Source organism: Diplocloster modestus (assembly GCF_019042245.1).
GTDB lineage: Bacteria > Bacillota > Clostridia > Lachnospirales > Lachnospiraceae > Diplocloster > Diplocloster modestus.
Window position 1 is genome coordinate 175,125 of record NZ_JAHQCX010000002.1, and the last position, 196,468, is coordinate 371,592.

Annotated in this window: 172 protein-coding genes and 1 pseudogene (1 of these 173 running past the window's edge); 50 read left to right on the forward strand and 123 right to left on the reverse strand. The window is 45.5% G+C overall.

The window, feature by feature from the left end; translation table 11 throughout:
- From rnr to eno, 3 genes are all read right to left on the reverse strand, one after another.
- On the reverse strand, positions 1-424 hold the 5' end (the start) of the coding sequence (gene rnr / locus KTH90_RS03685) for a ribonuclease R (RefSeq protein WP_158349766.1). Its footprint begins 1,745 nt before the window's first position; the window shows 424 of its 2,169 coding nt (coding positions 1-424); its start codon is at positions 422-424; its stop codon lies beyond the left edge, outside the window.
- Between the two features lie 129 nt (positions 425-553).
- The gene (gene secG / locus KTH90_RS03690; RefSeq protein WP_158347392.1) at positions 554-790 is read right to left on the reverse strand and encodes a preprotein translocase subunit SecG; all 237 of its coding nucleotides are present in this window, start codon (positions 788-790) and stop codon (positions 554-556) included.
- 95 nt (positions 791-885) lie between these two features.
- Positions 886-2,199 carry a phosphopyruvate hydratase gene (gene eno / locus KTH90_RS03695; RefSeq protein ID WP_158349767.1) on the reverse strand — a complete coding sequence of 438 codons (1,314 nt, stop codon included), beginning with the start codon at positions 2,197-2,199 and terminating at the stop codon, positions 886-888.
- A 281-nt stretch (positions 2,200-2,480) separates the two neighbouring features.
- Between eno and KTH90_RS03700 the strand changes: the two genes are divergently transcribed.
- A complete protein-coding gene (locus KTH90_RS03700) occupies positions 2,481-3,326 on the forward strand; it encodes a YitT family protein (protein WP_158349768.1) in 846 nt (281 codons plus the stop codon).
- A 156-nt stretch (positions 3,327-3,482) separates the two neighbouring features.
- Here KTH90_RS03700 and KTH90_RS03705 read toward each other — a convergent pair whose 3' ends face one another.
- The 8 genes from KTH90_RS03705 to KTH90_RS03740 all read right to left on the reverse strand — a co-directional run bounded on the left by KTH90_RS03705 (position 3,483) and on the right by KTH90_RS03740 (position 15,295).
- Positions 3,483-4,754: a diaminopimelate decarboxylase gene (locus KTH90_RS03705; protein ID WP_158349769.1), complete on the reverse strand. Its 1,272-nt coding sequence runs from the start codon at positions 4,752-4,754 to the stop codon at positions 3,483-3,485.
- A gap of 73 nt (positions 4,755-4,827) precedes the next feature.
- Complete coding sequence (locus KTH90_RS03710; RefSeq protein ID WP_158349770.1) at positions 4,828-5,793, reverse strand: beta-ketoacyl-ACP synthase III; 966 nt, start codon at positions 5,791-5,793, stop codon at positions 4,828-4,830.
- A gap of 265 nt (positions 5,794-6,058) precedes the next feature.
- Positions 6,059-7,501 (reverse strand): M20 family peptidase, encoded by a 1,443-nt coding sequence (locus tag KTH90_RS03715; protein ID WP_158349771.1) that lies wholly within the window; start codon positions 7,499-7,501, stop codon positions 6,059-6,061.
- Positions 7,502-7,537: 36 nt separating this feature from the next.
- Entirely contained in the window at positions 7,538-8,197 is a 660-nt protein-coding gene (locus tag KTH90_RS03720; protein ID WP_158349772.1) for a hypothetical protein, read from the reverse strand.
- Between the two features lie 14 nt (positions 8,198-8,211).
- Positions 8,212-8,934, reverse strand: a complete 723-nt coding sequence (locus KTH90_RS03725; protein ID WP_158349773.1) for a DUF5058 family protein — start codon at positions 8,932-8,934, stop codon at positions 8,212-8,214.
- Positions 8,935-8,989: 55 nt separating this feature from the next.
- Positions 8,990-12,436 carry an ATP-binding protein gene (locus KTH90_RS03730; protein WP_238726258.1) on the reverse strand — a complete coding sequence of 1,149 codons (3,447 nt, stop codon included), beginning with the start codon at positions 12,434-12,436 and terminating at the stop codon, positions 8,990-8,992.
- A gap of 679 nt (positions 12,437-13,115) precedes the next feature.
- Positions 13,116-13,565, reverse strand: a complete 450-nt coding sequence (locus tag KTH90_RS03735; protein ID WP_158349775.1) for a YaiI/YqxD family protein — start codon at positions 13,563-13,565, stop codon at positions 13,116-13,118.
- 95 nt (positions 13,566-13,660) lie between these two features.
- Positions 13,661-15,295, reverse strand: a complete 1,635-nt coding sequence (locus KTH90_RS03740; RefSeq protein ID WP_158349776.1) for a Na/Pi cotransporter family protein — start codon at positions 15,293-15,295, stop codon at positions 13,661-13,663.
- A 404-nt stretch (positions 15,296-15,699) separates the two neighbouring features.
- On the opposite strand from KTH90_RS03740, the gene KTH90_RS03745 reads away from it, so the two are divergent.
- Complete coding sequence (locus tag KTH90_RS03745; RefSeq protein WP_238726259.1) at positions 15,700-16,893, forward strand: DUF6179 domain-containing protein; 1,194 nt, start codon at positions 15,700-15,702, stop codon at positions 16,891-16,893.
- On the opposite strand, the gene ybaK is transcribed toward KTH90_RS03745, so the two are convergent.
- The 3 genes from ybaK to KTH90_RS03760 all read right to left on the reverse strand — a co-directional run bounded on the left by ybaK (position 16,880) and on the right by KTH90_RS03760 (position 19,850).
- Complete coding sequence (ybaK, locus tag KTH90_RS03750) at positions 16,880-17,353, reverse strand: Cys-tRNA(Pro) deacylase (RefSeq protein ID WP_238726260.1); 474 nt, start codon at positions 17,351-17,353, stop codon at positions 16,880-16,882. The two genes, KTH90_RS03745 and ybaK, sit on opposite strands and share 14 nt — an antisense overlap.
- A gap of 16 nt (positions 17,354-17,369) precedes the next feature.
- On the reverse strand, positions 17,370-18,773 hold the full coding sequence (locus tag KTH90_RS03755; RefSeq protein ID WP_238726261.1) for an MATE family efflux transporter: 1,404 nt from the start codon (positions 18,771-18,773) through the stop codon (positions 17,370-17,372).
- Between the two features lie 213 nt (positions 18,774-18,986).
- A complete protein-coding gene (locus KTH90_RS03760; RefSeq protein ID WP_158349780.1) occupies positions 18,987-19,850 on the reverse strand; it encodes a DegV family protein in 864 nt (287 codons plus the stop codon).
- Between the two features lie 275 nt (positions 19,851-20,125).
- Between KTH90_RS03760 and KTH90_RS03765 the strand changes: the two genes are divergently transcribed.
- Positions 20,126-21,241: an iron-containing alcohol dehydrogenase gene (locus tag KTH90_RS03765; protein WP_238726262.1), complete on the forward strand. Its 1,116-nt coding sequence runs from the start codon at positions 20,126-20,128 to the stop codon at positions 21,239-21,241.
- A 52-nt stretch (positions 21,242-21,293) separates the two neighbouring features.
- Here the strand turns inward: KTH90_RS03765 and KTH90_RS03770 are convergent, their stop codons facing one another.
- Positions 21,294-22,337, reverse strand: a complete 1,044-nt coding sequence (locus KTH90_RS03770; protein WP_238726263.1) for a ribonucleotide-diphosphate reductase subunit beta — start codon at positions 22,335-22,337, stop codon at positions 21,294-21,296.
- Between the two features lie 46 nt (positions 22,338-22,383).
- Positions 22,384-24,915: a ribonucleoside-diphosphate reductase subunit alpha gene (locus KTH90_RS03775; RefSeq protein ID WP_158349783.1), complete on the reverse strand. Its 2,532-nt coding sequence runs from the start codon at positions 24,913-24,915 to the stop codon at positions 22,384-22,386.
- A 733-nt stretch (positions 24,916-25,648) separates the two neighbouring features.
- On the opposite strand from KTH90_RS03775, the gene KTH90_RS03780 reads away from it, so the two are divergent.
- The gene (locus KTH90_RS03780; protein WP_158349784.1) at positions 25,649-26,167 is read left to right on the forward strand and encodes a transcription repressor NadR; all 519 of its coding nucleotides are present in this window, start codon (positions 25,649-25,651) and stop codon (positions 26,165-26,167) included.
- A gap of 69 nt (positions 26,168-26,236) precedes the next feature.
- Positions 26,237-27,304 (forward strand): PTS transporter subunit IIC, encoded by a 1,068-nt coding sequence (locus tag KTH90_RS03785; protein ID WP_158349785.1) that lies wholly within the window; start codon positions 26,237-26,239, stop codon positions 27,302-27,304.
- A 185-nt stretch (positions 27,305-27,489) separates the two neighbouring features.
- Here KTH90_RS03785 and KTH90_RS03790 read toward each other — a convergent pair whose 3' ends face one another.
- A complete protein-coding gene (locus KTH90_RS03790; RefSeq protein ID WP_158349786.1) occupies positions 27,490-27,762 on the reverse strand; it encodes a hypothetical protein in 273 nt (90 codons plus the stop codon).
- 291 nt (positions 27,763-28,053) lie between these two features.
- Here KTH90_RS03790 and KTH90_RS03795 point away from each other — a divergent pair, with 291 nt between their 5' ends.
- Positions 28,054-29,163: a DUF362 domain-containing protein gene (locus tag KTH90_RS03795; protein WP_238726264.1), complete on the forward strand. Its 1,110-nt coding sequence runs from the start codon at positions 28,054-28,056 to the stop codon at positions 29,161-29,163.
- Between the two features lie 17 nt (positions 29,164-29,180).
- Here KTH90_RS03795 and KTH90_RS03800 read toward each other — a convergent pair whose 3' ends face one another.
- From KTH90_RS03800 to KTH90_RS03820, 5 genes are all read right to left on the reverse strand, one after another.
- Positions 29,181-30,176, reverse strand: coding sequence for a sugar phosphate isomerase/epimerase family protein (locus KTH90_RS03800; protein ID WP_158349788.1), 996 nt, complete (start codon positions 30,174-30,176; stop codon positions 29,181-29,183).
- An 82-nt stretch (positions 30,177-30,258) separates the two neighbouring features.
- Positions 30,259-30,708 carry an RbsD/FucU family protein gene (locus KTH90_RS03805; protein ID WP_238726265.1) on the reverse strand — a complete coding sequence of 150 codons (450 nt, stop codon included), beginning with the start codon at positions 30,706-30,708 and terminating at the stop codon, positions 30,259-30,261.
- Positions 30,709-30,828: 120 nt separating this feature from the next.
- A complete protein-coding gene (locus tag KTH90_RS03810; RefSeq protein WP_238726266.1) occupies positions 30,829-31,932 on the reverse strand; it encodes a substrate-binding domain-containing protein in 1,104 nt (367 codons plus the stop codon).
- Positions 31,933-32,139: 207 nt separating this feature from the next.
- Positions 32,140-33,123 carry an ABC transporter permease gene (locus tag KTH90_RS03815; RefSeq protein ID WP_330655857.1) on the reverse strand — a complete coding sequence of 328 codons (984 nt, stop codon included), beginning with the start codon at positions 33,121-33,123 and terminating at the stop codon, positions 32,140-32,142.
- A 23-nt stretch (positions 33,124-33,146) separates the two neighbouring features.
- Positions 33,147-34,634 (reverse strand): sugar ABC transporter ATP-binding protein, encoded by a 1,488-nt coding sequence (locus tag KTH90_RS03820; protein WP_158349792.1) that lies wholly within the window; start codon positions 34,632-34,634, stop codon positions 33,147-33,149.
- 306 nt (positions 34,635-34,940) lie between these two features.
- Here KTH90_RS03820 and KTH90_RS03825 point away from each other — a divergent pair, with 306 nt between their 5' ends.
- Positions 34,941-35,849: an AraC family transcriptional regulator gene (locus KTH90_RS03825; protein ID WP_238726267.1), complete on the forward strand. Its 909-nt coding sequence runs from the start codon at positions 34,941-34,943 to the stop codon at positions 35,847-35,849.
- Positions 35,850-36,061: 212 nt separating this feature from the next.
- Here KTH90_RS03825 and KTH90_RS03830 read toward each other — a convergent pair whose 3' ends face one another.
- From KTH90_RS03830 to KTH90_RS03905, 16 genes are all read right to left on the reverse strand, one after another.
- On the reverse strand, positions 36,062-37,372 hold the full coding sequence (locus tag KTH90_RS03830) for a D-alanyl-D-alanine carboxypeptidase family protein (protein ID WP_158349794.1): 1,311 nt from the start codon (positions 37,370-37,372) through the stop codon (positions 36,062-36,064).
- A 207-nt stretch (positions 37,373-37,579) separates the two neighbouring features.
- Positions 37,580-38,230 carry a cytidylate kinase-like family protein gene (locus KTH90_RS03835; protein ID WP_158349795.1) on the reverse strand — a complete coding sequence of 217 codons (651 nt, stop codon included), beginning with the start codon at positions 38,228-38,230 and terminating at the stop codon, positions 37,580-37,582.
- 11 nt (positions 38,231-38,241) lie between these two features.
- The gene (locus KTH90_RS03840; RefSeq protein WP_158349796.1) at positions 38,242-38,952 is read right to left on the reverse strand and encodes an ABC transporter ATP-binding protein; all 711 of its coding nucleotides are present in this window, start codon (positions 38,950-38,952) and stop codon (positions 38,242-38,244) included.
- 12 nt (positions 38,953-38,964) lie between these two features.
- Positions 38,965-39,723, reverse strand: a complete 759-nt coding sequence (locus KTH90_RS03845; RefSeq protein WP_158349797.1) for an ABC transporter ATP-binding protein — start codon at positions 39,721-39,723, stop codon at positions 38,965-38,967.
- A gap of 1 nt (position 39,724) precedes the next feature.
- Entirely contained in the window at positions 39,725-40,687 is a 963-nt protein-coding gene (locus tag KTH90_RS03850) for a branched-chain amino acid ABC transporter permease (protein WP_330655859.1), read from the reverse strand.
- 9 nt (positions 40,688-40,696) lie between these two features.
- Positions 40,697-41,578, reverse strand: a complete 882-nt coding sequence (locus KTH90_RS03855) for a branched-chain amino acid ABC transporter permease (protein WP_158349798.1) — start codon at positions 41,576-41,578, stop codon at positions 40,697-40,699.
- A gap of 132 nt (positions 41,579-41,710) precedes the next feature.
- Positions 41,711-42,928, reverse strand: a complete 1,218-nt coding sequence (locus KTH90_RS03860) for an ABC transporter substrate-binding protein (RefSeq protein ID WP_238726268.1) — start codon at positions 42,926-42,928, stop codon at positions 41,711-41,713.
- 637 nt (positions 42,929-43,565) lie between these two features.
- Positions 43,566-44,135 carry a putative ABC transporter permease gene (locus KTH90_RS03865; protein ID WP_408626272.1) on the reverse strand — a complete coding sequence of 190 codons (570 nt, stop codon included), beginning with the start codon at positions 44,133-44,135 and terminating at the stop codon, positions 43,566-43,568.
- Positions 44,136-44,201: 66 nt separating this feature from the next.
- Positions 44,202-45,071: an SNF7 family protein gene (locus KTH90_RS03870; protein WP_158349800.1), complete on the reverse strand. Its 870-nt coding sequence runs from the start codon at positions 45,069-45,071 to the stop codon at positions 44,202-44,204.
- Between the two features lie 351 nt (positions 45,072-45,422).
- Positions 45,423-45,599: a 30S ribosomal protein S21 gene (gene rpsU / locus KTH90_RS03875; RefSeq protein WP_021737899.1), complete on the reverse strand. Its 177-nt coding sequence runs from the start codon at positions 45,597-45,599 to the stop codon at positions 45,423-45,425.
- 178 nt (positions 45,600-45,777) lie between these two features.
- Positions 45,778-48,417, reverse strand: a complete 2,640-nt coding sequence (gene alaS / locus KTH90_RS03880; protein ID WP_158349801.1) for an alanine--tRNA ligase — start codon at positions 48,415-48,417, stop codon at positions 45,778-45,780.
- A gap of 234 nt (positions 48,418-48,651) precedes the next feature.
- Positions 48,652-48,795: a hypothetical protein gene (locus KTH90_RS03885; RefSeq protein ID WP_238726270.1), complete on the reverse strand. Its 144-nt coding sequence runs from the start codon at positions 48,793-48,795 to the stop codon at positions 48,652-48,654.
- Positions 48,796-50,034 carry a tyrosine--tRNA ligase gene (gene tyrS, locus KTH90_RS03890; RefSeq protein ID WP_158349802.1) on the reverse strand — a complete coding sequence of 413 codons (1,239 nt, stop codon included), beginning with the start codon at positions 50,032-50,034 and terminating at the stop codon, positions 48,796-48,798.
- Between the two features lie 900 nt (positions 50,035-50,934).
- Positions 50,935-51,849 carry a glycyl-radical enzyme activating protein gene (locus KTH90_RS03895; RefSeq protein WP_238726271.1) on the reverse strand — a complete coding sequence of 305 codons (915 nt, stop codon included), beginning with the start codon at positions 51,847-51,849 and terminating at the stop codon, positions 50,935-50,937.
- 18 nt (positions 51,850-51,867) lie between these two features.
- Entirely contained in the window at positions 51,868-54,222 is a 2,355-nt protein-coding gene (locus KTH90_RS03900) for a glycyl radical protein (RefSeq protein ID WP_158349804.1), read from the reverse strand.
- A 217-nt stretch (positions 54,223-54,439) separates the two neighbouring features.
- Positions 54,440-56,146, reverse strand: a complete 1,707-nt coding sequence (locus KTH90_RS03905; RefSeq protein ID WP_238726272.1) for a diguanylate cyclase domain-containing protein — start codon at positions 56,144-56,146, stop codon at positions 54,440-54,442.
- Positions 56,147-56,405: 259 nt separating this feature from the next.
- On the opposite strand from KTH90_RS03905, the gene KTH90_RS03910 reads away from it, so the two are divergent.
- Entirely contained in the window at positions 56,406-57,269 is an 864-nt protein-coding gene (locus tag KTH90_RS03910) for a MerR family transcriptional regulator (RefSeq protein ID WP_238726364.1), read from the forward strand.
- Between the two features lie 37 nt (positions 57,270-57,306).
- Here the strand turns inward: KTH90_RS03910 and KTH90_RS03915 are convergent, their stop codons facing one another.
- The 6 genes from KTH90_RS03915 to gmd form a co-directional block, all read right to left on the reverse strand.
- Entirely contained in the window at positions 57,307-57,777 is a 471-nt protein-coding gene (locus KTH90_RS03915; protein WP_158349807.1) for a DUF3795 domain-containing protein, read from the reverse strand.
- On the reverse strand, positions 57,778-58,542 hold the full coding sequence (locus KTH90_RS03920) for a DeoR/GlpR family DNA-binding transcription regulator (RefSeq protein WP_158349808.1): 765 nt from the start codon (positions 58,540-58,542) through the stop codon (positions 57,778-57,780).
- A gap of 88 nt (positions 58,543-58,630) precedes the next feature.
- Positions 58,631-59,989, reverse strand: a complete 1,359-nt coding sequence (locus tag KTH90_RS03925) for a sugar phosphate nucleotidyltransferase (RefSeq protein WP_238726273.1) — start codon at positions 59,987-59,989, stop codon at positions 58,631-58,633.
- Between the two features lie 41 nt (positions 59,990-60,030).
- Complete coding sequence (locus KTH90_RS03930; protein WP_238726274.1) at positions 60,031-61,707, reverse strand: phospho-sugar mutase; 1,677 nt, start codon at positions 61,705-61,707, stop codon at positions 60,031-60,033.
- A gap of 51 nt (positions 61,708-61,758) precedes the next feature.
- On the reverse strand, positions 61,759-62,700 hold the full coding sequence (locus KTH90_RS03935) for a GDP-L-fucose synthase family protein (RefSeq protein ID WP_238726275.1): 942 nt from the start codon (positions 62,698-62,700) through the stop codon (positions 61,759-61,761).
- Positions 62,700-63,773: a GDP-mannose 4,6-dehydratase gene (gene gmd / locus KTH90_RS03940; RefSeq protein WP_238726276.1), complete on the reverse strand. Its 1,074-nt coding sequence runs from the start codon at positions 63,771-63,773 to the stop codon at positions 62,700-62,702. Before gmd ends, KTH90_RS03935 begins: the two co-directional genes overlap by 1 nt.
- 267 nt (positions 63,774-64,040) lie before the next feature.
- Here gmd and KTH90_RS03945 point away from each other — a divergent pair, with 267 nt between their 5' ends.
- The 3 genes from KTH90_RS03945 (at position 64,041) to KTH90_RS03955 (ending at position 67,396) form a co-directional block, all read left to right on the forward strand.
- Complete coding sequence (locus KTH90_RS03945; protein ID WP_158349813.1) at positions 64,041-64,928, forward strand: helix-turn-helix transcriptional regulator; 888 nt, start codon at positions 64,041-64,043, stop codon at positions 64,926-64,928.
- Positions 64,929-65,115: 187 nt separating this feature from the next.
- Entirely contained in the window at positions 65,116-65,679 is a 564-nt protein-coding gene (gene ahpC, locus KTH90_RS03950) for an alkyl hydroperoxide reductase subunit C (RefSeq protein ID WP_158349814.1), read from the forward strand.
- A 13-nt stretch (positions 65,680-65,692) separates the two neighbouring features.
- Positions 65,693-67,396 carry an FAD-dependent oxidoreductase gene (locus KTH90_RS03955; RefSeq protein WP_238726277.1) on the forward strand — a complete coding sequence of 568 codons (1,704 nt, stop codon included), beginning with the start codon at positions 65,693-65,695 and terminating at the stop codon, positions 67,394-67,396.
- Between the two features lie 6 nt (positions 67,397-67,402).
- Here KTH90_RS03955 and KTH90_RS03960 read toward each other — a convergent pair whose 3' ends face one another.
- The 5 genes and pseudogenes from KTH90_RS03960 to glmM form a co-directional block, all read right to left on the reverse strand.
- Positions 67,403-68,842, reverse strand: coding sequence for a TrkH family potassium uptake protein (locus KTH90_RS03960; RefSeq protein WP_158349816.1), 1,440 nt, complete (start codon positions 68,840-68,842; stop codon positions 67,403-67,405).
- Positions 68,843-68,853: 11 nt separating this feature from the next.
- On the reverse strand, positions 68,854-70,212 hold the full coding sequence (gene trkA / locus KTH90_RS03965) for a Trk system potassium transporter TrkA (protein ID WP_158349817.1): 1,359 nt from the start codon (positions 70,210-70,212) through the stop codon (positions 68,854-68,856).
- 410 nt (positions 70,213-70,622) lie between these two features.
- A pseudogene (locus tag KTH90_RS03970) lies at positions 70,623-71,219 on the reverse strand (AAA family ATPase); the annotation flags it as partial.
- Positions 71,220-71,235: 16 nt separating this feature from the next.
- On the reverse strand, positions 71,236-71,727 hold the full coding sequence (locus KTH90_RS03975; RefSeq protein ID WP_238726278.1) for a VanZ family protein: 492 nt from the start codon (positions 71,725-71,727) through the stop codon (positions 71,236-71,238).
- Positions 71,717-73,069: a phosphoglucosamine mutase gene (glmM, locus tag KTH90_RS03980; RefSeq protein ID WP_238726279.1), complete on the reverse strand. Its 1,353-nt coding sequence runs from the start codon at positions 73,067-73,069 to the stop codon at positions 71,717-71,719. The genes KTH90_RS03975 and glmM overlap by 11 nt, the downstream gene beginning before the upstream one ends.
- Positions 73,070-73,626: 557 nt before the next feature.
- Between glmM and KTH90_RS03985 the strand changes: the two genes are divergently transcribed.
- Positions 73,627-74,562 carry a tyrosine-type recombinase/integrase gene (locus tag KTH90_RS03985; RefSeq protein ID WP_158349821.1) on the forward strand — a complete coding sequence of 312 codons (936 nt, stop codon included), beginning with the start codon at positions 73,627-73,629 and terminating at the stop codon, positions 74,560-74,562.
- Here the strand turns inward: KTH90_RS03985 and KTH90_RS03990 are convergent.
- Complete coding sequence (locus KTH90_RS03990; RefSeq protein WP_238726280.1) at positions 74,559-75,134, reverse strand: VanZ family protein; 576 nt, start codon at positions 75,132-75,134, stop codon at positions 74,559-74,561. The two genes, KTH90_RS03985 and KTH90_RS03990, sit on opposite strands and share 4 nt — an antisense overlap.
- A 233-nt stretch (positions 75,135-75,367) precedes the next feature.
- Between KTH90_RS03990 and KTH90_RS03995 the strand changes: the two genes are divergently transcribed.
- The 13 genes from KTH90_RS03995 to KTH90_RS04055 are packed head-to-tail and all read left to right on the forward strand — an operon-like array spanning position 75,368 to position 91,330.
- Complete coding sequence (locus tag KTH90_RS03995) at positions 75,368-76,423, forward strand: GDP-mannose 4,6-dehydratase (protein ID WP_238726281.1); 1,056 nt, start codon at positions 75,368-75,370, stop codon at positions 76,421-76,423.
- Positions 76,424-76,436: 13 nt separating this feature from the next.
- Complete coding sequence (locus KTH90_RS04000; protein ID WP_238726282.1) at positions 76,437-77,705, forward strand: glycosyltransferase family 4 protein; 1,269 nt, start codon at positions 76,437-76,439, stop codon at positions 77,703-77,705.
- A gap of 41 nt (positions 77,706-77,746) precedes the next feature.
- Entirely contained in the window at positions 77,747-78,922 is a 1,176-nt protein-coding gene (locus KTH90_RS04005; protein WP_238726283.1) for an O-antigen ligase family protein, read from the forward strand.
- Positions 78,923-78,932: 10 nt separating this feature from the next.
- A complete protein-coding gene (locus KTH90_RS04010) occupies positions 78,933-81,008 on the forward strand; it encodes a glycosyltransferase family 2 protein (RefSeq protein ID WP_238726284.1) in 2,076 nt (691 codons plus the stop codon).
- Positions 81,009-81,014: 6 nt separating this feature from the next.
- Entirely contained in the window at positions 81,015-82,184 is a 1,170-nt protein-coding gene (locus KTH90_RS04015) for a glycosyltransferase family A protein (protein ID WP_238726285.1), read from the forward strand.
- Entirely contained in the window at positions 82,185-83,225 is a 1,041-nt protein-coding gene (locus KTH90_RS04020) for an acyltransferase family protein (protein ID WP_238726286.1), read from the forward strand.
- A complete protein-coding gene (locus KTH90_RS04025; protein ID WP_238726287.1) occupies positions 83,213-83,785 on the forward strand; it encodes an acyltransferase in 573 nt (190 codons plus the stop codon). The genes KTH90_RS04020 and KTH90_RS04025 overlap by 13 nt, the downstream gene beginning before the upstream one ends.
- Before the next feature lie 10 nt (positions 83,786-83,795).
- Positions 83,796-85,022 (forward strand): glycosyltransferase, encoded by a 1,227-nt coding sequence (locus KTH90_RS04030; protein WP_158349830.1) that lies wholly within the window; start codon positions 83,796-83,798, stop codon positions 85,020-85,022.
- Between the two features lie 3 nt (positions 85,023-85,025).
- Entirely contained in the window at positions 85,026-86,543 is a 1,518-nt protein-coding gene (locus tag KTH90_RS04035; protein ID WP_238726288.1) for a lipopolysaccharide biosynthesis protein, read from the forward strand.
- Positions 86,544-86,568: 25 nt separating this feature from the next.
- On the forward strand, positions 86,569-87,630 hold the full coding sequence (locus KTH90_RS04040; RefSeq protein ID WP_238726289.1) for a polysaccharide pyruvyl transferase family protein: 1,062 nt from the start codon (positions 86,569-86,571) through the stop codon (positions 87,628-87,630).
- A gap of 21 nt (positions 87,631-87,651) precedes the next feature.
- Positions 87,652-89,388 carry a 2-succinyl-5-enolpyruvyl-6-hydroxy-3-cyclohexene-1-carboxylic-acid synthase gene (menD, locus tag KTH90_RS04045; RefSeq protein ID WP_238726290.1) on the forward strand — a complete coding sequence of 579 codons (1,737 nt, stop codon included), beginning with the start codon at positions 87,652-87,654 and terminating at the stop codon, positions 89,386-89,388.
- A gap of 9 nt (positions 89,389-89,397) precedes the next feature.
- Positions 89,398-90,234 (forward strand): SDR family NAD(P)-dependent oxidoreductase, encoded by an 837-nt coding sequence (locus tag KTH90_RS04050; protein ID WP_238726291.1) that lies wholly within the window; start codon positions 89,398-89,400, stop codon positions 90,232-90,234.
- Positions 90,235-90,271: 37 nt separating this feature from the next.
- A complete protein-coding gene (locus KTH90_RS04055; protein WP_238726292.1) occupies positions 90,272-91,330 on the forward strand; it encodes an acyltransferase family protein in 1,059 nt (352 codons plus the stop codon).
- A gap of 82 nt (positions 91,331-91,412) precedes the next feature.
- Here KTH90_RS04055 and KTH90_RS04060 read toward each other — a convergent pair whose 3' ends face one another.
- Together KTH90_RS04060 and KTH90_RS04065 are read right to left on the reverse strand one after the other, a co-directional pair.
- Positions 91,413-91,817 carry a HEPN domain-containing protein gene (locus tag KTH90_RS04060; RefSeq protein ID WP_238726293.1) on the reverse strand — a complete coding sequence of 135 codons (405 nt, stop codon included), beginning with the start codon at positions 91,815-91,817 and terminating at the stop codon, positions 91,413-91,415.
- Positions 91,801-92,208, reverse strand: a complete 408-nt coding sequence (locus KTH90_RS04065) for a nucleotidyltransferase domain-containing protein (protein ID WP_238726294.1) — start codon at positions 92,206-92,208, stop codon at positions 91,801-91,803. The genes KTH90_RS04060 and KTH90_RS04065 overlap by 17 nt, the downstream gene beginning before the upstream one ends.
- Positions 92,209-92,855: 647 nt before the next feature.
- Here KTH90_RS04065 and KTH90_RS04070 point away from each other — a divergent pair.
- The 15 genes from KTH90_RS04070 (at position 92,856) to KTH90_RS04145 (ending at position 109,510) form a co-directional block, all read left to right on the forward strand.
- A complete protein-coding gene (locus tag KTH90_RS04070) occupies positions 92,856-93,971 on the forward strand; it encodes a glycosyltransferase (RefSeq protein WP_238726295.1) in 1,116 nt (371 codons plus the stop codon).
- 11 nt (positions 93,972-93,982) lie between these two features.
- Positions 93,983-94,888: an ATP-grasp fold amidoligase family protein gene (locus KTH90_RS04075; RefSeq protein ID WP_238726296.1), complete on the forward strand. Its 906-nt coding sequence runs from the start codon at positions 93,983-93,985 to the stop codon at positions 94,886-94,888.
- A 68-nt stretch (positions 94,889-94,956) separates the two neighbouring features.
- Positions 94,957-96,411 carry a DUF362 domain-containing protein gene (locus tag KTH90_RS04080; protein ID WP_238726297.1) on the forward strand — a complete coding sequence of 485 codons (1,455 nt, stop codon included), beginning with the start codon at positions 94,957-94,959 and terminating at the stop codon, positions 96,409-96,411.
- An 18-nt stretch (positions 96,412-96,429) separates the two neighbouring features.
- Positions 96,430-97,887, forward strand: a complete 1,458-nt coding sequence (rfaE2, locus tag KTH90_RS04085) for a D-glycero-beta-D-manno-heptose 1-phosphate adenylyltransferase (protein ID WP_238726298.1) — start codon at positions 96,430-96,432, stop codon at positions 97,885-97,887.
- Positions 97,884-98,453: a D-sedoheptulose-7-phosphate isomerase gene (locus KTH90_RS04090; RefSeq protein WP_238726299.1), complete on the forward strand. Its 570-nt coding sequence runs from the start codon at positions 97,884-97,886 to the stop codon at positions 98,451-98,453. The genes rfaE2 and KTH90_RS04090 overlap by 4 nt, the downstream gene beginning before the upstream one ends.
- Positions 98,454-98,476: 23 nt before the next feature.
- Positions 98,477-99,439, forward strand: a complete 963-nt coding sequence (gene rfaD / locus KTH90_RS04095) for an ADP-glyceromanno-heptose 6-epimerase (RefSeq protein WP_238726300.1) — start codon at positions 98,477-98,479, stop codon at positions 99,437-99,439.
- A gap of 19 nt (positions 99,440-99,458) precedes the next feature.
- Positions 99,459-100,631, forward strand: a complete 1,173-nt coding sequence (locus KTH90_RS04100) for a glycosyltransferase family 9 protein (RefSeq protein ID WP_238726301.1) — start codon at positions 99,459-99,461, stop codon at positions 100,629-100,631.
- Between the two features lie 26 nt (positions 100,632-100,657).
- Complete coding sequence (locus KTH90_RS04105) at positions 100,658-101,473, forward strand: glycosyltransferase family 2 protein (RefSeq protein WP_238726302.1); 816 nt, start codon at positions 100,658-100,660, stop codon at positions 101,471-101,473.
- Complete coding sequence (locus tag KTH90_RS04110; protein ID WP_238726303.1) at positions 101,470-102,705, forward strand: O-antigen ligase family protein; 1,236 nt, start codon at positions 101,470-101,472, stop codon at positions 102,703-102,705. Before KTH90_RS04105 ends, KTH90_RS04110 begins: the two co-directional genes overlap by 4 nt.
- A complete protein-coding gene (locus tag KTH90_RS04115) occupies positions 102,665-103,807 on the forward strand; it encodes a glycosyltransferase family 9 protein (RefSeq protein WP_238726304.1) in 1,143 nt (380 codons plus the stop codon). The genes KTH90_RS04110 and KTH90_RS04115 overlap by 41 nt, the downstream gene beginning before the upstream one ends.
- 19 nt (positions 103,808-103,826) lie before the next feature.
- On the forward strand, positions 103,827-104,888 hold the full coding sequence (locus tag KTH90_RS04120; RefSeq protein ID WP_238726305.1) for a polysaccharide pyruvyl transferase family protein: 1,062 nt from the start codon (positions 103,827-103,829) through the stop codon (positions 104,886-104,888).
- Positions 104,889-104,898: 10 nt separating this feature from the next.
- Positions 104,899-106,341, forward strand: a complete 1,443-nt coding sequence (locus tag KTH90_RS04125; protein ID WP_238726306.1) for a lipopolysaccharide biosynthesis protein — start codon at positions 104,899-104,901, stop codon at positions 106,339-106,341.
- Positions 106,342-106,391: 50 nt separating this feature from the next.
- Positions 106,392-107,024: an acyltransferase gene (locus tag KTH90_RS24830; RefSeq protein WP_275061311.1), complete on the forward strand. Its 633-nt coding sequence runs from the start codon at positions 106,392-106,394 to the stop codon at positions 107,022-107,024.
- A 16-nt stretch (positions 107,025-107,040) separates the two neighbouring features.
- Positions 107,041-108,801, forward strand: a complete 1,761-nt coding sequence (gene menD / locus KTH90_RS04140) for a 2-succinyl-5-enolpyruvyl-6-hydroxy-3-cyclohexene-1-carboxylic-acid synthase (protein ID WP_238726307.1) — start codon at positions 107,041-107,043, stop codon at positions 108,799-108,801.
- 121 nt (positions 108,802-108,922) lie between these two features.
- Positions 108,923-109,510 carry a D-glycero-alpha-D-manno-heptose-1,7-bisphosphate 7-phosphatase gene (locus KTH90_RS04145; RefSeq protein ID WP_238726308.1) on the forward strand — a complete coding sequence of 196 codons (588 nt, stop codon included), beginning with the start codon at positions 108,923-108,925 and terminating at the stop codon, positions 109,508-109,510.
- Between the two features lie 88 nt (positions 109,511-109,598).
- On the opposite strand, the gene KTH90_RS04150 is transcribed toward KTH90_RS04145, so the two are convergent.
- The 14 genes from KTH90_RS04150 to KTH90_RS04215 all read right to left on the reverse strand — a co-directional run bounded on the left by KTH90_RS04150 (position 109,599) and on the right by KTH90_RS04215 (position 124,261).
- The gene (locus KTH90_RS04150; RefSeq protein ID WP_238726309.1) at positions 109,599-109,754 is read right to left on the reverse strand and encodes a hypothetical protein; all 156 of its coding nucleotides are present in this window, start codon (positions 109,752-109,754) and stop codon (positions 109,599-109,601) included.
- Positions 109,755-110,225 (reverse strand): KdsC family phosphatase, encoded by a 471-nt coding sequence (locus tag KTH90_RS04155; protein ID WP_238726310.1) that lies wholly within the window; start codon positions 110,223-110,225, stop codon positions 109,755-109,757. It abuts the gene before it with no gap.
- Between the two features lie 60 nt (positions 110,226-110,285).
- Positions 110,286-111,845 carry an aldolase catalytic domain-containing protein gene (locus tag KTH90_RS04160; protein ID WP_238726311.1) on the reverse strand — a complete coding sequence of 520 codons (1,560 nt, stop codon included), beginning with the start codon at positions 111,843-111,845 and terminating at the stop codon, positions 110,286-110,288.
- A gap of 2 nt (positions 111,846-111,847) precedes the next feature.
- The gene (locus KTH90_RS04165) at positions 111,848-112,516 is read right to left on the reverse strand and encodes an acylneuraminate cytidylyltransferase family protein (RefSeq protein ID WP_238726312.1); all 669 of its coding nucleotides are present in this window, start codon (positions 112,514-112,516) and stop codon (positions 111,848-111,850) included.
- A gap of 28 nt (positions 112,517-112,544) precedes the next feature.
- Positions 112,545-113,618 (reverse strand): O-fucosyltransferase family protein, encoded by a 1,074-nt coding sequence (locus KTH90_RS04170; RefSeq protein WP_238726313.1) that lies wholly within the window; start codon positions 113,616-113,618, stop codon positions 112,545-112,547.
- Positions 113,615-115,090: a flippase gene (locus tag KTH90_RS04175; protein ID WP_238726314.1), complete on the reverse strand. Its 1,476-nt coding sequence runs from the start codon at positions 115,088-115,090 to the stop codon at positions 113,615-113,617. Before KTH90_RS04175 ends, KTH90_RS04170 begins: the two co-directional genes overlap by 4 nt.
- Before the next feature lie 14 nt (positions 115,091-115,104).
- On the reverse strand, positions 115,105-116,310 hold the full coding sequence (locus tag KTH90_RS04180) for a protoporphyrinogen/coproporphyrinogen oxidase (RefSeq protein WP_238726315.1): 1,206 nt from the start codon (positions 116,308-116,310) through the stop codon (positions 115,105-115,107).
- 5 nt (positions 116,311-116,315) lie between these two features.
- The gene (locus tag KTH90_RS04185; protein WP_238726316.1) at positions 116,316-117,488 is read right to left on the reverse strand and encodes a glycosyltransferase family 4 protein; all 1,173 of its coding nucleotides are present in this window, start codon (positions 117,486-117,488) and stop codon (positions 116,316-116,318) included.
- A gap of 8 nt (positions 117,489-117,496) precedes the next feature.
- Positions 117,497-118,786, reverse strand: coding sequence for an O-antigen ligase family protein (locus KTH90_RS04190; RefSeq protein WP_238726317.1), 1,290 nt, complete (start codon positions 118,784-118,786; stop codon positions 117,497-117,499).
- A gap of 35 nt (positions 118,787-118,821) precedes the next feature.
- Positions 118,822-119,664, reverse strand: coding sequence for a 6-hydroxymethylpterin diphosphokinase MptE-like protein (locus tag KTH90_RS04195; protein ID WP_238726318.1), 843 nt, complete (start codon positions 119,662-119,664; stop codon positions 118,822-118,824).
- 20 nt (positions 119,665-119,684) lie between these two features.
- Positions 119,685-120,716: an acyltransferase family protein gene (locus KTH90_RS04200; RefSeq protein WP_238726319.1), complete on the reverse strand. Its 1,032-nt coding sequence runs from the start codon at positions 120,714-120,716 to the stop codon at positions 119,685-119,687.
- On the reverse strand, positions 120,717-121,742 hold the full coding sequence (locus KTH90_RS04205) for a glycosyltransferase family 8 protein (protein WP_238726320.1): 1,026 nt from the start codon (positions 121,740-121,742) through the stop codon (positions 120,717-120,719).
- Positions 121,743-121,757: 15 nt separating this feature from the next.
- The gene (locus KTH90_RS04210) at positions 121,758-122,684 is read right to left on the reverse strand and encodes an NAD-dependent epimerase/dehydratase family protein (protein ID WP_238726321.1); all 927 of its coding nucleotides are present in this window, start codon (positions 122,682-122,684) and stop codon (positions 121,758-121,760) included.
- A gap of 170 nt (positions 122,685-122,854) precedes the next feature.
- Positions 122,855-124,261 (reverse strand): sugar transferase, encoded by a 1,407-nt coding sequence (locus tag KTH90_RS04215; RefSeq protein ID WP_238726322.1) that lies wholly within the window; start codon positions 124,259-124,261, stop codon positions 122,855-122,857.
- Positions 124,262-124,545: 284 nt separating this feature from the next.
- On the opposite strand from KTH90_RS04215, the gene KTH90_RS04220 reads away from it, so the two are divergent.
- Positions 124,546-124,878 (forward strand): helix-turn-helix transcriptional regulator, encoded by a 333-nt coding sequence (locus tag KTH90_RS04220; RefSeq protein WP_158349839.1) that lies wholly within the window; start codon positions 124,546-124,548, stop codon positions 124,876-124,878.
- A 289-nt stretch (positions 124,879-125,167) separates the two neighbouring features.
- The gene (locus KTH90_RS04225; RefSeq protein WP_238726323.1) at positions 125,168-125,734 is read left to right on the forward strand and encodes a class D sortase; all 567 of its coding nucleotides are present in this window, start codon (positions 125,168-125,170) and stop codon (positions 125,732-125,734) included.
- A gap of 38 nt (positions 125,735-125,772) precedes the next feature.
- On the opposite strand, the gene KTH90_RS04230 is transcribed toward KTH90_RS04225, so the two are convergent.
- The 33 genes from KTH90_RS04230 to KTH90_RS04390 form a co-directional block, all read right to left on the reverse strand.
- The gene (locus KTH90_RS04230; RefSeq protein WP_158349841.1) at positions 125,773-126,585 is read right to left on the reverse strand and encodes a DUF5011 domain-containing protein; all 813 of its coding nucleotides are present in this window, start codon (positions 126,583-126,585) and stop codon (positions 125,773-125,775) included.
- Positions 126,586-126,640: 55 nt separating this feature from the next.
- Positions 126,641-127,390 (reverse strand): polysaccharide biosynthesis tyrosine autokinase, encoded by a 750-nt coding sequence (locus KTH90_RS04235; RefSeq protein ID WP_238726324.1) that lies wholly within the window; start codon positions 127,388-127,390, stop codon positions 126,641-126,643.
- 4 nt (positions 127,391-127,394) lie between these two features.
- Positions 127,395-128,159 carry a YveK family protein gene (locus KTH90_RS04240; protein WP_238726325.1) on the reverse strand — a complete coding sequence of 255 codons (765 nt, stop codon included), beginning with the start codon at positions 128,157-128,159 and terminating at the stop codon, positions 127,395-127,397.
- A 17-nt stretch (positions 128,160-128,176) separates the two neighbouring features.
- Positions 128,177-128,902, reverse strand: a complete 726-nt coding sequence (locus KTH90_RS04245) for a CpsB/CapC family capsule biosynthesis tyrosine phosphatase (RefSeq protein ID WP_158349844.1) — start codon at positions 128,900-128,902, stop codon at positions 128,177-128,179.
- 25 nt (positions 128,903-128,927) lie between these two features.
- Positions 128,928-129,773 (reverse strand): hypothetical protein, encoded by an 846-nt coding sequence (locus KTH90_RS04250; protein WP_158349845.1) that lies wholly within the window; start codon positions 129,771-129,773, stop codon positions 128,928-128,930.
- Positions 129,774-129,835: 62 nt separating this feature from the next.
- Entirely contained in the window at positions 129,836-130,504 is a 669-nt protein-coding gene (locus KTH90_RS04255; protein ID WP_158349846.1) for a class D sortase, read from the reverse strand.
- A gap of 4 nt (positions 130,505-130,508) precedes the next feature.
- Positions 130,509-131,147 (reverse strand): hypothetical protein, encoded by a 639-nt coding sequence (locus tag KTH90_RS04260; protein WP_158349847.1) that lies wholly within the window; start codon positions 131,145-131,147, stop codon positions 130,509-130,511.
- Positions 131,148-131,372: 225 nt separating this feature from the next.
- Positions 131,373-132,920 (reverse strand): response regulator, encoded by a 1,548-nt coding sequence (locus KTH90_RS04265; protein ID WP_238726326.1) that lies wholly within the window; start codon positions 132,918-132,920, stop codon positions 131,373-131,375.
- A complete protein-coding gene (locus KTH90_RS04270; protein WP_158349849.1) occupies positions 132,892-134,790 on the reverse strand; it encodes a sensor histidine kinase in 1,899 nt (632 codons plus the stop codon). Before KTH90_RS04270 ends, KTH90_RS04265 begins: the two co-directional genes overlap by 29 nt.
- 34 nt (positions 134,791-134,824) lie before the next feature.
- On the reverse strand, positions 134,825-136,150 hold the full coding sequence (melA, locus tag KTH90_RS04275; RefSeq protein WP_238726327.1) for an alpha-galactosidase: 1,326 nt from the start codon (positions 136,148-136,150) through the stop codon (positions 134,825-134,827).
- A gap of 53 nt (positions 136,151-136,203) precedes the next feature.
- The gene (locus KTH90_RS04280) at positions 136,204-137,265 is read right to left on the reverse strand and encodes an SIS domain-containing protein (protein WP_238726328.1); all 1,062 of its coding nucleotides are present in this window, start codon (positions 137,263-137,265) and stop codon (positions 136,204-136,206) included.
- A 111-nt stretch (positions 137,266-137,376) separates the two neighbouring features.
- The gene (locus tag KTH90_RS04285; protein WP_158349852.1) at positions 137,377-138,369 is read right to left on the reverse strand and encodes an N-acetylglucosamine kinase; all 993 of its coding nucleotides are present in this window, start codon (positions 138,367-138,369) and stop codon (positions 137,377-137,379) included.
- A gap of 44 nt (positions 138,370-138,413) precedes the next feature.
- Positions 138,414-139,724 carry an alpha-L-fucosidase gene (locus tag KTH90_RS04290; RefSeq protein ID WP_158349853.1) on the reverse strand — a complete coding sequence of 437 codons (1,311 nt, stop codon included), beginning with the start codon at positions 139,722-139,724 and terminating at the stop codon, positions 138,414-138,416.
- Positions 139,725-139,823: 99 nt separating this feature from the next.
- Positions 139,824-140,672 (reverse strand): carbohydrate ABC transporter permease, encoded by an 849-nt coding sequence (locus tag KTH90_RS04295; protein ID WP_158349854.1) that lies wholly within the window; start codon positions 140,670-140,672, stop codon positions 139,824-139,826.
- Positions 140,673-140,688: 16 nt separating this feature from the next.
- The gene (locus KTH90_RS04300; protein WP_158349855.1) at positions 140,689-141,597 is read right to left on the reverse strand and encodes a carbohydrate ABC transporter permease; all 909 of its coding nucleotides are present in this window, start codon (positions 141,595-141,597) and stop codon (positions 140,689-140,691) included.
- 130 nt (positions 141,598-141,727) lie between these two features.
- Positions 141,728-143,155: an ABC transporter substrate-binding protein gene (locus KTH90_RS04305; protein ID WP_238726329.1), complete on the reverse strand. Its 1,428-nt coding sequence runs from the start codon at positions 143,153-143,155 to the stop codon at positions 141,728-141,730.
- A gap of 281 nt (positions 143,156-143,436) precedes the next feature.
- Positions 143,437-144,795: an ABC transporter substrate-binding protein gene (locus KTH90_RS04310; RefSeq protein WP_158349856.1), complete on the reverse strand. Its 1,359-nt coding sequence runs from the start codon at positions 144,793-144,795 to the stop codon at positions 143,437-143,439.
- Between the two features lie 8 nt (positions 144,796-144,803).
- Positions 144,804-146,096 (reverse strand): amidohydrolase, encoded by a 1,293-nt coding sequence (locus KTH90_RS04315; protein ID WP_158349857.1) that lies wholly within the window; start codon positions 146,094-146,096, stop codon positions 144,804-144,806.
- On the reverse strand, positions 146,093-146,542 hold the full coding sequence (locus KTH90_RS04320; protein WP_238726330.1) for a cytidine deaminase: 450 nt from the start codon (positions 146,540-146,542) through the stop codon (positions 146,093-146,095). The genes KTH90_RS04315 and KTH90_RS04320 overlap by 4 nt, the downstream gene beginning before the upstream one ends.
- Positions 146,543-146,561: 19 nt before the next feature.
- Positions 146,562-147,521: an ABC transporter permease gene (locus KTH90_RS04325; protein ID WP_158349858.1), complete on the reverse strand. Its 960-nt coding sequence runs from the start codon at positions 147,519-147,521 to the stop codon at positions 146,562-146,564.
- Positions 147,518-148,714, reverse strand: coding sequence for an ABC transporter permease (locus KTH90_RS04330; protein WP_158349859.1), 1,197 nt, complete (start codon positions 148,712-148,714; stop codon positions 147,518-147,520). The genes KTH90_RS04325 and KTH90_RS04330 overlap by 4 nt, the downstream gene beginning before the upstream one ends.
- Positions 148,711-150,243 carry an ABC transporter ATP-binding protein gene (locus KTH90_RS04335; RefSeq protein ID WP_238726331.1) on the reverse strand — a complete coding sequence of 511 codons (1,533 nt, stop codon included), beginning with the start codon at positions 150,241-150,243 and terminating at the stop codon, positions 148,711-148,713. Before KTH90_RS04335 ends, KTH90_RS04330 begins: the two co-directional genes overlap by 4 nt.
- 143 nt (positions 150,244-150,386) lie before the next feature.
- Positions 150,387-151,607 (reverse strand): BMP family lipoprotein, encoded by a 1,221-nt coding sequence (locus KTH90_RS04340; protein ID WP_238726332.1) that lies wholly within the window; start codon positions 151,605-151,607, stop codon positions 150,387-150,389.
- Between the two features lie 134 nt (positions 151,608-151,741).
- Positions 151,742-152,812, reverse strand: coding sequence for an S-methyl-5-thioribose-1-phosphate isomerase (gene mtnA / locus KTH90_RS04345; protein ID WP_238726333.1), 1,071 nt, complete (start codon positions 152,810-152,812; stop codon positions 151,742-151,744).
- A 29-nt stretch (positions 152,813-152,841) separates the two neighbouring features.
- A complete protein-coding gene (locus tag KTH90_RS04350) occupies positions 152,842-153,708 on the reverse strand; it encodes an alcohol dehydrogenase catalytic domain-containing protein (RefSeq protein WP_238726334.1) in 867 nt (288 codons plus the stop codon).
- Between the two features lie 129 nt (positions 153,709-153,837).
- Positions 153,838-154,674, reverse strand: coding sequence for a purine-nucleoside phosphorylase (locus tag KTH90_RS04355; RefSeq protein ID WP_238726335.1), 837 nt, complete (start codon positions 154,672-154,674; stop codon positions 153,838-153,840).
- 216 nt (positions 154,675-154,890) lie between these two features.
- Positions 154,891-156,054 carry a SpoIIE family protein phosphatase gene (locus KTH90_RS04360; RefSeq protein ID WP_238726336.1) on the reverse strand — a complete coding sequence of 388 codons (1,164 nt, stop codon included), beginning with the start codon at positions 156,052-156,054 and terminating at the stop codon, positions 154,891-154,893.
- Positions 156,055-156,064: 10 nt separating this feature from the next.
- A complete protein-coding gene (locus KTH90_RS04365) occupies positions 156,065-157,780 on the reverse strand; it encodes a [Fe-Fe] hydrogenase large subunit C-terminal domain-containing protein (RefSeq protein ID WP_158349865.1) in 1,716 nt (571 codons plus the stop codon).
- A 565-nt stretch (positions 157,781-158,345) separates the two neighbouring features.
- Positions 158,346-160,088 (reverse strand): NADH-dependent [FeFe] hydrogenase, group A6, encoded by a 1,743-nt coding sequence (locus KTH90_RS04370; RefSeq protein ID WP_158349866.1) that lies wholly within the window; start codon positions 160,086-160,088, stop codon positions 158,346-158,348.
- A 14-nt stretch (positions 160,089-160,102) separates the two neighbouring features.
- Entirely contained in the window at positions 160,103-161,890 is a 1,788-nt protein-coding gene (locus tag KTH90_RS04375; RefSeq protein ID WP_158349867.1) for an NADH-quinone oxidoreductase subunit NuoF, read from the reverse strand.
- A 14-nt stretch (positions 161,891-161,904) separates the two neighbouring features.
- Complete coding sequence (locus KTH90_RS04380) at positions 161,905-162,279, reverse strand: (2Fe-2S) ferredoxin domain-containing protein (RefSeq protein WP_158349868.1); 375 nt, start codon at positions 162,277-162,279, stop codon at positions 161,905-161,907.
- Positions 162,276-162,833 carry an ATP-binding protein gene (locus KTH90_RS04385; RefSeq protein WP_158349869.1) on the reverse strand — a complete coding sequence of 186 codons (558 nt, stop codon included), beginning with the start codon at positions 162,831-162,833 and terminating at the stop codon, positions 162,276-162,278. Before KTH90_RS04385 ends, KTH90_RS04380 begins: the two co-directional genes overlap by 4 nt.
- Before the next feature lie 3 nt (positions 162,834-162,836).
- Positions 162,837-163,331, reverse strand: a complete 495-nt coding sequence (locus tag KTH90_RS04390) for an NADH-quinone oxidoreductase subunit NuoE family protein (RefSeq protein WP_158349870.1) — start codon at positions 163,329-163,331, stop codon at positions 162,837-162,839.
- 902 nt (positions 163,332-164,233) lie between these two features.
- On the opposite strand from KTH90_RS04390, the gene KTH90_RS04395 reads away from it, so the two are divergent.
- The 6 genes from KTH90_RS04395 (at position 164,234) to KTH90_RS04420 (ending at position 167,938) form a co-directional block, all read left to right on the forward strand.
- Entirely contained in the window at positions 164,234-164,590 is a 357-nt protein-coding gene (locus KTH90_RS04395) for a DRTGG domain-containing protein (protein ID WP_158349871.1), read from the forward strand.
- A complete protein-coding gene (locus KTH90_RS04400; protein WP_275061323.1) occupies positions 164,574-165,002 on the forward strand; it encodes an ATP-binding protein in 429 nt (142 codons plus the stop codon). The genes KTH90_RS04395 and KTH90_RS04400 overlap by 17 nt, the downstream gene beginning before the upstream one ends.
- 20 nt (positions 165,003-165,022) lie before the next feature.
- Positions 165,023-166,438 carry a [Fe-Fe] hydrogenase large subunit C-terminal domain-containing protein gene (locus KTH90_RS04405; RefSeq protein WP_158349873.1) on the forward strand — a complete coding sequence of 472 codons (1,416 nt, stop codon included), beginning with the start codon at positions 165,023-165,025 and terminating at the stop codon, positions 166,436-166,438.
- Positions 166,416-166,763, forward strand: a complete 348-nt coding sequence (locus KTH90_RS04410) for a DRTGG domain-containing protein (RefSeq protein WP_158349874.1) — start codon at positions 166,416-166,418, stop codon at positions 166,761-166,763. Before KTH90_RS04405 ends, KTH90_RS04410 begins: the two co-directional genes overlap by 23 nt.
- Complete coding sequence (locus KTH90_RS04415) at positions 166,744-167,469, forward strand: PHP domain-containing protein (protein WP_158349875.1); 726 nt, start codon at positions 166,744-166,746, stop codon at positions 167,467-167,469. The genes KTH90_RS04410 and KTH90_RS04415 overlap by 20 nt, the downstream gene beginning before the upstream one ends.
- A gap of 268 nt (positions 167,470-167,737) precedes the next feature.
- Positions 167,738-167,938, forward strand: coding sequence for a cold-shock protein (locus KTH90_RS04420; RefSeq protein WP_158342928.1), 201 nt, complete (start codon positions 167,738-167,740; stop codon positions 167,936-167,938).
- 159 nt (positions 167,939-168,097) lie between these two features.
- On the opposite strand, the gene gatB is transcribed toward KTH90_RS04420, so the two are convergent.
- The 22 genes from gatB to KTH90_RS04530 all read right to left on the reverse strand — a co-directional run bounded on the left by gatB (position 168,098) and on the right by KTH90_RS04530 (position 192,605).
- Positions 168,098-169,543 (reverse strand): Asp-tRNA(Asn)/Glu-tRNA(Gln) amidotransferase subunit GatB, encoded by a 1,446-nt coding sequence (gene gatB / locus KTH90_RS04425; RefSeq protein ID WP_158349876.1) that lies wholly within the window; start codon positions 169,541-169,543, stop codon positions 168,098-168,100.
- A 1-nt stretch (position 169,544) separates the two neighbouring features.
- Complete coding sequence (gatA, locus tag KTH90_RS04430; protein ID WP_158349877.1) at positions 169,545-171,011, reverse strand: Asp-tRNA(Asn)/Glu-tRNA(Gln) amidotransferase subunit GatA; 1,467 nt, start codon at positions 171,009-171,011, stop codon at positions 169,545-169,547.
- A 12-nt stretch (positions 171,012-171,023) separates the two neighbouring features.
- Positions 171,024-171,317, reverse strand: a complete 294-nt coding sequence (gatC, locus tag KTH90_RS04435) for an Asp-tRNA(Asn)/Glu-tRNA(Gln) amidotransferase subunit GatC (protein WP_158349878.1) — start codon at positions 171,315-171,317, stop codon at positions 171,024-171,026.
- Between the two features lie 82 nt (positions 171,318-171,399).
- Positions 171,400-172,731: an aspartate--tRNA(Asn) ligase gene (gene aspS / locus KTH90_RS04440; RefSeq protein WP_158349879.1), complete on the reverse strand. Its 1,332-nt coding sequence runs from the start codon at positions 172,729-172,731 to the stop codon at positions 171,400-171,402.
- Between the two features lie 341 nt (positions 172,732-173,072).
- Positions 173,073-174,287: an LL-diaminopimelate aminotransferase gene (locus tag KTH90_RS04445; RefSeq protein ID WP_158349880.1), complete on the reverse strand. Its 1,215-nt coding sequence runs from the start codon at positions 174,285-174,287 to the stop codon at positions 173,073-173,075.
- A gap of 4 nt (positions 174,288-174,291) precedes the next feature.
- Complete coding sequence (dapF, locus tag KTH90_RS04450; protein WP_158349881.1) at positions 174,292-175,140, reverse strand: diaminopimelate epimerase; 849 nt, start codon at positions 175,138-175,140, stop codon at positions 174,292-174,294.
- Between the two features lie 83 nt (positions 175,141-175,223).
- Complete coding sequence (locus tag KTH90_RS04455; RefSeq protein WP_158349882.1) at positions 175,224-175,766, reverse strand: ANTAR domain-containing response regulator; 543 nt, start codon at positions 175,764-175,766, stop codon at positions 175,224-175,226.
- Positions 175,767-175,855: 89 nt separating this feature from the next.
- Positions 175,856-177,187, reverse strand: a complete 1,332-nt coding sequence (glnA, locus tag KTH90_RS04460) for a type I glutamate--ammonia ligase (protein WP_158349883.1) — start codon at positions 177,185-177,187, stop codon at positions 175,856-175,858.
- Positions 177,188-177,433: 246 nt separating this feature from the next.
- Positions 177,434-178,201 carry an amino acid ABC transporter ATP-binding protein gene (locus KTH90_RS04465; protein WP_158349884.1) on the reverse strand — a complete coding sequence of 256 codons (768 nt, stop codon included), beginning with the start codon at positions 178,199-178,201 and terminating at the stop codon, positions 177,434-177,436.
- Between the two features lie 12 nt (positions 178,202-178,213).
- On the reverse strand, positions 178,214-178,864 hold the full coding sequence (locus KTH90_RS04470; protein WP_158349885.1) for an amino acid ABC transporter permease: 651 nt from the start codon (positions 178,862-178,864) through the stop codon (positions 178,214-178,216).
- A 101-nt stretch (positions 178,865-178,965) separates the two neighbouring features.
- Positions 178,966-179,850, reverse strand: a complete 885-nt coding sequence (locus KTH90_RS04475; protein ID WP_158349886.1) for an amino acid ABC transporter substrate-binding protein — start codon at positions 179,848-179,850, stop codon at positions 178,966-178,968.
- Between the two features lie 1,048 nt (positions 179,851-180,898).
- Positions 180,899-182,842, reverse strand: a complete 1,944-nt coding sequence (locus KTH90_RS04480) for an InlB B-repeat-containing protein (RefSeq protein ID WP_158349887.1) — start codon at positions 182,840-182,842, stop codon at positions 180,899-180,901.
- A gap of 37 nt (positions 182,843-182,879) precedes the next feature.
- The gene (locus tag KTH90_RS04485; RefSeq protein ID WP_158349888.1) at positions 182,880-183,557 is read right to left on the reverse strand and encodes a CpaB family protein; all 678 of its coding nucleotides are present in this window, start codon (positions 183,555-183,557) and stop codon (positions 182,880-182,882) included.
- 52 nt (positions 183,558-183,609) lie between these two features.
- Positions 183,610-184,140, reverse strand: a complete 531-nt coding sequence (locus KTH90_RS04490) for a hypothetical protein (RefSeq protein ID WP_158349889.1) — start codon at positions 184,138-184,140, stop codon at positions 183,610-183,612.
- A gap of 54 nt (positions 184,141-184,194) precedes the next feature.
- A complete protein-coding gene (locus KTH90_RS04495; RefSeq protein WP_158349890.1) occupies positions 184,195-184,602 on the reverse strand; it encodes a hypothetical protein in 408 nt (135 codons plus the stop codon).
- A gap of 20 nt (positions 184,603-184,622) precedes the next feature.
- Positions 184,623-184,841, reverse strand: coding sequence for a Flp1 family type IVb pilin (locus KTH90_RS04500; RefSeq protein ID WP_158349891.1), 219 nt, complete (start codon positions 184,839-184,841; stop codon positions 184,623-184,625).
- A gap of 10 nt (positions 184,842-184,851) precedes the next feature.
- On the reverse strand, positions 184,852-185,703 hold the full coding sequence (locus KTH90_RS04505; protein WP_158349892.1) for a hypothetical protein: 852 nt from the start codon (positions 185,701-185,703) through the stop codon (positions 184,852-184,854).
- 62 nt (positions 185,704-185,765) lie between these two features.
- Complete coding sequence (locus KTH90_RS04510) at positions 185,766-186,737, reverse strand: type II secretion system F family protein (RefSeq protein WP_158349893.1); 972 nt, start codon at positions 186,735-186,737, stop codon at positions 185,766-185,768.
- Positions 186,738-186,754: 17 nt separating this feature from the next.
- Positions 186,755-187,927, reverse strand: coding sequence for an ATPase, T2SS/T4P/T4SS family (locus tag KTH90_RS04515; RefSeq protein WP_158349894.1), 1,173 nt, complete (start codon positions 187,925-187,927; stop codon positions 186,755-186,757).
- 444 nt (positions 187,928-188,371) lie between these two features.
- Positions 188,372-189,757 carry an MATE family efflux transporter gene (locus tag KTH90_RS04520; RefSeq protein WP_158349895.1) on the reverse strand — a complete coding sequence of 462 codons (1,386 nt, stop codon included), beginning with the start codon at positions 189,755-189,757 and terminating at the stop codon, positions 188,372-188,374.
- A 12-nt stretch (positions 189,758-189,769) separates the two neighbouring features.
- Positions 189,770-190,999 carry a cation:proton antiporter gene (locus KTH90_RS04525; RefSeq protein ID WP_158349896.1) on the reverse strand — a complete coding sequence of 410 codons (1,230 nt, stop codon included), beginning with the start codon at positions 190,997-190,999 and terminating at the stop codon, positions 189,770-189,772.
- 187 nt (positions 191,000-191,186) lie between these two features.
- Entirely contained in the window at positions 191,187-192,605 is a 1,419-nt protein-coding gene (locus KTH90_RS04530) for a hypothetical protein (protein ID WP_158349897.1), read from the reverse strand.
- Between the two features lie 304 nt (positions 192,606-192,909).
- On the opposite strand from KTH90_RS04530, the gene KTH90_RS04535 reads away from it, so the two are divergent.
- The gene (locus KTH90_RS04535) at positions 192,910-193,602 is read left to right on the forward strand and encodes a hypothetical protein (RefSeq protein WP_158349898.1); all 693 of its coding nucleotides are present in this window, start codon (positions 192,910-192,912) and stop codon (positions 193,600-193,602) included.
- A 76-nt stretch (positions 193,603-193,678) separates the two neighbouring features.
- The gene (locus KTH90_RS04540) at positions 193,679-194,479 is read left to right on the forward strand and encodes a polysaccharide deacetylase family protein (protein WP_158349899.1); all 801 of its coding nucleotides are present in this window, start codon (positions 193,679-193,681) and stop codon (positions 194,477-194,479) included.
- A gap of 231 nt (positions 194,480-194,710) precedes the next feature.
- On the opposite strand, the gene KTH90_RS04545 is transcribed toward KTH90_RS04540, so the two are convergent.
- Entirely contained in the window at positions 194,711-195,643 is a 933-nt protein-coding gene (locus KTH90_RS04545) for a DMT family transporter (RefSeq protein ID WP_158349900.1), read from the reverse strand.
- 406 nt (positions 195,644-196,049) lie between these two features.
- The coding region (locus tag KTH90_RS04550; protein WP_238726337.1) for a hypothetical protein at positions 196,050-196,468 on the reverse strand (419 nt) is incomplete at its 5' end.

Genomic DNA, 196,468 nt, shown 5'->3' on the forward strand with positions numbered 1-196,468 from the left:
CCACCTGGCGTACCGAACCATGTTCGAGGATCTTCACGACCGCGCCTTCCCTGCGCTTCCCGCCCCGCTCAGGGGTCAGGACGATCCGCACCTGGTCTTTATGCTCGGCCCCGTTGGCGGCGGATTCCGGAATGAAGATATCCTCCTCCATTCCTTCCACTGTGACAAATCCAAACCCTCTGGGATGCCCGGTGTAAATTCCCGTCAGGAATTTGCCGTCCGATCGGCTGTACTTGCCCCGCTTGGACAGATCTACTTTACCTTCCGCCACCAGGAAGTCCAGAACCTCTTTCAGTTCATCCCTGTTCTCTCTTGGGATCTGCAGAACTATGGCGATTTCTTTTATTTTCATTGGTACATAATTTTCACTGCAAATAAAATCGTACACGGTCTTTTTTCTCTGTTCGAATAATTCTTTTTCCATACCGCTTCTCCTGTCAGCCTGCTTGCTGTTATCGTTTTATCATCCGGGTCGCACGTAAATGCCCAAAATACGGGCATTAAGTGCTCGTAGCTATAAAAAAACACTCTTTCGCAAGAGTGTTTTTATCCATTAAAAGTTAATGTTTAAGACTGCTGCCATAACCATGAAACCAATGGCCATAAACTTCGTGGATTTCTCCAGAGCGCCTTCCACAGAACGTCCTTTGTTCTTGCCCCAATAGGTATCAGCGGCACCTGCGATCGTACCTAAACCTGCGGATTTACCCTCCTGTAATAATACAACCACTGTCAAAGCGATGCAGTCAATTACAAATATGATGGTTATAATAATCCTCAAAATGTCCAACCCGTACACCTCCTAATGATAAAACCATAATCTAGTGTAGCATAGACGTGCCGGATTTTCAACCATTATTTTACATCTTCTGAGTGTCCATTTTTTTACATCTTCTGGCTGTCCATAAAGGGATTGATATACTCTCCGACCCTGCCCAGCTGCTCTTCAATGCGGAGTAACTGGTTGTATTTTGCGGTCCGGTCAGAACGGCAGGGCGCTCCGGTTTTGATCTGGCCCGCGTTGGTAGCCACCGCGATATCCGCAATGATGGAGTCTTCCGTCTCGCCGGAACGGTGTGAAATAACCGCTGTATATCCCGCCTTGTGCGCCATCTCCACCGCATTGAACGCTTCGGTCAGGGTACCGATCTGGTTGACCTTGACGAGAATAGAGTTGGCGACTCCCAGCTTGATCCCGCTGGCCAGTCGTTTTGTATTCGTTACGAAAAGGTCGTCACCCACCAGCTGGAGGCCGCTGCCAAACTCATCGGTCATCATCTTCCATCCGTCCCAGTCCTCCTCATGAAGGCCATCCTCGATGGACGCGATGGGGAATTCCTGAAGCAGTTCATCATAATAACGAATCATTTCTTCGGTATTTCTAACGATCTTTTTGCCCTGCATCTGGCTCTCGCCCGGGAACACATACTTCTTGATCTCATCATCATACAGCTCGCTGGCCGCGGCGTCAATCGCGATCCTGAAATCCATCTCCGGTTCATATCCCGCTCTGGTCACCGCCTCTACGATCAGGCTTAAGGCTTCCCTCGCGCTGGGCAGATTCGGCGCGAATCCACCCTCGTCTCCGATCGCCGTTGAGAGGCCCTGTTTTTTCAGTATGACTTTCAGATGATAGTATACTTCCGCGCACATCTGCAATGCGTGGCTGAAATTCACGGCGCCTACCGGCATAATCATGAATTCCTGTAAGTCCACAGTGTTATCCGCATGTTTTCCGCCGTTTAAAATATTCATCATGGGAACCGGCAGACGTTTGGCATTCATTCCGCCCAGATACTGGTATAACGGCATCCTTAAAGCGTTGGCCGCTGCTCTGGCCACTGCCATGGAGGTACCCAGGATGGCGTTGGCTCCAATATTGGATTTGTTATCGGTTCCATCCTCTTCTAACAGCAGGCTGTCGATATAAGTCTGCTCCAGGGCGTTTTCTCCCACCAGGGCTGACGCTAATTTTACATCCACATTGTTCACTGCTTTTTGAACGCCGAGTCCCATATATCTTTTTTCGCCGTCCCGAAGTTCCACCGCCTCGAATTTGCCTGTTGACGCGCCGGATGGTACGGATGCCCTTCCTGTGATTCCGCCGTCTACAGTCACTTCCACTTCCACCGTCGGATTCCCCCGGGAGTCCAGAATTTCTCTACCATGTACGTCTGTAATCGCGATATATCGATCCATCATTTTCCTCCTTTAATTACATATCTTCATTATATTTCCCATTATTACCAAAACTTGCATAATTACACATACTTTTTTATGAGATTGAAATGAGACTTTCTAAGATTGTAATGAAACTTTCTGAGATCGAAACAAGTCTTAATAGGATTGCATTCATACAGTCGTTTGCGTAAGGCCGCTTCCCAGTTATAAATGAATTGACAAGTATTGGTCCTATGTCTAAAATAAAATTATAAGGTTCGGACGCTGTACAAATCTGAAATCAATGGAGAAGAAATCTGATGAATGAGAAAAAAATCAAGGAATTTCTGTTATTGACCTTCAGTACCCTGTTGATCGCCGTCGGTATCTACTTTTTTAAATTTCCGAATAATTTTACCTTTGGCGGAGTTACCGGTCTGGCTGTGCTGGTGGCCAAAACCGGGCTGATTAACGCCAGTGACTTTACCTTTATTATAAACATGGTTTTACTGTTGATGGGTTTCCTGGTCTTTGGAAGAAAGTTCGGGATTAAGACTACTTATACCAGTATTCTCTTATCGCTTTCTCTTTCGCTTCTGGAACGGATCTACCCGATGAAAATGCCGTTCACAAATGAACCCATGCTGGAACTGTGTTTTGCGATCGCTCTGCCGGCTTTAGGCTCCGCGATTCTGTTCAATATCGGGGCGTCCAGCGGAGGAACCGATATTATCGCCATGGTTCTGAAGAAATATACCAATGTAAATATCGGAAAAGGGCTGCTGCTCTCTGATCTGCTGATCACCGCTGCCGGCTGTTTCGTATTTGATATCAAGACAGGCCTCTTCTCCTTCCTGGGACTGACCATTAAGTCTTTTATGGTGGATGGGGTGATCGAGAGTATCAATCTATGCAAGTATTTTAACGTGGTGTGTAATAAGCCGGAACCGATCTGCGATTATATTGTACATGAGCTAAACCGAAGCGCTACCGTGTGTGAAGCAAAGGGAGCTTTCACCGGAAAGCATAAATATATTATTTTTACTGTTATGGGACGCCACGAGGCGGTTCTTCTGCGTACCTTTATCCGACAGATCGATCCGGATGCCTTTATTCTGATCTCCAGTACCAGTGAGATCGTTGGGAAGGGATTTCATAGTATTTAGGTGGAGAGTTTCGCAAGCGGAACTCTTTTTAGGAGATTAATATGGCAAAATCTTATATATCTGAATTATTACCAAAGGAATATATCTTATTAATAAAACGCACCTCCGTTGCCTGGCTTAAGGAGCCGGCATGGAGGTGCAATTCCATTCCTGTTTCTATCTGTATTTCATATTGCTTAGGATATCAAAGCAGTCAAAGGTAGCGAAGTAATCCTGCGGTGTTTCTGCCCTTCGGATCAGCTGGGTGGTACCGTCCTCTTTTAATAAGATCTCCGCGGAACGCAGTTTTCCGTTATAGTTGTAACCCATGGAGTAGCCGTGGGCGCCGGTGTCATGGATTACCAGCAGGTCACCCATGTCGATCTTCGGAAGCATGCGGTCCACGGCAAATTTGTCATTGTTCTCACACAGGGAGCCGGTGACATCGTATTTGTGGTCGCAGGGCATATCTTCTTTGCCCATGACCGTAATATGGTGATACGCTCCGTACATGGCGGGACGCATCAGGTTTACGGCACAGGCATCACAGCCGATATACTCTTTATGGGTGTGTTTTTCATGGATCGCGGTGGTGACCAGGCAGCCGTAGGGGCCCAGCATGTAGCGGCCTAATTCGGTGTACAGGGCCACAGCTCCCATGCCGGCCGGCACCAGGGTCTGCTCGTATACTTCACGAACCTTTTCACCGATGACCCGGATATCATTGGGCTCCTGATCGGGGCGGTAGGGGATACCGATACCGCCGGACAGGTTGATAAAGGTGATGTTGGCTCCGGTTTCCTGTTTTAATCTTACAGCGGTTTCAAACAGGACCTTAGCTAAGGCGGGGTAGTATTCGTTCGTCACGGTATTGCTGGCCAGGAATGCGTGGATACCGAAGTTCTCCACCCCTTTTTCTTTTAGGATCCGGAAGCCTTCGAAAAGCTGTTCGGTGGTAAATCCGTATTTGGCTTCTCCCGGATTATCCATGATATCGGTACTGATCGTGAATGTCCCGCCGGGATTATACCGGCAGCAGATCGTCTTGGGAATTCCTGTCGTCTTCTCCAGAAAGTCTATGTGTGTAATGTCATCCAGATTGATAACCGCCCCCAGGTCATGGGCAAGCTTATATTCCCGGGCCGGGGTGGCATTTGATGAAAACATAATATCAGAACCTTTAAAGCCCAGCGCATCTGCCAGCATCAGCTCTGTCTCAGAAGAGCAGTCGCAGCCGAAACCGTATTCCTGCAATATTTTTAATATAAATGGATTCGGGGTTGCTTTTACGGCAAAGTATTCCCGGAACCCTTTGTTCCAGGAAAAAGCCTTCTTCAGCGCTTCGGCGTTCTCCCGGATTCCTTTTTCATCATATAAGTGAAAGGGAGTTGGATATTCTTTGATGATTTCTTTGAGCTGTTCACTGGTTACAAATGTTTTTTTCTCCATCCTTTAGTCTCCTCATTGGCTTTCATTTCTCGCTTCACTATAATACAAGGATGTGAGAATTGTCAATATTGGATTACCAGATCAGCAGACAGGCACCCCAGGTCAGTCCGGCTCCGAAACCGGAAAGGACCAGATGATCCCCTTTTTTCAGACATCCCCCGCGGTTCAGTTCGTCCAGCAGCATGGGAATACTGGCCGCAGAGGTATTTCCGTACTGCTCCATATTCATAGGAAATTGGGCTTCCGGCACGTCCAGACGCTTTGCCACAGACCGGATGATACGGGCATTAGCCTGGTGCAGGATAAAATATCGAATTTCGTCTTTCCCGCATCCATAATGATTCAAAAGATCGGTGATACAGGCCGGTACCTGCCTGACAGCGAATTTGAATACTTCCTGCCCATCCATGGCGATTTTTCCCGGATGGCTCTCCTTTGTTTCCTGAAGGGGGTTACCGTTCTGTGAATTACCGCAGGTGAGAACATCCCCCCTGCTCCCGTCAGCGAACTGGGACAGCCCCAGAATACCGGTCTCTTCCTGACGCAATACTACCGCACCCGCCCCGTCACCAAATAGTACGCAGGTACTCCTGTCCGTCCAGTCCAGCAGACGCGATAAGGACTCCGCCCCGATGACCAGCGCGTTTTTACAGATACCGGCCCGCAGGTAGGCATGAGCTGTATGTAACGCGAACAGAAAGCCGGAGCAGGCCGCGTTCAGATCAAATCCGACCGCGTGAACCGCCTGCAGTTCCTGCTGTACACGGCACGCCGTATTTGGCATGACTTCCTCCGCTGAACAGGTGGCAACGATAATCAGTTCTAATTCAGACGCGTCCATCTGGGAATCTTCCAGTGCCAGACGCCCTGCCTCTGCCGCCATAAAAGAGGTGGTTTCCTCCTTCGCCAGCCGTCTTGACCGGATCCCTGTACGTCCTGCGATCCATTCATCGCTGGTATCTACCAGTTTCTCCATGTCTGTATTCGTAAAGGAATGCTCCGGTACATAACTTCCGGTCCCGATGATTCTAGATGTCATATTAATTCTCCATAATTTTTGATTTTTCATATATTTTGATATTCAAACTATTTTATATCCAAAGTATATGACATGACGCTGGGATTGTCAAGCGCAACGCAAACCTGGTTCCGTTGCCTTTGTTTGATTTATTTATATGAAAATGGCAGGCGCCATAACTGCACACTCCCCCATAGAAGGGTTGCCGCCATTCTGTTACCCTATGGCTCCCCTCTTCCAGGTGAAGTACAACTATGACGCCTGCCATTTCATCCCCGTCTTGCTCTTAGCACTTTCTAATCAGCCGCACATAAAACTCTACCGTTTTCACCAGTGTCTCTATGGGCACCCGCTCGTTATTGCCATGGATCAATCCCCGCTCCTCCTTTGACAACGCCATCGCCGAGAACCGGTACACCCGGTCCGTGATCCGGCAGTAATGCCTGGAGTCGCTGCAGGCCATCATCAGATAAGGCGAAACCAGCGCCTCCGGCCAGGTATTGTGAATCACCTGCGTAAGCTTCTGGTATTCCTCGCATTCGGTATCTGAACAGATCGAAGGGTTCATCCCCTCCACCAGCTGCACGTCAATGTTCGGATTATGTATCGTTTGTTTCAGGTAAGTCTGAATGCTGTCCAGCGTATCCTGTCCCAGCAGACGCAGGTTCGTTCCGACCGCCGCTTTCGGAGGCAGCACATTGTATGCGTTACTTCCCTCCATCTTTGTAACCGCGCAAGTAGTACGCATCATGGCGTTGAGTTCCCCGCCCGATTTCTTACAGACCATGTCAAGCAGCGGCTGAAAGCACCACAGATTCGCAAATAATATCTTATAAGCGAAGCTGGAATGACGTCCCAGCGTATCAAACATCTCTGCCACAGGCTTCGTCAGCTGGGAAGGGAACGGATGATTTTCAATATCCACCACAGCCCTGGCCAGTTCCCCGGCAATGGTATGTGTCGGAGGTGTGGAGGCGTGGCCGCCCTGGCTTTTCATGGAGAACTTTACGTTGGCCAGCCCCTTTTCCGCTACACCGATCAGCGCGCAGGAACGGGTAACTCCAGGAAATACATTTTCCACTACGGCGCCGCCTTCATCAACCACGAGAGCCGGCTTCACTCCCCGCCTTTCCAGTTCCGCCACCATAGCGGGACAGGATGGTCCATTGATCTCCTCATCGCCAGAAAAAGCCATATAGATATCCTGTTCCGGCACAAATCCATGTTCCATCAGGGACTCGGCAGCTTCCACCACCCCGCACAGGGTCCCCTTAGTATCCAGCGTTCCCCGGCCCCACAGTACGCCGTCTTCTACCAATCCCTCAAACGCAGGTTTTCCCCAGCCGTCTTCTTCAATCGGAACCACATCATAGTGGGACATTAAAACGGTGGGTTTATCCGCAGCTTTTCCCTTCCAGTGATAGAGAATTCCTGTTTTTCCTATAAACTCTCTGGTACAGATCTTATGGATGTTCGGAAAACGCTCTTGCAGCAGGTCCTGAAATTTCTTGAATTCGTCGAAATCCGTCAGGCTTTCATCATTGTGCGAGACTGTTTTACAGCGGATCATCGCCTGCATATCCCGCACGATCCTGTCGTCATCCAGATCCACATCCCCTTCACTCACAGGCATCTGTGCCTTTGGCTTGAACATCGCGGCGCGCGCCAGGATCACCGCCAGAAAAACTACAACCGCCAGTAAAATAATACCTAAGATCCACCAACCCATGTTACATCCTTCTTTCTCTTAAAAACTATTTTTAAGTTAAATCAGATTCTTTTTGTAGAGAATCCTGGCCGCGCCGATGGAGATCAGCGCCCCTACTGGAACCAGTACGCCCACAGAACTGGCAAGTGACGGTACCAGCAGGAACAGGATGACCATAAACACCAAAGGAGCGATGGAAATCTTCCAGTTCTTGCTCACATAAACTACCGCCAGACCGCCGAACAGAGCCGGCAGGATATTGTCAAAAGCCGGTTTCAGACCCGGAGAATTCAAAATCGGCGCCAACTGCGCCAGCAGGAACACACCCGCTGCGATGATCAGCGTGGTAACGATGGAGGATGTAGCGATAGCGATAGTCGATACGATCTCCCCCTCCTCGCTTCCGGGTTTGACTTTGGCGTTCTCCATGGCATTCAAAGCACAGGGGACCTTCAGGTTCGTAAGGTTTCCGGTCACGAAGCCCAGATAGGAACCGGCGGTTCCCAGCATCGGGATATAAGTCACCACTTCGATCGCGCCCACGGTCCAGAAGATCGGGGCTACACCCAGGAGACCTTTCAAAACCGGAGTGAATCCAGGCCAGGCGTCATATCGTACACAGATGGCCAGTGGTACGCACAGGATCACTACCGCTGCGGTCCAGATCCATAATTTTCCATAAAAATGTGTCTGTTCATCATATGCTCTTGTTTTCATATTTTCCTCCAATCTTATATAATCCACGGTGTGATCACGCAGGCAAATGCCATCGCTCCCAGCATACTGACAGGAAGCGCGTAATTCTCAAGCCATTTCATCCGGAACTTCTTCACGCACAGTCCGCAGATTCCCATAAGCAGCGAGGAAAACAGCAGGACAAAGATCGGGATCCATCCTGCCAGCCCGTTTCGGATATCGGAAAACACCATACCCAGGAAAGCGGATATCATTCCAAGGAACAGCGCGGTTGAGAAAATATCACTCCAGCGGCTGTCTTTATTTTTCATGGATACCAGCCCTTTTTGGATTTTCCTGATTAACAGCGGAACCAGGATGATACTGGGCATGATTCCAAGAGTCATAACCCAGGCAATGGCCGAAAACACCTTAGGGTCTGTAATGGTCTCCGCTAAGGACAGGCCGAATACGGTGGCCGTCGAAGTGGCCGCCGGAAGTTCGTATGTAATCGCACCTACTACACTGAGCCTTACCCAGGGAAGCGGCAGGCCCAGGAACTTTGACAGTGTCACCACCCCCAGCAGGATCGACACCGCCGGAGCTATGGTAAAGACCGCCGTCGATACGATGATCTTACGGATCTGCTTCATATCCATACCGATCTCTTTGGCCCGTCTTAAGCCTCTTACCAGGAAAAATACCGACTGGGCAATGACGAACAGAATAACAAGCGCAGCCAGCACAAATAAAAAGCTGCTGTTTGGATTAAAATTCATTAGTTTTCCTCCCTCTTTTTGAACGCATTCTTTTTTCCGCGCTCTTCTCTTTACTTCAGATCATTCTATTCCGGCCGCTTTCTGACTGCTTGCGACACTGAAAGCACTCCGCCAGTAATTCACACAGCTTAGACATTACGATGGGTTTTGACATATGGCCGTTCATCCCGCTTTCCATGGATTTCTTCGTATCCTCATCAAAGGCGTTGGCCGTCATGGCCACGATCGGTATCGTCCTGGAATCCGCTTTCCCAAGTGTCCGGATCAGCTTCGTCGCCTCCAGCCCGTCCATAACCGGCATGCGGATATCCATCAGGACCGCATCGAAATAATACGGCGGATTCTTCTCGAACTGCTCCACCGCTTCTCTTCCGTCTCCTGCGGTAACGACCTGGAAACCATTCATCTGAAGCAGCTCCACTGCAATTTCCATATTTAATTCATTATCCTCAGCCAGAAGGATGCGCCTGCCGGTAAAATCGTATTCTTTTTCCAACGGCACCTGTGCCTGCGCCTCTGCTCTTTCTATCTTACTGCCATATGGCATAGAGAGGGTAAAATAAAACTCCGATCCCTTTCCGGGTTCACTGGCGACCTCCAGGATGCCACCCATCATCTGTACCAGGCGCTGTGAAATGGATAGTCCCAGGCCGGTTCCGCCATAGCGGGATGCGGTTATGGCGCCTGCCTGCTCAAAGGAATTAAAGATCCTGCCCTGCGCCTCCCTGCTGATTCCGATTCCGGTATCTTTCACGGAAAATTGTAACATAACCTGCTGATCGGATTCTTCCAGAACCCGGATTCTTACACTCACCCGGCCTTCTGCCTTTGTAAATTTCAATGCATTTCCCACAATATTAACCAGAACCTGATTCAGCCGCAGCCCGTCGGCCAGGACATGCCGGTCACTGCTGAATTCATTGATCACGCTGAAGTCAATCTGTTTTTGATCTGCCTGCGTACGCATCAGATCCTCCAGCTCGCCGATCAGCCTGTTCAGATCGGTATTTTCAAAATTCAGTTCCATCTTCCCGCTCTCGATCCGGGACATGTCCAGAATGTCATTGATCAGCGTCAGCAGATATTCGTTGGCCGATTCGATCTTGTTCAGGCAGTCCATGGCCTTTTCCTTGTCATCCAGCACAGCTTTGGCGATCGTCGTCATCCCCCCTATGGCATTCATAGGGGTTCGGATCTCATGGGACATTCTGGAGAGGAAATCTGTTTTCGCCTGGCTCACCGCATCCGCTCTCGCCTTCATAATAAAGGAAAATATGATTTTCCCCATTTCCTTAACCAGCCGCCGCTGCTCGATGGACCATTCGCATTCCGTTTTCCATACCTCGAAAGACAAAGCGCCCGCATAGAGCCCACGGCTCCAGATACCCGCGTGCAGACAGGCCCCGTGTTTCTCTTCCCCCGTCAGGTATTCCTGGCTGATCCCCTCCTCATCATACCGGCTGCTAATGGCATCTATTTCTTCCTGATTCAGATAGAATCTGCGCTCCATATCCAGATTCTGCTGCTCTCTGGCCCACTGGTAGGTGTACCGGTAGCTCAGATAATCATGATCCACCTCCAGCACCGTTACCCGGTCAAAGCCATAAGTTTTCCCGATCCTGGCCAGCAGCAGAAAAATGGCATCGTCCAGATTTCTGGCCTTTCCAAGGAGCTCCAACGCAAAGGAGGTCAGGTTCTCTTCCTTTTGACCGGTAGGCCGTTTGATTTCATTGATAAAATGTTTTTCCGTATATAGTTGGGTCAGAACCGTGCCGAGCTCGTTGGATGTGTCCAGATAACAGGCCGCTTTCCCTTTTCCGTTATTTTTTACATATTTCAGGGTGCTTTCCGCGCACCGGTAAAGAGCGCTGTATTCATCCACCACTGCGGTTACACACATTCCGATACTGACGGACACTTTTATATTCTTCTCAGAACTGCCGAACAGATTCGAAATCAATCCGGCAATCCGCGGGCCTAAGATGGTCGCCCGAGCCTTATCACAGTTCTTGACGAACAGCATGAACTCATCCCCGCCCAGCCGGATCTGAATATCTTCTTCTCCTGTCTCAGCCAGAATGATCCTGGCTGCCTCCTGCAGAATCGCGTCCGCAAAAACATTTCCCTCCGCTTTATTAATATCCTGGAAATTATCCATGTCCAGCAGCATCAAACCGCAGACCTCATCCGGACTCTTTTGTTCCATATATTTTTTTACCATCCGGATACCGGCTTCCTTCGTATACAGTCCGGTCAGCACATCTCTGGATTTTGCCTCCTCCAGCGCGAATTCCTTCTCTTTCTCCGACTGGATATTGCTGATCTTCCCGACGATTACCCGGTCATTCTGTTCGTTACAGACCGGTGTCACCGTTATCCTCGCCCAGACATACTCCGGACTTCCGACATAAGGCACCATCTGGACCTCCAGACTGGATACCGCCGTTCTGCAGAACAGATCCCGGACCTTTTTCAGATACGGCTCTTTTATCAGCGTGTTGACTACCTTTCCCAGGAAATTCGGAATACTCCGCTCCATCTCATGCTTATGTTCCCCGATCTCCAGGGTCCCAAATGCTTTATATATATCCGTAGCCGGATCATATTCAAAAATAATAGTAGGCGCACTCTCAATCGCGATTCGGAATCGTTTACGTTCCTGATCAAGGGCCAGTTCCAGCCGTTTCTTATCCGTAATATCAATCAGGATGTGCTGGAGGATCAGCTGGTCTGTTCCCTCCCGGATCAGTTCGGTGGTGCTGTATACCCAGACCATTTCATCTTTGCTTCTATGTATCCGGTATTCACCGGTATATCGGTCCCCATGCTGCTTTAACCTGCTGATCTGTTCATATACGGCAGGTCTGTCCTGTTCATCAATTTTATCGCAGTAACTCCGGATATCCATGGAAGCAAATTTTTCGGGAGTATCAACTCCGAGAATCTGAACCGCCTCATGATTCGCCGTCACATATTTCAGGCCGTCAGCTTCTACCCGATACCGGATGATACCACACATGATAGAATCATAGATGCTGTCCAGCAGCTCCTTTTGCTCACGAATCTTAAGGTTCGCTTCCTCCATCTCCGTCACGTCCAGATAGATGCTGTTGATGATCGTCTCCCCATCATCACTAATTACCTTCCGGCCGCTGTCAATGATCCATTTCAGGCTTTTATCCTTGCAGGCCACCCGATATTTGATCGCGTAATCCACACTGCCGTCTTTAAATGCATCCACACACTCCTGCAGCACCCGCGGAAGATCCGGAGGATATACCGCTCCCACAGCCGTCCCGCCAGTCACATCCAGGAACTCGTCTTTTGTATAGCCAAATAGATTGCACAGTTCATCGCTCACATAGAGATAAGAATACATCTCATCGTCCCGGCTGATCTTCAGTCCTCCCTGGATCGCGTCCAGGACTACCTGCATCTGATGTTCCCGCTGTTTGAGCTCCTCATACGCCTGACGCTGCAAATCTTTTTCGTGATTTTCCATATATATCCTTTCTTGAATTCCGCAAAATACCGTACTCCCGTCCGCCGCCTGGCCTTGCATACTTGGTCAGGTCCGCCTTCTCCACATACTCAAAACCATATCGTCCGTCATTTCTCTTATTACTTTGCTGACCTTCATCTTCCTAGTCCTCCCTGCCATTGTCCTTTGATCATGTGCTTCGTAATATTTCGTTTCTAAAATATTAATAGTTTTTTTGGTATTTTTTATATAAAATTTATATAGCCGTCACAGATTATACACAATATCCTTATATACTAGGTCTCATACAAGCGAAAGCTTTTCAGATAAATCCCTCTTTCTCCCGGACCGGTGCAAACTGGTCCGTTTTTTTTATGCAATCAGGAAATAAGCGCGGAGCAGAGTTTCGTTAGTAAAACTTCTTTATAATTTTTCCTAAATAAATATAATCATGTTATAAATTAAAAAAAGACTTAATATGACATATACACATAGTACCACATACAAGGCTCTTTTTCACTAGATTTGTTCTAATTTAGCTATGACTTTTTAAACTGTTTTTTCTTAATCAGCATACGGTTCCGCCCTAACGATTTTTCATTTCATAGGAACATTTTCCTATAAAATAAAAAGAAAATGTGCCATATATTGCACACAGCACATTTTTTAGTCTGGGTTTTATAATCCATGTATTCGTGCATCAGGTATCAGCCAGCTGATCCAGTAACCGTATCAGCGATTCCGCAAAATGTTCATCGTCTTCCCCCGAACGCTTCGAGGGACCCTTTAGATGATTTTTACGTGACGCCCTTCTTGCCTGCTTCGCCAGATGCCGCTCCATCAGCATCGCGTCAATGTTTTCGTTGGTATACCACTTTCCACTCTGATGGATGGGATGCGCTCCTTTGCCCAGTGCCATCACTGCTACCCCATAGTCCTGCGTCACTACCACATCACCCCGGTCCGTTTTCTGGATCAAAGCAAAATCCACGGCATCCGCCCCCTGATCGATCACAAATACCTCCGCCGTCTTTGACTGTATCACATGGCTGGTATCACACAATATCCAGACAGGAATTCCCCTTTTTCCTGCTATCCTCTCCGTAATCCCCACGACCGGACAGGCATCCGCGTCAATCAATATCTTCATTCCGGCTCCTCCGCACACTCTCCCCCTTTTCCAATGGGGGCACTTACTTATGAATTATTATATCATGCCCCGCTGATTAAGGATAGAGCAAAACCCTATCCTCTGTTTTCTCCCAATTCCTGCCCGATATTCAGAATATGATCACCGATCCGTTCAAAGTCCGTGAGCATCTCCGAGTAAAGAATACAGGCTTCGTCAGAACAGACACCCGACTGCATTCGGACGATCTGGTTAGAGCGGTAGAGCATCGTCATATCGTCTATTTTCTGTTCCGCCGCGGCGATGCTGGTGATATCATCCACATCAGTGGCCTCCATGCAGTCCAGAAGGTCGATAGATTTCAGACAGATATCCCGCATCGCGGTGATCTCCTCCCTGGCCTGGTCGGAAAAGCCTATCTGTTTCTCTTCCAGCCGCTTCGTGTATTCACAGATATTCATGGCGTGGTCTCCGATTCGCTCCACATTTCCAGCGATCTTAAAAAAAGCGCTGACTTTGGCCGAATCTTCCGGGTTCGCTTCATATGTGATGATGTGGGAGATGTATTTAGAAATCTCTTTGTTCAGATAATCTATGTACTCCTCATTCTCTTCCACTTTTTTCAGTCTCTTCGAATTTCCATCCAGAACTGCCTGAAAACTCAAGCTGACATTTTCTCTGGCCATACCGATCATCCTTCTGAGTTCCTTACAGATACCGTTGATCACAATGGCGGAAGTCCCGATCTGGTATTCCCTGGCCCCATCCACCGGTTTGATAAATAAGAGGCGCTGTTCCCCGTCCTCTCCCTGTTCCTTGTCCGGAAGTATGCGGGATGCCAGTTTTGCCATCCCTGTTCCGAATGGAATGAGCAACAGAGTGGTCACAATATTAAACAGTGTGTGCATGTTGGCAATCTGCGCCGCCGGATTGGAAGGCGTCAGAGACTGAATCAGGGCGGTCAGCGGCAGTGTCATACAGACGACAGTAAAGACCACCGTTCCGATAATGTTGAACATCAGGTGGATGATCGTGGTTCTCTTCGCGTTCCGATTGGTCCCGATCGCCGCCAATACAGCAGTGATACAGGTGCCGATATTTTGCCCGAACAGCACGTAAACCGCGCTGGGCAGGCCGATCAGCCCGCTGGTGGCCAATGCCTGCAGGATTCCGACCGAAGCGGAGGATGACTGGATAATCGCGGTAAAAAGCATACCTGCCAGAATACCCAGAACCGGATTGGAAAACCTGGTCATCAGCTGTACGAATGCTTCCGAATCCCGAAGCGGCATCATCGCCCCGCTCATCATATCCATTCCTATAAATAAAATCCCCAGTCCGGCAACGATCATGCCGTAAGACTGAAGCTTAGGTTTCTTGATGAACACCACCAGCGCTACGCCGATAAAAGCAATCAGAGGCGCCAGAACTCCTATGTCCAAAGCAATCAACTGTCCGGTGATTGTCGTTCCGATATTTGCTCCCATAATAATCCAGACTGCCTGTCGCAGAGTCATCATGCCCGAATTGACAAACCCTACCACCATAACCGTAGTAGCTGAGGAGGACTGGATCACCGCAGTGATTCCCGCTCCCACCAGAACTCCCAGAAAACGGTTCGACGTCAGACGCTCCAGAATCCGCTTCATCCGGTTACCGGCCGCGGCCTCAAGCCCGGAACTCATCATCTGCATTCCATACAGGAACAGCGCCAGACCTCCCAACAGTCCTAAAAAATCCGTAATCTTCATTCTCTATCTCCCTTTCGTATGTACCTGGCATATCTTTACGCATATAAATCCGTCGTAATTGTAAGGGGAGAATTAGAATTACGCAATGGCTTTCCAAATACCTTAACAAAAAATTTATTTCATGAATAAATGAGAATAAAAAAGAGAAAAACAACTTTTATATGTTTTTCTCTCTTAACTGTGTCTATCATACCACAAAAATGCTATTTTTTCAAGTCTTGTAGTAGCCAAGGCTCTGCTGTATAACTATAGATACTATGATCCTTCCAGCACAGGTTCCCTGCGGTAAAAGCAGGATACAGAAGAATCCGATTCCATATCATTAAAAAATCATAAAGAATTGAAGCTATTAAAAAATCGAAACTATTAAAGAATGAAAGCTATTAAGATTGGAGGATCCGACTATGGAATTCACTTTGGAAGAACTGCTTCCCCTGCTGCAAAAGCGTGTCCGGAAATATACCAGCAATGACAGTACCTCCGTTCCCTATGAGACTGCACGGGAAATACTATCCTCAATTCTATACTGCATCGCTGCGTACGACCGGCATCTTCAAAGTACCGGCCATGCGCTGTCCACTGAGGACGTCCCGGCCGCGGAAATATGCTTTCAGCAGGGACTTGCGCTGGAAAAAGAAAAATTAAAAAGCGCAAAAATCCTTCTGGCCAGGCTTCAGAAGCACCGTCTTCCCATCCCTATGGGCGCTTATCAGGATACCCTGATGAAAGGGATTCCTGAATTTTTCCCTTTCTATGATGTGGATTATAAAGCTTCTCTGGACGGCGGAACCATCGATTATCCGCTCCTTGTTCCACAAGCACCGGACCTCTCCGGAATCGACCTAATCTATGATTATCTGAAACACCTGCAGGCCGAAGAGACTTTTCTTGGCTGCTTTTCTCTGCGCGCGGTCCGGACTCTTCTGCGAAATTATGCGGCTGACTATCAGCAGCTGCTGCTCAACATCTGCAGTCTGGTATTCCCGGTCTCTCTCTCCTGTGTATTGCTGAATCTTCCCGTCCATAACCTAGTGTTGACACAAGAAGATGTAAATCATCTGCAGACCCTTCTGAACTCTATCGATCCGAAGGCCATGAAACTTAAGCTTCAGGATAGTCTTCAGACACTTTTTCAAATTCTGAACCTGTCGGATCCGTTGACACAGTCCTATCTGTCTGAAGCACTGCCCTCCCTTTTCAGGGATATGCGATGTTATGCCCGGGAAAACCGTCTGCGCATACTGCTCCCCACCGCAGGCTCCTACAGCCCTGCTGCCTCCTCAGATAATTACAAAGACGGCCGGAAGATGGATGACAGGAAGCTGCGGGCTCTCATCGAAGAAATGCAGACCTGCCGTTATCTGGAGGATAAACTGCAGATAGTCAAAACTCAGGTGGGCAGCTTAAGCGATCTGAAAGAACTGCTGAAAGAATGCTTTTGGGAAGATGAATATCCTTCCGTATTCGCACTCCTAAGCGACGCCGAAAAAGAATATCTGCGCCAGGATATCTTACAGAGACAGGCCGATAACGCTTCCTCTGATTCCTGGGAACAGGCCTTTCTCGACACAGAAATATCCCCTGCTACACAATCGTGAGATCCGCCACCCTCGCCCCGACAAAACCCATCAGATCCTGCGGCGCCAGTATCACCTGCATTCCGCGTACCCCTGCGCTGACTGCGATTTCATCGTAGAGTTCCGCTGTCTCATCCAGCCACACGGGATATTTTTTCTTCATGCCGACCGGGGAACAGCCTCCGCGGATATAGCCGGTCGTGGGCAGCAATTCTTTCATCGGAAGCATCTCTACTTTTTTCTCTCCCGCTGCGTCAGCCGCTTTCTTCAGATCTACTTCTTCCGCAACCGGGATACAGCAGACAAAGGGGCCAAGTTTTGCCCCCCGCAGGACCAGCGTCTTAAATACCTGTTCACAGGGCTGCCCCAGTTGTCTGGCTACATGGACACCGGAGAGGTCAGATTCATCCACCTCGTATTCCGCCGTTCTGAACGGAATGCCTGCTTTTTCCAGCAGTCTGATCACATTCGTCTTCGTCATAATATCCTCCCTTGTGTTATTCTGCCAGTTCAGCACTCACATCAGAATCATCCGCAGGAGTTTCCTCTCTCTCCTGTATCAGCATTTTCCGTTTCCAGATACCACTCAGATAAAAGCCCAGGGACAATACGGTTCCGATTACCCAGCCGATCGGCCAGGACAGCCAGATACCGGTACTGCCCATGGAAAACCCCAGAGCCATGACATAAGAAAGGACCACTCTGAGAATAAGATCTGAGAACGTGGCTACCATAAAAGGCGCCATCGCTCCGGCCCCGCGCAGGACGCCGTCCGCCATTAATTTCAAAGAAATCACAAAATAAAATGGAGATACAATCCTCAAAAACCGGGTTCCTTCCTGAATGACCGCTGATACGTCCTCTTTGCTGGACAGAAAAACCCGTATCATCGCCGGGCTGAATACAAAGTAGGCGATAAAAAACGGAACACAGATCAGGAGAATCATACGTACTCCCGCCCGGAACCCTTTCTGCACCCGTTCGCTTTTCATCGCTCCCATATTTTGAGCTGTGAAACTGGACAGGCCGTTGGCCATAGTCGTAAAGGATGTTATCGCGAAGGTATTCAGCTTTACCACTGCAGAGTAAGAAGCCATTACCGTGGACCCATAACCGTTGACCAGCCTCTGGACAAACAGATTTCCGATGGAAATAAAACTCTGCTGCAGAATACTTGGAACAGCTACGATACTGATGCGGCCAAGCATCCGAAAACTGTAGACCGGAAACGCCTGACTTGTCTTTATTTTCCTCAAGCGCCGGATCAGGGTCAGGATCGCCAGCAGGGAAGCCACCCCCTGGCAAAGAAATGTGGCCCACGCTACCCCAGCCACATCCATACGGAAGCTGATCACGAAGATCAGGTCAAATACAATGTTGCTCACCGATGATCCGATCAAAAAATATAAAGGTGTCCTGGAATCGCCCAGAGCGGTAAAAACCCCTGTGCATATGTTGTATAAAAACAGGAACAAAAGCCCCCATATGTATATCCTCAGGTACAGTGCCCCGTCCCCGAAGACGTCGGCCGGTGTGTCCAGCATCCGCATCAACGGATTGCAATACACCGTTCCCGCAACGGTCAGGATCAGGCTGAGGGCCACCACCGACAGGATGGACGTATACACAGCCGTTTTCATATCTTCATATTTCTTCGCGCCAAAATACTGGGAAATGATCACGGAACTCCCGATATTGGCTCCGGTAGCGATAGCTATAAATATCATGGTAATCGGATAAGATGCCCCCACCGCGGCCAGTGCGCCGACACCTACGAACTTCCCCGCCACCACACTGTCCACGATACTGTACATCTGCTGAAAAATCACGCTGAACAAAAGCGGAAGAGAAAAACTCCACAAAATCTTTCCGGGTGCCCCCTGTGTCATATCTTTTACCATATCACTCCTGCCTTCCTCACATAAATTCACCGTTCCCTATCATAGCACATTCAGCGGAAAAATCAATCAATTAGAGTATCACATGAGAAACCTATCCGTCTGCTGCGGGCTGCACGATCGGTATCTTCCTGTGGACTAAAAAATGATGATGCCGGTCATTTCCGCCCGAACACCATCATTTTCATAATTTCCACTATAAATATAATCCTAACCTTAACGGTAATTCCCCATAAAGAACAGAGCCACCGTCCCGGGACCGGAATGAGCGCCGATCGTCGGTCCAACAGTATTGATCAGGAACGACTGTATCCCGAAGCGCTCCTTAACCAGCCGCGCCACAAATTCAGCATCCGTAAGACAATCCCCATGGCTGATAAAAATAGTATCATTTTCATAATTTCCAACCTGTTTTTCCATATTATCAACCAGCGTGGTCAGCGACTTTTTACGCCCCCGCACTTTAGAGACAGGAACCAGGTGTCCTTCATCATCCACATGCAGAACCGGTTTAATATTCACCATCGTCCCAAACACGGCTGCCGCCTTGGAAACCCGGCCGCCACGATAGAGATGATTCAGATCGTCAACCGTAAAGTTATGGCACAGATGCAGTTTATTCTCTTCCAGCCAATCTGTAATCTCAGCCAGAGATTTTCCCTCTTTTTTCAGGCATACCGCTTTGTGGACCAGCAGCCCTTCACCCAGGGACGCGCACAGAGAATCCACGACCACGATCCGCCGGTCGGGAAAATCTTCCTGCAGCTCTTCCGCAGCGATCCTGCAGCTGTTATAGCTGCCGCTTAAACCGGATGAAAAGGAAATATGCAGAATATCTTTTCCTTCCTTCAGATACTTTGTGAACTTTTCTTTCGCCATATCCGGGTTAATCTGCGCCGTAGTCGGCATGGATCCATTTCTCATTCTCTGATAGAATTCGGACGCTGACAGCTGATTTTCACGCTCGTAGGTCTCCCCGTCTATTGTATAGGATAAAAACAATATGTCCAGATCATTTTCACTAATATAACTATCCGGCAAATCCGACGTATTGTCCGTTGTAATAATAAATTCACTCATCTTCTCATACCTCCCTGTCATTTATTCTGACACAATCATACCATGATTTTCTATCGGACGCAAATAAAAGATGCGCAGTAAAAGGGGACATGTCCATTCCGGTTTGGGACAGGTACAAATCAATTTGTACCTGTCCCAAACCGGAATGGACATGTCCCCTTTTAATAAGTTAAACTGATGCAGGCTTAAAATATTTCTTGTAAATGTCTAAGGGATAGAGTACACTAATCATAGAAAATTTAATAAATGATCTGATTAAGAAAGAGGGGATGTGTATGAACTGCTTCTCTGTCCGGCCCAATATTTTATATTTTGATCATTTTGATGAATTTACCAGAAAGTTTTTGATCGGCCCTAAGGATCTGCTGATCACAAATCAGAAGATCTCGGATACCTGGTTCCGGGAAAAAATCAAAACTGCCGCACTTATTATACCCAGTGATTATTCTGAGGGTGAGCCTTCCGATCAGATGATAGAATACATTTATAATGATATTCTATATACGGCTTACGACCGGGTGATCGCGATCGGCGGCGGTTCCATCATGGATATCGCGAAACTTTTTTCTTTAAAGCAGATCACTCCGGCTCTGGATTTGTTTCAGAAATCAGTTCCGGCTGTACGAAGCCGCAACCTGATCCTGGTACCGACGACCTGCGGTACGGGCAGCGAAATCACCAACATTTCCAATCTGAACATGATCTCTTTACATACCAAGCTGGGCCTGACGGATGATTCCATGTATGCAGACTATGCCGTCCTGATCCCAGAGCTTCTGAAAACTCTTCCTTATTCTTACTTTGCGATCAGCTCGTTCGATGCTCTCTGTCATGGAGTGGAATCTTATCTCTCCCCGGCTGCGACTCCTTTTACGGAACTTTATTCTAAGAAAACGATCGATATGGTTTTGAGAGGGTACATGGATATTGCAGCTCATGGACCGGACAGCCGGTTCCAATCCCTGGATAACTATCTGCTGGCCGGAACATACGGCGGTATCGCGATCAGCAACGCCGGCTGCGGTCTGATTCATGCCCTTGCCCATCCGCTGGGGTCGCAGTTTCGGATTCCGCATGGCCAGGCGGTCCGCGCCTTGTTCACCACAGTTTTAAAATGTTATGAAAAATATGCCCCGGATTCTAAGCTTTGCATCCTTACCGGCTATCTGTCCGATCTGCTGTATTGTGCCCGTGAGGACGCCCTGGAGCGGCTGGAAGCCCTGATCCAGGCTGTCCTGCCGTTTCAGCCGCTGCATACCTATGGGGTAAGGCTGACGGATCTGCGTACTTACGCCCCCAATATTCAGAACCTGCAGCAAAAGCTCCTGAAAAACAGTCCCTATCAGCCAACGTTAAAGAATATAGATGAAATCTACCGGTCGGTGTATTGACCGGTAGATTTTTTGTTCAGGCAAGGAGTTTCACAGGTGCTGCGTTTTTTATTTATAGATCATCAACCAGAGCGCTACTTTTGGCATATGCCGTGCTGCGTGCTTCAAAAAAATCTGTTTTGATCAGGTTTGCGTTGGAGAACTGGCTGACCCAGTTCATGCTGGACGGTTCTGCATCGTGACCCTCGTATAGTTTTTCGAATCCCAGGTTCGTACAGCGCAGGTTGCCCAGATACTGAATGTAATCGGTGACCATAGCTTTCGTGAGTCCCTGGACTTCATCACCGATCGCATAATGTCCCCATCGAATCTCCTGCTCACAGCCTTCCCGGATCATCTCCCGGTATATCTTCACTTTTTCAGGAGTAAATAAGCTGGGTTCTTCCTTTTTGAGCTCCAGCAGAATATTGCGGAACAGCCACAGGTGTGTATTCTCGTCCCGGTTGATGTAGCGGATCTCCTGTACGGAACCGGGCATTCGGTTGTTTCGCCCCAGATTGTAGAAGAACATGAAGCCGCTGTAGAAATAGACGCCCTCCAGGATATAGTTGGCGACCGCGGTCTTTGCCAGCGTATATGGGCTCTGGTCTCTCTGGAATTCGTTGTAGAGATCGCCGATGAACGTATTTCTGGCCAGCAGATGCTCATCATTTTTCCACTGATAAAGCACCTCGTTTCTCTGCTGCGGTTCGCAGATGGTGTCTAACATATAGCTGTAGCTCTGAGAATGAACCGCTTCCTGGAACGTCTGGATGGAAAGGCATAGGTTCACTTCGTTGGCCGTGATGTATTCTCCGATCGAGGGAAGGTTGGCCGTCTGGATACTGTCCAGAAAAATCAGAAAAGACAGGATCTTATCGTAGGCCCTGCGCTCCGGTGCCGGAAGGCTCGGATATTCCTTCTTGTCCACTCCCAGATTGATCTCCTCGGGCACCCAGAAGTTATTCATAGCCTGCCGGTACCAGTCGCTGGCCCATGCGTATTTCATATTGTTAAAATCATTCAGATTCGTGGTGTTCCCGCCGATCATCCGGCGGTTTTGTACATCTATATCCCCCTGCGGGTTAAAGAGCGGTTTTTTCTTTAAATGCTGCATTGTTTTCCCCTTTCTGTTGTGATTGTATTTACTCTATCTGCAGGTATCAGGAGGAACAGGACTCACATTCTTCCACTTCCAGGCTCTTGGAACGGATGTAATAGATCGTCTTGACTCCCTCTTCCCAGGCCAGCAGATACAGATCCAGAACTTTGCGGAAAGTATAGTCATTGGTAATATAAAGATTCATGCTCTGCGCCTGGTCGATATGTCTCTGCCTGACCCCGCAGGCACGCACGGACCAGCTCTGGTCGATCAGATGGGCATTTTTATAGTACCAGTATGTCTGGGCGGACAGTTCCGGAGCCACCCGGGGTACCAGCCCGTTTTTCTTCTCTTCCAGGAAATACCGGTTCATGATCGGATCCAGCCCGGCTGTGGTTCCCGCGATCATACTGGTACTGCTGGTGGGCGCCACCGCCATCAGATATCCGTTCCGCATTCCATGGACGGCCACTTTGGACGCCAGTTCCCGCCATCGTCCGGAGCCATAGCCACGTTTGCTGAAATAAGCGCCGGTTTCCCAGTCACTGCCGGAAAAATATTCATATTTTCCTTTTTCCTCCGCGATTTCACAGCTGGCCTTAATCGCCGCGTAATTGATCTCCTCAAAAACCTTGTCCACGAATTCCAGATGCTGCCCGCTTTCCCACATGATTTTATTTTGTGCGAGCATATGATGATACCCGCTGATGCCAAGACCCACCGGCCGGTATCTGCGATTGGTGATTTTCGCGTAAGGCAGCGGATAGAAATTCAGGTCGATAACATTGTCAAGGGCACGGACTGCGCTGGCCGTGATCCGCTGCAGCTCTTCCGGATTTTTGACATCTATCCTGCCAAGAGACAAACTGGCCAGGTTACAGACCACAAAATCACCCGGTTTGGTCCTGGTCACGATCACCGTTTCCCCGTCTACCGTTTCCACCGTCTGATCGAGGCTTTCGATCCCGCTCATATTCTGAGCGATCTCCGTACAAAGATTACTGCAGTAGATGATGCCCCGATGGCCGTTGGGATTCGCCCTGTTTACGTGATCCCTGTTAAAGGTGAAGGGAGTCCCTGTCTCCACCGCGCTTTTAATAATCAGACGGATCACGTCTTTGACCGGTATCACCCGCTTCACAATCCGGCTGTCATGGACACATTCCCAGTACCTTCGCTCCCACTCCTCACCGTAGCTGTCCTCCAGCGCGTATCCCTTTGCCAAAAGGATATCGTGAGGACACATGAGATACCAGTCCGCATCTATGTTATCTTTCGCAAGCTTCCAGAACAAATCCGGATAACAGACAGCCGGGAACACATCATGAGCCTTCATCCGGTCATCTCCGTTGTTGGTTCTTAAGTTTAAGAACTCCGGCAGATCCCGGTGCCACGCATCCAGATAGACTGCCACAGCCCCCTGGCGCATCCCCAGCTGGTCTACCGCCACAGCCGTATCATTGGCCAGTTTGATCCATCGGATCACACCGCCGGCCACCCCGGGAAATCCCTGGATACTGCTGCCGCTGGCCCGGACCTTTCCAAAATAAAGTCCCATACCGCCGCCCAGCTTGCTGACCTTGGCAAAGTTATCGATGCTGCGGTAGATTCCCTCCAGGCTGTCCGGCACTGTGTCGATAAAGCAGGAAGAGAGCTGGTGAAAGGGCTTTCGCGCATTGGAAAGGGTAGGCGTCGCCATCGTCACCTGCAGCCGGCTCAGCATCTCATAAAAGCGCAAAACCCAGTCTCTTCTGCCCTGTTTCTCCGGTATCGCCAGATGCATGGCGATTCCCAAAAACATCTCCTGCGGCGTCTCCAGCGGAATATTCGACCGATCCTTAATCACATATCTCTTAAGCAGCAGTTCCAGCGCGGAGTACGTAAACAGGTGATCCCTGGCCGGTTCCATAAACTCTGCAAACTCCTCGATCTCCTCTCTGGAATACGTCTGCAGGATATAAGGGCCATACAGATTATTTTCTGTTAAATAGACCAGTTTCTCGTAGAAATTATGGATTCCCCTGTTCCCGCATTCTGTTCCGACCTGTTCCTGAAACAGCAGCATCCGGAATCTGGCGGCAATAAACTCCCAGTCCGGCGCTTCCTGGGTCGTCAGCTCCACCGCAGCCCGAAGCAGTGCATCCACGCTCTCCTTTTGTCCCATGCCCGGTTTATAAAACGCCAGAAACTTGGCCTGCAGATGAGCCAGTCCATATCCCTCATCCGGATAATCCCGCTGAATATCCCGCAGCGCATCCTGGATGCCCGGCAGTCCCTGTAAATACTCCGCCAGCTGATGCCGCGTCCTTCTCTTCTGCGCCCGCTCTTCCCGATAAAGGATATAGCTCTTCATGACCGGATAGTAATTCCGTTCCATCAGCGTCTTTTCCACCATATCCTGGATATCTTCCACATAGACAGCGATCCCGTCCCCGCACATCTGCCGTATTTTACTCTCTACCTGAGAAGTAATCCCATCCAGAGTCCGGTCATCCACCTGTTCCTCTACACTTGCAAACGCCGCATTCACCGCGTTTCTGATCTTCGCCGCACAGTATTCTTCTTTCGTACCGTCTCTTTTAATAATGTCCATTCTCCAAATCCTCATCTCTTCCAGCTTTACTATGTATTGTATGCACAGTTCAATATACCACAAGATATAGTATTCCTCAAGATCTATTTTCAAATTTTTATCAAATTGTACGAACCAAAATACTCTTCTATATTCAAAAGATCACCATCCATTTTCAAACCACTATCAGTTGAATTTTCTTACTCATCATAAAGTATCCATATCATCATGTGCAATTCCCGTCTTTCTCATTCCCTTATGGAAACTTTATGTTTCTTTAAGAAATTTTCTTTTTATTTTAGAAAACCGACATACTTTCAACACAATTACCCTTTATAATAGATTTCAGATAGTTGATTCACACACTCACTATCTCCCCCCCTCATAAAAAAATGGCGGATGTGCGAAAGCACATCCGTCGCCTATTTCCGGGAAAATTCAAAAACAATTTTCCCGAAACCGCCTGTTCCCGCATGGCAGACTCCTACTCCAGCCTGCCCCGGGAACAGGCATTTTTTTCGTCTTAACTGCCGAACGTTCCCCAAAGCGGGGAGGAACCCTGTAGGCGAGATGCGTACTCCTGTTTTCAGCGGCGGGCCGGGGCAACTGTCCTCTGGCTGGCCCTCCTCCAGCAGCCACGCACACAGATAAATTCTTGGAAAAATGCACAGCTTATGCTATAATGTCGACAGCATCATACAACAGTAAGGAATGTAATGTCGGCAGCATCATACAACAGAAAGGAATGGTGAGAATGGACGGCAACAAACGAAGGGCACAGATCATTGAACTGCTCTCCTTTGCAGAGGACCCCCTCCCCGGTGCCGCGCTGGCTAGAAAGCTGGGGGTCAGCCGGCAGGTAATCGTGCAGGATATCGCGCTGCTTCGCGCCACAAATAAAGACATCCTGTCAACAGCCAGGGGATACCTGCTGTATCAGCAGGAAAACACCAAAGCAAACCGCTGTTTTCTCGTATCCCACACGACGGTTCAGATCGAGGATGAATTAAATACCATTGTAGATCTGGGCGGCAAAGTCCTGGATGTGATTGTTACTCATCCGATCTACGGTATCATCAACGTGGATCTGCTGATTTCCAACCGCCGGGAGGTCGCAGAATTCGTGGAAAAGATTCGGACCAACCGGACAAAGCCTTTAAAAGAGCTGACAAACGATGTCCATTACCACACAGTAGAAGCAGATAACGAATATGTTCTGGATCAGATCCAAAATGCCCTGGCCTTAAAAAAATACTTGCACCCTTCTTCGTAGTGTGGTATTTTTATGCAATGAGGTGACAAGACACCTGTGTTTACAATTAAATTATGAGAGGGATTTAGAATGGAAAAGCTAAAGAAAATCTGTAACAGAATATTTATTGAAGGATTGTCCGGTATGGCTCAGGGGCTGTTTGCCACTTTATTAGTGGGGACCATACTGGAACAGATCGGAACTTTCATAGGGGGCAGCATCGGCACTTACATAATCGTAGTGGCCACCGTGGCGAAGAAGCTGACCGGTGCCGGCATCGGTATCGGTGTAGCCAGCAAGTTTAAACAGCCGCCGTTAGTCACCGTCTCCGCCGGAGTAGCCGGTATGATCGGCGCCTATGCCAAACAGATTATGGCGGGCTCCCTGCTGGTAGAGGGCACCTTCACACTGGCCGGTGTGGGAGAACCGCTCGGTTCCTTCGTTGCCGCATATCTGGCTGTCGAGGTCGCCGGTCTGGTCGCCAACAAAACAAAAGTAGATATTCTGGTCACACCCATTACCACCATAGCGGTTGGTTCCATCGTCGGTCTGTCGATCGGCGTACCTATCGCGGCATTTATGACCAAAGTGGGTGAGCTGATCAACTGGGGAGCCATGCAGCAGCCGTTCCTGGCCGGTATCATCGTATCCGTGCTGATGGGAATCGCCCTTACCCTGCCTATCAGTTCGGCCGCTATCGGCGTATCGCTGGGCCTTAGCGGGATCGCGGCGGGCGCCGCGGCCATCGGCTGCAGTGCCAATATGATCGGATTTGCCGTCGCCAGTTTCCGTGAGAACAAGATCGGCGGCCTGGTCGCCCAGGGTCTTGGAACTTCTATGCTGCAAATGCCGAATATCCTGCGCAAACCACTGATCTGGCTTCCGGCGATCATCTCCAGTGCGATACTAGGCCCTGTCTCCACCTGTCTGTTGCAGATGACCAACAATCCCACCGGTTCCGGTATGGGTACCTGCGGATTCGTTGGCCAGATCATGGGATATCAGACCATGATACAGGAAGGTGTCAGCAGCGGTATGGCACTGCTCCAGATCGGAGTTATGCATTTCCTGGCACCGGCGCTTCTGGCTTTGCTGATCTCTGAATTCATGCGTAAAATGAATTGGATCAAGGCCGGAGACATGAAACTGGATATCTAGCTGGATACCCTGCTTATGACTGTTTTATGTATCCCCTGAAACCAGTTTATGACACGCCGTTTAAGTACACCAAAGAGAGAAGCCTGGTGCAAGAGCCGTCTATATGGAATGAGTGGATAAGAAACATCCTCCCCTCAAAGCCGGTTCCTTGCGCCAGACCTCTCTGGTCCTTTGCAGTGAAAGTTTTATGCAATTCCCTGCTGCTCTTCCTCTTCTCTTTGGGGAATGATTTCTTTTTTTACTATATCCGTTACCTGATTGACACTCAATCCGGTCAGTTCCATAAAGTCACAGAGTTCATTCAACTCTTTATCTCTTTTTTCCCGCAGAAGAGCCGCATATTCCTGGTTCAAATCCACCAGCTTCCCCTTTTCCCTGTTGACTATCGCCTTCTGTTTTTCGATTGCTTCCTGCATCAGTGCGATTCGCTCTTCGACCGGTTTTTTCGTTCTGGCCATAATATTCCTCCTTCTGAAATATGCATTATTACATATTATAGTACGAGCCCTAGTAAAATATTCCAACTTCCTGTCCCATTCGGATAGATTACAGGATACCAAATATTACCACACAGTGATATAATATTTATATTATCCGGAATTATATCTTCTCCGCCTTGTTTCCCATTTAGAATCCGGGAAACAGATCGGGAAACAGATCTATAGCGATCTGAACAGATATCTCTTACTATCAAAAATAGCAGCTCTCACTAACAGCTGTAAGTGCTCATAAAAAAAAGGAGTAATCATATGGAAAAATCTAAAGTTTATTTTACGAACATGCGTACCCGAATGAACGTGAATCTTCAGGAAAAACTGGCACGTCTGATGAAAAAGGCCGGTATCGGTACAATCGATTTTAACCAGAAATACGTCGCTGTAAAGATGCATTTTGGCGAGCCGGGTAATCTGGCTTACTTGAGGCCTAATTATGCGAAAACTGTAGTTGATGTGATCCGGGAACTGGGTGGAAACCCCTTTCTGACCGACTGCAATACGCTCTATGTGGGCGGCCGTAAAAACGCGCTGGACCACATAGACGGCGCCTACACAAACGGCTTTTCTCCCTTTTCCACCGGATGCCATATCTTGATTGGAGATGGGCTTAAGGGTACCGATGATGTCCTGATTCCCGTGGCCGGCGGCGAGTATGTGACAGAAGCTAAAATCGGCCGTGCTATTATGGACGCGGATATCTTCATCTCTCTGACCCACTTTAAGGGTCATGAGCTTACCGGTTTCGGCGGTACTCTTAAAAATATAGGAATGGGCTGCGGTTCCCGGGCCGGCAAGATGGAGATGCACAGCGCTGGTAAGCCCTTTGTGGATCAGGAGCTGTGTGTCGGCTGCGGCTCCTGCAGCAAGGTCTGTGCACAGGATGCCATCACCATCTCATCCAAAAAAGCATCCATCGATCAGAACAAATGTGCCGGCTGCGGCCGCTGCATTGGCGTCTGTCCCCGTGACGCGGTAAACCCCGCCTCCGATGAATCTGAGGACATTCTGAACCGGAAGATCGCCGAATATACCAAGGCAGTCCTATCAGGCAGACCGAATTTCCATATCAGTCTGGTTGTAGATGTGGCTCCCTTCTGCGACTGTCATCCGGAAAATGATCTGTCCATCGTTCCTGATATCGGTATGTTCGCCTCTTTTGATCCGGTGGCTCTGGATGTGGCTTGTGCAGATGCGGTCAACGCGCAGCCGGTCATCAAAGGCAGCCTTCTGGCAGAATGTGATCACGAAGGGCACGATCATTTCGGTGCCGTCAGCCCCAACACGGATTGGCGCGTGGCCATTTCGCATGCGGTAAAGCTGGGGATCGGACAAGATACCTATGAGTTGATCGAAGTCTCATAAATAAGAAGAGACCGGTGTTATTTAAACAGACTCTCCCGAATCACTTTTGTCATCTCACAGGGATTGCCTTCATCGATCAGTTCGCCTAACCGATCGAATCCGATCCGGTCTATGGCCTCATCATATTTCTGCATGTTCAGGACACTTTGGCGGGTGGCCTCGTACTGGTTCTCACGGTAAGGGAAGATGTCTACGGAAATGAAACCGTCATAATCTGCTTTCCGCAGGGCGTAGAACATCTCAATGAACTCGGTCAGACGCAGGGCGCCTACCATCATGTCGTCATCCCACAGATTGTAATTGTCGTTGGCATGGATCATGAACAGTTTGTGATAGCGGGCGGCCACCTCGATGTTCTGGGCAACGCTTTGCTGTGCCTGAAATACATGGCCGGTGTCGATAGCGACACCTACATTGGGGCGGTCCACTTCCATGCAGACTAAAAGGGCAGTCATGGTGGTATCGATCAGGCAGCGGTTTCTGGGCTCTCTGATTTTTCCTTCCAGGGTCAGCCTGATGCCGGGGTTGTAGTCAGCCAGTTCACGGACATTGCCGATCAGATAATCCCACTGTTTCGTATAGTCTGTCTGAAGGGGATAGTCAAAGCCGTCCTGTCCCAGCCAGAGATTGACACTGGGGCTGCCTACCAGTCTGGCGTTGAAGTCTATGTTCTGTTTGCACAGATCCATGGCTTCTTTGCGTACTGCCGGGTCGGCAGCGGCTATGGACCCCTTCTGATATTTGCGCTCACCGAAGACCTGGGGAAGAACGGAGGATGCTACCAGATCAGATCTGGTTAGAATCTCATTTACCACTTCGGGATCAGCGTAGGGGCCGCTGGGGGCCTGATAGAGATCCGCACCAGACAATACCTGCATCTGCTCCAGACTTTTGATGACATCCGGGAATTCTACCTGATCCACTTTTGGATCCTTGTATCCGCATTTCATAAACCTGTCTGAAGTCTGCCCCAACGATCCGATAATTGCACTGTACTTTACCTTACTTGCCATATTACATTCCTCCTCAACTTTTTGTCTGTTTCTATTTTCCCATGAATTTGACTGCTTTATTTTTCCGGGAATTTGTCAGCTTTTATTTTCCTGAGAATTCTCCAATGACGCCTTTTTTCAGAATCATGCACGCGTAGAGCGCGTCTTCACTGGTTTGTACCGTCACAAAACTGTTTTTTGCTCTTTCATAGAACTCGAAGCGTTCCATCTGTTTCATTTCCTTATATGCCCCGCAAAAGTCGTTGGTCCGGATGATTCGGTCGTAGTCGCTCCAAATCGGAGGTGTCCCCTTGTATAATTCCCCGGGCGTCATCACATTGACCGGGTCTGGAACGAATACATCCAACGGCATCAGCGTTAGGATCGCTTCCAGGATCTCAGTGGCTTTGATTCCTTTTGTGTATACACAGCGTCTGGACATTGTATAGGAAGGAAAATTGATGTCTCCGATTACGATTTCATCTCCGTGTCCCATTTGCATCAATGCCAGCATCAGTTCTGGCGGAATTACTTCCGGAATATTTTTCAGCATAATATCCTCCATTTGCGCGTTTTTTTGCACATTTTACCGCCACAATTATTATTTGTTGTGTACACATACCGCAGTGGCTTGCGGTATGCGTACATGCTCCACACGGTAAGTATCATCAACTTATTTTACAGCATTTGCCCAATTGGTCTCATCGTCCACATTAGTGGAGTCGATTACATAGTGACCCTGAATCTGATCCTTCTCGACCGTTTCTCCGTTCACTGCCTGGATCGCCAGCTCGATTGCCTTTTTCCCCATGCCGATGGGATCCTGCGATATGGTTACGTCAATGCTTCCCTGGCGGATAGCTTCCAGCGCGTCGGCCACGCCGTCGATACCAACGATATAGATGTGTTCTTTATCACCGGCTGGTTTTAAAAGGCCCGATCCCTCAATTGCTTTGAGTGCACCAAGTGTACAGTCGTCATTGTGTCCATATACGGCATCGAATTCCGGCTGTGCCTGGATGATATTCTGCATAACGTTCAGAGATGTTTCCTGGTTAAAATCACCTGCCTGCTGTGCTACTACTTCGATATCCGGATATTTTTCTTCCAGCTGCTTATGAAAGCCTTCCCCACGGTCCCTGGTTGCCGATGCACCGGCCAATCCTTCGATTTCTACAACTTTGCCTTTGGGCTCACCGTATTTGTCCGTCAGGAACTCCGCGATTTTGTCAGCGGCGATGGCGCCCATAGCCACGTTATCCGTCGCAAGGAATGCGGTGTATCCGTCACTGGTGGACCCGCGGTCCGCGTAGATCAAAGGGATTCCTGCATCTACGGCTTTCTGCTGTGCGGTAACGATGGCGTCGCTGTCAATGGGATTACAGATAATGGCACTGGCTCCCTGGGAAATCAGGTCTTCGATCTGGGACGTCTGTTTCGCCGTATCATTGTCCGCATTGGTCTCCACAATCTTCACTCCATTTTCCTTGGCAGCTTCTTCCAGACCCAGTTTCATGGCTACAAAGAATTCGTTGGTGAGTGTTGATATACTGGTACCGATCGTTATGTCCCCTGCCGCCGGTGCCTGATCCCCTGCGGAATCTGCGTCCGGTGCAGCTGCCGGTTCTGCGGTTTTGGTCTCACCAGCTGCCGTACTGCCGGCTGTCCCCCCGGATGCCGCCGGTTCCTCTTTCTGTGTGCCGCAGGCGCTTAAAGCGGCCATAACCATGGTCATACTTACGAGAATTGCCAATACTTTACTAAAACTTCTTTTCATACTGCTACCTCCTTCTTCGGATTGCTCCAATACCTTCCTTGATAATTTGCATTTGCTTATCGAAATAAAATCTTTATATAGGAACTGGGAACAGACCTGCCTCACTGCTTGTCGTTTTCTTTTTTCTCTGCTTACCGTGTAGAGTTTTTCATAGATGGCAGGTTATTTACCGCACGATTCCTATTTGCCGATTCTATCAGCCATGAATTAAGTTAACTCACTTCTGTTTTTCAGCGTGTCCAAAAGTACCGCAATCAGGATCACGACACCCCGTACCACTCCGGTATAGAATGTATTCACATTCAGAAGATTCATACCGTTATTCAGAACACTTAAGATCAGTACTCCTACCAGTGTCCCTTTCATAGTTCCGCGTCCTCCTGCCAGGCTGGCGCCTCCGATTACGGCAGCTCCGATGGCATCCATCTCCAGACAGTCTCCCGCTGTAGATACGGCCGTTCCCAGCCGGGCCGTCAGTATCATAGCGGCCAGTCCCGCTGTAAAACCGCTGACTCCATAGACACACATTTCTATCCGCTTCGTGTGAATACCGGACAATTCCGTCGCTTCCCGGTTACCGCCCAGCGCGTAGATCCCGCGTCCAAAGGTCGTAAATTTCAAAACATAGAAAGCGACCAGGTATACCAAAAACATGATCAGGACAGCGATCGGGATAAAGCCCGCGATATAGCCATTTCCAATCAACTGGTAACTCTTCGGTATACCCGAGATCGTCTTCCCCTGTGTGAATACCAGGGTAAATCCCCGTCCAATGGACATTCCTGCCAGTGTTACAATAAAAGCCGGCACCTTCAGTCTGCTGATCAGGATCCCCTGTATAAATCCAAAGGCGGTTGACACGGACAGCATAATCAGAACGCCGATTACCACCGGTGCCCCGTTTTTCATGGCAGCCGCCCCCAGGGCGGCACACAGTGCCAGGACAGATCCTACCGACAGATCGATTCCACCTGTAATCACTACATAAGTCATACCCACAGCAGCCATACCCATGGTGGTGGACTGCATCAGAATATTCATGATATTCTTTACTGTCAGGAACCTGGGGGTACATATCGTCAGTATCAGGCACATGACTACCAGCGCGGCCAGAATGATGTTTTGAGAAAGGAATCCCGCCACTTTATTATGCTTATTCTGTGCTATGACAGCATCTGTTGATTTCTTCATTGTTTTCCTCCGTTCAATCTTTCTCATCCTCCAATGGCGTACTTGATCACCTGTTCCTGGGTGAGTTCTTCGTGATCCAGGATTCCTGTGATCCTGCCTTCATGCATCACCGCCACCCGGTCACTCATTTTAATTACTTCCGGCATCTCTGAAGAAATCAGAATTACCGATCGTCCGGAATTCGTCACCTCATTGATCAGTTCATAGATCTCCGCCTTTGTTCCAATATCAATTCCTCTGGTCGGGTCGTCCAGTATCATCACTTCCGGGTTGGTCAGCATACACTTTCCGATTACCACCTTTTGCTGATTGCCTCCGGACAGGGTTCCCGTAATCTGCTCTTTTCCGGTACATTTAATATGTAAGGCTTCGATTTGTTCATCGGCCATCACTTTTTCCTTCGGGGTGTCAATATAACCAAAGGCCTTGCGTATTTTATAAATCATAGACAGTACCGTATTGTTCTCCACATCCTGTGACAGAATCAGTCCCTGTTTTTTCCGGTCTTCCGGTACCAGATAGATGCCGTTGCGGATCGCATCCCTGGGACTTTTGATGTCTACCTTCTGCCCATTCATGAGGATCTCACCGCCGTCCTTTTTATCCGCTCCGAAAATCAGACGTACCAGTTCACTTCTGCCCGCTCCCACAAGACCCGCGATCCCGAACACCTCGCCGCGTCTCACAGTGAAGCTCACATCCTTTACATACTTTCCCCTGGTCAGGTTTCTGACTTCCAGAAGCGGCTCTCCCGGGCTGTTGGTCTTGGCCGGAAATCTCTGGGATATCTCCCTGCCGACCATCATCCGGATCAGCTCATTTTCCGATACCTCCTTTACCGGTTTATCTCCCATGTCCTGACCATCCCGTAATACCTGGACCCGGTCGCAGCATTCCGCAATCTCTTCCAGCTTGTGGGAAATAAAAACGATGCCCACGCCTTTCTTTTTCAGCACTTCCATGGTGCAAAACAGGTTCTGTGTTTCCTCCGTTGTCAGCGACGATGTGGGTTCATCCATAAGGATCACCTTCGCGTTATAGGACAGAACCTTGGCGATCTCCGTCAGCTGCTGTTCCGCGATGGACAAAAGCCGGACTTCTTTGTGCGGGTTCAGCTTCAGGCCATAGGCGCTTAACAGCTCTTCCACCTGTCGATAAAGCTTTTTGTACTGTACGGTTCCCATCCGGTTTTTCGGAAGCCGGCCCATATAAATATTTTCCGCCACACTCATATTGCTGTGCAGTTTCAACTCCTGATGCACGATAGCGATTCCCAGTTCAAACGCGTCATTCACTCCGTGCATCTTAACAGACTGCCCCTTCACCCGGATTTCCCCCTCATCCGGCTGGTAGATGCCGCTTAAGACATTTAGCAGCGTAGATTTTCCGGCTCCGTTTTCGCCCAACAGCCCCAATATTTCTCCGCTGTTCACGGTAATATTTACATCCTGCAGGGCCTTGACTCCGGGAAAAAACTTAGAAATATGGCTGGCCTTTAACAACTCCTCCATAACCTCCTCCTTTCTGACTCTATAAGTTCCTGCTAAACCCTTTCCCTAGTACCTTCTTTCTCTTACACTCATTTCTCAACGTTATCATCAACTTTCTTCTCAACCGGTTGATTTTTGTATTTGAATATAATATAATTATAAAGAAGTTTTTGCCGTATTAATATAATATTTTGGACTTTTCATATAACAATCGAGCCGTTTTTGACAAATCGGAATATTATCAGGCAAAACTCTTGTTCTAACTATACAAATGATACAAAATAAATTTACAAAAACAAATTACGCAGGAAAAGGATGAGGCCGAACATGATAATCAACGAAATACGTCTGAGCAACAACCGTCAGGAAATGATCGAAGGAATGACGCCGGAGTTTCCCTACAGCGTCCATTACTGTAATATGAAAAATTATATCGGACACACCGTGCCCTGGCATTGGCATGAAGAAGTGGAATTTTTCTATATTTTAAAAGGGACTCTGGTTTATACCACCAACAATAACCGCTACGCGGTTTCGGAAGGTACCGGAGGCTTTGTCAATTCTAATGTATTACACACGGAAACTTCAGTGGATTCCTCCAACGACGTGATCTTTACCGCCCACAAATTCAGCACGCTGTTACTGGGCGGTTTTCTCAACAGCGTCTTTGAGCAGAAATATCTGAAGCCGATTCTGAACTGCCACACCCTGGAGTTTTACCGCTTTGACCAAAATACAAAGGAGCACCGGCTTGTGCAGGCACTCCTGAAAAAGGCTTATGATGTGGCAAAGGGTGAGGATTTATTCTACGAATTCAAGCTGAGGGAATACTTTACGGAAATCTGGAAAACGCTCTATCTGGAAAATGAGGAACTGATCTTCAGCAAACAGCCCCGGGCCCTGGCTGACAATGAGCGGATCCGGGATATGCTGCAGTTTATCCACACCCATTACACAGAAAAAATTATGCTGGAGGATATCGCTTCCGTCGCCTGCCTTAGCAAACGGGAATGTACCCGCTGCTTTAAAAAGAATCTGCAGATGTCGCCAATGGAATACGTCATTCAATACCGCATACTGCAGGCCGCGGCCATGCTCAGGGAGACCGATGAGTCTGTCGTAAACGTGGGGATGCTCAATGGCTTCTGCACCAGCAGCTATTTCGGAAAAACCTTCCGGGAATACTTCGGGCGTACGCCGCAGGAATACCGGAAACGGTATGCGGGACGCTCCTGAGAAAGACTTGCCGAAAAGCCGGCTCTTCTATAATTAAGTATAAAATTTCCACCAAAAGTACAAATCTTCATCGTATAAATCATTTACACCCTCCATGTCCCTTAATCTTTGCTATGATAATACCGCGGTTCCTTATTCTGATACGGAAGAGGGCTTACTTTTAGACTCTCCCATAACCTTATTGCCCGGACATGTATTGACCGCAAGCGCTGCTACAGCAAAAGTACCTTGAAAGCTCTCCCCAGGTAATCCTTAAACGTCGCTTTTGCTACATCCTGGACAAACTTGATGTCCACTTTTCCTATTTCCTGGCCATTCAGCAGGTAAACCGCCTGGCCGGCGATGCTGTCCTTTGCTACCGGAGCTTCGGTCTCTTGTTCCACACGGATCTCTTTGGTTACCCCGCTTAAGTCTGCGCCGTTCAGGTCCAGATAGTGGAAATCACCTGCGTAAGCGATTCCGACTTCGTTCTCCACACCTTTTTTTACCGCCACATTGGGAAGGGGATCCTGATTCAAGTCTTCATATGTCCTGGCTTTTGCGAATCCGAAATCCAGCATTTTTGATGCGTCCTGGAACCGTACTTTGAAATCCGGAGCTGCCATAACGACTGCGATCAGCTGGACCCCGTTACGCTTCGCAGTGGCTGAGACACAGTATTTTGCCAGACTCGTACTGCCTGTCTTCAGGCCGTTGCAGCCGTCGTACTGGCGCACCAGTTTGTTGGTGTTCGACAGTGTGAATTGGGATGAGCCCTGTTTGGTTACATGGGTGATGTCCTCCATCCAGATTGAAGAATACTTATGTATTTCCGGGTATTTTGTGATAAGTTCCCGGGACATGATCGCTACGTCTCTGGCCGATGTCAGATGTGTTTCTGACTCGGTCAGACCGCAGCAGTCCTCAAAATGAGTCTGCTCCATACCCAATCCCTGTGCCCTGGCGTTCATCATGCCGATGAATTCCGGTTCGCTGCCTGCTATAAACTCAGCCATGGCTACGGAAGCGTCATTTCCAGACGCCACCACAATGCATTTGATCAGTGTTTCTACGGTCTGTTTTTCCCCTTCTTCCAGGAATACCTGTGATCCTCCCATGGATTTCGCATAGGCACTGGTGGTGACCTCATCCTGAAGATGTATTTTCCCCTCCGCCAGGGCATCAAAGGTCAGGATCAGGGTCATAATCTTTGTGATACTGGCAGGCCTGAGCCTTTCGGTACTGTTCTTTTCGTAAATCACCTGTCCGGTGGAAGCTTCCATCAGAATTGCCGACGGAGCCGCCAGATCCAGTCCCTCTGTAGCCGGAGCCTGTTGCGTTTGCTGTTCATTCTGGTTTTCCTGTGTTTCCTGTCCCTCCTGTCCAGCAACTGTTTCCTGTCCCTCCTGCTCCTGGATCTCCTGCCCTTCCTGTACTTCCTGACCTTCCTGCTGTTCAGGTGTCTCTTCCGCATATACAGGTATCACCGGGAACAAAGATAAACACAGTCCGACGGTTAAAATGAAAGTCAGAATACGTTTCATGTAATTCTCCCCTGTTTTATTTTCTACTACTAATGTAATAGGGATAGGGAAAAATTATGTCATAAATTTTGACGCAACACGACACCGCAGGGCAGCTATGCAATTCATTTAACTTTGCCTAACGAAGCACCTTATGAAACAGTAAGGCCATAGCACAGCCTACTACTTCGCTGTGCTACAGCCTCATTTAATTCAAAACACTTCATATCAATAAGAACAGATCCCGCTCTCATCCCCGTACTTATCCCGGATCCGGATATAGGACTTAATCGCCTCCACGCAGCCCTCAAAGCCCAGCCGGCTGCTGTTCAGGCACAGATCATAATTATTTACATCTTCCCACTCGCTTCCGGTGTAATACTTGTAATATTCCGCCCGGTGCCTGTCGGTTTTCTGAATAAACCGCTCCATCTCTTTTTCCGTCATGCTGTTGCGCTCCATGGCCCTGGCCATACAATAATCATGGGGCGCATGTACGAACACACGGGTCAGTCCCGGTTCATCCCTCAGCACAAAGTCCGCCGCACGCCCGATCACAACGAAATCTTCCGTCTGCGCCAGCTCTTTTAAAATCTTTGCCTGATAGTTAAACAGGTTATCATTGGATACAAACTCATCGCTCTCCGGCCCGATCAGCTCGCCTTTGTATACGGTGCTGGCCATTTTAAACAGCTGGGAATTGCGCAGCTTCTCGTCTGCCTGAGCGAACAGCTGCTCGCTGATACCACTGTCTTCGGAAGCCATTTTCATGATTTCCCTGTCATAGCAGGGAATTCCCAGGTCCTCTGCCAGCATATGGCCGATCGTCTTACCGCCGCTGCCGTACTGCCGTGCAATTGCAATAATCATATGACTCATATAATTCCCCCCTACTCTCCCAGATACGCTTTTTTCACCGATTCATTGTTCATCAGGTCGGAAGCTTTTCCTTCCAGCGCAATATTGCCGGTTTCCAGAACATAAGCCCGGTCAGCGATATCCAACGCCTTTTTCGCGTTCTGTTCCACAAGAAGTACCGTTGTTCCCTCGGCGCTGACCTGCTTGATAATATCAAAGATTTCATTTACATAGATGGGAGACAGTCCCATAGAAGGCTCATCCATCAGCAGGATCCTGGGCTTGGACATAAGTGCCCGTCCCATAGCCAGCATCTGCTGCTCCCCTCCGGACAGGGTGCCCGCCAGCTGGCTTTTTCTCTCCTCCAGCCGCGGAAAACGCTTATATACCATTTCCAGGGAAGCATTGATCTCCTCTTTATCCTTTCTCGTATAGGCCCCCAGCTTTAAGTTCTCCAGAACCGTCAGGGAAGCGAACACACGCCGTCCCTCCGGCACATGGGCCATGCCCAGAGATACGATTTTATGCCCCTGCAGTTTCGTGATGTCTTTCCCCTCAAACTCAATCTTACCGGTCTTCGGCGGGATCAAGCCGGTTACCGTGTGCAGGATTGTCGTCTTGCCAGCTCCATTGGCCCCGATCAGTGCGATAACCTCGCCCTGGTTTACCTCGAACGAAATCCCTTTGATCGCCTGGATGACACCATAATATACCTTCAGATCTGTAACTTTTAACATCGCCATGTCATCCACCTCCTACTCGCCCAGATATGCCGTCACAACGGCCGGATCGTGCAATACCACATCCGGTGTCCCGCTGGCCAGTTCCGTGCCAAAATTCAATACCGTCAAATATTCACAGATTCCCGCAACCAGCTTCATGTCATGTTCAATGAGCAGTATTGTTACATCAAATTTATCTCGAACCAATTTGATTGTCTCCATCAGCTCCGCTGTTTCATTTGGATTCATACCGGCAGCCGGTTCATCCAGTAAAAGCAGCTTGGGGTTCGTAGCGAGAGCCCGGGCGATCTCCAGCTTCCTCTGCTGACCGTAGGGAAGGTTCGAGGCCATGACCTGCGCCTGTCCGTCCAGACCGAATACAGCCAGGATATCCAAAGCCCTTTGGTCCATCTCTTTTTCCTTCTTAAAGTATCCCGGGAGCCGGAACATAGATGTCCACAGGGAATATTTTGTCTCATTGTGCAGCGCGACCTTCACATTATCCAGTACCGACATTTTCTTAAACAGCCGGATATTCTGAAATGTCCTGGCCACACCGGTCTGGCAGATCTGCGCCGGGTTTTTCCCCACCAGGTTTTCTCCGTCCAGCTTAATCGTTCCATTGTTCGGCCGATACACGCCGGTCAGCATATTGAACACGGTAGTTTTTCCCGCACCATTCGGGCCGATCAGCCCGTATAGCATCCCTTTTTCTATACGGATCGTAAAATCATCCACCGCCCGAAGGCCGCCAAAAGAGATCCCCAAACCATTGACTTCCAATAAAGCCATTTTAATCAACCTCCTTTTGGTGACGCTTGAACAGATTCATCTCCAGCAGACGTTCTTTGACTTCCGAGTTATTAAAGAGCATCATAACAATCAATACGATGGAATACAGCAGCATCCGGTAATCGTCCGCTCCCCGCAGCATTTCCGGGAGCACGGTCAGAATTACCGCAGCGATAATCGACCCCTTGATGCTTCCCATACCGCCCAGAACCACGATAACCAGAATCTCAATGGATTTGTTGTAATCGAATGTCGTAGGCTTGATAATTCCCACGTTATGGGCATAGACCACGCCGGCAATCCCTGCGAAAAACGCGCCGATGACAAACGCCAGCACTTTAAAGCGGCTCACCGGTATGCCGATGGACTCAGATGCGATATAATTATCCCGCAGGGAACAGATCGCCCGTCCATGCCGGGATTTTACCAGATTCGTTATGATTACTATCGTCAAAATGACCAGGATAAACACCAGTGTATAATGCTGGTAGTTGGAGTACATGGGTATCTTGGACAGACCTTTGGAGCCGTTGGTGAACGGCAGCGCATTCAGGATGGATTTTACTATCTCACCAAAAGCCAGTGTTACGATAGCCAGATAATCCCCGTGCAGTCTTAAGACCGGTACGCCGATCAGGAAGCCGAACACGGCCGCCATCACTCCGCCTGCGATTAACGCCAGGAAAAATTCCGCATAGGACGGCAGTTCCATGGACGTGGAAATCAGAGCTCCTGTATAGGCTCCAATGGACATAAAACAGGCGTGTCCCAGGGATAACTCTCCCAGAAAACCGGTAACCAGATTCAGGGATACCGCCAGCATAATGTTAACTCCGATAGGAACGATCAGCGCCGTGTACTGACGGTTTAAAATTCCGCTCTTCATCAGTATCGTAAGCAGAATATAGGAAGCAATGATAAATACAATCTCCAGAATAAACCCTTTGCTTAGTTTCTTTTTCACGGTTCCCACCTACACTTTCTCTGTACTGTTTTTGCCCATGAGGCCGGACGGCTTCACCAGCAGCACCACAACCAGCACGCCAAAAACGATTGCATCCGCGAGTTCCGTAGAAATATAAGCTTTGGAAATACTTTCAATAATGCCCAGCAGGATACCGCCGATCATCGCTCCGGGCACACTGCCGATCCCGCCCAGAACGGCTGCCACGAACGCTTTGATACCGGGCAGGGCGCCAAGGGTGGGCCGTAAGGACTGATACTGGCATATGTACAGGATACCTGCGACAGCCGCCAGAAAAGATCCGATCGCAAAGGTCATGGAGATCGTTCTGTTTACATTGATCCCCATCAGCGATGCTGCGCCTTTATCTTCTGAGACTGCTCTCATAGCGCTCCCCGCTTTTGTCTTATTGATAAATAAAGTCAGCGCGATCATACAGACCGTAGTGACTAAAAGAGTTACCAGCGTCAGACCGGAAACCGTAACGCTGCCAAGCTTGATGGCCGGCACATCGATAATGGACTTAAACGGGATCGGAGTCGCTCCAAAAATCAACAGCGATGCGCTCTGCAGGAAATAGCTGACACCGATCGCCGTAATCAACACGGCCAGAGGCGGTGCCTTCCGCAGAGGTTTGTAAGCTACTTTCTCGATCCCCACACCCAGGACCGCACAGGTAACGCAGGTCAGCAACACAGCCGGAATCGCCGGCAGCTGCATGTTAATGATGGCCACATACAGAGCATAAGCTCCTACCATAATAATGTCGCCGTGAGCAAAATTGATCATTTTCGCAATTCCGTAAACCATCGTATAGCCCAGAGCGATCAATGCATAGATACTGCCCGTCCTCAAGCCGTTGAGCAACTGTTCTATGATATTTGTCAGCATCCTCTCACCTCTCATATTTCGATTGATACATATCTTTCAAGCTCTCTTGCAATATATGTATCAACCGAATCCTTTGTTCTTATCAACAACTGGAAAAAGGGCGTCATATAGATGACGCCCCGTCCGCTTTCATTAATCTGCTGTATAAGCGTACTGTCCTTCTTTGATTTCGATGAATTTTGCACCCTTGTTCGGTTCACCGCTCTTATCAAAGGTCATAGCTCCGGTCAGGCCGTCTACGGTCAGGCCGTCCATTGCAGCGATCAGGTCTGCGCTCTCAATGGAACCAGCTTTTTCCATAGCTGCTTTCATTACATATACGGTATCATAACCATCCGCTGCGAACTGATCAGGCGTTGCGCTGTAAGCAGCCTCATAAGCAGTTGTAAAATCTTTCGCGCTGTCATCACTGGCCAGGAACGGGCTTAAGAAAATAGCTCCTTCTACAAAGGCGGGATCGGTAACAGCTGCCAGGACTCCGTCCCATCCGTCACTGCCGAAGAAGGGAAGGCTCATTCCCATATCGTTGGCCTGTGCGGTGATATAAGCTGCATCGTTGTAGTAAGCCGGTACGAAGATGGCTTCCGCGTCTGTGGATTTGATCTTGGTCAACTGTGCGGAGAAGTCTACATCATCCTTCTGGAACGCTTCGCTGGCAACGATCTCGCCGCCTTTTTCCGCTACTACTTCTTCGAATTTATCCTTGATACCTGTGCTGTATTCATCAGAGGTATTGTAGATCACTGCGATTTTCTTCAATCCTTTTTTATCAACCATGTACTCTGCCATAGCCTGGCCCTGCAGCGGGTCTGTAAAGCAGATACGGAACGCGTTGTCATTTTCAATACAAGCGATCGCGGAACCGGAAGGGGTGATCTGAAGGATTCCATCCTGTAAAGTCAAATCTGTGATCGCCAGGCCTGCGCCGCTGGTAACTGTACCAAGCAGTGCGTTGATTCCATCATCCATCAGGGACTGGTAAGCGGGAACTACTGTTTCCTCACTCGCCTCATCATCTTTAAAGTTTAATACTAACTGATATGTAGTATCTCCTACTTTAACACCGCCTGCATCGTTGATCTCCTTGATCGCGATCTCAGCACCCTGCTTAACGGAATTACCGTAGGAAGCAGCGGAACCGGTCAGGGGCCCTAAACCTCCGATTACAAATGTATTCTCTCCGGCTGCGGGCGCTGCATTGGCATCCGCGTCAGAAGCATCGGCTGCTGCGTCATCTGCCGCAGGTTTGCTGTCTTCTGCCGGCTTACTGCCTTCTTCTTTAGAGCCGCAGGCCACTAAAGACAAAGCCATAACAGAAACTAACATCAGTGAAACCAGTTTCTTTTTCATAAAGTTCTCCTCCTTAAAATGTGTAAAAGATTGTACCTGGAAAAAGGCCAAAAACGATGAAGACTCCTATGGAAAGAAGCCTTCAGCTTGTTTGTAATCATACTATTTTTGATATTATTTGTCAACCTATTTCTGTATACAAACATCCATTTTCTTTAATAAGATAAAGTTTTAACCCATTACCGCATGGGATATATTTACACTGGTATTATTTGCCGGATAAATATAGGAATTTCTACTTCGAATTATGGGTACAAGTTCCTTTCATTATTGGGATTTCCCCTTTCATTATTGGGATTTCCCCTTTCATTATTGGTGTTTCCCCTTTCTTCATTCCTCTTTTGCACACAAAAAAGGGAGCATCTAATCTCTTCTTAGACACTCCCTCTTTAATTCACTTCGTCCATTGGACTATACCTTCCTTATTAGAAATCTGACGCTAAACCTTACGTTCTCGGTGGTCTGTACCTCCTTTGCTTAGACTTTGAATGAAAAGCTTAAGTTTTTGGTGGTCCGTACCTCTCTTTCTTGATTTCTTTTGATGTTTTTATTATAGGAGGTTTTGTCCAAATTGTCAACACTCTTTTTGATTATTTTTTATATTATCTGTCAATTTGTTTTTATGCAGCAAGTTGTCTTACGATATATAAAATATTCCGCCGTTGCCTTCATCCTGGCTTTCTTTCCTGTTATGATAGATCTTTGTGCAGAACGCGAACAGATAATAGCTGATCAGAATGAATCCAAGAATCCTTCCAAACATTACCGGATAGGATTTCACGATCCGCTCCACAAAGCTCTGTAGGAACCAGAACTCAAACACTGAGTAAAGTCCCCATACAATTGAACTCTCCAGGCAGATAACCCCCTGATAATTAAAGGGTTTCTCATTATAATCCCACCAGACTCCTCCGAATACACGGATCATGATCTTAGCCGTACAGTACTCAATCGCTGTAGCCATCAACGATCCAAATACAAATAATTCCAAATAGTTACCTGCAAACGGCCTCAGCACAAAATACACCGTCAGTGCTCCCACACCATAAATCGGGCAAATCGGGCCCCGGATAAAACCACGGTTGGTAAGTTTCTTGTTACAAAACGACATATAGATAGATTCAATCGTCCATCCCAGTATGCTGTAAATAAAAAACCAATGCACTACATAGTATACATCCACACCCATAAACGTATGTCCCAACACTCTTGTTTCCCACCCTTTCTGTCTTTTGATTTTTTTGCGTTTTAAATAGCCGGCTGTACTTAAGAACTAATCTTCTGTTCTGAGTTTTACAACGCCATACAAAATAAACAATACAACTGCCGCTCCGGCAGCGATGCCGCCCCATTTCACAAAGCCAGCGAAAATCCCGTTTCCCGCTGCTTCCACCATGCTGCCCAGCGCTCCGTTACCGGCCAGCGTCTCCGTCAGCGCCCCGCGTCCTACAGTACCGAGGAACAGATAGATTAATCCGGCGGGCAGAGCCGCGATTCCTGCCCATAACATACACTGCGACATTCTCCGCCGGACCAGGCCGGTCAGGAACAGCATACAGACGATCAGCACGATCAGCAGCACCTTTGTCATTGGCGCGAACAACGTATGTATTATATTCAGTGTGGATGGGCTTAAATTCCCCGCCACCTGCTGCGGCGTCGGTATCACCGCCACTACATAATCAGAAGCCTGCTTTACTACAAACAGCAGAGCCGAACGCGCCTCCGAGCTAATGTTCAGTCCATTTTTCTGCGCCACCTCGTCAAGCCCTTCCTCGAACACTTTGGATAGCTCATCCGCTGTAACCGCACCTGCATCTTTGCCCAGAACGATGTAATTCATACAATCCGCAGCATAATCCGAGATAAATCCACTGACAGCTTCTGATTCCAGTATCTGATCCATGGTATCATCGGGAAGCCCGAATAAAACCAGATACTTCTGCGCTTCGCCCATCTTGGCGCCGGCCAGCTCCTTTAGATTAAGCTCTTTTACCACCGTCTTGACATTCTTCTGACTCACCATCTGTTCCATGGAGATGACCCCAATCAGGCCTGTCAAGCATATAAATACCACCAGACTCAGAACAACAGCCACAAACCCTGAGAAAATACCGCCGCTCTTTTTTCTTCTTCTGCTCATTTCCTAACCCTCACACTTTTGCTGTCCAAATTACCTGTTCATTATAATGTAAAAGCTTTCAAATGACAACCGCATGCAACGAAAATTTAACAATCCTTAGGAAAAATTAAGAATTCCTTTAAGAATGAGATTTCGGTGGTGCGGTGGGGGGATTGGTTTTATAGGGGCCGGGAAAAGAGGGAAGCGGCCGGGGGATTCGGGGATGGGACCCAAACATCGTGAGGACAAATCGCTTCAGACGGACCTAAGAATGGGCCCCTCTGTTGAGAAACAGAAATACACTCATCAGAGTCTATCCGACCCAGAAATAAAATACCCCTGAGTGCCTGGGCACTCAGGGGTTCTGCACAATTAATTGTATTTACGTTTTCTAGCCGCTTCTGATTTTTTCTTACGCTTCACGCTGGGTTTTTCGTAATGTTCTCTTTTACGAATTTCCTGCTGGATCCCAGCCTTTGCACAGTTTCTCTTAAATCTACGTAAAGCGCTATCTAAGGTCTCGTTCTCTTTTACGATTACGTTCGACATAGTATCACACCTAACCTCCCTCCAGCCTTGTATTGTGCATCATACGACCGACTGTCTGGGTATTTTATTGCACTAACAGTAATTATAGCATAATTTTCAGATTCGTCAACTATATTTAATGGAAAAATCGGAACTTATGCGGATTTTTCTGCAAAGAGCGGTCTGCACCCTCTCATATTTATTTTACTTGTTCTTCCAGAATCTTGGCTGCCTCCAGGATAGCGGCTTCGATCCCGGCCGGGTTTTTACCGCCGGCCTGGGCCATGTTCGGACGTCCCCCGCCGCCTCCACCCACCAGGGCAGCGATGCCTTTGATCAGGTTGCCTGCGTGTGCTCCCCGTGAAAGGGCTGTGTCGGTAGCCATGGCGACCAGGTTTACTTTTCCTTCTTTGGCTGAGGCTAATACGATCACACCTTCGCCCAGTTTGTTCTTTAACTGGTCTCCCAGATCGCGCAGCCCGTTCATATCCACGTCGTCCACTTTTACGGCCAGGAGTTTGACGCCGCTGATCTGCTGTACCTGGTCCATGACATCCCCTAAGGAGTCCTGGGCAAGTTTGGCTTTTAAGGATTCATTTTCACTCTGGAGCGCTTTCATCTCCGCCATCAGGTGGTTTAACTTGACGGTAAGGGAGGCAGGTGTTGTTTTTACAATTTTTGCCGCTTCCGCCAGATTTTCTTCCAGCTCGTCATAGTAACGGAATACACCGCTTGCCGTCAGAGCCTCGATTCTGCGGACACCGGCTGCGATTCCTGTTTCAGACAGGATCTTAAACGCACTGATAGTGCCAGTGCTGGTGACATGGGTTCCTCCGCATAGCTCTGTTGAGAAATCTCCCATACGCACAACTCTTACGTTATCTCCGTATTTTTCTCCGAACAGGGCCATAGCGCCTGTCTTTTTCGCCTCATCCAGGGTCATGATCTGTGTCTGTACCGACAGATTCTCCGCTATTTTTTCATTGACAATCTCTTCTACTTTAGAAAGCTCCTCGGGTGTCAGCGCGGAAAAATGGGTGAAGTCAAAGCGAAGCCGGTCACCGTTAACGAAGGAGCCTGCCTGCTCCACATGGGTTCCAAGAACCGTCCGCAGCGCTTTCTGCAGCAGATGGGTGGCGCTGTGGTTTTTGGCTGTCGCCTGACGCTTGTCAGCATCCACGCTAAGTTCTACCAAGTCTCCTACTTTGAACATTCCCTTGGTCACTTTTCCGATATGGCCGATCTTGCCGCCCAGCAGCTTGACAGTGTCTTCCACTGCAAATTCATTACTACCCTGGCGAATGATACCGGTGTCGGCTACCTGGCCGCCGCTGGTAGCGTAAAACGGGGTTTCCTCCACGATAACCGTGCCCGCTTCCCCGTCTGCCAATGCCTCCACAAGCTCTTCCTCCGTGGTCAGCACCGTGATCTTAGAGTTGTGGTTCAGCGTCTCATATCCCACGAATCTGGATGTGATGGCAGGATCGATGGATTCATATACTGTGACATCGGCGCCCATGTAGTTGGTCACCTTTCTGGCTTTGCGGGCCATCTGGCGCTGCTCCTCCATGGAAGCCTTAAATCCTTCTTCGTCGACGTTAAATCCTTCTTCCTCCAATATTTCCTTCGTCAGATCCAGAGGAAATCCATAGGTGTCGTATAATTTGAACGCATGCTCACCGGCCAGGGTTTTCTCATTGTTCGCCTTCATCTCCTGCATCATTTCTTCCAGAATATGAAGCCCCTGATCGATGGTTTTGCTGAATTTGTCTTCTTCCTGGGCCAGTACCTTTATAATGAAGTCCCGCTTCTCTTCCAATTCCGGATAACCGTCTCTGGAACCCTCGATCACCGATTCACAGAGCTTCGCGAGGAAACCGTCTTGGATTCCAAGAAGCCGTCCATGGCGGGCCGCACGGCGGATCAGCCGGCGCAGCACATAGCCGCGGCCTTCATTGGTGGGCATGATACCGTCGGAGATCATAAACGTGGCTGAGCGGATGTGATCGGTGATCAGACGGATGGATACGTCTGTTTCCTCACTCTCTTTATATGTCACATTGGCGAATTCACAGACCTTATTGCGCAGCGCCTGCAGCGTGTCCACGTCGAAGATCGAATCCACTCCCTGGACAACCACAGCCAGCCGTTCCAGGCCCATACCGGTATCTATATTTTTATGCTCCAGCTCTTCGTAGTTCCCTTTGCCATCACTCTCAAACTGGGTAAATACATCGTTCCAGACTTCCATATACCGGTCACAGTCACATCCCACAGTACATCCCGGTTTTCCGCAGCCGTATTCCTCTCCGCGGTCATAATATACCTCAGAACAGGGACCGCAGGGGCCTGCGCCATGCTCCCAGAAGTTGTCCTCTTTGCCAAAACGGAAAATGCGGTCCGCGGGGATGCCGATCTCTTTTTCCCAGATCTCAAACGCTTCATCATCATCCAGGTAAACGGACGGGTACAGCCGGTCCGGATCCAGTCCCACCACCTCGGTCAGAAACTCCCAGGTCCAGGCAATCGCATCCTGTTTAAAATAATCGCCAAATGAGAAATTTCCAAGCATTTCAAAAAACGTACCGTGACGGGCCGTTTTTCCTACATTTTCAATATCGCCGGTTCTGATGCACTTCTGGCAGGTGGTTACCCGGTTTCTGGGCGGGATCTCCTGACCAGTAAAATAGGGTTTCAGGGGAGCCATACCGGAATTAATGAGAAGCAGGCTGTTATCGTTATGAGGCACCAGTGAAAAACTTTTCATTGCCAGATGCCCCTTGCTCTCAAAAAATTCCAAAAACATTTTACGCAATTCATTTACACCATATTGTTTCACGATCTCTTCCTCCTGGGTAATTCATTTATCCTTGCATATATTTGCTACGGCCCCGCTGCTCCAGCTTGTTTTCTCTTTTCTTCGGGCCATAAAATCAGTAGGACATAATAAAACACCAGCATTTATGCCAGTGTTTTTATTATATGGATATTTCAAATCTTTGTCAATCAGTTCTATGGCCACCTTTGCGATCTTTCCCTATCCACATTCCATATCAGCCATATTTTTCAGTCCCTACTCCTGCGCTCCGGCTGATTTCGCGTTTTTGCGGCCGCGCAGAAATTTTCCGAACCGGATACCGCCGAAAGCAACTGCCGCGATAAACACCATACTCAGAACCGTCTTTACAAATTCCGCCCAAAAAGCCATCTCACTCACCTAACCTTCCTTGATTTGATGATACCCCTTTTTGCCCTTCTTTATAAGTAAAACACCATCCGAGTCAAAATCATCGCCGGTAAACTTTCTGTCAAATTCCGTTATCTTCGCGTCATTGACGGTCACACCGCCCTGTTGGATCAGCCTGCGCGCTTCTGAACGGGTCGGAGCCAGCTTCGTGTCCACCAGAAGCGTGATCAGATCAATTCCCTCTGCCAGCTGTTCTTTGGTATACGTGGTGGTGGGAATATCATCACTCTTCCCTCCATTGGCGAACAGCGCCCTGGCGGCATCCTGCGCTTTCTTTGCTTCTTCCTCCCCGTGTACGATCTTGGTGATCTCAAAAGCAAGGACTTCCTTCGCATGATTTATCTCGGCGTCTTTTAACGCTCCCAGCCTGCGGACCTCTTCCATCGGCAGGAATGTCAGCAGGGAAAGGCACTCTTCCACCTTTACATCCTCAATATTCCGCCAGTACTGATAGAATTCGTACGGGGAGGTCTTTTCAGGATCCAACCATACGGCTCCCTTCATGGTCTTACCCATCTTGATCCCCTCGCTGGTGGTCAGCAGCTTAAAGGTCAGGCCGTATGCCGGTTTCTGTTCCTTTCTCCGGATCAGTTCCACGCCCCCGATAATATTGGACCACTGATCATTTCCGCCCAACTCCATCGTACACCCGTATTCCTTATTCAACTTCCAGAAATCATAGGACTGCATAAGCATATAGTTGAATTCAAAGAAGGTCAGCCCCTTTTCCATTCTCTGTTTGTAGCACTCAGCCGTCAGCATCTTATTGACCGAGAAATGGACCCCGATCTCCCGAAGGAACTCCACATAATTCAGATCCAGCAGCCAGTCCGCGTTATTGGCGATGACCGCGTGATCCTCGTCAAAATCGATAAACCGTCCTAACTGCTCCGCAAACCTTTTGGCATTATAATCGATCTTCTCTTTCGTCATCATATTACGCATATCGGATTTCCCGGAAGGATCCCCGATCATAGTCGTTCCGCCTCCAAGCAGAGCGATGGGACGATGTCCTGCCCGCTGCATATGCATCATAGCCATGATCGTCAGAAAATGGCCCGCCGTAAGACTGTCCGCCGTGGCATCAAACCCTATATAAAAGGTAACGCTTTCCTTACCCAGCAATTCCCTGATCTCATCCGGATGAGTCGCCTGTTCAATAAAACCCCTCTCCATCAGCACATCATAAACATTTCCCTGTGTAGACATTTTAGTCCCTCCTTCGTTTCTTATGGGTTATCTTACCATATTGGTTCGGGGGTTTCAAGAGGGGCGGGGGGATTTCGTTTGGTTAGGGCCGGGATGAGCGGTTAGGGGCGCGGCCTGCTGCCGGGGGGCATATCCCGTGGGGCCAAATCACTTCGGCTGGGCCTAAGACCGGATAACTCCGAAGGCGGGAGAACCTCTTATTGGCAGGGCCCGGAACAAACTCGCCACAGAACGGCTCGGACAGTGTTCCAGGCCCTGCGAGGTTCTCCCGCCTTCTGCGTAACCCGGTCTAAGGCCCGGCCTCAAGTGATTTGGCCCCACGGGATATGCCCCCCGGCAGCAGGCCGCGCCCCTAACCGCTCATCCCTGCTTTCCTATCGGCCTTTTTCCATGTTCTAACAGATGACATGTCTGTATATTTTGACAGATCGTTAAGGTTTGATTCTAACTTAATTTTAATGCTGCCCGAGCCGCTATTTTTTAATCAGTATCCCAAAAAGACAGATTACACGATCCTTGCAGACTTAACTGCTCCGTCTATCGCAATGCAGGGAAGAACCCTGGAAGGCGGGCGGAGTGTTCCTGTTTGGGGACGCTGGGCGGGTACCTGTCCTTTGACGGGCATAGGGCGGCTGTGCGGCAGCTTAGTGAATTCAGGCGGCAGACTCAGGATGCACGGCGGACTTCACGTCCGACGGGCAAGGGCCTCTGAACCGGAAACACATCATGTGTTTCTGGTTCAGAGGCCCGGTTCCTGAGTCTGCCGCCTGTATTCACTTAGCTGCCGCACAGCGGACAGCCCGTCGCCCGTCAAAGGACAGGTACCCGCCAAGCGGCCCCAAACAGGAACACTCCGCCCGCCTTCCAGGGTTCTTCCCGGCCCTTTGTATAACCCCCCGGTCAGCTGTCCAGAATCAGGTTTTTTACGCCATTTTCACGGGCGATTCGGGCGAAGCTCTCCATCTGGTCCGAAGTGTAGAGTTTGGGGTTTTCGGTAAAGCAGTAGGTGCGGCCGACCAGATCGTATTTCCCGGCGGCCAGGGGGTTATAGTTGAGAATCTCGTAGGCAGTGTCGGGGGACAGGCTGGTGAGGAAACGGGCGATTTGCGCGATGTTTTCAGGGCAGGCCGTGTATTCGGGGATCATGGGCGTGCGTACGATCACGCGGTTTCTGTATTCTGGGTGGGTCAGCAGGTATCGCAGATTCTCCCGGATGGTCTCGTTGGGAACTCCGGTATGCCGCCGATGCGCTTTTGTGTCGTATATCTTGAAGTCGGCATAGATGGTATCCAGGTATGGGAGAGTGCCTTTCAGCGTGGATAGGGGGACATAAAGGGAGGTTTCAATGGCGGTGTCTATGTGGTGTTCCTTCAAAGCGATGAGAAGAGCTTTGAGGAACTCGGGCTGGAGGAATGGCTCTCCGCCGGATAGGGTGATACCGCCTCCCTGTTGGAAGAATATTTTGTCTTTGAGGGCTTCTTCCAATGTTTCTTCGACTGTCAGATCCCGGGAATCCATCTTAAGGGCCGTTCCCGGACAGGCATCGATTATTTCATCCCAGTCCTCTCTGCGGGTGATATCCAGATGAATCCGGCTGTCCCGCTGGGACACTCCCAGATCCCGGGAGAGATCCAGGCAGATTCCACAGCCGATGCAGCGGTTCTGGAACCAGAGGGGACGCTTTTCATAGCTCAGCCCTTCCGGATTCTGGCACCAGACACAGCGCAGCGGGCATCCTTTCAGAAATATAGTGGTACGGATGCCGCTGCCGTCATGGGTAGAAAATCTTCTGATGTCGAATATTCTGCCTGTCATATCATGGTCCTCCTGATTTTAAATATCCGCGTAGCTGGTGCGGGCGATGATCTCGTCCTGCAGTTTATCCGCCAGTTCTACGAAATAGGCTGTGTAACCGGCTACCCGGACGGTTAAGCCCCGATAGGCCTCCGGATTCTTTTTCGCGGCGATCAGGTCTTCTTTTCGCACTACGTTAAACTGGACATGTGGGATTTCCAGCTCTACAAAGGTCCTGAGCATGCGGGCAAATTTGTCAATTCCTGACTGGGTTCGGAAGAATTCCGGAAGGAATTTCATGTTCAGCAGCCCTCCGTTACTGGTCAGGAGCTTATCTAATTTTGACACAGATTTCAGGACTGCAGTGGGCCCATTTACATCTCTGCCGTATACCGGGGACATGCCGCCGTCGGCCAGCGGGTCCTGGGACTTTCTTCCGTCCGCAGACGCGCCCACGTTTTCTCCCATGGGTACATGAGCGGATACCGTATACAGACCTGTGTGATATTTGCCTCCGCGGTAGTTTTTATATTCGGACAACCGTTTACGGAAATAGCTGACCCATTTGACTCCCATCTGGTCCACCCAGTCCACATCATTGCCGTATTTTGGCACTTTGTTAAGGAGCATACTGCGGATCACCTCATAGCCTTCAAAGTTATGCGTCAGAGCGTCCAACAGTTCCCGGGGCGTTATTTTCTTTTCCTCATAGACCAGCTGCTTGATGGCAGCCAGGCTGTCGGCCAGATTAGCCACCTGGATGACCTGGATTCCGGAGAAATTGTATTTGGCCCCGCCGTTCGTTACGTCCACACCATTTTTCATGCAATTGTCTATCACCGAGGACAAAAACGGAGACGGAAGCAGGTCTATATGGGCTTTTTCCACCTGTTCACAGGCCAGGACCATCTTGTCCAGGTAGGTATCCAGATATTTTCGGAAGGATGCTTCTAATTCATCAAAATCCCGGTAAGTGGTCAGATCTCCATGGTTTTCCGCAATCTGACGGCCGCTCAGCAGGCATTTTCCTCCTGTCAGGGTCAACTCCAGCGCTTTGTTCATATTGAACATGGCCGCGTCGCTCCAGCCCAGATTGTTTCCCTGCGTGGACAGTTCCACACATCCTACTACCGCATAGTTTCTGGCATCTGCCTCTTCCATTCCCAGTTCCTGAAGTGCAGGGATGACGGCTGCGTCGTTGAAGAACTGAGGCATTCCGCTTCCTTTTGACACCACATGGATGGCTTCCTTTAACAATGCATCCTTCGTTCCCGGATGAAGGCGCACCGACAGGTTTGGCTGCGGAAGTCCCAGATGTTCCTGGGCCTTCAGGCACAGAAATGATATTTCATTGCTGAAATCATTTCCTTCCGCATCCTGTCCGCCGATCGCAATATTAAATCCGATGGGGAAACCGGCAAAATATTTGGCCCCATTGGAGTTTCTCATATATACGATCTGATTGAATTTCAGCCAGAGCGCTTCAATGATCTCCAGTGCCTGCTGGTCATCCAGTCTTCCTTCTTCCTTATCTTTTTTATAATAGGGGTAAAGATACCGGTCCATTCTTCCAGGTGAAAATGACGAGGCGTTGGATTCCATCTGAAGTATGACAAATAAAAACCAGAGCAGTTGAACCGCCTCATGAAATGTCTCTGCCGGCCTCTCACTGATATTTTTGCAGTTGGCCGCAACCTTTCGGAGAGATTCCCGGATGTTTGAGTCGGATTCCTGCTCCGCCATCTCCCGGATCAGATCATGGTAACGGACCATAAAATGCCTGCTTCCCTCCATCACAATCCGCACGCTCTCGTAAAAATCCTTCCGATCTCCCTGGGCCTGCTCCAATCCTGCAGCCGCTTCATGCTCCAGCACAGCCGGTCCTTTTTGCAGCCACTCCTCACAGTTAGGGCAAATATGCCCCTGTGCATGATCCTTCTGATTAATCTTAACTACCATGGAAATATCATCAATCTCTGAGCCGTACCGCTGTCTCAGCACATCCTCCAGGGATTTTCCTTCCCAATATGGCTTGATCTCTTCCCGGAAGGTTCTGATATCCTCTTCCCTCACCTGAAAACGGTCCTGGGGCCTGGTGGGAAGGGTCTCAAATTCCTTATCCACCCAGGTGCTTCCGCTCTCCGGGGACACTACCCCATAGCGGACCCCTGCCGTACGGTTGCCCACGACCAGCTCTTCCTTTTCCACTTTGATCTGCATCTGTTCCAAAGCCGCTTTCAGCGCCAGCGCCCTTTGAATTATTCTCGGTTTATTCTCATTTTTCTTGTATGTATTTGTGATAATCAACGCCTGTTCAATTGATGCAAATCTCGGCTCAGACAACATTTTTTCTTTTAAAGACCGGATTCGGTCGGTCATAATTACATCCATCATAGCAACCCGCCTTTTTCTTATTATATATTGTTTTATATTATTATTTATTGTTTCATCTCGATAATACCATTTTATATCGCAATTATCAAGTTGTATTTATTATTTTTTGTTTATATAGGAATTTGTTGGTTGTCTCTGTCATTTATTCTTTCAATACAAAATAAGGCAGAAAGCATGTTTTCCTGCCTTATTTAATACATACGATAGTATTCATTTTTCAGCAGACATTCTGCCCGTTCTGTTCAAAAGGAACTCTGTAGAACTTATAGCAGGACCTCCCGGAATGTTTTGCCTCATACAAAGCCAAATCTGCTTTTTGATACAGTTCCTCGAACCAGATTCCATCCTTTGGATAAAAGGTAATTCCCATACTGCAGGATACTGTGCCATACCCTTCATAACAGTGGGTTAGTGAACTGCAGATCTGCGCAATTCTCGGTTCCAGCTCTTTTTCGGATGGAACATCATTCAAAAATACCATAAACTCATCCCCGCCAATCCGGCCGCACAAATCATCTTTACGAAGTTCCCTCTTCAGAATCGCAGCGCTTTCTCCCAATACCTGATCCCCAAACTGGTGTCCGAGACTGTCGTTGATTCCCTTAAAATGGTCTATATCGAGAATCATCAGCGCATGTTGTCCATAAAATTCATTCTTTCTGAGTACCTCTCCCACTTTATCATGAAAGGTTACCCGGTTCAGTACTCCGGTCAGCATGTCTTCCTCCAGCCTGCACCGGATCTCCTCCTCATGCTTTTTCTCGTCGGTAATATCATGTATTACAATAAATAACTTTACATCGGAAGTATACTGTTCTTTCAGAAGCTGTATGGTAGCCCGGGCCCAGAGTTTGTCCCCCCTGACACTTATCCACCGGTATTCCAGCCGCATATGGCATTGTCCTTCTTTGTAGCGCTGCAGAAGCCTTTCACGGTCAAAAAAGCGGCTGAACATAATTCGGTCCTCGGCTGTCACCAGATACTCGGCAATATAAGTCATGGTTTCTGTGTAGGAATTGCCGTATCGGCTGAAAGGAGGCTCGGAACTGCTTGCCTCGTCAAAAGAATTCTGAGTCAGATTATATTCATAACAGCCGATTCTGTTTTTCTTCTGAGACGCAAAATACTGGCACCACTTTTGATAAGCCAGTTCTTTTTCGTATTGTTCGGAAATGTCTTCACAGGCTATTATTCCCCGCTCTGGTTTTCCCTCCCAGTTACGGATCAGCGAGAATTTGGCTGAAAACCATCCGAAGCTTCCGTCTTTTCTTCTCTTTCTGACTGTCGCCTGTCCATTTGGCTTTCCCTTTATCATGTCTTCATAAAAATCTATGTAGGCTTTTCTGGATTCTGCAGCAATCAGATCTTCTTCCACAATGGAATAGGGAACATCCTGTATCACTGCGGGAAGACCAAATTCATCGGCGGCTTTCTGCGGCAGGCACAGTCTCCTGTCTTTCACGTAGTAGGTATACATCATCTTATCGGTAAGCTGGAATGCCAGTCTGGTCTCTTCCAGGCTCACCCTAAGCTGCTCATTTGTCCCCCGCTGTCCTCCGGAATCTGATATGACTCCGATCAGGCTGTCCGGTTTTTCCGCAAGCCATACGCATCTCATAGTCATCCAGAATATTTCACCGGATCCATACAGGCAGCGGAACGTCACATCGAAACTGTACTGCTGCCGTTTTACAAAATCACGGATTTGACCGGAGAGCTTGACGAAATCCTCCGCAAGAACCAACAGCCGCAGCTGCCGATAACGCTTTTCACCTTCTTCTTCCTGTTCCGCTCCAAACAAATGATAAAAATAGCGGTTTGCGTACTGAAGAGTCAGGTCGTCATCCAGCTTCATCAGAAAAATCCCACAAGGCAGACGCTCAAAAATTTTCTCAAAGTATTTGTCATGATCTTCCGTACACATAGCCATCCTCCATATTCCGATAAAGCGGTATTTTTTCCATACTATTATTCTATGTTTGAATTCACATGAATATTCCACCTTTTTTACATTCATAATTTTAAATATTAACGATTTGGGCGTAAATATTTTAAATATTATAAAAATGTATTGACTCTTACGCATCGTAATAGGGTAATGTAATCCTTAGAGATGTAAAACACATTCCGCTGCCGGCCGGAAAGACATTCTCTGAACTAAATAAAGAAGGTGATTTGATATGATGACGGTAAAACAAGTATCCAAGTTAGCGGGTGTCAGTGTGAGAACTCTGCAGTTTTATGACGGGATAGGCCTTTTAAAACCTACCAATACTACCGCTGCCGGATACCGGCTGTACGATGAGGATGCATTGGAAAAACTTCAGCAGATTCTGTTTTTCAAAGAACTCGATTTCACATTAAAAGAAATACAAATTATTATGAATGATCCCGCGTTCAACAAGGACGCCGCATTTAAAAAGCAGCGGGAATTGATAGAGTTGAAACGCGATCGCTTAAATGCCTTATTGGGATTGCTGGACAAACTTATAATAGGAGAAAAATGTATGGATTTTGAAGATTTTGATATGAGTGAATATTTTCGTATTTTAAATAATTTTAAAGGGATGCACACGGATGAAATTGTCAAACGGCTGGGAAGTATGGAAGCTTTCGATGAGATGTTTTCAGATCTGAAATTTCGTGAGAAAGATATTGCGGATATGGCTGTAAAACAGTACGGCAGTATAGAAGCTTTCACAAGTGCCATGGAAAAAAACTTTCAGGATTATCTGTCCAATGGACCGGTCATTTCTCCATCCGAGGCAGGCGATCTAATCGAGAAAACGGATGAGATTACAGGAAGGCTTACGGCTGATCTGTCAAAAAACGTATCCTCCCCCGAAATTCAGAAAATCGTCCGTGAACTGGTCGATTTTACTAATAAATGCGCCAACGGCATTGAGATGGGAGATAATTATTGGCCTCTTATGGCTGAGGCATATCTATCAACTCCTTTATATATCGAAGTGACTGATAAAAAATATGGGAAAGGTGCATCAAACTTTATCGGCCTGGCGTTGAAGTTTTATCTTGACGGAAAGTAATATTCCCAGGAAAAGCAGGTGCGGTCTGCCGGATAAGCTATCCGTCAGACCGCTCTCCTACCCTTCTCCCATTCCATCCTGATCTTTGTATGGCCTTATGTACCTTCCGCTGACATTCACTGCACTCCATATCATGAATAGAAATAATGCCTCCGCACTCCGGGCAGGTATAGTTCGCTTTTTGCTGTTCCATAAACGCCTCCAGCCCCTTTTCCTTCACAGACTGGCTGTTATCCATAAGGCTTGCGCCGTATCTTGTGCGATAACTTTTTTCCAGATATTTAATCTGTTTGCAGGGATATTCGGCACATTCGAAGCAATAGGACAGACCCTTTTTCCGTATACAGTCTTTGATTCTGCATTTGCGGCAATGTTCCGGCTTTCCCCTGTCGCTTTTCAGGCAGCCGTCACATGGCTTTTTGTGATAACAATGTTTATAGCATACTTTACAGTTCATCCCACATGGAGCGAACATCTCTGGTTCTATCGGTTCAACCGGCATTCTCATTTAAATTATCTCCAGACTATAATCTTTCAGCGCCTCCAGAACATCCTCCGCCGGCTTTTCCTCCACAATAAAGCCGTTAAAATCATCTGCCCTGGCATATTTAAACGTGCCGTCCGTATTAAATTTCCTGGTTTCCAGCATCAGATAAATAACCTTACTTACCGCGATCGCGCTCTGCTTCGTCATTCCGTCTTCCGCCGCGTAAGTAGAGACGCTGTTATCAAACAGATCCACGCCAACCGCCCCCAGAAACGCCTTATCGAATTTAAAATGTGAAATCGCTTCCATGGACATACAACCCATAAACCCATCTTTCCCCGGGCCAAAAGTTCCGCCGATAAATACCGTATGAATTTTCGTATCAGGCACAGCCAAAGTAAGCATTACGTCGATCATATTCGTCACCACCGTCACTTTCAGCCCTGAACTAACCAACAGCTTGGCCAGTTCTGTATTCGCGGTGGATACATCCATATAAATCATTTCATCATTGCGGATCAGACGCAAGGCCTTCTCCGCAATCCTGCGCTTCGCTTCTATATTCTTATCCTTACGCTGTACCACATTAACTTCATGCGGTGTAATTCTAATCCGAACCGCTCCTCCGTAAGCCCTTTTGAGCATTCCCGCCTTTTCTAATGCCGCCAGATCCTTCCTGATGCAGTCCTCCGTCACCTGGAACAGCTCACTCAAATCCTTAACCCTGACTTTCCCCTTTTCATTCACCATAGAAACAATCGTGTTCTGCCTCTCCTCTACAAACATCAAAACTCTCCTTTGGACTATTTTCCTTATACTTACCGTTCTTATGTCAGTTAGTATAAGTATACCATGTCCAGGACTTTTCTGACAATCACCAAGTCCATTCCAAACGCTCGATGTCCTCTTCGATCAGAGTTTTTCCGATCTGTACTTCGATGAATTCAAGATCTGTGACGGCCCGCATGGCATGTTTCTGCCCTTTCGTGATATAGGCTACATCTCCACGCCGGACATTCCTTACGTGACCGTCGATGACCAGGTCACCGGTGCCGTCGATGATGGTCCAGATTTCATCACGCATCAGATGGCGCTGGTAACTGATTGCCTGGCCTTCTTTGATAGCCAGGTGCTTGGTCAGGGATTTGATGCCGTCTTCGTGGGTCATATAGTCCAGGACTTTATATTCCCCCCAGCGGCGTTCTTCATACATGGGGCGGTCATTGAGGCCGTCTACATAGGGTTTCAGATAGGAACTTTTGTGTTTGTTCGAAACCAGGATACCGTCAGGGCTGGCCGCCACCACAAGGTCGGTAGTCCCCAGTACTACCATCGGAATATCCAGTTCATTGATGACATGGGTGTTTTCAGCGCCTTCTCCGATCGTTACCGGTCCGATCGCGGCTTCTTCCATTTCTTCAGTCAGCGTATTCCAGGTCCCCAGATCTTTCCATTTCTCCTGGTAGGGTACCATGGCCACGGAATTGGCCTTTTCTACCACCTCATAGTCGAAGCTGATCTTTTTCAGGCGTCCGTAATTCTGCCGGATTCCCTCGAAGGTGCTGCCTGCCTGGTATTTTTCAATGAGATTCATAAGATAGCCCAGTTTATATGCGAAGACCCCGCCGTTCCAGAAAGCGCCTTCGGCAATTAACCGGCCGGCCTCTTCTTCTGAAGGTTTTTCCGTGAACCGCTCTACCAGGCAGAGAGACTGGTTTTCCCTGTCTCCGGCGGCACCTTGACCGCATTCAGGAATGATATATCCGTATTTAGCAGAAGGGTAGGTGGGCTTGATTCCCATCAGCACGATGTCCGCTGCATTTTGCTGTACGGCCGCTTCCATTCTTTGGATTACGTGGAAATATTCCAGCTCCGCGTATGGGTCAACGGGAAGAACAAGTACCGGTTCCCCGGGATCCGCCTTCTTTTCTAATGCCAGATAGGCACTGGAGAGTGCGATAGCCGGAAATGTATCCCTGCGCTCGGGCTCTACTACAATATCAACTTCCTCTCCCAGCTGGGTCTTGATGAAGTCTACCTGAGAATTATTGGTGGCTATGACGATGTTTGCCCTGATACCGGCTTCTTTGATCTGGCGGTAGACCCGCTGAACCATGGATTCGTAGCTTCCGTCTTCTTTTTTTAACAATTTCAGAAATTGTTTGGACCTATGGTCATTGGATAAGGGCCACAGTCTTTTTCCGGAGCCTCCGGATAATAAGATTATATTCATGGAATGTCTTTCCTTTCTGTCCTGGCAGTTCTCACTTGATGTTACAGTTCTAATAATTCCCGTACCTGCTGCTGTATGGTCCGGAGCCTTTTTTCCGCCTGGTCCTGGCTGCTGCCGCAGATGGAATAGTAAAATTTAATTTTGGGTTCCGTTCCGGAAGGCCTAGCGGCCATCCAGGAGCCATCGGCCCAGAAAAACTTTAACACATCGGATCTGGGCAGCTCTTCCGTTTCCTGCAGATAGTCTGTCATTTTTATTGTACCTGGTATCGCGCGGATGCCTTCTTTTCGGAGCTTTGCCATGCTGTTTCGGATCTGCTCCACCCCCTTGGCTCCTTCCAAGGTATAGGAGGACAAGGCATCCAGATAATAACCGTATTTCTTATACAATAGCTCCAGCTCATCGACCAGGGTTCTGCCCTTTGCTTTGCAGGCGGCCGCCATCTCACTGATCAGCAGGGAGGCCACTACCGCGTCCTTGTCTCTGGCGTGGGTACCCACCAGATAACCATAGCTTTCCTCATAGCCAATGACAAAGTTCTTTTCTCCTGTGCGTTCAAATTCTGTGATCTTGTCACCGATAAATTTGAACCCGGTCAGCGTATTTACCACCTGGAGGCCATAATCCGCAGCGATGCGGGCTCCCAGATCATTGGTTACAATAGTTTTGATCAGTGTACTGCGCTCCGACAGGGCGGAGGCATTCTTTTCACATACATTGGCCACCAGGAGCGCGCCGATCTGATTCCCCGTGAGCAGGCGATATTCTCCCTGATGGAGCACTCCCACTCCGACTCTGTCGCAGTCCGGGTCAGTTCCAAGCACCAGATCCGCCTCTTCATGCTTTGCCTGTGCAAGGGCCAGATTAAGTGCGTCCCTTTCCTCCGGATTCGGAGAGCGCACGGTGGAAAAATCACCGTCCGGTTCTTCCTGCGCAGCCACTACAAAAACCTGTGTGAAACCTGCTTTTTTCAGCGCTCTTCGGACAGGCTGGTTTCCGGTTCCATGGAGCGGCGTATATACGATGCGAAGAGCTGCCTTCGCTTCTTTATCTTGCAGGATGGATTGTGTCAGCACAGCTTCCAGGAAGGCTTCCAATACCTCTTCGCCTAACCGTTCGATCCGTCCTTCCTGCAGCGCCGTCCGGTAATCCGCATACGGTATTTTCTGCTGATCTCTCACCTCTTCCACATAGCGGATCACATATTCCGCTTTCTCGGGAATCAGCTGGCATCCTTTTTCGTCATAGATCTTGTAACCGTTGTATTCTTTTGGATTATGGCTGGCCGTGATTACGATGCCCATCTGACTGTTCAGATAGGGAACGGCGAAGGACAATACAGGGGTCGGCATCAGGGTGCTGAACAGCGTTACATGTATTTTGCAGGCTGCCAATACTCCGGCTGCTTCCGTTGCGAACTCCTCGGAATGATTTCTGGAATCGTAGGCGATCACTGCCCGAAGAGGTGTCTGGGCGCCTGCATAGCGGGCTTTCAACGCGTTTGCTGCTCCATAGGTCGCTTTGCGGACCGTATAGCGGTTCATCCGGTTTGTCCCCGCTCCCATTTTTCCCCGCAGGCCGCCTGTTCCGAAGGCCAGGTCTTTATAGAAACGGTCCTGTATCTCCTCTTCCGTCAGATTCCTCAGTTCTGTTTTCGTGTCATCGTCAATGTAGGATGCTTGGAGCCACTCTTCATAGATATTTTTGTAATCTCTCATATTTTGGTACCTTTTCTATTTTTTTCGCTATGAGCACTTAGCGGCAGTTTTTTACCGTTCCGCCCTGACTTCACTATTTTTGAAATCTTCGTAAGCCAGGCGGATTCCTTCTTCCAGCTCGGTCTGATAGGTCCATCCGAGCGCGTTAAGCTTGCTGACATCCAGAAGCTTTCTGGGTGTCCCGTCGGGTTTGGAAGGATCATAGGTAATCTTCCCTTTATATCCTACCGCTTCTTTCACCAGTTCGGCCAGCTGCGCAATCGATACTTCTTTTCCAGTTCCCAGGTTGACCGTTTCATTGCCTGAATAAGTATTCATCAGATAGACACAGGCATCTGCCAGATCATCCACGTACAGGAATTCCCGCAGCGGTTTTCCGCTCCCCCAGATTACCACCTCTTCTTTTCCCGCCTCCCGGGCTTCATGGAAGCGCCGGATCAAGGCTGGAAGTACATGGGAGTGCTCCGGATGGTAGTTATCATTGGGACCATACAGATTGGTGGGCATGACGGAAATGTAATCCGTCCCGCACTGCCGGTTCAGATACTCACAATATTTTAATCCTGATATTTTCGCCAGTGCGTAAGCTTCATTGGTCTGCTCCAGGGAACTGGTCAGCAGACAGCTTTCCGGCATGGGCTGGGGAGCCAGCCTGGGATAAATGCAGGAACTCCCCAGAAACATTAGTTTTTTCACTCCAATTCCGTAGGCGCTGTGTATCACATTCATTTCCATGATCATATTGTCGTACATAAAATCGGCGGGATAGCTCTGGTTTGCCATAATACCGCCTACCTTTGCCGCAGCCAGAAATACATATTCCGGCTGTTCTTCTTCAAAGAAACGCTCCACCTCGGCCTGCCGTCTCAGATCCAGTTCTTTTGAAGTTCGTAATACCAGGTTCTGATAGCCCTGGTCATGCAGCCTGCGTATTATCGCAGAACCTACCATTCCATGGTGTCCGGCCACGTAGATTTTGCTGTTCTTATCCATCAGTGTTCACCGGCCTCTCTGAATTCCTTTGCACTGATTCCGGCTATCGATTTCATATCTTCATCCACCATCATGGACACCAATTTCGGAAAGCTGACCTGGCGCTGCCATCCAAGCTCGCTCTCCGCCTTGGTACAGTCTCCCCAGAGGAATTCCACCTCGGCGGGCCGGAAGAACCGGGGATCCACATCCACCAGCAGCCGGCCGGTCTTTTTGTCAAATCCCTTTTCCCCGACACCGCTTCCAACCCATTCGATATCGATTCCAACCTCCGCGAAAGACAATTCCACAAATTCCCTCACTGTGTGGGTTTCATTGGTCGCCAGCACATAATCGCCCGGCTTCTCCTGCTGCAGGATTCTCCACATACCTTCCACATAGTCTCCGGCATATCCCCAGTCCCGTTTGGCATCCATATTGCCCAACGATAATTTCTCCTGTTTTCCTGCCATGATAGAGGCCACGGCCAGCGTGATCTTCCTGGTCACGAAGTTCTCGCCTCTTCTGGGCGATTCATGATTAAACAGAATTCCGTTGCAGGCAAACAGATCATAGGATTCCCGGTAGTTTACCGTGATCCAGTAGGAATACAGCTTCGCCGCCCCATAAGGACTCTTCGGATAAAATGGTGTTTTCTCGCTCTGGGGCGCCGTCTCGGGCAGGCCGCCGAACAGTTCCGAAGTGGACGCCTGGTAAAATTTGCATTTCAGATCGCTTTCTTTTATAGCGTCCAGGATTCTGAGTGTACCGATTCCGGTAACCTCTGCCGTGTATTCCGGCACTTCGAAGGATACAGCCACGTGGGACTGGGCCGCCAGATTATAAATTTCTGAAGGACGGATTTTTTCCAGCAGGCGGTTGAGACTGCTGGTGTCGGTCAGATCTCCATAATGAAGGAAAAAAGTTATGCCATTTATTTCAGGGTCATGAATCAGGTGATCGATTCTCTCCGTACTGATACTGCTGTGTCTTCTGATGATGCCATGCACCTCATATCCTTTTTCCAGTAACAACTCGGCCAGATAAGATCCATCCTGTCCTGTAATCCCTGTTATTAACGCTGTGTTTTTCATTGTTTTAAATTCCTCCTTGATTGCAAAATCATTCTATTTTTCCATTATTATAAAAAAATATTCTTATCTTGCGACATCTCTTTTTTGACTTTTTCTTTTCTTTGTGAGTATATAGTAGTATACTCTAAATGTATACGTGGAAAATTGACTTATATAGGTAAAATATTGCTATCGCTATCGATCGGGCAATATTTTACCACTCGAGCAAGATACTACTGTCCGGCCTTACAAATTTTTTTAATTTAAAGAAAGGTTTGAGGGAATTATATGAGTACAGATGACAAAAAACCTGTCCGAAAAACAATGTTTGACTCCTATGCGACTTCCGAAATTATAAAATCCCATAGGGTTTTGAACACGCCCAGTGAGTTCGCCCGCGGTAATCTCTTCTACGTCCAGGAGGTCGGTTATCTGAAAAGCCTGAAGAGCCACACCAGCCGAAGGGAGCACTTGAGTTCTTATCTGTTTTTCACGGTTCTGTCCGGAAGCGGTCAGTTCACTTACTGCGGCCGGCAGCACACGCTGCACGCCAATGACTGTATTTTCATCGACTGCAACAGGCCCTATTCTCACTGCAGCAGCGAATCCGATCCCTGGGAGCTGATGTGGGTACATTTTAACGGCAGTCAGGCGTCCTGCTACTATAGTTTCTATGAGAGCATACTGCCCCACGCAGTATTCCATACGGAGCTCCAGTCTGATTTTATCACCACATTACAGACCGTTATCCAGCTTCAGAAAATCAATGATCTGCGCTCGGAATTCCTGATTTCGAAACTGCTGACAGACCTTCTGACCCTTTGTATTACCCGCAATGACAGCCCCAGCAGCCAGGAAAGTACGGAAAAGCTGGAACAGGTCCGGGATTATCTGGATATCCATTTTGCGGAAAAAATCTCTTTGGATTCCCTGGCGGAAGAATTTTATATCAGTAAGTTTTATCTTTCCCGGGAGTTTAAGAAATATTATGGCGTCACCATCGGAGATTATCTTCGTACCAGAAGAGTGACCCACGCGAAAGAGCTGCTACGATTTACAGACAAACCGATCGATGAAATCGCGGGACTTTGCGGCATTCCGGACAGCAACTATTTTTCCAAAATGTTCCGAAAATCCGAAGGCTATTCCGCATCAGAATATCGGAAGAAATGGTAAATTACCCATGCATGCCCTTCGGGCGGGCGTGCAGCACAGCTGCACGGTAAGGTATACCATTTCTGGCATCCCATAATGCATGCCCTTCGGGCGGGCGTGCAGCACAGCTGCACGGTAAGGTATGAAAATCACAAAGAGCGCAGATACTATGCTCGAAAAATATTTCAAATCGAATGGAGGAAATACCATGTCTTTAATAGGCAGAACTATTTGTGATTTTCAACTGCAAGCTTATCATAACGGAAAGTTTATCGAAGTAAAAAAAGAAGATTTACTGGGGAAATGGAATGTCCTGTTTTTCTATCCGGCAGATTTTACATTTGTGTGTCCCACCGAACTGGAAGACCTGGCCGATAATTACAGTAAATTCAGAGAGCTGAACTGTGAGATTTATTCCATATCCACCGATTCTCACTTCGTGCATAAGGCCTGGCACGATGCTTCAAAGACTATTCAGAAAATCCAATATCCCATGCTGGCCGATCCAATCGGAATTCTGACCAGGGATCTGGACGTGTATATCGAAGAGAGCGGCATGGCGGAGCGCGGCACCTTTCTGATTAACCCGGAAGGTGATGTGGTTCTATACGAAATAAACGCCGGCGGTATCGGCCGTAACGCGGAAGAATTGATCCGGAAAATTCATGCTGCCCAGTTCGTGGCGGAACACGGGGATGAGGTATGCCCTGCCAAATGGCAGCCAGGCGCGCAGACCCTAAAACCCAGCCTGGATCTGGTAGGTATGATCTGACCGGGTGGAACTTATGAAAAAAAATGATAATTTTTATGATATGATCATCATCGGCGCCGGGCCGGCCGGCTTAAGCGCGGGAATCTACGCCGCCCGGGCAAAATTTAAAACCCTGCTGATCGAAAAAGGCGAGATCGGCGGTCAGATAAATATTTCATCCGTGGTTGTAAACTATCCGGGTGTGATCCGCGCGGACGGGAAAAAGCTGACGGAAGATATGCGTAAGCAGGCCGTAAATTTCGGCGCCGGGTTTTTGAACGCTATTGTCCTGGATGTGGATTTTTCAGGCCCGGTTAAAAAGATCAAAACATCCGTGGGTGATTACGAAGCGCTTGGCGTCATACTGGCGACAGGTGCCAACCCCCGCACTTTGGGTTTCCCGGGCGAAGAAGAGTTCAAAGGACATGGTATCGCCTATTGCGCCACCTGTGACGGAGAATTTTTCACCGGGATGGACGTTTTTGTCGTAGGCGGCGGATATGCGGCTGCCGAAGAATCCGTATTTCTTACAAAATACGCAAAAAAAGTAACGGTTCTCGTGCGGGAACCCGAATTCACCTGTGCCAGGGGCGTAGCGGAACAGGTGCTAAACCATCCCAAAATCGATGTCAAATTCCATACGGAAGTGCTGGAAACCGGCGGCGATAGCTGCCTGCGATGGCTGAAATACCAAAACAATGAGACCGGGGAAATCACAGAATATCATCCGGAAGGAGCAGACGAGACCTTCGGCATCTTTATCTTCGTCGGATATGCTCCCGCCTCCGCTCTCTTCAACGGGAAAGTGGATCTGGACCGGCAGGGATATATTCTCACGGATCAGAATCTACAGACAAATGTCCCCGGCGTTTTTGCAGCCGGAGACATCTGTGTCAAACCTTTGCGCCAGGTAGTGACTGCCGTATCCGACGGTGCTCTGTGCGCGACGAATCTGGAACACTATGTGGAAGAAATGTATCGAACCCTTGGATTGAAGCGGGAAACTCCGGATGCTGATACCTCTGCGCACTCTGCGGCAGCTTCTGAACCCGAAACGTCCCAGCTTGAGCAGTCCGCAAATGCCCCTTCCGGACCTTCAGAAGGTTTTGTAGATGAAGAAATGCGCAAGTCCCTGATGGGAATCTTTGCTAAATTCAGCAGGCCGGTTACCCTGACCGCCTTTTTGGATGAAACCGGAACACTTTCCCTGGAGATCCGACAGCTATTCTCCGATCTGAAAGGGTTGTCCGACAAACTCTCCCTGTGTTTGATCAATAAAGGCGAAAAGCCTGCTTTAGAAAAGCAGGCTGCTGTGGCATATTATCCCTGTATCGCCCTTTTTAACCACGTCGGAGAATTTACCGGCATCAAATTCCACGGGGTACCAGGCGGACATGAATTCAATTCGTTTATCATCGCTCTCTATAACACAGCCGGTCCTGGGCAGCCGCTTGACGAACCTCTGTTACACAGAATCCGGAAAGTGACCGGGCCGGTAAATATAAAAATAGCGGTTTCTCTATCCTGCACATTCTGTCCCGACGTGGTGATGGCCTGCCAGCGAATAGCTCTTGAGAATCCTTCAATCACGGCGGAAATGATCGACATCAATCATTTTCCTGATTTCAAAAACAGATACAGCATTATGAGTGTCCCCTGCATTATCATCAACGACAACCGGACGGTCTTCGGCAGCAGAAGTATAGAAGAAATCGTGAAATTACTGGAAGAGGGATAGGTCTTCCTAATTTCTCCTCCAGGTAGCCGGTTTGAATAAAATTAACAGCGGAAACAGTTCCAGCCGTCCAGCCAGCATGTCAAAGATCAGAACCAGCTTGGAGAAGCCGGAAAACATCCCAAAATTTTGGGATGGTCCAACCATCTCCAGGCCGGGTCCGATATTATTCAGGGTAGCAGCTACCGCTGTAAAATTAGATGTCAGATTGAATTCATCCACACTGATGAGTAAAACGGAAAAGGAAAACACCATGACATAGGCGATCAAAAAAACATTGACCGAACGAACCACCTCATGTTCAACGCTTCGCCCATTGATCTGTATTTTTTTAATATTTCTGGAGTGGATTAAAGTATTCAGCTCTTTCTTTACCGTTTTCAATAAAATCACGAATCGTGATACCTTAATACCGCCGCCGGTACTGCCCGCACAGGCTCCGACGAACATCAGCATAACCAGGATCGTCTTGGACATCTGCGGCCACAGGTCAAAGTCCACAGTAGAAAATCCGGTCGTAGTAATAATGGAAGCAACCTGAAAAGACGCATGCCGAAAAGCGCTCTCCCAGTTGGGGAACAGCTTATGAATATCAAATGTCACGATCAGGATCGCCACCAGGATAATACCCAGGTAATATCTTATCTCCTCGAATTTAAACGCCTGCGCAAACTTTCGGATCAGCAGCAGAAAGTACACATTAAAATTGATCCCGAACAGTATCATAAACACGGTAACGACGTATTGGAGATAGGGGGAATAGGATGAAAAACTGTCATTTTTCACACCGAAACCTCCGGTACCTGCAGTCCCGAACGTACTGCACAGGGCTTCAAACAGCGGCATTTTCCCTGCCAGCAGAAACAAAACCTCAATGATCGTAATCACGATATAAATTCCGTAAAGAATCATTGCCGTGGACCTCACCTTGGGCACAAACTTGCCGACGGACGGACCGGGGCTTTCCGCCCGCATCAGATGGATATCATTTCCACCGCCAAAGGGCAGAACCGCCAGGACAAAGACCAGAACACCCATGCCGCCGATCCAGTGTGTAAAGCTTCTCCAGAACAAAGCACAGTGGGACATGGATTCCACATCCGACAGAATGCTGGCTCCGGTCGTTGTAAAACCGGATACGGTTTCAAACAGCGCGTCTACGACTCCTTTTATTTCCCCGCTGATCAGAAACGGCAGGGCACCGATGATACTCATCATAATCCAGCACAAGGCCACCGTCACAAAACCTTCTCTGGTATAAAATATCTTATTCGAAGGTCTCTTCATCGTCATGATCTGCCCCAGCAAAAAGCACAGAAGCATGACCAGCAAAAAGGCGTATCCGCTCTTTTCCCGATAGATCACCGCTACCAGACAGGGAAGGGTCATAAAAACCGCCTCTATTTTCAGGACCATTCCCAGTATATAGATTATCATTTTATAATTCATAGCGAACCTCTTCAGTGTTTTAATATGTCCTTTAAATCATTCAGGCCAGTGTTGGTGGTTACCACGATCACCGTATCTCCCACTTCGATTGTGTCCTGTCCTTTCGGGATGATGATCCTTTGTTCCCGGTTAATACAGCAGAGCAGCAGGTTTTCTTTCAGATTCAGTTTTTCCAGCGGAATCCCCACTACCGGTGAGTTCTCATGCACACAGAATTCCAGCGCCTCCGCCCGGTTTTCGATGATCCGGTACAGGGTTTCCACGTTACTGCCGATCGAATTCTGCATGGCACGCACGTACTGGATAATATAATTGGCTGTAATGTATTTCGGATAAATAATACTGTCGATATCCAGCTGATCGATAATCTGGTCAAAGGATATCCGGTTCACCTTCGTGATCAATTTGGCCTTCGACTGGCTCTTGGCATACAGGGCCAGCAATATATTCTCTTCATCCAGATTCGTCAGCGCCACAAACGCATCCGCCTGGCGGATTCCCTCTTCCAGCAGAATACTCTGATCGGTTCCGTCTCCGTATATGATCGTTGCCTTTGGCAGCAGCTCGCTTAATTCTTCGCAGCGGCCCCTGTCCAACTCTATGATTTTTACCGATATGCCCATCGCTTCCAGCTGCTTCGAAAGATAATAGGATATTTTCCCGCCGCCTACTACCATCGCATTCTTGATTCGGTTATTGGCGATCCCAATTCGGTGAAAGAAGTCGGCAGACTGCCTTGGCGGCGCCACGATGGACACGATATCCCCTTCCCGGAGGATAAAATTACCGGACGGGATGATCACATCCTCCCCTCTTTCCACCGCGCAGATCAGGATATCACAGCGGAATTTTCCTCTGATATCGGTGATCCTCATCTGATCCAAATGATATTCCGGATAGATTTTGAATTTTAACAGCTCCACCTTTCCCTTGGCAAACGTGTCGATCCGTATGGCTGACGGAAACTTCAGGATACGGGCGATCTCCATGGATGCCGCAAACTCGGGATTAATCACCATAGACAGTCCCAGTTCCTCCTTTATGTACCGCACTTCCTTATTATAGATCGGGTTGCGAACCCGGGCGATGGTCTGGCAATTTCCAGCTTTCTTGGCGAACAGACAGCACAGCAGGTTCAATTCATCAGATCCTGTCACTGCGACCAGCAGATCCGCCGTCTCCACTCCGGCTTCCATCTGCGTGCTGTAGCTGGCGCCGTTTCCCGCCACCCCCATCACATCAAAGGTATTGGCAATCCGCTGCAGCTTGTCTCCATCCCGGTCGATCAGGGTGATGTTATGTCCTTCCCGGCTGAGCTGTTCTACCAGTGTCACCCCTACTTTTCCGCCGCCTACGATGATAATTTCCATGATATCCTCCCATCAGATGTATACCCGTTACACGAAAATGATGCGGAATAAATTCCCACATCAAAAGGTATTCTTCATCTCTTATCAAATCGCTTATTTCTATTATAGCCTCCCTTTCTCCTAATGTATAGACATAACAGACAGAGTATTTGACATTTCAGTACAATTTAGAACAAAATTTGGCAAAATATCTTCCTTCCGGAAATTTTTCTTGAAATTAAGTTACATATGCAGCTATAGAACTATACAGATAAAATGAAAGGCAGGCGTTTTGGACAGCGCAATGCGATACCTGCCCAAAAAGTTCTGCCTTTCTTCTTATGTTATTCTATTCTTGAGATCTGCTATTCTGATGATCTGCTATTCTGATGATCTGCTATTCTGATGATCTGCTATTCTATGATAGTAATCTACTCATCTTCCAGAATACCGACGATTCTGGCCATAGATTCCTCAAACTCTTCATCCGATGAATTATAAAACAGGAGCAAATCATCCTTCACCGTTGGATTATCCAGTTCCACCGGTATGTCAAAATCCACACCGGCGATATATTCATCCCAGTTCTCCAGTTTCCATGTGTCCCGGTCAGAATTGCGCGCTACCATACGCTGATGACATACTTCAGGATCTGTCACCACCCATACGATCACTAACTTTGCATTGCGTTTTGCAAGCTTGCGGCCGAATTCATCGATGTACTCCTTATCCCGAATCTCCTTTGTAAAAGGGGCATTGATCAGGACGATATCATCGTAGTTCAGCGCCTCCAGTCCGATATCGATAATAGCCTCATATTCATAATCCCGGATGTTTTCTTCAAAAAAATCCGAGCTTCTGTTTTTTTCTTCATTCGCCACCGCGAATATTTGATTCGACAGTACGATCAGGGTGTCCTTATCTAAATAGACGACGTGTTTTAAATTCTCAGCCAGTTTTTTGGAAATGTAAGTTTTTCCACAGGCAGGCGGGGAGGTGACGAGGATCATTTTTTTCATCATACGGCGTTCGCTTCCTTTCTCTTTACGGTGTTCTCACTCTACCAACAGTATTTCCATGTTTCTTTCGAATATAGCTCAAAATCCCGATTCCTACCAAAATTCCTGCTAAAGCTCCTGCGCTGTCGATCAGCACATCCTGAAAACGGCCGCTGCGGCCAGGAACCAAACGCTGATGCAGTTCATCCGTACAGGCATACAAAAAGCATGCCAGCTCACCGCGCCAGGCCAGCGGCCAAACCGGCCGCCAATATTGGGAAAACGCAAGCAGCAGAGCCAGGGCAAGTATCGCGTACTCGGTCATATGGGCTCCTTTCCGCACCACAAACTGCAGCCTGTCGAACATCTCTTCCCGTTTTTCGGGAGCCATTGGCCTATTTCCTTCCACAATCTTCAGAATCTGTTCCACTATAACCCCGCTGGTCGAACCGGAATCCTCCCCATCTGCTGCTGAAAATGAAAATATAAGAATCATAACCAGGGAAGCCGGAACCCATCGCAGAATCCTATTGCGCACAATATCCCTTCTCTCTGATTTTCGCCACCACCTGTTCCACATAACGCCGGCATATTTCCTGGGTTTTGGCTTCTACCATGACGCGTATCACAGGTTCTGTCCCGCTTTCTCTGACCAGAATCCGGCCGGTGTCCCCTAATTCTTCCTCCACCGAGCGGATCAACTCCAGGATATCCGGATCCCGCTTAACGTCCGTCTTATTCCTGATCCGGATATTCTGCTGCTCCTGCGGGTAGATCGTCACCGGACTGATCAATTTGCTGAGCGGCATCTTCTTCTCCAGGATAACTTCCATAATCTTCAGCGCCGTGAGTATCCCGTCTCCCGTCGCCGCATAACGGCTGAAAATTACATGGCCGGTCTGTTCCCCGCCGATGCAGTAATCATTTTTTGCCATACTTTCATAGACGTATTTATCACCCACCTGGGTTTTGACAAAATCGATCCCCGCTGCCTCGAATGCTTTATACAGGCCCAGATTCGATACGATGGTGGTGGCCACCGTATTATTTTCCAGCATACCGTTCTCCTTCATATAGACCGCGCAGACATAGAGGATCAGATCCCCGTTCACACCATTTCCCTGATCATCCACGGCGATACAGCGGTCTGCGTCTCCATCAAAGGCAAAACCGGCATCCAATTGATTTTTTATTACGAATTCCTGCAGTTCTTCGATATGGGTAGAGCCGCATTTTTCATTAATGTTGATTCCATCCGGTTCCGCGTGTATCACGTATGTCTTGGCACCCAAAGCCTCAAATACACTCCGCGCTATCATCCAGGCGCTTCCGTTTGCGCAGTCCAGGCCGATCCGCATGTTCCGGTAGGACCTGGTGGCGAGGGATATCAGATAACCAATATACCGGTTCCGGCCAATGACATAGTCTACCGTACGGCCGATCCCGGCACCGGTGGCATAGGGCAGATCCGCCGGTTCTCCGTCCAGATAAGCTTCGATCTTTCCTGTCGTTTCTTCCTCCATCTTTTCCCCCTGACCGTTTAAGAGTTTAATGCCATTATCATAGTAGGGATTGTGACTGGCCGAAATCATAATCCCGCAGTCGAAATCTTCCGTGCGGGCCACATAGGAAATGCTGGGAGTCGTCGTTACGTGAAGCAGATATACATCGGCGCCTGAGGCGGTCAGGCCCGCTACCAGTGAGTATTCGAACATATAGCTGGATCGACGGGTATCTTTACCGATCACCACTTTGCATGGTTTCCCCTGCTGATTGGAATAATACCAGCCCAGGTAACGGCCCACTTTATATGCGTGTTCTACAGTAAGTGTGACATTTGCTTCTCCTCGGAAGCCGTCGGTGCCAAAATATTTTCCCATATGGGTCCTCCTTTTATGCTTCATGATTTTATTATTGCTGTCTTATAAGCGATTCAACTTTTGATCTTCTTTGGTTCTTACTTTGATTCTCACTTTGGTTCTTCTTTGGTTCTTATTTTGATTCTCACTTTGGTTCTTACTATCCTGCTGAATTTTGTATGCCTTCTTTATCGATTCTGCAATAATGAGCCCTTAAGATTATTATGCCTTTATTTTATAAATTTTGCCCTATTATATCATTTGAAGAAATAAATTGCCATGATTTTGTAAGGATGTAATTACCTAGATATAATTTCCTGATGTATTTCCAGATGTAATTTCTGATGTGATCCTGCTATAATTTCCGTGTAGTTGTATTATGTGTAGTTGTAATTATGTATTATTGAATTTGTAATACGAAATTTTCTATCACTAATAAGCATTTCTTAGCAATATCTCATCGCATTCGACATTTTTCGACATTCTCCTGTTGCTTTTATGTCTATAAATTACTATACTTTTATTTATGCGATCCATTGACATTATAAAATTACGACAAAAGACAAGGAGGTTATAAAATGAATTTTCATTATCAATCCCAACAGGATTACCTGGATAGATTTTTGACACACCTTACCGTGGTTCGGAATCTGTCTGAAGCCACTTTAAAAGCTTACCGCTGTGATCTAAATGGTTTATTTACATGGCTTGCGAGGGAGAATACTCCGGTATTGGATCAACAAACCCTGCTGCAGTATTTTGAAATGCTGCAGCAGGAGCGAAACCTGAAAGCAAAATCTTTACATAGAAAATTTATATCGATCCGGCAATATTTTGAATTCCTGAATCAGGAAAATATCTCCAGCGAGACTTTTTTCCGCTTTAATTCCAGGAAATTCATTTTGCCAAAGGCACTGCCCAAAACGCTCTCCATGCGGGAAGTCCGCAATCTGATCGAGGCGACACAGGATGAATATGAGGCGCTGGAAAGCGAATATCACAAAAAAATCTGTCTCAGGGATTCGGTTATTCTGGAACTGCTCTTCTGCCTGGGTCTCCGGATCGGGGAAATCAGCCAGATGAATGTAGATGACTACAACCGTGAGGAGGAAACCCTTCTGATACACGGCAAGGGACGCAAGGAGCGGATGCTCTTCCTCTCCTCTCCCGCTGTGGTCAAAAAATTGATGGGATGGCTGAAATTCCGGGACTGTTTCCAGCCGAGCTGCAACGCATTGTTTGTAAATAAATACGGGGATCGTTTGTCTATATACAGCGTGGAAAATATATTCGAGAAGTATAAAAGGAAATCCATGATCAATCCGATGGCCACCCCGCATTATCTGCGGCATTCGTTCGCTACCCAGCTGCTGAACAACGGGGCCACGATCCGGGATGTTCAGGAGCTGCTGGGCCATAACAGTATCGTGAGCACCCAGATTTATACGGAGGTGTCTTATGCCAGGAAGAAAGAAGTGATGATGCGGTATAATGAGCGGAATTTCTTGTTTTAGATACGTTTGGAACGCTTATTTTTCTTCTTACTTGTCGGCCGCATATACCGAAAGACAGCGGAAATAACAAAATAGAGAAACCATCCCGTGAATGTTCCAAGGGTGTTCATTATTAAGTCATCCAGCTGGAAGAACCCTCTGTGCGTCAGCAGCTGGGTTATTTCAATGAACAGGCTGGCCGCCAGGCCTGTCATAGTGCACAAAATGGGATGCCGGCACCGTTGGAAGAGCAAAGGAAGGAGAATCCCCCAGGGTACGAATAGCAGGATGTTCTCGATGACATAGGAATAGGCTCTGGGCGTGGCGGATATGGTTCCGAAAACAGTCAGGTTTACTGTATCCCTGGATCCGGCTTCCCGGGAGAAAAGGGTCAGGTACAGGACTACAATAATATAAATGGTGTATAGGATACTCTTTATGATGGGTATCCTGTTTTTTTGCGCTTTTTTTCGGCGGATGTTGAACAGCAGGAGGAATATGGCAACCAGGAGGCCGATCAGAAGGCCTTGCGGAAAATAGCGGAAGGCGTTTAGTACATCTTTGATTACCAGGGTTAGGGTATCTGTGAGCAAGGGGTATGTCCTTTCTGGGATGTGTATTCGTTTATTGAGGTGGGGGATTTGGGGGTTTGGGGGTTCGTACTTGATATTGGGTATTTTAGCATTTCTGAGAGCTGAGGGCAACGGGGGAAGGCTTATTATTTTCTTATTTTTGGGTTGGAAAGTCTTAAGATTTTGGATGGTTTTGAGCTTCAAATAATAGCAATTATTTGGGAGGTCACGAAAATACATAAAGGAGAATTAAAATGTTTTACACGAATAAAACAATTCTAATTACTGGTGTTGCAGGCTTTATAGGTAGTTATTTAGCAAAGTATATTTTGGAGAATAGTGATCATACAGTTACGATTGTTGGGATTGATAATCTGAACGATTATTACGATGTCACCTTAAAAGGAACTCGCTTAACACTGCTAAAAGATGCCGCCGAAATTCCTGCTAATGGTACATTTGTGTTTGTGAAAGGTAATCTTGCAGATAAAGAGCTGGTAAACTCTGTGTTTCAGGAATACAGCCCTAGTATAGTTGTAAACTTAGCGGCTCAAGCAGGCGTACGCTATAGTATTACGAATCCGGATTCCTATATGGAATCTAATGTAATGGGATTTTTCAATATCCTTGAAGCTTGTCGGCATTCCTATGATGATGGTGCAAAGGGAATAGAGCATCTAGTCTATGCCTCTTCCTCCTCCGTATATGGCGCAAATAAAAAAGTGCCGTATTCCCTCGAGGATCAGGTTGATCATCCGGTTTCTCTTTATGCTGCAACAAAAAAATCTAACGAACTTTTCGCATACGCTTATTCTAAACTGTATGGAATACCATCAACAGGATTACGCTTTTTTACTGTTTATGGACCTCTGGGCAGACCGGATATGGCGTACTTTGGTTTTACAAATAAGATTTTGCAAGGACAAAAGATAGCCATTTTTAACCATGGTGATATGTACCGTGATTTCACTTACATAGATGATATAATCATAGGCCTTTCGAATGTTATACAAAAAACCCCCGTGGAAGACGATAATGGCGTGAAATATAAACTGTATAACATCGGAAATAATAAGCCTGAAAGTTTGATGTATTTTGTAGAAACATTGGAAAAATGTTTGATGGAGGAAGGAATTATCAGCCGTCCTGCCGAAAAGGAATTTCTCCCGATGCAACCGGGTGATGTCTATCAGACGTATGCCGACGTAACTGACCTAATAAATGATTTTGGCTTTAAACCCAGTACAAGTTTATACGACGGTTTAAGAAAATATGCTAAATGGTATAAAGAATTTTATTTATCAACATGAGGAAAACCAAATCATGGGACGTAAGGGATTTAAAAATAATAAGCCTCATTTGTTGATTTATGCTCATTACTATTTTCCTGATGTGGCCAGTACCGGACAAATACTGAAGGAATTGGCAGAAGGAATGTCGGATAAATTTCATATTACGGTGATCTGTGTTGTACCATCCTATCGTGGGATAATAGAGCATAAATATAAAAATCAGAAATACTATTATGAGATGATAAATGATGTAGAAATTATAAGGGTTAGGGTACCGGCATTTAATAAAGAGCAAAAGTTAAGTCGAATCAAAAACATCTCTGTCTATTTTTTACATGCGCTTTGTGCAACATTTAAAGTGAAACATGTCGATTATGTATATAGTATCAGCCAACCACCTATACTTGGCGGATTAATCGGAGTGTGGGGTAAATGGGTGAAGCATGCAAAATTTATTTATAACATACAAGACTTTAACCCTGAACAGATCATCGCTACCGGATACAGTAAAAATAAATCTGTACTTAAAATAATGTCTGTTTTAGATAACTTTAGCTGCAAACAGGCAGACAAAATTATTGTAGTCGGCAGAGATATGATCTGCACACTGGAAAATCGATTCCATGGCTCCCAATTACCTGCACATGTGTTCGTAAACAATTGGATAGATGAGCAAACTATATACCCACTGCCGGGAGATCATGAACGTGTTCTCGCGTTTAAAAAGAAATATGGCCTGCAAGATAAATTTGTTTTTATGTATTCCGGAAATATCGGACTATATTATGATTTGCTTAATTTGTTGAAGGTGATCAAGCAATTCAAAAAGGAAAAAAATATTATATTTGCATTTGTTGGTGAAGGTTCCGTTTTAAATGAGCTCAAAAGGTATAAAAAGGAGGAACAGATTAGTAATGTTGTCTTTATACCTTATCAGGACAAGGAAAATCTAATCTACAGTTTAAATGCGGGCGATGTACATTGGGTTGTAAATGCTAAGGGTATTCGCGGAATTTCAGTTCCTTCCAAATGTTATGGTGTTATGGGTGTTGGCAAAGCAATAATTGGAGTTCTTGAACAGAATTCAGAGGCTGATTTGCTTATAAATCAGGCTAATTGCGGCAGAGTATGTGAACCCGGAGATTATGATGAAATTCAAAAACAAATACGCTGGTTTATTGAACATAAAGACAGTCAGATACTTTTGGATATGGGATGGAATGGGAGAAAATATCTGGAAGAATATTTAACAAAAGAGATCAGTATTGGAAAGTATAAAGAAGAAATTTTAGAATTGTAATTTTACTGATGCGATTGGATTGGCGGATGGGGGCTTGTTATTTGCGCATAAAGAAAATAATTGACTTGGATAATATATATATATGGTTATTAGTATTTGTTTTTATTTTAGCCAGTGGATCATGTATAGGTGTTGTGTATGCCCGTTATGTAGATCTTATTTTTTTAGGATTGAGTACCATCCTATTTTGCTATTCGCATAAGAAAATGAAAGCGAAATCTCTGAAGATTATTCTAATCTCAGCGCTATTAATTTGGTTCAACTTTTTTATCCATTATACAGCCGCTCCGAATTTAAATACTTATATCAGTTATACGATACGATTAATCGGTGCGATGTTTTTTGTTGAATGTTTTAATCTCGAACACTTCGAAAAAATTTTTATAAAATTAATTACAGTTGTATCTTTGATTGGATTAATAATATTCGTCCTGGATCAGCAAAATTTATTAAGTTCTTTTTATTCAAATACGGGTATTTATCCTACCGTTTTTGGTTTTAATGTACTAAAACGTGGCGAAATGCGTAATTCAGCTATCTTCTGGGAGCCCGGCGCATATCAGATCTTTTTGAATTTATCGATACTTTTTTTGCTTGATATATGGAATTTTGATCTCAAAAGTATATGGAAAAATAAAAAGATTACAATAATTATTCTAATTGTTTCACTTCTGACCTCCAGATCTACGACGGGCTATTTATTATTCGCGTTTATACTGGTCTACGTTTACAGGAGAATAACCCAAAGAGAAAAAGGAAAGTCCAAACTGATTACCTTTATCTTTGGAGCAGTTATTCTGCTATTAGCAGGAGCCGCTATTCTTCAATCTTCTACTGTTATTGATAAATTATCCGGCAGACTAACTGAATCATTATCAGTTAGAACAAATGATTTTATATATTCATTAAAGATAATAAAATCAAATTTATTTATTGGCACCGGTTTGGAATCCGAATTAATGTTTTCAGAATTTAACCGATATAGAATATACAATAACTCTTCCGGTCTCTTAAATGTCATGATTGGATTTGGAATTATAGTTGGGGTTATCTATGTGATTCAGATGGCTAAAAATATAATAAAGCAGATGGGTAAAATGAAATGGGTTGTATTAATACTGATAATTGTGACTGGTTTTACGGAAACATTTTTTTATTACCCTATTTATATGATATTCTTATTTGAATTCTCTAAGAAATATAAAATAAATCCATAGGAGAACAGAAGTGTTATTTTCTATTATTACAGTATGTTACAACAGTGAAAAAACAATTGAACAAACAGTCCAAAGTATTGTTAATCAAACATATCAAAATTACGAGCATATCATTATTGACGGCGGCTCTACAGATTCGACCATCTCTATTATTCATAAATATGATTCGGCTTATAATGGCCGTCTAAGACTTTACAGTGAAAAAGATAACGGCATCTATGATGCAATGAATAAAGGGATTGGTATAACCCATGGTGAAATTGTTGGGATTATCAATTCAGATGATTGGTATGCGCCGGATGCTTTAGAAAAGGTTGCCGATATATATAAGAAAACTACAGAAAAATATTGCATTATCACCGGTGATCTAGTCAGAACGGATTATAATGGCCGGGAATTGTTTTGTCAAAAACACACAGAGATTAGTGTTAAGGGATTGACGCGTGGAATGCAATTGCAGCATCCGGCGGTATTTGTATCTAAATCAGTATATGAAAGTGTTGGTGCATTTGATTTATCCTATCGATTTCTAGCCGATTACGATTTTATATGGAGATGTTTCGCTTCCGAAAAGGTAAAGTTTCTATTTACGCACACCATTACCTCTTATATGCGGGAAGGAGGCGCTTCTGATACACTTAAACTTAAAAATATATGGATAAGAACAGCTGAGAGATATCGGCTGCGAAGTAAGTATATTGGAACATCCAAGGCCTTTTTGACTAGCTGCAAATTCTTTATAACTGAAATGTTAAAGCAATTGTTAAAGAAAATATTATCAAAACGGATACGGGATGTCTATTATCGATTGAAATATAAAGGTAAAAAATCAATTAAAAGATTTATTCAACTTGTGAATGATGATTTGCGAAAATTCCCCTGGATCAGAGACAAAATTATCTGGTTTATATTGACGGCCCGCTACTTTATATATGCCGGTATCAACCTTATAAAAAGAAACAAAACAGGTTATTTAACGAGTGGAAAAAGACTGACTCCCGCTGGTGAACACTGTTTCTTTGGATATTACGATAAAAGTCCGTACAGTGCAGATGGCAAATATTTGATATACCACCGTATACGTAGTGATAAATCTCCCGGGATCGGAGAAAAAGCAGATATTTGTATTCAGAATCTTATTACAGGGAAAAGAAAAGTTTTAGGACAAACTTTAGCATGGAATCTACAGCAGGGTGCGATGTTAAGATACCTGAATAATCATACGGTTGTTTGGAATGATTTCAGAAATGGCCAATATTGCGCAGTAGTGCACTCCTTCGCGGATAAAAAGGAGTATACGATTCCAGAACCTTTGTACGATATTAATGAGCAAGGAAATACGGCACTTACGCTTGAATTTGAAAGACTTAATTATGATGCTGAGGGTTATGGTTACATACAGAAGCAAACAAAAGAATTTCCCAACGCTGCGGTCATTAAACGAATTGATCTTAACGATTTCAGAACGGAAATTATTATAGATAGTAAAGAATTAAGTCGAATCTATCCTCTTAAACATAAACCGATTTCGTTCGAATATTTTAACCATTTAAAATTCAATCCTTCCGGAAACCGCTTTTTATTTATTTACCGCTATGTATATAATGGCAAAAGATTTTCAAGATTGTTTTCTTCCGACCTTTCCGGAAAAGATATACATCTGTTGGCAGATGAAAATATGGTATCACATTTTACCTGGAAAAATGATAAGGAACTACTAGTTTGGTGCCGAAAGAACCAGCGGGACGCCTATTATTTGATAGAGGACAGTGATCTTACGAACTGGAAGCAGATTGGGGCAGATTATTTGACCTGTGACGGACATCCAACCTATCATCCGCAACAGCCAGAATGGTTTATAACAGATACTTATCCGGACTATGCAAGGCTGCGCCATCTATTTTTGTTTAACGAACACGATAACAGGAAGATTGAAATTGCTAATTTCACGGCACCTATAAAATACGATGGGCCACGCAGATGCGATTTTCATCCCAGATTTAATTTTGATTGTCAAAAGGTCTGTATCGACTCTATCCATGAAGGTTTTCGGGGAATTTATGAAATTAACTGTAATAAGGGGTAACAAGATATGCAATGTGCTATTGTAGTGGCAGCTTACAACCGCAAAGAATTGCTGCAGCGAGTATTAAAATGCGTGGAGGAAGCTGATTATTCCGGATTTAAGAATATTGAACTTGTGATCAGCCTGGACAGAGCAAAAAACCATAATGAAATGTTCGAAATCGCGGATGAATTCCAATGGAATTATGGCCGTAAACAAGTGATTCTACATGAAAAGCGCCTGGGGTTAAGGAAACATTTCGTCTTTTGTGGAGATTTGACTCAAGAATATGGACCGGTCATATTTCTGGAAGACGATATCGTAGTTAACAAGTATTATTATCTGATGGCCAATCGATTAGCGGAAAAATATATAGGCGACGTGCGCATCGCCGGGGCTTCCCTATATTCCCTGAGCTTCAGCGAAACTGCCCAGCGGCCGTTTACTCCTCTACAGGATGGAACGGATGTGTATTTCTGCGGAATGATGTCCTGGGCGCCGGTTTATTTTCCAGAACAATGGAAAGGTTTTAAAGCATGGTATTCCAGTTTAGATGGAAAAGAACCGGATTTTGAAAAACTGCCGGCAGATGTTAAAAATTGGCCGGCGACTTCGTTCAAGAAACTCCATATCCAGTATATGATTGACCATCAGCAATTTTTCGTATATACCAGAAATTCTTGTGCTACTAATTTTAGTGAGCCCGGGGAGCATTATAGACATGATACGGATAAACTCCAAATTTCCATGATACTTCGGGATAAACCCCTGAATACTTTTCCGGATTTTAGCGATTCCTACTCAATCTATGATGCGAATCTAGAGCTCTTGCCATCTGTTCTGAAAGCTTTACGGCCTGAATTACAAACATATGATTTTGAGATGGATCTCTATGGAAAAAAACAACCTGGCGATATTCACAAAAAGTTTTTATTAACGGTGCGGAAAAGCAGAGTTCCCTTAAAAAGTTATGGACGTAAAATGGTGCCACAAGAAATGAACATTATATATGGCATAGAAGGTCACGTTTTTGTGTTATCCGAAACAAAAGATGTATTATTCCGGTCACGCAGTTTCCGTAAATTGGTCAGTGACGTTCTATATGACATTAAAGGTTCTACGGTTTTAAAAATTGTATTGGCAGATATTATTTGGAGTATCTCTTTTATAAAATCAAGATTACATAAAAACAGGTGAATGATGAAACAAACCACAGTACCGAAATTTGGTGAGAACGCTTTTGATCTACTGAGAATATTTGCTGCAATACAGGTTTTTATTGGGCATGTAAATAATAATATGGGGCTTCCTTTGGGAATTTTTGCGCCTCTTATTTACACCTTTCCTGGAATGCTTATTTTATTCTCACTGGGAGGCTATCTGGTTACCGCATCTCTGGAACGAACAAGCTCAAAAAAAGAGTTTATACAAAAAAGAATATTTCGGATATTTCCGGAATACTGGTTGAGCGTCATTGTTAATTTGGTGGTTATTATTTCAATATCCCATATTGTATGCAGTGGTATGGAATTTTTTAAATGGTTTCTGTTACAAATGCTTGCGGTAGATCATACACCAGATTTTTTAAGTTTTTATGGAACAGGCCAATTTAATGCAGCGTTATATGCGATTTTTATAGAACTACAATTTTATGTGCTAACTATGCTTTTTTATCATAAGTTGAAAAAGATAAAAAAATCGGGTTGGATAATAACAATACTGTTATTCATATTCCTGCACCTTTTGATCACTTGTTATAGAAACTATATGGGTGAAGATCTGATGGTCAGATTGTTACGACGTACATTTATACCTTATTTCTCTTACTACTTGATTGGTATGTTTGTCTATACATACCGCCAGGAGTTTCTTCCAAAACTAATGAAGGCAGCAGTTCCATTAACTGTGTTATTAATTATATATAGATATCTTACCAGCATATTCCACATAGAGATAAGCTCCATGTATTCCGATCCTCTGACCGGTCTGCTTTTACCACTCATAACTTTGGGCCTTGCGTACCGATTAGGTAAAATCAGATTCAAACGAGATTACTCGTATAGTATCTATTTATATCATATGGTAATCATTGGGGCTTTTGTACAGTTAAATATCAAGTTAAATCTTCAGTCAATTATATTACTCATAATACTAGTGCTGGTATTATCTGTTGTAAGTAAACATGTAGTGGATTTTATAGATGCTTTATGGAAAAGGAGAAAAAATTGCAGATTATAAAGAAGTTTATTTCCCTAATTGATAAATTTTGGAATACTCTCATTCTTCGTAAAAAACATGTAATAAAAGGGAAACGCCTGCGGATACGGGGGAAGATTTTTATCCACGGAGATGGTACCATCACATTTGGTGATGATGTAAATATTATTTCCACGCCCTATATCAATCCGATCGGGGGAAATAGCCACGCTTACTTTCAGGCAGACAGAGGGGGAAAGATAAACATCGGGAGCCGCGTGGGTATGACTGCTCCTGCCATCACAGCTTACAGCAGTGTGACACTAGAGGATGATGTGCTGTTAGGGCGCAGTGTCAGCATTTACGATACGGATTTTCATTCCCTAGACTTTATTTCCAGATCCGCCAAGGTGGATACGAACATAAAAACACTTCCTGTAAAATTATGTAAAGGAGTTTTCATAGGTGCGCACACGATTATTTTAAAAGGAGTGACGATTGGCGAAATGTCCGTTGTCGGAGCAGGGTCCGTTGTTACCGGTAATGTACCGCCGGGGGAAGTTTGGGCGGGTAATCCGGCCAGATTTATAAAAAAGTTGTGAGGTACATAAATTGATTGATAGTAATTACTCAAATAAATGCATGTGGCAAATTAATAGCTATAACTTTGCCAGTACTGGTAATATTATGATCGGAATTTCTGAAGTTGCGCGCGCCCGGGGGTGGAAAGTGTACACTTCTTGTCCGGCAGCACGGACGATGTATCAACATAAACTGAAAGATCATATCTATATCGGATCCATACTCAGCAGAAGTATTCATCGATTGATCTCAAATTATACAGGGATACATGGAATAGGTTCCTATTTTGCTACAAAGAGATTTTTATCCAAGGTAGAACGTACAAAACCCAAGGTAATTCATTTGCACAACTTGCATGGAAGCTATATTCATCTGCCTCTGCTTTTTCGATTTATCAAATCGCATCCTGACATTCAAGTGGTTTGGACATTACATGATTGCTGGGCATTTACTGGAAATTGTCCGCACTTTATCATGCTTGATTGTGAACAATGGAAAACTCAGTGCAGGCAGTGCGCTTACGAAGGCTATCCAAAGGGGAGAATAGATCAGACCTCTAAGATGTATAAATTTAAAAAAAGATGGTTCACCGGATGCCGTAATCTAACCATTGTAACTCCTTCTAAATGGTTGGCAAATTTAACGAAGCAATCATTTTTGAGCGAATATCCGGTTACCGTCATTTATAATGGTATTAATACAGAGATTTTCTCTCCCGGGTATCCGGATATCAGAAATAAATATGGTATTGAAATGAGTAAATTTATCATTTTGGGTGTTTCGTTTTCCTGGGGCTATCGAAAAGGGCTTGATGTATTTTTAAAGTTAGCTTCCCTCCTGCCAAATGAATTCCAAATTATACTAGTAGGTATTTCTGAAGAGCAGAAGTCAGATTTACCAGGAAATATGATAACCATACCGAAAACAAATAATCTGGAAGAACTGGCCGCAATATATTCATCAGCGGATGTATTCCTTAATCCTACCAGAGAAGATAATTTTCCCACTGTTAATCTTGAGGCGCTGGCGTGTGGAGTACCTGTACTTACTTTTGATACTGGCGGAAGCCCCGAAGCCATTAATCAAAACACGGGTATGATTGTAAATGAAAACAATCTATCGGAAGTATTACAAAGCCTGAAAACACATAATTTTAAAAAATCTGATTGTATCACAAGAGGCCGTGAGTTTGCGGCTGAAAAAAAATATTTGGAATATATTAATTTATATAATGATTTACTAAGAGAGAAAGGTTAAATTATGAGATCTCGCAGTGCTAAATCAGTTCGGAATATAATAATCGGTATCATAGATAAATTACTGCTTATTATACTGGGATTTACCACTAAAACACTTTTCATACGGCTTTTGGGCGCTGAGTATAATGGACTAAACGGCTTATATACAAATATTTTATCTGTTCTCTCGATCGCCGAACTCGGTGTAGGAAATGTTCTGACATTCACGCTCTATAAGGCGTTATTAACGAATGATAAAGAACGTATTGCAACTTTAACTCATTATTTTAAGCGAATTTACCGTTATATTGCCCTGGGAGTCGCGCTGGTTGGAGTCGCCCTGATTCCATTTTTACGATTTATCGTTAAAAGCTCTGTTCCGCTTTATGATGCCATTCTATACTATATTTTATTTTTATTAAATTCGGTAGTCTCCTACTTCGTTGTATATAAGACCACCGTGATTAAGGCAGACCAAAAAGAATATATCTATAACATCTGTGATTGTGCAGCGACTTTTACAATGTACGTTTTTCAGATCATTTATTTGATCTTCACTAAAAATTTTACCGGTTATTTAATTATTCAGGTTTTATGTACCATCGGTAAGAATGTAGTTTTAAACTATATAGCGAATAAAAATTATCCTTACTTAAAAGATAAATCACTCATTCGTCCTGAAATCATACGTGATATCAGAGTAGTTGAAAATATAAAGGCGACTTTTATCTATAAAGTTTCAGCTGTAGTAGTCAATAATACCGATAATATATTGATATCAATCATATTAGGAACCGTAGTCGTAGGTTACTATTCCAATTACAGTATCCTGATTATGTATGTTACTTCATTTATCACAATTATATCAAACGGAATCATAGCGAGCCTTGGTAATCTGAATGCCGAAGATAACCATCTGAATTCTTATAATATGTTTAGAAACTTATGTTTTGCTTATAACTGTATCACTTTATTTTGTACTGCATGTTTCGCAAGTATTATTCAGGAATTTGTACCAATATGGATAGGGAACCAATATGTCCTGCCCAATTCAAATGTTATTGTTATTCTGTTTCTTTTCTACGTAACAACGACCACCTCACCTGTATGGATGTTCAGGGAAACCATGGGGTTATTTAAACAGGTACGTTTTATTATGATAGCGAATGCGATTCTTAACATTATTCTATCGATACTGCTGGGTATCTGGTATGGGCTGGCAGGTATTATCGGAGCAACCGTTCTTTCTAAACTGCTGACTGTGTTTTGGTTTGAACCATTAATATTATATAAATACAAATTTAATCAAAAACCTCAAGAATATTTTTTGACTCAATTAAGATTCTTTCTTACAGATATCATTATTATAGTTATATTAATTTTTGTGAATCATCAGTTGCCAAGTTCCTTACCCTGGTTCTTTTTAAAAGTTGTGATCTGTTGTATTGTTTGTACTACATCATTAATCGTCCTCTATAGAAAGAAACCAGAATTTATTTATTTTAAAAGTAAATTGATTTATAAAATTAAGAATAAATGATAGCGTTTACAGAGGAGGGAGAGCTTTGAATCGAATAAAATACGAGCTAAGGCGTATTAAAAATTATCTGTTCTTTCTGAAGAAGATTCGGATGCCAATAAATAAGCAAGAGAAAAAGATTTTTTATTTTGGTATTACTATGCATAATAATCTGGGAGATCAGGCGCAAAAATATTGTATTCGGAAATGGTTAAGTAAATATTATCCTGAAAGATTCGTCTACGAGATCCCATCGCGTATTATATATGATGAAAGATTTCATTATTTAGAACATTTGAAGAAAGTGGTTCAGCCAGATGATATGTTTGTTTTTCAAAGCGGTTATTGTACTCTTGATCTGGGACCTGCCTTTGAAGATAAAATGCACAGGATGGTAATTCAGGCTTTTCCTAACCAAAAGATGTTAATTTTTCCCCAGACGGTTTACTATCAGAAAGAAGAAAACCGGCAAAGAGCAATTCGTGAATATAATATTGCAAAGCACATGCTCTTTCTGGCTCGTGATCATATTTCATATGAAAGTGCTCTGAGTATGTTTGATAAATTGAAAGTTGAATTATTTCCGGATATTGTTACCTCTCTAATAGGCGCCTTCTCATTTGACTTTCAGAGAGAGGGGATACTAGTGTGTGCCAGAAATGACGCAGAAAAATTCTATACTTCACAGGATTTAGATAAGCTGATAGTTCATTTATCTCAAAAATATCATGTGGATTGTACCGATACGACATTACCGATCGATCCTTATTGGCTAGATCAAAATCTGGAGTACCGCCTTATAAAAGAATTTGAAAAATATGCCCGGTACAAATTAATTATTACGGACCGCTATCATGGGACTATATTTTCACTGATCGCGGGAACACCTGTGATTGTTATAAAAACCAATGACCATAAAGTCACTACCGGAGTGGATTGGTTTAAAGGTATCTATGACGGATATGTTTATCTGGCAGAAGATTTAGATTCTGTCAGACTACTGACAGATCAGATCATATGCAAAACATATACACATAGTTTGACGCCATATTTTAATGAAAAATATTATTCGAAACTGAAAGAAGTATTTGAAGACGTCACAATTTAATTTTATTAGGAGGCATGTACTATGTATACAGATATCAAGAGTGTTCAACTCCTTGTAGCCTTATTGAAAGAATACCATATACAAAATATCGTGTTATCCCCCGGCGGAAGCGATATCCCAATTATACATTCCATTGAAGAAGATCCCTATTTTCGGTGCTTTTCTGTAGTTGATGAACGCAGTGCCGCTTACTTTGCAATGGGAATTGCGCAGGAGACAAATAAGCCGGCAGCATGTGTGTGTACTTCCGGCACAGCGGCATGTAATTATTTACCCGGGATGACGGAAGCATATTATCAGGATGTACCGATTATTGCCATAACAGCTGATAAGAATCCATACTTTCAAGGACAGATCGAAACGCAGAAAATTGATCAGCAAAATATTTTTGAGGGAGTTTGTAAAAAATCTGTAAATCTGCCGGTTATTCATGATGAATTGGAATACTGGTACTGTGAACGTTTGATTTGTGAAGCCTTATTAGAAGTCAATCACAATGGTACTGGCCCGGTACATATTAATATCCCCATCACAGGCAGCACTTCTAATTATTATATAGAACATTTACCTAATGTAAAACCAATCCGGCTGGTATCCTATGGGGAACCGGATGATACATGGCTATCCTATGCCAAAACTTTATCTGAAGCTCAAAGGATATTGGTAGTAATCGGACAAAACGTCACTTTTACAGATCATGATATACAACAAATAGAAAAATTTTTCGAAAAGTATAATTGCGCCATCGCTGTAGAACATCTATCAAATTTAAGATGTAAAGGTGTGGTGGACAGCTATGCGGTTACGGAAACAACAGGGGGAAAATGTGATATTTCTCTGCTGCCGGATCTGGTCATTACATTAGGCAATAACCTATCAGCATACAATCTAAAAACATTCTTGCGTAAAAACAGAAAAAATATAAAACACTGGCAGATTGATGAGGCAGGGCGGGTTAGAGATGTTTATCAAAGTTTAACTACCATTTTTCAATGTTCTCCCGCTTATTTTTTTAAATTCTACAGTGATCATGCTTCTGAATCTATTAAGAATAGTCTCGAATACTATACGAATTGGAAGAATGCCGTTAACGCTATTAAAAAGCCTTCGTTTCCGTTCTCCAACTTTTATATTGCACAACAGCTGGCTTCTATTGTACCTGCAGGTTCCATCATGCATTTAGCTATTTTAAACAGTACGCGTATTCTGCAGTTTTTTCCATTAAGTAAAGGAGTAAAAGTTTACAGCAATACCGGAGCCTTGGGGATAGACGGCTGTTTGTCTGCTTTTTGCGGACAAGCTGCCGCAACTGATCAATTGGCCTTTTGCGTTATCGGGGATTTGAGCTTTTTCTATGATATGAATGCAGCGGGGATACGGCACAATGGTAAAAATATACGTATCATATTATTAAATAATGGCGGTGGATCTGAATTTCACTTTTTCATGGGCAAGAAGAATATTCCAACTATAAACGATTTTATATGTGCGGAACACCAAAAACAAGCAGCCGGCTGGATTGAATCACTCGGTTATCAATACTATACTGCAAGGAATAAAGAGGAGCTGGATCATATACTCCCCAAATTTGCTGAGATTTCAGACACACCTATGTTTTTAGAAGTTTTTACCGATATGGAAAATGACGCAGCACTGACGAATTCTTTTTATGACATGAATAAACCAGAGCCATCCGTTGGGGATAAGGCTCTTGCCGTGGCTAAAGGAGTTGCAAAAAAGATAATTGGTAAATATTAGGGGGGGAAAATGAAAATCAAAGATTTTTTGCGAAAAATCAAACATTTTTTTGTTATTGAACGGGTAAAACCAATTTGTATTCCAGTCGTTCAATCTGAGATGCTTATTGGTAAAACAGCTCTGATCATAGGTGGAACTGGCGGGATCGGGTTTGGTATTGCTAAGAGTTTTGTTCGCAGTGGATGTAAAGTGATTCTCAGCGGTACAAATTCCGATAAATTAGACATGTACAGAAAAAAACTGCCGGCTGATCAAACAAAAACAATAACACTGGATGTTTTAGATACTTCGGATATACACACTAAGATTCGTTCTGCTGCGAAAACTTTCGGCGAGGATGGACAAATTGATATCTTGGTATACAGTGCGGGCGTGCATGGCGGGATGAGATTCGAAGCGATTACGGAAGACGAATATGATGCCGTATTAGGTATCAATTTAAAGGGGATGTTTTTTGTTTGTCAGGAAGTTGCTTCGTATATGAAAGAGAATGGGATCAATGGCCACATATTAAATGTCGGATCTGCATCCGCATTAAAACCTGCAGGGACTCCGTATGAGATATCTAAGTGGGGAGTTCGGGGATTTACTCTGGGTTTATCCCGGGAACTGATCAAATACGGAATTACTGTGAACTGTATCGCCCCAGGGCCAGTTGCCACGTCAATGCTCAATTATCAGGAAGAAAAAGGGATCGCTATGCCGTCAAATCCCAGCAAGAGAATGGCTGTCCCTGAAGAAATCGGTAATCTTGCAGTATTTATGGTTAGCGATGCCGGAAAATTAATTGTTGGAGATTCTTATTATATTTCAGGTGGTTCCGGCACGATCTTAATAGATACATAGGGTTAAATCACTTCATAATGTAAGTAAGGGAGATCACATGCAATTATCTGTAACAGACAATAAAGATCTTTTTTCTCGAGAGGATACAAGCTTTTTCAAGGGGATCGCAGTTCTCATGTTACTGTTTATTCATTTGTTTTCTGAAAAAAGGGGGGATCTTTTTTTCTCTTTTATTCAGTTAAACGGGAATCCGCTCATCTCTTATTTGACATTACCTGGACAAATGGTAGTTTCCATTTTCCTGATTTTAAGTGGTTACGGATTGGCCCAAAGTAATCAAAAAAATGTAACAAATGGAATTATACAAAAATTAAAAAAGTCTTTTATCCGCATATTCAAGTTAATGAAGCTATATTGGTTTATTGGGATACTAAGTGGTATCGCTGTAACGTTTGGTGGATACATTTTGATTGGGGATATATATGATAATGTCTTTGAGATGATTATTGACCTTCTGGGACTTGCGTATCTGTTCAATGAACCAACTTTAAATACTGCTTGGTGGTATATGACTATCATAATAATAGCTTATCTGTTATTCCCAATAGGATACCGCCTCGTGAAAAGCCATCCCAAGCCAGTCTTTATTGGAACTAATATTGTGGTATTCATATTTTTGATTTTTTTCCGGCATGGCAGACAGGCTGGGGCTGCTGATTTTGTGATCTGGATCGTACCATTTATATGGGGTATTTATGCGTCTGAGTATCATATTTTTGAAAAAATAAGAAAAACAGCCATGCGAAAACGTATTAGACGTACCATTATTTTGTGTCTGCTCTTAATACCTCTGTTATTGCTTAAGCAAATACTTCATACTTATGTATTTGATGTTTATTTAGCCGTTTTAGAAATTTATATGCTATTAACATTAAAAGATTCGTTAAAAATAAACTTTCTGGAAAAATTCCTAATTTATTTAGGTAATAATTCTTACAGCATTTATTTATTTCATTCCATTTATATTTTATTCTTTCCTCAATTTGTTTACTGGTTGAAATACCCAATGCTGATTTTCCTCTATTTTTTAGGGGTATGTATTTTAACCGATAAAATTATTATGTTTCTATATTATAAAATGCGAAGAAGTATTTAATGGAAACCATGTCTTTTCAGTTTCTAAGAGAAGACATGGTTTTTCCATACTATCTATTCAAATAGTCTGTCTGGAATTTAAGTTATTTTTGAATGTTTTTAATAAATGCATCTACCGCACATTTAATAGATTCCACTCCCGAAATCGCCTGAATGGCATCTTCTCTCGATACTATAATATAGTCCGCACCCGGATACCGTGCATCAAAATAATAATCCGTTAATATTCGCAACATATTTTCATCTAAAATAAAATGATCGTACTTACTATGGATGGCCTGGTATAACGTCATAAGTTTGTGCGACCGCAAGGTATGCGTATAATCCCTGTCCAACATATAATTCTGTATGATATGCTTTAAATATCGTTCCGCAATATTCTGGGCGGTCACCGCAACGGGATTATAGCTATGCAGATCGTTAAGAATATTCTTTACTCCCTCTAAATACAAGTAATCGTTCTGCGCCGCTTCATAATATGAATCCATGTTTTTCATCCTTTCTGATGATTTTTCCGTATTTTCTAATATTATTCGTAAAAACAGATTGATCTGTTAGCAATACCTGTTCCGTATAAAATACAATATCTGTGGATACATTCAGGTCTTCTACCGCCTGATCTACTTTTTCACGGATAAGGGATCTAAACTGTCGGTCTATCAGTTTATTCTCCGTTACAATCAGCAGATCAATATCGCTGGACGTTTTTATTTTTCCGGTAACACAACTGCCATACAGGATAACATAGCGTAATCCTGCTATATCCATGGAATAAATCATCCGCACTGCGGCGTGGAGCCCTCTTTTGTATCTGTCCGGCAGAGGCAGTTTATCGATAGTAACACTTTCATGTTTAGCTTCCCCTTCTTTGACTGCCAATTATAATCAGCTCCTTTTTATCGTTATCTTCTATGATATTATACCAAATGCACCCTCTGTATACCATACCTTCTTATTTAGTTTATTAAGCGGATTTATGCGTAACATATCCTCGATCTCTTACATACTGAAGGATTTCTTCCTTCATTTCCCGTTCAAATGAAATACTCTTTGACATTATAACAATGAGTGAGAATCGTCAAGATACAAAACAAATCGTATCTTATGTTAAAACGTTCTGGAATTTCTTCAATATAATTACTTGTCTTTTTAAAAGTAAAATGCCCTCTCCAGGGGAATTAGCGAGAAGGCATTACGCAAAGATTGATAGATTAAGGTATCTATTATTATTTGTATCATAGATTGACGGGTTTGTATATCCCCTAAATATCGAAAAGTTTCTAAAGGATACTGCTTAAATAATTATATGTAAATAGTAGCAATTATTTGAAGGTCGATCAGAATTCACATAAGGGACTTTTATTCCATAATGACAATGGATGTTACATAGCATTGATAAGTGTTCGTATTATGAATAAGACTAAGAGCGAATTATTACTGCTGGAAAAAATTCAATACTATTTCTATACATAATACGTAATAACGGCTGAACACAAAACCTTTGGATTGAAAGGCGGGTAGCATGAATGAAAGAGCGAAAAGTACGTGTTTTGCGTATTATAGGACAGTGCAAGACTGGTGGAACCGAGACGATTGCTTTAAATTATTATAAGCATTTAAATCATAAGAAAATTGCAATGGACTTTCTTTTTTATGGAAACAGTCTGCCTCGTTTTAATGAAGTGCTCAGTCAAAATGGAGATTCTGTAATTAATGTAATCAATTATTCAGATAATCTTATAGAAAGCATAAAACAAATACGCGATGTAGTACAGAATGGATGTTACGATATTGTTCATGCGCAGCTTAATACTTTAAATTTGTTTCCATTGTTAGGTGCTTATTTAGGTGGAGCAAAAATTCGTATTGCAGCGAATCATTCCACAGCTAATTTAAAGTATGAACCCCAAAAAACAATTATTAAATATATATTGCGGTCAACAGCAGGAATTTTCGCCACACACTATGCAGCATGTTCAGAATATGCAGGTAGTTGGTGTTTTGGGAAGCAAAAGCTTCGAAAAGGAAAAATCAAAATAATTCACAATGCTATTGATCTGAAAGAATTTAATTATACTGACGAGACAAGAAACAAAGTCAGATCGGATATGAAATGGAAAGATCGCTTTGTAATTGGACATGGCGGCCGATTTACAGAACAAAAAAATCACAAGTTTATCATCAAAATTTTTTCGTATATACATAAGAAGTGTCCATATGCATTGTTGATTTTTGCGGGAGAAGGACATTTAATGGATGAAATTAAGGAACTTGTACATAAGTTGGGGTTGGATGACAATATCCAATTTCTTGGCGTACGCTTTGATATGAATGAGTTAATGCAGGGCATGGATGTATTTTTATTTCCATCTTTGTATGAAGGATTAGGAAATGTAATTACTGAAGCCCAGGCAGTTGGGTTAATTTCTGTTGTTTCCGATGTTGTTCCAAGCGAAGTAAAGATGACGGAATTAGTCAATTTCTTATCCTTAAATGATTCCGCTGATATATGGGCCGAGAAGATCTTGTCTTATAAAGATGGTTATATAAGAAGAAATACACATCCGGATCTAACGGCCGCTGGATATGAAATAAAGTCTGCGTCCAAAGATCTAGAAAACTATTATATTTCGCTTGTATAATGGAGGAATTTATGAGTATATATACAGCTTTGAGAACCGTTTATTTAAAGCTTTACAAAAAAGGTATGTTAAATTTTTTGCCGGACACGGTGTTTGTTCCTTTTATTTACAGAATGTCAACAGGTAAGAAACTTAATCTTTCTAATCCCGTGACATTTAACGAAAAAGTGCAGTGGCTTAAATTGAACGATCATAATCCCTTATACGTCCAATTAGTAGACAAATATGCTGTTCGTGAATATATTGCGAAAATAATAGGCAATCAGTTTCTTATTCCGTTAATTGGCAAGTGGAGCAGGGTTGAAGATATAGATTTTGAAAAGCTTCCGAATGAATTTGTATTAAAATGCAATCACGATTCCGGGGGAATTGTAATTTGTAAAGATAAAAAGACACTGGATATTAAGTCTGCTAAAAAGAAGCTTGAGGATCATTTAAAGCGAAATCATTATTATATGAGCCGTGAATGGGCATATAAAAATGTAATTCCCTGTATTATCTGTGAAAAATATATGGTTGATAATAAGACACAGGATCTGCGGGATTACAAGTTTTTTTGCTTTAACGGTGTTCCTAAATTTATTCAAGTTGATTTTAATCGCTTTGCCGGGCACAAAAGAAATCTGTATACACTGGATTGGAAATTAATTGACATCACCATCAAGTGCCCTAATGATTCTAACGCAAATATTGAAAAGCCAGCTAATCTGAATGAGATGATTGAAATAGCGAAAGAGCTTTCAAAAGGGTTACCGGAAGTTCGAATAGATCTGTATTCGGTTAATGGTAAAACGTACTTTGGAGAACTAACCCTCTATCATGGGGGAGGAATTGAGAAATTTAGTTCGGATGAGTTCGCTCAAGAAATGGGGTCATGGATTGATTTGAGTTTAGCATATAAAGGAGATATAAGATAAATAAGATTGAACAGAATGCTGTTCATCCGTATCTATAGATACGGATGAACGTACCCATGGAGGAAAAAATGAGTACAGTTTATTTGGAACACCGGCCGAATTCATCATACCCTTATAAAGAATATGGACCAGCATGCATGTATCCTGAGTATAAATACGGTGAAGATACCATACAAGAAAAAAATGATATTTATGACATGGTTCGAAATTGCCTTTTTGGTTTAGAGTTGGACTTAGATAATTATGGAACAGCTAAATGGAATCCACTCGGTAAATATATAAAACCGGGTGATTGCGTCCTAATCAAACCGAATTGGGTTATGCATTTCAATGGGGCGAAGCATGTAACAGAAAATGCATTGGAATGTCTGGTGACACACCCCTCATGCCTGAGAGCGATTTGTGACTATTGCCTTATTGCATTAAAAGGCACTGGTCTAGTAATCATTGGAGATGCCCCAATGCAGGACTGTGATTTATCGTTTTTGCTAGATAAGGCTCATTTTAATAATATCTTACTTTTTTATAAGGCCCACGGACAATCTGTTACTTTTATGGATTTTCGTAAATATCAGACTACCTTTGATCACAATAAAGTAATCATAGATAAGATCTACCAAAGTGGTGAAGCTACAAACGTTGATATGGGAAGTCTTTCGATGCATGAAAAGAAAAGCGGTAAAAGAATATATCAGGTAGATAACTATAATAGAGATGAGACTAGTAATTACCATGGTGAAAAACGCCATATATACTCAATAAATAAAGATGTATTAAATGCAGATGTAATCATTAATTTCTGTAAACCTAAATCTCACCGTTTAGCCGGATTTACAGCGGCCATGAAAAATATGGTAGGTATTGCATATAATAAAGCGTCTTTGCCACATCGTGTAGAAGGTTCGGTAGAAGAAGGCGGCGATGCGTATTTGAACAAGAGTCGTATAAAGCAAAGGATCGACCATATTCTAGACCGAAAGCTCAAGCATGAAGACGAACATAATATATTTTTAGCTACAATTGATCGATATATTTATGGCGCGCTGCTTCTTCTAGAAAGAAAGTTCGGAAAAGATCCATATATTAAAGGCATATGGTATGGAAATGACACCATTTGGCGCACAGTTATGGACTTAAATTACATCGAAAGATACGCGGATAAAAATGGAATATTGCAGAAGAAACCACAACGAAAAATTTTAAACTTTGCTGATATGGTTATAGCGGGTCATCATAATGGACCATGTCAGCCAGAACCAAAGGAGATGGGAATCATTATGGCAGGTGAAGATGCGGTTGCAATGGATTTAGCTATCTGTAAGATAATTGGATTTCCTGATGAAAAAATTCCAATGGTTAGAAGTATTCGAAATCATGAGGCAGATTATTTGTTTGGTCATGATTATGAAAATATAAATATTGTATCAAATTGTATGGAATATGTAGGCGATTTAGAGGGACTGCAATTTCCGGTGCAGTGGAGATATCAACCGCATGACTCATGGGCGGAAAGCCTAAAATAGTATTAAAAAGGGGAAGACATGGATATACAAAAGTTAATCAAACCTAAGAATATACTGGTAATTGGAGATGTAATGATTGATACATATTATCGCGGTAATGTGCGGCGCATCTCACCGGAGGCGCCGGTACCCGTTTTCCATAAAGTGAAAGAATACAGCGTATTGGGCGGTGCCGCCAATGTCGCAGCTAATTTAACAGCTGCCGGCCAGCATGCAGCGATCATGTCCGTCATTGGAAATGACTCAGCTGGAAAACATTTATGTGATCTTTTTTCCGCTGCCGGAATTGACTACGAATTTTTAATGAGGAAAACGACACGAACTACTACAGTTAAAACCAGATTAGTAGGACAAAATCATCAGCAGCTGCTAAGAGTTGATGACGAAGATGCACAGTTAATTTCTGCCGAAGACGAAAGTGATCTTATACAGGTATTATTAGAAGGTATTTCCCATTATGATTTAGTCATATTATCAGACTATTTGAAAGGATTGTTTACTCTGGATTTTACCCAGAAAGTCCTGAAACTTTGCAGGGATTATGGTATCGCCGTCATTATAGATGTGAAAGATACCGCCGTGGAAAAGTATGATGGAGCGTTTCTTCTGAAACCAAACAGAAAAGAACTCCATGCATTGACACAATTACCGGTGGACTCAATTAATGATATAAAAGAGGCATCGTTTGCCCTTTGCAGCAAATGCCATGCTGAATATGTCTTAACTACCTGCGGCGCAGATGGAATGGTACTGGTCGCCAAAGATAAAAGTTTCAGTAAAATAGATTGTGTATCCAGGGAAGTATATGATGTTACAGGGGCAGGTGATACCGTAATTGCATATTTAGCGGCTGGCTTAGCGAACCATCTGAGTATGGATATTTCGTTGCAGATTGCCAATGCAGCGGCTGGAATCCAGGTGTCAAAGGTGGGAACCTCTTCTGTTAGCGTCGGGGAAGTAGAACGATATTTCCAGGAAGAAACTATTTGCCGTAGTTCTAAAATAATTGACCGGACGCAAGTGCAAAATCTCAGGAATAAATACCAGGATAAGAAGATTGTATTTACGAACGGTTGTTTTGACCTGCTCCATATTGGACATGTCCGATATTTGCAAGAAGCGGCTAAACTGGGAGAAATTCTAATTATCGGCGTTAACAGCGACAGCTCCGTAAGAAGGCTTAAAGGCGAGAACCGGCCTGTTAATAATCAAACGGATCGGATGGAGATACTTGCGGCGTTGGAATATGTAGATTATGTGGTACTGTTCGATGAAGATACGCCTTTGGAGTTGATAAAAGAAGTGCAGCCTGATTTTTTGGTTAAAGGCGGCGATTATAGACCGGATGAAGTGGTAGGCAGAGATATTGTAGAGGCAAGGGGCGGCTGCTTGAAGTTAATTCCTTTCATAGACGGGATATCGACATCGGAAATCATAAAAAAAATTAATGATCCATCGAAAGGACTGATGAAATGATCGAACTGATACAGCAAAGACTGCGGGAAAGTATCGCGGTGAAAGAACTTGTGATTTCGAACCAGGAACTGACAGAAGCCATTTCCTCATTGTCATGCGAGATTAAGACTATACTTCTTAATGGCGGAAAGCTTATTTTATGTGGAAATGGAGGTTCTGCATCAGACGCGTTACATATGGCAGGTGAGATCGTGGGACGTTTCCAGAAAGAGCGGGAGCCATGGCCTGCAATTGTCTTAAACGCCGATATCGCAACTATGACAGCGATCTCCAACGATTACGGGTACGACAATATATATAGCCGTCAGGTTAAAGGGTTTATGACAGACAAAGATATGTTGCTCGGGATCAGCACAAGCGGTAACTCTGAAAATATATATCAGGCTATAAAAGAAGCTGGAAGAATTGGAGGAAAAACAGCAGCGCTGCTAGGCAGGGATGGCGGAAAAATAAAAGAGTGTGTAGACAATCCTATTGTGGTTCCGTGTAGTGTAACAGCCAGGGTCCAGGAATGCCATATAACGATTATTCACATCCTGTGTGAATTAATAGAACTTGACAACTAATATACGCATGTATGGAGGAAAAAATGATCGTAGTAACCGGCGGGGCAGGCTTCATAGGAAGCTGCCTGATAAGAGAATTAAATGATAAAGGGATTGACGAGATCCTCATTGTTGATAATATAGCTTCAACGGATAAATGGATGAATATTCGGAACAAAAAATATGTTGATTATATAAACAAAAATGATTTTATGGATAAACTTCCTAGCTATAGCGGCATTTCGCATATCATTCATCTGGGTGCCTGTTCGTCGACAACGGAACGTAATTTTGATTATTTGTGGAATAACAATTTCGAATTTACAAAAGCTTTATGGAATTATTGTACAGAAAAACAGTTGAGTTTTATATATGCAAGCTCCGCATCTACCTACGGTGACGGAAGCCAGGGTTTCGATGATACCATGAATATCGACACGCTGCTTCCACTAAATGGGTACGGTTATACCAAACAGCTTTTTGACCTGTGGGTAAAAAAGCAAGTAAATTGTCCGCCCCAATATATCGGACTTAAATTCTTTAATGTTTATGGACCCAACGAATATTTTAAAGGCAGTATGTCCAGTATGGTCTATCACGGATATCGGCAAATAAAAGAAAATGGTGAAATCCGTTTATTTAAATCATATCATCCACGGTATAAGGATGGCGGACAGCTAAGGGATTTTATCTATGTAAAAGATGTGTGTAAGGTGATACTTTGGCAGCTGGACCATCCACAGGTCAGCGGTTTATTTAACGTTGGAACCGGACAGGAACGCAGTTTTTATGATCTTGCTAAGGCGGCCTTTTCTGCACTAGATTTAAATCCAGTTATTAACTATATCGATATGCCGCAGCCGTTGAAAGAAAAATACCAATATTTTACAAAGGCTAAAATGGAAAAATTAAGACATGCAGGTTTCGACTTCGATTTTTGCTCAATTGAGGAAGGGGTTTCGGATTACATACAAAATTATCTAGACAAGAATTTTGCCATTTATTAAAGGAGACCTGACGCTATCCATGAAGAAATTAGATTTCATAAAAATTTTAGCTTTCAGTATCCGAAGCTGCCTGAATAAGAGAAATAAAAGTGAAAAAGGCGGTAAGATCATAATTATATTCGGCGGAATCATTGGGGATAGCTTGGTTTTTATGGATGCACTCATCGCAATGCAGAACTATTATTGCAAAGAAGGAAAATCTATTACACTCGTATGCAGGAAGGCGGTAGCCAGTTTTCTCAAATCCGTTAGAAATGATTTGCAGGTCGAAATGCTAGGTATTGATCCCGAATTATTCATAAGTGATTACCGTTATTTTCTTGATATGGTTCAAACGCTGAACAGCCAAAAATGGGAGCTGTTGATTTCCCCTTTTAAATCAAAGATGGCTGAATTGATTGCTATGAATACCAACGCAGTTCATAAACTGGAAATGCGCCAGGAATTTGGCAGCCGTTTCTTTTCAATTGAAAAAATACTGAATAAAGCAGCTTATAACCATACGATTATCATAGAACGGGATTGTATGGCATTTAAATGTTATCGGATTTTACTTAATAAATTGGGAATAACCGATTATAGTGCCAAGCTTTCCTGCTTGCCATCCTATAAGGTTAAATATGATTTTGCAGCAAAAAATAAATACTGTGTGGTATGTCCAACCTCCAGTGAAGCGGCCAAGAGTTGGGAGTTGGAAAAATTTTGCGGATTGATTCAATATATAACAGAATATTATAATTTGGACATTTACCTGTGTGGCGGACCCGAAGACAGTGAATTCCGTGAATTATTAAAATCGAAAATCCAATTGCCGGACAGACTTTATGACTATATAGGAAACACCAGTTTTAACGAATGGGTGGAGTTAATCCGTCATGCCGTTGTGTGTATCGGAAATGACAGTGCAAGTATCCATATATCGGCATTTACACAGACACCATCCATATGTATTACGCCAGGATTCTTCTATGGTTTTATGCAGCCCTATGATCTGGATATTGTAACGGAACAGGATGTACTGCCAACATGTGTTTATGCCGAAAAAGCATGCTTTGGCTGTTGCCTGAAAGATGGGAAAAGATGTGCCGGTAACAAAGAATGCCTTGAAAATGTACGCAAAGGAGGTAAATATCTTTGTATACGGGATATAGCGTTAAACCAAGTTATTACAGCTTTAGATAAAGTGATTTAAGTTACTGGAGGGATGGAATTTGCGATATGGTGAAGCTATCAATTATTACGGTATGTAAAAACGCGGAGAATACAATTGAAAAAACAATTCTTTCTGTATTAAACCAAACTTTTCAGGATTATGAGTACATTGTTATAGACGGAAATTCTACAGACCGCACTTTAGATATCATTAAAAGATATGAAAATGAATTTATATGCAAAAAAATACACATAAGAGTGGTGTCTGAACCTGATCACGGAATTTATGACGCCATGAACAAAGGTGCTGCCCAATCGGAAAGTATCTGGCTTATGTTTCTAAATGCAGATGATGTGTTGGCCTCTGACCGTGTACTGGATCTTATATTCATGCAGTGTAAAAAGGACAGTGATATTTTGTTTGGAAATACGAGGATATTTTCTAAAATAGATCACTACGATTATGTACAGATTCCTAAAGCTGCAAACATGAATAAGGAAATCTTGGTCAGAATGCCCTTTATTCACCAATCATCGCTTATTAAAAAGAATGTTTTTTTGAACTATATTTTTGATACCGGCTATTTATATGGTGCAGATTATAAAGTATTTCTTAATGCTTTCCTGGATCGTGCTGTATTTCAATATGTGGATGTAATTATATCAAATTATTCGAATGATGGGGTAAGTGGACAGGCAAGCAATTCCTTATGTGAATACCGCAAGATTAAAAAGGAAGCCAATCTTTATCGACGGATCAGTATCGGCAATAAAATCTATTGTATATACGCCGGCATTTGGATCTGGGTCCGGAGGATCGCAAAGAGGAATAAGATAATCTTAAAAATTTTCATTAAACGCCAACATAGGAGATTCCAATGAAATCTTCATTAAGTATAAATTATAAAATTTGGCTAAAATATATTGCAGTTTTAATGACTGTACTACTGTCAAAAACTGTAGTTTGGGGTATGCAGTACGAATATCCGGTAACCGGGCTGGCTATTTTAAGCGCTGCTATAGTGTTTGCATTTGAGAAGAAAATTAATATAAAAAATTTACTTCAATTCTTATTGTTAAGTGGATTATTTCTATTAAATATTATCCTGCATCTGGAAGCATTAGACGCTAATCTGATATTATATAGCTTAAAAAGAATCGCTTATTGTTTTCTGGCTTTGTTGATCGTCAGTAATATCAGCAGAATTACATTTTGTAAGTTATATACAAATATAATGTATTACATGAGTTGGTGCAGCCTGTTTTTTCTATCCATTAAAATCTTTTTTCCGGGATTAATAGGGAAAATATCTTATTCATTTAAAGGCTCATTAATATATGCCAGCTATATTTGTAATCCATTCTATACGTTCAACCGTGGGGATTTCAGTGAAATCAGAAACTATGGCCCATTTTGGGAACCCGGTGCTTTTCAGGGCTTTATTGTGATTGCCCTCTTAGGTTTATTTGTCTGTCAGAAAGAATTGAAAAATTCCAAAAGGAAACTCATTATCCTATTTATAACTTTGATTTCCACACAGTCTACCACTGGTTATATTGGTGTTATTATTATTATCATAGCATTCTATAAAGATATAGAAACAATATTGGGACTAAGGGATGGTAAACAACTTCGGAAATTAATAGGGGTAGTGATTATGCTTATGGCTGTCGGATTTATATGGAACTCCGGCATCATAACAACAAAGCTTTTTACCGAAAATTCATCAAAAACAGACCGATTCCATGATTTGATTGCTGCTATAGAAACATGTAAAGTACACCCTTTCATCGGGTTTGGATCTTTCGACTTATCGGAAGAATATTACAAAAGTATGGGCGGCGCCACTTCAACCGCTTCTCTGTTATCCATTTGGTATACATTCGGGTTCGGTTTTTTCACCCTATATATTGGTCTGTTGCTCAAGGGCTTAATCAGTTTATTTGATTTTCATAAGTTAAAAATGGCCGCGGTGTTTTTACTGTTTTTGATTTTATATTTTACAGAAGAGGTCTATATTTTACCCTTATATTTTTGTTTTCTTTTTACCTTCCATGGAGGAAATGCTAAAAATGCTAAAATTATTATGCAAGATAAAGGAAGCTCTTTATAACAAAATATTGCATGCCGCAGCCATTCATAATTTAAAGAGAACGGATGTGAATCCTGGGGACGAAAATACGATTATTATTGTCAAGATGGATGCCATTGGTGACATGGTGCTGTATTTTGAAAATATCCGTATGATACAAAATTATTATAGTAACTTTAAAATTATTCTGATCTGCCAAACCTGCAATAATGAAATAGTCCGCTATTTCTTTCCGGAAATAGAAGTTGTCCCTGTAGGCATAATCACCATAAATCAAATTCTGTTTTGTAAAGGATTTGTTCAACGCCTGAAGAAGTTGTCCGGCGGCCTCTTAATTCAGCCCGTATACAATAGAACCGATCTTATAGAATTTATTGCATCCTGTGTCATGGCCCCAAAAAGGATAACGATTGACGGAAATAATAGAAAATCCAAAAAAATCGACCAATATTATCAAGTGATTAAAACAGAAAAAGAAACGATCATGATGTTTCAAAGGAACAAAGAATTTCTGGAAAAGTTGTGGAATAAAGATTTGGTTGCAGTACGTTTCCTGCCAGAACAAAGTTTGAGGTCTAAAAAAGAATATGTTGTCATTTCACCAGGGGGAAATATAAACGGAAAAAGATGGCCGATTGATAAATTTGCAGCTGTAATTCAATATATCACAAAGACATACCACATAGCATGTCTTTTATGCGGCAGCTCCTCTGAACATAACATTTGTTCGGAATTACTAAGTAAAACAGAAGCCTGTAAAGTAAAAAATCTTGCCGGCGCCACCTCTTTAATTGAAATGATAGAGATGATTCGCGGTGCGGTATTATATATAGGTAATGATTCGGCCGGTATCCATATTGCAGCAATGTATCAGATTCCGAGTATATGCATTCGTCCTGGTTATTATAAGGGCCAGTTTTTACCCTACATAGAGGATGTAGAAATCGGCCAGGAACCGGAGGTACTTTATAAAAACTTGCCATGTTGTGGGTGTAATGCAAAATACCGTTATCGCACTTGGGATTGTATTAGGAGAGGTTTATGCGGACAAAGCTATCCATGTGTAGATGCCATATCAGAAAAAGAAGTAATAGATATCGTTGATGCACTGTTAAAAGAATAAGCGAAAGGGGTATCTTAAGTTGGATAAAAATCCGTCTGAAAAAATTGGTATCATGACCTGGTTTTATGCCATGAATTATGGCGCCAGGGCTCACGCCTTTGCACTGCAAAAAATGGTCCAATCATTGGGGTATGAATGTGAATTTGTGAACTATAGATCTCCTCAAATAGCCAAAATGGAGCTAAGGACCTGTCTTAGTAAAAATTTTAGATATATGGTTACTCAAACATTAAAGCTGCTTCGGTTCCGCCTTTCTTCGGACAGACTGTATAAGGGGAAAAAAGTACTCAGAATTTCCAAGTTATCGATGAATGATTATAAAACGATAATTCTTGGAAGTGATGAAATATTCAATCTGATTCATCCTTCATTTGATAAAGTCTATTTTGGAGTGGGAATCTCCCCTGATATTTCGCTTATTACCTACGCTGTAAGCTGTGGTCAGATGGGAAAGACTGATAAATATCCGAATGAAATAAGTTCGAATATAATGAGATATAGACATATTTCCGTCAGGGATCAGTGGACAAAGGAAATTCTGGAACCATATATTATTGATAAAAATATTGAATTGGTTCTTGACCCTACTTTTTTAATAGATTTTAGCGGTAAGGATTCTGGCTTATTTTCGGCGCAGCATTATCTGCTCGTTTACGCATTTAGTGAATTCAGTCCAGATACTATTTTACAAATAAAAGAATATGCAAATAAAAATGATCTTAAGATTATACGTATAGGACATCATTGCAGCTGGGCGGATAAATGTTATCCATTTGCCAGCCAAAATATGTGGTATGAAGCTTTTCAATATGCGGACACGGTTGTGACGGATTCTTTCCACGGAGTGATATTTGCTATTAAAAATCAAAAGCCCATAGTTATTATTTCAAAAAATGATAAAACAAATAAAATCCTAAATCTATTGGAGATGCTGCAAATCACACTTGATTTTTATGACGGCCAATTGACAATAGATGATTATTTGAGAAATTCCGTAGATTATTGTAATGTTTTTAAAATTATTGAGAAGCTTAAAAAGAAATCTATTCAGTATTTACGTTTTTCATTGTCTGAAAAATGAAGGATAACATATGAATACTCGCTTATCAACTTATATAAATACCCTTAACAAAATGTCAGATGCTGCAAAAGCTGCCTTTTGGTACATTGTATGTAATTTTCTCCAAAAGGGGATTACACTATTAACTACTCCTTTGTTCACGAGAATGCTGACAACCGATCAGTATGGTGTATTTTCCATATACCAATCCTGGTACGCTATAATTTCGATTTTTGCTACGCTTAATTTATCCTACGGCGTTTATAATAAGGCGTTAACAGAATACAATAAAGAAAAAAATGCTTTAACCGCTTCTTTTTTGAATTTGTCAAGTACGATAACACTTTTATTGCTGTTGCTTTATTTTGTAAACAGAGGCTTTTGGAATTCCATTTTAGGATTGCCAACAGTTTTAGTAATCACTATGTTTCTTCAGCTTTTTTTTGAGCCAGCCTTTCTATTTTGGGCAGTGAATGAGCGGTATCAGTATAGATATAAAAAATTGATCGCATTTACATTAACCACTGCGATTGGAGGTGTGTTTTTATCCCTGGCCGCCGTTATGCTATCCACGCATAAGGCAGAAGCCAGAATCATTCCGAATGCTTTCCTACAGATTGTTTTCGGCTTCGCTTTTTATATTTATATCATGATCAAGGGCAAACGTTTTTTTAGTAGAAAATATTGGTCCTTTGCATTAAAATTCAATGTACCGTTGATCCCCCATTATGTTTCTCAAACAATATTGAATCAGGCTGACAGGATAATGATTAGTAAATTAGATAGTATAGAGAATGCGGCCGTCTATAGTGTCGCTTATCAAATTTCCATGGTCTTATCACTGCTGATTGGCGCAATAAATAATTCTTTTATTCCTTTTACATATCAAAGTATTAAGGAAAATAAAATTAAACAGTTAAAACAAACAGCCGATTATATCGTAATCTTAATTGGGGCTCTGACGGTTCTCGTGACTGCGGCAGGACCGGAAATAATAAAAATATTTGCCGCCCCCCAGTATTATAATGCTATTTGGATTATACCACCGGTTACATTATCCACTTTTTTTATTTTTTTGTATTCTCTTTTCGGAAATATTGAGTTCTATTTTATTGAGACCAAATATGTTTCTATAGCCTCCTGTATCGGAGGCCTGCTGAATATTATTTTAAATTATCTGGCGATTCCAATATTTGGCTACTATGCCGCTGGTTATACCACATTAATTTGCTACGTGATATTTACATTGCTGCATTATCTTTTCTATTTAAAAGTAAAGAAAAAGCACATGCCGGATGTCGAATTTTATAATGCTAAAAAATGGTTATATTTATCTGCTGCAATTATTTTAGTGATGTTTTTTATCACTTTGTTATATAGGACTACCCTAATTCGCTACTCCTTAATTCTGCTCTCGTTGTTGGTTGTCTATTGGAAAAGAAAGAAAATAATTAAAATGATCAGTTGGAAATAGGGCGTATCCGCTCATCCAGCGAATAATATAAAAAGGGGCGATTACATGATATGATTTCACTTCGAACAGAATATAACAGATACAAAACCAGAAAGAATATGCAATTACTGGACGATTGCTATCAAATGGGGCAAGGAAATATCATAAAACCTGGATTTATGCTCGATATCCGTTGCCCGCATCCTAATGGCAAATGTTTTTTAGATATTGGCGAGCATAATGTTCTTCGGGGAAGAATTAATATTGAAAACAAAAATGGATTTGTTCATATTGGAAATGGCTGCAACATCGGTGATTCCTGTATGATCAACTCGATAACCGGCGTTACCATTCATAATCAGGTCATGATCTCTTGGAATGTTACAATATATGATCACAATGCCCATTCTACTAACAGCCGGGAAAGAGAACAAGATATTCGTTCTATATATGAAAGGGAAATATCCAAAGATAATAATGCGGTTCAAAACTGGCGGGATCATATCAAAGATTGGTCTGTTGTCAAATCCGCTCCGGTAGTCATACATGATAATGTATGGATTGGTTTTGGCTGTATCATTTTAAAGGGAGTTACAATCGGGGAAGGTGCAGTAATCGGCGCCGGTAGTATAGTAACCCATGACATTCCCCCCTACACAATCGCAGCAGGTAATCCGGCCGTGCTTGTAGGGAAAACTAATTAAGAAAGGATCATGAGAGATGTATTCAAATATAAAAAATGTTCAGATATTAGTAGCGTTACTAAAAAAACATGGGATTCGACATCTGGTGTTATCTCCAGGTGCAAGAAATATTCCTATTGTACATTCTGTAGAAAACGACAACTTCTTTCAATGCTATTCCGTAGTGGACGAACGCAGTGCAGCATTTTTTGCAATCGGAATATCGTTGGAAACCAATGAACCGGTAGCTGTTTCCTGTACCTCTTCCACTGCCAGCTGCAATTACCTGTCCGGACTTACGGAAGCTTACTATAGGCATATACCAATCGTAGCAATCACTGCCGACAGAGATCCTTATTATATCGATCAAATGGAATCCTTATTAATAAAACAACAAAATATGTACCAAGACATAATGAAAAAATCTGTCCAGCTCCCAATTGTAAATAATGCGGAAGATTTCTGGTACTGTGAACGATTAGTAAACGAAGCCTTACTGGAACTGGACCATCATGGAAAGGGACCAGTACATATCAATATACCAACAGTAGGAAACCATTACCTGTATGACTGTAAGGTACTGCCGGAAGTAAGAAAAATGGAACGGCTTATTCAGGGTACTCAAAATACTGCATGGATGGAGAAATCAAGAGTAATAAACGCCAAGAGTAGAATTTTGATATTTTGGGGAGAAAACATTCATGCATCATCAGAATGTGAAGCATCCTTAGCTGCGTTTGCAAAATGCCATAATTGCGTGATTATAAAAGAACATATGGGAAATATCTCGCTTGACAAATCTTTAAACCCCGCGCTTATCATAAATGCAATGTCTGTGGAAGAGTTTGATCAATACGGACCCGATTTGATTATATCAACCGGAGGTGATGTGGTAAGTGGGACCAAGGCCATACTGACAAACTGGAAAGGAAAGTGTGAACATTGGCTTATTGACGAGTCTGGTAAAGTAACGGATATATTTAGAAAACTAACAACGATATTTGAGTGTTCTCCAAAGTATTTTTTTGATTACTTTTCCAAAGATTCGGGGCAAAAGCCTGACGATAACTCTTATTCTAATTTGTGGACGCGGGCATTGGGAGATGCTTGCTTGCCCGAGGTCCCGTTTTCAAATGCATTCGCTATTAAGAGTCTTATGGAAAAAGTACCTGCCAATTCCAATTTGCATTTGAGTATATTAAACAGCGTCAGGCTGGCACAATATTTTCAATTGGACCCTGACGTGAAGGTATTCAGCAATTTGGGTGCCTTTGGGATAGACGGATGTATGTCTACTTTTTTAGGTCAAGCATCTATATCTAAAAATCTAAATTTTTTAATTATTGGGGACTTAAGCTTTTTCTATGACATGAATTCCATTTGGATTAAACATATTAAAAGTAATGTCCGTATTCTACTGTTAAATAATTATGGAGCTGCTGAATTTCACTTTGGATATGGTAAAGAAATACTACCGGAAATTAATGATTATACAGCTGCGGAACACTTTAGGAGCGCAAAGCAATGGGTGGAAGACAATCAATTTACATATTTATCTGCTCATAATATAAACGATATACATAATTGCCTGGATGCGTTTTGCAAACCGGATGCTGCTCGTCCGATGATACTTGAAGTTTTTACCGATAAAGAGAGTGATGGCAGAACGGCTCATATTCTGGCCGATTATAACAAACAGGAAAACTTAAAAGATATATCTAAAAAAATGATAAAATCTGTTATCGGTAAACAAAACGTTGAAAAAATCAAAAATATAATTAGGAAAAAGACTGACTGATTCAAAAACTCCAGGAAAATCTTTTATACTGTTTATATATCTTATGTAAGCAGCTTAAAAGTACCTATATGATCGGGAAAATGTACAAATAGGTTGGTTTGAAATAAGGGGAGTGGACTCTTTGATTAATAAAGCAATTTTTTTAGATAGAGATGGTACAATTAATGTAGAAAAAAATTATTTACATCGTATTCAGGATTTTGAATTTCTCCCCGATGTTATAGAGGCATTAAAGTTATTTCAAAAAAATAATTTTATGTTAATAATTATTACAAATCAATCTGGAATAGCCAGGGGATATTATACAGAAAAGGAATATCTGCGCTTAAATGCCTGGTTAATGGATGAATTATTAAACCATTACCATGTGCAAATAGCCGCCTCTTATTATTGCCCTCATCTTCCAAACGCTTCTATCTCCGAATACTCTAGGGATTGCACCTGTCGCAAACCGAAAACAGGTCTCTTTGACAAAGCAATTCAAGAATTAAACATACAGCCGGAATACTCATATGCAATAGGTGATAAGATTCGGGATATATCACCCTGTTATGAAAAAGTTTGTGGTTTTGAAGGCATGAGAGGGTATTTAATCGGTGATAATGAGGATGATACTTGCATTCAGGACATCAAAAACGGTTATGTAAGTCATGTTCTATGGAAAAAGGATCTGTGGGAAGCGGCTAAGGATATCTGTGGTATTCATTAAAGCTGATAATATAATACTTAGGGTATGATTTACAGAGCTGACACATAAAGAGTTCCAAAAGCAATGAGGTAAGTATAGCAAAGTATCGTTAATCCTTTCCGATTGGCAGGCCGGCAAAAGGAGCCGGAACACCGTCAGCGGAAGAAGCACAGATCGCGGAAACGCGGGAACCGGCGGCCGATGTCGATGACCACCAGGTCCAGTGCTTCGCGCAGGGGATGTCGTAGAGTTGAGCTTCATTCATTTAGTTCGAAGGCCGCTCGACAATCCACTCTATAAAATCTCTAACCGCGCCATCACCACCGTTATGGGGAGATATGAAGTCAGCGATAGTTTTTACCTTTTCCACAGCATCCGCTGGGCATCCGATCACTCCGCCAACTTCTTTTACAGCGGTCATACATGACAAATCATTTATATCATCGCCGATGTAAGCCACAGTGTCCAGTTCCCCGATTAGCTCTCTTAACTTATTAATCTTATCACTAACTCCCTGATGAACTTGTCCGATGCCAAGCTCGCGGCAACGATTGAGGACGATATTACTTTTTCTCCCTGTTATAATTACAGGAGTTATGTCGGCCGGAATCAGAATATCATGAATTCCACAACCATCCTTAATATTGAAGGCTTTCATTGCCTCACCGGAAGGCCCCATATATATTTTTCCATCTGTGAGCGTACCATCGACATCCAAAACTAAGTATTTGATCATTTCAATTTGCCGCCTTTTTTCCAACTTTTGCGAATCAGATCTTTGCAGAATGCATAAGTATCACACATACTCTGATTCCGTAATAAATTTCAAATTCATGTCCTGAAAGACAGAAGCCAGGATATTTTTAACCTTTTCTCCATTTGTTGATTTCATTTTGTTACGATCGAACGCATCATCAAAGAAATATAAGACGCCGTTTTTCTGTCCATCAAATCCAGCTATCAGCACTTCCCTGACACCTATCCTATTAAGAAGATTAATAAGCATCAGTGTGCTGTCATCACAAAATTCATCGTTAAAATGGACTGATTCATTATATGAAACAGTGAACCTCTTTTCTGCAATATCTCTAACAAGATTAGAGGTTATAATCAGCTTTTCTTTGCTTGTCTGATTCTTAATTACGTTATATCTTTTCGTGTTAGTTAGGAATATATAATCGGGTTTTATACAGTCTGGATGGAAGTTAACAGATATCGTACACACGTTATCTGCAGCATATTTAATTATTTCCTCGTTATCGCGGATGGATTGCCCAGGAGCGACAATTAGCACTTTTTCAAACTTTTTAACCTCATCTGAAAACGCCCTGATATCAGCACGATCATCATATGAAACACCCATATAGTCAAGGTACAGCTTCTCTGCAAATTCCTCATTAAACGTTTCCGCCTCGCTGGATGGTACTTGAGCAAGAATACGCTGGATATCCTTGGTCTTAAGTCGTTTCTTATTAATCAGATGCTCAGCATACGTCCTGTGAAGGTTATATTTTGCAGATAAAGCATAAGGAATCGCATATCCCCACGGATTAGCCGCCTTAATTGGTGCAATGTAATCATCGATGGCATCATAAATAGGTTCCGTAGCGTAGGCGGTTCCATACTGATCGTTCATATAGTCCATGATATGCTCAATACAGAGATTCCCAGGGACACGTCCCATACCAAGCAGGGAGCCATCTATCACAATGCTTCTCTTCGGACTGGCAATCTGAGTAATGTGCTGCGCAAGGCTGTAGGCAAGTCCAAGATTCTCATGCAGGTGAACACCTATCGTAATATCAGGCAGCAAGTTGTTCTCTACAAGATAATACCTGTGAGATAAGTCGCTGACGCGCATAACTCCAAAGGTATCTACGATGGAGAACCCATACGGATGCAGCTCATTGACCTTCTGAAGGACTTCAATATACTGTTGGTCAGAATAGACATTATTATTGACTGGATTGATAAAAACCTTATACCCTTTATCCATCAGGATCCTTGCTGTCTTCAATCCCCAGTCCAATCTCCAACGTTTAAAAGAAAGCCTGATATAGTCCACGGTTCCATCGCAGGGTTCAAGGTGTTCGAGATCAATAAAGTCAGCCATCAAAGAGAATTTTGATTTGCCACGATTTTCAGGAAGGATACGTTTCACATCCGCAATCGTGTAATACCTTGCTGTATCTGTATTATATTCCCGATCCCAAAGAAAACCAACCTCAATGATATCGGTTCCAGCTTCTACAAGACATTCAATGGTATTCCTTATGACATTCTCTCCAAACTCACTCTGGATGATATGTCCTCCATCACGCAGGGTACAATCCAATAATCTAATGTGTTTTTCCATACTTATTGCCCACCTTTCTTTTTGATAAATGAATAAACTGCATCAGCTAATTCAAAATCATCTGCATTATCCACGTCTACGCATTCCACCGCATCGCATTCAGCAATATATGGATTCGGTCCGGATCTCGCATGATATTCCTCAAAGACTTCCTTCGTAAATACATAAGGGGATGGATTCTCAACATAAAACGCTTCCATGTCTTGAGTCCTTGGAGGATTGCGCAGGTCGAAGTTGAACGGCATTCCATCCTTCCAGAAGAAGGTTTGCAGCTTTTGACCGGCAAAAGCGGATGTATATTTTTTGGACTGAACAGCCTCAATGCATTCCTTAATATGTTCAACTGTTGTAAATGGAGCGGTCGCATGACAAAGTATGTAGATGTCTGCATCAATCGTTTTTACAAATTCCTCATAGATGTTGCGTCCATGGCACAGTCTGTCATCTAAAAAAGCAGGTCGTTTTAGCCATTCGACGCCGTCCGGGAGGTAAGACACAATTTCCTCGCTGCTGCAATAGCAATAAACTTCATCGATACAATCGCCCCTAAGGTCTGCAAGTTTTGTTAAAATAACCTTAACAAGCGGAGTCCCATCAGAAAACTTTTTAAGATTTTTACCAGGAAGTCTTTCATTATTGAGTTTAATTGGAACAAATGCAACTGTTTTCATTGAACACCCTCCTTTGAATTACAATAATTTATGAATTTTTCTTTCGCATAGAACCAAACTTGTTTCGTGTTTCATGCATATTATGATTAGTACCCTTATCAATGATGTCCAGCGTTCTATACTCATCACCCTGGCTCTTTTTTACAATTCTTGAGCACATGCTTACATTAGAGTTGCCGGCGATTAGACCTGCACAATGCCCAAGGGTATAAAAATCTTTTATTATCTCTAATCCCAGATTGTATTTATGATGATCTCTTTCGATCTTATGATTTCCGTAATGGATTGCCTCCCCATCCGGTGATCTGTAAATACCCTTATAGTAGAATAGGTTATCCTGAAACTCATTCTTGAAAATATCAATAATTCTTTCATCATCAGTAGCCAAAAAGACTTTCTTATAGCCATGCTCAGCATACACTCTTTTTGTCTTGTCCAAATATTCCTCTGGAGTTACAACAACAGGATGACGATTATATCCCTTGTTAAAGTCTGTAGCTCTCACATGTACACCAAGTGTCATACCACCGGAAACTATTGATTGCATTTCATACCAGAATGCCATTTTTACCTTTTTATTCAATTTTATATATTTTTTACAGTACTCAGAAAGAAATTCTATTTCTTCATCGGGCACCGAATATGTGCCGGCAGCTCCGAATGCTTCTGCATCAGCACCCTTTGATATGATTACATTTTTACTCTTAAGAACTTCATCACTAGATATTTCCGAAACCGGCTCAAAATAGTAATCGAATGCATTGTTGCAATCAACAACTGATGAGTCATAATAGAGCGAATCGGATCCAAAGCATACAACCGGAACAAGATTGAGATCCTCTGCATACGCCAAATGCATAAGGGTTAATCTATATAAAGAACAGAAACCGTTAAATCTTGCTTCTTTGTCGAAAAGAATGTAATAGATCAGCTTATCTGGATTCGCCTCGCCATAATAGGAAACGATCAGATTATAAGGATTACGTTTTGTGCCTACCATTTGCTTTGCTAAATCCTCATCGCTTAAACTCTTAAGGCACATGTATATGCACTCAAGTTTCGGATTAGATTTCACTTTTCTCTTTAAACCGTCTATATTCATGTCAGATCCTTCCCTTGTTTTGAAATCTTGCTTCTAATTCTGTCCCTATATGACACTATCACCATATTTTTCAATAAAGTTTCTACTAATATGTACTCTATCAAACATGAAATAATTACGAATAATGTCTTTATAAGCCAGTGATGAAACAAAGAAGAGCAAAGGATGTAAATGAAATACATTGGCACACATCCCACCAAAACCTTCGTGAGCAGTAGTGCTGTTCCATCCCTTTTTATATTGTTCTTCCCTTTCTCTCTGCAATAAAAGAAAACTAGTGCCTCGGCTATCAGCGTCGTGAGTGCAGCCGCTTTCTCATTCCAAAATGGAATTAATATGAAATTCAAAATTATATTAACGACGGCACTGATAACAGTAATCTTAAATACTTTTGATTCATTCCCTTGTGGTATAAGTACGCCTTGACTCCAAAATCCGGCGCCAAGACAAAACATCAAAGAAACACTCAGAATAATCAATGACCACTGGGCCTCTTCGTATCCAGGCCCTGAAATGATATAAACAATTTCCTTACTAAGAATGATAACCCCCATAATTGCAGGGAAAACCAGAGTTAAGAATGTCTGATAGATTTCTTTTCCAAGTAATGCAAATTCCATTCGTCGACCGTTTCCCCACAGCATTGACATTCTGGGAATTGAGACAACGATTATAGCAGAAAGTACAGTCTTTAAAGCTTTATAGACATTAACTGAAACAGAATATATTCCAACAGTTTCATCGGAGCACAAAAGCCCCAGGATCGTTGTGTCTGAATTAACGTAAATTACAACAGTTACAGCAGTTGCAAAAAAAATAAGGATTGGCCTTAAATGATTTTTAATCTGCAAATCATTTGTCAGCCTTATTCGGACATATTTTTTCGCATGAACGAAGTTAAGAATATTGGAACCGACTGCGGATAGCACCGTAATACCAGCATAGATATTAACATCATTTGATGACCTGACAAAGATGAACATCAGAACAAGTGATATCAGCTGAAACGCTATACTTCTGACCGTTATATATGCATAATCTTCAAATATTGAATATAGCCATTCTATTCCTAATGTTTTAAATAATATCTGTCCGGATAAAATTATGAAAAGCCATGTATACCCATGGAACTTATTAACTATTACAATACAAATGGCAAGAAGCATATATGAGAGAATTGTTGAATATATATTTATTGTAAATAATTGGTTTACGAACCTATTCATACGGTGTGGATCATTTCTGATCTCTGCACCACTTCTAATTCCATATGTACTAATTCCCAATCCAGCTAATAGAACAAAGTAACTAATAACAGAATTCGCAAAATTATATCGTCCTATATTATCAACGCCTAATACGCGTGCAATATAAGGAAATGTAATTAATGGAAAAATTACTCCCATCAATGATTTGATAGAGTTCAATAACATATTAAATTTAATAGATTTTGGATTCTCTATCTTTTCCATAAGTTCCTCATTTATTATTTCAGTCTTTCTGCCATCTGCATCGCCAGGTCTACCGTAACATCAGAGTTATAGTGACTGTGTTCACCCCAGCGTCCAAGACCATAAACACCATGCTCTCTGCTCCAGTCCATAAGCTTCTTCATTATTACAGTCTTGCGGATCGTATTAAGCGGATAGGCATATTGATTCATGTATTTAAAGTTATCATTTGGTTCATCCATTTCAACACGCTCACGATTCGTCTCTGACCAATAACCTCTGCTGTTCGGGCAGAAATTATGGCGCACAAGAATGCGATGATAAGATAAAGCAGGATCAGGAAAATAAACCCAATGGGATTCTGTATCCAGATGCTCAGGATGGTATTCAGTTTGAATAGAACTGAACTTCAGTTCGCCAATGCTCTCCTTCATGTCTTCCGGCATACCGGCCAGTTCTTCGAACTCCATCCAGGGGATGGTTGTAATGATGGTATCAGCCCTATACTTTTGACCATCCGCAGTGGTTACGGTCTTTGCGGTAAAATCGATTCCCTTCACATTCGCGCCAAATATGATTCGGTCGCTGAGTGCCGCCGCCATTCTCAGCCACAACTCTCCATATCCGTATTTTTTTGGATAGTAAAACTGTGTATGTCCAGGGTCTTTACCATAAGCTTTTCTTGTAAGGCAGGAGAGAAGTGTTTCCTCAAAGCTGACATTCGGGAGCTTATCCAACCAGTATGTTCCCAACAAGTCAAGATCCCTGCTGAACATTTTCTGATTGTAAGGAATCATATAATCTTCAGCAATCTTCTTCCCAAGTTTCCAATAAATCCAGTCGATGAATTTTTCCGGCATAGGTTCGCCAAGATTGCAACCTGCGATAGCAATAGATTTCAGATATTCGACCTGATCCTCCATCTGCATTTGCCAGATATTCGCCTCAATGGGCTGACCTATCACATTCCCATTAACATGGATCGTGGTCCTGCGGCTGTACATATTCCACTCGTCCTCAGGCATAAACTGAAAGAGAAACTCGTTAACTTCCGGGCGACGGACATCCAGGAAATGCCCGCCTCCAATGTCGAATGGTGAGCCATCCACATCTACAGAGCGGCAGAGGCCGCCTGCTGTATTCTCACGTTCAAGAACAATAAAGCCATCCTCTCCTGCCTGAAGGAGTTTATTTGCAAATGTCAGACCCGCAGGACCGGCGCCAAGGATTAAGTATTTCATAGTCTTTAACCTCTCGTAAGTTCTCTGAAAACATCAACCATCTTAGTGCTGTAAAGTTTATCCCATGTGTATTCTTTCACAGCATTTGCAGCGTTGGCTGAAATCTGATTGTAATAACTACTGTCATCGAAAAGGGTCTTTATAACCTCTGCGATTTGCTTCGCATCAAACGGATCTACAATCAATGAGTCCTCCCCATCGTGAAGCAATTCAATAGCACCAACACTGTTAGAAACAAGTGTCGGGAGGCCGCTGCTCATGGCCTCAAATACCGCCAGCCCCCAACTTTGGTTGATATTGATAAATGTAAAAATATCAGCTGCATTAAAGAGTTCGTTATATTTCTGCTCATCAACTTGTCCCCAGATAGTCACTTCACCTGAGAGCGTTAACTCATTAATCTGATTTTTAATTCGTTCTGCATACTCAGGATTTGAATCTGTAGAACCAATGATATCCAAATGCACAGGTATTGACTGCTGCTTTAAATTAAAAACTACCTTTACAAGTGTTTCATAATTCCTTCTCGGGAAAAATACGCCTGCAGACAATATCTTCCATGTCTTCTTTCCCTTTTTATAAAAGTGAGTCTCCAACCCCGGATTAACATCAACGCCGCAATAGAAAACATCGGCATCTCTACCCATCAATTCAACAACTCTATCCTTATTCTTTGTTACATTGACAGTAATCCTATCAACGCAAGGAATGATAGACTTATACACAGCACGCGAAATCTTATTAGAAATTGATTTTTTATGTGCATCAGAAAGCCATACTCGAAAGCATACAGGTAAATCATTAATTTGCCATACTACCTTTGCCTTTCGCTCTTTTTTTGCCCACTTAATCATCCACAGCACCCCATTGTCATGGAAATTATAGACATCCACATCTTTTGGAATCGAATCCATAAGTTGACGATCCTCCGCCTTTTTTTGCTTGGAACGAGTGTATCTTTGGACCAAGTTTCCACCGCCTTGATATTCAGTTGGCTTGCTTTTTAAACAGACAACATCGAATTTTTTAAACTCAGGGTATGTAGCCTCTGGATCGTAGTACTTAGTATACAAACCAAAATCAATATTTTTTGATTTCAGATACTGACATAAGCGCAGAACCTGCTTATGGGTACCACCTCTGACACATAGGTCATTCACTATTATCGCAACTTTCATAATCGGTATTATTCTCTCCTTAAAGCTACTCTATTGTTTCTGCTTTTACTTGTGATTCTTATTTTCTTAATTGCAAATTTGTCAAGCATAGCCAAGTATTCCCTGTTGTCACAGAAATAAAATGCAAATACAAGAAATATCATAATAGGATACGCTGTAATAGCTTCTGTTTGCCACATTAAAAGACTAACGCATAATCCTATTGAAACAATTTTTACTCCCAGATATTCTTTCCGTACAAACAAACTCTTTGCAGTTTTCCACAAAAACCATGCAAATACTGTGAATTGAACAAGACCACCTCTATATATAATCCATAAATACTGGTTATGTGGGCTATTATATTTCATTTTATCTGTGACAATACGAGTTGCCTCATAGCCATATCCTAAAATAGGATGTTCCTTTATTAGATTTAACACGACACCCCAAATATTCATTCGGACATTGAGTGTATCGCTCTTGTGCAGAATAGTTTCTGCAACATACGTAACAATGCCTTCAACAATCCCTCCCTTCATACCAGTAAGGACCAAACCAACAAAGAAGAAAATGTTTAGAATAACATACGTACGTGCATTAAAAAGATCAGGAATTAATCTCCAAATTGAAAGAATGACTACGATAAAAAACAATGCAAAGCAAACCATAGTTGCAGCTTTCCATCTTACAATCGGGATATAAATACAAATTGCAGATATCAAAAGGCAATTGAAAAAATTCCATTTACTATTGTTTTGCAGATAAATAATATACGTGTAGACCAAAGTGGGTAATAGATATATTATCATTGCATTCTCTAAGCCTAAAAACCAATTAAAATTACTAACCCAATGATAAGCTCCATCCATAACATACATATACATTCCGTTTGGATAAATCAGCATAGTTATAAAATTAATTACTACGAATGTATAAAAAATGGGATATATTATTCTCAAAAACCTGGACACTGACTTCTGGCATATGGAGTCCGAGAGCATAAATAATGCAATTAGGGACAGGCCTTCCACAAGGCAGCTAACAATTTCTCCATTGTTTAATACTGTTGAGATAAAAATAATCGCTGAATATACCGTTGCAAAAAGGACCGGTGTTGAGATCTTCTTTTTATTTCTAAACAAACTCGAAATATAGAGCACACCTATAAAAAGAATTGCACCGTATGTTCCAAATCTAAATATCATATGAAGGATAGGTATATTATGTCCTATATAGGAAGGTTCAAAAAAAGGAATAAATAAAACCATATAAAGGATGTCCCCAGTTTTAAGTTTATATTTCAATTTCGAATTCAACTTTACACCTCTAAGTAAAATATTATTATGCTCTGCTATCTTAAGGAAATGAGGGTATCAAGATTAACTCTATTGAAAGTTTCAAGCATTCCGCCCCGCGTTGCATTATAAACTTTTAAATCGTGTGTTTGTGTATATCTTCTGATTTCTTCATATCCACAAATGTTTCTTTCACGTGCTGTATCAATTGTTGTATCCGGAATACCATGCTCAATAAAATGGATTTTCCCGCCTTTGGGAAAATTACAATCTGCTCCGACTAGGTAAACCTCACTAAAGCCCATATACGCCGCAATTTGAATCAAAAAATGTGTCACGCTGTACATGTCATAAGTGCCTCTTACAGCATTGTCGCTAAATTTACACCAGAATTTGTTCCTAAACCAACGATCATAAGTATGATAAGCCACATTGCATGATACGTTATACCAATAACTCGGCAAACCGCTATCCAGATATTTCCTTAATCTTCCGGAAATAAACACCTTTGTGTTAGGTGAATCATACTTCATGATCGAATCCTTCATTTTTTCAAATACGCCTTCATCTATGCAGCCATAAAATGATGGCCTGAAGTCTGTCTTATCAAAAAGAAGTGATATGGAATTCATAGCAAACGTATATTCATCCTTAATTAACTCTAAATCATCAATGTTTAAACTAGGACCAGTACAAATAACAAAGCAACGTTTTCCTTTATATGTATCTTTTAATTCCCTAATCCTGCTCTGCTCAGTTTGAATATGAAAACTATCTCGTAGAAAGCCCGTAATTTCCTGAAACAAAGAAAACAGTTTTAAAACCACAAACAGAAACATTCTTACAAAAAAGCCAATCATTGTATGTACGTTTGTAAAATCAGATATTCTTGTCATCATAGATTTATACCCCTATTGTATTACTCCGCTTGTTTTCTATGCTTTTCAACAAACCCATATGGCTTAAAAAATAAATCATAGACATTTATTTTCCGGGCAACGATCCCTATGAGAATAGGCACAAATAATGAAATTACAAACACGGTTATAATACTCATCCAAACTGACAGACCGTGAACTTTGCTAATTACCATTCTGCATCCAGCTGCGAGAAATACATGAAGAAGATATACATCAAGGCTGTTCCTTCCGACAAGAGTTAATATTTTAAAGTTCATCTTCTCTGAAATCAGCTGGAATATAAGTATTATTCCCAGACTAAAGCCTACGGCAGTTATTAGATTCACAGCAGGAATATGATATATCTCCTGCCCGGTATTCCAAAAAACTATGCTTAGAATTATAGAAATTATTGCCAAAGCAACACCTGCTATCGTAAGTGGTTTCTTGTATTCATCTCGGTTCAGGAGCATACCCAGATAGAATATTACTCCGAAATAACCGATGCGCCTGAATGCAAATAAATACCCCTCTTTATTAACCAACGCTGATGCCAGTAGTGAAATAATGGTAAGGGCGATTATGATGATTGTATTATTAGCCTTTAACTTATTACGATTCGCAAATATGAGATATAGTCCCATTAAGACATACAGGTACCAATAAACCCCGATCGGTTTGAACCAAATAAGGAGCAGATCTACAGGAGAAATCTCATAGTTTACCATGCTGTTTAATACAATCTTAAATATGCCCATGATAAGACACCAGAGAATATATATGGAAAGCAAATTTTTGATTTGCCGCAAGAGTCTGTCTTTCTTAGAATTACCATCCGGATCAATATAAGCTTTTGAAAACAGATATCCACTTGCCATGCAAAATAACGGCATCTGAAAAATATTGCATATGTTCCTTATAACAAATAGCCATGTGTTCGATTCCGGATATAGATTAGCTCCGTAAAACCCATCGGCAACATGGCAAAGGACAACGCTAATCATCGCAATACCCTTTACATTATCCACCCATTTTAATCTACTGCTCGTCATTTATTCTCCCGCTCCTGATCCATTAAGGGCCTTATTCATCTTTTTTTTGTTTTGGTTCGGAACCACCACTCCATGCAAAAAGGAAGATATTGTGCACTGCAATCTTCTCGGAAGTATCTTTATGAGATGGGCCTTCGCCTTTGCCCTGCCTTCGCGTAAATCTTTCCAAAGCGGTTCCTCTTTCCAGGGTGATGCGTCTTTGTATTTGAGAAACTCATCCCTTTTCGAATGCTGGCTACCTTCAAACCAAGGCCGTAAGTCGTTCATAAAAAATGTTGTGAAATGAATAATGTGAGGATTCGTTTGTGCTTCTCTAAACTCTTTCTCTGTACAATATGTTGATGCTCTTCTGCTCTTAATCAATTCTTTGTAGGAACAGCAGAAAATCGGAGTTATTGCATTGAATTTTGGGGGAATAATTGCGATCCGATTTTGAGGGACAACAGCATTTACTGCATCTTGATCAAGGTAAGCGAGACTGCTGCCATACTTTTTCATGTAGTCTAAAAACTTCTGTTCATAGCCTTCTTTCCTCATCGCATCAACGTTAAACATGAGAAGACCACTGTTCAAATAGTAATCCTGATCCTTTTTACCAAGATTAAATCTATATTGTTTACTCATCGCCTCGTTAACACCAGCAACAATAGCTTTACTAATATCCGTATTCCAAAGCTCAGCCAGCGATTGAACAATAACAGTATCGCAATCTACACTAATCACCTTGTGAACATCATCTGGAAGAATGCTCCCCACAAATAGCTTACTATAGACGTTAATATTCCATCTTCCTGTATCCACATCTTTACCAAGAATCTCGCCAAAACTGGGCATTTCATAGAATGTAATCTCGCGCCCACTTTCTTCGATCACATTCTTAATTTTTTCTCTATTAATCTTGGAAATACCGCTATCTACGATAAAAAAACGGATATTTTCACACTCCTTATTATTCTGTAATAAAGAATAAATAGAAATACCCGCAAGAGCGGCATAGGCATCGTTAAATGCATAAAAAATGTCCATCGGTTTATCTCACTTTCAATTGTTTAAATCATCTGTCAGTAGCCACTCTCTGGTTCTTAACAGGTTATCTTTAAAACTGCTCTCACACTTATAACCTGTATGGTCATATAATTTCTTGCGATTGATTGATGCATAGTCGATATTATAGTCAGGGTCAGGGTACTCTCCGAAATGGAGTTCACTTTTCGATCCTATAACTTCACACATCTTAATAACATTATTCCTGAATGTATCCAGGTTATAGTGGCCTACATAGTAGCTTTCCAGATTATGGCCTTTTTCGGCAGCAGCGATTATCCCTCCGACCGTTTCATCAATATAGTTCATGTCAAAGAGATTATTTCCGGTGATCAGCTTAATCGGAAGTCCCGCCTCAGTATTTCTGATTATTGTATTGGGAAGGATCTTAGTTTTGTTTCCCTCACCATATGTTAAAGAAAGAAGCACACTGACATATTCGATGCCTAACGACAACGCAATCGTTTTTCCTATATTTTCGGCAGCGAACTTTGCAATGCCATAAATCCTAGAGTGGCTTGGCATGATGAAATGTGCATCCGGTTCCAGACAAGCTTCATATTCATCCACACTCCCGGTGAACAAAAACCTTTTGCATCCGATGCGCTTTGCAGAAATAACAGCATCACAGGAAATATTTGTATTCATCAATTGAATTCTGTAATCGTTTTTATTGACCCCATTAACGCCAAGATGAGCAATGTGAAAGAATATATCAAACTCTCTCTCTTCTATTTTTTGATCCAAGACGGAGTACTCTTCAAACCCAGCTTCGACAGGATGAAAGAGTTTATTCTTTGCAAGCTCATCAAGAACATCTTTATTCCTCCCAACGCCGTAAACTTCTATGCCGCTATCAAGGAGAGTATTAGTCAGATGTTTCCCAAGAAATCCTGTAGCTCCAGTTATAATGACCTTCTTCATAGCATATACCTCAAATCACACTCTATTTTAACGGCGCGGTGCAGATAACAGTCACATCAAATTATCCTATATAGGCGGCTTATGGTTTCCCCTTTAATTTAATGCCTAACCTCCTAATAATTGCTATTATTTGGACGTCTCATGTACAGATTTTCTACCAATCTCATCTATCATCCGGCTCCTCTGCGTGTCAGCACTACCCAAACCGTCATCAAAATCAGCTTCACATCCACCCCAAGATTCCAGTTATCGATATACTCATTATCCAACTCGACCACCTTCTCAAAGTCCGTGACATCATTTCTGCCGCTGACCTGCCACAGTCCTGTGATCCCAGGTTTGATACTCAGCCGTTTCTTATGTCTGATTTGATATTTCTCGAATTCATCCACGGTAGGCGGCCTGGTTCCCACCAGACTCATGTCACCCTTCAGCACATTCCAAAACTGTGGCAGTTCGTCCAGGCTTGTCTTTCGGATAAATTTCCCGATCTTTGTTATCCTGGGATCATTATCCATCTTGAACATATTCCCCTGCATCTTATTCTCCGCCATCAGTTCTCTCTTGCGCTCTTCTGCATCCGCATACATAGACCGGAACTTATAGATCTTAAACTTTCTCCCATTTTTTCCCACCCGCATCTGTGAAAAAAATACCGGTCCCCGGGACTCTATCTTGATCGCAGGAGCTAAGAACACAGCAACAATTCCCGTGATCAGCAATCCGACCATACTTCCGAAAATGTCCATAGCCCGTTTAACCAGCAGCTGAAGCTGGCTCCTTACATTGGCGTCGGAGGTGATTACCGTAAATCCGCCGATCCGCTCGACACGCTCATTGGGCAGCTTCATTTCAAAATCCTGCAAATTGATATGTATCCGCACTCCCATATCCTGGAAAGAATTTATGACATCCTTCATAAATTGATAATCATGAGGCATATCGATCAGTACATCATCCAGTACCCCAAGCCTGGCCGACTCAAACATTTCTTTATAACCAGCATTGACCGGGATTCCTTCGATTACCTCTCCGATCTGATCCTCATCCAGAATGGCCAGAGAATTCACCTGGTAGAACCAGATATCCTTACCCATCATCTTCCGGACCGCGTCCGCTGCTTTATCCTTCGTGGTTACAATCATTACTTTGGCACTCTCGATACTGCTATGATACCTCTCAACCAGATACCGTTTAAAAAACAGCCTCAACATATAAGTAATAATCACATTCAACGTAAAGAAATAAAAGAAAACCATTCTTGAATATTCATTACTTTGCTTTGTAATAAACAAAAAAGAAAGTAATACCACCAGCAGCACAAGACTGCACTTTATAACATTCTTATACTCCTGAAAATATCCTCTACGGATGATATCCCTATAAGGTTCCAGCAAATAAGAAGTGCAGAGCACCGTCATAAACAATACAACCACCGTAGTCTTATATATCGACGACTGCTGCCTTAACTCAATATCATATCTGATAAAAAGAGCCAGAACGAAAGAGCATATCATTCCCACCATATCAACAATTGTAAAATAAAGATACTGCAATTTATTATTTGATGTATTCATACTCCAACACTTCCCCATAGCCTTTTGCAAATTCTATACTGCGCAGGAAGGCTCTCCCCACATCACCATACTATAGCACAAACCGCTTTTTTTCACAAGTTCAACCTGTATTATATGCATATTCTACATGATACCCGACATTTTCTGACATTTAAAATCAATGCAAACATTTTAAAGTTGTATCATTTACAATATTTACATCTATCGCAGTTAAATATACGTGATAAAATATCAGTGATGATACTAATGCTAAACTCTAACAACACATCAAAGGAATGATTTTTATGCGAAAAGCGAACAGGATCCGGGAACTAAGACTGGAAAAAGGAATTACCCAAGTACGCCTTAGTATGGAGCTTGGCGTCACACAGGAAACCATCAGTGCATATGAAGTGGGAAAACACCTTCCTAGTCTGACAACACTTATGAAACTAAGCGAATTATTTAATGCCAGCATGGATTACATCATGAATCGAAGCGACGTAAGAAACCCGGTCAAAGAGGGATGCCTTAATTCTGATGAAACCAGAATAATCACTTATTATCGCACCTTTGACAAGACTCAGCAGCTTCGTTCCCTCGCTTACATACAGGGATTATCAGATTCCCTTAATTAATTTTCTGGCCGATCAGCATTGACTTCCTATTCTATTTCTTTATAATAGAAATAAAAACAGGTTTAACTTGTATCAGGAGTAAACAATGAAAGCATCGGCCTATCATAATAAAATAAATAGTGTGGAACAAATAAATAAGGAAGAACATCCCTGTCTTTATCTGATTTTCCCCTTTAATTTTTCACTTCTAATAATAATTTTTCTATCTCTGTTGTTCGCAATTTTTCACACATTTAACATAAATCTGTTTACAATACCTTCCGCATTGCTGTCATCCGAACAAAAATCAATGTCTTCATCAAAGTCAACACTTCAGGAAGAAATCGCTCTGCAGCTGGCTGCCGCCCTTGATACTGCCCGCATTGCCCGCGATACTCCCGCAGAAACACCTTTGCCGGAACCCACTTCTATTTCACTCTCAGAGATATCAGTACCCGCACACGGGGAAAAATTCGGCACGATTTCTTCTGCGCGGCTGGGCCTGAACTTATCTCTTATCTACGGAGATACCAACGCCATTTTAAAACAGGGCGCCGGCATGTATGAAGGAAGCAAGCTTCCCGGTTCTGCCGGGCAGACTATCATCTGTGCGCATAATACAGCAAAATATTTCGGTCCCCTGGAACATGCCGAAATCGGCGACATCCTTCACATCCAAACCAGCTATGCCGAATATGATTATGAAATAGCCGAGACGAAAGTCGCCAGTATGTATGATACCTCCACCTATGATCTGAATACTACGGAAGAAACCCTGATCCTATATACCTGCTATCCCTTTTATGGGGCACCCGGTAAAAAAGACCGATTATTCATTTATGCAAAACGAATCGCCGGTCCCTCTCTTATGTCTTAACACTCTCTGTCATCTGCTGGTGATCTGTCGCTCTTAAATTACTGAACCGTCAGGGTCAGTTTTTCTCTGTTTGATTTATTGCCGTCGGTATCTACCACATATAGTTCCAGTTGGTATACCCCCGGATCATTCATATGAAATTCCCCGTCCATCTTAATACTCTTCCAGAGAACTTCCTGGCTGTCCTTATCATCCGTTATCTCCTCCACGAAATTTCTCCGGACTAATTCCGTGCCGGCAGGTACCGTTACCGCTGCGGATTTTAGTTTTATTGTGGGTGCACCCGGATTTAATGATTCCTCCGGCTCCTCCTGGCTGCCTGCTCCCTGATCCGAACCATTTCCCTGTTCCGGACGATCCTGGCTGCTCTGGCCGGAATTCTGCACATTGCTGCCATTTGCAGCCTGTGCGTCATTGGCGTTCCCGTTATCCGGCTGTTTTCCATTGGCTTGGGAGTCCGTATCCCCATCCGTCTGCTTATTATCGGCATCGGATGTATCCGTATGGGATCCGGCTGCCCGGTCAGCGACATAATTTACAATACGGCTAACCTTTGTAATATTGTTTTTTGAATCCTTCGCCGCATAGATTATCTTTGCTTTCTGATTATCGGATAATATGATAATATTTTCGATGATCAGACTGCTGCTGACATCTCCGTCATTGCCATCAACCGCGGTGACATCTTTCAGCAGCTCTTTCGTGTCGTCGCCTTCGTGATATGTGATCTCTTCATTGGTATATTGAATACCAGGCCCCTCCCGATCATCCGTCAGGAAGAAAAAGATAGATACTCCAATCATAATTATGATTAAGGCGGCTATACCGCTTACTGCAATTTTTTTACCCATAGACTACCACCCCGGTCCTATGTTTTTCTTTCGTCGTCTGATATCATAATCACTATCAGTCAGATCCGTAGTTACCATAATACTTCCCATAGTATTTTCCATAATATTTTCCGTAGTATTTCCCGTAATAACCATTTTCCCGGATATCTACTTTATTCAATACAACACCCAGGATCTTACAATTACTTTTCTCCAGCTGTTCCTTTGTTTTCTGGGCAAATTTATAACTAATCTGATTCGCGGCGATTACCATCACGGCTCCATCGCACTGCTGCGCCACGATCGCACTGTCAATGACACTCCCAAGAGGAGGTGTGTCAATGATCACATAGTCATAAAACTCCGGCAGCTGCTTCATCAGTGCGGAAAAATACCGGTTTCCAAGAAGCTCCGCAGGATTCGGCGGAACCGGGCCGGAGAATACGACAAACAGATTCTCCACGTCCGTCGAACAGATCACCTGATCAATCGTATGCATACCTGTCAGGTAATGGGTCATCCCTTTGACCCCTTTACTGATCTTATAACGGCCTACCAATACGGATTTCCTCAAATCGCAGTCTAACAGTATCACCTTTTTACCCGACTCTGCCAGAGAAATTGCCAGGTTAAATGCCACACTGGATTTCCCTTCATTCGGCATACAGCTGGTTACCGCAATGGTCTTGATATCATCACCACAAAACTGAATGTTTGTCCGCAGGCTTTTATAGGCTTCATTTGTCCGGAAATCCAGGCTCGTGCCTTCTTTTATACTTACCTTCTGCACCTTGTTATTTTCAAAACTACTCTTATCTATCTGCATCCTGTTAACCTCTTCTTGCCGTCTTGCTGGCATTTCCACTGGCTGACTTTTTTCTGGTACCCTTTTTCTTTTTTTCATCCTCCTGTATGGGGATGACGCTAAGTACGCTTAAGCCCAGATGCTTTTCCACATCGTCTTCTGATTTGATCGTGTCATCCAGCAGGAATACCGCCAGAATAATCAATATCGCCAAAAAGGCGCCAATTGCTCCGCCGATTACCGTATTTCTCATCACATTGGGGCTTACCGGAGACATCGGGAGGTCGCCCTGTTCAATAATATTGGCTTTTTCCGTTTCCATGACCGTTGCAATGGTGTCGACCGAAACTGTGGCCATTGCATCCGCAATGCTTTTCGCCCGGTAAGGATCCGTATCCCGCACAATAATTTTCAGGATCCGGCTGTCCTGGGGCGTTTCCACCGTGATTTTCTCTTCCAGCTGTCCATGGGTCATATCCAGATTCAGATCGCTGATCACCTGTTCCGTAACCGGCCGGCTGATCACCAACTCCTTATAATCCTTGGTCAACTGGGTTCCGGCGCTCAAGTCCGCACTGGAAACTTTTCCTTCCGTCTGACGGTTGATGACATAGAGCTGGGTCGTGGACTCATATTCAGGCACAAGGAAAAATTTGCTGATCATCAGCCCCAGCAGGGCACAGCCGATTCCGCTTAAGATAATTATCCAGATCTTGTCCAGCAATACAAAGAATAGCTGCCGAAGATCAATCTCTATTTCATCGTTCGTGTTGTTCACGTTTGTGTCCATGTAAATAACTCCTTTTTCTATAGTTCCTCATTCCATATGATTTTCAACGGATTCTGAAACATCAGTGCCTTCGTGTAATCTTCCCCGTACTTCCTGGTCAGATACGCGGCACAAGCCTGCATCCTGGGCGCTCTTGATCTGGTACTGTGTGCATCGGTAGCTACAAAATGAACATAGTCCCTTTTCAACAGCTTTCTGGATATCTGCTTCAGCTGATATCCGCTTTCGCCCGTGATGCTGTCCGCATTCACCTGTATGCCAACACCCAGCTCCAACAGCTCTGCGATCTGGTCTAATTTCTTACATACTGCATGATACCGTTCCACATGCGCCAGTACCGGACGGTATCCCTCCAGTATTATTTTATATAAACCATCCCTGACAAAACTAAATTCAGAGGATACGGAAAATTCCACCAGTATATATTGGGAGCCGGCCAGCGTACAGATCCTCTTCTCCTGTATCGCTTCCAGTGCTTCCATACCAAAATATATCTCATTCCCCTGTACCAGCTTAAGCTCCGGAAAGAAACGGCTGATCTCCTCCTGAGTCTTTGACAGCCTCGCCCGCAGTTTCTCTTTCGGACACGCGAATCGTCCTGGCCGGAAGTGAGAAGTGGCAAATATGGTACGAATCCCTTCCTGATAAGCAATCTCTGCCATTTTGAGAGTTTCTTCCATATTACGCGCACCATCATCGACCCCGGGCAGAATATGGGAATGAATATCTATAAATTCCATCATTTAAGTTTTAACACCATCCTGTCCGCTATGCTCTGCCCTTCAGGAAATGAATGACTCCCAGTAAAACTCCTGTTGTCACGCACCATGCGGCACCGATAATAGCAATGCACATCAGTGCTCTTTCTATATAGGTTGATACAAATAAGTAAAAATATTCCGGTTCCAGATTAATTCTCTTATAGAAACCATTCAGCAGTGCGACAAGAGGCGGCACGCCCGACATCAGGGCTGCTGCGATCGTACTGTAAGTTATAAACCGAACTCCCCTGTGTTTGAATCTCTGCATACGGATCAGTAAGAATATGCAGGCCGCCGACAATACAAGCAAGGCCGGTACCGCAATTTTCATTACTTTTACACCAACATCCTTGATTTTGACAAAGTAATGCAGGAACGGTACTTTCGCGTCCTGTACAAACTCGTCCGTAATCATTTTGATATAATCCGTTTTGTTCTGCTGCTGTTCCTGTGTCAGCACTAGGTTTTCTGCTTCCAGATACGCATCAATATTCGCATTCAGCTTGTCCTCCATCGTATTGAGAGAAAAGCTGTAATCCTGGTTCTTAAAACAGGCATTCACGTAATTCTGTACTTCCTGATACACATATTCAAGCGGCGCGATCCCTTCCGTCACTTCAGTCGGAAGCCCGCTTGGCAGAGTCAAAGACTCTGCAGTATCATAAAAATATGTCTGCACGCTTTCATAATATCCGCTCTTATTCAAATCATCCAGTATAAATGCCGGATTGAGCCCTCCCACATAAACGCCTGACAGATAAGATGCAAACGTCAGGAGCACTGATAACAGAAAGCTTAAGATACTGGATAGCAGGAATACTCTTCTTTTTCTTCTTTTTCGTTGATCTGCCATAGTTTCCTCCAGTGCCGCATTTACTGCGGCTTTATTCAGGTATGCATTCTGTGCGCTTCCTCCTACTCCACCTCAGGCCCTGATATCTTATCCGCATAGACAAACAAGCGTTCCTGTTTGGTGATCCCCACCAGCATTTCAAATGGATAACAGGTGTACATAATCAGCTGCTCCTTGTCCTGCAATAGATCATAAGCGGTATCATCCAGATGATGCGCTACCCGGGTTCCCGTCACCTGATATTCATATACCCCGTAACTGGTCTTAATGGTCACCACATCACCCTCTTTAATTTCCTGAAGCGGCTTAAAATATGTCGTGTTATGGGCAGCCAAAAGAAGGGGTCTGCCGAATCCCGGGAAAAAGCTTCCGGTATACTGACCTACTCCTGCCTTTAAAATCTGATTTGTGTCCCCATAATAAAGCGGTCCGTTAAGACCTATTCTCTCGCAGCTGATCTCGCCATACTGCTGTCCCACTCCTGGTAACTGTAAGCTGTCAAAGGGGATTATATTTTCATCGCTTTGCGCTGCGGTCGGCTCTACATAGATTGAGTTCAGTTCTCTGGAAAAATTCGGGACTTCTGAAGCCACTACCATGTTCGCCACCTGATAAGTCAGGTCTATCACCGGCGAAAGCGCTGTGATTACCAATACACAACCGATAACAGTAAAAATTAATGGCATATAGATATATGCCATTAATCTTTTCCATTTTTTTGCGATAGCCATAAAATTAAGCTTCTCCGTTTAACAGATCTCTTTTCTTCGCATATACGCCGCAAAGCACAACGCCTGCTACTAAGAGGATCATAACAGCTGCAGTAGCATTCAGATTCAGACCGGTCTGCTTGATTACGCTGTCGGTGCTGATAGAACTTCCGCTTCCGCCATTATTAGAAGAACTGCTGGATTTATCCGGGATATCTGCGAAGACTTTACCATTCGCATCTACTTTAACCGTGATACCTACGTCCGTAGCTTTTTTTGCTAAGGTCTGTACAGTCGCACTCTGATAAGCTGCATAATCAAATCCTTCCACATTCTTCAGATCTGCCAGCTTAGCAACACCATACTGATTCATCTGTGTTTTCGCATCTGTGGCAGCAGCACTCATCGCATTGGAAAGTGCCTGAATCTGGCCGTCATTCAAACCATTTACTACCAGGAAAGCTTCCGCCTGGCTGTAAGCACTCTTAAATGCAGCAGAAGCATCCGTGTCAATGCCAAGTGCTTTCGCATGAGCGACCGCTTCATTTAATAACTTCTCTTCACCTTCGCTCACACCTGCAGGTGCTGCAAATGCTGTCATACACATACCAACTGTCATGACAGCGGCTAATAAAAATACTGTAATCCGCTTTATACTCCTCACCTATCTCTACCTCCTTATTCAATTTGCCCGGCTGTTTCCCGCCGAATTATGTAAGTATAGGTTGTACTTGTATATTCAGTATTATAAACTCTAAACCCATTAAATTCAACCTAAATTTCTCATTTTTACCAAAATAACACATATTTATCTGTAGAATTTCACCAACTGTCATTTTTTCATCACAATTGGTATGTGACTCTAATGTGATCCCAACCAATACAACAATTACTTATAATCTTTCGGTGAAACCCCCGTGTGTTTTTTAAAAAAATGTGAAAAATATGTAGTATTTTCAAACCCTAACGCATCCGCCACCTCATAAATTTTCATATCCCCGCTGCTTAGAAACTCTTTCGCTTTCTCTATTTTCCGCTGGTTCAGGGTCTGTATGATCGTCCGTCCAGTGGCTTCTTTGAAGATGCGGCTCAGGTAACTGGAATTGGTCCCGATCGCCCTGGCGATCTCCGCAACAGATGTGCATTTTTCATAATGGCCGCCTATATAACTCTCGCAGTCCCTGATCAGACTGTTGCGCCGGTCTGCTGCCTGATGAATTCCCTCGGCAGTATGGCGGATGATTCTTTCCATCAGCCGGATGTAGTCTTCTGCCAGCTGGCATTCGTAGATCTGATGTGTGATGCTGTGGGGCAGCCCGGTGGCCTCATACAGGTTTTTTCCAAAGATACTCAGATATTTCCGGCAATTGTTCTGAACCTGGATTCCTGAATTTTTGATCATATTAGCGGTGTATCCGCAGTCTTTCTGGCATTCCAGAACCTGGCGGAAGATCTCCAGCGCCTCATCTGTATGCCCCTTTTGTATTTCCTGGCACAGAAGGTCTGTTTTTTCTTCCGCAGCTGCACAAAGCAGCTCACTCCTGCCCGGTTCCTCCTGATAAAAATTTATTTTGACCCGCCGGTCCAGAAAATCTTTTCCCAGAGCGTATTCCGCCTCTTCATAGGCGGCTTTGATCCCGGCCGTGCCCTGCCTCAGGCGGCTGATACCGATATATACCTGAAGTCCCATGAAGTTATCCATCATATCGGTGATCTGCATGCATTGCCGGCGAAGCTGCTCCTGATAATCTTTGCTCAGGCCGTTTAAAAATACGGCAGCCATATTCCTGCGGACCAGTACGCCCTGGAGCAGCTGCCGGCCGAAGACCATCGCATAGAAATTCATGAGGCTGTGATAAATCTTATCCCGCCGTTCCCGCTCCACATCAGCTTCCAGACGATACTGAAGCACCAGCACCGCAAACCGCTCCATATGAATATTCAGTTCTTCTAATTTTTCCGCGATATCCCGGGAGTCATAAACAGACCCGTCCAGAATTCCTTTGAACAGGTTTTCCGCCAGCGCTGTCCGGTCGGTCTTGCCCAGCATCTCGCTGCGCTCTTTCAATGCCTGCTTTGCCTTTTCCACAGCTGCAATCAGTCCGTCAAAAGCCCCCGTTTTTGTCACATAATCCACCACATTATATTTTACCGCTGACTGCGCATAGGAAAAATCCGCATAGGCGGTCAGGATAATCACTTTTATGGGGAGTTCTTTCTCCATGATATATTTTGCCACTTCGATTCCGTCTTTCACCGGCATGCGGATATCCGTGACTACGATATCCGGCTTCTCCGATTCCAGATGGTCGACCAGCTCCTGCCCGTTAGCCGCCACATAAACCACTTCACACTGCAGCTCCTGCCAGTTCGTCAGCGTCGTCAGAGCTTTCCTGACGATCGGTTCATCATCTGCCAGCATTACCCGATACATCATGTCCGTTCCCCCCCTCCTCACAATTTTCTCTTTTTCTGTCTATTCTCTCCCCGGATTCCGGATTTTCATAAGGAATCCGGATCCTTATCCGGGACCCTAGCCCTTTTTCTGAGAAAATTTCTATACCATAGTTCTCTCCATACATCAGCTGTATAATATGATGTACATTGTTCAGGCCCACCCGGTTATGGCCTGCTTCCCTTCCTGTTTCCGGCAGCGGCAGCGGGATCCCGCCGTCCTGGCCGAATCCCATTCCGTTGTCTGTGGTATCGATCCAGATTTCATTTCCGTTCTGGTAAATTTCCACCCTCACAAATCCATTTTCGGCCTTTGGCTCGATCCCATGCACCACCGCGTTTTCCACAATCAGCTGTATACAGAGCTTGGGAATAAACATTTCCGTCAGTTTTTCATCCGATACCTGGATCTCATAGCGCAGCCGCTCTCCATACCGGAAGCTTTGCAGATACAGATAATACTGTACATATTCCAGTTCCTGCTTCATCTGCACCTTTTCCGTGTCTTTCCGATAGATCTTCGCCTGAATCAGCTGGGAAAAGGAGGTAATCATCTGGAAAAGTTCTTCGTTCCGGTCCATCTTCGCCTGAAGTGCGATGGTATTCAGTACATTGAACATAAAATGCGGATTCATCTGGCTCTGCAGGAACTTTAATTCCATCTCCCGGATGGACAGCTGTTTTTCATATACCTGGCTGATCAGGTGGCTGACATAGCTGGTCATGTCATTGAACGTGCGGCTGATCTCATAGAACTCCTCGGCCTTATATTCCGGCAGCTTTGTATCGAATTTGCCTTCCTGTACCAGCTGCAGATTTCTGGTTACCTCCTTAAGCGGCCTGGTCAGCCGGTAGATAATGAAGAAAAACAGCGCCGCAGCCGCCAAAGTAATCAGAAGGATGATTCCCACATATAGTTTTACAGAATCGAACATCAGAGCAAAGGTCTGATTCTCCGGTATTCCGACCGTCATGCGCAGGTTCATCCCCAATTCTTCACTGTAGACACGGTAAGCCCGGCTGCCGAGCATCGTACGGTACGGAACGTAATTCCATGTATTTTGAAAATCGGACAGTATCTCCGGCACGGCCGGACCCTGCTCCCCGGCGATCTGATTTCCCTTCCGGTCATAGACCACCCAAAAGGAGTTCTCATATTGATGGACATCCTCCATCATCATATAAAAGGAATCCTTTTGGATCACGTAAATCAGCGTACCAACCGGATTCATATTTGCATCATTCAGAAGAAAAGCCAGATAGATCCGGTCCTCCACGGTAACATAGGCATAATCATCCGCCGGGCTCCTAAGTTTCTTAGCAAAACGCTCGTAGACACCGCCTGCAGCCTGCAGTCTGCTCTCAGCTTCCGAATAGATCATGGAATAATAAGAAGTCCGGAGCACGGTCTGGTTTTCAGAAAACAAATAAATCTCATCTACAATGGGCAGATTGGCTCCATTCGTATTTTTCTGGCTGCTGATATCCACTACTTTCCCAAAAGTGCGCTCCACATCCTGTCCGGCCGCTTCGTCCCCGGGCGTTTCCTCCACGGGCGTTTCGTCTGCGGAGGCTTTTTCTGACGCATAACTATCCTTTTCCAGGTACCCCATGATCTCATCAGAATCCCTCAGTTTTAAAACCACCTGTTCCAGATATTCAATCTTGTCCGTCATATTATGGCTGGTCTCTGTCAGGAAAAAGTCAATATCGTGATCAATATATTTACCCATGATCATCCAGACGGACACCGCAAATATGGCTCCGCACAAAATCAGCGCCGATACCGTAATCCCCAGATTGATGGATATCATCTTCGTCCGCAGGGACGTCCTTTTTTGTCTTTTTGCCATTACAGAAGATCCTCCTGAACGGAACTACTATCTTCTATTCTATCATACCTGCAAATTGAGGCAAATAGATTTCGTTGGCCGAGAACATTTCATCCACCATCTGACGGATTTCTTCCATGCTAAGCACCGCACCGGTCAGCGGATCGCCCAGCACTGCGTAATATACCAGGCGACGGTCTCCCCGGATACATCCTCGCACGGCCAATTCCTCACTGCTGGCCGCTGTATGAATCAGCATAGCCAGATGGTCCGGCATATTTCCCACAGTTTGGACATGAAATCCTGTCTCATCCACCGTGACCGGCACTTCCACACAGCAGCCCTCTGGAAGATTGGAAATGTAATGTTCGTTGCGAACATTTCCATTAAAAGAGAACGGCTCCTGATCTCCGAACAATGCGTTGAAAATGCAGGCTGCATATTCCTGGCCCCGTTTCAGATCTACCTGATCTTTGGAAAGCCAGTCCTGAATATCCTTTTTCCATTCATTGGTGCGCCTGAAATATTCATTCAGAATGTAAGCGTGCGCCCCCGGATTCCAGCCTGTGGAATGAGTACAGTAAGTTTCAAGCAGATCCTTTCGCTTGCGGAACCAGGGATAGTATTCCGAATTATGGCCGGAGCTCTCTGTCGGATAGTAACCCAGATGCAGGAATAATTCATTTCGTACCTGTTCTTCATTATAAATCCGGGAGCATGCTGCAGCCTCCCGGATCAGCGGATAGGCATCCCTGCCATCCACTTCATATTTCAGATAAAATGCCTGATGATTGATACCTGCACACAGATAAGAAACCCGGTCCATGGGTGTATTGATCCAATCCGCCAACATTTTCGCGGTGTGCTGGACACTGTGGCATAGTCCCGTGATTTTTAGGTTTGTCATTTCCTGCAGATAGCGGCAGTTTAATGCCATTGGGTTCGTATAATTCAATACATAAGCATCAGGGCAATACTTCTCAATGTCGCGGCAGATCTCAAGCAGTACCGGTGCAGTCCGCAAGAACCGGAAAATGCCTGCCGGCCCTCTGGTGTCACCCACGCACAGATCCACGCCAAATCGAAACGGAATTTCGATGTCCGTCCGGAAAATTTCCGGTCCCGCGCTTAAGATGGTAATGATGACACCATCCGCACCTTCCAGCGCCTGCCTGCGGTCCGTTGTTGCCTCGATCACCGCCGGATATCCCCCTGCCCGTTTTATCTTTTCACACGCAGACCGACTGAATACAAGCCGCTGTTCATCAATATCCATCAGACAGATCCTGGCGTCCCGGAATGCAGGGAACGTAAACAGATCCCTCACCAGTTCCCTGGTAAAATCAAAGCTGCCTGCTCCGATAAATGTAATTTTTTTCATAGGCTATCTATCGCTCCTTATTTATGTATGGCTGTCGCTTTGCATCTGTACTCCTAACTGTATATTAATGTTATAAACGCATCCAGCCCCTTTGGCTCATCCGGGTTTTTGCCCAGCACCATCGCTTTTTCAAAAGCCAGTATCTGGCAGACAAAGATGAATGGAATCCCCCTGGCAATCCACGAGATATCTCCGCCTATTTCCACATTTACATCCACTCCCGGTAAATTATCTTTCAGTTCCGTTCCTTCAGACGCTGCCACCGTAACCACCGTCCCGCCATGCCGCTGCAGATCCTGTATCAAATCCTTCTGGAGTTTTTCTTCCCCAGCCTGAACAAGGACAACGGTCAACGTGTGTTCCCCGTTCAGGACCATTGGGCCATGCCGATAATCAAGCAGGTGAAAGCACTGCCCCGGTACCATGGCGATCTCTGTAAAGGCCAGCGCCCCTTCTTCGCCCAAACCATGTAACGGCCCGTCAGCAAGAACTACAGCATGATCCCAGTTCTTTGCCGCGGTCTCTTTTAAGACCGGACGATACCGCCGCGTGTATTCTTCATTTTCATCCACCACTCTCGCCAAGTCGGCCAGCAGCTGATCCTCCTGTCTATAAAAACCAAGCAGCATCGCCAGCGCCAGATACAGGTTCGTTACAGTCCGGGTCTGGCAGACGCTTTGATCGTAACACCAGTCCATGGTGAGATCCACATCACTGTAGGGCATAATATCATTCTGATCTTTCATCGAGATGGAGAGAACCGGAATACCGTATCGTTCTTTGATATGAGCTGCCGATCGCACGATCTCCGAAGTCTGTCCCGACCTGGACAGTGTTATAAGGATACTCTCCTGCATCATTTCTTTATAATATTCCGGATGGACCAGATAGTCCCCTCCGGCCACCGCGTTCGCAGTAGTGCCCGCACAAGCTCCAAACATACACCGGGCACTCTTTGCCAGCATATAACTGGAACCACAGCCCAGAAAAACGAACCTGCGCTGGGGATACCGGCTGAAAAAGTTCGTAAGATCCCCCCTGCGACCGGTTATATATTCCCATGTCTTTTTTAGTGCCAGGTGCTGGCTCATGATTTCATTTTCTGTCAGATACATGTGATAACCTCCGATTATATTCTTCAATGATTATATCTGTTTCCTCTATTAACTTAATCCCGTTCTTGTTTCCATTTTTATCTCATTTCCACTTTCATCTTGTTTCCGCTTTTATCTCGTTTCCGCTTTTTCCAGCAGTTCAGCCGTAAGCTTCCCGTCACCGAATGAAGAAGCCAGCAGCAAAGCGCCGCGGGCCGGGTCCAGCCTGGGCTGGATCAGGGTGACCGGATATTCCGCCAGCTTCTTCTGAAATGGTATCATGATACAGTCCCCCGCCAGGAAAAGACCCCCGGAACAGGAGACCAGGCAGCTCCGTTCGTCAAACAGCTGCCGATATACCCCTCCCACGATCAGGCTTAATTCCTCGGCTGCTTCCTCATAGAGATAGGACGCGGCCACGTCTCCCGCCAAAGCCGCCTCCTTTAAAATAAGCTGCAGAGATGCCATTTTATCACGGCTGGGCACGTACTCCTCCTCAATTTTTTCAATAATTTCCACATCCTGGGTCAGCTGCAGGTGCGCTCTCACCAGATAATACAGCGCTCCTTTGGGCAGCCTCTCGTCCGCTTCCTTTGTAAAATATTCAACAGTCCGTCTGCCGATCCAGTTACAGGAGCCCTCATCGGAAAAGAAATCACTCCAACCTCCGGCCTTAGCGGTCCTTCCCTCTTCATTTACCCCGAATCCGATCGAACCGGTACCTGCCACCACATTGATCCCCGGCTGCATTCCCAGGGAACCGGCCCATCCGGCCTGAGCATCATTTACCACCCGGATATGACAGGATGCAAATTCCCGCTTTATTTCTCCCTCAATCTGCCGGTCATATTCCGGGAACTCCCCAAATAACGGCATTCCAAAGCACCCATAGTATTGGGCATGGGCTTTTGCAGCAAACGGCGATCCTGAATCATTCTCCTCCATATCTGCCTCTTCCAGCAGATCATGGATTCCCCTGCGCAGCAGCTCCACCACGCCGGATATCCCGATCTGTTTGTGGGAGGCACTCCCATACCGCTTACAGGCCAGTATTTCCCCCGCTTCATTGCAGAGGATAAAATCAGTCTTCGTCCCGCCGCCGTCGATTCCTATATAATAGCTCATAGATCCTCCTCCCGTTATCCCGTACCGGGAATCCCGGTATGCGCTCACTCACGCAGTTCCAGTTCGATCACCGTGTCCGGTGATTCCTCTACCGTAAAAGAAAAGCATTCCGGTGTTCCGTAATTCATAAACGCGTATCCGGGAAACTCCTTTGCCACCCAGGGTGTCATCAGCTGCATTTCGAATCCGTCGGATAAACGTCTGGCTTTTTTAATTCTGCCCTCAAGACCCGGGAGGGCGATTGGCCCGATACTCTCTTCCATAATATGAGCATAGATTTTATTGCCGTTCCTGGTATACCTGCCCCACTCGGGTTTCTCGAGACCGGACATCCCGCAGCCGTAGATGCTCTTTGCATTTTTACGCATCCAGCGGCCCACTTCTTCCAATATCTCCTGCTGCCTGAACGGGATCTCCCCCATGGCATCCGGAGATACATTGACAATCATATTTCCATTCTTACTGGTGCATTCCACCAGTTTACGGATGATCTGCCCGGCGCTTTTGTAGTGAAGATCGTTCGGGGCGTATCCCCAGTTATTATTCAGTGTAAAACAGGCTTCCCACGGAATCGGACGTCCCGAGGGCGTCTTAAGCCCATCCGGCGGAATGATCATCTCCGGACAGGCGAAATCCCCAGAGAATACCGTAGGCTCATCGGTCATGACTGATCCGTAATTCTCCCCGTTCGCTTCCAATCTGCCGTTGATGATAATGTCCGGCTGCAGCCCCCGCACCATACGCAGAAGTTCCTCACCGTTCCAATCCTCTCCGGTGTGCCCTTCATAAGAAAAATCAAACCAGAGCAGATCAATCTTCCCGTAATTAGTCATCAATTCTTCGACCTGGCGGTAAAGATACTCCAGGTACCGTTCAAACCGATAAGGCTTTCCCTTATATTCCTCATGGTTCCGGTCCGGATGGTACATATCCGCATATGCCGGATAATCCGGATGATGCCAGTCCAGAAGGGAATAATAAAATCCCACCTTTAATCCCTGTGCCCGGAATGCGTCCGCAAACTCTTTGACCAGATCCCTCTTACAGGGTGAATTCGTACTTTTATAATCCGTACAGGCACTGTCAAACAGACAGAATCCTTCATGATGCTTCGTGGTCAGCACCGCGTATTTCATACCGGCACGTTTCGCCAGTAAAGCCCATTGTTCCGGATCAAAACGGACCGGATCAAACTCCCGGGCGTAAGTCTCGTACCCGGACTGCGTTATCTGCTCGTCGCTTTGCACCCACTCCCCTCTCCCAGGGATGGAGTACAGTCCCCAATGTATAAACATTCCAAACCGGTCACGCAGAAACCATTTCGTGCGCGCTTCCCGCTCTTCTATCCTCGTCATTTTCTTCTCCTCCCGATTATTAGCAGTTTAGATTACGCTTTGGGTCATGTCATTTCCGCCCTTTATTGTCTATGCCTTTATATTCTCTTATCGATCTCTTTATCCTTTCACCGCGCCGGCAGTCAGTGATTTCACAAATGTCTCCGAAAGCAGACAGAACACAAGGATCGTCGGAACCACTGCAACGATGATGGCAGAAAACATCCCGTTCAGATTTTTGGAATAAGCGGTGGTAAACTGTCCCAGCAGCGCCGGTATGGTCATTTTCTCCTTGCTCTTCAGCAGTATGGATGCGAAATAGAACTCATTCCAGTTATTCAGAAACGCCATGATCGCCGCGGTGGACAAACCCGGCTTCGCGATCGGTACAATAATCCGGAAAAAGGTAGCTGCGTACCCGCATCCGTCCATCCTGGCCGCCTCCTCCATCTCCCTGGGAATCGTGAGGAAATAACTGCGTATGATAAAAAATGTCACCGCAATTCCCAGACCCGAGTAGATGAAAACCAGTCCGGTCCGCGTATCCTTCAGTCCCAGATTCCCCAACAGCCGGTAGATCGGAAAACTGATGGAGATCGACGGAATGAACAGAGTCGCGGCGAACATCGCCGTAATCAGACCTTTCAGTTTGAATTCCATCCTGGCGGAGATATAGGCCGACATCGCCACGATCAGTACACTGACCGCTGTTGATATGACCGTGATGATAATACTGTTCAGAAAATAGGTCTGAATATCCAGTTTGGTAAATATGGTAATATAGCCATCCAATATCCATTCATCCGGCAGTGACAGTCCACCCGGATTTTTTTTAAAGGAGGAGAGGAACACCCACAGAATCGGGTAGACAGACAAAAAAATTACAAAGGCTATCAGCAAATATTTTCCTACAAAACCCAATACGCTGCCTGCCCTCCCTTTTTTTTCTGCTTCTGTCATTTTCTTCATTACATTTCCCCTTTCCTCAATCCGCTTTATTTGTGCGGAATACTTTATTGATCGCGCCCACCATGAGAATACCCAGTATGAATTGAATCACCCCGGCCGTATTGCCCCTGGCGAAGTTCAGCTTTGTACTGCCAAGGGCCGTCTTGTAGATATAGTAACTCAGGCTGTAGGTGGCGTTATCCGGTCCGCCGCTGGTAATCAGCGCCACCTCGTTGTACAGCAGCAGCCCATAGTTCGCGGCCATCACCGCGATGGTTCCGATCATGGGCCGAAGCAGAGGCAGGGTGATTCTCAGGTCGATCTGGACTGCGGAGGCGCCATCCACCCTGGCCGCTTCATAGATACCGGAATCGATGGAAAAGATCTGCGTCAGCAGCAGCAGGCACAGGGAGCCGCCGAACAGTATGAAGGATAATGTCACTCCCCAGAATGCGAAGTTTTCATTGGCCAGCACACTGATATTGGAGCCCGGCCATATTTTATTGCACAGCTCCGTAATAATCCCCCGGGACGGACTGTAAATATTTAAAAAGATCAGTCCGATGGCCGCGGTGGAAATGATATTCGGGATAACGAAAACATTTCTCGTTAGCTTCCAGCCCTTCGGCTTCTTCGACAATACCAGGGCCACCAACAGGGTAAAGGGCACCTGGATCACCAGGGTCAGCGCGACCCATTTTACCGTGTTGAACAGCGCCCGCTGGAAATTGGCATCTACCGTAAACAGCTTGATATAATTGTCAAGCATCTGGCCAAAGCCCAGTAACTCGGGGCTTACAAAATTCTTATAGTTCCATTTGCAAAAAGATGTAAAAAAGATATTAACCAGAGGATAGGCATAGATGACGGTGAAGAGAAGGATCCCCGGTAATAAAAATGCACAGATAAAGCCATTTTTTTTCGTGAGCCACTTTCGTTTTTTCAAGCTCAGCCCTCCTACAGCGGTAAGGGGCTGCCTCCTCCGCAGCCAGCCGATCGTCTGCTGACGGTCTTGGAAGAAACAGCCCTGGGTTTCATTTTCCATCAGTTACCTGTCACAATCCGGAACCGAGGGCTTACTCCGCTGCTTCCAGGAATTGATCCAGCTCTTTGACCACACCATCGACCGTTTTTGAACCATCTTTTAACCCTGCGTATTTCGCCTGGATTTCACCTTCCGCGTCACCGAAGGTATTTCCCCATCCGAGTGCCTGGTAGTCCGCATTCTGGCACAGGCCGCAGGCTTCCACCAACAGTTTCGCGTCGGCCGTATCCACAGAATCCGCCAGGGCCTGGTAATCCACGGCCGTGCTGGGGGCCATTCCGATACCCGCCGAGATAATGCGTTCGGCGATCTCCTCGCTGGTCATATACTTTATGAACTCCACACATGCCTGCGTCTGCGCTTCATCTAACTTATTAGATACGACAAAGCCGGTTCCCCCCGATAACAAAGATGCTTTCATGCCCGCTTCATTGGTCGGGAATACCGCCGGTCTGATGTTCTCGGCCCCTGCCTTACAGTCCACGGAACCGCCCGCATCCCATACCCCGTTAAACAGCATCGCTGTGTTTCCGTCGAAGAAGTCGGTACGGTACTGCTCGTCATCATCCCCGCCGGGTCCGAAATTCGCAGCATCGATCTTCTGCAGCACTTTCGTCTGGATAAAGCCCAGAGTTTCCTTAAAAGTGGGATCGTCAAAGCTGCTCACTGTCTTGCCGCTCTCATAGAAAGTTCTGGAAGCGTCATCCCGCTGGGAATAAGCTGCCGCCAATATATTCGTCGGCCAACCGGCGTTCAGTCCGAAGGGCATGATTCCGGCTGCTGTCAGTTTCTCCACCGCCGTGTCAAAGTCTTCCCATGTCTGCCACTGATCCGGTGCAGCCGCGCCGGCTTTATCAAACAGCGTCTGATTATACCAGAAGCCTACACCTTCGATCTGTTCTCTGACCGAATAAATCTTACCGTCCTGTGTCAGATTCTGATCATAGCAGACTCCCACACCTGCCTTAAACGCCGCATCTTCATCCAGATAGGGTTTCAGATCCAGAATTATATCCGCGTTTGCCGCCACCGGTACAATATCCCAGCCGCCAAAGTCTGCGATGTCATAAAACTCCCCGGCGCTGATATCGTTCAGAGCTGTATTATAAATCCCTTCCGCACCGCTCTCATCCGCGACGATCACAAAATTGAACGCATCCTTATGGGCGTCCGCAAATTCCTGATAGATCTTCCTCATTTCCCCTGCTGCCGCCCACTCCGATTCGTCATGATAATAGCCGTGGGTAAATGTAATCGTCGGCAGCTCACCGTTACTTTTATCCTCTTGTTCTCCTTTATCCGCCTGTTCTGCTTCGGCATTCTGATCCTTATCCCCTTCAGACGACGCCTGATTATCCGCCGTTCCCTCTGCCGGTTTGCTGCCGCACCCGGTCAATACCAGGGCCGCTGCCATAACCGCCGCTAATGTTACACTCAGAACCTTCCTGAATTTCATCATAATCCTCCCTTTCTTCGAATCCTATAGATTCCTACTTCCGTTTACAAGATAACTTTATCAAACAGAAAGGGATTTCTGAATAAACAGAAGCCGCTAAAATATGATACATTTTTTACCGGAACGCCTCATTGATGATGTTAAAAATGCACTTATTTTACTGCGGAATCCTGTCCGGTAAAATAAGTGCAAAATAGGCTGTTGGGGACATGTCCATTTCAGTTTGGGACATGTCCATCCTGATTTGGACATGTCCCAAACTGAAATGGACATGTCCCCAATCATCAAGTGTGCTTTGCATTCAGGCGGTTAATCAGTCCAAGTCTGCCCTCTTCGCTCCGGCATGCCTGCCGAAGCTGGCTTTTCAGGATATCCAGCGTGACGGCATCCCACACCGAACTGATACTTTTAATCTGCAGATCTGCTCCATGGGCCACCTCCAGCGCATTGCCCAGCAGCGGATACTTTTCCCTGATCATGATGTTGTCCACATTGGGATTGGAGGGGGCCTGGCCGGTATCTGTCGCCAGACGGTTCTGTACCTCCGTACTAAGCATATATTTCAGGAATCCGATACTGGCCTCCTTACGTTTCGGATCCGGATTATCGTATAGCACATAGCCGGATGACGGGGAGATATAGGATAAGGAGGCACCGCTTTCCGTGGGATAAGCCGCATATCCGATCTCCCCTTCGATATCGGTGCCGCAAAAGACATCACATTCCCAGACCCCATTAAAATAAATCACACTGCGTCCATCCAGAAACGCCTGTCTCGCATTGTCAATGTTGTCCACATCATGTGAGTAGGAATAAAGACGTGCCACGTCCTGAAGGGCCCGCTGAAAAGAGGGCGTATCAAAATCAGACGGCATGGCCGAGGCCATAGCGAAGCCTTCTTCGGAAGCTCCGGCCAGACGTGCCAGCAGGAAGTCTTCCACTACCTGAATATTTTCCAGTGCGAACACGGACCTGGAAGAATTCTGTGTCTCACACCACGCATCCAGCTTGTCGCAGTCCTCGAAGAACTCCTCCCAGGTATCCGGCAGCTTTACTTTTCCATCCGCATCTGTAATCCCTGCCTCACGGAAATAGGATTCATTGTACCAGAATCCCATCACCTCCAGTGCGTCTGGAAGCGTATAGAGCTTTCCGTCCTCTGTCGTCCAGCTTTCCAGCACAGAGGGATGGATAGAAGCCCTCAGTTCTTCATCCGCTTCTATGTACGGCATCAGATCCAGTGCCATCCCTTTGGTCACCGCGTTCTGTACAAAATAAGAGAGGCCGTTGGTACTGACCACATCCGGCATCCGGTCCACAGCCAGCATGTCATTGGCCTTCTCCACTGCGATCGTGCTGTCAGAAGATGCCTGCTCATTTAAAATAACATCCGCACGTTGTGCGGAAAACTCCTGATAAATCTCCCGCACCACTTTGTGGGTCTGCGCAGTGCCTCCCCAGCCGTGTACCAACGTAATTTCCACCGGCTGCACTTCCTCTTTCCCGGCACATCCGCTAAGAAACGTGAGCCCGCCGAGAAAAACCGGACCAATGAAGATAAGGATGGCACACAGCCATCCTGTTTTTTTGAAATGGCAGGGAGCTGATTTGAAATGGCAGGAAGCTTTCACCCTTGATTTCATTCCCGGCTTCACCCTTGTTCTCTCATCCTTTGTATGGTTTCATTGGCAATCGCGTAGATTTCTTCCGGCTCCACACCGATATCAAAGACCCCGTCCTCGTACAGGATATGCCCGTTGACCATAGTCATCTTTACATTGCTCTTGCTTCCGGAGTATACCAGGTTCTTGGTAATATTGTTAATCGGCTGCATGTTGGGCTGATGCAGATCGATCATGATCAGATCTGCCAGCTTGCCTTCCGCCAGCGTATCACATTCGTCCAGGTGCATCGCTTTGGCACCGCCCACGGTAGCCATATAGAGCACATCGTTGGCATCCAGCGCGGATGCGTCGTCCAGGTTCAGCTTCTGGAGGGAGGTAGCCATAAACATCTCCCGGAACATATCCAGGCAGTTGTTACTGGCAGGCCCGTCCGTTCCGATCGCCAGCTGGATCCCCATACTCATCATCCTTTGAAGCGGAGCGATTCCGCTGGCCAGCTTCGCATTGGACGCCGGATTCGTCACAACGAACATTTTACGATCACGGAATATCTCCAGATCGGCCTCAGACATATGCACGCAGTGATAACCGCCGCCGCCGTAATCAAACAGCCCTAAACTGTTCAGGAATACGGTAGGTGTCATCCCGTAACGTTCCAGGCATTGTTCCACCTCAGGCCGGCCCTCCGAATTATGAGTGTATACCGGCGCGTGATGTTTTTTCGCCAGTGCCGCAAGTCCTTCCAGCAGAGAACGGTTGGTCGTATATTCCGCGTGGAATCCCAGCTGATAGCTGATTAACTCGTGATAAGAGTTGAATTTCAGATATTCTGCCTCTTCCTCTTCCACCGTCCCGCCAAAATCGTTCAACCCATTGGTCAGAACGGTACGAAAACCGGTATCTACGGAAGCTTTCGCGATCTGATCCCGGAAAAAATACATATCGAAGTTGGCAGTTATACCGCTGGTCAGGTATTCCATAATCGCCAGTTTGGATAAATGATACACATCCTCCGGTGTCAGCTTGGCCTCCATAGGAAACACCTGCCTGTTCAGCCATTCCAGCAGCGGAAGATCATCCGCATAGGATCTTAAAAAGGTCATGGCGGAATGTGTATGGGCGTTTTTGAACCCCGGCATCAGCAGATTTTTCTTACAGTCGATCTCCCGGTCCCACTTTACCATATTCTCCACTGCGTCTTTGTCCCTGCCTGTCCCGATATAGACAATCCGGTTGGCCCTCACCCACAGTTCTCCCTCTTCGATCATGAATCCGTTTGCCATAGTCAGTATTCTGGCATTGTAAAAACGTGTGTTCATTGTATTCCTCCTTCTTGGTCTGCGCCCCGCGCCGTAAGATTCCCCGGTCCAAAGCCCATGGGAAAAAGCTCTGACAGCTTAGAGCCTATATAGTCATCCTCTGATTTTACCAATATCACATCAAACAGTTCCGGATCGCAGAATTCAATCATTACCTGACGGCATACCCCGCAGGGCGGACAGTAATCTACAGGAGGCCCCCCCTGTTTCCCTCCCGCAATGGCGATAGCTTTAAACTTTCGTTCGCCGGAGCTTAATGCTTTGAAAAATGCTGTTCGCTCTGCACAGTTTGACGGTGAATATGCCGCATTTTCAACGTTGCAGCCCGTATATATCTTACCATTTTCGGCCAACAGCGCCGCACCCACACAAAAACCGGAATAAGGCGCGTATGCATATTCCCTGACCCGCAGAGCTTCCGCGGCCAATGCTGTATTCATTCCCATAGCGTTCCTTCCTTATTTATCAGCGTTTTCCTTTATCATATATTTCTCCCAATGCGCGCGGCGCCTGATTATGCTTGGAGAAAAAGACCAGGAGCAACAGCGTCAGCACATAGGGAAGTATCATAACCAGATCAGAATAAGCGCTGGGCATCTGCAGTATAAGCACGATTTTATTCCCCCCTGAGCGGGCGAATCCGAATAGCAAACAGGCTCCCAGCGTAGGGAGTATCTTCCAGTTGCCGAAGATCAGAGCCGCGATGGCCAGGTAACCATAGCCCACATAGATGGCTGAGGAAAAATTGGCGGAGATGGAATAAGCAAAACAGATCCCTGCGATCCCCGACAGTGCGCCTGAAACCATAACCGCCCCAAGTCTTACCTTTCCCACCTCGATACCAGCCGCATCCACCGCATGGGGGTTATCTCCGCAGGCTCTTAGATGCATGCCATACCTTGTCTTATATAATACGAACCAGGCCACAAAGGCCGCAAGCACGATCACAATCTCAAACGGATACAAATCCGTGAAAACCGCCCCCAAAACCGGAATTTTTGATATCACCGGAATCGTGAACCGCCCGGATACCCCCAGATTGAATTTGTCCGAAGGAGTGCCGAACAGAATAGGATTCAACTGCTTGGTAAAAAACGTGGTTAAGGCCATAGCCAGTATGTTGATCACCACACCGCTTATAACCATATTAGCCTTGAAACGGATGCACAACAATGCGTGCAGAAGAGAATACACCGCGCCTCCGATTACCGCGAACAGGATGGCCAGCAAAACCTGAGACAGGGAACCCAGACCGAACACATTTGCGGTCAGAACAGCAAACAGGGAACCTGTGAAGGCTCCAAAACCCTGCAGTCCCTCAAGGGCCAGGTTCGTAACACCGCTTCGCTCACTGTAGATTCCTCCGATTGCCATGATAAAAAGCGGCAGCGAAAATGATAACCCATCTATAATTACCGTATTCATAAATCTCCGTCCCCCTTTCCCTTACCGTCTCCCCGCTTCCCGACTGACGGCTGTTCCTGCGCCTCTTCCTCCAGCAGCTCCTTCATACGGTTTACACGGAATTTCACGAACGCCGAACACGCTGCGAACAAAAGGATAATACCGGTAATAACCGACGCGATCTCCGCCTGGACCCCTGACTGGGAGCTCATGTAAGTACTGCCCTTACCGAGTATCGTGATCAGAAACGATGAGAACAGAATGCCGATCGGATTCGAGTTTCCCAGCAGAGCTACCGCGATGGCGTCAAACCCGGTGGACGGAAGCACCTTCGGCTGTATGGAACCGAAATATCCCATAAAATAAGTAACGCCGGCCAGACCGGCCAAGGCCCCCGATATCATCATCGTAAGGATCATATTCCGGCCCACGTTCATTCCCGCGTATTTTGCTGCCTTTGGGCTGGCCCCCACCGCTTTGATCTCATATCCCAGCACTGTCCTGTTCATTAGAAATCGGAGCACGATGGCTGCGATTACGGCGAGAAGGATTCCCAGAGGGATGTCAATCTTCAGACCTCCCACCGGCGTATCCATCAGCGTCAGCCTGGATGCCTCCGCTACCACCTGGGACTGCCTGGATACCGGATTCATATAGAAAGTATTGATAAAGAAGCTGATGATGTACTGTGCAATATAATTGATCATGATGGAGGAAACAACCTCGTTAATATTAAAACGGTATTTTAGCCAGCCAATCAATCCCCCAACCAGCATCCCGACCACAATTCCCACCGCCAGAGTCAAAATCTTCGCCACCGGCCAGGGCAGACTCTGGGCATAGCCCACAGTCACCGATGTGATAAAACCGGCCGTCAGCATCTGGCCCGAGACACCGATATTGAACAGGCCTGCTTTTAGGGCTATGGCTACCGCAAGCGCCGCGAACAGCATGGGAGTCCAGGCGTTTAAGAAGCTGGTAAAGTCCGTCAGCATGCTCTTATAGGCCGCGTAAGAGGACTTGGCCAAAAGTCCGCTGCCCTCCAGCAGGTTTCGATAAGCCGAAACCGGATTCCCACCCGTCAGCGCGATTACCGCCATCCCTACCAGCAGGCTGATCAGTATGGTAAACAGCGGAATCGCAAAAGGCTGCGTTTTTTCATTTCCAAGCATAGCGACAAATCCTTTTCGAAATACTCTCGTTATCTTATTCATGCGCCCTTAACCCCCATCATAAACTCGCCCACTTCATTGGTGGTCAACGTCTTTGCATCGGCAATTTTCATAATGGCACCGTTGTAAATCACACCGATCGTATCGGACAGGTTCATAATTTCATCTAACTCCAGCGATATCAGCAGTATCGCTTTCCCCGCATCGCGCTCTTTAAGTATCTGGTTGTGTATATTCTCGATGGCGCCGATATCCAATCCCCTGGTCGGCTGTACAAATATCATCAGCGGGCTCTGCAGCTCAATCTCCCTGCCTACGATCGCCTTCTGCTGGTTGCCGCCGCTCATGGAACGCACCTGGGTTTTTACCCCCTGCCCGCTCCGGATGTCATATTTCTCCAGCATCCGCTCCCCATACCGGTCCATCTCACCGGGACGCAGCACCCCTTTATGGGAAAACGGCTCCTGATAATACTGCTTTAACGCCAGGTTTTCCGCCAATGTAAAGTCTAAGACCAGCCCGTAATTCTGCCTGTCCTCCGGTATATAGGAGATTCCTTCCAGCGTCCTCCTGCGTATACTGTAGTCGGAGATATCGACTCCGTTCAGGCGAATAACACCGCTCCTGGCCTTTATCAGTCCGGCGATGGCATCGGCCAGCTCCACCTGCCCGTTCCCGGATACCCCGGCGATGGCGAAGATCTCTCCCCCCCGCACGGAAAAGGAGACGTCCTTGACCAGTGGAAAGTGGTTTTGGTCTTCTACCGACAGATGCTCCACTTCCAATATCTTTTCATGAAAATCCGCCGGCTTTTTATCCGTCTCAAAGCTGACCTCCCTGCCTACCATCAGGTTCGCCATTTCCTTCGTGCTGGTAGCGGCCACGTCCCTGACCGTCACCAGCTTTCCCCTGTTTAAGATGGCGCAGCGGTCTGAAACCTGTTTGATCTCCTCCAATTTATGAGAGATCAGGATGACCGTCTTTCCGCCATCCCTAAGTCCCCGGATAATATCAAGCAAAAATTCGATTTCCTGCGGAGTCAGTACAGCAGTGGGTTCGTCAAATATCAGGATTTCCGCCTCCCGGTAGAGCATCTTAAGGATTTCCACCCTCTGCTGGGTGGACACGTTGGCGTTCTCGATCAGCTGCTGGGGGTCCACCTCCAATCCGTATTTTGCCGACAGCTGGGCGATCTCCCTGGCGGCCTTTTTCAGATCCACATAGGGGATAAACCCCAGCAGCTTTTTCACCGGCTCCATCCCCATCACGATATTTTCGGTGACGGTATAATTGGATACCAGCTTAAAATGCTGGTGAACCATACCGATATTTAGCCGGGTGGCATGGTTGGGCGAAGCGATTTTTACTTTTTCCCCGCGGATTAATATCTCTCCTTCGTCCGGCTCGTACATGCCGAACAGCATACTCATCAGTGTGGATTTCCCGGCGCCGTTCTCACCCAGGAGGGCGAATATTTCCCCCTTTTTTATCTGTATAGTGACATCATTATTCGCGATGATGCCGGGGAATTTCTTCGTGATATGCCTCATTTCCACGATGTATTCAGACATCCCTCTGTCTCCTTTCCCTTTTTATCCTTTGACCTGCCATTAATACTCCGGTAATAACACCTCAAAAAATAAAACCGCATAAATATATGGGGACAGCCGCCTTCGGTGTCTGTCCCCATGGGATACCATATCACGCCTGATATCTATTTAACCGGCACGTCAAGTCCCTTAAAATCATCAGGAGTACCGTCGAAATTGGAAGGAGGCACGATTGTTCCGTCTTTTACCATCGCATATACCTTATCTAATATAGCAATTGTATCCGCAGACAGCTGCTGCCTTCCTTCAGCCTTTACGTACCCTGTGGAATCCGTGTCTGCTTTCAGAAGATAATTGCCTCCTTTAAAAGTGCCGTCGGCAATGGCATTTAACTGTTTCTCCACATTTTTATCCATAATCTTAAGCGCGGAGGTCAGGATGATGTTGCTGTCTCCGTTGGCGCCGTCGTCATACTGGTCTACATCGCATCCGATCACCATTACCCCTTTTGCCTCCTTGGCAGCCGTAAAAACTCCGTTTCCGGATCCGCCCGCCGCTACAAGCATGATGTCTACGCCTTTGTCAATCAGAGCTTTGCCGACCACCTTGCCTTGGGCCTGATCCGCAAAATTCCCGGTATAGTTGCCGCCTACATTATTATTGGTTACATCGGTCCCTGCATAAGCGGCGATCTCCACGCATTCCGCTTTCGCGCCCAGGTTCTTGACCGCGTAGTTCACGCCTGATTCGAATCCATACTGGTAATTCACATTGGAAGGGAAGGCCACGCCGTTCACCACGGCGACCTTACCGGACTTTGTCTGCAGCGCCGCCGCGATACCGGCGAAAAATCCGCTTTCCTGCTCCGCGAACTGCATCGCGTAGACATTATCCATCTCCGCTTCCTTACCTTCCGCGTCGGCCGGATAGGAATCCACCAGTATAAACTTTACATTCGGATTATCCTGTGCCAGCTGTCCGATACCTGCGAACTGGAATCCCGGAGTGACAATTACGTCATAATCAGCGACAATATCGGCGACTGCCTGAACGGATGCCGTATTATCCCCGGTAGGTTCATTAACCGCTTTTACCGTAGCCTCCGGATGATTGGCGATAAACGCCTGGATGCCTTCATATACATTCTGGTTGAAGGAACCATCATCCACCCCGGAAGGGCTTGTTACGATCGCGATCTTCATCGCAGTCTGCGCAGGCGCTTCCGTCGCGGGCGCCGTACTCTCCGGTGCAGGCGTGGCTGCGGTCTCACCCGCCGGCGTACTGTCCTCCTTCGCAGGCTCCTGGGGCTGCTCTTTATCACCGCAGCCTGCCATAATCAGCACCATAGTAAATGCCAACATCACTGCAAAAACTTTTTTCAACATAATATTCCTCCTTTTGAAATCCTTAAGTCTTCGGCCTTCCGGCCGACCGTGGATTACATATTTATCATATCATTCTTTTTAAGCATTTACAACAAATCCGTGTTATATACGGGATAAAAATACGCAAAAATAACCTATATACGGAACATTTCAGCCAGGTTTTCTGTATACGGAGGATAGCATATTCCCCTCTCCGTCACGATCGCCGTGATCAGGGAGTGATCTGTAACATCAAAGGCCGGATTGTAACATTTCACTTTGGGCAGCGCCATGGGTTCCCGATAGAATTTGGTCTTGATCTCCTGTTCATCCCGAAGCTCGATCCGGATATCAGCGCCCGTCGGGCATGCCATGTCAACCGTTGACCCGGGCCCCAGTACATAAAAAGGTATGCCGTAATACTTCGCCAGTATCGCCACACCGCTGGTTCCTATTTTATTAGCCGCGTCTCCGTTGGCCGCCACCCGGTCGCAGCCTACAAAACACGCCTGAATCCAGCCGTTCTTCATAACCAGGCTGGCCATATTATCGCAGATCAGCGTAACGTCAATACCGCCCCTGGCCAACTCGTAAGAGGTCAGCCGGGCTCCCTGCAGCAGAGGTCTTGTCTCGTCTGCAAATACCCGGAATTCCATTCCCCGCTCTTTTCCCAAAAACAGCGGTCCCAGCGCCGTACCGTACCGTGAAGTGGCCAGCGGTCCCGCATTGCAGTGGGTAAGAATTCCATCCCCATCACTGATCAGCGTAAGCCCGTATTCGGAAATGGCCCGGCACATCTTAATATCCTCTTTTTGAATCATGCGGCACTCTTTCTCCAGCAGCTTAAGTATCTCGGAAACCGTGCACTGCGGATGGCCGGTCACTACTTTTTCCATGCGGTTTAAGGCCCAGCTTAAGTTCACCGCAGTGGGCCTGGAGGAATCCAGATATTCTTTGTATTCCCTGAATTTTTGCAAAAAATCCGAATAATCCTCCGTGTGAATCTGCCGTGCCAGGACATAGATGCCGTACCCTGCGCAGATTCCGATCGCCGGTGCGCCCCGCACTTTTAATTCATATATGGCATCATAGATATCCTCAGCCGTTTCCAGCGTCAGATATTCTTCAATATTCGGCAGTTTGGTCTGATCTATAATAATGACTTTTTTCCCGTCCCCGCTCAGCCTTACATTATCTGCGTAATCATCTCCGATTGTCTTTTCCATATAACTCACGCTCCTTATCAGGTTTTAAACTATGTCCGGCAGTTCTTGTCTGTAAATGAGAATCCCGCTTTGAATGCCTTTGACTGAAATGCCTGCCCGTAGTCCGTTAAATCATAAAGCTGTATAGGCGGAAACTGGACATAATGTTTTGACAGCAGATTTAATGCCGGGGCAAACGGTCCGCATCTGCTGCCCGTAATCGTCACTTCATTGACAACAAAATCACTCATATTCACTTTCGTATCCCCTGCGTAGGTGCTTTTTAATACGATCGTTCCCTTATGGCGCACCACTTTCTGGGCAGTCAGGATCCCTGTGGGAGATCCGGTGGCATCTATCACTACCTCGTAGGTATCCGGAAGATCTGTTGTAACATGCGCAAATCCCGAAAACTGTTTCAGCTTCTCTTCATGTCTGCCGATCACCGTTAAGTCAGCGCCAGTCAGCGCAATCACCTGGGCGATCATAAACGCCAGACGGCCGTCTCCGATCACAGCCACGCTGTCGGAGGGTTTTAGATGAACCTGTGTGGGAATCTCCAAAGCTGCCGCCAGCGGTTCCGTGAATACCGCCTCCTCATCCCTCAGGGTATCCGGAACTTCATGCAAAAGTCCTGTCTCCAGGGTCATATATTCCGCAAAGCATCCGTCCTTTCCGGCAAGCCCGATCACCCGCCGGCTGTCACAATGTCCCCGCCTTCCGGTCCTGCAGTACAGACAGTGTCCGCACCCTGCGTTCAGTTCTCCCACTACCCGCCGTCCAACCAGCTCCGGTCTGCCGGACTTAATTACTTCGCCTACAAACTCATGGCCCATAATTCCGTTAAAATCAGGTTTATACCCCCGCAATACTTCCTTGTCCGTATTACAGACAGCCGCTATCCGTATTTTAATCAAACTTTCGGTATCTGTTGGTACGGGAATCGGATAATCCTCCAGGTATTTTGCTTCCCGCCCATTGTAATATAATGCTTTTATAGTACCCGCCTCCTTTCCGGCAGCCTCCCCTTCGCCACTGGGAAGCCCTTACAGGACTTCCGTCGCAATATTCACGATGGACGAGGTGATCAGCTTCTTAAACATCGGCGCCTTGCGGTCCGCCATCTCCTGTACCTCTTCATGGGTCAGCGGCTGTTTGGCCGCGTCGGCTGCCTGGTTGGATACACAGGAGATACCGCATATCTTCATTCCCATGTGGTTAGCTGCCACAGCCTCACAGGCGGTGCTCATTCCTACGGCATCAGCGCCCAGAGTCCTGCACATGCGCACCTCGGAGGGAGTCTCGAAATTGGGGCCGGTCAGCTGGATGTAGACACCTTCCTGAAGCGGGATGTTTTGTTCCAGGGCGGTCTGTCTGATGATCCGGCGGAGTTTGAAATCATAGACATCGCTCATGTCGGGGAACCTGGTTCCCAGCTCGTCGATGTTGGGCCCGATTAAGGGAGATGGGACGAAATTCAGGATATGGTCCCGGATCAGCATGAAATCTCCCGCCTGATAGTTATAGTTGATTCCGCCGGAGGCGTTGGTCAGGAATAATACCTCGGCACCCATCATCCGCATGAGCCTGGTGGGAAGTACTACGTCGGACATGTCGTAGCCTTCGTAGTAATGGACACGGCCCTGCATGATGACGACCGGTACGGTTTCTACATAGCCGAAGATGAAACGGCCTTTGTGGCCGGGCACGGTGGATACCGGGAATCCTTCGATATCAGAATAATTAAGGGTCGCTTCTACCTGGATGCCTTCGGCGTAATCCCCCAGGCCGGAACCCAGGATCAGCGCTACTTTGGGCTGGAAGTCTGCTTTGGATTTTACGCTTTCATAGCATTTTTGTAATTTTTCGTATACTTGATTCATGGTGGGTCTCCTTTGCTTTTGAGGCATGTATTATTGTTGGTTTGGTTTTGTGTTGGTGGGATCGTTCTTTTGATTATGTGTTGCTGTTATCTGGTTTTGGTCTGGATACTTTTAGGATTTCCGTTGCCTGTGCTATCTGGCAGCTTCCGGGGACAGGCACATTCCGCCTTTCGTTTGATGCCGGTTGAGCTTAAGACGGAATGAGCCAGTCCCCTCTCAGAAGTAAATGATTTCTACGCGGTGTCCCATCTGCTCTACCACCGATTTGAGCTGGCCGATGAGATTCATGCGAAGGTCTAAGTCCATGGTGGCGTCGTAGGCCTGATTGACGGCTTTCCCCACGAAGAGCTTTAGTTCCGTGCATTCCTCGATCAGGATCTTGGCCAGCCTGGCGGCGCCGTTGTCCTCATCCAGGGCCAGGAAGAAGTCCACATCGACTTCATCCCTTATATATTGTCTTAAAAGCTTCAACGCTTTATTCATGGTTATGATTCCTTCTGTAACCAGATCCATTCCTTCGATTTCCGCCATGGGCGGTACATCGCTGGAAGTGTTCTGGATCTGAGTTGTGACCGGTTTATCCAGATATTTTGCAGCAATATTCGCGCTGGTGCCGCCGCATACGATCTTACAGCCGGCTTCGCCCATGAACTGTTCCATCAGCTTCCGGTCGTCCCCTGGATCCTCCGGTGGTCCCGTGAAGATGCTGACCAGACGTCTGGGGATCACTCTGGTCACACAGACCGTAGTGTCGTCTCCGGGTTTTTGCAGATAGAGATCGTCGCAGGCTTTGCTTAACATGGCCGTGAGCCGGGAAGCCGACGTAGTGGTTTTCATGCATTTGAGCGCATATTCGGCCATACTGTCTCTGGTCCAGCCCAGATTCAGGATCTCGCCGGCTCCCGCGTAGACCACGCCGTCACTCATCAGCACAAAGCAGTCGCCCATCTGCACCTGAAACCGCCATTCCCGGATATCCTTCCCCTCCAGTTCCCGATGGGTGAAGGGGATATCCATCAGTTTTCTATCCCGGATCAGCACACATTCCGGATTGTCGAACTCCACCAGATATCCTTCCCCGTTGTGGAAAATCTGCAGTATACTGAATGTGGCATAGGCCACCTTCCGGACCTGGCAGATCGGCAGTGTCTTAACGATGGTCTCCACCGCATCCTCAATGGACGCCCCGTTCTGAAACATAGTTCCCAGTATCTTAGAGGTCAGCGTGGCCAGAATATTGGCCTTGACCCCGCTGCCCATTCCATCCGCCAGAATGGCGATATCCGAATCAGCCGTCTTGATAATTTCTACTTTATCTCCGCACAGTTCTTCATGAAACTTATTTAAACTTTTATAAGAAACTTCTACACTGACATCCATGGTTTTCCCCCTATTCTTCCTGACCTTCGAATAAGATCGAATCCCGCAGCTTCGTCAGTGTGACCTTGGTCTCAGCCGTAGTTTCACCCAGCAGTCCGGCGATCTCCTGGGCAACCATCATCTGCTTGTCTATTACCTTCTGGGCCATCTCCACCGTCTCGACCTGAAGCTGGTAATGCTTTTTCTTATTATTTTCCTCTTCCGTTACATCCTCGAAGATTCCAAGGACCGCATCCTGCTCTTTGACATACACCAGCGTCTGGGTCGTATAAATACCCAGATCCTCGTAGGCCACCCGCTTATGTACGATCGGCTCATGGGTGTCATATACATACAGAAAATCCGTGTGATCGATCAGTTCGAACAGATATTTCTCCACCGCCACAGACTTGCTCTGTTTAAACATTTTCTCCGCCGCTTTATTGAATTCCATAATCCGCATATCCTGATCGACTACCAGAATGGCGTTCGGAGTCTGCTCCATCACCGTGTTAGCCATAGAATTGGCTTTATCAAAAGCATAGGGCAGGCACATACCCAGCTCGGCTTTTTCCTGGAAAACCGCAATAGCCTTCTCCCTGCAGGAACCATATCCGCAGGCCCCGCAGTCCAGCTCGTCCTCCCTGCTGTATTTACCGGTCTTGCGCAATATACTCCTGATCTCTTCTTCCGTCGGCATTTTTTCCTTCTCTACCCGGGAGTAGAACTGTTTTTCCAGATCCACCTCAGGCGGCACCTCCGGATAGTCGGGACTGACATACTCGATCTGTTCCTCGATATCCAGCTTTGCCTTAAATCTGGAAACCTCCATTTTACTGATCGCAGGTCCCTTGATACAGCCTCCCTCGCAGACATTCGCCTCGATAAAACAGTGTTCCAGTTCCCCATTCGCCATCCCCCGGAACAGATCGATACAATTATCCAGTCCGTCCACAAACAGCTTGCGGTAAGTATCCTTTCCGTTCTTGGCCACCACCGAAGTCATCACCCCGGAGCTGACCGGATACAGACGGTTCACCTTCGGATCCGGATTATCCATAGGCGAAGGGTTCTGCGCCTTAACATCGATCCCTTCCTCCTCCAGCCACTGCTCAACCTCTGAAAAATTAATCACCGCATCGATCCAGCCGGAAGTCCTCTCATCCAGCTCCGCTTCCTCTTTTTTAGCAATGCAGGGGCCTAAAAAAACCACCTTTGTATTCATCCCCAACTGCTTCTTGATCAGCATTCCGTGAGCGACCATCGGTGACACCACCGGCGCCATATAGGGTGTCAGGTCCGGAAAATACTTCTCAATCAAATCGTTGATGCTGGGACAGCAGGTCGAAATCACATTCTTCATGCTGCCCTCCTCCAGAATCCGGTGATAAGCGTTGGTCACATAAGCCGCGCCCTCAGCAGTCTCACGAATCTGCTTAAATCCCAGCCGCTTCAAAGCGGTAACCACCTGGCCTGGATGGCTGTACTTCATAACCCCCAGATAAGACGGCGCAATCGAAATAACCGTTTTCTGTCCCTGTCTCAGAAAACTCTTCACCCGGTCCAGATCACTGGAAAACGTCTTAGCATTCTGAGGACAGACCTCCAGGCAGTGCCCGCACAGAATACAGTGCTCGTTCATAATCTGAGCCTGTTCGTTCTTAATCCGTATCGCTTTCACCGAACAGGACCGGACACACTTATAACAGTTCCGGCAATTAGCTTTTTGAAAATCAATGACGTTCATGTGTGCCTCCTTCAAGCCAGAATTTCCACGTTTTTTACAGCCGTGGCTAATGTTTATATTTTAACATAGGGTATATAGTTTGTCACTAGAGGTATAATTTTTGCCGGGTTCTTATGGGATGGCTGGGGGGAGTACATCTTTGGTATTTCCCACAAAGCAACAAATAATATATTTTTCTCTGCGCCCTAATTAGAGTAGGGCCTGATGGCTCCAGGTTGGGCGGGGCGCCCGGCTTAGGGACGGAAGTAATTCTCATCTTAGAAAAAGCATGGCCGAATAGCGGAGGGAGACTCAAGTGAGAATGGAGGCTCTCACGCCGACATTCTCACTGCTTTCAGAGGCTCCCGCAGCTGCTTATGAGGTTGCTTTATCTAAGATGAGAATTACTTCCCTCCCTAAGCCGGGCGCCCCCGCCCAACCTGGAGCCATCAGGCCCGGCCCTTATCCCCCCCAGCAGCCCAAAAGCCAAAAAAGGCCCGGGACATACCTCAAGCCGAATGGCGAGTTTATCCCGGGCCCTGCGAATCAGGGGTTCTCCCGTCTGCTGTTCAACTGCTGCTTACTATTAATTCACACTTCTCTTCACATAGCTGGTGTGCAGAATCTCATGGGCCTTATGGCTTCCGGGTTCTCCCAGGTACTCCGCGTACAGCTGTTTGATGGCCGGATTCTCATGGGATTTCCGAATGGGTTTTCCCGCATCCGCGTCGTACAGAACCTTCGCTCGAAGCTTGCGGATATCGGTAAAGTTCCGAACAGACGCAGGCTGCTGGGGCTGTCCGCCGCCGTTTACACAGCCGCCGGGGCATCCCATAATTTCGATGAAGTGGTAATCCGCTTCCCCGTTTTTCACTTTCGTCAGCAGTTCCCTGGCATTGCCAAGACCGGAAGCTACCGCGACCTTAACATCCATGCCCGCTACGTTGTAAGTAGCTTCCTTGATTCCCTTCGTTCCACGAACATCCGTAAAATCTACGGATGCCAGTTCCTCGCCGGTCAGTGTCTCCACCGCGGTACGAAGAGCTGCTTCCATAACACCGCCGGTTGCGCCGAAAATCACGGCTGCGCCTGTGGATAATCCCAAAGGCTCGTCGAAGTCCTCATCCGGCAGATCCAGGAAACGGATACCTGTACGTTCGATCATCCTGGCCAGCTCTCTGGTGGTGATGGCGATATCTACATCCGGAACACCGGCTGCATCCTGGTCGTCACGGCCGATCTCGAACTTTTTAGCGGTACAGGGCATTACGCTGACCATAACGATGTCTTTCGGATCGATTCCCATCTTCTCCGCATAATAGGTCTTCGCGATGGCGCCGAACATCTGCTGTGGAGATTTGCAGGAGGAAAGATTCTCCGTCATATCGGGGAAATAATGTTCACAGTATTTAATCCATCCCGGAGAACAGGAGGTAATCAGCGGCAGAACTCCGCCGTTTTGTACCCGATCCAGGAATTCATGGGCTTCTTCCATGATCGTCAGATCGGCGCTGAAGTCCGTATCAAACACTTTATCAAAGCCCAGACGGCGAAGGGATGCCGCCATCTTGCCCTCTACATTCGTACCGATCGGCAGGCCGAAGGCCTCTCCAAGAGCCGCACGGACCGCCGGAGCCGTCTGTACCAGCACATGCTTTTTGGGATCTGCAAGAGCTGCGAACACATCATCGGTAAAGTCTTTTTCCCTTAATGCTCCCGTAGGACATACGGCGATACACTGGCCGCAGGATACACAGCTGGTTTCCCCTAAGCCCATCTCAAACGCGGAACCGATGTTGGTAACAAAACCACGCTCGTTGGCGCCGATCACGCCGATTCCCTGCACATTCGCGCAGACGGCCACGCAGCGGCGGCAAAGGATACATTTATTGTTGTCACGGATCATATGGGCGGCGGAATCATCGATATCGAAATCCTGCATTTCACCCTCATACATGTCCTCATTTTCCACCTTCAGGTCTTTACAGAGTTTCTGAAGTTCACAGTCACCGCTGCGGACGCAGGAGAGACATTTTCTGTGATGGTTGGAAAGGATCAGCTCCAATGTTTTCTTTCTGGAATCCAGAACCTTGGGCGTGTTGGTCCACACTTCCATTCCTTCATTGATCGGATATACACAGGAAGCAACCAGACTTCTTGCACCTTTTACTTCGCAGACACACATCCGGCATGCGCCAATTTCGTTGATATCCTTCAGGAAACAAAGAGTAGGAATCTCAATATTGGCAAGCCGGGCTGCTTCCAGAATGGTAGAGCCTGCAGGTGCTTTTACTTCTACACCATTTATTTTTAATGTAATATTTTCCATTTTTGAATCCTCCATTACTCTTTATAGATAGCGCCGAAGCGGCATTTTTCCATACATGCTCCACATTTTACGCACTTGCTCTGATCGATTGCGTGAGGTTCTTTGACCACGCCGATGATCGCATTGTTCGGACATGTTCTGGCACAAAGTGTACATCCCTTACATTTATCCGCATCGATCTTGTAGGACAACAGCGCCTTACAGACACCAGCCGGACATTTCTTATCCACAACGTGGGCAATATATTCATCCTTGAAATAACGAAGCGTGGATAATACCGGGTTGGGAGCCGTCTGTCCCAGACCGCAAAGGGCATTCTCTTTGATGTAGTAACAGAGTTCTTCCATCTTGTCCAGATCTTCCAGGGTGCCCTGGCCTTTGGTGATCTTATCTAACATCTCATAGAGACGTTTGGTTCCGATCCGGCAGGGGGTACATTTCCCACAGGATTCATCTACGGTGAACTCCAGGAAGAATTTGGCGATATCGACCATACAGTTGTCTTCATCCATAACGATCAGACCACCGGAACCCATCATGGAGCCGATGCTTATCAGGTTGTCATAATCAATCGGAATATCAAAATGTTCCGGAGGGATACATCCGCCGGAAGGTCCGCCGGTCTGCGCCGCCTTGAACTTCTTGCCGCCGGGGATTCCGCCGCCGATCTCTTCCACCACTTCACGAAGCGTAGTTCCCATGGGGATCTCCACCAGACCGGTGTTATTGATCTTTCCGCCCAGGGCGAATACTTTCGTTCCTTTGGACTTCTCGGTTCCCATGGAAGCGAACCATTCCGGTCCGTGCAGGATGATCTGAGGGATATTGGCATAGGTCTCTACATTGTTCAGAATCGTCGGTTTCGCAAACAGACCCTTCAGTGCCGGGAAAGGAGGCCTGCATCTGGGTTCACCGCGGTTTCCTTCGATGGAAACCATCAGCGCGGTCTCTTCCCCACATACGAAAGCTCCTGCGCCGAGCCTAAGATCAATATCAAAGCAGAAATCCGTTCCGAAGATATTCTTGCCCAGCAGACCATATTCTCTGGCCTGGTTGATGGCAATGTTCAGACGTTCTACAGCGATAGGATATTCCGCACGCACATATATGTAACCCTGGGTCGCACCAATGGTATAGCCAGCGATCGCCATAGCTTCCAGCACTACATGCGGGTCGCCCTCCAGAACCGAACGGTCCATGAAGGCACCGGGATCACCTTCATCGGCGTTACAACAGACATATTTTTGATCGGCATCGTTAGCCTTAGCCAGCGCCCATTTTCTTCCGGTAGGGAAGCCGGCTCCGCCGCGGCCTCTCAAACCGCTGTCCAGCAGGACATTTATCACATCATCGGGAGTCATCTCTGTCAGCACCTTGCCCAGAGCTTCGTATCCGCCGGTTCCGATGTATTCGTCGATATTTTCAGGATTGATGACACCACAGTTTCTCAGTGCGATTCTGTGCTGTTTCTTATAGAAATCCGTATCATTTAATGCGGTTACTCCATGGTCCGTTACCGTCTCATCATACAGAAGTCTGGTAACAACTCTTCCTTTTAACAGATGTTCCTCTACGATTTCGGGAATATCCTCTGCCTTTACCATTGCATAAAATGCTGCTTCCGGGTATACGATCATGATCGGTCCCAAAGCACACAGGCCGTGGCATCCGGTCTTTACAACAGCCACTTCGTTTTCCAGGCCTTTATTCTTAATTTCTTCCTCTAGTGTCGTGATGATTTTTTCACTTCCGGAGGAAGTGCATCCGGTTCCACCACAAACCAATACGTGTGAACGATACATAGTCACTGACCCTCCTATTTAATATTTTCAGCGTTCAAAGTATATTTCTGTACAACCTGACCACGGATCAGATGTTTTTCGAATACTTCCAGAGCTTTCTCCGGATTCATCTTCACATAAGTCACTTTATCCTTACCGGGTTCCATTACTTCTACGATCGGCTCATACTGGCACAGACCGATACATCCTGTCTGGGTTACCGCTACATTATCCAGATGTCTTTCCTGAACCGCGTCGGAAAGTGTGGTTAATACCGGTCTCGCACCGCTGGCGATACCGCAGGTTGCCATACCCACCACTACTCTGGTCTGGCTTGAGTCCTCTGAGCGAAGACCGACCTGTCCCTGCATTCTCTCACGGATTGCTTTCAATTCTTCCAAAGACTTCATATCGAGATCCCTCCATCTGTCTCTTTTTTGTTTTCCGTTAAATATTCCTTAATATATGCGGATACCTCCGGTTCATCAAAGGGTACATCCCCCAGGATCTCCCGAAATTCTCTGGTATCCAGCGTAAAACTTCTGCCGTCCACTTCATATGTATATCGAAAATCCATATCTTTATGAAATATAATAAGTGTGTGAATCGTACTGGTCATATCCCCCAGGGGCATTCTGTCAATATGGGACAATCCAAATACTGCTGTTACGCATGTCCCGGCTCCGGGCTTCGATTCTATGGAAAAATCTCCGCCGGCAGCCAATGCCGCCATCTTAAAAAACGGAACTCCCAGGCCGACCTTACGGGTCGTTCGGGTTGTAAAAAACGGGTCTTCCACATGGGCCAGCTGCTCCGCTGTCATTCCGCAGCCATCATCCTTGATCTTAATAACCAGAGTATCTGCCTTAGTATCCGCCGCTACGGATATCTCCACCAGCGATGCTTTCGCTCTGGTAGAATTCTCGGCCACATCCAACACATTCAGTGAAATTTCAGGCATCATAGGCTATTCGTATTTAGCCAGAATGTCATCGATGTCATCCACTGTTAATCTTCCGTAAACCTCACCGTTGATCATCATAACAGGTGCCAGACCACAGGCGCCCACACACCGGCATGCATCCAGCGAAAAACGTCCGTCCGGAGTACATTCTCCACCGACAATACCTAACTTCTCCATCAATTTATTGTAAATATCACCGGAGCCCTTCACATAACAGGCTGTTCCAAGACAGACAGAAATCTGATATTTACCTTTGGGATTGAGGGAAAATTGAGAATAGAAAGTCGCAACACCATAGATCTTCTCCAGGGGAAGCCCTGTTTCATTAGAAATGATGGTCTGAACTTCAATCGGCAGATAGCCATAGATATCCTGCGCTTTTTGCAGAATCGGCATCAAAGAACCTTTTTCGTCTTTGTGCTCGGCAATGACTTTTAACAGGTCCGCTTCCTGCTCCTTCGTTCCCTGAAACGGAACGGTTTGCTTTTTGGCACTCATCTAAAAACCTCCTTGTAATTAAACCTATAAGTATGACTATTTTATCACAAGTCCGTTAAAAAATCTACAAATAATTCCATTTTTCACACTAAATTAGCCGAGGGCGGATTAAGTGCTGTTGTGAAATTTACATAAATCAGTAGGTTTGAATATGGGGCCGGAGCGGGCAGCGGAAAGGGCGGCCTCCGGATGGGGGAAACCAAAGTAACGGGCGCCAAATCGCTTCGGCTGTGCCTAAGAACGGTATCTAAGCTTTGCCTGCTATGGTTTTGTATACTGGATTTAAAAAATAATTGTTTTCCTATACTCATTTTTAAATAGAAATTTTCAAATACTGTTGGGATTAGATCATTTTTTCACGAAGCTGCTTTCTATTAGATCTCTTTCTTCTTATTCTCTTTCTTCTTATTTAAATAGAAATTTTCACAGCTCGCCAAACAAACACAACTACTCAGCTTTCCCCAAAGCAGGGAGTCCCTCTGGGGGGCGGGATGGGATCCTCCTGTTTGGGGAGGCGGGGCGGGCACCTGTCCTTTGGCGGACATAGGGCGGCTGTGCTGCTGCTTAGTGAAATCCAGGCCGCAGATTCAGGATGCACGGCGGACTTCACGTCCGACGGGCAAGGGCCGCTGAACCGGGAACGCCTCATGCGTTCCTGGTGAATAGGCCCGGTTCCTGAATCTGCGGCCTGGATTCCACTTAGCAGCAGCCAGCATACAGCCCTCCCCCCGTCAAAGGACAGGTGCCCGCCCCGCCTCCTCAAACAGGAGGATCCCATCCCGCCCCCCAGAGGGACTCCAGGCCCCACCGAAAGCCTCCCCCCCTATACATTAAGGTTGAATGTCAACCCGATAAATGTTAAACTGGGGATATCTTATACAGTTAGTAAAGGGGGTTTTTAATTGAAAATAAGAGATATTCAAGGCTTGCTGGAAGCTAAGCTGATGGTAGATGGCGGTAATATGGATCTGGATATCCATTACGCCTGCGGCGCGGATATGATGAGCGATGTGCTGGCTTATCTGCATGAGCATTCTATCCTGCTGACAGGGCTGTGTAACCCGCAGGTGGTGCGCACCGCGGAAATGATGGATATTGAGTGTATCGTGTTTGTCCGTGGGAAACAGCCGGATGAAAATATGAAGTCCATGGCAAAGGAACGCAATCTCACTTTGATGGTATCCGATTACCGCATGTTCACTGCCTGCGGTAAACTGTATGAGCAGGGGATGCGCGGAGGTGATGTGCGTGGACGATAAAATTATATTGCACTATGAGGTCTCCGGGGATGATTTTACCAGGGCCGGGGAAGCCAGCAGCGATGTTAAGAATAAATTAAAACAGATGGATGTCAGCCCAGAGGCGATTCGAAAGGTTGCTATTGCCATGTATGAAGGTGAGATCAATATGGTGATCCACGCATACGGCGGTAATATTACCGTAGAGATCTCTCCGGAAGAGATCTTGATGGTACTTAAGGATACCGGTCCCGGTATTCCGGATGTAGGTCTGGCTATGCAGGAAGGTTATTCTACCGCTAAGGAAGAAATCCGTTCTCTGGGGTTTGGCGCCGGTATGGGACTCCCTAATATGAAGAAATATTCCGACACGATGAAAATTGATACCATCGTGGGTGTCGGTACTACAATCACGATGACGGTTGCTATGTGACCGGAAAAGAAGGTGTATTCATGGATAAATTTTATCATTCCGTGCGTCTGCAGCAGGATTTGTGCAAGGGTTGTATCAACTGTATTAAACGCTGTCCCACTTCGGCCATCCGGGTGAGGAACGGTAAAGCCCGGATTACCAGCAAATTCTGCATCGACTGCGGAGAATGCATCCGCATCTGCCCTCACCATGCGAAGGTGGCGACTTATGACCACCTGGATGCTTTGAAACAATACAAATATACGGTAATCCTGCCGGCTCCCTCCTTGTATGCCCAATTTAATAATCTGGACGATACGAATATCGTGCTGACCGCGCTTTTAATGCTGGGGTTTGATGACGTCTATGAAGTCAGCGGCGCCGCAGAGCTGGTATCCGAGGAATCCCGTACCTATATCAGAGAACATATGGATAACTGGCCTTATATCAGCACCGCCTGTCCCTCGGTGGTACGCCTGATCCGGGTCCGTTTTCCGAATCTGCTGAGTCATCTGCTGCCGGTGAAGCCGCCGGTGGAGGTGGCCGCGCAGCTGGCCCGGAAGAAAGCCATGAAACTGACCGGTTATAAGCCGGAGGAGATCGGCGTGTTCTTCCTGTCTCCCTGCCCTTCGAAGGTGACGTATTCCAAGACACCGCTTGGTGTGGAAAAAAGCGAGATTGATCATGTGCTGGCAATCAAGGAAATCTATCCCCTGATGCTGCCCCTGATGAAAGAGGCGCAGCGAAGCCCCAAACAGCTGTCGATCTCCGGTAAGATCGGTATCGGCTGGGGGGGCAGCGGGGGAGAAGCCAGCGGCCTGATCAGTGATAATTATCTGGCGGCCGACGGGATAGAGAATGTGATCCAAGTACTGGAGGATCTGGAGGATGAAAAGCTTCCGAACCTGCAGTTTATCGAGCTGGATGCCTGTGCAGGCGGCTGTGTCGGCGGGGTCCTGACCGTGGAGAATCCCTATGTGGCGGCGGTTAAATTAAAGAAACTGCGCAAGTATATGCCGGTTTCCTGCAATCATCTGGGGGATGAGCCGGCGGAAAATCTGTATCTCACCCAGGATATCAACTATGAGCCTGTGTTCCGTCTTGGGAATGATTTAAAGAGCAGCATCCTGAAAATGAATCAGGTGGAGCGGCTCTGTCAGAAATTCCCGGGGTTGGACTGCGGTTCCTGCGGGGCTCCGACCTGTAAGGCTCTGGCTGAGGATATCGTCCGGGGCGAGGCGAAAGAAAATGATTGTATCTATCTGTTCAGGCAGGATATCCATGAGCTCTCCGATGAGATCGCCGCGATTACGAATTCTCTGTTAAACGGCGACGGCGATGGAAAAGCCGGCATCCATATGCTCCAGGATTATATTCACGATTTTTCCAGCCGTATGGCCAGGCTGGACCCTTTGACGCAAAAGGAGAATGATGATGACAGTACAAGACCTGATTAATACGAACCGTTTTACAGTCATAAACGCCGGAGATCATCCGGAGCGTGAAATAACCAAACCCTTCTGCTGCGATCTGCTCAGTGTTGCCATGAGCAGGGCGCCCGAAGGCTGTGCCTGGGTAACTGTGATGGGGAACATGAATACCCTGGCTGTAGCGACACTCTCCGATTCCGCCTGCATTATCCTGGCGGAAGGTATGCTGCTGGATGAGGCGGCCGCGGCCAAAGCGAAGACACAGGGTGTCACGGTTCTTAGCACACAGGAGCCGGTATTTGAAACTGCCCTTATGATCTGCCGGCTGATCCATGGTGAATCTGTATTATGATTTACATATCCATTCCTGCCTGTCCCCATGCGGCGACGATGACATGACTCCCGCCAACATCGCAGGAATGGCTATGCTCAAAGGGCTGGATGTTATAGCGGTCACCGATCACAACAGCTGCCAAAACTGCCCGGCCGTATGTAAGCTTGCCGCGGAATACGGGATACTTGCGCTGCCAGGTATGGAACTGACCACGATGGAAGAAGTACACGCGGTATGTCTGTTTCCTGCCCTTTCGGACGCACTGTCCTTTGACAGCTATGTCTCCGACCAGCTTCCTCCAGTCCCGAACCGGGAAGATATCTTCGGGAAACAGCAGATCTACAGTGAGCAGGACGAAATCACCGGTACCTTACCCTATCTTCTGATCAACGCGACCTCTATCTCTTTTGAAGGTCTGTGGGAATTGGTTGATGGTTTTCACGGTATTATGTTCCCCGCCCACATAGATAAGCCGGCTTTCAGCCTTATCTCAAACCTTGGTTTTATTCCGGAGGACAGCCGGTTTCCCTGCGCGGAAGTCAAGGATATGAAAAAGCTCCACGAGCTGCAAAAATCCAATCCTTACCTGAATCAATGCCGGATTCTCAGTAATTCGGATGCCCACCAGCTCGAGTTGATCCATGAGCCCTATTACACCCTTTCCGCAGAAGCCAAGACACCGGAAGCAGTCATAGCGGCTCTGAAAATCAAACCAGAGGTATGATCATGAACTGCCAGCATTCGTCAGGCCTGTTTTTTCGGGTATGCCGGTGCCGGCGGCGGCTGTTGTCATAGGAATTTCATAATCCGGGTTTTTGCAAAAACATGTCGAAACCATGTTATAATCTACCATAAATTTATGCCAAAACTCTATGTTTTATTGTGCAAAACGGATAAAATAATTGACAGATTTTTCATTCTGTGATACTCTTTATTTGTGTTGCAGAGAGCAACGAAACACTAACATTTTTTAATTTTTTGGAGGTATCATCATGAGTAAAGGTACAGTAAAATGGTTTAACAACCAAAAAGGTTACGGATTCATTTCAGACTCTGAAGGCAACGATGTATTTGTGCATTACACAGGCCTCAACATGGACGGCTTCAAATCTCTGGAAGAGGGACAAGAAGTTGAATATGAAATCGTAAATGGAGATAAAGGTCCCCAGGCTGTTAACGTAACCAGACTCTAATCAAATCGTTTTCCATGTGCCTTATTCTTTCATAAATAGAATATTGCGACTTTATTAGGAAGAAAGCAAGGTAGAATACGAGATTACAAAAGAGAGCCATCTTAGGATGGTTCTCTTTTGTTTGATAGGAAAATGCTTCTATGGAACAGAAATTCAGTTTCATTCCTGGTTCAGCAATTCTTCCAGAATCCGGTTCACGATCCCCGGGTCCCCTTTCCCTTTCAGCTCTCTCATCGTTTGGCCAACCAGATAGCCCATGGCTTTCTTCTTTCCGCCGCGGAAGTCCTCCACGGATTTGGGATTTTGGCGGATTACGGTATCTATTACCGTTTTAAGAGCCGCCTCATCCGTGACTGCTCCCAGACCCTTCTCCCGGACATACGCTTCCGGATCCACATCCTGGTCAAAAATCTGCTCAAATACTTCCTTGGCAACCGTACCGTTGATGGCTCTGTCGTCCACCAGTTTAATGAGCTTTGCCAGATGGCCCGGTGTAAAATGGATCTCCTCCGGATCCATACCCTTTTCCTTCAGCATACGCATCGTCTCCCCCATCAGCCAGTTCGATACCTTCTTCGGCTGGCGGCACAGTGCGGTGGTCTCCTCGAAAATATCCGCCATATGCTTGGATGACGTGATGATATCTATATCATATTCCGGAATGTCATATTCCTTTTTATAGCGGTCTTGTTTCTGAGTCCTGAACTCAGGCTGGGCGTCTTTAATGGCCCGCAGCCATTCGTCACTGATCTGTACCGGCACCAGATCCGGTTCCGGAAAATAGCGGTAGTCCTGTGCATCTTCCTTTGACCTCATGGCATAAGAGTACTCCTTGTTATCATCCCAGCGCCTGGTCTCCTGAACCACAGTCTTCCCCTCTTCGATCAGCTCGATCTGCCGCTTCGTCTCCGCCTCGATCGCTCTGGATATGGCCTTAAAAGAGTTTAAGTTTTTCATTTCCGTCCGGGTTCCATATTCACTGGCGTTCACCTCCCGGACAGAGAGGTTCACATCCGCACGCATGGAGCCCTCCTGGAGTTTACAGTCGGAAGCACCCAGATATTGTATCAGGAGCCGCAGCTTTTCCAGGTACGCGATTACTTCCTCCGCACTTCTCATATCCGGCTCAGAGACGATCTCGATCAACGGTACGCCGCTTCGGTTATAATCTACCAGAGAACAATCCTCCCACTCATCGTGAATGAGCTTTCCGGCATCCTCTTCCATATGGATCTCGTGAATTCCGATCTTCTTTTTCTGTTTATCCGGCCCGGTTTCGATCTCCACATAGCCATCGCGGCAGATCGGGAGATACAGCTGGGAGATCTGATAGTTTTGCGGATTATCCGGATAGAAGTAATTCTTCCGGTCAAACTTACAATACTGATTGATCTGGCAGTTGGTGGCCAGGCCTACTGCGGCAGAATACTCCACCACCTGTCTGTTGAGTACCGGCAGCGAGCCCGGCATCCCTGTGCACACCGGGCAGGTGTGGGTATTGGGAGCACCGCCGAACTGTGTGCTGCAGGAACAGAAGATCTTTGTTTTCGTAGCCAGCTCCACATGGACTTCCAGCCCGATTACGGTTTCATACTGTTTTGCCATTTTACTTCTCCTCCTTACGCGATGTTACTGCGGAAGCGCAGGAACATTCCCATGTATAAGCCGCCCGGATCAGGTCTTTCTCCCGGAACAGATTCCCGATCAGCTGGAAGCCAATGGGCAGTCCTTTCGAATCCATGCCGCAGGGAACACTGATCCCCGGCAGTCCCGCCAGATTCACCGCCACCGTATAAATATCTCCCAGATACATCTTAATCGGGTCACTCAGTGATTCTCCGATCCGCGGCGCAGTTGTGGGAGCCGCAGGCCCCAGAATCAGATCATATTTTTCAAAAGCCGCGTCGAAGGCCTTTTTAATCAGTGCTTTGGTGCGCAGCGCTTTCAGATAATACGCGTCGTAATAACCGGAACTCAGCACAAAGGATCCCAGCATAATCCGTCGTTTTACTTCCGCGCCGAATCCCTCCGAGCGGGTTTTTTTATACATATGATGCAGGCCTTCATACTCCGCTGTCCGGTATCCATATTTTACCCCGTCGAAACGGGCCAGGTTGGAGCTGGCTTCCGCACAGGCGATCACATAGTAAGCCGGAACTGCGTATTCCACCAGGCTTAAATCAAACTCTTCCACGACCGCTCCCTTGGCCGTCAGCTCTTTAGCGGCCGCCAGCACCGCCTCTTTTACTTCCGCCTGTAACCCTTCCGTAAAATAATCCCGGGGAATCCCGATCCTCATCCCCTTCACATCCTCATACAATGCCGAGGTAAAATCACAGTCATCCCGTTTCACAGAGGTACTGTCCTTGGGGTCATGGGATGCGATGGTTTCCAGCACCGCCGCACAGTCCGATACGTTCCGCGCGACCGGCCCGATCTGATCCAGGGAGGAGCCATAGGCTACCAGGCCATAGCGGGAAACCGTGCCGTAAGTGGGCTTAATCCCCACAACACCGCAAAAAGAGCTGGGTTGTCTGATGGATCCCCCGGTATCAGACCCCAGAGCATAAAAGCATTCCTTTGCCGCCACGGCCGCGCAGGACCCGCCGGAGGACCCGCCCGGCACATGTTCCGGATTGTGCGGATTCCTGGTGATCCCATAAAAGGAAGTCTCCGTAGTGCTGCCCATAGCGAATTCGTCCATATTGGTTTTCCCGAGAATCACAGCTCCGGCCGCTTCCAGATTGCGTACTGCCTCGGCCGAATAGGGCGGGATAAAATTTTCAAGAATCTTGGAAGCGCAGGTTGTTTTAATTCCCCTGGTACACAGATTATCCTTGATAGCGGCCGGAACACCGGCCAGCGGTCCGGTCAGTGTCCGATCGTCGATCTGCTTTTGTACCGCAGCGGACCTCTTTTTTGCCCCCTCCTCATCGATCGTCAGATAGCAGTGATATTGAGGTTCCTTTTTTTGTATCTGTTCCAGGGAAGCCTGCACCGCCTCCGCGACGGATATTTCCCGCTCTTTTATTTTTCTGCCCAGTTCCAGGGCGCTTAACTCATAAATTTCCATAGTGTCTCCCCCTTAATCTACAGTCTTTGGTACTTTAAAGCTGCCGTCTTTTTGCGCAGGGGCATTGGCCAGAATATCTTCCCGGTTATCCTTATCAGATGGGATATCCTCCCGGAATACGTTGCGCACCGGAAACACATGGGACATAGGCTCCACGTCCCCAGTGTCCAGTCCGCCCAGCAGATCGATGTAATCCAGCATTTTTGCCATGTCTTTTTTGGCCTGTTCCCGTTCCCCAGGTGACAATTCCAGTTTTGCCAGAATTCCCACATAATCGATTGTCTCGTCGGTAATCATATTTGCCATTTTTTCCTCCATTCTTGCGTTTCCCGCATCTACAGACAGGTGAACATCATCTTATTGTTCCGCCTTTTCTCTTTGTTTTCGTCTATGGCTCCAGCCTGCCCAGATCTCTGGGGAACAGGGTTGTTTCCCGGACGTTGGTCTCCCCCAGCAGTTTCATGGTGAGCCGTTCCAGCCCAATCCCCAATCCACCGTGCGGAGGCATTCCATATTGGAAAATCATCAGATAATGTTCCATCCCCTCCGCGGTCATTCCCCGGCTCTTCATCTTATCCAGAAGCATTTGATAATCATGAATCCGCTGTCCGCCTGTGGTTATCTCCATCCCCCGGAACAAAAGGTCGAAGCTCAGGGTAAATTTGGGATCTGCCGGATCATCCATCGCATAGAACGGACGTTTCTTAGAGGGATAATGGGTTACAAATACAAAATCCGCATCATACTCTTCCTTAAAATAGCGGCTGATCAGCACTTCCTCCTCCGGTTCCAGATCATAAGGGTTTCTGATTTTCCTGTCATACTTCTCTGCCACCCTCTGCTTAGCCTCATCAAAGCGTACGGTGGGAATCTGATCCGTCTTCGGCAGGTTGATTCCCAGTATCTTAAGCTCTTTTGCATATTCCCGCTCCAGCAGGGTCATGGTGTACTGCAGAAACCCCGTCTCCATGGCCATCACATCCTCAAACCCATCGATATAGCCCATCTCAAAATCAAGGCTGGTATACTCGTTGAGATGACGGGGCGTGTTGTGCTTTTCCGCCCGGAATACCGGTCCCGTCTCAAACACCCGGTCGTAGACGCCTACCATAGTCTGCTTATAAAACTGAGGACTCTGGGCCAGCTCCGCCTTCTTGCCGAAATACTCCAGTTTGAAAATGTTGGAGCCTCCCTCCGCCCCTTTGGCGGTAATCTTAGGGGTATGCACCTCGGTAAATCCTTCTCCATACAGGAAATCCCGGAATCCCCGGACAATCCCCTCCTGGATCTTAAACTTTGCCCTTTCCCGGATGTTCCGCAGGGAAACCGGGCGCAGGGACAGCATAGATTCCAGGGACACGTTCATTTTCCATTTGCTGATCGGAATTGGCATTGGCAGGAAGGGCTCCGACAAGATACGGATGCCTGTCAGCCGAATCTCGAATCCATTGGGTGCCCGATTCTCTGCCGACACCGTTCCTTCTGCCTCCACCGCTGCCCCTTCCCTGATCTCCTGCAGGGAAAACGGCGTTACGCCTTCCTCATAAACACATTGTACCAGCCCTTCGCTTTTGCGCAAGACAAGAAATGAAATTTCACCCATATCCCGGATCGTATGCACGGTTCCATTGATCCGGATCTGCCTTCCGGTATAGTCATTGGCCATCAGATCCCTGATTTCCAGTGTGTTCTTTTGTTTTGTACCTGTCATAAATTCCATCCTATTTTCCTCCTTCTTTTGCAGCATAGTCTGTTCCGTTCCCCAGCCATCAAAAAAGTCCCGGAACATGCTTCCACACATTCCGGGACGGGATTTCATTTCCCGCGGTACCACCCGCATTGAATTCACAAACATTTTGCATAACGCTTGTGGATTCCTCTCTCACGTGTATAACGTTCACGACCCGTACCGGCCTACTGCTGTTTCAACCGGTCTGCTCCAGAGTGTTCCCTTAGTCCCGTTCCATATGGATGCGCTCTCAGTCGGTGACGCGTCCTTCCTGTTAAGTCCCATGGACCAGAGTCTCTTTCTTTGCATTTCCTCTATTAATAATTTTAGTATTACATATTCTGAATCCTTTCAATCGCAGCCAGAGTGTTTTCATAGCTGCCAAATGCTGTCAGCCGAAAATATCCTTCCCCGCTGGGACCGAACCCGGATCCCGGGGTCCCAACTACATTGGCATGTTCCAGAAGGTAATCAAAAAATTCCCAGGAACTCATCCCCTCCGGAGTCTTCAGCCAGATATAAGGAGCATTCACGCCGCCGGAGACCGAATATCCCGCCTCCTTCAAACCCTGATAAATAACTTTTGCATTTTTCATATAATAAGCGACTTGTTCCTGTACTTGTCTGCGCCCCTCCGGCGTATAGACAGACGCTCCCGCCTTCTGAATAATATACGGGGCACCGTTATACTTCGTTCCGTGCCGTCTGGCCCACAGTCCATGCAGGGAAACATTCCCGCACTTCAATTCCTTGGGAATTACAGTAAACCCAAGCCTGGTGCCCGTAAAACCTGCATTCTTAGAAAAACTCCGCAGTTCAATGGCACAGCCTCTGGCCCCGTCACACTCATAGATCGAATGTGGCACATCATCCTCCGAAATATACGCCTCATAAGCTGCGTCGTAGATAATCACCGCGCCAATCCGGTTCGCATAATCCACCCATTCCTGGAGCCTCTTTTTCTTAATCACAGCTCCGGTCGGATTATTCGGGAAACATAGATAAATGATATCCGGCGTCTCCCCGGGCAGTTCCGGTGCGAAATCATTCTCAGCCGTGCACGGCATATAGATCACATCGCTCCAGATCTCCGACTTCGGATCATAAGTTCCGGTTCTTCCAGCCATCACATTCGTATCCACATATACCGGATACACCGGATCACAGACCGCTATCTTATTATCCAGACTGAAAATCTCCTGAATATTCCCGGAATCACATTTGGCCCCGTCCGAGATAAACACCTCATCTGCCGCGACCTCACAGCCCCTGGCCCTGTAATCTCCTTCCACAATCGCATTTCTCAAAAACTCATATCCCAGATCCGGCGCATATCCGTGAAATGTCTCCTCCTGAGCCATTTCGTCCACGGCCGCATGCAGCGCATCTATAATCGCCGGAGCTAACGGCTGAGTCACATCGCCGATCCCCAGGCGAATGACCGACTTCTCCGGATGCGCAGCCATAAAAGCATTCACTTTTTTCGCAATGTCCGAAAACAGATAGCTCCCTGGCAGCTTCAGATAATTCTCATTAATCCTGAACATAATATCATTCCTCCAGTTTCGTCACATCAATCTCTCCATGAAACACTGTGGCCGCAGGTCCGGTCATAAATACCGTATCCCCCTTCGTGTCCCACTCTATCTCAAGACAGCCCCCAAGCAGTTCCACCGTCACACAATCCTTTGTAAAGCCATTCAGCACCGATGCAACCACTGCCGCGCAGGCACCTGTTCCGCAGGCAAATGTCTCACCTGAACCCCGTTCCCAGACTCTCATCCGAATCCGGTTTTCATCCAATACCTGAATAAACTCGGTATTCACTCTATTCGGGAAACAGGGATTCCCTTCAAACTGAGGACCTAACTCCTCCAGATTCAGATCCTCCACATTCTCCACAAACACCACCGCATGTGGATTTCCCATCGATACACAGGTCATCCGGTATACGGCATTCCCCGCGTGGATCGGTTCATCAATCACCTGCTCCTTCTGGCTGATCACCGGCACATCCGCTGCCCGTAAAACCGGAGCTCCCATGTCCACCCGGACGCTTTGAACCTTGCCCTGTTCCACAAACAGCTTCAGTTCCTTTATCCCGGCAAGTGTCTCCACCTGAAGCTTTGTCTTACCAGTCAGCCCCTGGTCATACACAAACTTACCGACACAGCGGATCCCGTTTCCGCACATTTCCCCTCTGGAGCCATCCGCGTTATACATCTCCATGGTAAAATCAGCTTTATCAGACGGCTTAATCAAAATCAGCCCATCCGACCCGACCCCAAAATGCCGGTCGCTGATCCATCTGGCAATCTTCGAAGGGTTTTTCAGCATCTCCTTCGTACAATCCACATAAACATAATCATTACCCAATCCATGCATCTTAACAAATAACACGGCTGTTCCTCCTATATGCTAGAATAAAAATATGCCCCCAGTATAGCAAAAATTCCCAGCCGTTGCAACGATTTCCTTTTCCTCTAATAAATACTCATAACCATCCCGGCCATCTCAACCAGATTCGTCCCGCTGTCCATACTGCATTTCTGCAGATACCGGTGTGCTTCCTCTTCCGTCATATTATTACGCTCCATCAGCAATGCCTTCGCCTGCCGGATCATTTCTTTCTCAGACTCCGACCGCTCCTTCATCTTCTGACGGTTCTTCCTTCTTCGCCTGGCGATCGTACTGACCATCATTTCAACAGTACTGATCAGGTCGTACACCTTGACCGGCATAGCCACACACACAATATCATTATTCACACACTCGCTCCACAAATGCTGGGAAGCGACAAGAAGCATCTCAAAATGAGGGGGCAGAAAATCATGCAGATCCGTGTACATCATATCCGCAGCCCGATAACCGCAGATCACAATCCCGTCGTTTAAAGCCTCCGCATACTGGATCGCCTGTGAACCTGCTGTGCATACGGCAGCCACGTCAAAGCCATGCCGGACCAACAGGTTGCGGATATTTTTCGCGTCCTCGGGTTTTGGAAATACAACAATGATACTGGTCAATTTTTCCCACCTCCGCTCCCTAGATTTTGACAGTTTCCCCCCGCCTTTGTCTATCGTTAACCAAAGGTTGTCAATCTCTGAAGAGAAGGTCAGATTTTATAGAGATATTCCCCAATCTCCCAGGAAGTAACCTGCGTCCGGTATGCTGTCCATTCCGCCTTCTTAGCCTCCAGGTAACGCCTGCAAATATGGTCTCCCAAAACATTCTGAATATACAAATCCTCTTCCAGAGCCTGGACCGCCTCGATCAGCGTTCCGGGAAGCATACCGATCCCCATCGCTTCCCGCTCCTGCTCCGTCAGTTCGAAGATGTTTCTGTCAATACTGTCCGGCGGCATAATCTGATTGCGGATGCCGTCCAGTCCGGCGGCCAGGCACACAGCCAACGCCAGATAAGGATTGGAGGATGCGTCGGGACATCTTAATTCCACCCTGGTTTTTTCTCCTTTATTGGAAGGTATCCGGATCAGAGGACTCCGGTTCACTGCCGACCAGGCGATATAGACCGGCGCCTCGAACCCGGGCACCAGCCGTTTATAGGAATTCACGATCGGATTCGTGACGGCTGTCATTGCGCGGATGTGCTTCATGATGCCTCCGATAAAGTAGTAGGCTTCTTTGCTGAGTCCTGCCGAATCGGAAGGATCGTTAAATATATTTTTGCCGTCTCTGTGCAGAGACATATTCGTATGCATTCCGGATCCATGCACGCCATACTTCGGCTTTGGCATAAATGTGGCATGCAGGCCGTGACGCTTTGCTATAGTTCTGACCGCCAGCTTAAAGGTCATAATATTGTCAGCGGTAGTAAGCGCCTCATCGTATTTAAAATCAATTTCATGCTGACCGGAAGCTACCTCGTGATGGGAAGACTCGATTTCAAAGCCCATTTCTTCCAATGTCAGCACCATATCCCTTCTTGCGTTCTCTCCCAGGTCCACCGGACTGATGTCAAAATAACCGGCTTTTTCATGGGTGGTTGTGGTGGGCTGTCCGCTGTCATCCGTGTGAAACAGGAAGAATTCACACTCCGGACCGACCTCGAAAGTATATCCCATATCCTGCGCTTCCCGGATCACTTTCTTGAGGATATATCTGGGATCTCCCTCGAAAGCCTCACCATTTGTGCGGTGTACGTCACAGATCAGTCGGGCAACCTTTCCCTGTTGGGGACGCCAGGGAAAAATCTGAAGCGTATCATAATCCGGATACAGATACAGGTCGGATTCCTCGATTCCTACAAAACCATCGATTAGGGAACCGTCGAACATACAGCGGTTATCCAGCGCTTTGTTCAATTGGCTGGAGGTGATCGCCACATTCTTAAACATCCCATGTATGTCGGTGAACTGAAGCCGGATAAACTCCACATCCTCTTCTTCCACAAGTTTCATAATGTCTCTTTTTGAATATTTACTCATATTCTGCTCTCCTTCTCCGCTGTTTTCCCGCAGCTGCTTACTTTTCCATCAGAGTTCTCTTTCCGCCGCTTTACGTACCACCGGAATTTTTTATTCAACAAGTTACACACCTATTGAAAAAAAGGCGTACCCAAATTATGAGCACGCCTTTGTCCTGTCAAAAATGATAACAAACACTTTTCTATTTGTCAATTGCTGATCTGTTTAAAATTTATATTTCAGCAATGTACCATAATTTCCCTCTGATCAGACTCCATAATCATGATATTTGCCCAGGAACTCCCTGGTACGCGCATTGTCGGACTGGAAAATTTCCTCGGGAGTCCCCTGCTGCGCAATCACTCCATTATCCACAAAGATTATCCGGTCGGAGATATCTCTGGCAAATGCCATCTCGTGTGTAACGATCACCATCGTAATATCCAGATCCGCCAGCGAGCGGATCACTTTCAGCACTTCACCAGTCAACTCCGGATCCAGGGCGGAGGTTGGTTCATCAAAAAACAGAATCTTCGGATTCAGCGCCAGGGCTCTGGCAATAGCTACCCTCTGACACTGGCCGCCCGAGAGCTGACAAGGATAAGCATCCTCTTTATCCGAGAGTCCCATTTTTTTCAATAGCTCTCTGGCCTCCTTATACACTTCATCCTTCGGTCGTTTCTGCACATGAATCGGCGCGTCCGTTATATTTTTCATCACGGAAAAATGGGGAAACAGGTTAAAGTTTTGAAATACCAGGCCATAGTAATTCTGTATCTTTTTCAGCTGCGCGCTCTTAGCATAGACGGCATTTCCATTTTCATCCGTCCACACCGCCAGCTCACCCATATAGCTCATCGTTCCGCTATCCATCCGCTCCAACATCGTCGCGCAGCGCAGCAACGTGGATTTCCCGGAACCGGAAGGGCCTATAATCGACAGTACTTCTCCCTCTTTTACAGACAGGGAGATGTCCTGAATTACTTCCAACTCATCAAATGTCTTTCTTAGGTTATTGATTTCCAACAGATTCATCCTGGCTCCTCCCTACCGGTAATAGTTAAATTTCTTTTCCACAAACTCCATCACACTGGCCACCAGCAGATTGAATACATAATAAAACACGCCGGCTGCCACATAGGGAATCATGCTGACCTGGGAAGAAGAAAGCGCCTTCGCCTGGGTAAACATCTCCGTAACGGCTATGGCAAAGGCCAGGGACGTATCCTTAACCAGAGTGATCACTTCATTGGTAATCGAAGGCAGGATCCGTTTGATCACCTGCGGCAGGATAATCTTGATAAAGGTCTGGGCCTTGCTGTACCCCAGAAGTTTCGCCGCCTCGTATTGCCCGTCAGGCATAGACTCAATGCCTCCCCGGTAAATCTCCGCGAAATACGCGGCATAATTCAATCCGAACGCAATAAATGCCGCATACAGCCGGTAACTGTTAGTCACCTGTAAGCCCAGAATATAGTATGGTCCGAAGTACACCACCATCAACTGCAGCATCAGAGGAGTTCCCCGCATAATGGATATGTAGATTTTAAATATTGTCCGGATGATCGGATTCTTGGCCATGCGCCCGAAAGCTATTACCAGGCCCAGCGGCAGCGAAACGATCAGCGTCACGCAGAATATCTCCAACGTTGTCAGCATACCACTGCCCAGTTTTGATAACAATAATGCCCAGTTCACGTTTTATCCTCCTGTCTGCAGGGACGGAATTGAAAAATGCGGGCGAGTCAACACCCGCCCGACTGTATTCCGAACCTGTATATATCCTTTATCTTTTCTAGTTATTTTCCAATTGTGGTTATATCGGATCCGAACCATTTGGTGGAGATCTCAGCTGTGGTTCCGTCTGTCGCCATCTCTTCCAGGATCGCCTGTACCTTGTCCCTTAATTCCGTATTGTCCTTCTTAAATGCGATACCGTATTCCTCGGTGGCCAACACGTCATCCAGCACTACAAAATTGTTCTCTCTGTTCGCGATCTGATAATCAGCCACTACGCTGTCCATTGCGATGGCGTCCACCGCTCCGGATTCCAGATCCATAAATGCGGTATTATAATCAGGCACTGCCTGCAGCTGACCAAAGCTTCCGCTTAATTCCGGATCATCATTCAGGGCTGCCTCTGCGGAAGAATCCGCCTGTACATCCACAACTTTACCGGCCAGTCCCTCTTTGGAATCGATTCCGGAATCTTCTCTCACCACAAACACCTGCTTATTATTCAGGTAAGGATCTGTCCATGCATAGTTCTCTTCCCGTCCGTTCATAGTGAAACCGTTCCAGATACAGGTAATCGTGCCGGCATCCAGCTCCATATCTTTGGAATCCCAGGCGATCGGCTGAGGCACATATTCCATGCCAAGCCTTTTCGCTACTTCCTGTGCCATCTCCAGGTCAAACCCGGTGAATTCGCCGTCGTCTCCCACAAATCCCATGGGCGGGAAATCCTGATCGAAACCTACAATAAAGGAACCGCCTGCAGCTGCATCTGAAGCCGGAGCTGCCGTCTCCTTATCCGAAGCGGGTGTGGCAGATGCCTGTACTTCTTCGCTGTTCGCAGGTGTCTCCGAGGGAGCCGCAGCCGGAGCTTCTTCTTTATCTCCACAGCCTGCTGCAAACATACTGACTGTCAATGTCAATGCCAATAAAACTGCTAACTTTTTCATAACTAATCCTCCTGTTTTCCTTTGGTAGTGCTCTACCCTATTAAAGCATTTCCATATTATCATGCAGGGGGCGGGGTTGTCAATATCTTTCCTACTATGGCTGGATTATAGCTGTATCCGGTTCAATTAGCTGCGTATATCAACCATTTACTTCCCATTCGGGGAAACCCATATTCTTAGCAGAATTGTATACTGGGTGAAGAATATCTTCCAGTAAGAAAAGGTGCCTGTATGCGGAACGGCACGTGCAGTGCCAGTGTCCTCATATTTTCATACGGTCTCATCTATTCAGTAATAACATATTTCGACCGTTTCCGCAATGTATAACAAGTAAAACTCTAGCCATGTTTTGCAAATAACAAAAGAATCAGAATTGTACTGACTGATATAGATGGAATAAAAGGCCGGGGAGTAAGGAGCCGAAAATGCCGCAGATCTATATGGCGAACGTTTATGATCAGAAATACTGCTGTACTGATCACATGGTTCGCCGTCCATCTCAGGATATATGAATAGTCAGATTCCTGAAAAGTCAGGAAAAGTGCTGCACACAAATATACTTTTGTATCACCGGAGGAAAACACCTTTCCTTTTTGCAGAAGGTATAAGACAACATAATAAATAATCATTCCGATTAACTGATCCCTGTATTCTAAGACCGCCGTATTTCCACAATCATCGAGATATCGGAGTACCCACAGGATTATTCCTGTCACTAAAATGAAATAGGAAAAAGCCGGATATACCAGACCGGTATAGTGATCAGTAAAACTCATAACAGACAGATAGAGAAGCAATACAGCAAAAACCGTTGTATCACTAAATGAATATAAACCGGATAATAAAAACATAAAGGTTCCGAAATACAGGATGACAGCATATAAACGAGGGACGGCCGGAAGGTATAGTTCCGTGTCTTTTTGCTTTACATAATGCAATATTAACAGAAAAGAAACAGCTAAAAGAACTGTGGTCAGTATTACTTCTACACCCCTGTGACCGTCCGCTAATATCTGACTGTCCAACAGATGAATACCTCGTACCGTAATCATCTTCGATCTGCCAGCCTGATTCTGGTTTTTAATTCATCCAGAATGTTTCCGGAAACACGGAATTGAGGATACACGGTCTTCGCCAGCTGATTCCCGTCATTTCCTGTCTTATAGGCTGTCACTTCGGTCGTATAGGCCCCATCCTGGGTATATAACGGGACATAGAACTCCTGAGTAAGCTCCTGGCTCATCGATGGCGACAGGTCATATTCCTGATCCAGGAGATTCGGGTTCAACTCATCTTCCTGACTGATTAATTCCTGTGGAAAGGATACTTTTACCTTTTCGCACATTCCATACACCTTAATTGTCAAAATTCCCTGTTCACCGGTTTTAAATATGGGGTCATGCGGTTCCAGGGTTCTCGTTATATAAGCCTCCACTTCCAGGATAGGATCCCAGATCGCATACAGTGTGGTATTCCTGCTCAGCGTGATTTGCTGCGCAGGCTGATAGGAACCCAGATTCGTATCTGGTTTCGTACTCCAGCCCAGAAAGCGGCAGCCATCCTTTTCAGGTTTTAAGGGGGTGATCGTGAAATCGGCGGAGTCGGAATTATAAATGCTCCTTATCTCTGCTGATGGTGCACCCCTACCTCCGTTGGCGTCGTAGGATAAGGCGATTGTTTTTTTCCAGACCGCATACAAGTGTATCACGGAATCCTGAGTGGACGACAGATTTTGTACGATCTGCCGGTCCGTATATCGTACCGTGGCAGAAGTCACGCTGGTGCTCCATCCCTGGAATAAGGCCCCGTCCCGTATAAAGCCGTTGGCGTTAAGGGCTTGTGTCACATCGTAGGTATGTTTGCCGGATACTGTATTTCCTCCGGTGTTTCCATTGCCGTGATAAGATACGGTATAGGTTACGGGTTTCCAGGACGCTGTCAGGGTTACAGAACCGGCGGGAGTCCATACGGTTCCCGCATCCCCCACCTTCTTTCCATTCAAATACCACCCCTGAAATAGATAACCTGTTCTCTTTACTGCCGGCAGAGTGACAGCGGACTGCCTGTAGTTCGCTGTCAGGCTTCCGTTGCCCGTGCCAAAGGTGTAGGTATTTCCATTTATGGTTCCAATGCCGGAACGGCTCCATCCCGTAAAAACTTTTGCGGCAGTCAGCGTCTTACTGCCCTCTCCTTTGTTCGCATTACAATAGACCGTATATCCGGCCGGCGGAACCGGAACCCCTATTGATCTGTTTGTCCCCCATTGCTGTCTGCGCACACTGATTCCCGTGCTGCCTTCCCAGCATCCGCCGTTGGGGTTAACCTGCAGGGAGAAGGTCTGTTTTTGCAGCTGAATCGTTACCGTACGAGGTCCCTGCACCAGAATACCGCTGGGCGTATCTACCCGGATCCCCAGATCGTAAAAGGTGGAAGCACTCACAGTAAAAGCTTGTGATGTCAGCGTACTCCCTCCGTTCGGAAGACGGTTTATAAAATAGTAGTCCTTCCATACAAAATCTCTGTGATCCACAAATTGCTGCAATGTAGTGGTGCCGCCGCTGTTCTGGACATAGGGCGTGCCCGCGAACTCATAGTAGGCAGGCATCTGCCAATGAATCGGAACCGAAAATTCTTGTATGTAGGGTGAACCGCAGTCTCCGCAGAAGGTATAGGGAAATACAGATGCCGAGTTGGAATCCAGCCGCATTCCGCAGGGACTTCCCGATAAGGAAAGATACAGAACAGCCGGAAAATTCCGGTAATAAAATTGTTTTCCGGCAAGTCCGCCGACCTGGAGAACCGCGGTTCCAAAGTCCCGATCCGGACTGCAGATCTTAATATAGATTCTGCCGGTATCATCCAGATACTTCCAGTCCCAGTGTCCGCAATCTCCATTTCCCAGCGGGGTAGCGGCATCTGCGCGGTATGGGACAATTAAGATCCAGCTTAACAGCAAGGTCAGAAAAAATATCAGCTTCCAGATCTTTTTCATATAATTTTAACCTCTTTCTATAGATGGACAATCCTTTTTACTGTATTTTACTGATTCTCAACAAACCGCTGTTTATTTTTTCATTAAAAGTCTGTTCCATTGCCTTTGGAATCCAGAGATTAAGCACAGTAGCCGCGGACTGCTCCTGTTCCGCCGGGATACGATCCAGTCTGATTCCGGAAGATGTAAAGGCTCCGGATACGTAGACATTGGTAAGGATTCGCTCATTTACCCCTGTTTCCCGATCCGTAACCGATAAATGGATTCGGTCACCCGCTCTTAAGATCCCCCCTACCACCTGGGACAGATCGGTGACGGATATGCTTACTTCCACTGGCTCCACCAGTTCTTCCAGTAGTTCAGGCAATTCGCATAGCCTCGGCAATGTCACGATTTCCCGCTCGCGGATGTCCTCTCCTGTAATATTTCCGGCCAATTGCTTTCTGTCTTCAACCGCCTGTTCCGGGATGAAAGAGATTGGTATATAAGCTTCCCTGAAACTATTCGCAATGATTTCATCCGTTAATTCCGTTCCCTTGGGTATATCTGCTGCCGCCAAAATTACCAATTTTTCTTCCTCTTTTTTCTGAAAACCCGCTTCCAGCATCAGAAGAAGAAGGAATACCAGAAAAGCCATGAAAAAGCTGAACAGGAATCTCCATGCCAGATTCTTTTTCTTTTTTTCTTTCGGGTATTTCATTTTTATTCTTTTCATTCTTTTGTTTTTTCTCTCCTTGTCCTTTTTGTACCAAGATCGTTATGTACAATCATTCTCTCGTTACCACGTCCACACTCTTTTGAACGGTAACTTCTCTAGCCTGATCCTTCCATCCCTGTATCGGAAAACAGATCCTGCTGTAGATCGTAGTACTTTCGATCAGCGTCCCGTCCGGAGTTCTCACGTTTCCCTGAATCCCCAGGCAGTTTTTTGCCAGCCAGGCGCCGTTTTTTCTTCCCATCTGATATATCAGATGGTTCTCTACATTATATATAATAAAATCCTCGATTCGAATCTGTCCCTTCAGCAGGCTGTTTTCCAAAGCAACTTCGTGCTCATCTAACCTCAGATTCTCTCTGAGAGCCGTTCTGAATTCTTCATATGCCTGCACTTCATCGCTGATCAATATCTCATGTGAGATTCCAAATTCTGCCAGATCAATAATGGCAGCGGCCAGATTAGAGGCCGCCAGCCCATCCTGCACATAGTTCCTGGTAATTTTGATCATTCTGCTCTGATACAGGCATAAGACCAGCAGCAAAACGATACTCACCATGCTCAAGGAAATAACATATTCCACGGCTCCCGCTTCTTTTTTCCTCTCATTGGACTTTCTTCTGATTTCAGTGACCTCCTAATATTTCGCGGTGGAAGCTTTACGTACCCGCACAGGTGTCAGCACCTCTGTCTGGTTCAGGCCGGCGAATCCACTTAGACGTTGTTGTTTCTGTCGGATCATTCCCTGTATTTGTAATATTACACGATTCCCATAACCCACTTCTCCCCTGGTCGTACCATCCAGATTGATCTGTTCCATACCCAATTCGGACAATTCCTGTATCAGTTCCTGGCTGTCAGAATCTGTAAGATATCCCTGCGTCTCCATCCGCAGAATATATTCCCGCGCCAGACTATCCAGCCTGTCCCTGGAATCCAAATCAGACATCCAGTTCAAAAATACAATTCCGATAATTCCCAGCATCAGGATACTTAATATACTGGGCATGAACTTAAATAGGCTTCCCTGCTCTTTTTTCCCCATAAGATAAGACCTCATTTCTGTTACATACTGAACAACTCAGAAACCTTTGTATTCATGGATGTCATGATCGTTGTGATCAGACTGCTGATCTGAGTCCGGAAAATCAGGATCAGTGCTACGGCTATCACAGCCAATGCCACCTCAGCGATAATTTCTTTTCCTCCCTGCTCTTTTTTCGTCATATTTCCTTCCCATCTGCGTAATTTCATCATGAATTCCTGTTTCCATATATTTCTCATATAAATCCTCCTAAAATAGAATAATTGAATCCATTATCTCAGTTCCCAATCCAAGCAGGCAGACCCCCATGATTCCCACAAAAATCAGCAGCTGCAAAACCTGGATTTTCCGATCCAGCTTTTCTTTTTCTTTCATATGTATCGCATGCTGCATATCGGTGAGCTGGGAAGATACGTCCTCAAGAATCTGCACGGTACGACCGGATTCTAATGATTGCTGCAAAATCATACACAAAATATCGATATATTTATTCTCAAACTTCTCATGAAACTCTTCCAATGCATGGGTGATATCACTTTTTGCTACGATGCGGTTTGTCAGGGTAAGAAGCGCTGCCTTCAATCGCTCGTTCTCCACAGCAAGATAACATTCCGAAAGTGAATGAGTCAGATACACTCCAGCCTTCGTCTGTATTCTAAGCGTATCATAGACATTTTTAATATCCGCCAGCATCTCATCGTTGTCCTGATTGTTGGACAGGCGGATGAATCCATCCGGTGCCTGAAAACCAACTGGCAGCAGCAGCAAACCTATTACAGGGTGAATCTGTAAACCTGCAGCCATGCACAGCAGCGCAAAAAGTCCTTTTACCGCCAGATAGGAAATCGGATCGGCTTTCCCAGGAAACATATACGTAACTCCGTAATGTTCCAGATAATCCTGAATTCGGTCATATCGGAAATATGGTAATCCGGTGGTTTTTAATTGCCGTCTGACCTGTCCGCCCATCTGATTACGCCACTGGATCAGACGTTCCTGTACCTGTGTGTAAGATGCACTGCAAAGTGCCAGCATAAACAGTACCGGACATATAAGTTCCGTCACTGCTTTCCCTCTGCTGATAATATCCATAACCTCCATCTATGAATAGTATCTCCTTTCCGTTCATTCTTTATCATTAATTATTTTCTAGTGGATACTTTTTAGGATTGTCCTTTTTTTCCTGCAAAAAACATAGAATACAGACAGACAAGCAGTACGATCATACAGTACAGCGCGATGCCGTTCCCAATCACAGAATTAAACAGCACATAAAGAAATCCATGGCGTATAAAACCGTTCAGCATACCGGTTACAACGAGGCAGAGCAGCAGAATGATACTAATTTCGATACGTCCATTGTCATACAGCGCTTTCCTTTCTTTTTGGTTTTGCAGATATTCCTGCAGGCTTCTGCGATTATCGCGGATAATTTCAGCATAGTTCGCCTCATGCCTGGAACAGATCTCCAGATTCCGGATCAGATTCCGGAACTGGGGATGTTCGATCTGAAGCTCCAGATTTCTCAGTGCCTCCTCCATATTTCCCGTATTGCGAGCTTTACTCACACACTCCTGGAGTGCCGGACGCATTGGTACATCAAGATAAGGACAGACCTTTTCAAAAATAAAAATCAGATCATCGCTGGTCTCACTGAAATTCTCCAGCAGATTTGCAAACTGTGTAATACCGTTCTGTGTTTTTTTATAATTGGATATAGAAAGACTGTAGATCAAAAGATAAAAAAGAAACATAGTAAAAGCAGCAGTCGGAATCGTCAACAGCCACAATCCACTCATGCTTTTGGCCAGTGCGGCAGCAGCCACGGATGCCGTCAGCATCAGAACCAAAAATATTTCTGTATTTAAAAACGGCAGATAGTATCTGATATTGCTCTGTAGAATCATAAGATCAAACCGGTATAGAACACTTTTTCTCTTGCCCGCGCCCTCCTCAAACCACCGTTTGGTCTCCTCCATTCTGCGTCCTTCCTCCTGTTCTTCCGACAGGCGGTAAAATTCCAGCAGAGCCCGTTCCACCAATCGCTGCTCCTTCAGGAAATCATAGAGATTAGTAAAACCTGTAAACAGCAATGGAATCAGAAGTATCCGCAAACATAAACTGATTTCTTCCATCAAGCGGTGATCCCTCCTTATAATATTTTTCTGTATTTCAGATCGTTATTGCTCCGGTCCCAGCCGTCTATCTGGGAGATCTCCCTCACTTTAAAATTTTCCAGGAAAATGATCGTGGATATATGGCACAGCATATGCAGCGCATCTTCCCGGCTGTAATCGCTTTCGTATTTCACATAATCGGCCAGTTTATTCAGCCCTTCCGTGGAACTGGCTCCATGCACGGATGCCCAGCACTTATGCCCGGTGTATGCCGCATTTAAAAAATACAGTGCTTCCCCTCCCTTGATTTCTCCTATGATAAAATAGTCCAGGTCTGTCAGCAGGCCATTGCGGGCCAGATCCTTCAGGTCATATCTGATTTTCCCCTCACCCTTGCTGGAAACGACGTGCTGAAACATCAGATCCGGATGTGTATTGGAAAACAGTTCTTCATTTTCCTGAATCACCAGACCGGAATTAGCCTCCGGGATACAATCCAGCAATGCGTTCATCAGAGTGGTTTTGCCGGACGCTCCCTTCCCGGTAAACAAAATTCCAGAAGCCTGGGAAGCTTCCTTCCTCAGCCAGTCTGCGGTTTCATCACTCAGCATACCCATCTTTATGAGATCTGCCAGTGTATTTTTCTGCTTGGCAATCTTACGGATATGCAGATAAGGGCTGTCTACAGAGTTTACAAACTCTGTCGTGATATTAAAGCGCAGAATAAATTTGGGATTTGTTGTTTTATCTGTAAAGTTCTGAACCGCATTCAAATCGCTCAGATTCGTCCTGTTTTTGATAACCACCCGATCTACAAACCGCCGATAAGCCTCTTTGCTTCTGAATTTTAACGGCGAAGTCATGCGCTTTCCATACCTTTTCACCCGTATATGATTCTCATCCAGCACTTTAATATCCGATATGGACTCATCATTGATCAGCTCATCCAGAATATCATAGCTCCACAGGAATTTCTGGAAGCGTTCCAATACGATACCGGACAGAGGTTCCTTAACCTGTCTGTGTTTCAGGTATTCTCTTACCTCTTGCAGGAATTCATCCCTGCTTTTCATACCCCGTTCGACCAGATTCAGCGGTTTCATATCAACTCTGGTAAAATAGTCAATGACGTCATCCAACAGTTTATTTACAAAATCTCCCTGAAGAATATTCTCCTTGTTTTCCGTCCGGGTTTTGTTTACATACAATTCGCTCCTCCTTTCTGTCAGCTCACCGACATTATTTATAGTTATGAGTACTTAGCGGCTGTTTTTTAGCCGCTTACGTGCGATGCATGAAAAATTATCAGTGAGGTATTTTCCAGCGCTACTATTTTTTTACCTCTCTTTGATCACCTCTCTTACTTTAAAACAATTGCTGTCCACTCCTATCATATAAACCCGATCAACACAACTTCAGAATACCTGTGTCACTTGATGGAGGATCATAAATAGGAAATACCGTTCAACGCTTGAAATAGATTGGACAATAAATAAGTAAATGGGATAAATAAGATAATTAAAGTAATGAATGAAAAATAAAACAGATACAAAACAGATAAATCAGAATCATTCTTTAAAGAACGTACAAAGATCATATCTCAAAATGAAGCGCATGTCAACTCTGCATTCTAACCAAAAAAAGCCTCATTTTTAACCCTTATTTTTTACACCCGCACCTTTGATCTCTTTCTGTCCCAAACCGGGCCAGACCGTAATCATCATGGTAACAAAACACGCGGTCCCCCCGATAAAATTCGATACCGGCTCGGCCAGAAACACTCCATTCGTGCCCAGATTTCCCACCATCGGCAGAAGAAGCGTCAACGGGATCACGATAATCGCCTTTCGAAGCAGTGAAAAGAAGACGGCCTGCCTGGATTTTCCCAACGCAACGAATACGGACTGTCCGGCAAACTGCAGTGACATCATAAAAATGCCAAAAAAATAAATCTTCATGGCAGGAACGCCTGCCTTTAAAAGTTCAGGTTCGCTGTTAAACAGGTGGATGAAAAACCAGGGCGCCAGGAGCAATAATCCCCAGACCGCAAACGTATAGATGATACACACCGCTGTTGTGAATTTTATAGCGCTTCGCACCCGTGCATATTCCTCTGCCCCATAATTAAATCCCATCACCGGCTGGGCACCATTGGTCACGCCCATCACCGGCATGGTTATAATCTCCCGCACCGAGTTAATCACCGTCATAACCCCAACGTACAGATCGCCTCCGAAATTTTGCAGTGTAGCGTTGCAAATGATCTGCACAGATCCATTGGTCACGGACATCACAAAACCAGACATTCCAAGCCCTGTAATATTTTTTAACAATTCAGCCTTTAATCGCATCCCTTCCCGGTTCAGTTTCAGAATTGCCTTCGGCCCGCGCAGGAATTTAAGCACCCAGACAGCAGACAGCATCTGGGAAATCAAAGTGGCTGCCGCGGCACCCTGCACTCCCATCCGAAAAACGAAGATAAACAGCGGGTCCAGTACTATATTTGCCACTGCCCCCAACAATACGGTCATCATGCCGATTTTACCAAACCCCTGTGAATTAATAAAACTGTTCATCCCAAGGCTGATCATTACGAACACCGTACCCAGCAGATAGATCGTCAGATAGGCATCTGCGTAAGGAAACGTTGCACTGCTGGCGCCGAACAGATACAGCAATGGCTTTTTAAACAGCAGGCAGAGTATCATCAGAATAATACCGGTAATCACAAGCATGGAGAAAGAATTCCCCATAATCTGCTCCGCTTTTTTATTTTCTTTCTGTCCTCTGGCTATGGAACACAGCGGTGCCCCGCCCATTCCGAACAAATTGGCAAACGCCGTAATGATTGTAATAATCGGAAGGGCCAGACCAAGCCCGGTCAGCGGCACTGTGGACGCTCCCGGGATATGTCCAATATAGATCCGATCCACCACATTATACAGTACATTGATCAACTGTGCCAAAGTCATGGGCAGCGCCAGGCTAAGAATATTCCCCGAAACGCTGCCCTTACTGAAATCATTGTTCGCACTCATGTTTTACAACCCTCATTTCCTGCCCGCATCTATAGCCTTTACTGTCCGAATCTCATGTGCCAGAATTAATGCGCCTTTCGCACAGGCCGGTCCCACCATTTCATATAGGATACTGGAAGACAATATAATCGTGGAGAGCATGGTCCCCATCTGCGGCGGGAGAATACGCTGGCCCAGTGCAGCCAGACCGATCGCCACACCTGCCTGCGGCACCAGGGCCAATCCCAAATATTTGCGCACCTCCGGTGAAGCTTTGCCGATAAGAGATCCAGCCCAGGCCCCCGCATATTTGCCCAGAATCCGGACCCCAAAATAAACCACGCCGATCACACCGGCTGACACCAGCATCGGTACATTCAGCTTCATTCCAGACAGTACAAAAAACATAAGCATAATTGGCGGAGAAAAATGATTGACCTGTTTGAACAGGTTCTTTTTTTCGATTACATTAACATATACCGTTCCCATAAGCATACAGGGAAGCAGAGGGGAGACGTCCAACATCGTGCAGACCCCGGTCATGGCAAAGATCACTGCGTTGATCAGGATCAATCTGTGATCTCTGGATCGGCTGTCCGATATGATCCATTTCAAAAGATATCCGCACACGGCTCCTAAAAACAATACCACCAGATTCACCAGCAGAGGAATCAGGAATACATTCCACTGCAGATGTCCGGTACCACTCTCCAGCTGATCCGCAATCGCCGCACACACGCTGAATGCGATCAGGGCTACCGCATCATCCAACGCTACCACCTGCAGTATGGTATTCACCAGCTCTCCTCTGGCATGGTACTGATTGATCGTCATAATCGTGGAAGCCGGCGCTGTAGCAGATCCGATCGCTCCCAGCAAGATAGCGAAGGGAACCGACAGGTGAAAAATGAAAATCATTGTCAGCGCCACCACTGTTCCTGCCAGTAATGCCTCAAATACGGTAATGATTATGATCCGCCTGCCATTTTTCTTCAGTTCCTCCAGTTTAAAATATTTTCCCACGCCGAACGCAATGTATGCCAAGGCTATGTCCGTGATAAATCCCATTCCCTCCATAATATCAGGGGAAATCAGATTCAGAACATAGGGGCCGATCAGTACCCCTGCTATAATATACCCCGTCACATCCGGCAGACGCAGCTTTTTCGTTATCCTGGTCATTAAAAAACCTGCAATCAGAATCAACGCAATGCTTAAAATTACCTCCGCAGAAGAATTTCCAATCCTGTCGAGAAGAGCCATCTCACCACGCTCCTTTTCTCTAAGGCGATGTCACAACGCCCACACAGCTGTTACTCCCTACGTAACCCCGTCAAGCTACATATATTTCATAGCTATGAGCACTTAGCGGCTATTTTTTTATTATATCACAGTTTTCATGTCACAGCCACCAATGAACACGGTTCTGACATAAAGAAGCCGGTCCCTCTCAGAAGCACAATGCCAGAGATACGGCGTACACCGGTATAATCAGCGCCATATGCAGCCATATCCAGCCTCTGCTGCAAACATCGTTCTCCTTACCCAGATCTTTTTTGAAACCAGGAAAATTAATCACCAGAAGAAGAATCAGGCAGGCAATAAACACCGCATTAAATATTTTCGAATACAGAGCGTAATTTTTAACCGACCACATGATCTGGTTTAGATTTACATAATGCAGCTTCCCGGTATTGATCCCTGGAAGAAAGTTTGCTAAAAATCCTCTTGCCACGTAAGAAGGCCCCATAAACCCATTGGTATTCAGGTGGACCAGAACCGCGCTGGCAGACAACAGAACCTCAAGTATCATATTCAAACGCAGATATTTTTTATTGGTTAATATCACACACAGCAAAAACGGGTAAAGCAGTATCAACCGGTAATAAAAATATTCCGTGAACCCAAAGAACACGAACTGCGTCGCCATGGCAATATAAATCACATACTGCCGCCACTGCTCGTCCCCCTTTGTCTTAACCACGTAAGCAAAAAAGTAAACCAAACACAGGATCAGAATAAATATGGAAGTGTTCACCACCGGGCCAAAAGAAATATCTTTACTCAGTATCTTTCCGATCTCATCCCCATATTTGATCGCTCCTTTAATCGATTTCTGGTACAGAGGCGCGTTGTGGTAGATCAGAGAAAATAAAATGGTGAGCCAGAATCCTCCCAGTACCCGATATATAATTTTATCCACACGCTTTTCTATAAACAGTACCAATCCAATATAGGTAAATATAAAAAATGGTTTGGTCGCTATCGCAAAGGAAGATAACAACATAAACAGCCCATATCGTTTTTTCAGCAGAAAATAAACAGCCATAACCCCAAACATACAGATAACCACATCATTTTGTCCGGCAAAGCAGACGGCAATATATATATGAACCGCAGATACCATCAGAAGGGCCGCCAGCCAGCTTCTGTATCGGTTTCCAGTCATCAGCAGTACGATCTGATACATAAAATAAGCTGTAACTAAAAGTGCCGCTACTAAGAAAAGTTTGGACCAGATCAGCATCAGAGAATTTTCTACAATCCGGAACCCAAAAAACCGCTGAAGAATCCAAATCGGAATATTCCAGACTGCCCAGGGAAGAACACTGAATACGCTGGTCCCCATATCCTTGTGCATGGCACCAAACAGGTTTTCCCGGCAATATGCGTAATAATCCAACGGCTTTCCATCAAAAATGACATCCAGAAGATTCGTGGACCAGATCGTCCAGGACACACCGTCCGCATAAGTATATGTAATCAGAATCAGCCCTCCGATGATTCCCGCAATTACCCATTCAATCGGCAGGACCCGACAGCTTTGAAACCATACCTGATAACTTTTGTCAGATTTTTTCCTATCCATTCTCTCTCTCCTTGATTGTCGCAGCCAGGTTCCATCTTACCTTCCTATCTTATTCTCGACATCTCAATAAGAACCCATACCTGTAAATCAATCCGTAGAGAATTATAGCACGCTAACCCATTTTCTACAAATTAATCCTGCCATAAAATTCTTAATTTTTTCGATCCAAACCTTAATATTTTCTTAATATAGGGCAATCTAACATCCAATATAATGAATCTGATAATTGTTTTTCGGAACTATTAGTTGTAGAATAATAATATATAGTAGCATTGATATTATTTTACAAAAGAGGGGGATTTCTATGAAATGGTATCAAAAAACAGGTTGGATTCTGGCATTTTTAGTCTTATGCTTTCCTCTTGGCTGTTTTCTTATGTGGCAGTATAAAAAAGAATGGACAATGCTGATAAAGGCGGGGGCCAGCGCGGCATTCGGAATATTCTTTCTGGTCCTCTTTCTTTCCGCATTTTCATCGGATACGAGCCAGGCTGCCGCACTTACAGATCAATTAGAAGCCATACAGGCAGAAAAACAGGAGCTGGAAACACAGGTTGAATCACTGTCTGCTGATTTGTCTGTTCTGAAAGATGAAAACCAAACGAACGTAGCAAAGATTGAGGAACTGCAGGATCAGTTAGAGACAGCCGAACAAACCATAGCCTCAATGTCTGACTTAGATCCGGCTGAGGATTTGCAGAACCAGATCGACTCCCTGCAGCAGGAAAACACGAAACTAACGGAAGAAAATGAAAAATTGTCTTCTCAGATCGCATCCGCTTCTGTTTCCAATTCTTCAAAATCATCTCCGGATTCTTCCGTATCAGCTGGTACCGACGCTCCTTCACAACCTGCCGACATTAATTCAGAAATCGTACTGGTTACCAAAACTGGCAGTAAGTATCACAACCATAAGTGCGGCAATGGTACTTATTATGAGGCAACACTCGAGGACGCGCTGGCAAGGGGATTAACCCCATGCAAGAAATGCTTTTAAACGCTGTTGAAATAAATACATACTTCCAAAGACTCCACATATATATGTATAAAACCATATATTGTGGAGTTTTTGTATGTGGAGAATACCAAAAACAGAGCATAAAAATCTGAAAATACCAACGGTGGCAAAATCCGGTTTTTTCTGGTTTGTCCTGCTGCTGTTAATAGTATGCAGTGTCCTGTATCTACCAACTGTCACCTCGGTCAGCAGCTCGGTGGACGGGCGTGAGCTTCCGATCTATTGTGTGGAGACACCGAAAAAGCAGGTAGCCCTAAGCTTTGACGCCGCATGGGGCAACGAGGATACGCAGACGTTATTGGATATTCTGGCGAAATACAATGTCCATGCAACCTTTTTTATGACTGGAGGCTGGGCAGACAGTTATCCTGAGGATGTGAAAAGAATTCTGGCGGCCGGCCATGATCTGGGCAATCATTCACAGAATCACAAAAACATGAGTCAGTTAAGTGATGAGGATTGTAAGCAGGAACTGATGAGTGTACATAATAAGGTCAAAGAACTGACCGGTTATGAGATGTTTTTGTTTCGTCCCCCCTACGGGGATTATGATAATCACGTGATCACGAATGCCAGGGACTGCGGCTATTATCCGATTCAGTGGGACGTGGACAGCTTAGATTGGAAAGATTACGGGGCTGACAGTATCGTACAGATGGTAACACAGAATGAACATCTGGGTAACGGTTCCATCATTCTGATGCATAATGGAGCCAAGTATACAAAAGACGCTCTGGAAACGGTAATTACCACGCTGCAGGGGGCGGGTTATGAACTGGTTCCGGTCTCCCAGTTAATCTACCGGGATCATTACCACATGGATCACGAAGGACGTCAGATTCCGGACAGTAAATAAAGGATACTCCCAGGCGGTCTGTCGTAGCAGTGATAACACGGCTATCAGCAAAAAATGCGTCCGGCGGCACAAGGAGCGGCATCCTGTATTCCTGCTTATCTTCATTTCAAAACAGAAAAGGATACCGCCAGTCATACAGTTCGTAAATACCTTCGGTGGGATAAAAAATACCTCCAAACAGATGCCTCTTAATATACATCCGTTTGGAGGTTCTCCATTTTAATCAATTGCTTAGCGGCTGTCTCTATTTACAACAAAGATACCGGCACAAACCAATACCAATGCAGTCAGCCCCATCCACCCGAAAGCCTGCTCCTGTTCATGCAGCAGCAGTGCGGACAGGATAACTCCGAACACCGGATTCATAAAACCAAACACTGCCACCTTCGACGCCGGATTATATTTCAGGAGATTTCCCCAGATCGAATAGGCTCCTGCCGACACGATAGCCAGATAGAACAGCATTCCCGTCGATTCCGCCGTAAAGGCCGTTATCTTTGCGCCGGTCAGCAGCCCGCACAAAGTAATCACAGCCCCGCCGATCACAAACTGATAACCGCTCAGCATCATCGGATCCTCATCTTTTCCGAATTGTTTCAGAAACACGCTGGACATGGCGTATGAGAATGCCGATAACAGGATGAAACCTTCCCCGGTCAGTTTGACCCCTGTATCCAAACCGCCCTGATTCAGATTGATCAAAACCACACCGGCAAATCCCACTACACAGCCCAGTATTTTCAATACGGTCAGTTTCTCCTGGCGGAAAACCAGACTGGCCAGCAGGATGACAAAAAACACATTGGCCGCTTCGATGATAGAGGCTTTTACTCCTGTCGTATTTGCCAGGCCGATATAGAAAAATATGTATTGAATGATCGTCTGGAACAAACTCAGAATCAGGATCTTCTTCCAGGTTCCCTTTTTAGGAACCATGCATTTTCTTCCTGTCAGACTTCCGATCACAATGACCAGAATCCCCGCCAATGTAAACCGCATACCTGCGAACAGCATCTGACTGTTCACCGCATCCGCCGGAATCTCAAACAGGCGATATCCGATCTTGATACAGGGAAAAGCACTTCCCCATAGTGCACAGCAGATCATCGCCATAAAACACAGCACCGGTGTCTTCTTTAACCATTCTCCTTTTTTCGATAGCATATCAATTCAGCCCCTCCTTAGCAGATCATCCAGGTACCTTACCCGGTCGTTTTTCTTCAAACGGATTAATCATATCATTTCGCCTGAAAAATCTCAAGGATTACGTTTTTGCTGAATTTTATAAATTTCCTGCATCAAAATGGGAACGGGGGATTCTTCTGGTAACTTTGCAGGACGATCCTAACCTGTTTCCCAACCTCGACTCTATTGTTAGGAGATCAGAAAATCCCTTAGTTTTAATTGGATTTGTTTTATGAATAACTAATGAATTCAAAGATAAACGATAATACTTTTAGAAAATATACTAATAGTTATTTTTAGAATATAAAATTATAATGCATGTACGATAATTATTTCTGTATCATTCATGAATTTGCTCATAACGATTGAACCACATCGCAGTCAGTTAAGATATTTTTTGCAATTTGGCACTATGTTCTGCTACTACCTCTTTCAGCATCTTAATATCTGCCTCCATAGTATCATATGTCTCCACACTACTTTTATAACGATTATATGTAGAGATATAACATGATTCTATGTTCTGTAAACGAGGTATAATATCATTTTCATTATCTAATTTTAATACCAGCACATCATGCTTTAAAGATGAAATGTCTTGCTTTACTTCTTGTCTCAACGATGAAATGTCTACTTTCAATCCCTTTATTTCTTCGCCAAATTCATTTTTTAGTCCCTTTATTTCTTCCATAAATTCATTTTTTAATCCCTTTATTTCTTCCCCAACTTCATTTTTTAATCCCTTTATTTCTTCCCCAACTTCATTTTTTAATCCCTTTATTTCTTCCCCAACTTCATTTTTTA

Bases quoted from the DNA above. Each gene is read 5' to 3' on its own strand.
- eno (WP_158349767.1), bottom strand. From the start codon at position 2,199: ATGGATCGATATATCGCGATTACAGACGTACATGGTAGAGAAATTCTG.
- KTH90_RS03700 (WP_158349768.1), top strand. From the start codon at position 2,481: ATGAATGAGAAAAAAATCAAGGAATTTCTGTTATTGACCTTCAGTACC.
- KTH90_RS03705 (WP_158349769.1), bottom strand. From the start codon at position 4,754: ATGGAGAAAAAAACATTTGTAACCAGTGAACAGCTCAAAGAAATCATC.
- KTH90_RS03710 (WP_158349770.1), bottom strand. From the start codon at position 5,793: ATGACATCTAGAATCATCGGGACCGGAAGTTATGTACCGGAGCATTCC.
- KTH90_RS03715 (WP_158349771.1), bottom strand. From the start codon at position 7,501: ATGGGTTGGTGGATCTTAGGTATTATTTTACTGGCGGTTGTAGTTTTT.
- KTH90_RS03720 (WP_158349772.1), bottom strand. From the start codon at position 8,197: ATGAAAACAAGAGCATATGATGAACAGACACATTTTTATGGAAAATTA.
- KTH90_RS03725 (WP_158349773.1), bottom strand. From the start codon at position 8,934: ATGAATTTTAATCCAAACAGCAGCTTTTTATTTGTGCTGGCTGCGCTT.
- KTH90_RS03730 (WP_238726258.1), bottom strand. From the start codon at position 12,436: ATGGAAAATCACGAAAAAGATTTGCAGCGTCAGGCGTATGAGGAGCTC.
- KTH90_RS03735 (WP_158349775.1), bottom strand. From the start codon at position 13,565: ATGAAGATATTGATTGACGCGGATGCCTGTCCGGTCGTGGGGATTACG.
- KTH90_RS03740 (WP_158349776.1), bottom strand. From the start codon at position 15,295: ATGAAGATTACGGATTTTTTAGGACTGTTGGGAGGTCTGGCGCTGTTC.
- KTH90_RS03745 (WP_238726259.1), top strand. From the start codon at position 15,700: ATGGAATTCACTTTGGAAGAACTGCTTCCCCTGCTGCAAAAGCGTGTC.
- ybaK (WP_238726260.1), bottom strand. From the start codon at position 17,353: ATGACGAAGACGAATGTGATCAGACTGCTGGAAAAAGCAGGCATTCCG.
- KTH90_RS03755 (WP_238726261.1), bottom strand. From the start codon at position 18,773: ATGGTAAAAGATATGACACAGGGGGCACCCGGAAAGATTTTGTGGAGT.
- KTH90_RS03760 (WP_158349780.1), bottom strand. From the start codon at position 19,850: ATGAGTGAATTTATTATTACAACGGACAATACGTCGGATTTGCCGGAT.
- KTH90_RS03765 (WP_238726262.1), top strand. From the start codon at position 20,126: ATGAACTGCTTCTCTGTCCGGCCCAATATTTTATATTTTGATCATTTT.
- KTH90_RS03770 (WP_238726263.1), bottom strand. From the start codon at position 22,337: ATGCAGCATTTAAAGAAAAAACCGCTCTTTAACCCGCAGGGGGATATA.
- KTH90_RS03775 (WP_158349783.1), bottom strand. From the start codon at position 24,915: ATGGACATTATTAAAAGAGACGGTACGAAAGAAGAATACTGTGCGGCG.
- KTH90_RS03780 (WP_158349784.1), top strand. From the start codon at position 25,649: ATGGACGGCAACAAACGAAGGGCACAGATCATTGAACTGCTCTCCTTT.
- KTH90_RS03785 (WP_158349785.1), top strand. From the start codon at position 26,237: ATGGAAAAGCTAAAGAAAATCTGTAACAGAATATTTATTGAAGGATTG.
- KTH90_RS03790 (WP_158349786.1), bottom strand. From the start codon at position 27,762: ATGGCCAGAACGAAAAAACCGGTCGAAGAGCGAATCGCACTGATGCAG.
- KTH90_RS03795 (WP_238726264.1), top strand. From the start codon at position 28,054: ATGGAAAAATCTAAAGTTTATTTTACGAACATGCGTACCCGAATGAAC.
- KTH90_RS03800 (WP_158349788.1), bottom strand. From the start codon at position 30,176: ATGGCAAGTAAGGTAAAGTACAGTGCAATTATCGGATCGTTGGGGCAG.
- KTH90_RS03805 (WP_238726265.1), bottom strand. From the start codon at position 30,708: ATGCTGAAAAATATTCCGGAAGTAATTCCGCCAGAACTGATGCTGGCA.
- KTH90_RS03810 (WP_238726266.1), bottom strand. From the start codon at position 31,932: ATGAAAAGAAGTTTTAGTAAAGTATTGGCAATTCTCGTAAGTATGACC.
- KTH90_RS03815 (WP_330655857.1), bottom strand. From the start codon at position 33,123: ATGAAGAAATCAACAGATGCTGTCATAGCACAGAATAAGCATAATAAA.
- KTH90_RS03820 (WP_158349792.1), bottom strand. From the start codon at position 34,634: ATGGAGGAGTTGTTAAAGGCCAGCCATATTTCTAAGTTTTTTCCCGGA.
- KTH90_RS03825 (WP_238726267.1), top strand. From the start codon at position 34,941: ATGATAATCAACGAAATACGTCTGAGCAACAACCGTCAGGAAATGATC.
- KTH90_RS03830 (WP_158349794.1), bottom strand. From the start codon at position 37,372: ATGAAACGTATTCTGACTTTCATTTTAACCGTCGGACTGTGTTTATCT.
- KTH90_RS03835 (WP_158349795.1), bottom strand. From the start codon at position 38,230: ATGAGTCATATGATTATTGCAATTGCACGGCAGTACGGCAGCGGCGGT.
- KTH90_RS03840 (WP_158349796.1), bottom strand. From the start codon at position 38,952: ATGGCGATGTTAAAAGTTACAGATCTGAAGGTATATTATGGTGTCATC.
- KTH90_RS03845 (WP_158349797.1), bottom strand. From the start codon at position 39,723: ATGGCTTTATTGGAAGTCAATGGTTTGGGGATCTCTTTTGGCGGCCTT.
- KTH90_RS03855 (WP_158349798.1), bottom strand. From the start codon at position 41,578: ATGCTGACAAATATCATAGAACAGTTGCTCAACGGCTTGAGGACGGGC.
- KTH90_RS03860 (WP_238726268.1), bottom strand. From the start codon at position 42,928: ATGAAAAAGAAACTGGTTTCACTGATGTTAGTTTCTGTTATGGCTTTG.
- KTH90_RS03870 (WP_158349800.1), bottom strand. From the start codon at position 45,071: ATGAGCAGAAGAAGAAAAAAGAGCGGCGGTATTTTCTCAGGGTTTGTG.
- rpsU (WP_021737899.1), bottom strand. From the start codon at position 45,599: ATGTCGAACGTAATCGTAAAAGAGAACGAGACCTTAGATAGCGCTTTA.
- tyrS (WP_158349802.1), bottom strand. From the start codon at position 50,034: ATGTCTACACAGGGAAATGTTTATGATGTGCTGATGGAGAGGGGTTTT.
- KTH90_RS03895 (WP_238726271.1), bottom strand. From the start codon at position 51,849: ATGACAGGCAGAATATTCGACATCAGAAGATTTTCTACCCATGACGGC.
- KTH90_RS03900 (WP_158349804.1), bottom strand. From the start codon at position 54,222: ATGATGGATGTAATTATGACCGACCGAATCCGGTCTTTAAAAGAAAAA.
- KTH90_RS03905 (WP_238726272.1), bottom strand. From the start codon at position 56,146: ATGTGTACGGAAGATCATGACAAATACTTTGAGAAAATTTTTGAGCGT.
- KTH90_RS03910 (WP_238726364.1), top strand. From the start codon at position 56,406: ATGACGGTAAAACAAGTATCCAAGTTAGCGGGTGTCAGTGTGAGAACT.
- KTH90_RS03915 (WP_158349807.1), bottom strand. From the start codon at position 57,777: ATGAGAATGCCGGTTGAACCGATAGAACCAGAGATGTTCGCTCCATGT.
- KTH90_RS03920 (WP_158349808.1), bottom strand. From the start codon at position 58,542: ATGTTTGTAGAGGAGAGGCAGAACACGATTGTTTCTATGGTGAATGAA.
- KTH90_RS03925 (WP_238726273.1), bottom strand. From the start codon at position 59,989: ATGAATATAATCTTATTATCCGGAGGCTCCGGAAAAAGACTGTGGCCC.
- KTH90_RS03930 (WP_238726274.1), bottom strand. From the start codon at position 61,707: ATGAGAGATTACAAAAATATCTATGAAGAGTGGCTCCAAGCATCCTAC.
- KTH90_RS03935 (WP_238726275.1), bottom strand. From the start codon at position 62,700: ATGGATAAGAACAGCAAAATCTACGTGGCCGGACACCATGGAATGGTA.
- gmd (WP_238726276.1), bottom strand. From the start codon at position 63,773: ATGAAAAACACAGCGTTAATAACAGGGATTACAGGACAGGATGGATCT.
- KTH90_RS03945 (WP_158349813.1), top strand. From the start codon at position 64,041: ATGAGTACAGATGACAAAAAACCTGTCCGAAAAACAATGTTTGACTCC.
- ahpC (WP_158349814.1), top strand. From the start codon at position 65,116: ATGTCTTTAATAGGCAGAACTATTTGTGATTTTCAACTGCAAGCTTAT.
- KTH90_RS03955 (WP_238726277.1), top strand. From the start codon at position 65,693: ATGAAAAAAAATGATAATTTTTATGATATGATCATCATCGGCGCCGGG.
- KTH90_RS03960 (WP_158349816.1), bottom strand. From the start codon at position 68,842: ATGAATTATAAAATGATAATCTATATACTGGGAATGGTCCTGAAAATA.
- trkA (WP_158349817.1), bottom strand. From the start codon at position 70,212: ATGGAAATTATCATCGTAGGCGGCGGAAAAGTAGGGGTGACACTGGTA.
- glmM (WP_238726279.1), bottom strand. From the start codon at position 73,069: ATGGGAAAATATTTTGGCACCGACGGCTTCCGAGGAGAAGCAAATGTC.
- KTH90_RS03985 (WP_158349821.1), top strand. From the start codon at position 73,627: ATGAATTTTCATTATCAATCCCAACAGGATTACCTGGATAGATTTTTG.
- KTH90_RS03995 (WP_238726281.1), top strand. From the start codon at position 75,368: ATGTTTTACACGAATAAAACAATTCTAATTACTGGTGTTGCAGGCTTT.
- KTH90_RS04000 (WP_238726282.1), top strand. From the start codon at position 76,437: ATGGGACGTAAGGGATTTAAAAATAATAAGCCTCATTTGTTGATTTAT.
- KTH90_RS04015 (WP_238726285.1), top strand. From the start codon at position 81,015: ATGCAATGTGCTATTGTAGTGGCAGCTTACAACCGCAAAGAATTGCTG.
- KTH90_RS04020 (WP_238726286.1), top strand. From the start codon at position 82,185: ATGATGAAACAAACCACAGTACCGAAATTTGGTGAGAACGCTTTTGAT.
- KTH90_RS04035 (WP_238726288.1), top strand. From the start codon at position 85,026: ATGAGATCTCGCAGTGCTAAATCAGTTCGGAATATAATAATCGGTATC.
- menD (WP_238726290.1), top strand. From the start codon at position 87,652: ATGTATACAGATATCAAGAGTGTTCAACTCCTTGTAGCCTTATTGAAA.
- KTH90_RS04050 (WP_238726291.1), top strand. From the start codon at position 89,398: ATGAAAATCAAAGATTTTTTGCGAAAAATCAAACATTTTTTTGTTATT.
- KTH90_RS04055 (WP_238726292.1), top strand. From the start codon at position 90,272: ATGCAATTATCTGTAACAGACAATAAAGATCTTTTTTCTCGAGAGGAT.
- KTH90_RS04060 (WP_238726293.1), bottom strand. From the start codon at position 91,817: ATGGATTCATATTATGAAGCGGCGCAGAACGATTACTTGTATTTAGAG.
- KTH90_RS04070 (WP_238726295.1), top strand. From the start codon at position 92,856: ATGAAAGAGCGAAAAGTACGTGTTTTGCGTATTATAGGACAGTGCAAG.
- KTH90_RS04075 (WP_238726296.1), top strand. From the start codon at position 93,983: ATGAGTATATATACAGCTTTGAGAACCGTTTATTTAAAGCTTTACAAA.
- KTH90_RS04080 (WP_238726297.1), top strand. From the start codon at position 94,957: ATGAGTACAGTTTATTTGGAACACCGGCCGAATTCATCATACCCTTAT.
- rfaE2 (WP_238726298.1), top strand. From the start codon at position 96,430: ATGGATATACAAAAGTTAATCAAACCTAAGAATATACTGGTAATTGGA.
- KTH90_RS04090 (WP_238726299.1), top strand. From the start codon at position 97,884: ATGATCGAACTGATACAGCAAAGACTGCGGGAAAGTATCGCGGTGAAA.
- rfaD (WP_238726300.1), top strand. From the start codon at position 98,477: ATGATCGTAGTAACCGGCGGGGCAGGCTTCATAGGAAGCTGCCTGATA.
- KTH90_RS04100 (WP_238726301.1), top strand. From the start codon at position 99,459: ATGAAGAAATTAGATTTCATAAAAATTTTAGCTTTCAGTATCCGAAGC.
- KTH90_RS04105 (WP_238726302.1), top strand. From the start codon at position 100,658: ATGGTGAAGCTATCAATTATTACGGTATGTAAAAACGCGGAGAATACA.
- KTH90_RS04110 (WP_238726303.1), top strand. From the start codon at position 101,470: ATGAAATCTTCATTAAGTATAAATTATAAAATTTGGCTAAAATATATT.
- KTH90_RS04115 (WP_238726304.1), top strand. From the start codon at position 102,665: ATGCTAAAATTATTATGCAAGATAAAGGAAGCTCTTTATAACAAAATA.
- KTH90_RS04125 (WP_238726306.1), top strand. From the start codon at position 104,899: ATGAATACTCGCTTATCAACTTATATAAATACCCTTAACAAAATGTCA.
- KTH90_RS24830 (WP_275061311.1), top strand. From the start codon at position 106,392: ATGATTTCACTTCGAACAGAATATAACAGATACAAAACCAGAAAGAAT.
- menD (WP_238726307.1), top strand. From the start codon at position 107,041: ATGTATTCAAATATAAAAAATGTTCAGATATTAGTAGCGTTACTAAAA.
- KTH90_RS04150 (WP_238726309.1), bottom strand. From the start codon at position 109,754: ATGAATGAAGCTCAACTCTACGACATCCCCTGCGCGAAGCACTGGACC.
- KTH90_RS04155 (WP_238726310.1), bottom strand. From the start codon at position 110,225: ATGATCAAATACTTAGTTTTGGATGTCGATGGTACGCTCACAGATGGA.
- KTH90_RS04160 (WP_238726311.1), bottom strand. From the start codon at position 111,845: ATGGAAAAACACATTAGATTATTGGATTGTACCCTGCGTGATGGAGGA.
- KTH90_RS04165 (WP_238726312.1), bottom strand. From the start codon at position 112,516: ATGAAAACAGTTGCATTTGTTCCAATTAAACTCAATAATGAAAGACTT.
- KTH90_RS04170 (WP_238726313.1), bottom strand. From the start codon at position 113,618: ATGAATATAGACGGTTTAAAGAGAAAAGTGAAATCTAATCCGAAACTT.
- KTH90_RS04175 (WP_238726314.1), bottom strand. From the start codon at position 115,090: ATGGAAAAGATAGAGAATCCAAAATCTATTAAATTTAATATGTTATTG.
- KTH90_RS04180 (WP_238726315.1), bottom strand. From the start codon at position 116,310: ATGAAATACTTAATCCTTGGCGCCGGTCCTGCGGGTCTGACATTTGCA.
- KTH90_RS04185 (WP_238726316.1), bottom strand. From the start codon at position 117,488: ATGAAAGTTGCGATAATAGTGAATGACCTATGTGTCAGAGGTGGTACC.
- KTH90_RS04195 (WP_238726318.1), bottom strand. From the start codon at position 119,664: ATGATGACAAGAATATCTGATTTTACAAACGTACATACAATGATTGGC.
- KTH90_RS04200 (WP_238726319.1), bottom strand. From the start codon at position 120,716: ATGACGAGCAGTAGATTAAAATGGGTGGATAATGTAAAGGGTATTGCG.
- KTH90_RS04205 (WP_238726320.1), bottom strand. From the start codon at position 121,742: ATGGACATTTTTTATGCATTTAACGATGCCTATGCCGCTCTTGCGGGT.
- KTH90_RS04210 (WP_238726321.1), bottom strand. From the start codon at position 122,684: ATGAAGAAGGTCATTATAACTGGAGCTACAGGATTTCTTGGGAAACAT.
- KTH90_RS04215 (WP_238726322.1), bottom strand. From the start codon at position 124,261: ATGAATACATCAAATAATAAATTGCAGTATCTTTATTTTACAATTGTT.
- KTH90_RS04220 (WP_158349839.1), top strand. From the start codon at position 124,546: ATGCGAAAAGCGAACAGGATCCGGGAACTAAGACTGGAAAAAGGAATT.
- KTH90_RS04225 (WP_238726323.1), top strand. From the start codon at position 125,168: ATGTCTTCATCAAAGTCAACACTTCAGGAAGAAATCGCTCTGCAGCTG.
- KTH90_RS04230 (WP_158349841.1), bottom strand. From the start codon at position 126,585: ATGGGTAAAAAAATTGCAGTAAGCGGTATAGCCGCCTTAATCATAATT.
- KTH90_RS04235 (WP_238726324.1), bottom strand. From the start codon at position 127,390: ATGCAGATAGATAAGAGTAGTTTTGAAAATAACAAGGTGCAGAAGGTA.
- KTH90_RS04240 (WP_238726325.1), bottom strand. From the start codon at position 128,159: ATGGACACAAACGTGAACAACACGAACGATGAAATAGAGATTGATCTT.
- KTH90_RS04245 (WP_158349844.1), bottom strand. From the start codon at position 128,902: ATGATGGAATTTATAGATATTCATTCCCATATTCTGCCCGGGGTCGAT.
- KTH90_RS04250 (WP_158349845.1), bottom strand. From the start codon at position 129,773: ATGGCAGATCAACGAAAAAGAAGAAAAAGAAGAGTATTCCTGCTATCC.
- KTH90_RS04255 (WP_158349846.1), bottom strand. From the start codon at position 130,504: ATGGCTATCGCAAAAAAATGGAAAAGATTAATGGCATATATCTATATG.
- KTH90_RS04265 (WP_238726326.1), bottom strand. From the start codon at position 132,920: ATGATGTATCGGGTAATGCTGGCAGATGATGAACCGATCGTCAGGAAA.
- KTH90_RS04270 (WP_158349849.1), bottom strand. From the start codon at position 134,790: ATGGCAAAAAGACAAAAAAGGACGTCCCTGCGGACGAAGATGATATCC.
- melA (WP_238726327.1), bottom strand. From the start codon at position 136,150: ATGAAAAAAATTACATTTATCGGAGCAGGCAGCTTTGATTTTACCAGG.
- KTH90_RS04280 (WP_238726328.1), bottom strand. From the start codon at position 137,265: ATGTATCTGACAGAAAATGAAATCATGAGCCAGCACCTGGCACTAAAA.
- KTH90_RS04285 (WP_158349852.1), bottom strand. From the start codon at position 138,369: ATGAGCTATTATATAGGAATCGACGGCGGCGGGACGAAGACTGATTTT.
- KTH90_RS04290 (WP_158349853.1), bottom strand. From the start codon at position 139,724: ATGACGAGGATAGAAGAGCGGGAAGCGCGCACGAAATGGTTTCTGCGT.
- KTH90_RS04295 (WP_158349854.1), bottom strand. From the start codon at position 140,672: ATGAAGAAAATGACAGAAGCAGAAAAAAAAGGGAGGGCAGGCAGCGTA.
- KTH90_RS04305 (WP_238726329.1), bottom strand. From the start codon at position 143,155: ATGATGAAATTCAGGAAGGTTCTGAGTGTAACATTAGCGGCGGTTATG.
- KTH90_RS04310 (WP_158349856.1), bottom strand. From the start codon at position 144,795: ATGAAATCAAGGGTGAAAGCTTCCTGCCATTTCAAATCAGCTCCCTGC.
- KTH90_RS04315 (WP_158349857.1), bottom strand. From the start codon at position 146,096: ATGAACACACGTTTTTACAATGCCAGAATACTGACTATGGCAAACGGA.
- KTH90_RS04320 (WP_238726330.1), bottom strand. From the start codon at position 146,542: ATGGGAATGAATACAGCATTGGCCGCGGAAGCTCTGCGGGTCAGGGAA.
- KTH90_RS04325 (WP_158349858.1), bottom strand. From the start codon at position 147,521: ATGAATACGGTAATTATAGATGGGTTATCATTTTCGCTGCCGCTTTTT.
- KTH90_RS04330 (WP_158349859.1), bottom strand. From the start codon at position 148,714: ATGAATAAGATAACGAGAGTATTTCGAAAAGGATTTGTCGCTATGCTT.
- KTH90_RS04335 (WP_238726331.1), bottom strand. From the start codon at position 150,243: ATGTCTGAATACATCGTGGAAATGAGGCATATCACGAAGAAATTCCCC.
- KTH90_RS04340 (WP_238726332.1), bottom strand. From the start codon at position 151,607: ATGTTGAAAAAAGTTTTTGCAGTGATGTTGGCATTTACTATGGTGCTG.
- mtnA (WP_238726333.1), bottom strand. From the start codon at position 152,812: ATGGAAAAGACAATCGGAGATGATTACGCAGATAATGTAAGGCTGAGC.
- KTH90_RS04355 (WP_238726335.1), bottom strand. From the start codon at position 154,674: ATGAATCAAGTATACGAAAAATTACAAAAATGCTATGAAAGCGTAAAA.
- KTH90_RS04360 (WP_238726336.1), bottom strand. From the start codon at position 156,054: ATGGATGTCAGTGTAGAAGTTTCTTATAAAAGTTTAAATAAGTTTCAT.
- KTH90_RS04365 (WP_158349865.1), bottom strand. From the start codon at position 157,780: ATGAACGTCATTGATTTTCAAAAAGCTAATTGCCGGAACTGTTATAAG.
- KTH90_RS04370 (WP_158349866.1), bottom strand. From the start codon at position 160,088: ATGGAAAATATTACATTAAAAATAAATGGTGTAGAAGTAAAAGCACCT.
- KTH90_RS04375 (WP_158349867.1), bottom strand. From the start codon at position 161,890: ATGTATCGTTCACACGTATTGGTTTGTGGTGGAACCGGATGCACTTCC.
- KTH90_RS04380 (WP_158349868.1), bottom strand. From the start codon at position 162,279: ATGAAGTCTTTGGAAGAATTGAAAGCAATCCGTGAGAGAATGCAGGGA.
- KTH90_RS04385 (WP_158349869.1), bottom strand. From the start codon at position 162,833: ATGATGCCTGAAATTTCACTGAATGTGTTGGATGTGGCCGAGAATTCT.
- KTH90_RS04390 (WP_158349870.1), bottom strand. From the start codon at position 163,331: ATGAGTGCCAAAAAGCAAACCGTTCCGTTTCAGGGAACGAAGGAGCAG.
- KTH90_RS04400 (WP_275061323.1), top strand. From the start codon at position 164,574: ATGTGCGTGGACGATAAAATTATATTGCACTATGAGGTCTCCGGGGAT.
- KTH90_RS04405 (WP_158349873.1), top strand. From the start codon at position 165,023: ATGGATAAATTTTATCATTCCGTGCGTCTGCAGCAGGATTTGTGCAAG.
- KTH90_RS04410 (WP_158349874.1), top strand. From the start codon at position 166,416: ATGACAGTACAAGACCTGATTAATACGAACCGTTTTACAGTCATAAAC.
- KTH90_RS04415 (WP_158349875.1), top strand. From the start codon at position 166,744: ATGGTGAATCTGTATTATGATTTACATATCCATTCCTGCCTGTCCCCA.
- KTH90_RS04420 (WP_158342928.1), top strand. From the start codon at position 167,738: ATGAGTAAAGGTACAGTAAAATGGTTTAACAACCAAAAAGGTTACGGA.
- gatB (WP_158349876.1), bottom strand. From the start codon at position 169,543: ATGGCAAAACAGTATGAAACCGTAATCGGGCTGGAAGTCCATGTGGAG.
- gatA (WP_158349877.1), bottom strand. From the start codon at position 171,011: ATGGAAATTTATGAGTTAAGCGCCCTGGAACTGGGCAGAAAAATAAAA.
- gatC (WP_158349878.1), bottom strand. From the start codon at position 171,317: ATGGCAAATATGATTACCGACGAGACAATCGATTATGTGGGAATTCTG.
- aspS (WP_158349879.1), bottom strand. From the start codon at position 172,731: ATGGAATTTATGACAGGTACAAAACAAAAGAACACACTGGAAATCAGG.
- KTH90_RS04445 (WP_158349880.1), bottom strand. From the start codon at position 174,287: ATGTTCAGGATTAATGAGAATTATCTGAAGCTGCCAGGGAGCTATCTG.
- glnA (WP_158349883.1), bottom strand. From the start codon at position 177,187: ATGAGTAAATATTCAAAAAGAGACATTATGAAACTTGTGGAAGAAGAG.
- KTH90_RS04465 (WP_158349884.1), bottom strand. From the start codon at position 178,201: ATGAATCTGTTGGAAATCAATAACCTAAGAAAGACATTTGATGAGTTG.
- KTH90_RS04475 (WP_158349886.1), bottom strand. From the start codon at position 179,850: ATGAAAAAGTTAGCAGTTTTATTGGCATTGACATTGACAGTCAGTATG.
- KTH90_RS04480 (WP_158349887.1), bottom strand. From the start codon at position 182,842: ATGAAAAAGATCTGGAAGCTGATATTTTTTCTGACCTTGCTGTTAAGC.
- KTH90_RS04485 (WP_158349888.1), bottom strand. From the start codon at position 183,557: ATGAAAAGAATAAAAATGAAATACCCGAAAGAAAAAAAGAAAAAGAAT.
- KTH90_RS04495 (WP_158349890.1), bottom strand. From the start codon at position 184,602: ATGGGGAAAAAAGAGCAGGGAAGCCTATTTAAGTTCATGCCCAGTATA.
- KTH90_RS04500 (WP_158349891.1), bottom strand. From the start codon at position 184,841: ATGAGAAATATATGGAAACAGGAATTCATGATGAAATTACGCAGATGG.
- KTH90_RS04505 (WP_158349892.1), bottom strand. From the start codon at position 185,703: ATGGAGGTTATGGATATTATCAGCAGAGGGAAAGCAGTGACGGAACTT.
- KTH90_RS04510 (WP_158349893.1), bottom strand. From the start codon at position 186,737: ATGGAAGAAATCAGTTTATGTTTGCGGATACTTCTGATTCCATTGCTG.
- KTH90_RS04520 (WP_158349895.1), bottom strand. From the start codon at position 189,757: ATGAGTGCGAACAATGATTTCAGTAAGGGCAGCGTTTCGGGGAATATT.
- KTH90_RS04525 (WP_158349896.1), bottom strand. From the start codon at position 190,999: ATGGCTCTTCTCGACAGGATTGGAAATTCTTCTGCGGAGGTAATTTTA.
- KTH90_RS04530 (WP_158349897.1), bottom strand. From the start codon at position 192,605: ATGGATAGGAAAAAATCTGACAAAAGTTATCAGGTATGGTTTCAAAGC.
- KTH90_RS04535 (WP_158349898.1), top strand. From the start codon at position 192,910: ATGAAATGGTATCAAAAAACAGGTTGGATTCTGGCATTTTTAGTCTTA.
- KTH90_RS04540 (WP_158349899.1), top strand. From the start codon at position 193,679: ATGTGGAGAATACCAAAAACAGAGCATAAAAATCTGAAAATACCAACG.
- KTH90_RS04545 (WP_158349900.1), bottom strand. From the start codon at position 195,643: ATGCTATCGAAAAAAGGAGAATGGTTAAAGAAGACACCGGTGCTGTGT.